Here is a 230686-nt window from a genome sequence, read left to right as displayed (position 1 = left end):
GCGGTTTCATTATCTTTAATGAAAATTACTATGAATACAGCAAAAGAAAATGCTGTTCAAATGACAGAAATGATAAAAGAATCAGTGAATCCCAATATAGGGCAAAATGTAGATTTGAGAGGATAAAGAGTGTTAATTTAACATATATTTAAAATGGTCCTTAATATTAACTTGAGTATTAATATTAAGGATTATTTATTTTTAATATTAATCTATCAGTTAACAATTTTAACGTCTTTTGTTAAAAATAAGTATATATATTAACTATACAAAGGTAAGATAAAAAATTCTAAGCTTTTTAGGAGTTATTTACTTCAAATAAAGCTTAGATTTTTTTTATTTAATATTAAATTTATTACTGAATGAAGAAAAAATTTTATGGTATATATATTAAATTATTTCCAAAATACTTTAAAAATATGAAAAAAAGCATAAATTGCATTGGAAAACATGTGAAGTACCAAAAAATAAAATAATTGCAAAACCAGGTATTTTAATGTAATATTAATTATTATATAAAATACAAGAATATTTTGTCGATAAATAAAATATAAATAAAATATTGTCGATAAATTGTAATGATTATGATAATTTTGTCGATAAATGGATTGCATTAAACTTAATTTAATCTGTTGAAATTTCTATAAAAGGATCTGTAGCATTTTACTATTTTCTAAAAATTAATTTTTATACAAATATTATTATTTTGTATAACCATATTTTGAAGGGAGATATTGTATGGAAAATAAAAAAAAGAAATGGATATTGTCTATAGTAACAGTAATTGTACTTACAACAGTAATAGGAACATTATATGTTTATAGTCAGTTATCAGCAGTTAAAAAAGTATCTATATCGAAAAATGACCAACAGTTAAAGATAGATAAAAAAGCAGATCAATATGGGGATGATGTAATAAATATAGCATTTTTCGGCTTAGATAGAAGAAAAAAAGATGAGCCTTCAAGATCTGATGCTATAATGATAATTTCTTTAGATAAGAAGCATAAAAAAGTTAAAGTATCATCTATAATGAGAGATTCATATGTGGATATAGATGGTCATGGGAAAACAAAATTAAATCATGCTTATGCTTATGGGGGCCCAGAGCTAGCTATAAAGACTATAAATTCTACCTTTAAACTAAATATTAGAAATTTTGTAGCAGTGGATTTTTATGAATTAGAAAAAATAATAGATACTGTTGGTGGGGTAGAAATACCTGTAAGATCTGATGAAATAAAATATATAAATATTTATATGCAAGAAACTGCAAAAATTCAAGGTAAGAGTGTACAAGAAGTGCAAAAGCCAGGGCTTCAAAATTTAAATGGTATGCAAGCAGTGGCTTATGCAAGAATAAGGTACACTAGTGGTGGAGATTATGAAAGAACAGAAAGACAAAGAATAGTTCTAACAGCTATTATGAATAAGGTGAAAAAATTAGGACCTACAGAGTTCCCTAAAGTAGTAAGTGCCCTACTTCCAAATGTAGAAAGCAGTTTTTCTTCTACAGAAATAATGAAAATGGGAACCTCAGCTTTTGCTTTAGGTATAGATAACATAGAACAACAAAGATTTCCATTAGATGATTATTGCCAAGGGAAGCTTATAGATGGTGTTTACTATTTATTATTTAATGAAGAAAAAACTATAAATCAAATACATAAATATATATTTGAAGATATAAAACCTAACTAATTATTATATTTAGATATGGAGGAAAGCATTAAAATGAATGAAGAAGTAACCTTAGATATACAGGAGATTTTTAATGTATTAAAAAGGAAAAGAAAATTAATTGTAATAATAACACTATTATGCGGAATAGTGGTCGCTATTTTAAATTTTTTTATTATTTCACCTACTTATGAGGTAAGGGCCAGTGTAGTTATAGGGAAAGCTGCAGAAGAAAAAGCTGAAAATAAAAATAATTATAATGATGTTATGATGTATCAAAAATTAGTTAAAACCTATGCTCAAATAGCCAATTCAAGAACTTTAGCAGAAAATGTAGTAGCTAAAACAGGCAGATTAGAACCAGAGGGATTGCAAAGCAAACTAAATGTAATGCCTCAACAGGATACCCAAATTCTAGACTTGAAAATACAAGATAAAGATGCAGAATTTGCATATAAAGCGCTTACTATAGTTTGTGATGAGTTTATAGCTCAAAGTAAAAAAATATATCCTAGCAACACTATAGAATTATTAGACAAGCCAGTAATACCAGAAAAGCCTATAAAACCAAAAAAAATATTTAATATAGCTATAGCTTTATTTATGGGGTTCTTAATATCTTCAGGAATGGCTTTTATACAGGAATATATGGATAAAACTATAAAAACAGAAAATGATATAGATAAATATCTGGGGCTTCCAGTAATAGCTGTAATACCTAAAATGAAATAAGGAGAGGTTATATGATAGATATTCATAGTCATATAATAGCATCCATAGACGATGGTGCGAAAGATTTAGATTATTCTTTAAAGATGCTTAAAGTCGCAGAAGAAAGTGGAACAAAAAGAATAATAGCTACGCCTCATTATTATGTGGGAAAATATGAGGAAAAATATTCTAGCGTAAAGAAAAAGGTGGATTATTTAAATAAAATAGCTAAAGAAAACAATATAAATATAGAAATATTTTCAGGTCAAGAGGTTCTTATACACAGAAAAACTGTAGAGCTTTATGAAAAAGGATATATAGGCACTATAAATAATACATCTTATATGCTAGTGGAATTTCCTATGACTACTTGGGAAGATTATTATATGGATGTACTTTATGAATTAAAAATAAGAGGCATAAATCCTATAATAGCTCATCCAGAAAGATATAAATTTATTCATGAAGATATTTCTAATATAAATAAACTTATAGAAGAAGGTTATCTATTTCAAATAAATGCAGGGAGTTTATTGGGTGTATTTGGAAAAGAATCTGAAAAAATATCAAAGGAACTTATAAAAAATAGAATATGTAATTTTATAGGTTCAGATGCTCATAGCTTAAATGTGAGAAATCCAAATATTAATAAGGGAGTTAAAATTATAGAAACTATGGATAAGTCCTTATATAATGAAATAATTATAAATTCAAATAATCTTCTTGAAAATAAATATGTAGTTACAGATTGTAGAAAAATACAGAAGAAAAAAAATATTTTTAGTTTTCTTAAAAATATAATTTAACATTGGAGTGATTACAAGTTGAATAAAAAATTAGAGTTGATAACTATAAAAGATCCAAAGTCACCAATATCAGAATCCTATAGAATTTTAAGGACTAATATACAATTTTCATCCTTTGATGAAAAAATAAGTGTAATTTTTGTAACTAGTTCTACTCCTGGAGAGGGAAAATCTACAACATCAGCAAACTTAGCTATAACCATGGCACAAAATGGAGCTAAAACTATTTTGGTAGATTGTGACCTTAGAAAACCTAATGTACATAAATTATTTAAGCTATCTAATATAAGGGGACTATCTAATTTACTAATAGAAGACAATTCAATAGATGGGGTTATACAACAAAGTAGTGTAGAAAATTTACATATTTTGACTTCGGGGGTGAAACCACCTAATCCCTCAGAACTATTATCTTCTAGAAAAATGAATAATTTCATAGAAACCAGTAAAAAACACTATGATTATATAATATTAGATACTCCGCCGGTAGGAGTAGTAACAGATGCTCAATTAGTATCCCAATATTCTGACGGAGGGATATTAGTTACAGCATCTGGCCAGGTTGAAAGAGAATTAGCCATAAGAGCAAAGCAACTTTTAGAAAAAGTTAATGCAAAAATAATAGGGGTAGTATTAAATAAAGTGGACACAGAATTTGGGAATGGATATAGGTATTATAATTATTATTATGAAGAAGATGGAGAGAAGAAGAAAAGAAATAAAAAATAACAATAGTAGTAAAGAGATATTTGTATGAGCTTAGATATATGCTCAATAGCACTTTGTAGTAATTATGAATGTATTACTGCTTTATTTTAAATAATTTTGGATAAATTTTAAATAGGCGGTGAAGAAATGGGTGAAATACACAAAAATTTAGAAGAAGTCCAAACAGAATATAAAAATGAATATTCTAAAACTATAATGTATTTTGTTATAAAAAAGATTATAGATTTATTAGGTTCTATAATTGGATTAATACTGTTAAGTCCTATATTAATAATAACTGCTATAGCAATAAAGTTAGATTCTAAGGGGCCTGTATTTTTTATTCAAGAAAGAGTAGGGAAAAATGAACAAGTCTTTAACATGTATAAGTTTAGATCTATGGTGATAGATGCAGAAGAAAAGTTATATAAGTTAAAGGATAAAAATGAAATGTCAGGTCCTATGTTTAAAATGAAGGATGATCCTAGAATTACTAAAATAGGTAGATTTATAAGGAAGACAAGCATAGATGAATTACCACAATTATTTAATGTATTAAAGGGAGAAATGTCATTAGTAGGACCAAGGCCTAATCTTCCAAGAGAGGTTATAAAATTTACAGATTATCAAAAAAATAAATTTTTGGCAAAGCCTGGTCTTACCTGTTATTGGCAAGTTATGGGGCGGAACAATATAGATTTTGAAGATTGGATAGAACTAGATATTAAGTACATAAGAAAGAGAAATACCTGGGAAGATATAAAACTTATTTTTAAAACAGTTGGAGTATTATTCGGTGATGATAATGCTAGTTAGAATTTAAAAAAGATATGCTACAGGAATTCAAGGTACAAAGGAGGACAAGTAAAGGTATGGAATTATTAATAAAGCCAAAGGAGATAGAAAGTAAAGAGGAATTTATGGAACGATTTAATGAAAATATACCGGAATATTCTATGAATAAAAATATATGTGTATTTGGTCAAGGCTTTGTAGGATTACCACTAGCATTAAGTTTTGCATTTAGAGGATGTAATACCATAGGAGTAGATGTAGAAGAAAGTCTAGTTCATGAAATTAATTGTGGCAAAACGTATCATACAGAAAAATTTTATGAAGTTACTATAGAAGAAGTTCTACAAATGCAGCTTGAAGATAAAAGATATAAAATCACTATAGATGCAGATATGGCTGTTAGACAGTGTAATAATATAATAGTAACAGTAGGAATTCCCATAAAAAATGGAGATTATATAATGGATCATTTAGAAAGTGTTTGCAAAATTATAGGAAAAAATTTAAAAAAAGATGATTTAATTATTATAAGAAGTACTGTTATTCCAGGAACTACAGAAGAATTTTGTATGCCAATATTAGAAAAAGAATCAGGAATGAAAGCAGGGGAAGATTTTTATTTAGCTTATGCTTCAGAAAGAATAGCAGAAGGAAAAGCTTTTGATGAATTTGCAAATATGCCTACCTTAGTTGGAGCTGTAAATAAGAAAAGTTTAAAAAGAGCTATTGATGTATTGAGTATAGTATGTAAAGCTGATGTAATACCAGCAAGCTGTATAAAAGTAGTAGAAACTTCAAAGGTATTTGAAAATGTTCAGAGGGATGTAAATATAGCTATGTCTCAAGAATTTGCAAGGTTTACAGAAACATTTGGTATAGATATATTTGAAGTTATAAATTTAGCTAATACTCATAAAAGAGTTGATCTTTTAACTCCAGGACCAGGGGTGGGAGGATATTGCATACCTAATGCATACCATTACATAGCACCTAAAGCAGAAAAGATGTGTGTAGATATGCCTCTTTTAAAACTTGCTAGAGAAAAAAATGATGTATTACCTGAATTTATAGCAAATAAAGTTGAAGAATTATTATATAAACAAGGTAAAAATATAAGAGGATGTAAGATATCAGTTTTAGGACTAGCTATGAAGGATTACTCTAACGATGATAGAATAAGCCCACCGATAGATATATGTAGAATATTAATAAATAAGGGAGCGGATGTTGCAGCTTTTGATCCAGTAGTACCAACACATTATGATTTTAAAGTTGGGACCCAGGATGAATCCTTGAAGGATGCAGATGCAGTAATGGTACTTACAAAGCAACATGAGATTGATTTTACTGATTGTGAGCATATAGCAAAAATAATGAAGGAAAGGCCTATATGTATTGATACGAAAAATGTTATAGATAAGATTCAGGCTAAAAAGTATGGTATTGAACTATGGAAAATATAGTTTATAGAATAGTGGTGAAATAAATTGAAAAAAATAGTATATATGATAACTAGTTTATTTTATCCTTCAATTGGTGGAGTTGAAAACCATGTATATAATCTTTCAAAGGAGTTAGTTAAAAAGGATATAATAGTTAAGATTATAAATCCAGTAATTAACTTAGGAAAGAATGATATTTATGATTTAGAGGGGATAGAAGTCCATAGGATAACTGTTGGTAATAATGAGGATGAACGAAAATATTTAAAATATAAGAGTAAATCAAAACAAAATTTATTTGGATTTTTTAATGGATATAAGAGGAAGTGTTATTATAATAAGTTTTCTAATGATGTATATGAATATATTTTAAAAGATATTGAATTAGAAAGGCCTGGTAAGTTTATATTGCATCAGCACGACTTTATATCCAGTATCAAATTATCAAAAAAATTATCAAAAAAATATAATATTATATTTACTAATCATACAGGAGAATTTTTATTTCTAAAAAAATTACCTTTTTCTAATTTAATTATAAAGAAATTAACAAGTCACTTTAAATTTATAATTGCACCAAGCAATGAGTTAGCTGATTTTAAAGATATTAGAAATGAAAATACATATTCTTTTTTAAGCAATGGTGTTGATGTTGAAAAATTTTTGCCTGTTACAGAAATAGAAAAAAATAATTTAAGAGATAAATATAATATTCCTAAAGATAGGGTAGTAGTAATATGTCCTAGAAGATGGGCTCCTACTAAGGGAGTTATTTACTTAGTTAAAGCTATAGATATTTTAATTAATAAATATAATATTCATAATATTTCATTTGTATTCGCTGGAAATGACTATTTGGATTATCCCGAATATAGAGATGAAATTTTAAATATAATTAAAAATAAATCTTTAAGAGAATATGTTTATTTACAAGGAAATATAGATTATAAAATAATGAATGAACTTATAAAAATGTCTGATATAGTAGCGATTCCTTCTTTAATGGAAGCTATAAGTTTATCTGCATTAGAAGGTATGGCATGTGGGAAAATAATAATAGGAACTAATGTAGGTGGTTTTCCACAAATAATACAAAATACTGAAACTGGATTTTTGGTTGAACCAGAAGATGAAGAAAAATTAGCCCAGATTATTAAAGATGTTTCTAGCGGGGTATATAACAATATAAAAATATGTGAAAAAGCAAGAGAATTTGTAGAAGTTAAATATAGTTGGAGTTTTATATGTAGCAATACTATAAATATATACGATAAATTTTGGAACTAAGATATGAATATTTATTAGGAGTTAATTTTATATGAATAAAGCAAGCGTTAGCGTTATTATTCCTTATTATAATAGTGAAAGAACTATTATAAGAGCATTAAATTCAGTTATAAATCAAGTATATAAGAATTTTGAAATAATATTAATAGATGATGGTTCAACTGATAATTCTTATAAGGTTGTAGGTAGCTTTATAAAAAATAATTCCCAATATCAAATAAAAAATTTACATCAAAAAAACTCTGGACCTAGTAAAGCAAGAAATCTAGGAATTAAACAATCAATAGGGAAATATATAGCCTTTTTAGATTCTGATGATTCATGGGATAAAAATAAGCTAAAAATACAAATGGATTTTATAGAAATCAGACAAGATATATTTATATTAGGTTGTGATCATAAAATAGTTGAAGATAGTGGGAATATAATAAAGAGTAAAAATTTATGCAAATTTAAGGAGGTTAATTTTTATTCTAGGTTATTTAAGAACTATTTTTCTACACCTAGTGTGATTGTAAAAAAAAGTGCACTATTAGAATTTGGTGGATTTAATGAAGATCAAAAATATGCAGAAGACACATTATTATATTTGAAAATTATTAGAAAGTATAAAGGTGGTAAAATTCAATTGCCCTTAGTTAACCTATATAAGAATGAATTTGGACAAGGTGGTTTATCTAGAAATTTAATAGAAACAGAAAAGTGCGAACTGAAAAACTTTAAAGAATTACGAAGAGAAAATTATAAATATAATAAAAAAATTAATATTATATTATATTTTGTTATAGTAACTTTTTCATTGATAAAATATTTAAGAAGAATACTAATTATAAAACTAAGAAAACAAAGGTGATTTTATATGAAGAAAATAATATTTGCGGATTTCATGGAGTATGATGATCAAAGTAATAAATTAGGTAATTATCATTATGCTAAATTATTTTCACAAAATGGATATGAAGTGTTATGGATATCTTGTCCATGGAATATTCTTATGTATATAAAAAATAAAGAAGTTTATTTAAAAAGAAAAGCTTTATCAAAGCCAATTATACATAAATTAGATAAAAATATATATGGATTTGCACCACATGCTTGGAAATTATATGGGAATCATTTGTTTTGTAAAAATGCTAATACAGTTTTAAATTTTGAAAAATATATTACTCCAAATATAAAAAAATCTTTATTAAAAATAGGATTTGATAAAGTGGATATTTTGTGGGTATCAAATCCTAAACAATATTGGTTATCGAACGTAGTAGAATACAAAAAAATGATTACTAGGTTACCAGATGACTATTGCAAAATAGGGGGGTTTCCTGAATCTATAAATATTATTGAAAAAGAATTGTTGAATAAGTCAGATGAAGTATTTGCAATATCTAAAAATTTAATAGATAAAAAAAATAATGTTAGATCCAATATTAAATATTTACCTAATGGTGTAGAACTAGATAATTTTATAAGAAGTACATACAATAAACCTAAATTATTTAATAAGGATAACTTTAGATGTATATATGTTGGGGCCATAGGGCATTGGTTTGATGTAGAGTTAATAAAATACTGTTCTGATAAATTAAAAGAGATAGATTTTTATTTAATAGGACCGATAAATAAAGACTTAAGTATACTAAATGATAGTAAAAATGTACATATACTTGGTAAAAAAAATTACAAGGAAATACCTAACTATATATATTATAGTGACGTAGCGTTGATACCTTTTGAGGTAAATGAATTAACTAATTCTGTTTCACCAATAAAACTATATGAATATATGAGTTTAGGACTTAATGTAGTATCAACTAATTTAAAAGAAGTTAAGTATATAAATAGCCCTGCATATATTGCTGATAGCTATGAAAAGTTTGTTAATTATATCAAACAAGCTATCAAAAACAAAGATAAGGATAGACAAAGAAATATTAGATTTTCAAGGGAAAATACTTGGAATAAAAGATTCGAAAAAATAAAGGAACTTATATAATTATTGAGGAGTTTAATAATGAACAAAGTAATATATATGCTATATATATTTATTTTAATATTATGTAGTTTAGTTAGAATCAATCTGATCCAAAATATTTTAATCATTTTATCTAGTTTTATATTACTAATTATTCTAAATATAAAATTTAAAATAAAAGATTCGAAATTTAAGTTAGTAAGTAGTGTTATTGTAATAATTAATATAGCACTGATATATTTTAATTATTACACATCTATAAGGTTAGGGTTTTCAGACGGATTAGTTTATGGAGTTGTAGGTGATTCTAAATATCTTGATACTTGGAATTATTATTATGAATCTAAGCATTTAGCTGATTTATGGATGAATGGGCAATTTGTGGATTGGATAAAAGGTAATGTATTAAAAGGCGAAGCTTTTTATGGATATTACAACTTTTTTGTTATATGGAATGCAGCTTTAAGAATTTTATTTGGAGATAACTTAATTCTATTAATAGTAATAAAATATCAATTTTCTATAGTAGCTATATATCTTTTGTATAAAATATCAAATGAATTTTTAACAAGCAAATATAGTAGACTAGCGGTAATCCTAATGAACTTTTTTCCAGGATTTTTATTGGTGAATATCAGTTTGATGAGAGATAACTTAGTATATCTATTTATAGTATATGTTTCATACTTGGTTATTATTAATAAAAATACAGATAAAAAGAATTGGCTAATTTGGTTTAAAATTTTAATTAGTATAGCAATAATAACTTATATGAGAGTATATATAGGAATAATGTTAGCTATTTCTTTGTTAATTTATTATATTATGGGAAAATTAAACTTAAAAAGATTGATTGCAGTAAGTTTTATACTTATATTATCTATATTGGTTGTTGGGGGAGTTACATATAAATTAGGATATGGTTTTTTGGGGAAAGACTTAATTTTAAATGCTGATAGTTTAGAAAGATGGAATCCAGAAAAAATATCATCTCCTATTAAGTTCATATTTTGGAGTATTTATTATATATTTTTTGGTGGAAAACTTATTGGTAGTTTTCATACATACATAGGTAATGTTTTGAATTTAATGACACCTATATTTATTTCTATATTTATACTACCTACATTTCTTGTTATATTTACAAAGAAAAATGACAAGAAAACAAATCACTTTATATTATTTAGTTTTATTTTTTGTATATTGAGTGGGGGAATAGTTTTTTTTATTTTTACAGGTATTGTACCAAGACTATATATATGTTGGATTTGGGCAAATATAATAATATTTTGCTGTTTATTAAAAAATATTATGGAAATGAGTTCTAGAGTGAGAAGTTTATTACTAGTTCAATATATATTTTATGTAGTAATTATATTATTATATATAGTTAATTAATTAGAATATATTTTTTAGAGATTATTAAAAGTTAATAAAGTCTAATATGAATATTTTACTACATATTTATTTGCATTGGATAAAATTTATTAGTCAATTTATAAAATGGATTAGTGATTAATAGTGTATAACTTTTAGGGTTACACCATATTATGATGTGAAAATAACATAATAAATAAGGGAGTATGATATTATGAAACAGGTCTTAGTAAAACAAGGACAAGCAATTACAGATAATATTCCAGCACCTGTAGTCTCAGATAATGGTGTTTTAGTCAAAGTTATGTATTCTTGCATAAGTGCAGGAACAGAGATGATGGGAATAAATGAGTCAGGAAAATCTCTTGTAAAGAAAGCTATGGAACAACCAGAAAAAGTAAAAAAGGCATTTAATATGTTTAAAAGTGGAGGTTTAAATGCTGTATTAGGAAAAGTAAAAGATATGGGAAGTGGAAAGCCTACAGGATACAGTGCAGCAGGAGTAATTATAGGTATTGGAAAAAATATTAAGGACTTAAAAATAGGTGATAGAGTTGCTTGTGCAGGAGCAGGTATCGCTAATCATGCAGAATATATAGATGTACCTAGAAATTTAGTTATGAGAATACCAGAAGGGGTAAGTTTTGATTTTGCTTGTACTGTTACATTAGGCGGTATAGCGCTCCAAGGCGTTAGGAGAGCAGATGTTAGACTTGGTGAAATAGTTGCTGTAATAGGTATGGGAATACTGGGACAGTTACAAATTCAAATGCTAAAAGCCTCTGGGTGTAGAGTAATAGGTGTAGATATAGATGATAGAAGACTTAATATTGCCAAAGAAAATGGATGTGACTACATATTAAATTCTAAAAATACAGATGTTATAAAAGAAATAGAAAAAATAACTAAAGGATATGGGGTAGATGTAGTATTAATAACAGCTGCAACTAGCTCAAATGAGATTTTATCTCAAGCTTTTGATATGTGCAGAAGAAAAGGGAAAGTTGTTTTAGTAGGAGTTGTGGGCAATGAGTACAATAGAGAGGATATGTATAAAAAAGAATTAGATTTTATAATATCCACATCTTATGGTCCGGGAAGATATGATCCTATGTATGAAGAAGAGGGCATTGATTATCCATATGCTTATGTTAGATGGACTGAAAATAGGAATATGGAAGAATATTTAAGATTAGTAAGTAATAATAAAATTAATTTAGATACTTTGATAGAAAAAGTTTATGAAATAGATAAGGCTGATAAGGCATATGAAGAGCTGAAAAATGGTGAAAATAAACCATTGATGATTCTATTAAAATATAGCGAAGAAATGCCAGATAAAATTGAAAGAACTGTGCATGTAAATAAAGAAATAGAGAAAAAAGATGGTAAAATAAATGTTGCCATAGTTGGAGCAGGTGGCTTTGCAAAAGGAATGCATCTTCCTAATTTACAAAAATTAAAAGATACTTACAATATATATTCTGTAATGAGTAGAACTGGGACTAATGCAAAAGCTATAGCAGCTCAGTATGAAGCATCATATGCTACAACAGATTACAATGATATAATCAATGATCCAAATGTAGATATGATAATGATATGTACAAGACATAATTTACATGCGGAAATGGCTATAGAAGCTATGAAAAAAGGTAAAGCAGTATTTGTTGAAAAACCTATGGCATTAAATGAGTATGAATTAGAAAAAGTTTTAAAAACAATAGAGGAAACAAAGGTTCCTTATACGGTTGGATTTAATAGAAGATTTTCAAAATATGCAGTAGAAGTTAAGAAACATATTAAAGATAGACTAAACCCGATAATTGTAAATTACCAAATGAATGCTGGATATATTCCGCTAGATTTTTGGGTTCATACAAAAGAAGGTGGAGGAAGAATAATAGGAGAAGGATGTCATATATTTGATTTGTTTAACTATTTTACTGATTCAGAAGTTGCAACTGTATCAGTAGATTCTATATCAGCGAAAACAGATAATATATCGCATAGAGATAATGTAGTTGTAACTCTAAAATATAAAGATGGTTCAATATGTACTTTAACTTACACTTCATTAGGAAATAATAGTTATTCTAAAGAGTTTTGCCAAGTTTATTGTGATGGGAAAATAATTATAATAGATGATTATAAGAAAATTAATGGATATGGGGTAAAGGTAGATAACATACAAAGCAGTAGTTCTGATAAGGGACAATATGAAGAAATTTTGGAGTTTTCTAAAGCAATTAAAAGTGGAGAAAACTATAGTATACCTGTTTGGCAATTAGAACAAGCTAGTAAAGTTAGCTATCTGGTTGAAATGGAGTTGAATAAATAATTATGAAGGATTTACTTAAAAAATCACCATACTTTATTCAGAAACATTTAAGAAACTTATATGGAATAATTCCATATGAAAAAAGACTAGGTAGGGCATTTAATGATACGTATAACTTTTTGGGAAAATCAGAATATTGGACTAAAGAGCAGCATGAACAATATCAAGTATGTAAATTGAAAAAGCTGTTAAAACACTCTTATAATAATGTACCTTATTATAAGAATTTGTTTAATCAATGTGGATTTGATGTTGATAAATTTAAATATTTAGATGATATGCAAAAGATTCCTTTTCTTACAAAGGATTTGGTAATGGAAAATATAGAGAGTTTAAAAGCACAAAATTTTAAAAATAAAGATTTTATATATGCATCTACGGGTGGAACCACAGGTAAACAAATGAAATTTTATATGCAAAAACATTTTTCGTCAGGTATAGAATGGGCATTTATGATGAAACAATGGGAAAGAATTGACTTTGAATATGGAAAATCTAAAAGAATTATATTAAGAAATCAAGTTTTACCTAAGGATAAACTTTGGATTTGGGATAAATTACAAAATGCATTAATATTAGATACCTACCATTTAACAGACGAAAATATTAAAAAAATAATAGATAAGATAAATGAAGTAAGAATACCTTATATTCATACTTATCCTTCAGCTATAACAATAATATGTGAGTTTATTAAAAGAACAGGATACGGAATTAATTATAATTTAAAAGGAGTATTAGCAAGTTCAGAAAATATATACAGCGGACAGAGAGAATTAATAGAAGATACATTAAAAACTAGAATGTATAGCTGGTATGGACATAGTGAAATGTGTATATTGGCTGGTGAATGTGAAAAATCTAATAAATATCATATATTTACAGAGTATGGATATACAGAATTAATAGATGAAAATAATAATATAATTTCAGAAAGTCAAAAGATAGGTGAATTGGTAGGAACTGGTTTCAATAATTATGTTATGCCATTTATAAGATATAGGACAGCTGATTATGGAATGTACTCAAAGGAACAGCAGTGTAATTGTAGGAGAAATTATAAACTTTTAGATTCAGTGCAAGGTCGATGGCTTCAAGAGATGATAGTTACATCCAGGGGTAACAAGATATCTATAACAGCTATAAATATGCATTCAGATATTTTTGACAATGTATTTAAATTTCAATTTTATCAAGACGCGCCTGGAATTTGTACAATAAATATTGTGAAAAAAGATAACTATTCTGATAAAGATGAGAAGAATATAGTTAAGGAATTATCTAAGAAACTTAGTAATGATGTAAAGTTAAAAGTTAATTATGTAGATAACATTGAGAAAACTAAATCTGGTAAGCATAGATTTTTAATACAAAATATAAATTAAAAAATTAGATTAAGAAGGGGATTTAATGAAAATAGCAATCATAGGGCCGTACCCCCCACCATATGGTGGTATATCCGTTCACATTAAAAGAATGAAATTATATCTAGAAAATAAAAATATAGATGTTACTGTTTATAATGATGCTAAAGAATATAATAATATATCACAAAAAGTAATATCTATAGGTTCTTATAAAAAGTTTATTTTTAAAGTGATTTTTTTAAAAGAAGATATTTTACATTTTCATTCCATAGATAAAAGGATTAGAATTTTATTAGGTTTTTATAAAATATTCAATAAAAAGATTATTTTATCATTACATGGAGAAAGTATGCATGACCAAATTAAAACGTCTAATTATTTAGAAAAGAAATTATTAAATAATAGCTTAAAAAAGATAGATTATATAACGTGTTCCAATAATAAAATTAAAGAAGATTTAGTATTTTTTGGTGTAAATGAAAATAAGATAGAAGTCATTCCTGAGTATATAAAGCCTTTTGAGACAGAAGAAGATTTTGAAAGTATCCCTCAGAATGTATGGGAATTTATTAATAATTCTAATTTTTTAATCGCTGCTAATGGATGGATTAGGTTTTATAATGATGAAGATTTATATGGAGTGGACATGCTCATTGACTTAGTATATGAGCTAAGTAAAAGAAACATACAAGCTAGTTTAATCTTTGCTTTATTAGGTGCAGAAATTCAAAGTATAGAAGAAAAAAAATATTATTGCAAATTAAAAAACAAGATAAAAGAATTGGGTATTGAAAATAATATATTTATATTTGAATCTAAAAATAAAGAATTTTATCCTATATTAAAAAAGAGTCAATTGTTTATAAGACCTACTAATACAGATGGAAATTCTGTTTCAGTAATGGAAGCAATGGATTTGAAAATACCATGTATAACTAGTAATGCATGTCCTAGACCCGAAGGTGTAGTTATTTTTAAAACAAGAGATATGGATGATTTAATTAAAAAAACTATGGAATTGATACAAAATTATGAAGCATACAAGGAAAAAGCTAAGTATATTAAGGTAGAACATAATGATGAAAAGCTATTAACGGCATATAAAAAGGTTGTAAAAAATTAGGAGGGGAGGAAACATGAATATATTTAATTCAAAAATAATAAAATATTATTTCAAAAGTGATGAACAAGTACAACAAACGTTGAAGTATAGTTATGATAACATTTTTATAGGAGAAAATGAAGCGCAAGTCGCGTATGATTATATCAAGGATAAGTATATGCTAAAAGATGTAGAAGATGATATTAATATTTTTAAAAGAGGTATTAGTAAATATATAGGAGCAGATATGAATAAAATTTTTATGTTTTATACTGCACATTCAGGAATATATTTTTTATTATGCCAATTAAAGAATATTCATCCTAATAAAAAGTATGTAATAGTCCCAGCATTTACATGTTCTGTAGTAGTTAATGCAATAACAGCAGCTGGATTAAAACCAATTTTTGTAGATATAGAATTGGATACATATGGAGTTAGTATTGACAGTTTAAAAAATATTTTAGATAAAGACAGTGAAAATATATTATTAGTAATAATTCAACATTTATTTGGACTTGCCTCACGGGATTATGATCAATTATTAGAAATATGTAAAAGTAAGAATATATTAACAATGTCAGATGCTGCACAGTCACTTGGAACTTTTTATAATAATAAGTCTATTGGAAGTGAGGAAGACTTTTGTATATTTAGTATGCAAGCTTCAAAATCTATAAATACATATACTGGAGGAATGTTGATAATTAATAATGAACAGTATGAATTTAAAAATAGTTATGATTTACTAAGTTATCCTTCTGATGAGGATTTACAGTATATTTTAAAAGCTTATTATTATCAATATTTAAAAAAGATTAAAAATAAATATACTTTGCCAATATTTTTAAAAAAACATAAAAATGATTTTGTTAGTTCATTACATCCTTCTGAAGGAAATAATAATAAAATTTGTGATTTGCAAGCACATCCACTAGAAAATAATAGCATTTATATAAAAAAGTATCCTAATATATTGGCTAAAATTGCAAATATACAATTAAATAAATTAGAAGATAATATTAATCTAAGATTAAAACATTATTATGAATTTAGTAATGAATATGATAGAGAAATATATATTAAAAAAAATAGTAGACCATCATTAATAAGGATTCCTATTATTAAAAATAATACGTATAAAAATAATGTTGTTTATGAAAATGGTTATCTAGTTGGTAATTGGTTTTGCTACTATTTTGGATCAAATAAAAATGCTGAGTATGCTGCGACAAATTTAGTTAATTTTTTAAAGATTGATAATTATTATTAGACTTATTAAAATCATATAGTATGCTAATAAAGAAGGAGAAAAAATGAAGGTAATAAGTAAGATTGATAATAAATTTAGATATTACTTAAATAAAATAAGGTGCAGTGCCTTTGGAAAAAATTCCTACATAGATAAAAGTGTAAAAGTGTTTTTTTATAAGGGTTTATATTTAGGGGATTTTGTAAGCGTATATTATAATAATTTTATAATGAATGAAAACGGAAAAATAAGCTTTGGTAATAATTCTCATATAGCTCCAGGAGGATATGTTAATTGTAACAATTCAAATATTATTATTGGGAACGATGTAGCAATTGGACCGCAGTGTTGTTTAATCGCTTATAGTAATTATTATAAAGCAACAAAAACTGGTCTTGATATTCATACGGTTATAAGCGGTGATATAAAAATTGGAAGCAATGTTTTTATTGGTTCAAATGTGACTATATTACCGGGAGTTTCAATTGCAGATAATTGTGTTATTGGAGCTGGAAGTGTAGTTAATAAGGATATTTGTACAAGTGGAGTATATGCAGGAAGCCCTGTAGTAAAAATTAAAGAGTTGAATATTTAATCTACCATTTGAAAGGAAACACATAATGCAATTAAGTATAAAGAATAAGATAAAAAGTACATTAAATACGGTTTCTAAAATAGGATTTTTTCATTTGTTTTCAGCTAATCTAATATTACAAATAGTTGGTTTTGGTATTCAGATATTTTTAACTAGAATTTTATCTGTGGATGATATAGGTAGAATAAAGGTAATGCAGTCATTCATTGGCATTGCTACAATTATTGCAGGTTTAGGGGTAAATACAGCAATATTAAAGTTATGTTCTGAGGATATAGATAATAACCAAAAAAAGAAACTTTTTATAAATGGTATAAAATTTAATTTTATTACTTCTATGATAGTTTTAACTATTTGTATAATATGTTCATTTACGAAAATTTATTCTTCAGATAATATAATTAATGTGGCATTAAGATATTATTCTATTATTATTCCGTTTAATGTTTTAAATGATCTAGGGATAGTTTATTTACAGTCACAAAAGAAAATAAAAGATATGTCCAGAGTTCAAATTATTACTAAAGTTATATCTGTTTTATTTATTATTTTATTTTCAATTTTATTTTCTTTAAGTGGATTTATATTTGCGTATGTACTAACAGGAATTATAAGTTTTATTATTTTCTTATTCTTATTCAAAGATGAGTTAAAAGAATTTTTAAAGATTCCAATTACTAAAAAATATATTAAAAATATATATAATATTGGTAAATACGCATTTGCTACAAATTCTATAGGTCAAATATTAGCTTTTGTAGATGTTTTATTTATGAATTATTTAATAAAAGATAATTCTGCAATAGGTTTTTTTGGAACAGCACAGCTAATAATTACTGGGTTAATGATAATTCCAACAACTTTTAATCAAATTATTGTTCCATATGTTTCCGGAAATTGTAAATCTAAAAATAAAGTGATTAAAATTTATAATGGATATTATAAAAAAATGATAAGTTTAATGTTTGCGATTATTTTTATTAGTTTTTTCGTAATTCCTGTTTTTATACCAATAATTTTTGGAAGTAAATATGTAAATTCAATAAGTTACTTTAGAATATTACTAGTTGGATTGTTCTTTTGGTCTATAAGTGCAACTAGAGGTATAATTTTATTGGGGATAGGTCAAGTTAAATATAATTTTTATGTTTCTTTAGTTACTGCTTGTTTTAATATTGCTTTTAATTATGTGCTTATATTAAAGTTTGGAGCAAGTGGAGCTGCCTATGGAACGGTTCTAGGATTTTTTGTTGGAAGTATAGTAAGTAAGAAAATATTTCATAAAGCAATAAATAATAAGTATATATAAATTTTGAACACTAGGGGTTTGTATCTATGAACATAATTATTTACTTTAGATAGGTGATTGTATGAATATAAAGAACTATATTAATAAGTGCAAGGGTCTAACTTTAAAAAAATTAATAATAAAAGTTAATAAAAAAGCCTTTAACAAAATGATTAACATAAAAGAAAGACATAAAACTCTTAATAATGATAGTAGGTACATAAATAAAAAATTGAAAATAAGCTATAAATATATAAATCTACATGATTATAAAGTAGATAAATTAAGTACAGTAGAGTATAGATATTTAGTAGATAAATATTTAAAACATGAATTTGACTTATTAGGAAGTGGATGGGTAAATGTAAATTATAACTCAAGCCCACTAGGTGTAGAAGAATTTTTATATACACCTAGTTTTAAGATTAAGAGTTTTGATAAAGAAGATAATTGGGTTAAACATATAGTTCCAGAACCTTATATAGGATTTTCAAAATATATAAAAAGATTTATTTCACAAAAATATAAACCTATAGATTGGCAACTAGATTTTAAAAGTGGATTTAGGTATAATTGTAAGGAATGGTATAAATCTCAACCTATAGGAAAGCATCTAGGTGTAGATATAAAAGTGCCTTGGGAATTGGCTAGAATGCAACATTTGCCTCAAATAGCTATTGGAGCAATAATATTAGAAGATTATAAAGAGGATATATTGTTAGAGTTTAAGAATATAGTATTAGATTTTTTAGTGGCTAATCCTCTTAATATGGGGTGTAATTGGACATGTACCATGGATGTGGCTATAAGAATTTCTAATATATTATTAGCTTATGATATTTTGAAACAGTTAGATAAAAATAATATTCTAGATGAAAATTTTGAGTATATATTGTCCAATGCTGCATATGAACATGGTAATTTTATAATTAATAATCTAGAATGGTCTAAAGATGCTATTATAGGCAATCATTATTTTTCAGATATAGTAGGACTTTTGTTTGTATCATCATATCTTAATAGAACAGAAGAAGTAGATGCATGGCTTGTTTTTTCAATACAAGAAATTATAGAGTGTGTTAAAAACCAGTTTCATGAAGATGGTACCAACTTTGAAGCTTCAACTAGCTATCATAGATTAAGTGGAGAGCTTATGATATATTCTACAGCATTAATTTATGGTTTATTATATACTGACAAAAAAGAAGCTCTAAATAAATATAATAGCAAATTAATTAAAAGGTTAAAAGTTGTTGAAGAGCAGGAATATGATATTATAAATAAAAAATTTTTCCCTGATTGGTATATGCACAAATTGTTTAGTTCAGCTTGTTTTGTAAAAGATTTAATTAAATCTAATGGTAGGATACCACAGATAGGAGATAATGATAGTGGTAGATTTATAAAACTTTCGCCGACAGGAGAGTTTATTACATGGAAAGAAGCATATAAGAAGTATTATAATTTAAATAAGCATATTAAAAAAGCAAATAGTAGTGACATTTATTGGGATGAGGATATATTAAATACTAAACCATATATTGCTTTAGTAGATGGGTTATTTGATTATAAGGATTTTAATAAATTTTCTAATGACTATCCTTTAGAAAAATCTTTTATAGAAAGCTTATCAAAAGGAAGTAAATCAAAGGGAGATAAAATTTATAAAAATATAAAATTAGAATTTAATACAGAAAAAAAATTATCTATTACTAAAATTACAGAAATTAATTTTAGAGAATATGGTTTCAGTAATATAAAGATGGAGTGTGTAAAATTATTAAATTATCCGGACTTTGGAATATATATTTTTAAGTCAAAAGAAATACATTTAACAATAATGGCAGGCCATAATGGTCAGAATGGTAACGGAGGTCATGCACATAATGATAAACTTTCTTTTGAATTAAATGTAAGAGGGATAGATTTATTTATAGATCCAGGTACTTATCTGTACACACCATTGCCAAAAAGGAGAGATCAATTTAGAAGTGTTAAAGCACATAATGTACCAATAGTAAATGAAGAAGAACAAAATACTTTTATAAGTTCTTTTTCTATGAAAAATGAAACTAAATGTCATATATTAAGCTATACTAATCATAGTATAAAAATATATTTAACCTATAGAGATATAGAAATAATTAGAGAATTTATTATACTCAAAGATAGGATTTATATTAAGGATAGTTGCAATAAAGAATTTAGAGTTAACATAAATACTAATATTTATTCTAATGGGTATGGTAAATTATTGAATAATTTATAGGAGATTTTATTATGAATAAATCTAAAAAACTAGTATATTTTATACCCTCCTCTATTTGGATGGTAGTTATCTTTATTTTTTCAAATCAACAGGCAGACTCATCAAATAAAAATAATTTTTTTATAGCAGATGTGCTAAGAAAAGGAAATGTAACTTTGTTTAAATATATAGATTATAATTTTTTAAATTTTTTAATAAGAAAAGCAGCTCATATAACAGAATACTTTATATTGTTTATGCTTTTATATTATGCTTTTAAAAAAACTTTTTATAAAAATTCACAAATGAAAGCAGCTATTATAACTGTTATATATTCTTGCACTGATGAATTTCATCAACTATTTATTCCAGGAAGAGAAGGAAAGGTAAGAGATGTACTTATAGATTCTATAGGTGTATTTATAGGACTATTTTTAATTTATATATTTGAATTTATAAAAAAACATAAGAAAAAGAAACGAAATAGTATATAATTTATTTTAATATACTATTTATTAGGAGGCTAACATAATGAAAGACAGTAAGTATAATATAGCCATATTTTTTTTAATAGTAATATTTGTAGCCTTAATACTTGTTGGAATCATGAGAGATAAGAAAAACTATGCCAGTAGAAAAGTAAATAAATCTGTACAAATTATAAATAAAAATAAACAATCTTCTAAAAAAGATGATAAAGAAATAAATAAAAATAATAAAGAATCAGAAAATTTATATTTATATGAAAAGATAAATAACAAAAAAGAAATAACTATGCTAAGTATTGGTGATGATATGGCAAATAGTAGTTCTGTAGAAGAAAAAGATAAATGGCATAACAATATAAAAAAGTATATAGAGGACACATATAAAATAAAAGTAGATACAAAAGTTATTTGGAAAGAAAAAAGCAAAATAGATGAAGCTTTAGATAATTATAAACAAGCAGAAACTAAAAATTATGATTTAATATTTATAACTTTAGGAGAATATAATATAGGATATGAACCTACAGAAAAATTAGCGTCAAGATACGAAGAGTTAATAAAGGAAATAATAAAAAATAACTCTAAAAGTGATTTATATTTAATAGTACAAAGTTCTATAAGGTTAGATAAAAACTATCCGGAGGCAATAATAAAAATAGCTAATCATTACAACTTAAATATAGTAGATATGAGAAAGGCTTTTAAAAATTCTAATGAGAATTATATTACATTAACTACAGATGGAATATTGCCAAATAAAAAAGGATATAATTTATATACAAAAGAAATAATAAAATCTTTAGAGAAGAATATAAAAAGTCAAAAGGTAATAAAATATGAAGAAAAACAAGTTTTATACAAAACAAAATAAATCTTATATTAAGATTTCAAGAAAAGAAAAATAATGTGATATAAAAAGGAGCGTCAAAAATGATGGTTCTTTTTATTGTATTAAGGAAAACACTTACTATGTAGATATGTTCAAAATAGCTTTAGTTATGAGTATATAAAAAAGAACATCTCTTGCTAATATAAAAAGTGAGTTTAAATCATTTATGTTTTTGATGGTGAAGTTCTTATTATAAGTTATTAAAGAATATATAAATGAAATTTTAAGGGAATAAAATTATTAAAGCGTATAGTAATTTAAACAAAGGGGAAAATAAAATTATTAAAATCCTATTAGATATTCTCATATAAAAAATTAGATATATAATAGGATTTTAAATAAAAAGAATAAGATATTAAAGATTCAATCATTAATATTCCTTAGAAAATAAAAGTATTTTTTATGTAATAATACAACTACATTATAGGAGGAAAATATAAATGAATGAACTACAAATGATGCATGTAGCAAATGTATGTGATGGATATGATAGTATAGATGCAGGTTTTGTATCTGTAATAGGTGCAGAAAACAGTAAAAGTTGTACAAATTGCAAAAACCTACAAAATGGAATTTGTGTAAAGGACCTTTATGATAAAGTGTTAACAAGTTTAGACCAAACCTAGGCAGAAGTTGCGAGGCAACTTCTGCAGAGTACAGATAATAGAGTGCAAAGTACAGAGCGAAAAGACAGATAAAAGAGTAAAGAGTTCAATATAACAACTTTAAAATCTATTAAAATAAATAAGCACTTTTAAGTAAAATAAATTATAAAAGAAAGTAAATATTTGACAAATAGGGTATAGATTTTATGGAAATAAGTATTCAAAATAATGGGGAAAAGCACTTGTTTTATGGAAAAAATATGAGCGTAAAGGAGACAAGAGGTGTCCTTAGCCGCTTACCATAGGACGTGGTATCAGCGGCGTTAGCTTATATTTTTTTCATAAAACTTAGTGCTTTCCATTATTTTAGCTATTTATAGAATAAAAACTATATCCTATTTACTTAGTTTTAACTTACTTTCTTTGTATTCTTTCTTTAAGCTTTCCAAATTGTATATTATTTTAGATACATGATAGTTATATACCACATTTAAATCATTTTCATCATACTTATGAGGTTCTTCTGGTAAATGATATAAATTTTTAAATCTTTCGTAATTTTTATTATTTAATTCACATTTATTATTTATAGCATCAATAAAGGATAAATGAGTATAGGTTTGATTAAATATTTTGATTAAAACATCTATATAATCTTCATCTAAATTTTTAGTTTTCAATATTTCCTTTTTATAAGCATTAAAATTATTCTCTAAATTATTTATTTGATTTTTAAGCTTTTTTATATCTACTTTATGATGAAAATAGATTTTTTCTGTGGGTATTTTTGAAAAATGTTTTACTATAGTTTTACATCCAACTATTATTTGTTTTTCATAGGCTGGGGGCTTTATAAACATATTTATAAGTACTGCTACTATTATACCTATAAAAGTATCTAAAGTTCTATGGATACTATAATACAAAGGAGTTTTATTTGTAAGGTTTATCATTATACCTATAAAGACTATACAGGCAATACTTATAGATTTATCCCATTTTAATAAATTGCATATATAAATTATAATTACAATACCTAGTCCACATAAAAAAGGGTTGTTTGGTGAAATACTAGAAAAGGTGAGACCAATAAGTGCACCGGTTACAGTACCTAGCATCCTGTTTTTCCCAACCCTATAGGAACCTGTAACAGAATTTTGCATGGAAATAACTGCGGCAATGGCTGCATAAAAAGGAGAATCTAGTTTAAAAAATTCCGATATTAATATAGAAAGAGTAACTGCTAGAGCGGTTTTAATATTTCGCATACCTATGGATTTCATAGTCTACCTCACTTTGTATAATTTATAAATTTTACTTTAGTTTTTAGTAAAGTTATATATAAATAAAAATAATTTTCTAAAATTAGAGTGTTTTATTAAATCCTATTGTATAAATTAAACTACATAATATATAAAGTATTCTTCTTTAAAATAATTATACAAAAAGAACAAAAATTACTCAATATAAAACAATTCTTATTAATAGATAAAGTATATCTATGTAAATATATGCTTATTTAATTCATAGTAATTTTAATTTTATTATAGTATAATATATCTATTATATGAAAAGTTTTATGTAAATGCGATTTAAAGGGGGGATTTTAGTGTCCTTTAAGAACATATTCTCTTTATTTTTTATTATAAATATAATTATATCTATAATATTAATAGTAATAGAGAGAAAGAAGCCAGAAAAGACTATAGCGTGGCTACTTATATTTTTTATATTTCCTCCTTTAGGATTATTTTTATATATTTTTTTAGGTCGAAATTGGAAAAAACATAAATTACATGATACTACTAATATAGAAATAGAACAATTAGTACTTGAAGCTATGGGAAAAGTAAAAAATCAGGAATATCATTCTTTAATAGAACTATTGTCGAAAAATAGCGAATCTCCTTTGTTCAGAGATAATAGTATAAAGATATTTAAAGATGGTAATGAAAAATTTGAATATCTAAAAAAAGAGCTTTTAAAAGCTAAACATCATATACATTTAGAATACTATATAGTAAAAAGCGATAATATAGGTACTGAAATAAAAGATATACTTATAAAAAAAGCAAGGGAAGGCGTAGAAATAAGGTTTATAATGGATAGGGTAGGATCTATAGGTATAAAAAGATCTTACATAAAAGAGCTTAAGGAGAATGGTATAGATGTGGTTCAATATTCCTATTTTTTAGCTCCCTTTTTAAGGCATATAAATACTCAAATAAACTATAGAAATCATAGAAAAATAGTAGTTATAGATGGGAAAGCTGGATTTATAGGGGGTATAAATATAGGTGATGAATACTTAGGTAAAGGTAAATTAGGCTATTGGAGAGATACTCATCTTATGGTAAAGGGTGATTTTGTTATGGGGCTTCAGGCGGTGTTTATGGATGACTTTGCTACTATAAAGGCCGTAAATGATGAGATGTTTACTTATGGTGACAATTTTAAGGTCTATTTCCCTAAAATGCATGAGTATGGTGGAAAGGTTATGCAACTTGTAAAAAGTGGACCAGATTCGCAGTTTCAATCTATAATGCAAACAGTATTTAAGATGATAACTTTAGCTAAGGATCATATATATATTACCACACCATATTTTGTGCCTAATGATAGCATAATGAATGCTATAAAAGTAGCATCCTTAAGTGGGGTAGATGTAAGAATATTATTTCCTGGTAGATATGATCATTTAATAGTATATTATGCCTCTAGAACTTATTTAGAAGAACTTATAAAATATGGAGTTAAAATTTATTTTTATGATGAAAAATCCTTTATTCATGCGAAGACTATTATGGTAGATAGTGAAATTTGTACTGTAGGTACTGCTAATATGGATATAAGAAGTTTTGAATTAAATTATGAAATAAATGCAGTTGTATATGATGAGGAAACCACAGAAAATTTAGAAAATATTTTTTTTGAAGATTTAAATCGTAGCAGAAGAATTTATAAAGAAGATTTTAAAAATAGATCTTTAAGGGGAAGAATGTTAGAAGGTATTGCTAGAATTTTCTCTGCCTTGCTATAGAGTACTTAAAGGGGATTTGACACTAAAGAGTAAATTTTATATTACGATATTAATATAATGTAAAACATTTTATGATTTAAATAATGTATTAAATATTATTAAACAAATTGTTAATTATTAAAGAATATAAGTTTTTAAGTGATATAATTATATTAATGGCTTATTAGGTGGTGTGATAGGTGAAGAACAATAGCAATAATATAATAGTGGAAGAAACATTAATAAGAAAAATGCTTTCAGAACTAAAAGATATTCAAACCCTTAGCTCAGAAAGGTTGCTTCAACAAAAGATAGATTTACTTATAAAATATATGGAAAATATAGTGAAGTATAAAAATGATGAGCCCTTTGAAGATACAATTTATAATAAAATGAAGGAAGTAAGACTTGATAATCCAGAATTAAATTCTAAATTATATATACTATATAGAAAGCTTTCTGATGGAAAAATAACTGAAGAAGATGCAAGAATTTTATATGATGTATATATTAAAAGTCAAGCTTATGATAAATTAATATATTAATAATATAAAGGTGGTATCTTTAATGGAAGACAAGTGTTTAGAAATCAGTAAAGAGTCTGTAAAAAAGATTTTATCTAGTTTGAATGAAATAAAAATACTTTGTACGGACAAAGAATTAAAAAAAAGAGTAGAAGGTATAATTTATGTAGCTAATGAAGAAATAGCATCTAAAATAGAGCCTTCTTTAAAAGAACTTATATATGATAAGATGAAAGAAACAAAAAATACTAACCCGGATCTAAGCAGTAAGCTATATATATTATATAGGAAATATGTGAGTAATAAGATAAAAGAAGAGGAAGCTAGAGAAATATATGAAACATATATAGTTATGGAAAACTTTGAAAGAATAGTTTGGTAAATAAGCTCTGTTACAATTTGTGTAACAGGGCTTATTTTGTGCATAATTATGAATAAAGTAAAATTTAAAATTACTATATTTGCCATTTATCAGTTGCGATAAATGGCTTATTTTCTGAAAAAAATAAAAAACAAACAAAAACTTTCAAAAAAGTATTGCATATTTATTATTTTATATGTATAATTATAAAACAAATAGGGAATGAATTTTCTGGGAAAACTGATTCCTATAAAAATGAAACTGGATTAAATCCAGATATTAATAAAATTACAATATTTAAGGGGGAGTATTTTATGAAAGAAAAAGTTGTACTTGCATACTCAGGAGGATTAGATACATCAATAATAATTCCGTGGCTAAAAGAAAATTATGACTTGGATGTTATAGCTGTTTGTGTAGATGTAGGCCAGGGGGATGATATGGATTATGTAAAGACAAAAGCAATGAAGTCCGGTGCAGCAAAAATATATGTGGAAGATGTAAAAGAGGAATTTGTAGTGGATTATTTGTATAAAGCAATAAAATCTGAAGCATTATATGAACAGGACTATATGCTAGGGACGTCCTTTGCAAGACCTTTAATGGCTAAAAAATTAGTAGAAATAGCCCATAAAGAGCAGGCTAAATATATATGTCACGGCTGTACAGGAAAAGGAAATGATCAAGTACGTTTTGAAGTGGGAGTAAAGGCCCAGGATCCTACTATAAAAATAATAGCACCTTGGAGAATCTGGGATATAAAATCTAGAGAAGATGCTATAGATTATGCTAAAAAAGTTGGAGTTGAAGTTCCTGTAACCAAGAAAAAGATATATTCTGTAGATAAAAACTTATGGCATGTAAGTCATGAAGGTGGGGACTTAGAAGATTTAAAAAATGAACATAAAGAAGATATGTATTTTATGGTTACTCCACCAGAAAAGGCGAAAGATGAGCCAACTTATTTAGAGATTTATTTTGAAAAGGGTACACCTGTAAAAATAAATGGAGAGATTTTAAATGCTGTAGATATAATAGATACATTAAATAAAATAGGTGGAGAGAATGGTATAGGTATAGCAGATATAGTAGAAAATCGTTTAGTTGGTATGAAGTCAAGAGGTATATATGAAACACCAGCAGGTACATTATTATATGCAGCTCATAAAAAGCTAGAATCAGTAACCTTAGATAAGTATACTTATCAATACAAGAAATTAGTTTCAGCTCAATATGGGGAGCTTGTATATAATGGTTTGTGGTTTACAGCTGTAAGAGAGGCTATCGATGCTTTCGTAGATAAAACTCAAGAAAATGTAACGGGTACAGTAAAATTAAAATTATATAAAGGAAATATAAAACCTTGTTCAGTGGATACAGAATATGCATTGTATGATGAAGGTATATCATCCTTTGGAGATAGTGAGCTTTATAGCCATAAGGATGCAGAAGGCTTTATAAATTTATTTGGATTGCCATGCAAAATAAAAGCATTAAAAAATTTCTAGACTAATTGGAGGGACATATTATGAAACTTTGGGGAGGACGTTTTAAGGATGAAGAAAGTAAACTTATGGAGGACTTTAATAGTTCTCTAAGTTTTGATAAAAAACTTTATTATGAAGATATAAAGGGGAGTATAGCTCATGTTAAAATGCTTGCAAATCAAAATATAATAAATGAAGAAGAAAAAGAAAAAATATTATTGGGATTAGAAGAAATATTAAAACAAATAGATGATGGCGTTTTAAAAATAGGTGGGGATTATGAGGATATCCATAGCTTTATGGAAATAAATTTAATAAAGAAAATAGGAAATGTGGGAAAAAAGCTTCATACAGGAAGAAGTAGAAATGATCAAGTAGCCTTAGATATGAAATTATATGCCAAAAAGTCAACGGAGGAAGTAATAGAATGTTTAAAGGAATTGATGGATTCTTTAATTAAAGTTGGAAATGAAAATAATTATATTATGCCAGGATATACTCATCTTCAAAGGGCTCAGGTAGTAACTTTTAGATATCACTTATTAGCTTATTTTGAAATGTTTAAAAGAGATGAGAAAAGATTAAAAAATGCTTTAGAGATTTTAAATGAAAGTCCTTTAGGTTCAGGAGCATTAGCGGGAAGTACTTATAATATAGATAGAGAATATACTGCGGAGCTATTGGGCTTTAAAAAACCAGTAGATAATTTTTTGGATGGAGTTAGTGATAGGGATTATATAATAGAACTTATAAGTAAATTTTCTATAATAATGATGCATTTAAGTAGATTATCCGAAGAACTTATACTTTGGAGCAGTAGTGAATTTAAGTTTATACAAATAGGGGATGCTTATTCCACAGGCAGTAGCATAATGCCTCAAAAGAAAAACCCAGATGGGGCGGAACTTATACGTGGGAAAACTGGAAGGGTATATGGAGATTTAATAAGTATATTAACTGTTATGAAGTCTTTGCCACTAGCTTATAATAAAGATATGCAAGAGGATAAAGAACCTTTCTTTGATGCGAAGGATACTGTAGTAAGCTGTTTAAAAGTAATGGAAGGTATAATATCTACGCTAAAAGTAAATAAAGAAAATTTAATGAAATCTGTGAAAAAGGGCTTTTTAAATGCTACAGAAGCGGCAGATTATTTGGTAAACAAAGGCATGGCTTTTAGAGATGCTCACAAAGTCATAGGTGAAACAGTGATATACTGTGAAGATAAAAATTTAGCTATAGAAGATTTATCCCTAGAAGAATTAAAACAATTCTCAGATTTATTTTGTGAAGATATTTATGAATTCATAGATTATAAGAATTCTATAAATAAAGGAATAAAAAAAGAAATGGGATATTTTTAGTGCTCTTTTGTTCTAAAATTACTATAATAACTTTTAAAGGTATTAAAATACAAAATATTTTTAAGGAAAATAAATATCTAGAAAAATAATTAGAATACTTTATTTGCGAACTAATATATAAGAGTGAAATAAACAGGAGGTTTATTTAGCACTGCGCCAAAGGACGTGGAATCAGTGCGTTAACTTAGATATTGGGACGCAAATATTAGTGTTCTTTATTTTTATAGCTATTTATTGATCAAAAGTATTTTGTGTTTTAATTTTCAATCTTTAAAAGCCTTTAATTCATAATTTTCTTATTTAATATATTGTGTTAAAATAAGTTTTATATAAACAGGATTCTTGTTTTAACAAGAGGTTTGATTTTAATTAAAGTTTTATAAATCTATGAATAGCTAGAATATCTGTGGTTAGATAAAAAGAAATAATATTAAGGGAGAATTTGTATGAACGATTACATAGAGGTTATAAAGAAGTCTATAGAATTATCTAATGTTTTGAAAGAAGGAATAGATTATATAAAGGAAACTATAGTTTTTAGAGAGTATGGAGAATTAGATAGTCTTTTAGAGGGAATTGTAGATTCAGTAGAATATGTAGAAAAAGCTTTAAAACCAGTTTTTTTAGAGATAAAGGATAATGAGTATGAGAAAATAATAAAAGACTTTCAAAATAGCTTAAATCTTCTTAAAGATACTTTGGATAATGGAGATATGGATGAGGCTATTAGTTTTATAGAGGATAACCTTTCCCTCAAGTATGAAATATGGAAAAAACATTTAGATAGTAAATTAAAAAAATATACTTATTGTTGATTTCTAAAATAAATATTAAAAATCTTATAAATGTTAAAGTAATATAAATTACTTACGATAGAAAAAATATGTATATATATAAATTTAACCATTTTGGTTTAAAAAAATAGATATTTTAATATTTTATTTTGGAGGTAATAGCTATGAGATTAAGCCATAATTTGGCATCCTTAAATGCCTTTAGAAACTATTCCAAAGTTTTAACGGAGCAAAGTACAGCTTTAGATAAAATAACATCAGGATATAAGGTTAGACGTTCTAAAGATGATCCTAATGTAATGGCGCAAAGTGAAAAGACTAAAATACAGATAAGAGGTCTTCAAGTGGCTTCAAGAAATGCTCAAGATGGAGTTAGTATGCTTCAGACTGCAGAAGGTGGTTTGGAAAGTATAGGGAATATGCTAATGAGAATAAAAGAACTTACCATTCAAGCAGCTAATGGAACAAATAAATTAGAGGACAAAGAAGTAATTCAAAATGAAATAAATGAACTTATGGCTGGTATAGAAACTACAGCAAAGGGAACAGAATTTAATGGGGTTAAGCTTCTTTCTAAGGGAAATAAATTTAGCAATCAAGCTGATGTTATGACAAAGTCTGTACCTATAGGAGCTAATGTGGGAGATTTAGAGGATATTCCTTTTTATAACCTAACAACAGAAGGGTTAGATATAAAAGGAGGAATAGATGTTACAGATGCAAGTAAACTAGGACAAAGTCTTGATTCTGTAAATAATGCTATAGAGACTGTGCTTTCTGTAAGAAGTGAATATGGATCTTTGGAAAATAGATTTGAGGAGTGTATGAATAATATAGGAGAAATATCTCTTAAAATGGAAGGTGCTAATAGTGAATTAGTGGATGCAGATGTAGCGGAAGAAATGATGATTTATGCTAAATCAGATATATTATATCAATCTTCTCTTGCCATAATGCGACAAACTAATAATTTCCCTATGGATGTACTAAAAATATTAGAAAATGTAAAATCTAAGTAACAAAAATGCATCTTTAATGAAGATAAATTAAAGATGCTTTATTTGAGCTTGTTTTATGAATTTTTTTATTTGTTAAGGTTGAAATAGAGAAAATATCTAGCCTATAAATATGTAGGCGTATCTGAATATACCTGTGTGTTAAATGAGATACATATAATATTATTAAATTTTAATAAATAGTTTAAATGTAAATAGTTATTTATATTTAAAGTGGACAGAATTAGGTAGTAAAACATATTTTGTTATTATATAATACTTGTAGGAAAATGTTTATGATATGTAATTTTTTAATATAAATATTTCCATCGTTAAGGTTAGTGTTGGAAAACAAGGCTAATTATATTATAAAAATAAAAAAATACATAGAATTTAAAGAGGATTATAATGCAAAGTTAAATTTGTTTAAAAAAATCATTTAACATGAAGAAAATGTATGTACAAAATCCTTTTCTTAATGTAAAATAAAATTGAAGGAATTTGTATATAAATAGTTTATCTTAAAATAATTTGTATATAAATTTTGTAGAAATATATATTGTTGTATTTAATTAAGTAAATATGGGAGTGTAGAGCATGAGAGTAGAAGATATGTCTAGTAGTCAATTGGTTAATAATCTTTTAAAAAAATCTATGGATGCATCATCTTATAGAGGTAGAGCTATTTCAAACAACATAGCTAATTATAATACTCCTGGTTATAAAAGGCATTATGTTACTTTTGAAGAAACTTTAAAGGATAATTTGAATAATATAAATATGAAGGTTACTGCGGAAAAACATATGGATAATGGGGCAGAATTTGGACAAGTTAAAGAAGATGTGGATAATTCCACTAGTATGAGAACAGATGGAAATAATGTGGATATTGATAACGAAATGGTAAATAATTCAGCTAATGCTCTTATGTATAATGCATTAGTTACTCAAGCTAATAATAGATTAGCTACTACAAGATATGTTATTAATGGAAGATAACATATGTTATTAGCAGAACATAACATGTGTTATTGATGTAAGATAATTTTGAAGAAATTTTGAAATTTAGTAGAGCCTACTCTAGATCAAGCTTAGAAAAAATCTGTCTAGAAATTTATATATGGGATGAAAAAGGGGGAAACAATATGATTAAAGCATTTGATACTATGAGAATTAGTGCTAGTGGATTATCCGCTGAAAGATTAAGAATGGATACTATAGCTTCTAATATTGCTAATGCTACGACTACAAGGACGGAAAATGGTGGTCCTTATAAAAGAAAAATAGCTGTTTTTGAAGAAAATCTTAATAATGAATTGAATAAAAAGAATGGAGCAAATGAAAAAAAACTTTATGGAGTTAAAGCTACGGGTATAGTGGAAGATTCTTCTCCTGTAAGAAAAATGTATGATCCATCCCATCCAGATGCAGATGCGGAGGGCTATGTATCTATGCCTAACGTAAATGTATTAAATGAAATGGCAGATATGATGGCTTCAGTACGTACCTATGAAGCAAGTGTAACAGTTATGAATGCAGAGAAATCAATGTTTGGAAAAGCGTTAGAAATTGGTAAATAGGAGAGTTGATTATGAGAGTAAATGAATTTGTACCTAATATTAAGGTTTTTGATAACTTTGGAAAAAACTTTGTTAATGGAAATGAAAAAACAGAAAATACGGAAAAAGTTAGTTTTAGTGAGGTGCTAAAAGATAAATTAGATGGAGTAAATGCAAAACAAGTTAAAGCAGATAATAGTACACAGTCCTTTATAAAAGGAGAAGAGATAGATATACATAATGTAATGCTCAATGCAGAAGAAGCTAAAATGTCCATGGAGTTAGCAGTTCAAGTTAGAAACAAGCTAGTAGAAGCTTATCAAGAATTAAGTAGAATGCAATTATAGTAAGGGGAGCTTTCGATGAATAAGCTAAAGGAGTTTTTTAAAGGGTTAAAAGAAAAGTGGACAGGGTTTAGTAAAGTAAAGAAAATAGCTTTTTCTATAATTTTTTTAGGAATTATAACATCTATTATTGCATTATCTCTTTATTTTGGTAAAACTAAGTATGCAGTTTTATTTTCTAATATGGATTCTAATGATTCTGGCGCGGTACTTCAAAAATTAAAAGATAAGAAAGTTGAAGCTAAGGTAGAGGGTAATAATATACTAGTACCTAAGGATCAGGTTGATGAACTAAGGATGCAAATGTTATCTGAGGTTCCATTAACTAATGGTAGCCAAGGATTTGAAATATTAGATAAAAGTCAGTTTGGAGAAACAGATCAAGAAATGAAAATAAATTATCAAAGGGCCCTTCAAGGAGAGTTAGAGCGAACTATAAAAGGATTTCCACAGGTGGATAATAGTAGAGTTCATTTAGTTCTTCCTGAAGAGACTGCCTTTGTAAAGGAAACACAGCCAGGGAGAGCCTCTGTTACTTTAAACTTAAAAAAAGGACAAACAATTAGCAAAGAGCAAGTTAAATCTATAGTAGCTTTAGTAAGTGGAAGTGTAAAAAATATTCCAAAAGAAAATGTAGAAGTAATTGACAATAACATGAATCTTCTTACAAAAAATTTATTTGATGCTTCAGGAAGTTTAGAAGAGGCTACAACTTCAGCAGAAAAGCAACAACAACTTCAAAAAAATTATGAAAAAGATCTTCAAAATAGATTGGTCAGTATGTTAGAAGCTGTATATGGCAAGGACAAGGTTAAAGTTAATATTAACACGGATTTAGATTTTGATGCAGTTAAAACTAATTCTGTAACCTATGATCCTAAAAATGTAGTAGTTAGTGAACACAGCATTAAAGAGAAAAATCAGAATAATGCAGGTGGAAATAATACAAATGGTAGTGTAGTAGATAATAATATGGTAAATAGAACTACACAAAATAATAATGGTAGTGAAACCTCTTCTAGAGACGAAACTACTAAAAATTATGAAATATCAAAAACTCAACAGGATAGTATAAAGGCTCCAGGTTCTGTAAAGAGGTTAACAGCATCTATTGTTTTAGATGGAAATATAGATGAAGAAACTAGAACTGCTGTTAGAAATTTAGCTGTATCAGCTATAGGTTATGATGAAAAAAGGGGAGATGCTATAAGCATAGAGGGTCTTCCATTTGATACAGCGGCTAAGGATAAAGTGAAAAAAGATTTAGAAGATATGCAAAAAGCTGAAAAAACAAAAGAAAGAATAAAATTGTTTACTGCTATAGGCTTGGGTGTATTACTGTTACTAGGAGCAATAATATTCTTTGTTATTAAGAAAAGAAAGAACGATGAAGAGTATGAAGAGTATGAAGAGGGCCTTGATATTCTAATAGATGACAGCGGTAGCGAAACTAAACAAATTCCTAAGTTTAAACCTATAGATTTAGAGGCACAGGATGAAAAGACTCATGTTGAAAATGAAATAAGAAAATATGCTAAGGACAAACCTGATCAAGTGGCGGAAATAATTAAATCATGGCTAGCAGAGGATGAGAGGTGATAATATATGGCTAAAGATGATAAATTAACAGGAGTTCAAAAAGCGGCAATACTATTTATTACTTTAGGTCCTGAGGCCTCTGCTGGTATAATAAAAAAATTACCAGATTCAGAAATACAAAAAATAACCTATGAAATTGCTAATATAACTTCTGTAAAATCAGAGTTGAAACAGGATATATTAGAAGAATTTATACAAATAAATAAGGCTAAGGACTATATATTAGAAGGTGGATTTGATTATGCAAAAAATCTCTTAGGGAAAGCTTTAGGTAGTCAAAAGGCTATGGAAATATTGGATAAGGTTACAGAGGCTACACAACAATTTAGACCTTTTGCAATAGCTAGAAAAGCAGATCCATCACAGCTTTTGAATACTATATCTAATGAACACCCTCAAACTATAGCTTTAGTTTTATGTTATATGCAATCAGATAAGGCAGGGCAAATATTGTCCTCCCTTCCTGAAGATTTGCAATCAGAGGTTGCTTATAGAATTGCTACGATGAGTGCTACTTCACCTATGGTAGTTAAAGAAATAGAAAAAGTATTAGATAGTAAGCTATCTTCAGTAGTTAGATCTGATGCTACAACAATAGGAGGAGTTCAAACTATTGTAGAGGTATTAAACCAAGTAGACAGAACTACAGAAAAGAACATTACAGAAGGACTACAAAGAGAGGATGCAGAATTAGCAGAAAAGATAAAGGAATCTATGTTTGTATTCGAAGATATAATAACTCTAGACGATGTAGCAATTCAAAGGGTTCTAAGAGAAGTAGAAACAAAGGATTTAGCTTTAGCTTTAAAGGGATCTTCAGAGGAAGTTGCCAATGTTATATTTAGAAATCAATCTAAGAGAGCCGCATCTTCTTTAAAAGAGGACATAGAGTTCTTAGGTCCTGTAAGAATAATGGATGTAGAAAAGGCGCAACAGGGTATAGTAAGTATAATAAGACGTTTAGACGAAGCTGGAGAGATAGTAATATCAAGAGGTGGCGAAGATGCAATCATTGTATAAAGTCATTAAAAAAAGCAGCGTAGTAAAACAGGGTGAAGAAAAAATAAAAACTAACTATAAAAAACCAGTAAGCTTAGAAAAAGAAATGGAAAAAGAAATAGAAGAAGAAAATTCTAAAAATTTTATAGATAGTTATGAGAATTTAGCTAGAAATATATTAGAAAATGCTAGGAGAAAATCTGAAGAGTTCTTATCAAAGGCTTACGGTGAAGCTGAAGTCGTTGAAGAGGAAGCCTTTAAAAAAGGTCATGAAGAAGGCTTTCATAAAGGCTTGGAAGAAGGAAAAAAATCCGGTTATGAAGAAGCTTATGAAGCTTATATAGAAAAAGGGAAAAATGCCTATGAAGAAATGGTGCAAAAATCTAACAAATTATTTTTAGATACTGAAGCACAATATAATAGCTATTTAAAAGAAAAAGAAGAGGAAGTTAGAAATTTAGTTTTAACTATAGTAGAAGAAGTATTAAAACATGAGGTTAAAGATAAGTCCTCTATGAACGAAATTATATATGAAAAGTTAGAGGAATCAAAAAAATCTGCCACCTTTATAGTTAAAAGTAATGCTCATTATTATGAAGAAATAAAAGCTAAAGCAGAGTTTTGGAAAACTCAACTTCCTTATAGGGGAGAAATATTTGTAATAGAGGACATTTCCTTAAAAGAGGGAGAGGTTATTATAGAAACAGAACAAGGAAAAGTTATAGCCTCTTTAGATACTGCTTTAGATAAAATTAAAGAGCTATTAATAAATGAAAAATAAAAGTTATACAATTACTTTAAAGGATAAGGTGTGAATTTAATGTCCATGTTAGATATAGATTTTCAGAAAATAGAAAAAAGAATTAAAGAAACTAATTTTAACTACATGGAAGGTACCGTTAGAAAAGTTATAGGATTAACTGTAGAAGTTGAAGGAATAAAGGCTTTTGTAGGAGAGGTTTGTATTATATATAACGAAAAAAATCAAACAATTCCTTGTGAAGTAGTTGGCTTTAAAGAAGAAAATGTTATATTGATGCCTTTGGGAGAACTTATAGGTATAGCTCCAGGATGTAGGGTAATACCTCAAGGCAAACCTCTTAGTGTTATATGCTCAGAGAATATATTAGGAAAAGTCTTAGATGGCCTTGGTAAGCCCCTAGAAGGAGAGGAATTAATGGAGGGGAGTCCATATGCTTTGGACAGTGATCCTCCAGACCCTATGAAAAGAAGAAGGATAAAGGATGTTATACCTACGGGAATAAAGGCCATAGATGGATTTATGACTGTAGGAGAAGGACAGAGAATAGGTATATTTGCAGGTAGTGGTGTAGGCAAAAGTACTACTTTAGGTATGATTGCAAAATATGCAGAAGCAGACATAAATGTTATAGCTCTAATAGGAGAAAGAGGTAGGGAAGTAAGGGATTTTATAGAAAAAGATTTAGGAGAAGAAGGACTTAAAAAATCTGTTATAGTTTGTGCTACCTCTGACAAACCGGCATTAGTTAGATTAAAGGGAGCTTTTACAGCTACAGCCATAGCAGAATATTTTAGAGATCAAGGGAAAAAGGTAATTCTTATGATGGATTCTGTAACTAGATTTGCTATGGCCCAAAGGGAAATAGGACTAGCTATAGGAGAGCCACCAGCAACCAAAGGATATACACCTTCAGTATTTGCAAAGCTCCCAAGGCTTATGGAAAGATCAGGTATGTCTAACAAGGGATCTATAACAGCCTTTTATACAGTGTTGGTTGATGGGGATGATTTTAATGAACCTATTGCAGATGCTGTAAGAGGTATATTAGATGGACATATAGTTTTATCTAGAAGCTTAGCTGCTAAAAACCATTATCCAGCTATAGATGTTTTAAGTAGTGTAAGCAGACTTATGTCAGAAATTGCTTTAAAGGAACATAAGGATGCAGCGGGAATGGCAAGAGATCTTTTGGCTACTTATAAAAATTCAGAGGATCTTATAAATATAGGAGCCTATGCTAAGGGCAGTAATCCTAAAGTTGATATGGCCATACATTATCATGAACCAATATTATCTTTCTTAAAACAGGGTATTGGTGAGCAACATTCCTTTGAGGAAAGTACATCTATTCTTCAAAATATGTTTAAAAATTAAAAATATCTTTTATTAATTTAACAGTATAAAAACTATAAATAAAATTAATAGATATTTAATTTAATAATATATTTTTTGATCTTTAAAAGAAGGTAGGTAATTTAATGAAGGGATATTCCTTTAGACTTCAAAAACTTTTAGATATAAGAGAAAAAAAAGAAGAGGAAAGTAAAATGAAGTTCAAGCAGGCTCAAATGGAAAAAAATCATACAGAAGAGAAACTGTTCAATTTAGAAAATAATTATAATAAATACAATAACATAAATTTAAATGATTCTATACTAGAAAAAAAAATAAGGCATAGTTATTTAAACTCTTTAAATTTTTGTATAAATGAAACGGCAAATGAATTACAACAAAAACTTAGAGTGGTAGAGGAAAGAAGAGAAGAATTAAAAACAAAACAGGTAGAAAGAAAAACCGTAGAAATTTTAAAAGAAAAGGATAAATTAGCCTTTGAAAAAGAACAAAATATGATAGAGCAAAGAAATAATGACGAATTTGCTCTTTATGCCTTTATAAGAAATACTGAAAGGAGGTGAGAAATGTGGAATTAAAAATAAGTGGATTTACCAAAACAGAAAATAATTTAGTTACTAAAAAGGCAACTAACCAAAGTGAAAAATCTTATTCCTTTAATGAAGTGTTAAACAATATATCTTCTAATAAAAATAAAAATATTAGTACAAAACAGGATATTAAGCAAGATAATAAAAACTATTTAATTAAAGATGAAAACATAAATAATAAAGATAACAGTATGATATCAAAATTAAACAAAGAAGATATACAAAAAATAAAGGATAAATTAGCAGAACAAGGTTTTTCTAAAGAGGAATTAGATTCTATAAAATCTTTAAAGGATTTAAAGAATTTAGTAGAAAAGATTAAAGATGCTGGAGATTTAGATAGCTTTGTAGCTTTAGTTAACTCTATATTACAATGTTTATATTCTGGACAGAATGTAAAATTAGGTAAAGAATTAGAACAAAATTTAGATAAATTAAAAGTTTTACTGAATAATTTATCTGAAGGTAATGGTAACAAAGAACAATTACTAATGGAGATAAAAGATATTTTGGGTGAAGAATTTAATAAGCTAAATCTTACAGATAAAAATTCATTAGATAAAGACTTATTAGAAACTTTTTCAAATAAACTTCAGACACAAATTGAAAAAGAACCTAATGCAGAAAAAGTAAGCCTTTTAAAAAATATTAAAAGTGAAATGGAAAATATTTTGAAGGAAGAATCTAATAATAATAAATTATCTGTAGAGCCTAAAATAAATGTGGATGAACCATTAGTATTAGAGGAAGAAATTGATTCTTCTAATTTAAAAGAAAATACTTCTAAAGAAGATAAACTTTTAAAGGGACTTTTAGAGGATAAAGAACAGTCAGCAGGAGAAAAAATAAATAAAGCTGTTAATTTTATGTCTCATCTTAAAAATTCTACGGACATAAATGAATTATCTTCAAAGGAAGCTTTAGGCAATTTAGTAATCAATAGGAATACTATGAATGCTGACATAATCAAATCTATAAAATATATGGAATTAAATAATGTAAAAGATTTAACAGTAAAAATAATGCCAAAAGAACTAGGAGAAGTGTTTATAAAACTAACTATGGAAGGTGGCATTATGAAAGCTAATATAGGAGCAACTACAAAGGAAGCCTATAATTTATTAAATGCCAATATGCAATTAATAGAAGACAAGCTTCAGAATTCTGGTATAAAAGTTCAAGAACTTTCACTAAACATATACAACGAAGATACAACATTTTTTAAACAGGGCAATGAAAAAGGGAAAAATAGTAATCCATCAAAATCAGGAAATAAAGAGAATTTATCATCCATGGATGAAATACCAGAAGAAGAAGATATAAGCACTATAGATAGAAATGTAAATATCTTAGCTTAATATTAAAAAATGGAATGGAGGTGTAATATATGCCAACAACAATTAATTCAAATTATTCACCTTATACCGGTAAAACTAATGATGAGAATAAAAAAGAAACGGATAAAAAAGAAGAGGAAAAAGGCATAATAGAGAGAACACAAGAAAATACTGGTATTAAGACTGATAGAGGTACTAGAATTGTTAAAAAAGGACAAGATCTTGATAAAAATGCTTTTTTTAAGATATTAGCTGCAGAACTTGCCAATCAAGATCCTACTAACGCAAAGGATGGTACAGAATATGTATCTCAATTGGCACAATTTTCATCTTTAGAGCAAATGGCTAATTTAAATAGCATGATGAAATTAACAGGAGCTTCTAATTTCATAGGCAAAGTGGTTTTACTTAGAAGGTTTGATGAACAGGGCAATCAATATGCAGGAATAGTAAGAAATGTAATAAAAAATGGTGATGAAATCAAATTAAGCATAGAGTATGCTCCAGGAAAAGTTGGAGAATTTGCTATGGAAGACGTATTAAACATTACAGATGATATAAATGAAAATTCTAAATACAATAATGATTTATTAAATGCTGTAAGTTTAATAGGAAAAAATGTACTAATGGATGATGGAAAAGAAAAAATAACTGGAGTAGTAAAAGGTGTAGTTAGAAATGGTTTAGGAGTAAGCATTAAAGTTACTATAACAAAAGATGGAAAAGAACAAGATATATATGTACCATTTGAATATGTAACAAATGTTCAAGAAGATGGTGACTTTGGTGATATTGAAAAGCCGGATGAAAAACCAGATGAAAAACCAGTAGACCCATCTGATCCTTCTGAGGGAGATGGAAATAAAAATGAGGTAGAAGAAAAAAAATAAGGGTGTGAAAGAATATGTCATTTAAAATTATAAATGGTAAATTACATTTAATAGAAGATTATAATTACGCATCCTTAAAAAATAAAAATATTAAAACTGAACATAAAGTAGGAAGCTTTGAAGAGGTATTAAATAAAAAGTTAGATAATACTGATAAAGCTAACAAAAAAAATAGGGAAGAAAGTTTTATAATATCAAAGCATGCCTTTGATAGGCTAAAATCTAGAAATATAAACCTATCAGAAGAAGATATGATGGGTATAAACAAAGCTATAAATATAGCTGATAAGAAGGGAAGCAGGGAGTGCTTAATATTATGCAAGGATGCAGCTTTAATAACCTCTATAAAAAATAGAACTATAATAACGGCTATGACAAAGGAAGAAAGTAAGGATAATGTTTTTACAAATATAGATAGTGCGGTAATAATATAAGCTGGACCTTTTTAGGAAGCTTTACTTTGTGGAATGAGGGAGACAAAGTTATTACCCCTTAAAAAATTGGAGGAATTTTATATGTTAAGATCAATGTATTCAGGTATAAGTGGGCTTAAAGCACAACAAACGAGATTAGATATAGTAGGTAATAATATAGCCAATGCTAACACTACAGCCTTTAAATCTCAAAGTATTAGATTTCAAGATATGCTAAGCCAAAATATGTCTAGTGCCACAGGACCAAGTGCCAATTTAGGAGGTACAAACCCAAGGCAAGTAGGATTAGGTGTACAAGTAGCTGGTATATTCACTAAATTTACTACAGGAAACATGCAAACTACAGGAAGAAATTTAGATATGGCTATAGATGGACCAGGATTTTTTATAGTAGGAAAAGGAAAATTCTCAGATACAACTACCATAAGTACCAGTGGTGATGATGAAGGAGCTATCAATGGAGGGACTATGGAAGTATCTTTTACAAAGGACGGTTCTTTTAATTTAGATGAAGATGGAAGTCTTATAACTTCAGATGGTCTTAGAATAATGGGGTATGCTATAGATAGTGCAGCTATTACTAAAGATGCAACAACAGGTAAAATCAAAGTAGGTTTTAAAAATGCAGATGAAGATCCAAAAGCGGATGCTACTAAATTAGTTCCTTTAGCTATACCAGACGAGATAGAAAAAGGTTCTGAAAAGGTTAGAGTTCAATCCTTTACAATTGATAAGGATGGTCTTATAGTAGCTTCATTAGTAGATGGTACATCAGCAGCTCTAGGTCAAATAGCAATGGCTTCTTTTAAGAATGAGGGTGGATTGGAAAAGATGGGTAAGAATTTATACAGAAATTCTGCAAATTCTGGAGAAGCTATAATTAGAAGTGGACGTGGAACTGATGCGGATAAGGATAACAGTAAAGGCTATGGAGATATGCTTAATGGTATGATTGAAATGTCTAATGTAGACTTAGCAGAAGAATTTACAGAAATGATAGTGGCTAACAGAGCCTTCCAAGCTTGCGGTAAGATGATAACCACAGGGGATGAAATACTTCAAGAACTAGTTAACTTAAAGAGATAATAGTTTAATAGATAAAGGTTAACTTAACAGAAATAAAAAATAATGTAATAGTTAATAGGTAAAACTATTAACTATTACATTAAACATAAAAAACAAGAATTTTTAAAACTTTAACTAACAAAGGGGTGTTTGTAATGATTCAGCTTACAGGTATGAACCGAGAAAGTTTTACTTTAAATGCAGAACACATTGAAAAAATTGAACAGGTACCAGAAAGTTTGATTACTTTAGTAAATGGGAAAAAGTATATAGTTATAGAAACACCAGATGAAATAATAAAAAAAGTTAAAAAGTACAAAAGTGACATAATCACTTTAGGCATACAGGGGGAGTTTAGGAAATGAAGAAGAGAGATATATTAACACCTATAGGACTTGTTCTTTGTTTTGGATTAGTTATATGGGGAATGTCTACAGGTGGATCTAATCTTAAAGTGTTTTGGGATTTAGCGTCCGTATTTATAACCATAGGTGGATCTCTAACAGCTATGTTAATTACCTATCCTATAGATGAATTTAAGAGACTTTTTGTAGTTATAGTACAGACATTTAAAGATAATGGAATGTCTAATATAGATGTTATTCAAAACTTTGTAGATTTATCTAGAAAGGCTAGAAGAGAAGGTCTTCTTTCACTAGAAGATGCTATAAATAATTTAACTGATGATTATATGAAAAAGGGCTTAAGAATGGTAGTAGATGGTATAGAACCAGAAACTATAAGGGAAATTATGGAGCTTGAAATAGATGAAATGGAAAAAAGACATAAATCAGGAGCAGACATGCTTAAAACCTGGGGAGGATATTCACCAGCCTTTGGTATGATAGGTACACTAATAGGGCTTATACAAATGCTTGCGAATCTTACAGACTCTAGTACTATAGCTTCAGGTATGGGAAAAGCTCTTATAACTACATTCTATGGTTCTGTAATGGCAAATATGGTATTTAATCCTATGGGAGCAAATTTAATGTTTAAAAGTGGAGTAGAAGCTACCACAAGGGAAATGGTATTAGAAGGAGTTTTAGCAATTCAATCAGGAGTTAACCCAAGAATAATGGAAGAAAAGCTAGTTAGTTATCTTTCACCAACAGAAAGACAAGCTTATAGTAAAGTACAAGTATCTGGGGAAGGAGTAGCTCAAAATGGCTAGGAGAAATAAAAAAGGTGGTGGAGGAGACGAAATAAGAGGTGATGAATGGCTTGCAACCTTTTCCGACACCATAACCTTATTGTTAACTTTCTTTATATTACTTTATTCTTTTTCCAGTGTAGACGCTCAAAAGTTTCAACAAGTGGCCTCTGCTATGCAGGTAGCCATGACAGGTCAATCTGGAAATACCATTGTAGATTATAATTTAAAAAATGGAGATGTACCTTTAGTAGGAGAAACAACTAAACTTGGAAGAGAAACAGGTTCTGATGCAAAATCTGATTCAAAGGAAGTATATAATGAAGTAAATAAATTTGTAGATAAAAATAATCTTAAATCTTCTGTGGAAGTAAAAGAAGATGGTAGGGGAGTTATAATACAACTTAGAGACAATGTACTTTTTGAAATAGGTAGAGCTGATATTAAGCCACAAAGTAAACAAATAATGGATAAAATAAATGGTTTAATAGCAACACTACCAAATGAAGTAATCGTAGAGGGACATACAGACAATGTACCTATTAAAAATGAAGTATATGGCTCAAATTGGGAGTTGTCTACAGCTAGAGCAGTTAATGTTTTAAGATATTTTGTTGAAACTAAAAAACAAAATCCAGTAAGATTTACCGCAGCAGGATATGGAGAATATAGACCAATAGCTCAAAATAATTCTGATGTAAATAAGGCAAAGAATAGAAGGGTAAATATAGTTATAGTTTCAAAAGAAAAGGAGAGTAGCAAAAAATGAGCGAAAAAAATGTAGAAAAAAAAGATAGCAGTTTTAAAAAAATAATAATAATAGTTGTTGTTTTAGTTATAATAGGCGCAGGAGCTTTTGGAGGATACATGCTTTTTGCAAAGAATAAGAAAAGTGCTAATAGTACTAATCAAATGCCTGTAAACAATACTAATGTTATAAATTCTCAGCAAACTAATAATGGAATGTATCCACAACAGGTAGTAGTTTCATCTAAAACTTACTCTTTAGATGAATTTTTAGTTAATTTAGCAGATGAAGATGGAAAAAGATTTGTAAAAGCAAAGATTTTTATAGGTTATGAAGAAAAAAAATTAGCTAAAGAATTAGAAACAAAGAAACCTATATTAAGGGATGCGGTTATAGGCGTTTTAAGGTCTAAGAAAGCTGCAGATATAAATCCTAAAAATATTGATAAAATAAAAGTAGAAATTATAAATAAGATTAGTCCTATGCTCGAAAAAGGGAGAATTAACAGTATCTATTTTGATGATTTAATAGTACAATAGAAAATGTAAAAATAATATAAATTTTAAAAGCTTTTAATAAAAGTAATTTTAAGTGTTGAAGGGACATAGTTATGGATATGGAATTTATTGGAATAATTTTTAAAACTATTTTTGCCTTGGCTTTAGTGCTTTTACTTTTGTATTTATCATTAAAGCTGGGAGGAGAAAAGCTTCAAAAATTTCAAAATGGAAAATATATAAAAGTTTTAGAAAGGGTTCCACTATCAAAAGAAAATTTTGTATGTGTAGTTAAAATAGGTGAAAAAGCCTATATTATGACTTCAACTCCTCATAGTATAGAAAAAATAACAGAATTATCTAAAGATGACACAGATAAAATAGAGAATTTAAAAATTCAATCTATACCACAGTATAATGGTTTAAAAGAATTCTTAGAAAAAAAAGAGTTAAATAAAATCTATGATAAACTTAAGTTAAATAAGCTAAAAAAGGAAGATAAATATGAAGAAAAGAAATAATAGAATAATGTTTATGGTTTTACTAGCTTTAGGTATAGTGTTTTTTTATTCCGTGAAAGCCTATGCAGCCCCACAAAATACCCTGCCTATACCCAAAATAAATATTTCTGTAGATAATGCTAATAATCCAACGGAGTATGTAGATAATATAAAGTTATTAATAATGTTAACTGTATTAACATTATTGCCATCTTTTATAGTAATGATGACAAGCTTTGTAAGAACAATTGTGGTATTTGGATTTTTAAGAAATGCTATGGGAACACAACAATCTCCACCTAATCAGGTAATGATTGGTCTTGCACTTTTTTTAACTTTATTTATAATGCGGCCCGTATATACTGAAATAAATACTAAGGCTATACAGCCTTATATGAAAAATAAAATTACTCAAGAGCAGGCAGTGGAAATAGGAGCCAAGCCCCTTAGACAATTTATGTTGAAGCAAACAAGACAAAAGGACTTAAAATTATTTGTAGATTTAGGCAAGCCAAATTTTAAGGTAACTAAAGATAATGCGCCTTTGGATATAGTAGTACCTGCATTTATAATAAGCGAACTTAAGACAGCTTTTCAAATAGGATTTTTATTATTTATTCCATTTTTAATTATAGATTTGGTAGTAGCGAGTGTGCTTATGTCTATGGGTATGTTTATGCTACCACCGGTTATGATATCTCTACCTTTTAAACTTTTGTTGTTTGTAATGGTAGATGGATGGTACCTTCTGGTGAAATCTTTAGTAATGAGTTTTGGTTAGGGGTGACTTAAATGAGCGAGAATATGGTTATGGGTATTATAAAAGATGCTATTCAAACAGGTCTTTTAGTATCTGCTCCTATTTTGACAATATCTATATTAGTAGGTCTTATAATAAGTATATTTCAAGCTACAACACAGATTCAGGAACAAACATTAACTTTTGTTCCAAAGCTTATAGCTGTAGCTTTAGTAGGTCTTTTAACTGGTAGCTGGATGTTACATCAATTATTAGCTTTTACAGAAAGAATTTTTGCAATGATAACTCAGATTATAAAGTGAGGAAAGTAGAAAATATGCTAGGAGAGGATTTCTTTGATAAGTGCAGCCTATGCTACAGCCATAATTTTAATTTCTTTTAGGCTTTTTATTTTTTTTAGTATGGTACCTATATTTTTCCCAAAGGGTACTCCTGTAATAGGAAAGGTTTCTTTAGCTTTGATTATAGCTTATATGTTAGTTGGTTCTATAGATATTAGTAGCATAAATACTATAAATAATTCCACTGCATTAATATTTAATATTGTAAATGAGATTTTAGCAGGAGCCATTTTAGGATATATAACTAATGCTGCTTTTGTCTGTGCAAGATATGCTGGCAACATGATGGATCTTCAGGTAGGATTCTCTATGATGACTATGTTTGATCCTAGCACTAATAGTAATGTAACCTTTTTAGAGAGAATATTATATTGGTTTAGTACCATTGTATTTTTTTTAATAGATGGTCATCATATGCTTATACGGGCTTTAGTAGAAAGCTTCAATGTTATAAAATTAGGAGCATTTTTCCTAAATCAAGAGGGTATAAAACACGTCATAAATGTTTTTATACAATATTTTTACATAAGTATTAAAATAGCAGTACCTATTGTATTTATTATACTTATAACGGACTTAACTCTAGGGTTAGTAGCTAGAACAGTGCCTCAATTAAATATAATGATTTTAGGACTTCCCATTAAAATACTAGTGGGACTTACTGCTTTTGTATTTGCATTACCTTTGTTTTTGAAAGTTTTAAACTCTGCTTTTGGGATGCTACCAGATGCTATAAGAGGTTTTTATAAAACTATACCTGTTTTAATTATTTTTGCATCAGAAGAAAAGACAGAGGAAGCAACCCCTCGTAAAAAAATGGATGCAAGAAAAAAAGGGCAAGTAGCTAAAAGTAAAGAATTAGCCCTTGCATTTACATTATTAGCTTGTACTCTAGTGCTAGTAGCACTGGGAGAATATGGAGCTAATGAACTTAAAGAAACTATGGCAGGATTTTTAAATAATTATCTTAACATGGAATTAAACTACAATAATTTGAATTCTTTAGCTATATTAACGGTTTTACGGGTAGGTAAAATAGTTTTACCTGTAGCTTTACCAATTATGTGTTTTGGTATAGCTGCTAATTATTTGCAAACAGGATTTTTATTTACTAAAGAACCCTTAAAACCAGATTTTAAAAAATTAAACCCTATAAATGGTTTTAAAAGAATGTTTTCACTAAGAACTGTAATGGAACTTTTAAAAGATTTGACTATAATAACTGTTGTTGGGATTGTGGGCTATAAATTTTTAAAGGATAATTATTTAAAAATATTAAATTTAGGAACCTTAAGACCTTGGTATATGATAACAGGACTTTTATCCCTTGCTATATCTATATTTTTTAAGATAACTTTGATTATGCTTTTTATATCTGTAGCAGATTATGTGTATCAAAAATACCAATATAATAAGGACTTAAAAATGACAAAGCAAGAGGTTAAAGAAGAATACAAACAAGATGAAGGAGATCCTCAAATTAAATCAAAAATAAAACAAAAACAAAGAGAAATGGCTATGCAAAGAATGATGCAGGAAGTTCCTAAAGCTACAGTAGTAGTTACAAATCCTACCCACATAGCTGTAGGACTAAGGTATGAAAAAGGAGATTCTGCACCTAAAGTTGTAGCTAAAGGAGCAGATTACGTAGCTATAAAAATAAAAGATATAGCTAAAAATAATGAAGTACCTGTAATAGAAAATAAGCCTTTAGCAAGGCTAATATATGAAAAGGTAGAAATTGATTCAGAAGTACCACAGGATATGTATGAAGCAGTAGCGGAAATATTAGCTATAGTTTATACTTTAAAAAAGAAAAAATAAACTAGGTATACAAAATGAGGTGATTTAGTGGAAAGTACTAATAATAGATTTAAAATAAAAAATAATATAGATATTATTGCAGCTTTTGGAGTTGTAGGGATTGTATTAATGATAATAATACCTCTTCCTTCTGGACTTTTAGATGTACTTTTAGCTCTTAATATAACTCTTTCTGTGGTTATAATTTTGATTACTATGTTTACCACAGAAGTTCTTCAGTTTTCATCTTTTCCCACATTACTATTAATAACTACTCTTTTTAGATTAGGACTCAATATTTCCTCTACTAGACTTATACTAAGGGATGCCTATGCAGGAAAAATAATAGAAACCTTTGGAAGTCTTGTTACAGGAGGAAATTATGTTATAGGTATAATAATATTTCTTATTATAGTTATAATACAATTTGTAGTTATAACTAGTGGTGCGTCAAGAGTATCAGAGGTTTCTGCTAGATTTACTTTAGATGCTATGCCAGGAAAACAAATGAGTATAGATGCAGATTTAAATGCAGGCCTTATAGATGAACAAGGAGCAAAAGAAAAAAGGCAAAATCTTCAAAAAGAAGCGGATTTTTATGGATCTATGGATGGTGCTTCTAAGTTTGTAAAGGGAGATGCGGTAGCAGGACTTATAATAACTTTTATAAATATAATTGCAGGTATAATAATAGGAGTTGTTATGCTGAAAATGGATATAGGTACAGCAGCTCAAACTTATATAAGACTTACTATAGGGGATGGACTTGTAGGACAAATACCGGCTCTTTTAATATCTACAGCATCCGGTATATTAGTTACTAGATCTGGAAGTGACGAAAATTTGGGAACGGTTCTTAGTAAACAATTAACAGGGTTCCCAAAGGTTTTAGCTATAGCATCTGTAGTACTTTTATTTTTAGCTATGATTCCAGGGCTTCCTCATTTGGCTTTTTTAATATTAGCTATAGCTAATGCAGTGGCTGCTTATCTTTTATTCAAAGAAGCAAAAGAACAGGTTATTATACAGGAAGAAGCTCAGCAAATGGAGATTACAGAAATAGAAAGTAAAGAACCAGAAAACGTTATGAATCTAGTATCTGTAGAACCTATGGAAGTAGAAATAGGATATGGACTTATACCTTTAGCAGATGAATCCGCAGGAGGAGATCTTCTTCAGAGAATAACTTCTGTAAGAAGACAATGTGCTATTGAGATGGGGGTAGTAGTCCAACCCATAAGGATAAGAGATAACTTGCAGCTTAAAACTAATGAATATATAATAAAAATTAGAGGAACAACCATAACAAAGGGAGAACTTATGCCTAATATGCTTCTTTGTATGGATCCTACAGGAGAAGTAGAAATACCAGGAATAAAGGGAATAGAACCAGCCTTTGGACTTCCAGCCGTATGGATTAATAAAGACCAAAGAGAAGAGGCAGAACTTAAAGGCTTAACGGTGGTAGATCCTACTACAGTTATGGTTACTCATTTAACTGAAATAATAAAGAATCATTCCTATGAACTTTTAGGAAGACAGGAAGTAAAATTAATATTAGATTCTATGAAGGAAAAATACAGTGCGGTTACAGAGGAACTTATACCAGATCTTATGACTATAGGAGAAATTCAAAAGGTTCTTCAAAATCTATTAAAAGAAAGAGTATCCATAAAGGATATGGTTACTATATTAGAATCTTTGGCGGATAATTCTAGAAATACAAAAGATATAGAGGTTCTAACAGAGTATGTGAGATTTTCTTTAGCTAGAAGTATATGCAACCCACTAATAGATGAAAATGGAGCTTTAACCGTAATAACTTTAGATCCAAGTATTGAGCAAACTATAAACAATAATATACAAAAATCTATGCAGGGTTCTTTTCCTGCTTTAGATCCAGATACTACTAGCAGTATACTAAATGGATTAAAGCAAAAATTAGACGAAGTATATTTTTATAATAATCAAGCAGTAGTTTTGGTGTCACCAAATATAAGACCAGCTTTTAGAAGGCTTATAGAGATGGTATTTCCAGCAGTGAACGTACTTTCTTTAAATGAAGTACCTAACGATGTGGAAATAAGAACTGAAGGAGTGGTTACACTATAATGAAAATAAAAAAATATGTAGTTAATGATATGAATGAAGCTATGACTAGAATTCGTTATGAACTTGGAACAGATGCTATAATAATAAGTCAAAGAAAAGTAAGAAAGGGAGGCTTTTTAGGCCTCTTTTCTAAAAAATCCTTAGAAGTTACTGCAGCTATAGATAATTATTCAAAGGAAAAAAAACACAATTCTAATACTGAAGATAAAATTAATAAGGAAAATAATATAGAAGTTATCAAAAAGATGATAGAAGAAAGAAATAATAATACTAAATATGACAACAATATAGATCATGATACCAATATATTAGATAGCTATAAGGAAATTTTGGAATCTAAAAGTAAAAGCTTTGAAAATAAGCGTTCTAAAGGGAAAGAGTTCACAGAAACAAAAGATTTAATGGATGAAATAAGAGATTTAAAGAAAATAGTTAAAGATATAGGAAAAAATGAAAAATCCTATGAAGATGAGAATTCCTCATTAGTGAATTTTTTTAAGGATCTGGACTTAGAAGAAGAATTTATTGAAAAAATAATAAAAAAAGTAGGTGATTTAGAGGATAATTTAGAGGAAAGAGAGAAAATAAAAAGAGTAATAGAAAACACTATAGATATCAGATCAAATTCTGTAGGTAAGGTTACTGTCCTGGTAGGGCCTACTGGTGTAGGTAAGACTACAACAATTGCAAAGCTAGCAGGTAAGCTTTCATTAATAGATAAAAAGAAAGTAGGTCTTATAACTATAGATACCTATAGAATAGGTGCAGTAGAACAACTAAAAACTTATGCAGATATTATGAATATTCCATTTAAAGTAGTGTTTTCTATAAAGGATATGGAAAAATCTATTATAGATTTAGACTATTGTGATGTTATATTAGTAGATACTACAGGTAGAAGTAGTAAAAATATGATGCAAATATCAGAGTTAAGGGCTTTTATAGAAAAAATAAAAGAAAAATCCGTGCATTTGGTAATAAATGCTTCTACTAAAAACAAGGATATAGAAACTATAATAAAAGGGTATACTATTTTAGAATATGAAAATATAATAATAACAAAGCTAGATGAAACTAGTACCTATGGTTCAATTTTAACTATATTAGATAAAGGTAAAAAACCTATTAGCTTTATAACTACAGGTCAAGATGTACCAGATGATATAAAGGAAGGAAACAAAGAAGAAATAGCAAAGATTGTATTAGGAGAGAATAAATTATGCTAGACCAGGCAGAAAAACTTAGGCAATTAGTAAATAATAAGGACAGAAGTGTAAATTCTCCTAAGATAATTACAGTAACATCTGGTAAAGGAGGAGTTGGGAAAAGTAATTTTGTAGTTAATTTAGCCATAACTCTTCAGAAAATGGGGAAAAAAGTATTAATATTAGATGCAGATATAGGTATGGGAAATGATGATGTATTAATGGGAGTTATGCCTAGATATAGTATATATGATATTATATTTAACAATAAAATTATAGAAGAGGTTTTAATAAAGGGGCCCTTCGGGGTTAAATTACTTCCCGCCGGTACTGCCATAACAAATTTAGAAGGTATAACTGAAGGTCAAATAGAAAGATTTATTAAAAATTTATCTACTTTAGAAGAATTAGACTATATAATAATGGATACAGGTGCAGGAGTAAATAGGAGTGTATTAGGATTTATTGCTTGTTCAGAGGAGCTTATAATTCTAACTACACCGGAGCCTACAGCTATAACAGATGCCTATAGTTTATTAAAAGCAGTATCCCATTTTAATATAAAACAAAAGGCAAAATTAGTTGTAAATAAAACTATAGATCAAGAAGATGGAAAAATTACCTATAATAAATTTAAAAATGCTGTAAATAGATTTTTACGTATAGATTTAGAGTATTTAGGATCTATACAAGAAGATAGAAAAGCAATACAGGCAGTTAGAAGACAAATACCTTTTATATTGGCATATCCAAGTTGTGATGCATCTAGGGATATAATTAATATTGCTAAAAATATATTAGGGAATGTTAAGAGTTATAATGATAATGTGAGCATAGAAGGATTTTTTAAAAAATTATTCAGTATATTTTCTTAGGGGGATGACTATTCTTGAATAATAAATATGAATTTAAAATTAATAATAAGGTAGAAATAGAGTGGGATGATGGTTACTATAAGAGTATTATACAGGATGTAAGTGAAGATACTATTTATATAACCATACCTGCTAATGAAGGTAAATATTTGCCACTAAACTATAATGATAAAATAACTGTTTTTTATTTTGATGGTGAAAAGATATTTAAGTTTAAAACTATAGTAACAGGAAGAAAAGTGGATAAAATATTGCTTATAGCCTTGAAAAGACCAGAGAAAATGAACAGAATCCAAAGAAGAAATTTTGTAAGAATAAGTTTAATTTTAAAAACTTATGCCGCATTAATAGATACTAAAAGAGACTTAAAAGAAATTTGTTATAGCAATAAATGTAATACTGAATTTGATTTTTTCGACGCTGATATTGTAGATATTAGTGGTGGTGGACTAAAACTTTCTACTAAAAAGGAAATAGAATTTGACGAAGAAATTATAGTAAATATTCCTTTTGAAAAGGAAAATATAGCTGTAAAAGGTAAAATAATTAGAAAGCAAAAGGAAAACGAAAAATATATTTATGGAGTTAAATTTTTAGATATAGATGTATTAACAAGAGAAAAAATAATAAAATTTATTTTTTCTAAAATGAGAAAACAAGTGCATAGGCTATAGAGGAGGATAGGTCATGGCAATAGCTGATAATAATTTATATGTTAAAGAAGAAATAGTAAAAAAATATATCCCTTTGGTTAAATATATAGCCTCTAGGGTGATAATCGGTAAAACTAAATATATAGAATATGAGGACTTAGTTAGCTATGGTATGATCGGATTGATGGATGCTTTAAATAAGTTTGATGAATCTAAAGGCATGAAATTTTCTACTTATGCATCCATAAGAATAAAAGGTTCTATGATAGATGAATTAAGAAGAAATAGCCCCATATCCAAAGGGGCTATGGACAAATTAAACAGATATAATGAAGCTATAGAAAGGCTTCAAAAGAAATTAAACAAAGAACCAAACTTAATACAAATAGCAGATGAGCTAAACATATCTTTAAAGGAAGTAAGCGAAATTGAAAATTATATAAATTATATATCAGTAATTTCCTTAGAGGATTTAATATTCTCGTCAGAGGATGAGGTACCACTTATAGGAACCATAAAGGATGATAAGAGCCCGAGTCCAGAAAAACATGTGGAAGAAAATGAACAATTAGATTATTTAGCTAAAGCCATAGAACTTCTCAATGAAAAGGATAGATTAGTAGTGACCTTATATTATTATGAAGAGCTAACTTTAAAAGAAATAGGAAAAATATTAAGTGTATCTGAATCTAGGGTGTGCCAGCTTCATAGTAGAGCTATAATCCATCTAAAGAAAGCTATGACTAAATTAAAATATAACTAAAAACCATATTAATAGGGAGAATAAGAAATGGTAGCTTTTTTATTAATTGTTATAGGATCAATACTTATATTCATAAATTTTAAAGCTATAAAAAAGGAAAAGGGTTCTTTTAGTGAAACTCTTAAAGGCAGTATTGAGAATATAGATGAATATAAGGAAGAAATAGGACTAATAAGAAAAGAATTTGCAGAAACCTTAATAGATGTTCAAAAAGAAATGGAATATTTAAAAAAAGAGCTAAATGTTTTAAAGCATACATACGAAAATAATATAGAAACAGAAGATTTCTATAAGAAAAATCATAGTACAAATTACCCTAAGGAAAGTGAGGGCAATTTATTACAACCTAAATACATAGATAACAAGAATGCTGAAAATATTTCCACGGAAATAAATAAAAAAAATATTCAAAAAGATATTTTAACAAATGATAATGATAAAAATAATTCTAAGGATGATAATAGTATAAAAGTTAATGAAGTACGTAAGCTCCTTGAAGAAGGACATGCTGTAGAGGAAATATGTGAGATTCTTAATATGGGTAAGGGGGAAGTAATATTAATAAAAGAATTATATTTAAAATAAAAGAAATTATTAATTTTCTTTCCGATAGAAAAATTTTAATAGGTATAGGTATAGGTATAATTTTAGGTACAACTGTTATGATTGGAGTTAAGATAAATTATAATTTAAGCAAAAGTCAAATAGAGAGCAAAGCTAGAGATTTGGGCATGGAATATCCCCAAGAAATGAAGGTTATAGACAAAACAAAAAAATAAATTATTTTTATATATTTAATTTTAAATATAAATTTATAAAGGAAAGTAAATGAGGTAGTGATAGTATGATAAGAAGTTTATATACGGCGGTTTCTGGTATGATATCTTTAGAAGCAAAGCAAGATACTATAAGCTCTAATTTATCTAATGCTTCTACAGTAGGTTACAAATCAACCAATTTAGCTTTTAAAAAGTTTGAAGATGTGTTAATGGAAAATTATGATAAAAAATTAGGAAATAAGAATATAAAGAATGTTATTGGTGGCTTGAGTATGGGAAATAAAATAGATGAAGTAAATAACTTATTTACTCAAGGCATTATTCAAGATACAGGAAAGCCTACAGATTTTGCATTAGAAGGAAGAGGTTTTTTTACTATAGAAAATAACGGAAGAAATTATTATACAAGAGATGGGCATTTTCATGTAGATACTAGAGGATATTTAGTAAATGATTCAGGATACAATGTAATGGGGATGAATAGAAATACAGGAGCCAGAGAGGCTATATTTGTAGGGAATAAAACAATTGGTACAGATGCTAGTGGAAATATAAGTTTAAATGGAGTACCTTCTTATAGTTTTCAAGTAGCAGATTTTAATGATTATAATTCATTAAAAAAGATAGGAGACAACTTATTCGAAGGAAATAATCCTCAAAACATAAATGGAATAGTAAGACAAAATTCATTGGAGAAATCTAATGTAAATGTAACTAATGAAATGGTAAATATGCTAACAACAATGAGAAGTTTTGAAACAAATCAAAAAATGGTACAAGCAATAGATGAAACTTTAGGAAAAACAGTTAATGAAGTTGGAGCAGCAAGGTAAAATAAATTAAGATGATTAATTATAAAATGTTTAAAGGGTGATGATTTTGTTAAGAGCTTTATGGAACAGTAAATCAGGATTAATAGCACAACAAAATAAATTAGATTCTATATCTAATAATTTAGCTAATGTAAATACTGTGGGATATAAAAGGGAAGATGTATCCTTTCAAGAATTAGTTCAGGAAACTTTAAAAAGAAAGGGGTATCCAACTTCGGATAGACCAGAAATTCAAACAGGAACAGGAGTTAAGGCTACTAATTGGATAAGAGATACCCATCAACAAGGAATACTTTTAAACACGGGCAATAAAACAGATTTGGCTATAGATGGACAAGGTTTCTTCAGAGTAATAATGCCAGATGGCAATTATGCCTATGAAAGATCAGGTAATTTTGTCATAGATAGAAATGGAATGTTAGTAGATGAAAATGGTAATAGGTTAGAAATACAGTTGCAACAACCAGCAGGTAGTCAAATTTTAAATAGAATAGGTGGATTTAACAAAAATAATATAAATATAGCTGAAGATGGATCTATTTCTGCAAAAGATGTAGATGGAATAAATAAAATGATAGGTAAAATTAATATATATAATGCAGTAGGTTCTGAGGCTTTTGTATCTATAGGAAGAAATTTGTATATTCCTCAAGAAGGGGTTAATGTTTTTGTTAATAATGATGTAAGTATGCTTCAAGGATTTTTAGAAAATTCTAATGTGGATGCAGGTAAGGAAATGACAGAAATGATAATAACTCAAAGAGCCTTTGAACTAAGCTCAAGAGGTATTAAAACAGCAGATGAGATGTGGGGCATAGTAAATAATCTGAGAAAATAAAGTAAAATTTAATTTACTTTGAGTTTTTACCATATCTTAATTTTAGTTGAGCTAATTTAGGAACTTTAGAATTGTGAAGTCTAGGATAAAAATTTAATATTAAACAAAAAAAGCTATGAAATATAGATTTGATTCTTCTATTTCATAGTTTTTTATTTCTTATTTTAGAATAAATAGGAAATGATCTAGTTTAAAATAGATTTAATTTTAATATAGCAAATATAAAAAATACAATCAATAAACATATGAATAAGATTTAGTAGTTCTTAATTTGGTAGAATTAAAAATTTTTTCTGTAAACAAATAAAAAATTAATCATATAATATGTTGTAAGGAATTATATTTAAAGTATAAGGTTAATAATAATTTATAGGGGGATTTATAATGAATAGTAATATATATGACAGAAAAAAGCACTCATATAAGAATAGACCCTATTATTGTCCTATAAACAACATGTGGTTTTATCCATATATGTATATGAACCCATATACATCTTATATGGTTAACCCTTTTATGACTCCATATATGGATCCTTATATGAATGCATATATCACTCCTTCATATTATAGAAATATATGTTCCTGTAATGATAGAGCTCAATGTGAAGCTACTAGAGTTTATGATGAAAATAATTATAATTTTACAAAGGAAGATATATATGCAAATCAATATGAAGAAGAAAAGAAAAAAATATATTACGAAGAAGATTCTTTAGATGATATAGTAATATTTAATGAAAAGGACAGAAATGAACATAATGAAAAAGAAGAAAAATTAGATAAGGCACAACAGAATACTTTTGATTCAGATTCAAAATCTACTTTTACAGAAAAAAAAGATATACAGTTAGAGGAAGTTGGTAAAAGAGAAGAAATAGATGAATCAAGAGAAAAAGAATCATATAGGTCAGTAAAAATAAATATGAGAAAGGTACCTTTAAAAGAAATAACAGATTAGAGTGGTCTTTTTGCACATTGAAAGGTTTTAATTTGATATGATAAGTTTTTAAAAGAGGAGATGTCAAACTAAAATTAAATTCGTTTTGATATCTCCTCTTTTAAATGAACAAGCTAATTATTTATTTTCTATTGCATTGGTAATTGGTGGTATTACTTGTTTTTTTCTTGATAATACTCCCTCAGCATATAAAGAATTATCTTTGCCTAATGATTTTCCAAAGGCTGAAGCTATAGTTTCTTTTTTAGGTCCTACAACATATATATAAGAACCTTCCTTTAATAGGTCAGTTAATACTAAAACTAAACCTTCATAGCTTTCCTTTTTTATCTTTGTTTCCATTAAAGCTAACATATCTTCTTTTAGTGGATCAAAGCTTGAAGGATCCATAGTAGATACTTGAGATACGCCTATTTTTCCTCCACCTATAGTAAAATTCTTAAAGTCTTCATGGAATAACCCTTCTACAGTTTTCCCTTTTAAGGATGTACCTGCTTTAAACATTTCTACAGAATAGTTTTTAGGATCTATTTCTGCTATTTTAGCTAATTTACCTAATATTGTTTTATCTAATTCTGTGGAAGTTGGTGATTTAAATAATAATGTATCAGATATAATTGCAGAGGCTAATACACCGGCTATTTCTTTTGATGGTGTAATATTATTTTCAAAGAACATATTTGCAATTATAGTAGATGTACTTCCCACCGGTTGATTTCTAAAGAATATAGGGGATGCAGTATTAACTCCACCTATTCTATGATGATCTATTATTTCCATTATTTCAGCTTCTTCTAAACCTGGTACAGATTGACCCATTTCATTATGGTCTACTAATATAACCTTTTTCTTTTTAGGGGATATTAAATGATATCTTGAAATAGTTCCTACTATTTTATTATTTTGGTCTACTACAGGATAGCTTCTAAATCTTGTTTTTAACATAACTTCTTTAATATCTTCTACAAAATTAGAAAGTTTGAAACTTATTATATCAGAAGAAGTCATAATATAGCTAACAGGTATGCTTTGAGTTATAAGCACTGATGTTGTAAAGGTATCTTCCTTTGATACTAATATAGAGCATCCTAAATCTTTTGCTTTATTTAATATTTTATCTGATACTTTATGGGAACCTGTAACAACTAATAGATGCGCTTTGCAATCTAAAGCAGTTTCTTGAGCATCCTCTCTGTTTCCCAGGATAACTATATCTCCTTCTTTAACATAATTTTTAATATCCTTAGCTTCCATAGCAGCTACTACTAAATTACCTATAAATTTTTGTTTTTCTTCTTTCTTATAATAAACTTTAGCATTTAAAGTATCTATAATATCTTCTATATTAGCATTACTTTTAGCTAATATGTCCTTTTGCCATACTCCCATATAAGTAGAGCTTATATTAGATAAGGAAGCTAGACCAATTAATTTACCTTCTTCATCCTGTACAGGTAAGGTTTTAACATTATTTTCTTCCATTATAGTCCAAGCTTTTTTTAAAGATAAATCCTTAGATATAGGAGTAACTTTATCTATATCTAAATCAGAAACTTGAGTTTTTACTGTATCTATAAGAGTTGGAGCTTCAACGTTAAAATAATCTAAAACAAATTTTGTTTCGTTGTTTAACTCTCCAAGTCTTCCAGATACTATGTTTTTATAACCTAATTGTTTTTTTAAATCTGCATAGCCTAAAGAGGCACAGATGGAGTCAGAATCAGGATTTCTATGTCCTGTTATATAAATAAGGTCTTTCATTTAAATTTCCTCCTAATGATATTTTATATAATAAATTTCAGTATTAACTATTTTATCACAAAAATGAACATTAAGTTCAAATTTCTAAATTTTATTAATATTTAAAAATATTGTTTTTTTTCATAGCTTCAGATTATGTATCATATATTATTATATAAAAATATATAGTTGTACTTCAATATGTAATATAAATAATTAATATCTTTATAAACAGAGTTCTTGGCTTCAGAGGGAGTTTTTACTCCCTCTAAAGCTTAGAAATCGTTATCCAGGGACATAGCCGCTCTTTACTCCCACTTTGAAAAAGATGGGAGTATTAGAGCGGATAGTCATCGGATAAAGAGAGTATTTGATATGTATATTATATAGGATATCTACAATTTTTAGTAAAGATTTAATAAAATTCATTTGTTTAAGTTAAAAAATATTCATAAAGTGCATCAATATTAATTATACATAATATAAGAAAATAGGTTAAGGGGGAATTAAAGTAATGAATGAGTCTAAAATAGATTTATATAGGGGACTTACCACAAGAGAAGCGCAAAGGCGCATTAAAAAATATGGACCCAATGTTTTAAAGAAGAAGAAAAAAGTATCTCCTTTCAAAATATTTCTAGAACAGTTTAATGATTTTATTATATGGGTATTAATAGCGGCTACTTTAATATCAGGATTTATGGGAGAAAAAGCAGATGCTATAACTATACTTATTATAGTTATAATGAATGCTATATTAGGATTTGTACAGGAATTTAAGACAGAAAAATCCCTAGAGGCATTAAATGAATTATCTTCTCCTACAGCTAAGGTTATAAGGGATTCTAGTGTAAAGGTTATAAATGCAGAAGAACTTGTTATAGGTGATTTGGTTATTTTAGAAAGTGGAGATAGAATACCAGCAGATTGTATATTAGTAGAACAGAGTAGTTTTATGGTGGATGAATCTCTTTTAACCGGTGAATCTGTAGGTGTGGAAAAAAATAGTAATTCTAAAAATAGTAGTATTTATATGGGTACTGTTGTTTTAAAGGGAAGAGCAAAGGCAAAGGTTGTAGAAACAGGCATGGGTACAGAAATGGGGAAAATAGCAGAAATGTTAGATGACATACAGGTGGAAAAATCTCCACTAAAAGAAAAACTGTCCTACTTGGGAAAAGTTCTTGTAGTTCTATGCATTATAATATGTGTTATTGTAACTTTAACGGGTATATGGAGAGGACAAGATAAATATGAAATGTTCCTTCTAGGAGTAAGCTTAGCAGTAGCAGCTATTCCTGAAGGACTTCCTGCTATAGTAACGGTAGCCTTAGCCTTAGGAGTATCTAGAATGCTTAAAAGGAATGCTTTAGTTAGAAAGTTACCTGCTGTAGAAACTTTAGGATGTACATCTATTATATGTTCAGATAAGACCGGTACTTTAACAGAAAATAATATGACTGTTAAAAAGATGTATTATGATAATAAGATTTATAATTTAGACAATAAAAATTTTCCAGAGAATTTAATACTAAAGAAAATCTTTACTTATTGTAATGACTTTAATTTGGATATGAAGGAAAAAGATATAAATAAGAGTGTGCTAGGAGATCCTACAGAAACTGCTCTTGTTAAAGCTCTTTTTAGGGGTAAAAATGAAATAAAAAGTTTTACAGACAAAGGTAGAAGAATTTATGATAATCCCTTTGATTCTGATAGAAAAATGATGTCTGTTATAGTACAAGATGGAAGTGGTGAAACCTGCTACGTAAAAGGTGCTCCAGAAAGAGTTATAAAAAAATGCAAATATATTTTAATTAACGGAGAAATAGAGGAATTAACAGATAAACATAGACATGAGGTAGAGAGAGCTATAGAAAAAATGTCCTATGAAGCATTACGTTGCATAGCAGGAGCTTATAAAAGAGAGGGACTTACAAGAAGTGCATCTTTGGAAAAGGATCTAATATTTGTAGGAGTAGCAGGTATAATAGATCCCCCAAGAAGAGAAGTTAAAGATGCAGTATTAAAATGTAAAATGGCAGGTATAAAACCTATAATGATAACTGGAGATCATAAAAATACTGCCTATGCTATAGGGAAAGAACTAGATATTTGTAAAAGTGAAAAAGAGGTTTTGCAGGGAGAGGAGATAGATAAATTAAATGATAAAGAGTTAAATAAAAAATTGGACACTATTACAGTATTTGCAAGGGTTAGTCCTAATCATAAATTGAGAATAGTAAAAGAATTTAAAAATAAAAATAAAATCGTGGCAATGACAGGAGATGGGGTAAACGATGCTCCAGCAGTTAAGGAGGCAGATATAGGTATATCTATGGGTATAACTGGCACTGATGTAACAAAAGAAGCCTCTTCTATGATTTTATTAGATGATAATTTTGCAACTATTGTAGCTTCAGTAGAAGAAGGAAGAGTTATATATGATAATATAAGAAAGTTTATAAGATATTTACTTTCCTGTAACTTAGGAGAAGTTTTGACTATGTTTATAGCTTCACTTTTGTATTTACCAACACCGTTACTTCCAATACAAATATTATTTGTAAATTTAGCTACAGATGGACTTCCAGCCATAGCTTTAGGTGTAGATCCTGCAGATACAGATATAATGAGTGAAAAACCTAGACCTAAAATGGAAGGGATATTTGCAAGAGGATTAAAAGAAAAAATAATTATAAGAGGTTCTTTAATTGGGGTTTGCACTGTACTTTCTTTTATGGCAGGGTCTTATTATGGATTCACCTTAGAGACTTGTAGAACATTAGCTTTAAGTACACTTATAATGTCACAACTTATACATGTTTTCGAATGTAGATCTGAAAGGCATTCTATATTTGAAATTAAATATTTTACTAATATATATTTAGTGGGAGCGGTAGCAATATCTGTAGCTATGCTTATAAGTATTTTATATATACCTTTTATGCAGAATATATTCCATACAGTTGCTCTTAATTTAGCTCAATGGCTTATAGTGATTTTTTTCTCTGGAACCATTGCATTTATAAATAGTCTTTATTTATATATAAAAAAATAATTATAAAAAATAGGGGTATCAATGATTTTGGAGGTACTATGAAAAAAATTATTAAATCCCTTATGATTATATGTTTAATAGGGATTTTCAGCTTTATTATAACTAAGCATTATTATGAAAATAATAAAGTTAAGCTTTATAATGATAAACTTAATTGTGTTTTAAAATATAAGGGATTAAAAGAAGCTAAAGATTTTGTTTTAGATAAGGAAGGGAATTTCTATATAGCTTTTAAAGATAAGATACAGTTTATAGATGTGAAAGGTAAGAGTTACGACATACTAAAGAAGGAGAACTTAAACATAACTAGTTTAGCCTATAGGGATAAACATTTATATTTTACTTCTAATAATGAACTTTATTCTTATGATATAGAAAAAAATAAGGAAAAGGTTTTAATGGATAATTTGCCAAATATGGGGGACTATAATAAAAGTCTTATTATAATAAAGAAAGATCATTTGTATTTGACTATTGGAGCTGCTACTAATTCAGCAGTAGTAGGTAAGGACAATAAATGGCTTAGTAGTTCTCCTTTCTTTTCAGATGTATCTCCTTATTCTCTTACATTAAACGGTAAAAATTTTGGACCTAAAGGTACAGGAGCTTTTAGTACTTATGGAACTAAGTCAGTAAGAGGGCAAAGGGTAGCAGAACATTTTCCAGGTAATTCTAGCATTATAATATATAATTTAAAAAAAGGACAAATGGAGACCTATGCATGGGGTATAAGAAATTTCAATGGTATAGATTTTAATAGTAAAGGAAAGCTTTTAGTTTCTGTAGGGGGAATGGAATTTAGGGGAGATAGACCAATAAAGGGAGATAGAGATTATATTTATGAAATAAATAAGGGTACTTGGTATGGGTGGCCTGATTATTCAGGCGGAGATCCTATAAATTCTCCTAGATTTAAGGGGAAAGACAATAAACCTGTAAGTTTTGTTTTGGATAAACATCCCCACACTAATCCACCAGCGCCATTATATCAACATAAAACATTAAATTCCATAGGAACTATTGCAATAGATTATACTGGGGATATATTTTCAAAGGATTCTATAATATTTTACGAAAAGAGTGAAAAAGCCTTATATTCTTTAGATAATTTAGGTATAATAAAAAAAGAAGCAGAATTTGAAAAAGCAAATATAGAAAGTATAAAAGTAATTAATAAAAAATTAATTATACTAGACAACAATAGAGGATATTTATATATTATAAATAAGGGAAATTAAATTAAGAGAAAGAAGGTTCCTAATGATAAAAAAACTTGAAAAAACTTATGGGAGTGCTTTAAAAGGAGTATTTTTTGCGGTAAATCCTTTAAAAAAGAAAATGCTTAAAACTAACTGTACTGTGCATAAATATATAAATATTAAAGCGGTGGATTTACTTAAAGTAGAGAATTATGAAAAAGAGTATGAGTTTTTTAAAAAATATATAAAGCACATAAATAACGGTGTTTCTTGGGCAGATCAGGATTTTAAAAGTTCTAATCATTTTTATCATGTAAGCAAAGGAAAAGGATTATATGGCTTTTCTGATGCATTAACAGAATGCAGAAAATATTATAAAAATGCAAAAGAAAGTTTTAATAAAGGTAATATAGAAAAAAGTTTATTTTATTTAGGTGCTGCCTGTCATTTAATACAGGATGCTACAGTGCCTCAACATGTAAATAACAAACTTTTAAAAAGCCATAGAAAATTTGAGCTTTGGATAATAAGTAAGCTTATGACAGATTATTCTTTTGATGCAGAAGAAGGAATAATTAAATATGATGAACTACAAGATTTTATAGTAAATAATGCTATAATGGCTAACGATACCTATTTAAGGAGCATAAATATAAAAAACACAGACAAAAGATATGCTAAAATAGCTACTACTATAATACATGAAGCTCAAAAGACCACTGCAGGGTTTTTATTATTATTTTATGAAGAAATGAAGGTAAAAAATAAGATTCTCCTTTAATAGGAGGATTTTTTTTTTTATTGTAGAATAGTATACAATTAAGAATTATTTATATATAGTGACTATACTTAATATAAATAAAAAAATGTTCCCTTTTGCTACAATTTGAAATTAAAATAAGTATTTTGATTATAAAAAAATGGTAAAGTGGACTTAGGGGATATATAAAGAGGGTGAGTATTATAAACGAAATTGTTATTAATATGGAAAATGAAATTTTTAGGGGCAACTTATTAGATGTGGGTACGGATAATTATGGAATAATATACAACATATATAAACAATATAATGAGGATTCAAACTTAGAATATATAAATGGAGCAGAGGAAAAGGAAAACATAAAAGAAGGTTATTATGATAACTGTATTTTATTGTTTTCCTTTAGCAATATATTTTTCAAAAAAAATAGGATGAGTCTTATACGTGATATATATAGGTATTTAAAGGAAGGGGGAAATGTTTATATTTGGGATATTGATAAAAAATTAAAGGAAACCTTTAATGGAAAAATAAAAATTTTATTGCCAGGAGAAAAAGTTAAAAATATATCTATAAAGGATCTAAATTTACTAAAAGATAGTTCTATAGATACTACTATAAAATTATTAGATCCTTATTTTGAAATAAAGGATTTAAAGTCTTCCGATGGAGTGTACTACATAAAAGGGAAGAAAAAAATAAATACTAATACCAAAGAGGACGAAAAGAGGAAGGAAGAAATTAATGAAAGCACTATTAGTAGCCATTAACTCTAAATATATTCATAGCAATCTAGCTCTTAGATATTTAAGAGCTAATACAGAGGATTTAAATTATGAGTGTATGTTAAAAGAGTTTACTATAAATGATAGGAAAGAAAATATATTAGAAAAAATAATTATGGAAAAAGCTGATTTAGTGGCTTTTTCTTGCTATATATGGAATTTAGAATATGTAGAGGAACTAGCAAATTTAATTAAATTAGTAAAGCCTTCTACAGAAATAATTTTTGGAGGGCCAGAGGTTTCCTATGACAGTGAAAGCTTTTTAAGAAGAGTTCCTGGTGAATATATTATAAAAGGAGAAGGTGAAGAAACCTTTAGAGAATTTATTAAATGCAAAATAGAAAATAAAAGTTTAGATAAGGTAAAAGGATTATATATTAAAACATTAAATGGGATAAAGTACACTGGAGAAAGACATAATATTTCTATGAATTCAGTAGTATTTCCTTATAAAAAAGAAGAAGATTTGAAAAATAAAATAGTTTATTATGAAGCTTCAAGAGGGTGTCCATTTAAGTGTAAATATTGTTTGTCCTCCACATTGCATGGAGTAAGATTTCATGATATAGAAAGAGTAAAAAAAGAAATTGAATTTTTAGTAGATAAAAATGTTAAGCTTATTAAATTTGTAGATAGAACTTTTAATTGCAATCACAAATTTGCAATGGAAGTGTGGGAATATATTATAAATTTAGATACAGATGCTACTTTTCATTTTGAAATATCCGCAGACTTGCTTACAAAGGAAGAATTAGATATTTTAAGCAAATCAAAAGAAGGAAGAATTCAATTTGAAGTGGGAGTTCAAACTACTAATAATGAAGTTTTAAAAAATATAAATAGACATGTAAATTTTGAAACTATTAAAGAAAAGGTAGAGGAACTTAAAAAACTTAAAAATATAAAACAACATTTAGATCTTATTGCAGGGCTGCCAGGAGAAGATTATAACTCTTTTAAAATTTCCTTTAATGATGTTTACAGCGTAGAGCCAGAAGAAATACAATTAGGATTTTTAAAGCTTTTAAAAGGATCTCCTATGAGGTTAGAAGCAGAAAAATGGGGCATGGTATATTCTCCTTATCCCCCTTATGAAATATTAAGTACAAAGGACATAAGTTATGAGGAATTGCTTATACTAAAAAAAGTAGAAGGGGTAGTAGATAAATATTATAACTCAGGAAAATTTAATAATATATTGAAATATTTTATGGGAGAATTTAAAAATCCATTTGACTTTTATTATAGGTTAGCTATGTTTTGTAATGACAAGGGATATTTTGACAGAAATATATCTGGACCTCAATACTATAAAGTTTTCTTAGAATTTAACGAAGAATTTCTAAATAAAAATAGTGAGTTTTTAAAAGAAATAATAAAATATGATTATTTAAAATTTAATAAAAAGCAATGGATGCCAGAGTTTTTAATTAGAGATATAGATAAAAAAATTAAAAGATATTTAAAGGATAAGCTACTACAAAATAGAGTTCAGATATCCGATAATATACACGTAGAGAAATTTTTCATAGATATAGAGAAGTTTATAAGGTCAGGTATAAAAGAAAAAAGAGAGATATATGTTATATTTGACGAAAAAGACAGAGAAAATATAGTTTTTTTAGGAAATAAGGAATAGATATTAGTTATAAGGAATTTTTAGTTAAAAATTAGTATTGATATGTATTGCTAATAAGTATAATTAGTATTATACTTAGATATAAATAATTTAAAGGTGTATTCAATACCATTTAATATAGTATTGAATTATTTAATCTGCGAGGGGGTGATATTTTGGCAAAGGATGCAATTAAAGAAATTAAAGCTGCAGAGGAAGAAGCTAATAAAATAATTAATGATGCTAAGCTTGAGAGCAGAGAAATTATTAAAAAAGCTGAAGAAAATGCTTTAAAAGAGTATAAAGATATAATTAATAAGTCCTCTTTAGAAGCAAAAAGAATTATGGATGAAGTTGAAAGTAAGGCTAATGGGGAAGCAACACTTATTTTTAAAGAAGGTAAAGAGAAAGCAGATGAAATCTTAAATGTTTCCAATGACTTGCTTGATAAAGCAGTTAATCTTGTGGTTGAAAGGATAGTGAAGTTTAATGGCAATAGTTAAAATGAATAAATTTACATTATTAGCCTTTGAATCACACAAAGAAAAGCTTTTGGAAGAACTTCAAAGCTTTGAAGGAGTTCAATTCATAAATCTTCAAAATGATGCTTTGATTGAAAAAGATGAAAGTTTGAAGCTTCTTGATAAGGACTCAGTTGGTTCAAAATATTCAGAATATGCAGCGAATTTATCGAAGCTAAAATTTGTCTTAGATTTTTTAAAAGAATATGTTACTCAAGCATCAGGGTTAAAAGCACTTTTACAGGATAAAAAATCTTTATCTTATAGTACATTAAATGAAAAAATTAAAACTATTGATTGGAAAAGTACTTATGATGATTTAAGAATGAAAGAAGACAGATTAAATTATTTAAGCAATGAAAGAACAAAGATTGATGCAGAAATAAACAGTCTTCTCCCATGGAAAAAGTTTGATGCAAAGTTTAAAAATTTAAAGGAACTTAAACAAACTTCATATTTCATTGGTACTATATCTAAACAATATAAAGAAGATTTTCAAAATGAGTTTCAAGATAATCTTCAAAATAAATATATAGAATTTATTAATGAAGATAATGAAGACTTATATATCTTTGCTTTAGTTTTAAAAGAGGAAGAAGAAAAGGCAAAAGAATTATTTAAAAACTATGGATTTAGTTCTTTAACTTTAGTTTATGAAGATAGTCCTAAAGCAGTTATAGAGAATTTTAATATTAAAATTTCAGAAATAGATAAGGAAGTTGAAAAAATAAATACTGAAATTAAAACCTATGAAAGTAAGATTGAAGAAATACAAATTGCCTATGAATATTTCAATAATCTTATTATTAGGCTTAATGCGTCAGAAAATTTCCTTAAATCTGAAAAAGTTATTGCCATATGTGGTTGGAATACTCTAGATACAAATGAAGAACTGGAAAATATCATTAAGAAAGCTATAGGAAATGATTATTATCTAAGTTTTACAGAGGTTAATGAAGAAGATGATGTAGAAGAAGTACCTATTAAGTTAAAAAATAATGGTTTTGCATCAGCTTTTGAAAGTGTGGTTGAAATGTATAGCCTTCCTTTGTATAAAGAAATAGATCCAACACCAATTTTATCAATATTTTATTTCTTATTTTTCGGCATGATGCTATCTGATGCTGGATATGGATTAATTATGGTTATAGTATCTTCTATTGCTTTAAAGAAAGTTAAAGATACAGCAAAAAGAAATACCTTTAAACTTTTCTTATTTGCTGGAATTTCAACGGTTATATGGGGTGCAATGTATGGTGGATGGTTTGGAGATTTGTTCTCTAATTATTTAGGAATAAAGATACCATATCTTATAGACCCAGCAAAAGGTATAACTCAGATATTAATATTATCTGTTATATTTGGATTAGTTCATATATTTGTAGGCTTAGGTCTTAAGGCTTATATACTTATAAGGAGTGGACAATTAAAGGATGCAATATATGATGTGTTAACATGGTACTTTGTACTCATTGGCGCAATTTTAATGTTAGTTGGTGTAGCTTCATCTGTTGGAAAAATTCTTTTAATTATAGGATTTGTAGGATTACTTCTTACACAGGGAAGATCAGCTCCAACTCTTGGAGGAAAAATCGGTGGAGGCATATATGGAGTCTATGGTTCTACAAGCTATCTTGGAGATGTAGTATCTTATTCAAGGCTTTTAGCTTTAGGGCTTGCTACAGGATTTATTGCAAATGCATTAAATCTTATAGTAAATCTTATTCCAAGCCCATTTAGCTATATAATATCACCAATTTTATTTGTAGCTCTCCATTTATTTAATTTACTTGTTAATGCACTTGGATCATATGTGCATACTGCAAGACTTCAATACCTAGAATTTTTTAATAAATTTTATGAAGGTGGAGGAAAGAAATTTACTCCATATAAACTTTCAGATCAATACTTAAAAATAACTAAATAAGATTTATAAAGGAGGACTTTAATTATGACATTTATGAATTTTTTAACTGAAAATGGTGGATTAATATTTGCTCTTTTAGGAGCTGCATTAGCAACAGGTTTAGCAGGAATAGGTTCAGCGAAAGGGATAGGAATAGTTGGTGAAGCTGCTTCAGGACTTATGACAGAGGAACCAGAAAAGTTTGGTAAAACATTTATATTAGTTGCTCTTCCAGGTACACAAGGATTATATGGATTTGTTATTACACTTATGATTTTATTAAACATTGGTATTCTTGGTGGTAAGGCACCTACACTTGCTAATGGTTTTGCATACTTTATGGCAGCTCTTCCAATAGCACTTGCAGGTTGGAAGTCAGCAATAGCTCAAGGTAAAGCAGCAGCAGCTGGAGTACAAATACTTGCGAAGAAGCCTAATGATGTTATGAAGGGCGTTATATATGCAGTTATGGTTGAAACTTACGCATTACTTGGCTTCGTTGCATCATTATTTATGGTTTTAAACATAAAATAGTTTGGAGTGAGGCGAATGTCTAGCATAAATAATCTAACTGGGAAAATTCTTGAAGAAGCCAAAGTAAAAAAAGAGGAATTTATTAAAGAAGCTAAGGAAGATGGAAAAAAAATATTAGATAAAAAAACTGTCGAAGCTAAAATTATAGAAAAAAATACTATTGAAAAGGCAGAAAGAGAAAGTGTAATAAGAAGAGAAAGAATATTATCAAATGCAGAGCTTAAAGTAAGAAATGAAAAGCTTCAATCAAAACAAAAAGTTATAGAAAATGTCCTTGAAAAGTCCTTAGAAAAGTTAAGCTCTTTATCAAAAGAAGAATATCTTTCTTATATTAAAGAGAGAATCTTAACTCTTCCAATAGACGGAGATGAAAAGATTATAATAAATCTAAAGGACAAGTTACTTATAACTGAAGATTTTATAAATGAAATAAATAGTGAATTAGTTAAAAAAGGAAAACTAGGCAATCTTTCTTTAAGTGATGAAACAAGAGATTTTAAGGCAGGATTTCTACTAGAGAAAAATGGAATTGAAATAAATAATTCTTTTGAAGCTTTAATTAGTTCTATGAAAGATGAATTGGAGTATGAAGTTGCAAGAGTGTTATTTAACTAAGGAGGGAAATTCATGGATGCATTACTATTTACTCAGGTAATACCTAGAATTAGAGTATTAGAAACTAGACTCCTTGACAAAACAAAACTTGATAGGATGATAGATAGCAGCTCTCCTTTAGAAGCTTTAAAGATTCTTGAAGAAACTGAATATTCTATATTTATGTCAAAGGTAAAAAGGCCTGAGGATTATGAAATACTTTTAAGTAATGAGCTTAAAAGAGCTTATCATTTGCTCTACGAAATTTCCCCTGTAAAATCTTTAGTTAATATGATGAGTTTAAAGTACGATTATCATAACATTAAAGTTATGATAAAAGGGAAAATTTTAAATAAAGATTTTACAGATATAATAATCCCTGTGGGTAATGTGCCTATAGAAAAGCTTAAGACTTTTATAGATAATGAATATTATAGAGATTTAAATCCAATAATGAGAAAAGCTATAGAAGATGCTTTGGAAGACTTCGGTACTAATAAAGATCCACAGAGAATTGATATTATACTTGATAAATATATGTTTGAACAAATGCTTTCATTAAATAAGGAAATAGGAGATGAATTTTTAGATAAATATTTAAAAAGTCTTATTGACTTAAATAATATAAAAACTCTTTTAAGAGTTAAAAAGCAAAACAAAGATAAAAACTTTTTTACAAGTGTAATCATAAGTGGAGGTTTTATAGATAAAGATAAACTGATAGCTTTACTTAACGATTCAGTTGAAAATATTCCGGCAAAACTTTCTTATACAGATTATGGAGAAGTTCTTAGAGTTGGGATAGATGCTTATTCAAAGACTGGTTCAATAAATATTTTTGAAAAATTAAGTGATAATTTTATAATGGAGTATATGAAAAGAGCAAAATATATAAGTTTTGGCCCAGAACCAATAATATCTTATTTATATGCCAAAGAAAATGAAATAAAAGTTATAAGAATTATAATGATTGGAAAGCTCAATAACATGAAGAGCGAAATAATAAGAGAAAGGCTGCGTGATATCTATGTATAAAATAGGTGTAGTTGGAGATAAAGATTCCATATTGGCCTTTAAAGCTCTTGGTATTGATGTATATCCTGTTACTGAACCAGATGAAGCAAGAATTACTATAAATAAAATGGCCGCGGAAAAATATGCTATTATATTTGTTACAGAACAAATAGCTAAAAACTTGGAAGAAACTATTGAGAGATATAATAGAGAATTAATTCCTGCCGTTATACTTATTCCTAGTAATCAGGGGTCTCTAAATATTGGTATGCAGAGAATAAATGATAACGTGGAAAAAGCAGTTGGTGTTAATATTTTATAAGGAAGGTAGGTAGGTGAACTTGAAGACAGGACGTGTTTTAAAGATATCTGGACCTTTAGTTGTTGCTGAAGGAATGGAAGAGGCAAATATATATGACGTTGTAAAAGTTGGTGAAAAACGTCTTATTGGTGAAATAATAGAGATGAGAGAAGATAGAGCTTCAGTTCAGGTTTACGAAGAAACTGCAGGTTTAGCACCAGGAGATCCAGTAATAACTACTGGAGAACCTTTAAGTGTTGAATTAGGACCTGGATTAATAGAAGCTATGTTTGATGGAATACAAAGACCTTTAAATGCTATAAAAGCAAAGGCTGGAGATTTCATAACAAAAGGAGTAGAAGTTCATTCATTAGATAGAGATAAGAAATGGCATTTCACTCCAGTTAAAAAAGCAGGAGATACCGTAGAAGCAGGAGATGTAATAGGTATTGTTCAAGAAACTTCTATAGTAGAACATAAAATAATGGTTCCTTATGGTATAAAAGGAACTATAGAAACTATAGAAGAAGGGGATTTTACTATAGTTGATACTGTGGCAAAAGTTAAGGATGGAGATAAACTTTCTGACTTAATGATGATGCAAAAATGGCCTGTTAGAAAGGGCAGACCTTATGGTAGAAAACTTAATCCAGCACAACCTATGATAACAGGTCAAAGGGTTATAGATACATTCTTCCCAGTTACAAAGGGTGGTACAGCTTGTGTTCCAGGACCATTTGGAAGTGGAAAAACTGTTGTACAACATCAATTAGCGAAATGGGCAGATGCTCAAATAGTTGTTTATATTGGTTGTGGAGAACGTGGTAATGAAATGACAGATGTTCTTAATGAATTCCCAGAACTAAAGGATCCTAAAACTGGTGAACCATTAATGAAAAGAACTGTACTTATAGCAAATACTTCTAATATGCCCGTTGCAGCTAGAGAAGCTTCCATATATACTGGAATAACTATAGGAGAATATTTTAGAGATATGGGATATTCTATTGCACTAATGGCAGATTCTACATCTCGTTGGGCTGAGGCTCTTCGTGAGATGTCAGGAAGACTTGAAGAAATGCCTGGTGATGAAGGATATCCAGCATACTTAGGTTCAAGAGCAGCAGAATTCTATGAAAGAGCGGGTAATGTGTTATCTTTAGGATCTGAGGAAAGAGAAGGTGCTCTAACAGTTATAGGGGCTGTATCCCCTCCAGGAGGAGACTTATCAGAGCCCGTTACACAGGCTACTTTAAGAATAGTTAAAGTATTCTGGGGATTAGATGCACAACTTGCATACAGAAGACATTTCCCCGCTATAAATTGGTTGAATTCCTATTCATTGTATATAGAAAAAATAAGCCCTTGGATGGATGAAAATGTAGCATCTGATTGGACAGCACTTAGAATTAAGGCTATGTCACTTCTTCAAGAAGAAGCTAGCTTAGAGGAAATAGTTAGACTTGTAGGTATAGATGCTTTATCTGAAAAGGATAGATTAAAACTTGAAGTTGCAAAATCCTTAAGAGAAGATTACTTGCAACAAAATGCCTTCCATGAAGTAGATACTTATGCTTCATTAGAAAAGCAATATAAGATGTTAAAATTAGTTTTATTCTTCTATGATGAAGCTGAAAGAGCATTAAATGCAGGAGTATATTTAAAAGAACTTTTAGATTTAGAAGTTAGAGATAAAATAGCAAGATCAAAATATATTTCAGAGGAAAATATAAAAAATATAGATGCAATATTTAATGAATTATCAGAGGTAATAGATGAATTAATCAGCAAAGGAGGTATAATGAATGCTTAAGGAATATAGAACAGTTAAAGAAGTAGTTGGACCACTTATGCTGGTTGATCAAGTAGAAGGCGTTAGTTTTGATGAACTTGTTGAAATAGAACTTCATAATGGAGAAAAAAGACGTGGAAGAGTTCTTGAAATTAATAAAGATAAAGCATTGGTTCAATTATTTGAAGGTTCAGCTGGAATAAACATTAAAGGAGCTAAAGTTAAATTCTTGGGCAAACCTCTAGAGCTAGGTGTTTCTGAAGATATGTTAGGAAGAGTATTTGACGGACTGGGTAATCCTAAAGATGGAGGACCTAAAATAATTCCTGATGAAAAAAAGGATATAAGTGGTATACCAATAAATCCAGTGGCAAGAAACTATCCAGATGAATTTATTCAAACAGGGGTTTCAGCTATAGATGGACTTAATACTTTAGTTAGGGGACAAAAGCTTCCTGTTTTCTCAGGATCTGGTTTGCCTCATGCGGAACTTGCGGCTCAAATTGCAAGACAGGCAAAGGTTTTAAATTCAGATTCAAAATTCGCTGTTGTATTTGCAGCTATAGGAACAACTTTTGAAGAAGCACAATATTTTATTGATGACTTTACAAAAACAGGAGCTATAGATAGAGCGGTTTTATTTATAAACTTAGCTAATGATCCAGCTATAGAAAGAATTGCAACACCTAGAATGGCTCTTACTGCAGCTGAATACTTAGCCTTTGAAAAAGGAATGCATGTACTTGTTATAATGACTGATATAACAAACTACTGTGAAGCTCTTCGTGAAGTATCTGCTGCTAGAAAAGAGGTTCCAGGTAGACGTGGATATCCAGGATACTTGTATACAGATCTTTCAACTTTATATGAAAGAGCTGGAAGAATCTTAGGCAAAGAAGGTTCTATAACACAAATTCCTATACTTACAATGCCTGAAGATGATAAAACACATCCAATTCCAGACTTAACAGGATATATAACAGAAGGACAAATAATACTAAGTAGAGAATTATACAAAAAAGGTATAATGCCTCCAATAGATGTATTGCCTTCATTATCAAGACTTAAAGATAAGGGTATAGGTAAAGGCAAAACTAGAGAGGATCATGCAGATACAATGAACCAATTATTTGCAGCTTATGCACAGGGTAAGCAAGCTAAAGAATTATCCGTAATACTTGGGGAATCTGCATTATCCGATGCAGATAAATTGTATGCTAAATTTGCGGATGCTTTCGAAGGAGAATATGTATCTCAAGGGTTCACAACTAATAGAACTATAGAAGAAACACTAAATCTTGGATGGAAATTGTTAACTATATTACCTAAGTCAGAGCTTAAGAGAATAAGAGATGAATATCTAGAAAAATATTTAAATAAAGCTGAAGAAAGCAAATAATAACCATTAAAAGGGATGAGTGATCTTTATGAAATTAAATGTAAATCCTACTAGAATGGAGCTCACTAAACTTAAAAAGAGGTTAACAACAGCCACAAGAGGACATAAACTTCTAAAAGATAAGCAGGATGAGCTTATGAGAAGATTCATAGATATGATAAAAAAGAATAACGAACTTAGAAAAGATGTAGAAAAGGAATTGGAAGGGTCTTTTAAAGACTTTTTAATGGCTAGTGCGGTTATGTCGCCAGAGTTTTTGGAGGAAGCCGTAGCTTATCCAAAGGAAAGCATTTCTGTAGATGTTAAAAAGCAAAACATAATGAGTGTTAATGTGCCTGTATTTGACTTTAAAAGAAAGTTAGAAGGAGATAAAGGAAGTATATTCCCGTATGGTTTTGCCAATACTTCTGCTGAATTAGATGGTGCTATAGAAAAGTTATATGGTATATTACCTAAGCTTTTAGAATTAGCTAAAGTAGAAAAAGCATGCCAACTAATGGCGGATGAAATTGAAAAAACTAGGAGAAGAGTTAATGCTCTAGAATATATGACTATACCTCAACTAGAGGAAACTATAAGATTTATACAAATGAAGTTAGATGAAAATGAAAGAAGTACAGTAACAAGACTTATGAAAATTAAGAGTATGATGGAAGAAAAGCAAAGTAATATGGTATAAAAAAAGCAGCGAAACCCGCTGCTTTTTTTATCTAAAGTAAATATGTTTTACTTTAAAATCAGTGAATAGTTATATATGAGAAAATAATTTTAATAAAATATTATGTTTGCACATATATTAAAGTAAGTATTTTAATTTTAGAGCAAGACTATAAGTATAGCTAAATAAATTTCTAAATTTCGTATTTTCCATAATAATCTCGCATTTTTCTTGAATATTATGTATAATTTAGATATACATCACAAAAAGGAGGGAGTTTTAAAGCTTTTGGCTTTAAGAGTTATTATGGCAGTAAGAGAGATATTACAAGTTGGAGATAAGACTTTAAAAAGAGTTAGTAAAAAAGTAGAATGTATTGATGATGAAATTAAAGGTATTATAGAAGATTTAAAGGATACTTTATATGCAGGTACCGGTATTGGCCTTGCAGCACCTCAAATAGGTTATTTAAAAAGAATTTTTATTATAGATTTAAGAAATGGGCAAGAACCTATAATTCTTATAAATCCTAAATTTTTAAAGAGAATAGGAAAAGAAGAAAGTCAAGAAGGATGTTTAAGCTATCCTGGTTATGAAGGGATCGTTATTAGACCTAGAAGAGTTGTTATAATAGGACTAAATGAGAAAGGTGAAGAAGTTACTTATGAAGCAACAGGCTTACTAAAAGATGCTTTTTGCCATGAATATGATCATTTAGATGGCATAGTTTATATAGATAAGGCTAAAAAAGTATACAAAGTGGAACAAATAGAATAAAAAAGGGGAGAATGCTAATGCATAGGATTATTTATGACTGTGATAACACCATGGGGCTTAAAGATAAAGACGTGGATGATGGTTTAACTTTAATGTATCTTATAGGTAATGAAAATGTAGAGCTAATTGGTTTAACATCAACTCATGGTAATGGTACTGTAGAGGAAGTTCATGAAAATAATCTTAGAATTATGAATCTTTTGGACAAAGAATATAAGCCTATTTTTAAAGGTGGAGATTTAAACACAGGAAGAATTAGTGAAGCAGCTAAATTTTTAGCTATAAGTGCTAGCAGATATAAAGGAGAAATAACTATACTTGCTACAGGTTCCATGTCTAACTTATATGGTGCATATTTATATGATGAAAATTTTTATAAAAATGTAAAAAATATTGTACTGATGGGTGGTATAACAAAACCTTTGCTTATTTCAGGGGTAGAGGTTAGGGAATTAAATTTATCCTGTGATTATGAAGCATCCTATAGTGTTTTAACTTCAGGAGCAGATATAACTATATTAGATGGACATGTTACTCTTCAAGCTTTGTTTAGAGAGAAAGAGTTAAATGTACTTAAAAATAGTTCAAATGAAATATTGAGATATGTATATAAAGAAATAGAGCCTTGGTTTAATTCTATGGAAAAAACTTTTAATATAAAAGCCTTTTGCAATTGGGATGCATCGGCAGCTATGTATATAACAAATAAGGAGATTTTCAATGAAAATTTTGTTTATATAAATCCTGATATAGAAGAACTAAAATCTGGAATTATAAGTTTAAGTGAAAAAGATAAAGGATTTAAAGTAAATATGCCAAATAAGATAATAGATTTAGATAAATTTAATAGTATTCTTATTGAAAAGTGGGGAAAACTATAAAAGGAGTAATTCTTAAGTTTACATGTAGTTTATTTATGAGAAGAATCTATACTTATTTAAATTTTGAAGGCCCTTACCTTAAGACATGGCTATGGAATAAAATTATTTTAAGATAGTAGGTGTTTATATGAAAAATATAGTTATTCCAATAGAGGAAAATGAGATATGCGCTCTAGAGGAAGATACTACTAAATTTACGTTCTATACACTAAAAGAAGATAAGTTTATAGAAAAGCATATTATTTTAAAAAAACTTAAAGAAGATATGGTAGAATTTTTAAAAAAGCAGGACGTAAATACTATTATTACATTAGGGATATCTAATAATCTTAATTTAAAATTAAAAGAAAATAATTTTCATGTAGTTGTTTTAAATGATAAAGAAAAATTAAAAGATTTTATTCATAAACTGACATAAAATTATTACTAGTTTTAGATAGACTGCATTTATCATAAGCACCTTTATTCACTAAAAATTTAGAAAAGTTTATATAAATATTATATGTTAAAGATATATTAAAAGTAAAAAGCTATAAATTTGAAAGATTAAATTTCAAATTTATAGCTTTTTAATTATTAATTTATTAAAAAAATATTTATATGCTTTGTATTTTTAGTTTATTGTAATTAAAATTCTATTTAGGGTACTATTACTCCTTTAACACCATATATAGCCCCTATAAAAGGAAGTTTAAGCTTTTGATAAACTAATATTTCTTCTCCAAGTTTTAGAGATTTATTTATAAATACTTTTATGCCTTCATATTCAAAACTATGAAAATCATTTTTTACTGGAATTTTCTTTGAAATCTCAACATTGAGATTTTGGATTTGGGATCCGTTAGATCCTCATCCACCACAGGTCGTAGTTATTAAGTTAATTATAAAATTTGAATTTTTTTCTTTTGCTATTTTTAATGCTTTTTCATCTATTTTTATCATAATATATTCACCTCCATACCCATATGGGGTATGCTTATATATTAATATATTCTATAGATAGTGTCAATAGGTATAATTTATATTAATAATAAATTTAAATAATTTAATAATAGATTTAGTTTTTTAAAGTAAAGAAAAATTTCTAATATATATTTTCATAATAGTTTAATAAAGATTTAGTTGTAGAGAAGATAATTATATAACTTTTTATGAATAAGCAATATAAAAGTATATTTACAAAAGGGAAAGTATAGTGTATACTAATGTATATACACTTAACTATACAGGGGGATAAAAAAATGAAAAATGTAAAAAAAATGACCTATGCTGCAGTTTTAACTGCTTTAGCCATAGTAATTCCATTAGCCTTTGGATTTTTAAAAATTCAATTAGGACCTTTTACAGCTACCTTAGCATCACATGTGCCTTTGTTTGTAGCTATGCTTTTAGGACCAGCTTCAGCGGTGATGGTAGGGTTAGGTTCCACTTTGGGATTTTTAGTATCTACCCCTTTAGTGGTCGCAGCTAGAGCGTTTATGCATACTTTTGTTGGGCTTATAGGAGCTATTCTTATAAAAAAAGGTATGCCTTTTAAAAAAGTAATAGCTATAACTGCGCCAATACATGGAGCTTTAGAAGCTATAGCAGTAATTCCTTTTGGATTTACACTATATAAAATATTAGTTGCTGTAGGAATAGGATCTATACTCCATCATTTAGTAGATGGTATAATTGCTTTTGCTTTAGTAAAAGCACTATCTAAAACATTAAACATAAAATTAGTGCCTACAGTTTCATCAAAATAATAAATATATGCTTAAACTATTATTTAAAAATAAATTTTAAAAAATATATAAAAAGGCTATGATTCCTTTATTTAAAACTATTTAGGTTATAATACTATTATGTAGTTTTAAATATAATATGTTTTAGGAATAAAGCCTTTTTTCTTCTAGTAAATTATAATTTCTTTAAGAATTAAATATAAAATACCTTATATAAAACTTCCTAAAGCTACATAGATAACTATTAGTATTTAATATTTTCTTTTAATATGTTAAAATAAATATAAAAGATAAAGTTAGTATATTGTGAAAATATTTCTTAAAATACAGGAGGTTAAAAATATGGCGAGTGTACAATTGAAAAAAAACATACATTGGATTGGAGTTAGAAATCCAGAATTAAGAGTTTTTGATATTATAATGGAAACTAAAAAAGGAACCACATATAATGCATACCTTATAGATGATGAGAAAGTAGCTCTTATAGATTGTGTTAAAGATGGTTATTTTGATGAATACATGGAAAATATAAGAGAAGTAATAGGTGATAAAAAGGTCGATTATATAATTGTTCAACATACAGAATTAGATCATAGTGGATCTTTGAGTAAATTATTGGAGATCTATCCGGAGGCAACAGTTATAGGATCAAGAGCTGCATTAATTTATATTAAAGATATTATAAATAAAGAATTTAAAAATTTACCAGCACCAAAAGAATTAAATTTAGGAAAAACCACATTAAAGTTTATAACTGCACCAAACTTACATTGGCCAGATACTATGTTTACTTATGCTGAAAATGAAAAAGTGTTATTTACCTGTGATTTCCTAGGTTGTCACTACTGCCCAGAAGGTTGTATAACAGATACTTGTTCTGGAGATTATTTAGAAGAGATGAAATATTATTTTGATGTTATTATGGGTCCATTTAAAAAGTTTGTATTAATGGGATTAGACAAAATAAAAGATTTAGATTTTGACATGGTAGCTACAAGCCATGGTCCTGTTCATATAGAAGATATTTCTAAATATATAGATCTTTATAGAAAGTGGGCTACAGAAGATACAAAGGAACAAAATATTCAAGTATTGTATATTTCAGCTTATGGAAATACAGAAAAAATGGGAGAATATTTAGTTCAAAAACTTAATGAAAAAGGAATTAAAGCAGAAGGACATGAAATAACTTCTATGCCTATGGAAAAGGTATTAGAATTAATAGAAAATTCTACAGGAATTATTTTAGGTTCTCCAACTATAAACCAGGATGCAGTAAAGCCAGTTTGGGATGTAATGAGTCATATAGGTGTTATAAGTAATAGAGGTAAAGCAGCAGGAGCCTTTGGATCTTATGGTTGGAGTGGAGAAGGCCCTTCTCTTATGACAGATAGATTAAGAGGGTTAAAATTAAAAGTTGTAGAAGAACCTTTTAAATTTAAGTTTGTTCCAAGTAAAGATGACTTTAAAAGAGCAGAGGAATTTATAGAAGAATATATAAAACTTCTTTAAAAATAATATTCCTGCATGGGTTTGTGGATTTATCATAGTATAAAGCAATTTGTTTTTATAAAGAACCATAAGGACATCAGATAGAAAAGTAATAAAACAAATTTTATTTTAAATTTAAAAAACTATGAATTTGGAAATATAATATTCTAAATTCATAGTTTTTTTATTAGAATTATAATATTTCTATTTTAGATGGCTTTATAAGATTTTGAAATTCTAAAATAAAGAAATTACTTAAAATTAATAAAGATTTTTTAAAATTTAAATATTTATTAGATTTAAAAATAATATATTGGGTAAAATGATATTTAAAGAAACTTAGTAATTGTTAATTTATTTTTAAAATCAGCACATATTTATAAACAACGAATACATATAAATAGATTAATTAAAGGATTTTTTTAAAATTCGTTGAATTAATAAAAATGATATTTTAATAATTAAATTATAAGTAGGAGGATTAAAATGAACAGAGAAGAAATAATAGATTATTTAAATGACAACGACATATATAATATTGAAGAAATAGAATATAATGAGGATGTTTTTCCAATTAAAATTTATTATGAATTTGATGAGGAAGAGATATTAGCAGCTAAAGCTTATGCAGAGGAAGAAGCTTCTAAGGAAAATATAGAAGATGGAGAAGAAGTGGATGATTTATATAAGCCTTATTTAAATGATATATCAAAAGATAATATAGAGGACATACTTGAAGACTTAAGAGAAGATTTAGATATAGAAGCTCAGTATATATGTTATGATGATACTGTAGATAATGGGGTAAATGAATTTATTGTAGTTTTCTATGAACAAGGTAGAAATATAGATATAGATGAAATAATAGGATTTGTTTATTAAAAATGAAACCACAGATAAATCTGTGGTTATTTTATTAATATAAATTTTTATATTTTTTATTTTCATATTCTACAATAAGCTTGTCCAATTCTTTACTACATTGTATTACTTCAGCATTAGATAAATCATGCTCATCTATTAAGGTATATAAATATTGTTTAAGATAATAAATTTTTAAATTTAAAGTTTTTAATTGTAAATTATTCATAGCATCAACTCCATTTATTGTGTAAGTTTAATTATAATTAATTACTTCTTTGTTTTATATCCTTATTCTAACAGATTATATCGAAGTTATCATATATTTCGTAAGTCAAGGTTATACATTCTGCAACATAAATAACTATAATTTCTGTTGATAAAATGTGTATTACTATGTTGATAAATTGTGGAAAAAATGTGTAGAAATTGTGGAAAAATATGCTAGTTGTTGGCACTTAAGGGATAGAACTGTGAATAAAAAACTATAAAATAAAAACAAGATGTCGAAAAGTTTTTTCATTTCAACAAAATAATCTATTTTATTTGAGCTACTTGTCATATTTATTAAATATGATATAATAAAAAAGATTAATGGTTACATATATATTAATATGATATGCTAATTGAGAGATTTTAACGAAATAAAAGTAAAAAATATATATAAATTATTATTTGTATACAATAAACCATGATTTGAGGGGGAAAATATATGCTAAATACAGATATTGCTATGGGACTTGCGAGAGTAACAGAAGCAGCAGCGTTAAGTGCATCAAAATTTATGGGTAGAGGAGATAAAAACGCAGCAGATCAAGCAGCAGTGGATGGTATGCACAAAGCTTTTCAAATAATGCCTGTAAGAGGTAAGGTTGTTATAGGAGAAGGAGAATTAGATGAGGCTCCTATGTTATATATAGGTGAAGAAGTTGGAATTGGTGCAGAGGATATGGTAGAAATGGACATAGCTGTAGATCCAGTAGATGGAACTAAACTTATAGCAAAAGGTTTAGAAAATGCTATAGCTGTAGTAGCTATGGGACCTAAAGGAAGTTTATTTCATGCGCCAGATATGTATATGAAGAAAATAGCTGTAGGATCAGGAGCTAAGGGAGCTATAGATATAAATAAATCCCCTAAAGAAAATATATTGAATGTGGCTAGGGCTTTAAATAAAGATGTAACAGAACTTACAGTTATAGTTCAAGAAAGGGATAGACATGATTATATAGTAAAAGATGCAAGAGAAGTAGGCGCTAGAGTTAAGCTTTTTGGAGAAGGAGATGTAGCGGCAGTATTAGCCTGCGGATTTGAAGATACTGGAGTAGATATAATGATGGGAACCGGTGGAGCTCCAGAAGGTGTTATAGCAGCAGCTGCCATAAAATGTATGGGCGGTGAAATGCAAGCGCAACTTTGTCCAACTAGTCAAGAGGAAATAGAAAGATGTAAGACTATGGGAATAAAAGATCATGAAGCTATACTTTATATAGATGATTTAGTAAAAAGTGATGATGTTTATTTTGCAGCTACAGCTATAACAGATTGTGATTTGTTAAAGGGAGTAGTTTATAATAGAAATGAGAAGGCTATTACAAATTCTATAGTTATGAGATCTAAAACTGGTACTATTAGATTTGTTAAAGCATGCCATAATTTAGCCAAAAGCGCTATAGTAGTTGAATAATTTAAAAATTAAATTAGTTCTTTAATAATTCTTTATATATAAAAAAAGTATGTATTAAGATTTAGCTCTTTAATACATACTTTTTTGATTTATAGTAGTGTATAAAATTTCTTATTTATAGATTACTATACAATATTTTAAATTTAATCAACTAATACTTCAATATAGTTCTATTTTAAAATGTGATATTTAATAATTTAATTAATATATTCAAATTATTTTTCTATTTGTAAATTCTTATCCGCTGACCACATATAGAAGGAACCATCATAGTTTTTAACGTTATTATATCCGCACATTTTTAATACTAAAGCTAAGTGGGCAGATCTTATACCAGCAGTACAGTAAGTAAGTATTTCATCATCTTTTTTAATACCAGCTTCTGTTAACAGGTCTTCTATTTCTTTTTGGCTTTTTAAACTTTGATCCTCATTGAATGCTTTATTAAAAGTAAATAGTTTAGCTCCAGGTAGGTGTCCACCTCTAGCCTCACCATATTTTGTTGCACCCTTATATTCCACTTCTTCTCTAGCATCTAATATTTTTATTTTGTCTAAGTTTTCTTTAACCCACTTTGTATCTGCATACATAGATTTGTCCATATTCTCTACTACAAAATCACTTTTTTTAGGAGTAACATCATCTTTTGATATTTCTAAGTTTTTGTTTTTCCAATAGTCAAATCCACCATTTAACATTTTGGAATTTTCTATGCCTAGCATTCTAAGCATCCAAATTATTCTCCCATCTTCTCCCCAACCACTTTTATTTTCTGCATAAGCAACGATGGTTTTGTTTTTATCTATACCTAGGGAAGACAATTTTTTAGAAAGTTCTTTTTCTGGTAAAAGCATTCCCCAATCTTTTTCACCGGGTTTTCCTTCCTGGTTAGTAAAATATGGCCACTGAACATTTATAGCTCCAGGTATATGACCTTTTTTATAGTCTTTGTCAGGGCGAGCATCTATTATTATTACATTATCTTTATTTAAATTTTTAGATAGCCAGTCAGAACCTACTATGTAACTACTGTCTTTATAGGATTCTTTTTGTGTTGTTTCTTGCTTTTTATCCTTTGTTTCTTCTTTATTAGAAGATGGGTTAGAACAACCAGTAAAAAGTGTAATTCCTAAAACAAAACAAAGAACAATAGAGGAAAAACTTCTAAAGGAATTTTTTTCTATTTTCATATATTATTTCACTCCTTTTTTAATAGATGTTATAATTATTATATCATTTAATTTTATACATATAAAAGTCAATAAAAAATACAAATAGGTGGACTATAGCCTATAATTTTTTTTTATATAACAACAAATAAGTATTTGAAAAAATTATAATTAGATTAATACATGAGATAAGGGTTGATGAGATTATATGGTTTCTATAATAGTTCCAGTTTTAAATGAAGAAAAAACTATAGAAAATTTATTGATAAATTTAAAAAGATTAAAGGGTGAAAAAGAAATTTTAATTATAGATGGAGGAAGCGAAGATTCTACTACAAATATAGCCTCTCAATATGGTAAAGTTATAAAAAGTAAAAAGGGTAGATCTAATCAAATGAATTGTGGAGCTAGAGAAGCTAATGGAAGTATTCTTTGGTTTGTACATTCAGATTCTACAGTTCATTATGAAAGCACAGTGGCTATAGAAAAAGCTATAAAAGATGGATATATAGGAGGTGGATTTCCTATATATTTTTATGATTTAAATAGTTTATTTATGAAATATATATCTAAAACTTCAAATATAAGAGCGGATAAATTTAATATATATTATGGAGATCAAGGAATATTTGTTAAAAAAGATATATTTTTAAATATGGGAGGATATCCATCATTGGATATAATGGAGGATTTAGAATTTTCTTTTAGATTAAGAAGATTAGGTAAACTTAAGCTTTTACCTTATTATATTGGTACCTCTGCAAGAAGATTTAAAAAGGGGGGCCAATTTAAAACACATATTCTAATGCATAAATTAAGAATTCTATATTTTATAGGAGTACCTACAGAAAAATTAAATAAAATATATCGGGAGGAAAGGTAATGAATGCACTTATAATAATGACTAGGATACCTGTACCCTGTAAGACTAAAACTAGGCTTATGAAAATATTAACAGGGCAACAGTGTGCAGATATACATAAATGCTTTTTAAAAGATGTATTTAATATGTGTAAATACTTAAAAGAGAGTATGGATATATATGTAACTTACAGTGATGAAGGGAATTTTAGTATAATAGAGTCTTTAGTACCAAGTTTCGCTAGAGTCTTTCCCCAAAAAGGTAAAGATATAGGACAAAGAATGGAGAATGCTGTAGGTGAGGTTTTAAAAAAAGGTTATGAAAAAGTTGTTTTAATAGGATCTGATATACCAGAGATTCAGATCAAGGATATATTAAGAGCTTTTGATATTTTAGAATATAAAGATTTATGTTTTGGACCTACATTTGATGGAGGCTATTATCTTGTAGGTATGAAAAAATTAAATAAAATAGTTTTTAAAGGGGATATAAAATGGGGAGATAAATCTGTATTTTATAGTACTATGGATTTATTAAATAAAGAAAATTTAACAGTAGATTTTACAGAGAAATATGAAGATATAGACACAAAAGAGGACCTTAAAAACTTGATTTATAGATTAAATTACAAATTATATAAGTATGATATTATACCTAAAAATACTAAGAAGTATTTAGAAAATTGGTGGAGAGATGAAGATGCTGAAAGATATATTGATTAAAGAAATAAGAGAATATGTTTATCATAAGAATTTGTTTGAAATAATAAATTTAAGTAGAAATTTTAATGTTAGATTTTTGGCCCAGGGTGAATATAATATAAATTTTATATTAGAGGATAAAATAAATAAGTATGTTTTTAGGGTAAATACGGGAAGCCAATTGTCATTAGAAAATCAAATACAATATGAATATGGAGCATTAAAAAGGTTAGAAAAGAGTAAAGTTACTCCAAAGGTTTATTATGTAGATGGTAGTAAAGAGTACATAAGGTATGGTGTGTTAATAATGGAATTTTTGGAAGGCATACCATTAAATTATGAAAAAGACTTAAATAAAGCTGCTGAAATATTTGGCAAAATACATTCTATAGAACTTAATAAAGAGGATTTTTCTTCTTTTATAGTAGAAAATAATATATTTTCTGACAGAATAAAAGAAGCTAATAATCTTTTAAAGGATTTTTGGAATAGTTCATTAATAAGAGAAGATATAAAAAAATTCTTTTATAAATTTATAAATTGGGCTACAGAAAATTCTTATAAAGAAAAATATTTTACAGATAATCCTATGCAGGTAATAAATAACACAGAGGTTAATTCGCATAATTTCATAATAGGATTTAAGAATTTTTATTTAATAGATTGGGAGAAACCAGTTATAAGCGACCCCTGTCAGGATTTAACACAGTTTTTAGCACCAACCACTACTCTTTGGAAGGGGAATTATATATTAAAGAACTATGAGATAAATGAGTTTTTTTGTAATTATGAGAAATTTTTTAAGGGGAAAAATATAAGAGAAAGAGTAGATATGTATACACCCTATCTTTATTTGAGAGCTTTAAGCTGGTGTGCTTATGCTTATTTAGAATATCAAAATCCAGATAGAGATATAAAAAATATGGATACTTATGAAAAGATAAAAGAGTATTTAGAATTAGATTTTATGAGTAATCTATTGAATAGGTGGTTTTAATGGATAAGAAATGTTTTTATATAAAAGATACAAAAAGAAAAAAACGTATAGAAAACATAAAAGAAAATTGTATAGAGTGTAATATATGTGTTAAAAATTGTTCTATGTTAAAAGAATTTGGAGGTAATCCTAAGAAAATATTTGGTAGGATACTTGAGGAGGGGCAGTTTGAAGCTATACTTCCTTATTCCTGTGCTATCTGTGGGAAATGCAAAGAAGTTTGTCCTAAAGATTTAAATATGGCAAAAGTTTTTATGGATCTTAGAGTAGAAACTGTAGAGCAAAATAATGGCAAAACTCCTTTAAAAGAGCATAACTCTGTGCATATGCATCAAAAATTAGGATTCTCAAAATTATTTACAAAGTATGTAGAAGACAAAAATAAGGAAACTAATAAGGTAGAGAGAGTATTTTTCCCTGGTTGTACACTCCCTGCTTATAGTCCAGAATTGGTTTTAAAAATATATGAATATTTAAAAGAAGAACTACCAGGTACCTCTATGCTTTTAGAATGTTGTGGAAAACCCACAGAAGCCTTAGGGGAAGAGGGGAAATTTAATAAATTATTTAGTAATGTAGAAAAACATATAAGGGATACTGGAGCGATAGAAGTAATAACTGCCTGTCAAAACTGCTATATGATAATGAAAAACTATAGTAAAGATATAAAGGTTAAATCCCTTTGGACAACTTTAGAGGAGATAGGTTTGCCAGACAATGCTGTAAATAAGGGAGATAATAGTAAAGTTAAATTTTCTATTCACGATTCTTGTGTTACAAGACATGAAAAAGAAATACAAAGCAGTATAAGATGGATTATGAAAGAATTAGGATATGAAATTTTAGAAGGAGATAATATAAAAAATAGGACTAATTGTTGTGGTACAGGAGGAATGATTCATGCAGTAAACTCTAAGGTATCTAATGCTATGATGAGGGAAGCTGGAAAAAAAACTGGACAAGATTATATAATTACTTATTGTGCAGGTTGTAGAGAATCCATTATTAAGGGGGGAGCAAAATCACTGCATATATTAGACTTGATTTTTGGAGAGAAAATAGTTAACGAGTATAAGGATATAAAAATAAATTCTCCTTTAAAATCCTGGAGTAATAGGCTAAAAATAAAGAGAATGATAAAGTAAAACTTAATAATTTCTATTGAGTTTTGATTATATTTCAGATTCTCCTTTAAATAAGGATTACAATTGAGAAATGCAGGATAAAATAAAAATTTTAATGGAGGCGTTTGTGTGAAAAAATCCAAAAAAAATATTATAGTTTCCATAATATTTGTTGTTTTATTAGCTTTTTTAGTATATTTTTTAAGAAATACTATATTGGCTAAAGATGTAAGTGCAGTTTCTATAAAGGAGTATGTAAATAGTTATGGCGCTATAGCTCCTATAATTTATATAATATTATTTACTTTAGTACCCCTTACATTGTTCCCAGATTCCATATTAGCTATAGCTGGAGGTATGGCCTTTGGAATGGTGGAAGGTAGCATATATACTATAATAGGTGCTGTTTGTGGAGCATCGCTATCTTTTTATATAGCTAGAGTTTTAGGAAGAAATGTAGTGGAAAAACTGGTTAAAGGAAAAGGAAAATGGTTTGAGGATGGGGTAGAGAAAAATGGATTTTTAGTTGTATTTATATTAAGATTAATACCTTTAGTTCCTTTTGACATTATAAGTTATGGAGCAGGACTTTCAAAAATAAAATTTAAAGATTTTATTTTGGCTACTACAGTAGGAATAATTCCTGGTATATTAGTTTTTATAAATCTTGGGGATAAAGCTTTAAATATTAAATCTAAACAATTTGTAATATCTATAGTATTATTGGTTTTGCTATGTTTAGTTTCTTTTATTATGAAAAAGAAACTATCCTTTAATAAATTACAGAAAGATATAATTAAGAAAGGGGATAGTTATGAATCAAAAGAAAAAGAAGAGTTTAATAATTAAATTAGGTTTTCTTTTAGGCATAATACTTTTGTATTTTTTAATTCCTGGTTTTAAAAATGGAGTAAATAAAATAGCTTCAATGCTTGCTAGATTAAATATAGAAGAGGTAAAAGATTATATAAAATCCTTTGGTATTTGGGCTCCACTTATATCTATGGCTCTTATGATGTTTCAATCTATTGCAGCTCCACTTCCAGCCTTTATAATAACCTTTGCTAATGCTTGGGTATTTGGATGGGCCTTTGGAGCTCTAATATCTTGGACAGGGGCTATGATGGGAGCGGTTTTATGTTTTTATATAAGTAAATTCTATGGAAGACCTGTAGCGGAAAAGATAATTGGTAAAAAAGCATTAGATATGACAGATAGGTTTTTTGACAAGTATGGTAAATATGCTATATTAATAGCTAGACTTTTGCCCTTTGTATCTTTTGATGCTATAAGTTATGCAGCTGGGCTTACAGAAATGTCGTTCTGGGCTTTCTTTTGGGCCACAGGAGTTGGACAACTTCCAGCTACTATAGTTTATTCTATATTAGGACAAAACATAGGTAACATGGCAAAAATGGGATTATGGATATTTTCAGGGGTAATAGCTTTAATAGTATTTGCCGTAGCTGTGAAAAAATATTTAATGGATAAAAAAAAGAAAGAAGATAAAGCTAAAGTTGATGATGAAAGTTTAGAAAGTTAAAAGAATATAAAAACATTAAAGAGGGTGTTAAATAGTAAATTTATTTTGGTATGAACCCTGTTAAGTAGATTTCACACAGTATTTTTATCTGTGGCTACCTACGGGGTACATATCAGTTTAGTTTACATTTTGATACATCCTCTTATTTTATGCTATTTTTAGTCTTTATGGTGCTATTTAACCTTAATTTAATAAATAATAGATTTAGATGTATTTTATTTTTACAAAATATGATGTAAAATAAAATGTAAATTAATATTAAGGAGTTGTAAAATATGGATATGAAAAAACTTATAGAAAGAATTAATTTTTTATATAAAAAAAGTAAAGAAGAAGGACTTACAGAAGAAGAAAAAATAGAACAACAAAAATTAAGAAGAGAATATATAAATATAATAAAAGGAAATGTGAAGGTTCAATTAGAAGGGGTAGAAAAGATACCAACTCCTAATAGAAAAAACTAATAAGTCTTTATTCAAAGGAGGTGTAAACCATTTGGTTAGGGTAAAGAATTTAATAAAGGATATGGAATTAGAGGTATTAGTAGAGGGATTAGAGAATAATATTATAGATGTTAGTGATATTAATAGACCAGGTCTTCAATTTTCAGGTTTTTATAATTATTTTGCTAATGAAAGAGTCCAGGTAGTTGGAAAAACAGAATGGAGTTTTTTAGATGTAATGAAAAAGGAACTTAGGATTAAAAGATTAAATAAATTTTTTGAATTTAAAACCCCATGTATTATAATAACAAGAAATCTAGTGGCTCATGATGAATTTATAAATAGTGCTAAAGAAAAAGGACAGTGGGTTTTAAGAACTGGTGAAATATCTACTAGATTTGTAAGTTCCTTAATGTCTTATTTAGATGAGAAATTAGCTCCGGAGACTAGAATGCATGGCGTTCTTTTAGATGTATATGGGATTGGTATACTTATCACAGGAGAAAGTGGCATAGGAAAAACGGAAACAGCTTTAGAACTCATAAAAAGAGGGCATAGATTAGTAGCAGATGATGCAGTGGATATTAAAGAGATAAATGGGATATTAAAAGGTACATCTCCATCTATTACTTCAGGCATGATGGAAGTTAGAGGAATGGGAATAATAGATGTAGCAGCTCTTTATGGATTAAGTTCTATATTAAATGAGAAAAAAATTGATTTAATGATTAATTTGGAGCAATGGAAAGCGGAAAAAACTTATGATAGATTAGGTGTGGATAAAGAATATATAGATATATTGAATACACCAGTTAGAAAGCTTACTGTACCTATAAGACCAGGGAGAAATTTAGCTGTTATAATAGAGGCGGCAGCAGCGAATTATAGATATAATTTAGTTACAAAAAATTGTCCAGCAGATATAATAAATGAAAGAATTAGTAAGGAGGCTGTTGGTTTAAGAGAAGATGAATAATAAAGCTATTTTAAGAGAAAAAATTATAAATGTAAGAAAATCTTTAACTTTAGAAGAAAAAATAGAAAGAGACACAATAATAAAAGATAAGTTCCAGAAAAATTCTTCATATAAAGATTCAAATCTCATATTTATATATGCAAGTTTAAGGGATGAAGTTAATACCCATGATATTATAAAAGAAGGTCTAAAACATGGGAAAAGAGTATGTGTGCCTAAGGTTATATCTATAAAGGAAGGCATGGTAGCTATAGAAATAAAGGATTTTTCAGAACTTATAGAATGTGGACATTATAAAATATTAGAGCCTAAAAATTTTCAAAACATAGTAGATCCAAAAGAAATAGATTTAGCTATTTTGCCAGGTTTGGCCTTTGATATTAAAGGGGGAAGACTGGGGTATGGTGGAGGTTTTTATGACAGGTTTATTCCTAAACTAAAAAGAGAAGTCCCCAAAATAGCTTTAGCTTATGATTTTCAAATATTAAAAGAGGTTCCAAAGGATGTACATGATATATTAGTAGATGAAATTATAATAGATTTTTAATATTTAGAAAAGAAGTGTTTTTTAGTAGTATATATAAATTAAGTTTAAAATAAATGTATTTTTATAATAAAGCTAACTATAATTTTTTCATATAATATAAAAAATTTAGTTAGTTTTTTAATATTTTATGTTTAAATATAAAAATAATATTTGATTATTAAGAAATAAAAAGTTTATATAAGAATAATAAACACATTAAGTCCAAACAATAGTCATATAAAAAATAGTATTTAGGTGATTTTATATGATAATTTTTGATTTGTTAAATAATTTTGAGGAAATTAAAGGGGATTTTAAGGTTGGAAAAAGTTATTATTGGATAGTAGTTCATTCACAGGATTTGAATGTGTTAAAGGATAAACTAAATTTAAAGGAAGAAAATATAAAAGAATGTGAGAATTATACTCAAGGAGCTCAAATAAATTTTTATAAAGATTATATATTTATTATTTTGAATTTGCTCCAATACGATAAAGCTGTGGAAACAAATGAAATTAATATATTTTTGAGTAAAGACTATATAATAACAGTTTATAAAGAAAAATTAAACTTAATAGAAGAAATACTAGATGATATTAAGGAATGCAAAAATTGTTTTCTGATTAAAGAAAATCCTAAACCCTTTATTTTATTATATTATATTATAGATAGAATAATAATTAAAAACTATGAAGTCATAGCTACTTTAGAAACCAAAGCAGACAAGATAGAAATAGATATATTAGAGGAACCAAGACATGAACATATAGATGAAATAATATATTTAAGAAGACAGGTTTATAGAATTAGAAAATATATAACCCCCTTAAGGTATATAGGGGATAGTCTTATAAGTAATGACAATGGTATGATAGAAAAAGAATGTGTTAAATATTGTATAACTTTAAATAATAAAATAGAAAAATTAATGGTAGCATTAGAAACTTTGGTACAGGATCTTTCTTTAGTTAGAGAAGCTTTTGAGTCAGAAATATCAAATAAAACTAATGAACTAATGAAAGTTTTTACTTTAATTGCTACTATTTTTTTACCAGCCAGTTTAATTACTAGTATTTACGGAATGAATTTTGACAATCTCCCTCCTATGCAAAATCCCTATGGATGCTTATATGTTTTAGGATTTACCCTTATTATATCTTTGTTTTTAGTTTATTTATTTAAAAGAAAAAAATGGCTATAAAACAAATAAATGTATTTATAAGAAAAATAAACTATTATCTATTGATTTATGTTAAAATATATATAGAATATTATGGAAGAGGGGTGAAAGACTTAGGTGATATTTTTCACTTAAGCAATAGTATGGAAAAAGATTTAACTAAAAAGTATGAATTAGCTTGGGATAAGTACTCTAAAGAAGATTTAACAAATGTTTTTGATTTATCTGAAAAATACAAAGATTTTATGTCAAAGTGCAAAACAGAAAGAGAATGTGTAAAAGAATTCATAGTTTTAGCAGAAAAAAGTGGATACAAAAATTTAGAAGAAATCATAAAGAATAATGAAAAATTAGAGCCAGGTGATAAGGTATATGCAAATAATATGGATAAAACTTTAGCTTTATTTGTTGTAGGTAAAGAGCCTATGGAGAAAGGACTTAAAATATTGGGAGCTCATGTGGATTCACCAAGATTAGATTTAAAACAAAATCCTTTATATGAAGATACAGATTTAGCTTTATTTGAAACTCATTATTATGGTGGAATAAAAAAATATCAGTGGGTTACTCTACCATTAGCTATACATGGTGTAATAGTAAAAAAAGATGGAACTAAGATTAATGTGGAAGTAGGAGAAGAAGAATCAGATCCTGTATTTGGTGTATCTGATCTATTAATTCATTTATCAGGAGAGCAAATGGAGAAAAAGGCTTCTAAAGTGGTAGAAGGGGAGAATTTAAATGTACTAATAGGAAGTATGCCTATAGAAGATAAAGAAGCTAAAGATAGAGTAAGAAGAAATATATTAAAATTGTTAAATGAAAAATATGAAATAGAAGAAGAAGATTTTGTCTCAGCAGAATTAGAGGTAGTTCCAGCTGGAAAAGCAAGAGATTATGGTTTTGATAGAAGCATGGTAATGGCTTATGGCCAAGATGATAGAATTTGTTCTTATACTTCTTTCGAAGCTATGATGAAAATGGACAAAGTAGATAAAACTTGTGTTACATTACTTGTAGATAAAGAAGAAATAGGTAGCGTAGGGGCAACTGGTATGCAATCTAAGTTTTTTGAAAATACAGTAGCGGAAGTAATAAATTTAACATCAGATAATTATAGTGATCTAAAATTAAGAAGATGCCTTACAAATTCAAAGATGTTATCTTCTGATGTATCTGCAGCTTTTGATCCTAATTATCCATCTGTTATGGAAAAGAAAAATTCAGCTTATTTTGGAAAAGGTATAGTATTTAATAAATATACTGGATCTAGAGGAAAAGGTGGATCAAATGATGCAAATCCAGAATATATAGCTGAGATAAGGGCTATGATGGAAAAGCATAATGTATCATGGCAAACAGCAGAATTGGGAAAAGTAGATCAAGGTGGTGGAGGTACTATAGCTTACATACTAGCTCAATACGCTATGGAAGTTATAGATTGTGGAGTTGCTCTTCATAATATGCATGCGCCTTGGGAAATAGCTAGTAAAGCAGATATTTATGAAGCTATGAGAGGATACCACGCTTTCTTATTAGAAGCATAAAATAAGGAAAGTGCTTAGCACTTTCCTTATATTGAGTCTATAGATTTTAGGAGCTTTTCTATATTACCTTGATCTAAGGTAGTTGCTCCTATTCTATCTGGATGGCTTCCATCGGTTTTGGTTAATCCATGAAAATCCGAACCACCAGTTATAATTTTGTTATATTTTTTAGCCAGATTTTCAAATCTTAAGGTATCTTCTGGCTTATTCATATAATATATGGCTTCTACTCCTTTGAAATCCAATTTAAATAAGTCTTCTACATTAGTTTTTTTTATTAATACAGGATGAGCTAAAACTGATATGGCACCAGATTCTTTTAATAGAGATATACCTTCCTCAGTAGAAATAGTTTTATTAGGTACATAAGCCTTACATCCTTCTCCGATGAAGTTTGAAAATATATAGTCCCAGCTATAATCATATCCCGCTTCTACAATTGCTTTTGCAATATGTGGTCTTGAAATAACTCCTTTTGTAGATTCCATTATTTCATTAAAACTTATTATTATATTAAAATACTTTTTTAGTTTATCTACTATTTCATTGGCTCTTTTTTTTCTATATTCTTTTTTGTGTTTTTGAAAATTTTGTATTAAGTTATTTTTATAATTATTTCCTTTAAAATATCCTAAAACGTGAATACTGCAGTTATTATATGTAGTGGATAATTCTATACCAGGAATAACCTTTATGTTTAATTTTTTTCCATAAAATAATGCTTCCTCTATTCCATCTGTAGTATCATGATCTGTTATGGATATTATATCTAGTCCTTCCTCTTTAGCTAGATAAACTAATTCCTTTGATGAATACTTACCATCAGAAGCATTAGTATGAGTATGAAAATCACCTTTTATATAAATAAGAATTACCTCCTTTAAAAATTAATGAGTTTACTATATATTTTATAGTAAACTATAATAAATAAAATATACAACTATAATAAATTAACTTATTTATAAATAGATTAGTTCTAGAATAATGATGTTTATTAGTAAAGAGGGTTTATAAAATATTAATAAGATATAAGCAAATAAGCTTAAAATTTTTAGGCTTATTTGCTATTAATTTTTTTTATATTTAATGCAAATTCTTCAGCTTTTTCTTTTATATTAGGTATTTTAAATATAGCATTAGGATCATTTGCTGTTTCCATTAATAAGGCATAGGGTGGTAATAAAAATCCTTTATTTATATTTAGTCCTCCTATTAATTGTTTCCCCACAGAATCACTTCCAGAATTTCCAGATACTATTACTCCTAATAGATATTTTTCGTAGAAATTTGTTCTCCTATAAAGTACTGTAAGTCTATTTATTGTAGCAGATATATTAGAGGAAATAGCGTCATTATAATTTGGGCATAGCCAAACTACTATATCGGATTTTTCTATAGCAGGTAATATATTTTCAACCATAATACCTCCATAAAAACAACTATTTTGTTTGCCATAATGTAAGCACATTCTATAGGAACAGCCTTTGCAATCTTGGACTTTACCATTTTCTATTTGAATTTCATCTATATCATACTCCTTTAATTCACATGAAGCCATATGCCACAGGCTTAATGTATTAGAAAAAGTATGAGGAGAAGAATAAAGGGCTGTTATTTTAGGAGATTTTATATATTTAGGAGTATAACTTAAAAGTCTTTCTCCAAGTTTATGACATAGATCCAAACAGATCCTTTCTAAAGGCATAGAGAGGGTTTTTTGCCAAGTTAAAAAATTTTTAAAAGAACCAGTAGCTTCAATCATTGGGTGACCTATAAATCTACAACCTAAAGAATTAGTTATAAATATTAAATCTTGACATACATCCTTTGTAAAAAGTTCTGTAGCACTATGCACCAGTAAAGTAGCAGTAGAATCATAAAAAAAATCTTTTTCTTTAGTTTTTAAATTATCTAGAAAAGACCACATATATAAGTCTATACCAGAAAAACCTACTTCAATAGTAAATAAAATTTTTTTATTTTTTAAGTTTAACAAATTATCACTATTTGTTATCTTAGTAACTCTAGAAAAGTTGTCACAAAATTTATTTATCATATTATTTAGTTCTTTAGATGGATTAGGATTTGGCATTATAAGGAACAATTCCTCCATAAGAACACTCCCTTAAAAATAATTTGTATTTAAATTAAATTTTTATAGTAATTACTTTAAATATTAGTAATGAATGTTTCTCTAAAAAATCCTTAGAAAAAATCGGTATTTGAGCTAAAAAATTTAGAATAATCGTTATATTATTTTTCAAAAACATTAAAAATTCTTTAAATAAGCATGAGTTTTTTCTAATTTTTTTAATAAGCTAGGGGGCATATTTTTATAGGTTTCTAATTCTATAGTATTGTTTATAAATTTATTTCTAATTCCCATAAAAGCACCATTTAAAAATGTAGCACTATAGTGCCACTCTGATTTTATAGTAGATATTAAAGAAAAACTTCCAGAGGATAGAGCAGGAGCTATATAGGGTTTAAAGCCAAAGGAACGTATTTCCAAATTTGCTTCTCTAGTTTTTTTAGTTAAAATGTCAGATAAATTTTCATCGTAATTGTCTATACTATTAGCTATTACAAGACCTTCTCCATGGGGACCAAAGGCTCTTCCTTCTATAGAATAATTTTTAAATTTAGGATCTTTACCTGCGTAATAGGCAGCCCTAGCATTCATAACTCCAAGACCATAGCCTCTAACTTGTTCAGGAGCTAAACCTTCTTTTAGAGCTGATTTGCATAGAAGATCTACCGGATCGGATACTACGGCAAATATGCCTTTAAAGTTTTTTTCCTTTGCAAGTTTGGCATAGAAAGATACTATTTTACTGTTTCCCTCAAATTGAACTAGCCTTACATCTTTAATTTCATTTCCTATTTTAGGGACACCTACAGAAACACAGAATACAAACATATTACAATTAAAAATTTCATCTTCATTTAATACTTTTATTTTAGGTAAATTTGGATTTAAGTTAGGACTTTGAATTTGATTACATTCATATTCCCATCGGTTTATTTTATTAATATCTTTGTCATATATACCTATTTCATCTATACAATCTTCTCCTAAAAGTCTTAATCCTGTAATTAATGTTCCTCCTACATCACCCAATCCTACTATATTTATTTTCCATTTTCGGTTTGGACAAGGATTAAATTTTAATGTTTCCTTCCAATTTTCATAAGCTTTATTAATAGCTACTAACCTTTTTTCTTTTATAGCTTTTTTTATAAATTGTGGAACTTTAATAGGAGAATCTCTTTCTATTAAAATATTTAAATTTTCATTTTTTATAAAAAGCAGGGAGGTATTAGTTATTAAAAAGCTTCTTCTAGAATTCTTTTGATCTATATTTACTAAAAAATACATTAATCCCTTATGAAAAGAGGCTTCTTTTTCTGTTATTTCTTTTAAGTTTTCTTTTTCTGTTGAAATTATAATATCATTTTCTATAATATAATAAAATAAATTTAAGTTATTCATAAATTCACATCCTACATATTATTGTTATAATAGTTATACATAAAATATTATTTAGTTGTTTACATAAGATTAATTTTTAATCTTCCATAATATTTTCTAATCTTAATAGACTTTCTAAATCATTTTTTAAATAGTGAGAAGGGTTTAAGTTTAAATCATAGTACATATTTTTTCCTTGGTCTGGGCATCTTGGCACATTAAACACATGACCTAGTAGGTATAAACTTAAATTTCTGTCTGTTATATTACGATATTCTTCTTCTATGATTTCTAATATGTTTATAGAGTTTTCTATACAAATTTTAGATAAATTGAATATGGCGTTTTTATTACTGCCAACTATAAATTTAGGATAGGTATAAGGTAATATTAAATTTATAGAAGGAAGTAAATTTCTTTTAGGGTACTTTCCACGCCATAATAAATCACCACCCATAAAAGGATACATAGACACTTCATTAAACCAAAGTTTTAATCTAGGTATAAAATAAACACTGTCTACAGATCTATTTTGCCTATCCATTAAATCCTTTCCTCGTCCAGACATAATACCTACTACTATATTTTTTATTTCTAGGTTTTCTTTTTTAAATATAGGATCTAAAGCTTTTATTCTATAACCTTTATGAAGCAAATTATCTACCAAAATAACAGGTCTATTAAAGGATTTTAACATTCTTACTTGAGTGTTTAAGTCAAGATAGTGAGGAAATTCCCCAATTTTAAATCCTTTCATATTAGAATAAAATATTTTTTCTGTATGAAGAGCTTTAGTTACAGTATTAGGAATTATATGCCTATCTAATATATCTCCATAGGGAACACACATAGCTTTACCTAGTTTTCTAGGTGTTTCTACATAACTAGGCACATTATTTTCACTACAAATTTTATCAATCATAGCTTGATGTAAGAAATTACTATGAAAGGATAGAATCAGCTCACCTTTATATAAATTTGTTAAGGCTTTTTGTAGCTTTCTTCTGCTTTCTAAAATTATGTTTTTAATTTTTTTGTTATTTCTATAGGGTTCTTTTATAAAATTTTCAATATCTAAGTTTAATATACAAGGATTACTCATATCTACAGCATATATAGATAAAGAATTATTAACAGTTGGGACTTTAATAAAACCTTGGAGTTTTAATATATCAACTATAGAAGGATTTTGAAATTCTTCACATTTTGGATGGAATACAGCATATTCATAATCTGTAGAGGCACAAAAGGCTAAGGTCTCAGTTACTAGAATTTGTTCTATATATCTACTTTTTTCTGTATTTTTAATATAAAATCCATCTAAAGATAACATTCTACCAGTACTGTTATTTCTTATATATTCCGTAATATGATTGTCTTTCATTTCTTCATATAATACGGTAGATCTTATCCAATGAAATAAAGAGAATCCTATTAGTTCATTTTTTTTGTCTCTTATTAAAATTATTTTAGAAGAGGGCTTTCTTTTTATATTATCTAGTATTTCTTTTATATTTTTTACTTTATATTTTAAAAGAGAAGATATTTCATTTATTATAAAATCATCTATAAAATTTAAAATTATTAATCTTAAAGAAATAGGTTTTATTATAGATTTGTCCTGGGATTCTCTTTGATAAAATCCTTTTTCATATATATATTTTTCTGCTATAGGGTCTACTAAACTAGATATATTTTTATTTTCATCTATATAGCTTCTAATTTGTGTAGAGCTTATCTCTGAATATTTAGAGGACAAAGAAAAAATAAGCACATCTCTTTTTATATAAGAGATTATCTCCCTTAATTTTTCATTGTTTTTTCCCCGTTGAAATATTATATGAGAAAAATTAAATATAGAATTTGCTACATTTATATTTTCTTTTTTATAGCTGGAAGCATTTAATATTACATCACTACCAACGGCTATATATAGTTCAGACTTTGGGAATAGACTTTTTAATTTTTTTAAGTCTTTGTTATTAGCTATGTTTATAGGTATACTAGCAGGATAAATATAGATATTAAGCTGATCTGCAATGGATAAATTTAGTATATCCCTTCTCAGAAGACTAGGAAGTGTTCTTTTAGACCAAGAAAATTCGTCTACTGCTAAAAAAACTTCAAATCCCATGTCCCTTAAAGCTTTGGCTATTTCTTTATGGCTTGCAGAAAAAGGATCAAAGGTTCCAGGGAAAAACGCTACTTTTTCTGCAGAAATCATATTTAAATCTCCAACAAAAAAATTGTAGTCGGATATAAATCTATATATATAATGCATACCTACAGAATTTGTAAGCATCATTAAGTTTTTATTTCTATCCTCTGCAATAAGAGTAAGGATTTTTTTCCCCGTTAGTTTAAATAATTCTGCCTTTTCTTCAAATGAATTTTCTTCTCCAAAAAGATGCTTACCTAAAGAGATAAAAGCAGATTGCTTAACTTGTATGTTATAATCCCCTAAACCATTTAATAAAATTCCAAGCATATTTATCAATCTATTATTAAAAAATTTAGTATCTTCTTTAAATCTAATTTTATAAGTAGAATAATTTGATATAGTAATTCCTATAGTTTTTAAAAGTAAACACTTTAAATTTGTATTAGATTTTTTAAATTTAATAGTTAAATCCTGTATTATTTCATCTAATTCTATAGGTTGAAGCCATAGGAGCACCTGTCCTACATAGGTTGGAATATATTCTGTAAACCTATTACCTTCTATTTCTAGTCCCCTTAGTAATTCAATAGCAATTTCATTTCTTTCTGCTAAACTTAGGTAAGGCATAAGTTCTAAAATAGCATTACCAGCTTTACTTCTAACACTTTCTATATTACTTACTTTTAAAAGATTAGAAAAGTGTATAACTGTATGCATGGCAAAAGAAGAGGGATTTTCTTTTGCATATTTTAAAAGAAGATCTATTTGTATATGCTTTTTTATCCAAGTTGTGTTGGATTTTAAATTACTTAGAGATATTTCTGTAGCTAATTTTTTATTTATATTAATATGCTTTTCAAGACTACAGTATAAGCTTTTCATATTTAAATTTTTAGCCAGTTTTAATTTAAGTAAATTCTCAGTAATATATTTTTTATTTATAATAGAGGAATTTAAATAATCCTCTATTTTATTTTTTATGTTTTCGGGTAAATTTTCCTTTGCCAATAAATTTAAAGTTTTAAGAGCTCCTAATCTTAATGATTGATTTCTTTTTTTCAATATATTAAATATAAAATCCCAAAGATTATTAGTATACTCTGAGGAGAAATCTATAGGTATATATTTTGCAGTATCTAATAAAAAAAGTTGAATATCTACATTTTTATATTTTTTATGATCAAAATGATTAAGTACAATTTTTCTGTAATCATCTAGGGAGCTTTCTTTACAATATTTAAATAAAGATTCAATCATTGTAGAAGTATTATATCCTAGATTGAATTTATTTATATAAATCATATTGCTTGGAGGAGATAGCATAGCTTTTAAATATTCTCTTAAAACATCTCCAGAGGTTATTTCAGCCTTTGGAAGTTCTACATTAGAAGGTATTTCTTTCATATAACTTTCATCAAAGGTTGAAATAAGTTTACCTATTAGTTCAGCACAATGTTTTCTAATATCGTCTTCAGGATGGGTTAAATTTTCAAATAAAAATTTAAGAGTTTGTTTTTTTTGTTTTTGAGTAAGGTAAGTAGAATATTCCTGAAGAACTCTAATATATTCCCTAAGATTTTTCCAGTCCTTTTCAGAACGAGCCGAATCTAGTATGGTTTCTAGAGAAATTTCATCTCTAAGTTGATGCATTAAATAAATACTATGATATATAGATATATTTTTAAGATTATTTGTTATTTCTTCACCTTGCATTAATGAATATTCAGTATTATTTAAAGAGGAATACTTATTAAACATATTTTTGTTAGGATCTACATTTATGTTTAGGCTTAAAAGATAGTCCTCAAAATCTTTTAATTTTGAATAAACACCTTTATATCTTTTTTCTTTTTTTTCATCTAGGTTTTCTAGCTTGTTAAGTATCACATAAAAGGAATCTTCTAAAGAATAAATATGCATTTTATAACCGCAGTTTGTTTCCATATTTTTTACTCTAAAATCTGAATAAATTAATATTAAAGATTCTAAAGATAAATTTTCAACTTCTAGATCCCAGGTAGAGTGGTTCATGGCAATATTCCCAATATAGGGTATATTGTATCTTTTGAACCACTGATCTGTATAATAATAATGAAGATGAGGCACTCTTTTTAAATCTTCACCAGTACATCCGTATTTACCTATATCGTGTCCAGCACCAGCACCAGATACTCTACCTAAATCTATAGGTATACCAACTTTTTTTAATTGACGACCTATATGAACACATAAATAGTGGACACCACATACGTGATCTAAAGTATTAAAGCCCATAACTTCTTCACTTAGTTTCATCATTTCATAAATATAATCCTTTTTAAAATTAGATAAAAATTTTTTATACTCATGGGGTCTTTCTAAGGCTTCTATTTCTTCATCTTTTAAAAAATTTAAGGGGTACTTGCTTTTGAAGTTAGAGGCATTACAATCTTTTTCAAAGTCATTTATTATACAAAATATTTTCAAAAATATTTCCGCACAAATATTTAAATTAGAATCATTTTTTATTTTGTTAGTATGAGGAAAGGTTTTATTTAGAGAGTAAGTATATATTTCTTTTAAACATTCTTCTTCGCTTTTTATAGGATAAATGCCTTCTAATAAACCTTTGCATAATTGCAAGGTGTTTTTAGCAGAAAAATCCTGATTTATTATCATTTTAGATAATTTTTTATTAAATTCTAAAGAATCAATATGTAAACTTATATATTCTTTATTTATACCTTGTTTTTTTATCCAGCTATTATTTTTTAAGCTTTTAGATATTTTATTATATAAATATTTAAAGTTTAATTTAGTCATATAATTTTTAGCCTCCTTTATAAAATGATTTTTAAATTAAAAGGGAGTATTATTATGGATAGTTTTATTCACAGAAATTTTTAGAAAAATTTCTCATGGGATATAGTTTATATTTTTAAATATTTATAGAAGAGAATATATTATAACAATTGTTGTTACGATAATAATGTCTATTATAAAGATTATATAATTTATTTGGATTTTTTTATAGGGATATAAGGAATTTATCTTATTATTATTTTACTTTATTTCAGTTAATAATCACTGTAATATTATTTAAATTTTAATTTAAGATAATAGAATAAAAATTATAGATTTAAACTTTTACAATGTTAAAAAGTCATATATTCACTAAAAGATTATTTGCATTTCAACAAATTTAGTATTTTTAGCAATATACGACCTTTTATTTATACTATTTATTGAATAAAAAATTACATAGATTATATAAATTATAGGCTTCAGGTATATTATTCATATCTATATAATCCATAGGGAAGTTACCATCAAAGGGATACACTGAAATATATTGTTTATTATATACATTTATTATGTATTTATCTTTTTCAAATGTAAAAAATATTTTATATAGTGGTTTTGATTTTGGTTTTTTTTCTAAAGTTTTAAAATTTTCTTTTTTTAAAAGAGTTATAAAGTGTTTTATTAGTTCTTTATCTTTTTTATTTATTTCAGATCCTTTATAAAAATTAGTTTCTGATATAGTAACTTTATATTGTTTTTCTAGGGTTATATTTTTAGCTAAAAGGTTAGTATAGTAGAAATTGTTTGGCTTTTTACCCTTTAGTCCATCTATGGGGAATGCTATATTGCAGGATGTTAGAAGAAAACATGAAATAAATATTAAAAATATTAGTTTTAAAAATTTTTTCAAATAAATCACCTACATAATTTATTACTAATTAAAACTATGTGTTCTTTTTAGGTTTTATTACCTTTATTAATGGTATAATAATAAAAAAATAGATTTATCAGGGAGGGGTAAATTTGAATTTTCAATTAATAGCATTAGATATGGATGGAACTTTATTAAATGATGAGAAGAAAATAACAGAAAAAACTCTTTCTTATATAAAAAGAGCAAAGGAAAAAGGAGTTAAGGTAGTTATATCCTCTGGAAGGGTTCCAGGAGGATTGAAATTTTATGAAGAAACTATAGCTAAAGGGGAACCTATGATTTGTGCTAATGGGGCTTTGATTTTAAATGATAAAAAAGAAACCATATATAATGAAGGAATTAATAAAAATACACTTTTAGATATCATAGATATTTTAAGAAAATATAAGAATACATACTATCATTTTTATCATGATAATATAATGTGTACGGAAAAATTTGATTATAGTACAAAAAAATTTTATGAATTTAATAAAGATATAGAAAGAAAATATAGAATAGAAATAAGGATAATTACGGATGGTAAAGAATATATTAAACATAGGTCTAGTGAGATCACTAAAATAGTAGTAGTTGATAATGATTTGGAATATTTAAATAGAATACAAAAAGAAATAGAAGATAATTTAAAGGTCAGTGTAACTAAATCCCATATAAGTAATATAGAAATATGTAACTTTGGAATTAGTAAGGGAATAGCCTTGGAAAAACTAGCTAATTATTATAATATACCTATAGAAAAATGTATAGCTGTAGGAAATGATGAAAATGATATAAGTATGATAAAAAAAGCAGGTCTTGGAGTATTTATGAGAAATACAAGAGAAGAATTGAAGAAATATGCTGATTACATAACTTGTATGGATAATAATAATGATGGAATAGCAGAAGTAATAGAAAAATTTATATTGTAGTTAAATATATATTAATTTTATATTAAAAAAGCTACTTATAATGGAAGGTAAAATTATTTATAAATATACAATTATTTATAAATATACATACTTTTTAAAGGAAAATTATAAATAAAATTGAAGATATAATTAAAAAATGATATAATACCCGGCAGAGGTATAATTATAGTCGAAGTAAAAAAAAGAGGAGTTTTAGTTATGGAAAATCAAAAGAAAGATGTTAAGAAAGATATACAAACGAGACTTAGAAGAATTGAAGGACAGGTGAAGGGCATAGAAAAAATGGTAGAAAATGAATGCTGTTGTAGAGATGTGCTTATACAGATAGCCGCTATAAGAGCTGCTATGAATAAAGTAGGAGGCTTGGTTTTGGAAAATTATGCCAAACAGTGCTTCTTAGGGGAAGATAAGGAAAAAGATCAAGCTATAGAAGATTTAGTATCTACTTTTACTATGTTTATGAAATAAGGAAATTATGATTTGAAAAGCTGTGTTAGCTTCCTTTTTTTAAAATATGGGAACTATTTAGAGATAAATTCATATTAAAAAACAATTAAGGAACATAGTATCATATAATAATATGTTCCTTAATTATTTTTTTATTTGAAATTATATTTTTGTACTTACGCTGTTATGTTTTTCCTTTTTTACTTTATTCATTGTAATTTTTTCTCTAAATTTATATATAAGTCTCGTCATAGAGGATACCATAACCATACCTAAAGCTATAGCCCCTGCTACAGATAAAGTGGTGAACCCTGTATTTAAAGCTCCACTTACATCTCCTTCAATAACCTTTTGCATGGTGTAGTACATACCACCACCAGGAACTAAGGGGATCATGGCACATATTACCATTAAGGTCACAGGAGTTTTTTCTATTCTTGCCATTACTTCTGAATATATGCTTCCTGCTATAGATCCTATAAAGAAGCTAAATACTGTAGAACAGTTGCTGTTTTTACATATAAGATAGGATAGCCAAGCTATACTTCCCCCTAAAGATGCGTATATAAGTTTTTTACCTTTTATGTTGAATATACCCGCAAATCCTAAAGAGGCTAAAAATGAAAATATAAAATTTGAAATCATAATCATAAAGTAGTTCCCCCTAAATAAATCCATAATTTAAGTACTACACCACTTCCTACTGCTATGGCTACTGCTATTAAGAATGCTTCTGCACCTCTTACAATTCCAGAAATTAAATCTCCCGCAATTGTATCACGTAAAGCATTAACTATTCCTATTCCTGGAACTAATATCATAACAGAGCCGATTATTATTTTATCTACATTTAAATTTGATACCATTAAAGTACTTAAAACTGCTAAAAAAGATACTGTAAAACCACCTACTAGATTAGTAAAGAACACATTAACATTTAAATAACCTAGAAAAGAAAGTACAGGCTTTAGGGCGGCGCCTATTACAAATGCAATAATAAAATCTAAATAGTTTCCTCCAAACAATAATGTAAAGAAAGATGAAATAAAGCAAGAAAAAAGTATTCCTAATTTATTACTATAAGGAATTCCTTTTTTTATTATATTTAATTCTTCTTGAACTTGCTCTAAGGTTAAATTATTTTCTTTTATATTTCTAGATAAACTATTTACCTTATCTATTTTATCTAGGTCTATTGTTCTACTTGTAATTCTTCTACTAAGAGAAACAGTTTTACCATTTTCGTTTGTAGCGGAGATCATTATTACAGTAGGAGTAACATAAGGATCAGAATCTTTAATATTATATGCAGAACATATTCTAGACATAGTTTCTTCTACTCTATATGTTTCTCCGCCACTTTGTAATATTATTTTTCCAGCTTCTGCAGCTATTTTTATTATTTTATTTATATCCATATTATCACCGTTTATTGTTATATTTTTATGTTATCAAAAGTATTATAACACCAAAATTATCTTTGTAAAATGAAATTTTTGTAGAAACATAAAAGTTAAATTTAATTGATTGTTTCAAATTTTACAACTATAATCTATAATTAAGATATGTTTATTTTTAGGAGCGTGATAATATGAACTTTACAAATTTAAAAAAGACAGATTTAACATTATTAGGCATGATAAAGAAAGAAGAGGAAAGACAAGAATATAATATTGAATTAATAGCCTCAGAAAATTTTACTAGTTTATCTGTTATGGAAGCCATGGGATCTTTATTAACGAATAAATATGCAGAAGGCTACCCACATAAAAGGTATTATGGAGGATGCGAATTTGTAGATGAGGTAGAGGATTTAGCAAGAGAAAGATTAAAAAAATTGTTTGGCGCAGAGCATGCTAATGTACAACCACATTCTGGTTCACAAGCTAATATGGCAGTTTATATGTCCGTGCTTCAGCCTGGAGATACTATATTAGGTATGGACCTATCCCATGGTGGACATTTAACTCATGGAAGTCCAGTAAATTTTTCAGGAAAGTTATATAATTTTATATCATATGGTGTAGATAAAGAAACAGAAACTATAGATTATGAATTGCTAAAGAAAATAGCTTTAGAAAATAAGCCTAAAATGATAGTAGCTGGAGCTAGTGCATATCCTAGAATTATAGATTTTCAAAAAATAAGAGAGATTTGTGACGAAGTAGATGCTTATATGATGGTAGATATGGCTCATATAGCAGGTTTAGTAGCAACAGGATTACATCCATCACCAGTACCTTATGCAGATTTTGTTACAACAACTACTCATAAAACTTTAAGAGGACCTAGAGGTGGAGCTATTTTATGTAAAGAAGAATATGCAAAAGCAGTAGATAAAGCTATATTCCCAGGAATTCAAGGTGGACCATTAATGCATATTATAGCAGCGAAGGCTGTTTGCTTTGGAGAAGCTTTAAAAGAAGATTACAAAGAGTATATGGATCAAGTTGTTAAGAATACTAAAGTTTTAGGAGAAGAGTTAAATAATTATGGATTTAGATTAATATCTGGGGGGACAGATAACCATTTATTACTAATAGATTTAACTAATAAAAATATAACTGGAAAAGATGCAGAAAAACTTTTAGATTCAGTAGGAATTACTGTGAATAAAAATACAATCCCTTTTGAAACTTTAAGTCCCTTTGTAACTAGTGGAATTAGAATAGGAACCCCAGCAGTAACCACAAGAGGATTTAAGGAAGAAGAAATGAAAAAAATAGCCTATTTCATGAATTATTCTATAGAGCATAGGGAAGAGAATTTATCTCAAATAAAAGAACAGGTAAAAGAAATTTGTAAAAAGTACCCATTGTATCAAAATGCATAAAAAATGTAGAATTTACACATAATAGATAGGGCTTATGTACCAAAACAGGAGCATAAGCCCATATTCTTGCGATATATTGTAGAAAAACCATATAAATTCAAAAAATATAGCAATTTTAAAGGTTAATCATGTGTAGACAAAAATATAAATAGTATGTACAATGAATCTGTAATAAGAAAACTTTAATTAAAAAATAAATACATAGAAAATCCTCTTCTTAAAACATAAAATTTTTATATTTTTAAGAAGGAATTTAAAATTTTATGTAGAATATTAAGCTTAGGGTGATGAAATTCAAAAATTACCCAAAAATATAAAATGTTGCTATTTATATGTGAATAGCCTTTTATTATAAAACTATTTGTTATAACTTTAACTAATTTGTTATAATTTTAATTAGTTTTGCAAACGTATTCCTAATATTAAAGATATTAATATATTTACAAAGATTTAAACTTGTAATTATATTTTTATTATATTTATAATGTATCATAATTTACATAAGCTAATGTATGTAATTAAATTTAAAGTATTAAACATATTATTTTTCGGAGGTGCTTTTATGAAAATAGTATTAGCTTTAGGAGGAAATGCCTTACAATCAGATCCAAAAGACAAAACTCCAGAAAGTCAATTAAAAACTTGTAAAGATACAGCAAAATCTATAGTAGATTTAATTGAGGAAGGACATACAGTTTCAGTAGTTCATGGAAATGGCCCTCAAGTAGGTCAAATATTAGCTTCTGTAGAGGCTGGATATAAAGCAAATAATTCTAATGTATTATTTCCATTTGATGTTTGCGGAGCCTTTTCACAAGGTTATATAGGATATCATCTTCAAAATGCTATAGAGGATGAATTAGGTAAAAGAAATATTAATAAACCTGTAGGAACAGTAGTTACTCAAGTATTAGTAAATGCTGATGACCAAGGTTTTCAAAATCCTACAAAACCAATAGGTTCTTTTTATAGTGAAGAAGAGGCTAAAAAATTAGAGGCTGAAAAAGGCTATGTAATGAAAGAAGATGCAGGAAGAGGATATAGAAGAGTTGTTGCTTCACCAAAACCTGTAGATGTTATAGAAAAAGCTATGATAAAACAATTAGTTGAAGCAGGAAATGTAGTAATTTCTTGTGGTGGCGGCGGAATTCCAGTTGTTAATGACAATGGTGTTATAAAAGGTGTTCCAGCAGTTATAGATAAAGATTTTGCAGCTGAAAAATTAGCAGAAATAATAGATGCTGATATGTTACTAGTTCTTACAGCTGTAGATCAAGTTGCTATAAACTTTAACAAACCAAATCAAGAATCTTTGGCTAAAATGACTTTAGAAGAAGTTGACAAATATATTGCTGAAGGACAATTTGCACCAGGAAGTATGCTTCCAAAGGTTGAAGCTTGCAAAAAATTTGTTCAATTTAGCGAAAATAAAACTGCATTAATAGCATCCCTTGCAAAAGCAAAAGAAGCTATTAATGGAACTTCAGGTACAAGAATAGTAAAATAATAATTAATTAAAAAGCTAAAATGATTGCATAATACATATGTAATCTAAAATATAAAAGTTTATAATATAAATATTATACTATTAGGAGGAATAACATATGTTTAACTTAAAAAACAGAAACTTTTTAACACTAATGGATTTCACACCAAAGGAAATAAACTATTTCTTAGATTTAGCTAGAGATTTAAAAAGAGCTAAATATACAGGAACTGAAGTACAAAGATTAAAAGGCAAAAACATTGCTTTAATATTTGAAAAAGCTTCAACTAGAACAAGATGCGCATTTGAAGTTGGAGCAAAAGACCAAGGAGCTCATGTAACTTACTTAGGACCAACAGGAAGCCATATTGGTAAAAAAGAATCAGCTGCAGATACTGCAAGAGTTCTAGGAAGAATGTACGATGGTATAGAATACAGAGGATTTGGTCAAGAAATCGTTGAAACTTTAGCTGAATATGCTGGAGTACCAGTTTGGAACGGATTAACAGATGAAGATCACCCAACTCAAATATTAGCTGACTTCTTAACAATAAGAGAACATTTCAATAAACCATTAAGCGAAATTAAATTTGCTTATGTTGGAGATGGTGCTAATAACATGGCAAATGCTCTTATGATAGGTGCTGTTAAAATGGGAATGGACTTTAGAATAGTTTCTCCAAAAGAAATACCAACTGATGCTGCATTAGTTGCTAAATGCAAAGAAATAGCAGCTGAAACTGGCGCTAAAGTTACAATAACTGATAATATCGAAGAAGGTGTTAAAGGTTGTGACGTTTTATATACAGACGTTTGGGTATCAATGGGAGAACCAGATTCAGTATGGGAAAGCAAAATAAAATTATTAACTCCATACAGAGTTGACATGAACATGATAAAAATGACTGGAAATCCTGATGCTAAATTCATGCACTGCTTACCAGCATTCCATGATGAAGAAACAGCAGTAGGTAAAGAAATAAAAGAAAAATATGGCTTATCAGAAATGGAAGTTTCTCACGAATTATTCGAAAGCAAATACTCAATTGTATTTGATGAAGCTGAAAACAGAATGCACACTATAAAAGCTGTTATGGTTGCAACACTAGGAGATCAATAATCTTTAAATATATAAGGTAAAAGGAAGAATGGAAACATTCTTCCTTTTATTTTTGATATATAAAGAAATAATAAAACAACTTTAAAACACTTGAAATTTAAGTAGAATTTCAAGTGTTTTTTGTGTGAAAATTAAAAAAGCTTTAATTAAAGTAGATAGATATAAATTAAAATGATATATACTATATATTTTTCCAGGGATTGTGGATGTTTGCCAATAAATATATTCAATCAATATGTGCAGATAAATATTAATTGAATATAAAAATAATTTTGTTCATTTATATAATATTTGGTAAATAGATAGTATTTTGGAAAATGATATTGACAATTATTATCAATTGTGGTATATTTATGATTATAAGATAAAGTAGTATAGTTTAAAAGATAAATTGCTTATTTGAATACTAGCAAAGAAAAAAATAAAGAATAATACTTTAAAAAATATGAGGTAATAATGTTAGAACAAGTAAAAAATAATATTGTTTTTGATGCAAATAAAATTAAATATATAAAGATAGATAATTTTAAATCAATAGATTACAAAATATATATGAATTTTATTAAGAATGGATTTTCATTAGTGCTAATAATAAATGTGGATAATTTTAATGATTATGATAAAGTTTCTTATTTTTTAACAGAAAAGGAGAAAGCTAAAAGGAATAAATATTTAAGAATTAAAGATAAAAAGTGTTTTTCAATATCCCATGGACTGATTAACTATTTATATTCTAATTGGAATAATTGTGGAATAGAACATCTGTTTATAGGACAAGGATTTTACGGCAAACCGTTTATAAATAATGTTGATAAAATAAACTTTAATATTACCCATTCGATGGATGTTATAGGTATTTGCATTACAAAACATTTAGTGGGGATAGATATAGAGTATATGGATAAGGAAGTTGATTATAAGAATATAATTAATAGTTTATTTAATGAAAATGATAGAGGAATAGTGGATAAGGAGGAGGATATTTTTTTAAAATACTGGGTAGCAAAAGAAGCATATATTAAGTTGGGTGGTAATAGTCTTAATAAGTTGTTGAAATTCTTATATGTTAAAAGAATTTCAAATAATGTTATTGAAATTTTTGATACTTATAATAATGTGTATAAAGGAATCTATATTTTTGAGCCTGAGATTAATTATAAAGGAGGATTGGCTTTACAATGTGCTAAAACTAATTAAAGGATGGAGAGGGTTTAAATGTTTAAGTATTCCATAAAAAATTTAAGAGAAGAAGATAAGGATTTTTTTAAAGATATGATACCGTATTTATCACAGTACATTATAAAATATGAGATTAAAGAAGGGGATATAATTATTTATTGTGATGTAGATAATGAAAATCAGATACGCAATTGTCTGGATCATCTCATAAATATGATTAATAAAAATATCTTGTCGGAAAAAACTGAAGAAATTAAAACTATAGAAGACTATACTAGTTATACAACTATTAACCATTCTAATATTTACAATGAGCTTGTAAGTAGAGGTGATGTTAGAGAATTAGCAAAAGGATCTTTTGCTTATAGTGGATTGTTTTTAGATATATATGAATATTTTGAAAGAAAGATTGATGAGTTTGCTTGTTCTAAATTCAAAAATATAAGAAAAATGGTGTATCCAGATTTGCATTCGATTGAGGATTATATAAAAGGTCGTTATTTTGAAAATTTTCCTCATTATATGATGTTTCAGACGACATTAAAGAATGATATGAGTGTTTATGAAAAGTTTTCTAAATGTAAATTTCATTATAAAAGCATTTTAGATGAAATAAAGACTCCTCAAAATGTTCTTCGGCATGCGGCTTGCGTACCTGTATATTCTTTATTGGAAAATAAGATGTTAGATGCAGAAGAAGTGCAAAGTTTTATTGTATCAGGAAAATGTTTTAGAAACGAAGAAGATAATATATTTGAATTAAGTAGATTGAATGAATTTTATATGAAAGAATTTGTTTTTGTAGGTGATGAAAATGCAGTTAATAAAATGATAGAAATTTCTAGAGAATTGATTAAATTTTGGGTTGATATATTTAAATTTAATAGTAAATATGAAACTGCAAATGACTCATTTTTTGCTAGTAATTATAAAAAAATGAAATTTTTTCAAACTATAGGTAAATCAAAACAAGAATTTAAAGTCTTTATTCCTGGGAATAAAAATTATATTGCAGCAAGCTCAATTAATTATCATAGGACTCATTTTTCTAAGGCATATAATATTATAGGTGAAAAAGGTAATTATTGTTATAGTACATGTTTTGCCTTTGGAATTGAGAGATTAGCTTATGCATTACTATCACAAAAAGGATTGAATATTGATAAATGGGATTTTGAAACTATTAAAGAGATAGAAAAATACAGTAAAATTAAGGAGTAATGAAAAATGAATTACAATATAGAGGTTAGACGTTGTAAAAGTTGTATTTTACCTGAAGTCCCAGGACATGTAGAGTTAGATAGTAATGGTATATGCAATATTTGCAATGGAGATAAACGTACAATAAACAAAGAAAATAATTCTAAAAAAGAGTGCAATCTAGATTATTTTAAACAAAAAATTTTATTTTATGATAAAAAAAATAGTAAGTATAATTGTGTAGTAAGTGTTTCGGGAGGAAAAGATAGCATTATGACATTATATGTTGCAAAAAAGATATTGAACCTTAATGTTTTAGCTGTTTTTATAGATAATGGTTTTGCTTTACCAGAGATGTATGATAATTTAAATAATGCAACAGATATTTTGAATGTAGATATGATGATTTTTAAAACCTCTGACATGATAGATATTTTCAAAAAATGTATAGAATCTAAAAAAGATATATATTATTGTAGGGTATGTCATACTTTATTAGAGTATTATATAAAAAGTATTTGTGTTCAAAATAATATTAATGTAATTTTGGGGGGATATACAAAGGGACAGCAATATATCAAAAATTCAGAATTATTTTGGGTTTATGAAAAATCTGATTATAATATTGTTGAATTGTTTAAAAATGATAAAAAATTTAGTGAATTATCAGCTATTTTTCAGAGTCCAATAAAATATATGACTGAAAAGTTTGGAAATATTGTACAACTTTCTCCATTTAAATATATGACATGGAATGAGAATGAAATATTAAATATTATAACAGAAGAGTTGAAATTTAAAATTCCTAAAAATAGTTGGCCTGACAAATCATCAAATTGTATGTTTAATTATGTATCTCAATTAAAAACTATGAAACAGTTTGGTTATGCTCAGCATGAAACAGAGTTAAGTGATCTTGTAAGAGAAGGTGAGTTATCAAGACAACGTGCATTGGAAATCATAAGAACACCTATAGAAGAAGAAAATTTGAAAAAACCACTTTTAAAGTTGGGATTGTGTATAGATGATATTCTTAATTATTAGGAGGAAAAATGAATATAAAAAATCAAATTAAAGATATTTTAAAAAAGAATATTTTTGAACTAGAAGATGTTGAAATAAATGATGAATTAGAGCTGATATCCAAGGGGTATCTGGAATCATTTGATATAATCAATATTATTTCAATATTAGAAATGAAATTTAATATAAATATACCCATAGAAGAAATTGAAATAATGGATTTTAATACTGTAAATAATATTTATTGCTTGATAGAAAGAATAAAAAGTTTGGAGTAAAAGATGGTTCAGAATAATAAAATATATGATAGATCAAAAGTTATAATTGAAGTAGTAAAGGAACATGAGTTAAAAGAGTGCTGTTTTAGACTCTTTCAATCTGATTTTGGGAAAACGTATTATCCTACATATAAAACAGTATTAGAAATACTGAAAAAAGCATACAGAAAAAATAATATCTTTGTTGCAAAATTGGACAATGCTATGCTTGGATTCATCTGGTTTTCTATGGATGGAGTGTTTAATAAATTTCCTTATTTAAATATGTTGTTTGTATTTCCTGAATTTCGGAAAAGTGGTATTGGAAGATGTTTGTTAAGTTTTTTTGAAAACATGGTATGTAAGGAAAATAAAATACCCCAAGTAAAAATTTTTCTTTTAGTAAAAAGTAGCAATGATATAGCTTTAAAATTATATTCAAATTCTGGGTATAGAGAACTATATACATTTGAAGGCTTATTTAGAAAGAAAATAGATGAAATTTTAATGATTAAAGAAATTATAAATAATAGGTAAAAATGTGAGTTATATAAAAATGATTAGGAGAAAATAAGATGGACCGTAAATATTTTGAAAAACAACAAAGAGAAGATTCTATATTGGTTGGACAGGATATTTTAAGTTTTAGATATAATAATAGCAGAACAGATACTACAATAATTTCTTGCTTAAGAAAAATTGTTAACTTAAGCAAAGAAAAAGTAGCTATTATAGATAATGAAACAAAGATAACTTATGGATATTTCATGAAGCGAGTTAATGCTCTATCAAATTTTTTGCTGAATCAAAAGGAGTTTGAAAGAACATCACCAATTACTTTAATTTTAAATGGGAATTATTTAAGATATGTTTGCGTATATGGTGTTTTAGCTTCAGGTGGATATTATCTGCCTATAGAGCCAGAACTAAACAATATTAATACAATAATTTCTTTAGTAGAACGTTCTAAAAGTAAAGTTGTAATTACAAATAGAGAGTATGTAAATATATTAAAAGAAAAAATATCAGAAAGTGTAAAGCTTATAATTATAGAAGATTTATATTTTAGTAGCCTAGATAGCGCAGAAAACGTTATTGATATAAAAGCCGATGATCCAGCATATATGATATATACATCTGGATCTACGGGAGTACCTAAAGGTGTTATTATACCTCATAGAGCTGTTGTGAATTTAGTTAATGCATTGTACGTTAATTTTAGATTAACAAAAAAGGATAGGGGTGTGGCATTTACATCATTTTCTTTTGATTCATGTGGTTGTGATATATATCCATATTTATTGAATGAAGTCCCTTTAGTATGCATTGAGAAGAGAAAACAGTATGTTTACGATATTGAAAAATTAAATAAATTTTGTATTGATAATATGATATCAATAATGTTTTTACCTACGGTTTTAGCTGAAAAATTTATTACAGTTGATAATAATGTGCTAAGAGTTCTTTATTTTGGAGGGGAAAAATTTTGTAAGAATAAAGTTACTAATTACGAGTTATTTAATTCTTATGGATTGACGGAAACAGGAATACTTAATACAGTCTATAAGATTAAAGGAGATGAGCGAGAAATTCCTTTGGGAGATCCAATAATAAATTCAGGAATATTAATTTTAGATGATGAAGATAAAATTATACCTAAAGGGAAATTGGGGGAAATTGCAATTTTTGGTTCTGGTATAGCAATAGAATATGATAATAATACAGAGTTGACCAATAAAAAATTTATTAAGTTAAAAGAAATGGGGAATTTGAGATGTTGTAAAACTGGAGATTTGGGATATATAAATGAGAATGATAATCTATATTTTAAGGGTAGAAAAGATAAACAAGTAAAAATAAGTGGTTACAGGATAGAGTTAGATGAGATACGATTTTATTTGCAGAAATATGATTGCATAGAATTAAGTATTCCTATGGTAATAAAAAAAGGTGAATTATCTTTATTAGTTAATTTTTATGTTGCAAAAGAAGTACTTGATGAAGAGTTAATTAATAAATTTTTAAGTAAGTATTTACCTTTTTATATGGTGCCATTATGTCACATTAACATAAAAGATGTTCCATATACTACAAATGGGAAAGTTGATTATAATAGGTTACAAAAAATTTTTGAGAATAAAAAAGAAAAAGTACATCTAAAAAGTAATTTACTATATAGCAAATTAAAACTAAGAGAGTTTCTAATTGATAGTTATGCCAATATACTTAAAATGGATAAAGATGAAATAATGGAAGATGTTAGTTTTTTTGAAATGGGTGGAGATTCACTTAAAGCTATGAAATTACAATGGTATATACAAGATGAATTAGGTGTAGAAGTGGACATATCTAAAATTTATGAAGAATTCAGTATAAAAAAACTCCTGAATTTAATACTAATATGATTATATCCAAGTTATTCTATTTTTAAGGAGGTGTGATGCTGTGAGTATAGTTCGATTATTTACATTGCCAGGGGCGGGTTCTTCATCAATAATGTATTACAAATGGATACCGATTATTGGAAAGCAAATCAGACTAAGTCCATTGGAGATACCAGGCCGAGGAATTAAAGAGAGGGATAAAAAAGCAGTAAGTCGTAGAAATCTTATAGATTTGTTATTTGAGGATGTTAAATTAAAGTTGAAGAATAATGAAGAGTATATGATATTAGGAAATAGTTCAAGTTCAATTATAGCAATAGATTTATGTAGACTAATAGAGATGCATGAATTTAAAAAACCGAAGCACATTTTTATTGCTGTGGAACCGCCACCTGATATCTTGAAAAATAGAAAAAAAATGTTGGAAGATCCTAAGAGAAAGAATTTTGTAAAAAGTGTTTTTGAAAAATATTTTCTTGATGATTTAATTACAAAAGAGGAATTAGATAAATTATTGTCCGTATTTTTAAATATTGTTTATAACAACATAGAAAAATTTTTAGATTTTTCTGTAGAAGATATGTATAGGGAGATATATGGAGATATAAAGCTGATAAAAGGGAAGAAATATAAAGCATTGGAGTTTGTGCTTGAACATATAAAACTTTTTATTGAGGATGAAAAAATAACTTTAGAAGATGAAATAAGTCTATTGCCTATCAATGTTGATTTAACTGTTTTTGGAGCTACTAATGATGAAATAGCTAGTGAGTTAGAATTAATGAAATGGAAGAAATATACATGTGCAAAGTTTGAGTTATATATGGTAGAAGGAGATCATTTGATTCTATTTAATAATAATGAAACTGTATTACAGAAGATACAGGAAAAAGCAGAAACTATATTAAAAAAATTTGAGGTGAATTATGAGATCAAGGATTAAGGGAGTAGGAAGATACTTACCAAATAGAATTGTAACTAGCGAAGAAGCGGAAGAACTTGCAGGTTTTAAAAAATTGGGGGTTAGAAAAGGACTTTGTAAGATGCTAACGGGATGTGAAGAAAGAAGATATTCAGATACCAATGAATATAGTTCACATATTGCAGCGAAGGCAGCTATAGATGCCATGAAAAAGGCAGGAGTTTCAAGTGCTGAAATTGATGCACTTATTTTTTGTTCTGTATCTCAAGATTTTGCTGAACCAGCAACAGCAAATGTAGTGATGGATTTATTGAACATAAAGAATGCATTTGGATTTGATGTTAAAAATGCTTGCAATGCATTCTTAACAGGTATTGATATTGCAGATAGTTTAATAAAGACAGGAAAAGCTGATATAGTTCTTGTTGTTTCTGGAGAAGCTTTATCAAAATGGATCAATTTTAAGTTTGAATCTAAAGAGGAACTAATTAGAAGGGCTCCGGTGACTTTGTCTATAGGCGATGGTGGCGGTGCTTTTATAATGGAAAGAGAGGAAGATAACAATAAAGGCATTGTGAAGGGTATTTTCCGTACATATGCAGAATATTGGAACAATAATGTAGTTTGGGGAGGTGGAGTTCGTTTCCCGAGAGATCCTGATAAAATGTATATTCCTGGGACCACTAAAGTTATAATAGATGAGCAAAGAAATTTAGGGAAAAACTTATTGCCAATTTTAGAACGTGAAGTTGGGTGGAATTTTCAGAAGGATGTAGATTGTTATATACCAACACAAGTAGCTAAATGGATTAATAAGAGTATGTCTAAGGAATTATCTTTCCCAATTGAAAAAATTATTCAAGTCGTTGATAAATTTGGAAATGTTGGAGCTAGCAATATTCCGATAGCAACATATGAAGCTATTATGGATGGAAGACTAAAGACTGGAAGTAAGACCTTAATGTCTGGTGTTGGAGTTGGAATTAATATTGCGACTATCGCAGTAATACTTTAGTTATGTAGGTGAGTATATGAAAGAAAAGGTTACTTTTGGAGATATATATACTGTAATTTTTCAAGAGGAAGATAGTAATAAAGAATGTATAATAGTCTACAATGATGAAAAAAGGATTGTGTACAATAAAAAACAATATCAAATGTTGATTAATAAAATGAGTAGATTTTTAAAACTTCTTTATCCAAATATAAAAGTTGGAGATTGGATTGGTTTGAAATATCATAATAACTATCTCTATTATGCAGTAGTATTTGGGGCTATGAAATTGGGATGGAATATATTATTACTTGACAACAAAAGTGAAAGTAATAATAGGTATAGATATAAGATAGATGTGGAATTAGTTGCTATTTTAGATAATAATATATTAGATAATTTTCATAATGAAGCTATTGATATTCAATGTTTAAATAGTAAATTTGAGAAAGATATTTGGTCTAGCAAAGTAGCATTTTTATCTTCTGGAACAACAGGAAAGCCACAAGTTATTATATATCATGCTTATGCAATTTTAAATCAAATAAAAAATGTTAAATATGAATTCTTAAAAAATGAGACATTAGCAGATATTGTGTATAAAACTGATAATTCGTACAGAAAAATAGTAAGTTTTTTACCTATGAATCATATTTTAGGATTTTTATTACCGTTAATTTTTATTACTTTAGACTTAAAAGTTGTTTTTCTATCAGATCAAACACCATATGGGATTATTAAAGGAATAAGAAATGAGAATGCTTTAGGAAGCTTTGGTGTGCCTATGGTGTGGAAATTAATAAAAAATATATTGAAGAGAAGGTATTCTGAAAATCGTGAAGGTGTAGATAAATTATTGGGAAAAAATTTTAAAATTATTTTAAGTGGTGGAAGTAAAACAGATGCTTCTATTAGAAATAGTTATATTAGAGCAGGAATTGAATTTTTCGTTGGTTATGGATTAACAGAAACTGGTTTTTTATCTATAGGTAAAAGTGATTTAAATGATTGTGAGTCTGAGGGAAAAGTTTATGATAATTATGAAATTAAAGTTTTAACTTCAGATGGAAGTATAAGAAATGAGGGCACTGGAGAAATTATCGTAAAATCAGATGCGATATACACTGCTTCTATAAAAGATAAAAAAGAAATTTGCCCTGAACTAATTGAAGGCATGTATTATAGAACGGGGGATATATTTGAGCTAAAAAATAGAAAACTTTTTTTTAAAGGTAGGATGAAAAATATTATTGTAGATGAATCTGGAGAAAATATATATGCTGAAGAATTAGAAGAATTTTTTAAAGATATGAGGCCTAAAGGGATTGTATACTTTATATCAGAATATAAAAATAGGGCTACTATGTTCATTGATAGGAATACACATAAACGCATTTCAAAAGAATATATTATTGAGTTAATAAGGGAAAAAAATAAGAATCTTCCTATTTCAAAGAAAATATTAAAAGTACTATTTTTAAATATAAATATTGAATTTACTCAAAAGGGAGATCCTATCCGCATTCTGGAAGAATATAGGGATGTTGGTGAGGTATTTAATATAAAAGGAGTATGATAATTATGATAGATAATAATACAAAAATTGGACTAAAAAAACAAATTAAAAAATATCTATCGGAGCTAATGGATGTTAACACTGAAGATATTATGGATGATGTAGATTTAACAGAAATGGGAGCTACAAGTATGGTAATCATTCAATTATATGTTATTTTACAGGAGGAGTATGGTATATCACTAGATGCTACAGTAGATCTTTATAAATCAATATCTCTGAATGAAATAGTTGAGAATATTGAAAAGACTAAAATTGATTTAAAAGATATAGTGGGGTGAAAAAATGTATACTAAAAATATTATTGGCATAAAAGATGCACGGAAAAATCAAATTGATATTGTAGGAGGAAAAGGGGCTAATTTAGGACTAATGATTTCATGTGGCATTCCTGTTCCAGATGGCTTTATTATAACAGCTAATGCATATAAAAATTTCTTGAAAAGTAATGGTATATTAGAAATAATAGAACAAAAAATTAGTAATATGGATAAAGAAACTTTATCTATAGAGGATGAAACTGAAGAGATAAGAAATTTAATCTTAAAAGCTGAGTTTCCAAAGGACTTAAAAGAAGATATATTGAGTAGATTTAATAAATTTAAGAGACCTATTCACTTAGCAGTAAGATCTTCGGCAACAGCCGAAGATTTACCGGAAGCAAGTTTTGCAGGGCAACAAGAGACATATTTGAATATTATGAATAAGGAAGATTTATTTGTATCAATAAAAAAGTGCTTTTCTTCTCTTTGGAGCATTAGGTCATTTTCATATAGAACTAATAATGGATATGATCATTTGAATGTTGGTATAGCAGTTGTTATTCAAGAAATGATTGAATCGGATATTTCTGGTGTTATGTTTACATCTAACCCAATAACTGCTGAAAAAGAAATAATGATAGATGCATCTTATAATTTGGGGGAAGCCATAGTGTCAGGAAAAGTTACACCAGATAATTATGTTCTTGATAAAAATGGTAAAAAAATAGCTTTTACTCTTGGAAGTAAGGAAATTTCAGTTGTATATTCGGATAAAGGAACTGTGGTTGTAAATAATTCTTTTGATATGAGAGAAAGAAGATGTCTTCATAATGAAAATTTAAAAGAATTATTTGATATGGCTTTAAAGATAGAAGGTTTATATAAAAAACCTATGGATATAGAATGGGCAATTAAAAATAAAAAAGTATATATTCTTCAGGCACGTCCAATTACAACTATAAAGAAAAAACAGAATAAAAATACCAGAAAGCAGTACTCACAAAAAGAAAAAAAGTATTTAAATAATATGATAGAACATTTTCCAGTTGCATGTTATCCACTAGATTATGAAATTGCAATGATATTGCAAAATATGAAATTTGAACTTTTTAAGGATGTAGGACTAAAAATAGAAAGTCCTATATATATGGATAATATGGGTATAATCCATATGAATAAAATTAGGTGGAAAGTAAATCCAAAAGTTTTACGCTTTTTTAAAGTTTATAATGAATATAAAAATAATGAAAAGAATATTGAATATGGAGAAAAAATTTTAGATTCTTGTAAAAAAGAACTCAAAGTAATAGAACAAAATATAGATGAAAATAGTTATAAATTTTCTCTTTGTGATGTAGATAAATACATGAGTGATATTATTTCAATTCATAAAAGAATTTCTTTTGCAAGATTTAGATATTTTCTTTTTCCATCTGTTATTATTGGTGAAAAACTTGATAAAGAACTTAAATCTATAAATCCAAATTATACAGAGTATGATCTCTTATCAGATTTAGATTATGTAACAGTAGATATGAATAAGGATATTGATATTTTATCAAAAACTTTATCAAGAAATAAAGAATTAATAAAGGATTTAATAGAAGGGGCAAGCTATGCATTTATAAAAGAAAAATATGATTACGATTCAATAGAAATAAAAGAGTTTTTTAATAAATATGGTTGGAAGTCTAATTATTGCTGTATTCCATTCTCTTCATCTTCTTGGAATGAGGAACCAAATAGATTTATAAAACTTCTTAAAATAACCATTTCAGAGAATAAAGAATATAAAGAAAACAAATCTGGAAAATACATGGGTATATTGAAAGAGTTGGAGGAAAGTAAAGGTACAAAAAGATTTAAGAAAACAATGGCAGATATTACTTATTATAGACTAGCTCATGTTAGACGTGAGGAAAGTCAATATCTTTGGGAAACAGGATTTGGATTATTGAGGGTGCTTTTAAAACGAATAGAAGCTTTGTTAAATACAAAGAAAGAAGATTTGCTCTATTTGTCTTTTCAAGATTTAAGAAAAGTAATAGCTATTGGTAAGTTAGAGCATGAATGTAGAGAATTGATTTCATATAGGAAAAATCACCGTAGAGAGGCTGAAGAACTTTGGGAGCAGATGACATTAGATGCTTTTTACGATAATGAGAAAAATATTTTTAAGGGAATAAGTGGAAGTTCAGGTTTAGTGAGAGGTAGAGTTTGTATTATAAAAAATCATACTGAATTTGATAAACTGAAAGAAGATAATATTCTTATATGTCCATACACTGATCCTGAGTGGACCCCTCTTTTTAAAATAGCAAAAGGAGTTGTTTCAGATACAGGGGGAGCTTTATCTCATGCAGCTATCGTTGCACGTGAATATAATATACCAGCAGTATTGGGTGTTGGAAATGCCACAGTAAATTTATCAGATGGAGACTATATATTAGTAGACGGAAATAATGGTATTGTAAAGCGATTATCAGAGGAAATAATATGACAAAGAATATAGAAGAAAAACAGGAGAAATTTGAAAAACTTACTAAGACGCCAATTCCTAAATTAATATTGAAAATGGCTATACCGTCTACAATGGCAATGCTAATAGGAATTGCATACAGTTTAGCAGATACTTATTTTATATCCAAGATCGATACAATATCTACAGCATCAGTAGGGCTGGCATTTTCATTTATGAGTGTTACCCAGGCCTTTGGACTTTTATATGGACACGGTTCAGGAAATTATATGTCAAGAATGGAAAGTAAAAAAAATAGAACAGAGTCATCAAAAATGGCAATAGATGGTCTTGTTATATCATTTCTCACAGGGACAATTATAATGATCTTTGGGGAACTGTATTTAAATGAATTAGCACTTTTTTTAGGAGCCACTAATTCTCTTTTATTTTCAACGAAAGAATATCTTTTAATACTATTAATAGGTACCCCGTTTATGATTTCAGCTTTGACGATGAATAATCAATTTAGATTACAAGGAAATCCAAGTTTGGGGGCGGCTGCTATTGCATCTGGAGCAGTAATTAACTGTATACTGGATCCTATTTTTATTTTTTATTTTAATTTAGGAATTAAAGGAGCCGCGTATGCCACGATTATTGGAGAAATAATAAGCTTTATCATTTTAATTATAGTTAGTGGAATGAGAGAAAATATAAAATTTAATCTAAAAAATTTTTCTATAAATAAAAAAATATTGTCTGAGCTTTATGGAGGAGGGATACCGAATTTTACAAGAGAAATTTTTATAGGAATATCTCTTATGCTTTTGAATAATGAATTAAAAATTTTTGGCGAAGAATATATAGCTTCTTTTACTATAGTTAATAGATTAGTGCTTGCAGGAACTTATCTTATGGTAGGGCTTGGACATGGATTTCAGCCTGTGTGTATATTTAATTATGGTGCTAAGTTATATGAACGAGTAGAGAAAGCTTTAAAATTTACATTAAGATCAGCTATAATATTTATGGCTTTTATTTCTATAATATTTTTAATGTACAGCGAAAATATGGTAATGTTGTTTAGAAATGATAATGAGATAATTAATATAGGTTCACAAGTTTTAAGTATACAATCAATCACTTTACCACTTATAGGATATATTACTATAACGGGTATGTTCTTACAAAGTACACATAAATTCAAAGAAGCTACTTTAATTACTTCATCCAGGCAGGGTTATATATATATACCTTTAATTTTAATAATGTCTAAGATGTTGGGGATAAAGGGTATATTGTATGTTCAACCTTTATCAGATTTTATTACTTTTGTTATTTCAGTTGTTTTAGTAGCTAAGTATAAAAAAGAGTTAAAATGTTAGAGTATACTTTAATATAAAATAATTATAAACTACTACCAAGAAAATATGAATGGGAGTAGTTTTTTTATATATAGTTCATAAAATAATAGATTTTAAAGATAAAACAACCTATTATTTTGAGATAACCTATGATATAATTAATTTAACACGAATTATAAAAAAGAAATTTAAAAAAATATTCGGAAAGAGGGATAGAAGTGGGGAATGAAATAAAAACATTATTCGTAGAAAAAAAACCGCAATTTAGGGTGGAAAGTAAAAAAATATTAGATAATTTTAAGTTAAGCCTAAATATGAAAAATATAAAAGATGTAAGAATTTTAAATAAATATAATATAAGTGGTATAAGTGATGAGGAATATAATTTGGCTAAGTATACTATATTTTCAGAAAAGACTGTAGATGAGCTATATGAAGAAAAATTTTCTTATGATAGTGAGGATAAGATTTTTTCAGTAGAATATTTACCAGGTCAATATGATCAAAGGGCAGATTCTGCGGCTCAATGTATAGAAATACTTACTCAAAAACAAGGAGCTATTGTAAAGTATAGTAAAGTTTTTGTTATAAAGGGGAATATAACAAAAGAAGAACTAGAAAAAATAAAAGAATATTGCATAAATAAAGTAGATTCAAGGGAAGCACAGCTTGAAAAGCCTAATTCCTTAGTAGATGTACAGTTAGAAGTACAGTCTGTAGAAGTATTAGATGGATTTATAGATCTAAGTGAAAAAGAATTGAAAGAATTTTTACAAGATAGAAATTTAGCTATGACCTTTGAAGATTTAAAATTTTGCAGAGAATATTTTAAAAATGAAGAAAAAAGAAATCCTACTATAACAGAAATTAAAGTTATAGATACTTATTGGTCAGATCATTGTAGACATACAACCTTTATGACAGAAATAGAGGATATAAAAATAGAAGAAGGATTATATTCTAATGCAATAAAGGAAACTTATGAAGAGTATAAAAATATTAAAGGCTTTGTACATGCAAAAGAAAAAGCTACATGTCTTATGGATATAGCTACTATAGCAGCAAAAGAGTTAAGAAAAAAAGGATTAATGGAGGATTTAGATGTGTCTCCAGAAATTAATGCTTGTAGCATAGTTGTAGATGCTGAAATAGATGGTAAAACAGAAAAATGGCTTGTTATGTTTAAAAATGAAACTCATAACCATCCTACAGAAATAGAACCTTTTGGTGGAGCAGCTACTTGTGTTGGAGGTGCTATAAGAGATCCTCTTTCTGGAAGAGTTTACGTATATCAAGCTATGAGGGTTACAGGTAGTGCAGATCCAAGAAAAAATATAGAAGATACCTTAGAAGGAAAACTTCCTCAAAAGAAAATAACTACTGAAGCAGCTCATGGATATAGTTCTTATGGAAATCAGATAGGTTTAGCTACAGGTCAAGTTTCAGAAATATATGATAAAGGTTATATGGCTAAAAGAATGGAAATTGGTGCAGTTATTGGTGCAGCGCCTATGGAAAATGTAATTAGAAAAGAACCTAAACCTTCAGATATAGTTATATTATTAGGAGGAAGAACAGGTAGAGATGGTATAGGAGGTGCTACTGGTTCTTCTAAAAAACATACAGAATCATCTATAGAAAACTGTGGTTCAGAGGTACAAAAAGGAAATGCACCAACAGAAAGAAAAATTCAAAGACTTTTTAGAAATAAAGAAGTAAGTACTATGATAAAAAGATGTAATGATTTTGGAGCTGGCGGAGTATCTGTAGCTATTGGGGAACTTACAGAAGGTCTTTACATAGATTTAAATAAAGTCCCTAAAAAATATGAAGGCTTAGATGGAACAGAATTAGCTATATCAGAATCACAGGAACGTATGGCAGTGGTAATTTCAAAGGAAGATAGAGAAAGATTTATTAAATTTTCAGAAGAAGAAAACCTAGAGGCTACAGTAGTTGCAGAAGTTAAACAAGAAAAAAGACTTAAGATGCTATGGAAAGATAATATTATAGTTGATTTGGACAGAGAATTTTTAAATACTAATGGGGTGGTGCAAAAGACTAAGGCGTATATAAATACTCCAGAAAAAGAAAGCTATTTTCAAAAAATAGTTATAGGTTCTAAAGAAAATATAAAGGATAAATGGATTGAAAATATAAAAGATTTAAATGTATGTAGTCAAAAAGGATTAGTAGAAATGTTTGATAGTACAGTAGGAGCTGGTACCGTTATAATGCCCTTAGGAGGTAAATATCAGAAAACTCCACAGGAGGGTATGGCAGCTAAACTTCCAGTATTAGAAGGAGATACTACTACAGCTACAGTTATGACTTATGGATTTAATCCTAAAATATCTAAATGGAGTCCTTTCCATGGAGCAATGTATGCTGTTATAGAATCTGTAACTAAAGCTGTAGCTATGGGGATAGACTATAAAAAAATAAGACTTACTTTCCAAGAGTATTTTGAAAAACTAGAAAATAAAGAAGAAAAATGGGGAAAACCATTAGCGTCTCTTTTAGGAGCACTAAAGGCTCAAAGAGAATTTTCTATTGCAGCTATAGGTGGAAAGGATAGTATGTCAGGAACTTTTAAAGATATGAATGTACCACCAACTTTAGTATCCTTTGCAGTAGGAGTTACAAATGTGAATAGAATAATATCCTCAGAATTTAAAGAAGTAGGAAGTGTTATTTTATATATAAAAGCTAAAAGAAATAAAGAAGAAATCCCAGATTTTAATATTCTTAAGGAAAATTATGAAAAAGTATATGAAGCTATAGGAACAGGTAATGTTCTAGCGGCCTCTACTATTAAATTTGGAGGAATTTCAGAAGCTATAAGTAAAATGTGTTTTGGAAATAATATAGGGGCAAAGTTAAAGAATTTAGAAAAAGAAGAATTATTTTCGAGAGACTATGGATCAATAATATTAGAGGTTAATAAAAACTTTGATTTAAACCTATTAAAAGAAATAGATTATAAAATAATAGGTGATACTACTGAAAGAGCTTCTATAGAAATTTTAGAGGAGGAAATATTATTAGATCAATGTTACAAAGAATTTGAAAGTACTCTAGAGAATGTATTTGTATCGAAAGTAGAGAAAGAATATAAGAAAGATTTAGACATACCACTATATAAAAAGAAAAATAAAAAATCCCCAAGCATAAAAGTTCCTAAACCAAAGATTCTAATTCCAGTATTCCCAGGTACTAATTGTGAATATGATTCTAAAAGGGCCTTTGAAAAAGCTGGTGGAGAGGTAGAATTAGTTGTATTTAATAATATGAGTTCAGACAATATAAAGGAATCTATAGATAATTTAAGTTCTAAAATAAAACAATCTAATATAATTATGTTACCTGGTGGATTTAGTGCAGGTGATGAACCAGAAGGTTCTGGTAAGTTTATAGCAACTATATTTAGAAATGAAAAAATTAAAGATTCAGTTATGGAATTTCTAAAGGTTAAAGATGGATTGATGCTAGGTATATGCAATGGATTCCAAGCTTTAATAAAATTAGGGTTAGTACCTTTTGGGGAAATACGTGATATAGATGAAAGTTGTCCAACACTAACTTATAATGATATAGGAAGACACCAATCCAAAATAGCTTATACTAAAGTGGTTTCTAATTTATCACCTTGGTTTAATAATGTGGAAGTAGGAGATATACATGCAATACCTATATCCCATGGAGAAGGTAAATTTTATGCTAAAGATAATGTAATGAAAAAATTAATAGATAATGGCCAAATAGTTACTCAATATGTAGATGTTAATGGAAATGTTACTTCTGATATAAAATATAATCCCAATGGATCTGTATTTGGTGTAGAAGGTATTTGCAGTCCTGATGGTAGGATTCTTGGTAAAATGGCACATTCAGAAAGAATAGGCTATGGAACACTAAAAAATGTATCAGGTAATAAGGATCAAAAAATATTTGATGCGGGAATAAAATATTTTAAATAAATTTTATTTATAGCTTTAAAAAAGGTATCTGAAACTAGGCTTAATTTTAATATAGCAAAGATAAAAAATACACGTAATAAACATATTAGTTAAATGAAGTGGTTTATTATGTGTATTTTTTATCTTTGTGACTTTAAAATTAAATCTGGTTTATTTGGAAATACACTTTTTTACTTATGTATATATGTTGTATTGTAAAAAGCAACCAATTTTTTTGAATATATTTTAATTTCTTAATATTTTTAATTGACAAAATACTAACCAGGATATTATAATTAAATCAGATAAAAGTAGAATTTAATACTATATAATGTGTAGTTTAAATTTATTTTTTATAATAATGAAGAGGTGATATGGTGAAAATTATTTTATACAGCTTTATAGGTTTGTTATCTTTTAGTCTAGTTGATCTCCTTTTAAACGCTGCAAAATTCATGTATCATCACAAATATGGTAAAGTAGTTTTTAAAATAAACAAGAATAAATACAAGAAAAGTAAGGTTTCTAAAAAAGAATTTTTAATGACTGTAAGTCCTTTTAAGGATGAAAATAACAATGTATATTTACCTTTAAAATATGTGGCAGATTCCTTGGGAATAAAGCTATATAATGATGATGAATATAGTATAATTATAAAGGTAATGGATAAGAATATTAAAGCTAATGAAGAAGTAATTTTTATAGAAAATAGTTCAACAAATCTAAACAGAAAAATAGATAAGAATATAAGAATTAGAAATAATGAATTAATGCTGCCACAAAGCTATATTAAAGATATATTCGAAGTAAATATAGAGGTAGATAATAAAACAGGAGAAGTAATACTTAAATAAATATATCGGTAAAAAATTATGTAGAATCTAAAAAAGTTTTTTATAAAGTAAATAACACCCTATTTAGTTAATGAAATATTATAACTAAATAGGGTGTTTGCTTTTCAAAAAATATTTAAATTTTATATAAAGCTAAGAATTATTTTATATATGAGTTACCATCAAGGGGAATTAAAACTTCTAGGGAAGGTTTACCATTAGCTAATCCTACAGCATAAACAGTATAATATTTATTAGCTTTTAAATTAGCATTTGGAGATGTTAATACTGTATTTTCTGTATTAGCAAACTTTAGGGTTATTGTATAATTTTTAGGATCTACAGGTGAGTAATCTGTTATGTTTTTATAGCCTATATTATTAAATATTTCTTTACTATTCATATAAAAATCTACCTTTGGAGCATTAGGAGAAAGATGCACAAAACGTACATAGGCCTTGTTTGGATCTTTGTTGTCTAATTTTTTATCAAGTATAGGAAACAAAGCTATATCTTTAAGGAGTGCTGTAGCTGCTATTGTATATATAGAGTTTGGTGGAATGAAAAAAAATTTATTTATAAGGGGTACATCCTTTTTACCAGTAGGAAATAGTTTTATGTTATAAATCGTAGATGTTAAAGGCATATACTCAGTAAAGCCTTTATAAGATAGTCCTTTATATATTAAGTTATCGTTTATATATATATCTACGGCAGGAGCATCGGGGGATGCGTGAAGAATTCTAACATGTGATTTTTCATCACTTTTTCTAAATTTTACTTTGTTTTCATCAAAACAAGGCAAATCAAACATAATAAAACCTCACTAAAAATTTCTACAGTATTAATATATAGATATGGTTGAAAATTTGTTACATAATATTTTGTTTATTTGTTAAATTATTCATTAAATAAAATGTGGTAAATTTTATTTAAAATATACGCAATTATACAAATATGAAATTGCAATTATGTATATGTTTTAACAAGAATATAGTAAAAATAACTTTATACTGCAAGATTTTAAAATAAACAAATCAATATACAGTAAATTAAAAAAAATTAGACTTATTTTGAGTAAATAACCTAATTTGAGCTAAAAAGAGGTTTTACCAAGAAATTAAAAGATGATAACATTTACAATAAATAAAAGAGATTTTTTAGGAGCGTATTAAAACAAAGGAGGGTTTTTATGGACTTATTAAAAATTGTTGAAGGTTTTAACAATATACTTTGGAGTTATATTTTAATGTTCTTTTTATTTGGGGCAGGAATATTTTTTACTTTTAATTTAAAATTTGTACAAGTAAGAAAATTTAAAGCCATGTTTAAACAGGTTTTTTCAAAAAATCAAAATAAAGATTCAGGTATAACATCTTTCCAAGCTTTGGCTACAGCAGTGGCAGCACAGGTTGGAACGGGAAACTTGGCAGGGGCTGCTACAGCTATAGCTGCTGGAGGCCCAGGAGCTATATTTTGGATGTGGGTTAGTGCTTTCTTTGGTATGGGAACTATATTCTCAGAAGCAATTTTAGCCCAAAAATATAAAGTGAAAAAAGATAATGGAGAAGTACTTGGTGGACCAGCTTATTATATAAGGGATGGATTTGGTAGTAAGAAATTAGCTGCATTCTTTGCTTTTTCAATGATGGTATCAGCTTGTTTAACTGGTGATATGGTACAATCCAATTCAATTGGTATATCTGTAAATAAAGCCTTTGGAGTTCCCAATATAGTTGTAGGTATAATAGTAGCAATACTTACTGCGTTAATAGTTCTTGGAGGAATACAAAGAATAGCATCAGTTACAGAAAAATTAGTTCCTATTATGGCTTTATTTTTTATCATAGGAAGTTTAATAATAATAGGAATTAATTATGATAATATAGGACCAGCCTTTAAAATGATATTTGTAGGAGCATTTAATCCTAAAGCAGCTACAGGAGGTCTTATAGGTGTATCTGTAAGGGAAGCTATGAGATATGGAATATCTAGAGGATTATTTTCTAATGAAGCCGGTATGGGTTCTACTCCGCATGCTCATGCTGTGGCAGATGTTAAGCATCCAGCTCAACAAGGTCTTGTAGCTATGTTTGGATTATTTATTGATACCTTTGTTGTTTTAACTTGTACAGCTATGGTAATTTTAACAACTGGAGCCCTAGATGGAAAGACTACAGGTATAGAGTTAACTCAACAGGCTTTTATAAATGGTTTTGGACATTTTGGTAATATATTTGTAGCAATAAGCTTATTCTTCTTCGCTTTTTCAACAATAATCGGATGGTATTTCTTTGGATTATTAAATGTTAAGTTTATATTTGGGGATAAAGGAACAAAGCCTTATGTAGTATTATTCCTTGTAGCCTTAGTAGTAGGAACAGTTTTAGATGTACCATTAGTATGGCAATTAGCAGATACCTTCAATGGATTTATGGTAATACCTAATTTAATAGCATTAATAGCTTTAGCTAAATTAGTTAAGAAAGAACTTAAGGATTATGAAAATAATTTCTCTATAAAATAATTATTAACTTTAGATAAACCTTTAGTAAAAAAATTGCCTATATAGGATAAAATTTAGAAAAAATTATTTAAAGAGTTAGTAGAATGTTAACAATGAAAAATATGTACTAAAATAAAATATCTCTTAACATAATATTATGTAAATTTATTATGTTAGAGATATTTTTTTATTTGCAAAAATTAAAAAAAGTAGGATTAAAATTATGATATTTTTAAAATCTTCTGAATACTTTGTTATATTTTTATAAAGCATATTGATAAAAATAGTTTTATCTTTGTGAATAGATAATAAAAAACATATATGGAAAAATCATAAATATATTTGTAAATATATTTATATTAAGTGAAAAAAATTATATAAAGCTAAAAATAAGACAGTATAATATAAAATTTTTAATGAGTAATTAAAATTTATTTATTAAATATTATTTTAAATTATAATTTTAATGAAAAAATTCTTTGCAATTATAATTTAGCAATGCACAGTTATAAAATAGATTGTTAATAAATATGAAATAATATATTTTAAAATATTCATAAATGTATATTTTTTAACAATTATAGTTGGTTAGGATTATTGTGAATGCAATTGGTTGAAGGTTTTAAGATTATTATGCAGTAAATTCAAAATATTCAAAGGTAATTATTTTAAATAAAGAATAAAGATATAAATACTAGTTTTACTTAATATTTGAAAAATGATAACATTTACAATGAGGATTTGATCCTAATACATTTTAAGATATACATAAAAAGGGGAGAAGTTTATGGAATTTTTACTAAATATTTTTGAAAATATCAACAACGTGCTATGGTCCTATATATTAATGTTTTTTTTATGTGGTGCGGGAATATTTTTTACTTTTAAATTGGGTTTTGTACAAGTTAAAAAGTTCAAGGCAATGTTTAAACAAGTATTTACTAAAAGTGATAATGATGATGGAATTAGTTCATTCCAAGCATTAGCTACTGCAGTAGCAGCGCAAGTAGGAACAGGAATCTTAGCTGGGGCTGCAACAGCTATAGCATCTGGTGGACCAGGAGCTATATTTTGGATGTGGATTAGTTCCTTTTTTGGTATGGGTACTATATTTGCAGAAGCTGTTTTAGCTCAAAAATATAAAACTCATGCTGAAGATGGTGAAGTTTTGGGAGGACCTGCTTATTATATAAGAGATGGATTAGGTAGCAAAAAATTAGCTAAATTTTTTGCTTTTGCCATGATGGTATCTGCCTGTTTAACTGGAGATATGGTTCAATCAAATTCCATATCTATAGCTATAAACAAGGCTTATAATGTTCCAACTTTGATTACAGGAATAGTGTTAGTTGTTCTTACAGCTATGATAGTTATAGGTGGAATAGAACGTATAGCATCAGTTACAGAAAAACTAATACCTATAATGGGAGCATTATTTATATTAGGTAGCTTAATAATTATATTTAAAAATTATTATAATATAATACCAGCTCTTAAAATGATATTTGTAGGAGCTTTTAATCCAAGAGCTGCCACAGGTGGACTTATAGGTGCATCTGTAAGAGAAGCTATGAGATATGGAGTATCTAGAGGATTATTTTCTAATGAAGCTGGTATGGGTTCTACTCCTCACGCTCACGCAGTAGCAAATGTAAAGCACCCAGTACAACAGGGATTAGTTGCTATGTTTGGAGTTTTTGTAGATATATTTGTAATATTAAACTGTACAGCTTTTGTTATACTTACAAGTGGAGCTTTAGATGGCAAGACTACAGGTATAGAATTAACACAACAGGCATTTGTTAATGGTTTTGGAGGATTTGGTAATTCTTTTGTAGCTATTAGCTTATTCTTCTTTGCATTTTCAACTATGATAGGATGGTTTTTCTTTGGCGCTTTAAATGTTAAATTCTTATTTGGAAAAAATGGAATGAAGTTTTACACTCCAATATTCTTAATATCTTTAATATTGGGTACTATTTTAGATGTACCTCTAGTATGGCAATTAGCAGATACTTTTAATGGATTAATGGTTATACCAAATTTAATAGCTTTAATAGCTTTAGCTAAATTAGTTCAAAAAGAACTTAAAGACTATAATGAAAATTTCCTATTAAAACAGGCAGTAGCAGATAGAAAGGCTAGTAATATATAATTAATTGAAACTTTATTAACTAATATAATATAGTAAAAAACTAATATTCCTATTTAATAATACTCCATAATGTAATATTATATATATAAGAGTTTAATATTATATTATGGAGGTATTTTTATGCTTATTTTAACAGCAGAAGATATTAAAAAAGTATTTACAATGAGGGATGCTATAGAGGCAGATAAAGAAGCTTTTAGGCTTTATTCAACTAAGGAAGCTGAAGTTCCATTAAGAACAAATATAAATATACCTAAATATAAAGGAACAAGTCTTTTTATGCCAGCTTATGTTGAGGAATTAGATACAGCAGGAATTAAGATAGTATCTGTATTCCCTGAAAATGTTAAACTAGGAAAACCAGCAGTGCCAGCTCAAATGATACTGTTAGATGGAAAAACAGGAGAAGTTTCAGCTATAATGGATGGAACTTATTTAACTCAGCTTAGAACTGGAGCATCTGCTGGAGCAGCTACAGACATTTTGGCTAAAGAAGATTCGAAAATAGGAGCTTTAATAGGTACAGGTGGTCAAGCTTTATGTCAGCTAGAAGCTTTATTAGCAGCTAGAAATTTAGAAATAGTAAAGGTTTATAGTAGAAATTTCCAAAATGTAAAAGCTTTTGTAGAAGAGGCTAAAGAAAAATTAAGTCATTATGGTGCAGAAATAATAGGAGTAACTAGTTCAGATCAGGCTATTGAAGATGCAGATGTTATAACAGTAGTAACTACAGCTACCTCACCAGTTTTTGATGGGAAAAAGGTTAAAAAAGGAGCACATATAAATGGCGTAGGATCCTATATGAAACATATGCAAGAAATTGATGAATATATTATATCTAAGGCAGATAAAATATATTTAGATTCAAAAGACGCTGTTTTAAGTGAAGCAGGAGATTTTATAATACCTTTAGAAAAAGGGGTTATAAAAGAAGATATAGTTACTGGAGAATTAGGACAGGTTATTTCAAAAACTATAGAGGGAAGAAAAAGTGAGAATGAAATAACTTTATTTAAATCTGTAGGTATTGCCGTTCAAGATGTGGTAACAGCATATAAAATATATGAAAAGGCCTTAAAAAATAAAGTAGGTAAAGAAATAGAAATATAAGCAGCGAACCCAAATCTACGATTTGGTGTGAGTCGCTTACTCCTATGTAAATAGGAGTTTCGTATAAATAGAACCCAAATCTACGATTTGGCGTGAGTCGCTTACTCCTATTGCATAGGAGTTTCATACAGTTTAATGTAAATTAAAAAGCAGGAATTTTTAATTCCTGCTTTTATTATATACTTATAATTATGACAGTGTGGGTTTATGGAGGTTACATAATTATAAGTTATACAAACAAATTTTATTTAGATGAATATAGTATTATCTGCAGAAGTCATTTCTTCTACTATAGTGTACATATTTGTTATTTCTCCAACTTTAAGTTTATCTTTTATACCATAAAAATCAAGACAAGTTCCACAACTTAGTATAGTAACACTTTTATCTTTTAGGGATTGTATACTTTCAAGGCATTCAGAACCTTCTATTGTAAGTTTAACTCCACCATTTAAAAATAATAAATGAGAAGGAAGTTTATCACTTTCAGATAAAGCATATAAATAACTCTTCATTAGAGCAGTTCCTAATTTATCATCTCCACCACCAAGAACATTTTTAGAAATAACCATAACTAATTTTTTTTCGTTTGATAAAATTGCTTCACAAGCAACACAATGTTCTTTGGTCATAGTTATGTAATATAAAGAATCCTTTTCTTCTACTTCGCTTTTAAAACCATTTTTTTCAGCAAGCTTTATAATATTATTTTTAGCAACTTCATTATCTACTATAGTAGTAGCTTGTCCTTCTTCTATAGAATCAAAATATTTTTTTGTATTGATTACAGGTTGAGGACATTTTAGTCCTTTACAATCAATTATTTTAGTCATATTTTTAGCCTCCTAAAATAAATCTTACTTATATTTTTAATTATATCACAAATTTACCAGTGGACTTATAAATAATACTTATAGATGATAGTAAAACTATTTTATAATATAATGAAATTTTAAAATTTATCTTGAAATTTTCTTTCATGTTAGGTATATTTATAGTTGTTTTTATTTTAGCAGTTCTTAAAATTATCTAAACATATCTTTATTATAAAGGATATAAAAGAAGTTTATAGAATATAATTATAATTGATGGATTTATTTTTTGTTTTTAATAATTAAATATACCAGTGCTACAAAGTACTATAAATAAGGAGTGAGACTATGGTTCCAATAATTTTTACGGATGCTAGTTGTGATTTACCAAGAAATTTTATAGATGAAAATAATATACCTTTTTTAGGACTTATGTGTAATTTTAAAGGAAAAGACTGGGAAGATGATTTTGGAAAGACATTATCCTATGAAGAATTTTATACAGGTATTAAAAAGGGTGAAATGCCTTCTACCAGTCAAATTAATGAATATAGGTTTGAAGAAAAATTTAAAGAATTATTGAAAGAAGAGAGACCTATAATATATATAGCTATGTCATCCGGATTAAGTGGTACTGTAAATAGTGCTAAGATGGCAAGAGAAGAGATATTAGCACAAAATAAAAAGGCAGATATAACTATAATAGATACAAAATGTTCCTCTATAGGACAGGGATTATTGGTATATAATGCGGTTCAGATGGCTAAAGAGGGTAAAAGTAAAGAGGAAATAGTAAAATGGGTAAATGAAAATAAGGATAAAGTTAATCATTGGTTTATGGTGGAGAATTTGACCCATTTAAAAAGAGGAGGAAGAGTATCAGCAACCTCTGCAACTATAGGAACTTTATTAAATATAAGGCCCATTATACACATAGAGAAAGATGGCACTTTAAAAAATATAACTAACATAAGAGGAAGTAAAAAAGCTATAAGATATCTTTTAGATAGATTCAAGGAAAATTGTACAAATCATGAAGATGTTTTAATAGGTATAGTTCATGGACATTGTGCAGAAGAAGCAGAAAAATTGAAAGAAATGGTAATAGAAGAGTTTGGTGCAAAGAATTTTATAATTAATGAATTAGGTATTGGTATGGGAGCTCATTGTGGAGATGGAATGCTTGCATTATGTTTTATAGGAAATAATATATAAGTAACATATAAAAAAATCCTCCTTTTTAGTATAATAGCAAAGAGGGGGATTTTTCTTTTGAAAATAATTAAATGTTTATATTAATTTAAAATATGGGGGGGTTCTTTTGAAGAGTAATATTATTAATCAGGTTTTAATTCTTTCTATAATAATGGGCATAGGAGTTATTTGTGGCAAAAGAAAAATTTTAAATGAAGAAGCAAATAAAAAACTTTCAGATCTTTTAGTTAAAGTTACTTTACCTTGTCTTATTGTTTCTTCTTTTAACTATAATTTTACTGGAGATATGATAAAAAACGCTAAGATGTTTTTTATATATTCAATAATTATACATATAGCTTTACTACTAATAAGTGGTTTGTTTTTTGTAAAGTATAATGAAAGAGCTAGAAAGGTACTTAAGTTTTCTACTATATTTTCTAATAGTGCATTTATGGGGTATCCTGTAATAGAAGCTTTATATGGTAAGGTTGGAGTATTTTATGCTTCTATTTTTGGCATACCCTTTAATATATTTATGTTGTCTGCAGGTATCATGATATATACAGGAGAAAGAGATGTTAAAAACTTAAAGGGTATATTAAAACATCCTGGTATAATTGCTACAGTATTAGGTATGTTTATACTTGTATTTTCAATTTCTATTCCTATACCTATAAATACAGCTTTACAATATGTTGGATCTATGACTACTCCTTTATCTATGATAATAGTGGGTTCCATGCTTGCAGATATAAATATAAAGGAGATTTTTTCAGGAACGGAGGCTTATTATGGCTCTTTTGTTAGACTTATAATAATACCTGCTTTAGTTTATATTTTAATGATTGTAGTAAAAGCTGACAAGCTTTTACTAGAAATATGCGTAATATTAGAAGCTATGCCTACAGCAGTATTAGCTACTGTGCTTGCAGAAGAGTATGATGGGGATGTGGTTTTGGCAGCTAAGTGCGTATTTATAACTACTATTTTGTCTGTTATAACTATACCTTTAGTAGTAGCCTTTATAAGTTAAATGTATTTCCCTTATTAAAATGTATTTTAGTATGATAAAAATTTAAATTATAATGTTATAATATAGATATTAATTTTAAAATTATTTTTTATTTATACTATGTTTAATTGAATATTATAAAAGAGGTGGAAAAATGTTTGATACACATTTACATACGGAGTTTTCTACAGATTCTAAAATGACCATAGGTGAAGCTATAAAGGCTTCTAAAGATAATGATTTAGGTATAATAGTAACAGAACATATGGATTTAGGATTAAAGGATGAAAATAAATTTTGTTTCCATGTACCTTCTTATTTTGAGAAGTATAACAAATATAGAAGCGAAAAACTTCTTTTAGGTATAGAATTAGGAATGGAAAGAGATCTTATAGAACAAGGAAAAGAAGTAATTAATAGTGGGGAATTTGATTATGTAATAGGCTCTATCCATTTAATAGATAAAATTGATTTATATTTAGATGAATTTTATAAGGATAAGAGTAAAGAGGAAGCTTTTCATATTTATTTTAAAAATATGAGCTATAATTTAGCAAAGTATGATTTTGTAGATAGTTTAGGACATATAGATTATATTTCAAGATATGCTAATTATGAAGATCCTGAGATAAATTATGATATTTTTAAAGAGGATATAGACGAAGTTTTAAAGGTTATAGTAGAAAAAGAAAAATCTATGGAAATCAATACAAGAAGATTAAATGATAAAAGAGCTGCAACAAATTTAGTTAAAATATATAAGAGATTTTATGAACTAGGAGGAAGGACAGTTACTTTAGGTTCTGATTCTCACAATGCTAAAGACATAGGAAATAGATTAAGCTTTGGAAAAGAAATTGCTGACTATTGCAATTTAAAGGTTGTGTATTATAAAAATAGAAGACCTGAATATGATAAATAGAATTGATTAGAGAGTATGTATCTCAAAATTAAATAGATTTAATTTTAAAGGGGCAAATATAAAAAATACACTCATAAACCAATTCATTTTGTTAAAAAGCTTTACTTTATAACTTGATAAAACAAGGACTTTAACTTACAATGAGAGTTAAAGTCTTTTTTAGTGAGGTGAGAGTATGAGACCTTTAGCAGATTTAATGAGACCTAACAAATTAGAAGATTTTGTAGGGCAAAAGCATATACTATCTGAGAATAAGCCTTTGTATAATTTAATGAAAAATAAATCCATATGTAATTCTATATTTTATGGACCACCAGGTACAGGTAAAACTACTTTAGCTAATATTATGGCAAATTATGTAGATAAGAAATTTTATAGATTAAATGCTACTACAGCATCTATTAAGGATATTCAAGAAATAACTTCTAGCATAAACAGTTTGTTAAACTATAGTGGTGTTGTGTTGTATATAGATGAGCTGCAACATTTTACTAAAAAGCAACAGCAGGCCTTATTAGAGTTTATAGAGGATGGAAGAGTAGTATTAATAGCTAGCACTACTGAAAATCCTTATTTCGTTATACATAAAGCTATTTTGAGTAGATGCAATATATTTCAATTTAAACCACTTAATAAAGAGGAGATTATTTTAGGATTAAAAAAGGCCATAAACAAATTAATAGATAAGGGTATAAATATAAAGTATACTGATGAGGCTTTAGAATATATAGGTGAGATATGTCAGGGAGATTATAGAAAAGCTTATAATATTTTAGAACTAGCTGTAAATTCTCACTGTGGATTTAATATAGAAATTACATTGGACTATATAGAATCCTTAGAACAGTCTAACATTAGAGCAGATGCTACAGGAGATGAATATTATAACATTTTAAGTGCTTTCCAAAAGAGTATAAGAGGAAGTGACGCTGATGCAGCAGTTCATTATTTAGCAAGACTTATAAAAAGTGGAGATATGACATCTATTACAAGAAGGTTATCAGTAATGGCAGCAGAGGATATTGGATTAGCTTATCCTAATGCATTAACTATTGTGAATTCTGGTATAGAGTTAGCTTTAAAAGTAGGATTTCCTGAGGCACAAATTATTTTATCTGAAATTACAATATACTTAGCTACTTTGCCAAAATCAAATAGTGCGTACATAGCCATAAAAAATGCTATGAAAGATTTAGAAAATATTAATTTTGGAGATGTGCCAGATCATCTAAAGGATTCCCATTATTATGGTGCTAAAAATTTAGGTGTAGGTGGGTATAAATATCCCCATAATTTTAATAATCATTATGTTAGTCAAGAGTATTTACCTAAAGAGTTGAAAGATAAGATATATTATAAAGCTCAACATAATAAATATGAAGAAAATTTAAAAAAATATTGGGAAAATATAAAAAGTAGATAAATAAAGGAATATTTTAGTATAGTCTGTTACAAATTAAGACTATACTTTTTTGTATTAAAAAATTTTCCAAAAAAATTGATTAATATTGTTGACAGTTTTACTCAGGTTTGCTATTATAAAAATAAATCATAGTAAAGTGGTCAACATTAAAAGGATGTGATTAAATGAAGTTGTCAACTAAGGGTAGGTATGGAGTAAAGGCTATGGTAGATTTGGCAATTAACTACGGTGGGCAACCAGTTTCTATAAAAAATATTTCAGAAAGGCAACATATATCTGAATATTATTTAGAACAACTATTTTCTCCACTTAGAAAGGCTAAACTTATAAAAAGCATAAGGGGAGCTCAAGGGGGCTATATTTTGAATAGGCATCCTAAGGACATAACTGTAGCAGATATTATGGAGGTTTTAGAAGGACCTATAGAAATATCTAGTTGTTTAGAGGGAGAGGATAGTTGTGGTAATGTGGATTGTTGTGCAACTAGGCTTTTGTGGGCAAAGATAAAGAAAAGTTTAGATAATATAATGGAATCAACTACCTTACAAGATATGGTAGAGGACTATAGAAAAATAAATCCACCAATTAAAAGGAGTGAAAATAATGAATAAACAAGTTTATATGGATTATTCAGCTACTACTTATACAAAACCAGAGGTATTAGAAGAAATGCTTCCATTCTTCACTGAAAATTTTGGAAACCCATCTTCTTTATATTCTTTCTCAGATAAAACTAAAAAAGCTGTAGACCTAGCAAGAGAGAGAGTAGCAAAGGTATTGAATGCAGAAAAAAATGAAATATTCTTTACAAGTGGTGGTTCGGAAGCGGATAACTGGGCCCTAAAAGGTATAGCTTATGCTAATAAAAATAAAGGAAATCATATAATAACTACTAAAATAGAACATCATGCTATATTACATACAGCACAATTTTTGGAAAAAGAAGGTTTCAAAGTAACTTATCTTCCAGTAGATGAAGAAGGTTTTGTAAGTATAGAGGATGTAAAGACTGCTATAACAGATGAAACCATTTTAGTTTCTATAATGTTTGCTAACAATGAAATAGGAACTATAGAGCCAATAAAAGAAATAGGTAAATTATGCAAAGAAAAAAATATTTATTTCCATACAGATGCAGTTCAAGCTATAGGTCACGTAGATATAGATGTAAAAGATATGAATATAGATTTATTATCTATGTCTGCTCATAAATTTTATGGGCCTAAAGGAGTAGGTGCTTTATATATAAGAAATGGAGTTAAAATACAAAATTTAATTCATGGCGGCGGACAAGAAAGAGGTAAGAGAGCTAGTACAGAAAATATAGCTGGTATAGTAGGGCTTGGTAAAGCAATAGAATTAGCTATAGAAAATATGCCTGAGGAAAATAAAAAATTAGCTAATTTAAGAGGAAAGCTAATAAAAGAAGTTGAAAAAAGAATACCTGAAGTAAAATTAAATGGACCTAGAGATATGGGCAAGAGATTACCTAATAATGTTAATATTAGCTTTATAGGTATTGAAGGAGAAACTTTATTATTAGATTTAGATATGAATGGCATATTTGGATCTACAGGAAGTGCTTGTGCTTCAGCATCTTTAGACCCATCCCATGTGCTTTTATCTATAGGATTGCCACATGAAGTTGCTCATGGTTCTTTAAGATTAAGCTTAGGAGATAAGAATACAGAAGAAGATATAGATTATGTATTAGAAGTACTTCCTAAAATAATAAAACAAAGAAGAGAAATGTCACCACTTTGGGAAGATTATATGAAAAACAAGGAGGAAAAATAATATGTATACAGAAAAAGTAATGGATCATTTTAGAAATCCTAGAAATGTAGGGGAAATAGAGGATGCTAATGGTATAGGCGAAGTAGGAAACGCTAAATGTGGCGATATAATGAAAATATATTTAAAAGTTGAAGATAACATAATTAAAGATGTAAAATTTAAGACCTTTGGATGTGCATCAGCTATAGCATCATCAAGTATGGCCACAGAACTTATAAAGGGAAAAAACTTAGAAGATGCATGGCAGCTTACAAATAAAGCTGTAGCAGAAGCTTTAGAAGGATTACCACCAGTAAAAATGCATTGTTCTGTACTTGCAGAAGAAGCTATACACAAAGCAATAAATGAATATAGAGTATCTCAAGGTTTAGAACCATGGGAAATGAAGACGCATTCTGAACATATTCACGAACATGTACATGGTCATTAATAGATATGTAGATTGCTGCAGAACATAATAAATTATTTTTATATAAGATATTTTAAAAATACCCTCGTTAAAGAGGGTATTTTTTATTTTTTTGATAAAACTAAAGATAAGATGTCGGCAATTAAACCATAAGTTTTATAAGCTTTTAATTTTAAAATATTAATATAAAGTGGGGTAAATATGTATAGAAGCAAATATTTTAAATATATGAATGTATACTATAGTAATGGTAAAAAAGCAGGTTTTATAAAAGATATATTAATAGATTTTAATGAAGAAAAAATTGTAGGGTTTTGTGTAAGTTCTTATAAAATATTAAATAAAGATAATATAGTGCTTGTAGAAGATATAATATCAATAAATAAAAATATGGTAGTAAAAAAATTAGGAAGAGGAAAGTATTTAAGTTTTAATGATATAAAGCATTTAGAGGTTATAGATATAGAGGGCGTTTTAATGGGAGTTATTGAAGATATAATAATAAATGAAGATGATTTTAGAATAGCTGCTATTATAATATCTATGGGATTTTTAAATAATTTTATAAAAGGGAAAAAAATAATAAGTCCTAATGAAATAATATTAGGAGAAAGAAATCTACTTTACTTTAATTATAGAAGTAGAAATTTAGATTTTAAAATTATGGTTAAAAACAAAATAAATACATAGGAGTAAGAGATCATGAGAAAATACTATAAAAATTTGTACTGTAAACTATTATTTTTTATATTAGTGTTACTAATATTTTTTATTATACTTATAAAAAATACCATAGTAAGAGATATACTTTCCTTATTTTTTATATCTTTTGTTATATATTATATACTAAAACCTATACATACATTTTTAAAACATAAAGGTGTAAATGAGAAATTTTCTGCATTACTTTTAGTTGTTACATTAATAATGATCATAGGAATTTTTATTATTTCCATAATACCTGCCATAATAAAAGAAGGGTACAATATAACAAGTTCTGTAGGATATATTCAAAAATATATAGATTATATATATAATAAAATAAATTTATTAAATAATAATAAAATTTTAGGCGGGATTTTAAATAAAATAAATGTGAAAATTGAAAGTTATACAGTATCAATCGGAGAAAATATTTTAAATAAATTTGTAGGTTTTGGAGAAAATATATTGGATTATGCAGTTATTCCTATAATAGTATATTATTTTTTAGCCGCAGGGAATAAAATAATACAAAAGTTTTTTATGATTTTTCCTGTTAAGGTAAGAGGGATAGTAAAAAATGTATTTGAGGATATAGATAAAATTTTAGCGAGATATATTATAAGTCAAATAATATTATGTTTAATAATAACAATTCTTACTTTCTTAGTCTTAGTAGGTCTAGGCATAAAATTACCTATATTATTATCTTTGATAAATGGTTTTTTTAATATAATACCTTATTTTGGACCGGTTATAGGGTCCTTGCCAGCTATATTAATAGCCTTTACAAAATCACCTAAAACAGCTTTGTGGGCTTTAATTTTATTATATGCTATACAACAAATAGAAGGTGATATATTGTCTCCTAAAATCACAGGAGATAGTGTAGATATGCATCCTTTAACAGTTATATTGCTTCTTTTAATAGGAGGAAAAATATATGGCTTTTTGGGAATGGTTTTAGCTATACCTATAGGAGTTATAATGAAAATTATATATGAAGATTTAAATTACTATTTATTTTAAATAAATTATGGGATGAATTTTTGCATATCTTGACATAATGGTAATTTTTATTTATAATTTGAGGATAATAATATTAAATGAATATATATAATAGTGATGATTAAAAGGAGTAAGTAAATTAACTTTATATAGAGAGGAAGTGGCTGGTGAAAACTTCTTAAGGTTTGTACTGAAGGCTGTTTATGAACTATTTTACAGGAGTTGTAAATGCAGTTTTGCATTTAAATTAGGGTGGTACCGCGGAATATAACTTTCGTCCCTTTTAGGGATTGAAGGTTTTTTTTATTACAAAAATATGAAAATAAAGGAGCGATAAACCATGGAAAGAATGGGTTTAAATGAAATAAGAGAAGAATATCTAAAGTTTTTTGAAAGTAAAGCACATTTTAGACTACCAAGTTTTTCTTTAGTACCTAAAAATGATAAAAGTTTACTTCTAATAAATGCAGGAATGGCACCTTTAAAGCCTTATTTTACAGGTCTTCAAGTTCCACCAAGTAAAAGGGTTACTACTTGTCAAAAGTGTGTAAGAACTGGAGATATCGAAAATGTAGGTAAAACTTCAAGACATGGTACTTTCTTTGAGATGATGGGAAATTTCTCCTTTGGAGATTATTTTAAAGAAGAAGTTATCCCTTGGGCTTGGGAATTTACTACAGAAGTTTTAAAATTGCCTAAAGAGAAATTATATGTGACTATATATGAAGAGGATGATGAAGCCTTGGATATATGGGTAAATAAAACAGATGTGGATCCTAAAAGAATATTTAGATTAGGAAAAGAAGATAACTTTTGGGAACATGGATTAGGACCTTGTGGACCTTGTTCAGAAATTCATTTTGATAGAGGAGCAGGAGAGGTTAAAACTTCAGAGGAGTTTGTAAAAGCTAGTGATGAAGATAAAATAGTGGAATTCTGGAATTTAGTATTTACTCAGTTTGATAAGGATGAAGAAGGAAATTATAACAGACTTGCCAATCCTAATATAGATACAGGTATGGGACTTGAGAGAATGGCTACTATAATGCAAAATGTGGATAGTATATTTGAAGTTGATACAATAAAAGCTGTATTAGATCAGGTGTGTAAACTTTCAGGAGCTAATTATAAAGAGGATAGGGTAAAAGATATATCTATAAGAATAATAACAGATCATATAAGAAGTATTACTTTTATGATAAGTGATGGTATATTACCTTCTAATGAAGGAAGAGGATATGTTCTTAGAAGAGTTTTAAGAAGGGCTGCAAGACATGGAAAAACTTTAGGAATAAACAATACATTTTTACATAACTTAACAGATATAGTTATAGAAAATTGTTATAAAAATTATCCGGAATTAGAAGAGAAAAAAGAATATATAAAGAAAGTTATAAAACTAGAAGAAGAAAGATTCGATGAAACTATAGATGCTGGAATGCAAATATTAAATGATTATATAAAAGAAGTTAAGAATAATAATCATAAAGTTCTTTCAGGAGATAAAGCTTTCAAACTATATGATACTTATGGATTTCCAGTAGAATTAACGGAAGAAATCTTAGAAGAGCAAGGTATAAATATAGACAAAGAAGGCTTTAATAAAGAAATGAAGGAGCAGAGAGAAAGAGCTAGATCTGCTAGAGAAGAAACTAATTATATGGGTGCAGAAGATACCATATTAAATAAAATAGATTTAAGTATAAATACACAATTTGAAGGTTACGATAAATTAGAACTTAAATCAAAAGTAGCTTTAATTGTAGAAAATGAAGAGTTTAAAAATCAGATTGAAAAAGGAAATAAAGGGGTAATAGTAACTTATAATACTCCATTTTATGCAGAAATGGGTGGCCAAATAGGAGATACAGGTATTATATATAATGACAGTTTCAAAGCAAAAGTTATAGATTGTAAAAAGAACATATCAGGTAAAATACTTCATTTTGTAAGAGTTTTAGAAGGGAAAATGTCTTTAGAGGATGAGGTTATATTAAAAGTAAATGAAGAAAGAAGAAATAATATAAGAAAAAATCATACAGCAACTCATATATTACATGCTGCCTTGATAAAAGTGGTAGGAGATCATGTACAGCAATCAGGTTCCTATGTGGATGATGAAAGATTAAGATTTGACTTTAGTCATTTTGAAGCAGTATCAGAGGCTGAATTAAAAGAAGTAGAGAAGATAGTAAATAAAGAGATAATGAAAGCTAATGTTGTAAATACTAAAGTAATGAACATAGAAGAAGCAAAAGAACAGGGGGCCATTGCATTATTCGACAATAAATATAAGGATGATGTTAGAGTAGTTTCTGTAGGAGAATTTAGTAAAGAATTATGTGGTGGAACTCATGTAGGCAATAGTGGTGAAATTGGAATGTTTAAAATAGTTTCTGAGGCAGGGGTTGCAGCTGGTATAAGAAGAATAGAGGCAATAACGGCTTTTAAGGCTATAGAATATGTAGATCACAAAAATAACATATTAAAAGACGCAGCTCAAATATTAAAATGCAATGAAAAGGAATTATTAAACAAATTAAGTCATCAAGTTTTAGAAATGAAAGAAAAAGAAAAGGAAATAGAAGCTTTAAAATTAAAACTAGCAAGTGGTGCAGAGGATGAAATATTAAATAACATAAAAGAAATAAAAGGTGTTAAAGTAGCATCAGCGGCAGTAAAGGATATAGATGGAAATGCCCTAAGAGATTTAGGAGATAAAATAAGAGATAATATGCAAAGTGGAGTAGTTGTTCTAGGAAGTAACTATAAAGGTAAAGTTTTATTCGTTGCTATGGCAACTAAAGATACAGTAGCTAAGGGAGTACATTGTGGAAAGATAATTAAAGAGATTGCAGCTATAGCCGGTGGTGGCGGTGGTGGAAGACCAGACATGGCACAAGCAGGAGGTAAAGATCCAAATAAATTAGAAGAGGCTATAAAAACAGTAGAAACTGTAGTGGAAAGTTTAGTTAAATAGTATACTTTTTAATAAATATGTCTTATAATATAATTAAAGAACATAAAAACACTCAAATACTGGTTGCTCCAAAGAAAGTTGCAATCCTTAAAGATTGTATAGGAAGGTGATAAAATGAGTGGAGATAAAACAATACAATTTGATCCTGTAGAAAATAAAAAAACATTAACAAAAGAAATACTTACGAAAGTTTATAATTCTTTGCTAGAGAAAGGTTATAATCCAGTAAATCAACTAGTGGGATATTTGATCTCTGGTGATCCAACTTATATAACTAATTATAATGGAGCTAGATCTTTAGTTATAAAGTTAGAAAGAGATGAAATACTAGAGGAAGTAATAAAATCATATTTAGGGATAAATTAAAAAAATAAAAATGCCCTGTAGGGCATTTTTATTTTAAATATGGAAATAATATAAGCAGTGAACCCAAATCTACGATTTGGTGTGAATCGCTTACTCCTATGTGAATAGGAGTTTCGTATAAATAGAACCCAAAATCTACGATTTGGTATGAATAGCCTACTCCTATGTAATAGGAGCTTAGTATAAAATGAATACAAATCTAGGATTTAAAGATGATGACTTACTCCGATAATATAGGAGTTTGATATAAATACAATACTTAGGAGAGATTTATGAGAATATTAGGTCTAGATATAGGTGATAGAACTATTGGGGTAGCTTTAAGTGATCCATTAGGTTTTACAGCACAAGGAATTACAACTATAAGAAGAAAAAGTGAAGCATATGATTTGGAAGAGATAAAAAAAATATGTGATAAATATGAAGTAGATACTATAGTATCAGGGCTTCCTAAAAATATGAATGGTACATTAGGACCACAAAGTGAAAAGGTTCTAGAGTTTTGTGATTTAATAAAAGAACATGTGAATATTGAAATAAAAATGTGGGATGAAAGATTAACGACTGTAGCGGCTACTAGAGCTATGCTAGAGGCGGATTTATCTCGCTCAAAGAGGAAAAAAATAGTAGATAAAATGGCTGCTACTTATATATTACAAGGATACTTAGATAGTTTATCAAAATAAGGAGGATAATGATATGGATAATAATATAGATACAATAACATTAACAGATGAAGAAGGAAAAGAAACTGAATTTGAGGTAATAACAAAGCTTGATATAGAAGATAAAGAATATGTAGTTGTAGTTCCAAAGAATGAAGAAGTAGATGAGGCTATAGCTCTTAGAATAGATAATAATGACAAGGGTGAAGAAGTGCTAGTACCAGTAGAAGAAGATGAAGAATTTAATATGGTAGCAGAGGCTTATGAATTGTTATTTTCAGAAGAATAATAGTTTTTATTTAATCTATAAATATATAATTTGAAATTACAGATAAAGATTATCAATTGACAATAAGATAATACTGTATTAAACTTATATTAAAATAAAGTAGTTAAAGGTGGAATGAAAAGTGGCAGATTTTAAGAGAGAAGAAATTGAAAAGTTAAAAGAAGAATTAAAATCTAAGGGATATAAGTTAACTCCTCAAAGAAGAGCAATTATAGATATGATAAAAAAACACGAGGGTAGCCATTTAACTACAGAAGAGTTATACGATTTAGTAAAAGAGGAATGCCCAGAGATAGGTCTTGCAACGGTATATAGAACAGTACAACTTTTAGAAGAAATGGGTGTTATATATAAATTAGACCTAGATGATGGATGTAGTAGATATGAATTGGTAAATGAAGATGAAAATCATCAGCACCATCACTTAATATGTAGTAAGTGTAATAAGGTAATAGAGGTTAAGGATGATTTCTTAGAGGATTTAGAAGAAAATATTGAAGAAGAATATAATTTTAAAATAGAGAATCATAGTTTAAAGTTCTACGGTATCTGCAAGGAATGTCAAGGAAAATAAATAATAAAACTATGATGAAAACATAAAAGAAAAAGGAGGGAAGAAGTTTGCGAGTGGACAAAGAAAGAGATAAAGTAAAAGATAGAGTAAAAGATAAGGAGAAGGATAAAGTAAAGATTATTCCTTTAGGCGGCTTAAATGAAATTGGCAAAAATTTAACTGTTATAGAATACAAAAATGATATAGTAGTTATAGATTGCGGTCTTAAGTTTCCAGACGACGATATGTTAGGAATAGATGTAGTTATTCCTGATATAACTTATCTTAAAAAGAATATCAATAAAGTAAAAGGTATATTTTTAACTCATGGTCATGAAGATCACATAGGAGCATTGCCCTATGTTCTGAGGGAAGTAAATGTACCAGTATACGGAACTAAGCTTACATTAGGAATAGTAGAAACTAAGTTAAAAGAACATGGACTACTAAGTTCTGTGGAGTTAAAATGCATAAAGCCAAGGGAAATAATTAGACTTCAAAATGTTTCTGTGGAATTTATAAGAACTAGCCACAGTATAGCAGACACAGTAGCTATAGCTATACATACACCTTTGGGGGTTGTTCTCCATACAGGAGACTTTAAAATAGACTACACTCCTATAGATGGTCATGTTACAGATTTAGCTAGATTTGCTGAAATAGGTAAGCGTGGAGTTATTGCTATGATGGCAGATAGTACAAATGTAGAAAGGCCAGGCTATACTATGTCAGAGAGTACTGTAGGGGAAGCTTTTTTAAATATATTCTCAGGAGTTAAAGGAAGAATAATTGTTGCTACTTTTGCATCTCATATCCATAGAATCCAGCAAATAATAAGAGCTGCTGAAAAATTCAAAAGAAAAGTAGCAGTTTCCGGTAGGAGTATGGAAAATATTATGGAAGTAGCTATGAAGCTTGGATATATAAAAGCAGAAAAAAATATATTTATAAGCATAGATGCTATAAATAAATATCCAGATGACCAAGTAGTTATAATAACTACAGGGAGTCAAGGAGAGCCTATGTCAGCTCTTTCTAGAATGGCAGCTTCAGAGCATAAAAAAGTAAATATAAAGCCTGGTGATAAGGTAATTATATCTGCAACACCTATTCCAGGTAATGAAAAATTAGTATCTAGGGTGATAAATCAGTTATTTAAAAAGGGTGCAGATGTTATATATGAAACACTTGCAGATATCCATGTATCTGGTCATGCATGCCAGGAAGAACTTAAACTTATGCATACATTAGTAAGACCTAAATATTTTATACCTGTTCATGGAGAATATAGGCACTTAAAACAACATGGAGAACTTGCTTGTCAATTAGGATTACCAGAAAACCATGTTATGGTTTCAGATATAGGTGATGTTATAGAAGTAAGTAGGGAATGCATTAGAAAAAATGGTTCTGTAGTGTCAGGTCAAGTCTTTGTAGATGGACTAGGTGTAGGAGACGTAGGGAATATAGTATTAAGAGATAGAAAACACTTATCTCAAGATGGTATATTAACAGTAGTTGTTACTATAGAAAAGGTTTCAGGTTCTGTTATTGCAGGCCCTGATATAATATCAAGAGGTTTTGTTTATGTAAGAGAATCAGAGGATTTAATGGAAGAAGCTAAAGATTTAGTAAAAAAAGCTCTAGAAGAATGTGAAAGAAATCATATTACAGAATGGGCTGCAATTAAAACAAACATAAAAGATGTTTTAAGAGGATTCTTATATGAAAAAACAAAGAGAAAACCTATGATATTACCAATTATAATGGAAATATAGTACAATATATTAAAATAGCTTATAAAAAATAATTTTTAAGTGAAAATTTTAAAGAGCTTTTTAATACCTAATAATTTTAAAAAGATAAGCTATGAATTTTAGAAATATAATATTTCAAATTCATAGCTTTTTAACTTAATTAGACCTATACATTATTTAATTAAGATTATTTTGTTATAAGATACTTTTGTTGATATGGGTAGTTAAATAATTATGAAGTCTAATATAAGATTATTAAACAATTTAAATTTTTATGAAAAACAGTCAGTAATAAAGAAAGATATAATGAAAATGTTTAAGGAATCAGCAGATGCAAGTTTAGATAAATAAATTAATATACTACATAAGTTGACTTTTTTTGAGTATAATATTAAAATAATAAGGTGAACCAAGTTGGATACTAGGAAGTATCCAATTTTTTTGAGTAAATGATATTTCATTTAAAAATCTTTGGTTTAAAATTTTAAAAATAAATAGTAAAAAATATTTATTAGAACTTGCCTTTAGAAGAAGTAATAGCTTTTGCTAAAGATTAGTGAAATTATCCGGGACTTAGTGCCATTTATTTAATAGTCATAGGTTAATGGTACTTATCTGTGAGATAAAATATATAAGTTTTTTAATTTAATAATTGGAGGAAAGAATATGAGTTTATTTGTTAGAAATGACATTAGAAATGTGGCCATAATCGCTCACGTTGACCACGGTAAGACAACACTTGTAGATGCACTTTTAAGACAAAGCCACGTTTTTAGAGACAACGAAAAGGTAGAGGAAAGAGTTATGGACTCTAATGACATAGAAAAAGAAAGAGGAATAACTATATTATCTAAAAATACTGCCGTAAATTATAACGGTATTAAGATCAATATAGTAGATACTCCAGGACATGCGGATTTTGGAGGAGAAGTTGAACGTGTACTAAAAATGGTAGATAGCGTTTTATTAGTAGTAGATTCCTATGAAGGGGCTATGCCACAAACAAAGTTTGTTACTAAAAAGGCATTAGAACTTAACCTTAAGCCAATAGTAGTAATAAATAAAATTGATAAACCAGATGGTAGACCAGAAGAAGTTTTAGATGAAATATTTGACTTATTCGTAGAACTTGGAGCTAATGATGATCAATTAGATTTCCCAGTAATATATTGTTCAGCTAGAGACGGTATAGCTAAAAATGAAATGGAAGATGAATCAGATAATATGGAAGCTTTATTTGAAGCTATAATTAAAAATGTTAAATCACCAGAAGGACATATAGATAAGCCATTACAAATGTTAGTAACTACTATAGATTATAACGAATATGTAGGTAAAATAGGTATTGGTAAAATAGAAAGAGGAAGCATAAAGAAGAATCAACAGGTAGCTTTAATAAGAAAAGATGGAAAAGTAGAAAATGTAAAAATATCTTCACTATATGTTTACGATGGATTAGCAAGAATAGAGACAGAAGAAGCTAAACTAGGAGACATAGTAGCGGTAGCAGGTATACCAGATATTAATATAGGAGAAACTGTAGCGGATGTTAATGAACCAGAAGCTCTTCCTTTCGTAGAGATAGATGAGCCTACATTAAGCATGAACTTTATGGTTAATGATTCTCCTTTTGCAGGACAAGATGGTAAGTTTGTTACATCAAGACATTTAAGAGATAGACTTATAAAAGAATTAGAAACTAATGTTAGCTTAAGGGTAGAAGATACAGATAGAGCAGAATGCTTTAAAGTAAGTGGAAGAGGAGAACTTCATTTATCTGTATTAATAGAAACTATGAGAAGAGAAGGTTACGAATTCCAAGTTTCAAAACCAACAGTTATATTTAAAGAAGAAAATGGTAAAAAAATGGAACCTATTGAAAGATTAACTATAGATGTACCAGAAGAATTTATGGGTGTAGTTATGGAAAAATTAGGACCAAGAAAAGCTGAGATGATTAATATGACTTCAGCTATAAATGGTTATACAAGATTAGAATTTAAAGTTCCAGCAAGAGGATTAATAGGATTCAGAAATGAATTTATGACTGATACTAAGGGTAATGGTATAATGAACCATGTATTAGAAGATTACGAAGCATATAAAGGAGAAATACCTGAAAGATCAAGAGGATCATTAGTAGTATTTGAATCCGGAGAAGCTATAACTTATGGATTGTTTAATGCTCAAGAAAGAGGAATACTATTTTTAGAACCAGGAACCCCAGTATATGCAGGTATGATAGCAGGACAATGTTCTAGAACAGGAGATATAGATGTTAATGTATGTAAGAAAAAGCATTTATCTAATACTAGATCGTCAGGTGCTGATGAAGCTTTAAAGTTAGTTCCAGTGACAAAAATGTCTTTAGAACAATGTCTTGAATTCGTAGCATCTGATGAATTAGTAGAAGTTACTCCAAAAAATATAAGAATGAGAAAGAAAATATTAGATTCAGAATTAAGAAGAAAAGCTACAATAAGAAAAAAATAAATAGGCATTATAATTCTAACAAACAACTAGCTTAGGGCTGGTTGTTTGTCTATATTAACCTATGGGTGGTGATTTTGTGAAAAATAAAAACAGGCTAATTATTTTAGTAATGGCTATAGTTGCAGTTTTAGCTATAGGTTTTGTATCTATTAAGTATTATGACAGAAAAATTTTAAAAGCTCCATTAAAAGCAGATGGAAATGAAGTTGTTAAGATTGTTGTAGACAAGGACCAGAGTTTAAATGATGTTATAGAAAAAATAGATAAGGAAGACAAGATTAAAAGCAAAAAAGTATTAAAAAATTATATTAAGAAAGTACAAGCACCACAAAAAGTAGTTCCAGGAGAATATGTATTTTCAGTTAATTTAAATGCTTATAATTTATTGCTCAATTTAAAAGAAGGTATATATGATAATAGACCTATAAAAGTTACTATTCCAGAAGGGTATAATATAGATGAAATAGGAAATAAATTGGAAAAGCAGGGAATAATAAAGAAAGAGGATTTTATAAAAAGTATAAAAGAATACAAAACTCCTTCTTTTGTAAAGGAAGATAAGAATAGGAAGTACTCTTTAGAAGGATACTTATTTCCAGATACTTATGAGTTTTTTAAAGGTATGCAAGGAGATAAAATAATAGATAAAATGTTAGATAGGTTTAATTATGTTATTAAAGAAATAGAAAAAGAAAATAATATAAAAATAAAAGATGAAGACATGGATAAATTAATTAGCATGGCATCTGTTATAGAGAAAGAAGCTGAAAAAGATGCTGAAAGAGGTAAGGTAGCATCTGTATTTTATAATAGAATAGATAAAAAAATGAAAATGGAATCCTGTGCTACAGTATTGTATGCATTAGGATATCATAAAGATAAATTATATTATAAAGATCTAAAAATAAAGTCTCCTTATAATACTTATTTGAATACGGGATTGCCTATAGGACCTATATGTTCTCCAGGTAAAAATTCCATAAAGGCAGCATTAAATCCAGAAAAAACAGATTATCTGTATTTTGTTTCTAAAAATAATGGAACTCACTTTTTTACAAAGAACTATAACGATTTTTTAAAGGTGAAAAAGGAAACTCAAGGAGATTAATATATTTTGCTGCAGGTGACCTATTATATTTAAAAATTAAAAGGTCACCTTATGTATTATTAATTTTAAATTGGAGGTAAACATGAGTAAAGTAGCCTATGATTATATGGAAGAATATATAAGAGGTCTTATACCAGAAAATGAGGGAATATTAAAGGAATTAGAAGACTATGCTAAGGAAAATACTGTTCCAATAGTACATAAAGAAGTGGCTAATTTTTTAGAGTTTATGATAAGTGTAAAAAAACCTAAAAAAATACTTGAGTTAGGCACAGCTATAGGATACTCTTCAATATTTATGAGTTTAAGTTCAAATGGAGAGTCTAATATTACTACCATTGAACGTGATGATAAAATGATAGAAATTGCAAGAAGTAATATTGAAAAACATGGCTTTAAAGATAAAATAAAAATTATTCATGGGGATTGTCTAGAAATCCTTAAAGATTTAGATGATAAATATGATATGATTTTTATGGATGCAGGAAAAGGACATTATAATGAATTTTTGCCTTATTGTTTAAAGCTTTTAAATAAAGATGGAATTATAATAGCAGATAATGTACTTTTTAGAGGTATGGTTGCTAATGATGAATTAGTTATAAGAAGAAAGATAACTATAGTTAAAAGAATGAGAAAATATATGAATATGATAAGTGACAAGGATAATTTCATAACCTCAATTATACCAATGGGAGATGGAATTGCCATAACTAAGAGGAGGAATGAGGATGCTTAATATAAAAAAACCAGAACTTTTAGCTCCAGCAGGAAATTTGGAAAAATTAAAGACAGCTATAAACTTTGGAGCGGATGCGGTTTATTTAGGTGGTAGCAGATTAAATTTAAGAGCCTTTGCAGACAATTTCACAGATGAAGAACTTAAAGAGGGTATAAAATATGCTCATGATAGAGGTAGAAAGGTTCATGTTACAATAAATGTGTTCCCTCGTAACGAAGATTTTAACGGATTAGAAGAGTATTTAAAAAAATTATATGAATTTAGAGTAGATGCCATAATAGTTTCAGACCCGGGAATTATTATGACTGCAAGAGAAACTGTACCAAATTTAGAAATACATTTAAGTACTCAAGCAAATACAGTTAATTTTAAAACCATAGATTTTTGGTATAAACAAGGTGTTAAAAGAACTGTATTAGCAAGAGAACTAACTATAGAAGAAATAAAAACCATAAGAGAGAAAATAGAAAAAGATTGTGAATTAGAAGCCTTTGTTCACGGTTCTATGTGTATGTCTTATTCTGGCAGATGCCTCTTATCTAATTATATGACAGGGAGAGATTCTAACAGAGGAGCATGTGCACAACCTTGTAGATACAAATATTATTTAATGGAAGAAAAAAGAGAAGGGGAGTATTTCCCTGTAGTTGAAGATGATAAAGGAACATATATAATGAATTCAAAGGATATGTGTATGATAGAGCACATACCAGAATTAGTTCAAAGTGGTATAGATTCTTTTAAAATAGAAGGAAGAATGAAAAGTTCTTTCTATGTAGCTACAGTAGTTAAAGCCTATAGAGAAGCTATAGATGCTTATTTTAAAGATCCAGAAAATTATACTTTTAAAGAAAGATGGATGGATTATCTAAAAAAGGCTAGCCATAGAGCATATTTTACAGGTTTTTATTTTAATGATCCTAATAAGCAATTACATGAATCTTCTTCATATATTAGAACTTGTGATATTGTAGGTATTGTAAAGGAATTTAATGAAGAAACTATGGAAGCTATAGTAGAGCAAAGAAATAAGGTTTTAGATGGAGATGAACTAGAAGTTTTAAGACCTGAAGGTCCTATATTTAAAATAAATATAGTCAATATGAGAGACAAAAATGATAAAAAGATAGAGTCTGCTCCTTCAGCCCAAATGATATTTAAAGTTAACACAGATAAAAGCTTAAAAGAAAATGATATACTTATAAAAAATAAATAATATATAAAAACATATTTATATATTATTGTGAAGGAAGAGAATTAGCCAAGAATACACCACTAATTTGTTATAATTGTAAATTTTATTATACATAAAATGATTTAATTAAATGTTTAATAAAAAACTAGAAAATAAGGGGGAAAGCTAATGAAACGCCCAGTGTTGATAGGTATAACTGGAGGAACTGGTTCAGGAAAAAGTACTGTAGCTAAGGAAATATATAATAAATTTGATGAAGCTTGTATTTTTATGATAGAGCAGGACTCTTATTATAAAGATCAAAGCAGTATACCTTTTGAAGAAAGATGCAAAAAAAATTACGATCATCCAGATGCTTTTGATAATGAACTTTTAATAGATCATTTAAAAAATTTAATAGATTTAAATGTTATAGAGAAACCTATTTATGATTTTGAAACTCATAATAGAAAAAAAGAAACTGTAAAAGTCGAACCTAGGGACATTATAATTGTAGAAGGTATATTAGTGCTTCAAGATCCAAAGATTAGAGAATTATTAGATATAAAGATATATGTGGATACAGATGCAGATGTAAGAATAATAAGAAGACTTTTAAGAGATATAAACGAAAGAGGAAGAACTGTAGATTCAGTCATAAATCAATACTTAACCGTTGTAAGGCCAATGCATATGCAATTTATAGAGCCTTCAAAAAGATATGCAGATATAATAATTCCAGAGGGTGGACATAACAAAGTAGCCATAGATATGATGGTAGCAAATATAAAACATTTGTTACAAAAATAAAATATTATTTAAAATGAAATAGTAATAATTTAGAATAAAACACCTTATTTTGGTTATAATTTAGCTAAGATGAGGTGTTTTTATTATGAGATACAGGGAGAAAAGAAAGGCTTATAAATTATTAACATTATTTATGGTTATATTTTTGTTTCTTATATATAGAATGGTTAAATTTCAGATTTTTGATGCAGAAAAATTAGCTACTATGGCAGAATCCCAATACGCTTATGAAGAAGATACAAGAGATAATAAATATAAGCTTCTAGATACTAAAGGGAATGATTTATTAAAATATAAAGAGAAATATTATGCTGTTCTAGTGCCAAGTGCTTTTAAAGATAACAAAGAAGAAAAAGATGAAGAAAAACTGTTAACAATAATGTATATTTTAAGAAATTATAATGAAAAATATGATATAACCCAAAATCAAACTATAGATAATAGTGGTAAAAATTACTATGAAATAGATAAAATAACTTATGAAAAACTAAAAGATATAAAAGGTGTAAAGGGATTTTATGCATACAAAAAACAAGAGGTAGATAAGAATATAAATGATAAAAAAGAGGCCTGGAAGTTAGAAAATATGCTATTAAATCCTTATAAAAATGATCAAAAAACTTTTAAAGGCAAAGAGTCTTTAGAGATGAAAATATATAATAGGGTAAAAGATAATAAAAAATCTAAAATAATATATGAAAAAGATTTAGGAGGAGAAATTATATCAGAAAAGACAGAAGAACCTAAGTCTAATATAAACCCTAGACTTACATTAGACTCTAAAGTTCAAGATAGTATAAGAAAGGTTTTAAATAAAAAAGAATATAAGGATTTTAACCAAGTAGGTGTAATTCTTTCAGAAGCAGAGTCAGGGAAGATACGTGCTATGGTTCAAAAGGATGAAACATTACCTAATGTAAATATAGGGGCGGCTACACAAAATGGGTTTCCACCGGGATCTATATTTAAAATAATAACAGAAGAAGCCGCATTAGAAAACAATAAAGTATCCTTAAAGGATAGTTTTAAATGTACTGGAGAATTTGAAAATAATAAAAAAGGAACTCATGGAAGTTTTAGCACAAAGGAGGCTTTTATAGTTTCTTGTAATGATATATTTTCACAAATAGGAAGAAAAGCAGGATTTGAGAATATTGATAATATGGTTAAAAAGCATGGGATATATAACAAAGTGTTAGATTTACACTATGAACAGCAGGGTGCTATTCAAATGGAAAAAGGAGAAAAACCAAATTTAAGTGATGGTACTTTATCCTTAGTATCCTTTGGTCAGCTTATTAGAATAACTCCTATAGAAGCAGTTTCTATGGTGAGTACTGTGGTGAATAATGGTGTTTACGTTAAGCCCTACGTATTAGAAGCCTTTGTAGATGATAAAAATAATACAGTAGAAGAATTTAATACTACAAAAGAACAAATTATAGGAACTTATTCTGCAAATAGTTTAAAGGAACAAATGAAAGAGGTTGTAAAAAGGGGAACTGCTACTTTAGCTTATGATTCTAATATAGAAATTGGAGGAAAAACTGGTACTAATGAAAGACAAGAAGTTAATGCTGAAGGTAAAATGGAACCACTTTCAGATGCTTGGTTTACAGGTTTTTTCAAGATAAATAATAAATATTATACTATGGTAGTATTCATACCTAAGATAAAAGCCAAAGGAGAAAGTGCTGCAACTACTTCAGTACCCATATTTTATGATATAGTTAAAGAAATAAAAGACTCTATTTAAACTATACAGAAAAAATAAAGTATATTTATGTGTACATGCACTTTTCTATATTAAAGAACATATTATATTAATAAGCACTATTAGGAGGAGCAGCTTGTGTTCTTTTTAAGTTACTTATGGGATGTATTAGGAAGTGCATTATTTTTAACAGGCTATGTCACAGGAAATACTTCTTTTCCCAAGCCTTTAAGTGATGAGGAAGAAAAATATTATTTGGATAGGCTAAAAAAAGGCGATGCTCTAGCAAAAGATATTTTGGTAGAAAGAAATTTAAGGTTAGTGGCTCACATAGTAAAAAAATATTCTTATCCTGGAAAAGATATTGATGATTTAATATCTATAGGAACTGTAGGTCTTATAAAGGCTATAGACTCTTTTGATAATTCAAAGGGTACTAGACTTGCCACTTACGCAGCAAGATGTATAGAAAATGAAATATTGATGCTCATAAGAAATAATAAAAAAACTAAAGGTGAAGTATATCTTCAAGATCCTATAGGAGTAGACAAAGAAGGAAATGAAATTTCTCTTATGGATATATTAAGTAGCGATGAGGATTCTATAATAGAAATAGTTTCAACAAAAATAGAAGTAAAAAAGCTATATGGAAAAATAGAAACTTGCCTTAGAGGAAGGGAAAAAAAGGTGATCCAAATGAGGTATGGTTTAAAGGATGGGAGACCTAGAACTCAAAGAGAAATAGCAGGTATACTAAACATATCTAGATCCTATGTTTCACGTATAGAAAAAAAGGCCCTTAAAAAGCTTTATAAAGAATTAAATTATAATAAAAATATTTAAATAAAACTCTAAAGAATTAAGAATTTTATACATATAAGATGATTCTTAATTCTTTTGTTTTATTTTTTATTTATTTTATAGCAGGATATTCTTTACAGAATATTTATAATCGTTATAATATAAGCAGGAGGGTTTAAATGTATACAACAGGTTTAATAGGTAAAAATATTAATTATTCACAATCACCGGAAATACACAATAATTATTATAAAAAAAATAATATACCATTTTTTTATAAAATATTTAATTTAAAGCAGGATCAAATTGATGATTTTATAAAGAACTTACATAAAAATAATATAAAAGGTTTTAATGTTACTATCCCATATAAAGAAACTATATTACAATATTTAAATGATATAGTATATCCAGCAGATAAGATAGGAGCAGTAAATACTGTAGCAGTACAGGAAGATAAACTAGTAGGGTATAATACAGACTATATAGGATTTATAAAAAGTTTACAATATTATAATATACAGGTTAAAAATTTTAGGTGTCTCATTATAGGATCAGGTGGAAGTGCTAAATGTATATATTATGCATTAAAAGAACTAAATGCAAAAGAGATATACATAATTTCTAGAAATCCTGAGGAAGCAAAACTAAAATTTGAAGAAAAAGTTAAAATATTAAATATTAAAGACGAAAATAAAGTAGATAGGTATGATTTAGTTGTAAACTGTACACCTATAGGTGGGCCTAATTTTAAAGAACAAAAGCCTGTAGAACTTAGAGAGCTTAAAAAAAATTGTGTGGTTTATGATTTAAATTATATTCCTAAAAGGTCTAAATTATTAAAAGAAGCTAAAGAAAAGGGAGCATTTATTATAAATGGAGAAAAAATGCTTATTTTTCAGGCCTATAGTGCTATAGGTCTTTGGTGCTTAGATGGTATTGAAGGAGGACGATAAATTGAAACAATTAAAAGAATTATTGGAAAAAACTATTAACTTTGGCGCTTCAGATTTACATTTATCCGTAGGGGTAGAACCAACTATAAGAATAAATGGTCAATTAAGCAAAATATTCAAAGAAAAGCTTACACCAGAAAATACTAATAATTATGCTAAAGAAATATTAGGTGAAGAATTTGAGGATTTATTAAAAAAAGGAGAAATAGATACCTCCTATTCTATATCAGGCTTAGGTAGATTTAGAGTAAGTGTGTTTAAACAAAGGGGAAGTATAGCTATTTCTTTAAGGGTTGTAAGTTTAAAGATTCCTAACTTAAATGAATTAAAATTACCTGATATAGTAAAGGAATTAACAAATAAAAAAAGAGGCCTTATTTTAGTAACAGGTCCTACAGGTTCAGGTAAAAGCACTACTTTAGCAGCTATGATTAATGAAATTAATAATACTAGGTCTAATCATATAATAACTTTGGAAGATCCAATAGAATTTTTACATAAACATAACAAATGTATAATAAATCAAAGGGAGATAGGTAGGGATACTTTTAGTTATAAAAGCGCTTTAAAAGCAGCATTAAGAGAAGATCCGGATGTAATATTAATAGGAGAACTTAGAGATTTGGAAGATATTTCCATAGCCTTAACAGCTGCAGAAACAGGACATTTAGTGTTTTCTACTTTGCATACTATAGGAGGAGCTAAGACTATAGATAGAATTGTTAATGTATTTCCACCACATCAACAAGAACAGATAAGAATACAAGTATCAAGTGTGTTGGAGGGAATAATAAGTCAACAATTAGTACATAAAATTGATGGAGGAAGAATAGCAGCTTTAGAGACCATGGTAACTACAAATGCCATAAGAAATATGATAAGAGAAGGAAAAACTTATCAAATAGAATCTTCCATACAAACTGGATCCAAATATGGAATGAAAACTATGGATATGTCTTTAGCAGAGTTATATAAAAGAGAAGTTATAAGTTATGATACTGCATTAAATTATTCAGTAGACAAAGATTTAATTACAAAGATAATTAATTTATAAAAACATTATAATACTAAAATGTAAAATAACAATTATGCATTTTAATATTATAATGTAGAATAATAATTATACATTTGGTAATATTAAAAAAAGGACCTTTTGGTCCTTTTTTAAAATATCATATAATCTAACATTTTTAGTGAAATTTGATTTTTAGATTTGGATTTTTTCTTTGAATTTATATTATCCTTATTATTAATAGCTTTTAAATCTATGGAACTTAATTTAATAGTATTTTTTTTCATTTTAACATCCTCCTGATAAGTTAAATATTGTTTTAATATTATTAGTAGTTAGTTATTAGAGAACTTACCAGAAAGATTCATCTTTTTTATGAAGTCTTTTTAAATCTAAAAAAAATATTTTTTCGTAGCGCGACATGCGCTAACTACCTCCTTTATAAACTAATATTGATGCATCAATACCAATACTTATTGTTTATGTTTATATAATATCATATAATTTAAGTTAGTACAATTTTAGTTATATATAATAAATATTCACTATATACAATAATTATTTATTGATAAAATTTGTATCTATTTATTTATTAAATTCTCTTATTTTCTTAAGAATATAAATATTATTAAGAATGCATTAAGTAATTTATAATATTTATTTGCAATAATATATAGTAATTAACTAGTATTTATGCTAAAATATTTTTGAACCGAGGGGGGATACTATTGAATATTATAAATGGAATAGTACATTATAGCTCCAAAGCAATAACATACATAGTTTATTTCATATCCATGTATTATCTTATAATTTCTCTTTTTGGTATATATAGGAAAAAGAATAATAAGAATATTAGTGATAAAACAAAATTTGCTCTTATTGTAGCAGCACATAATGAAGAATTAGTTATAGGTAACATAATAGAAAGCCTAAAAATGATGGACTATGATAAAAAATTATATGATATTTTTGTAATTGCAGATAATTGTACAGATAAAACTGCTGATATTGCAAAAAAAAAGGGAGCTATTGTACGGGAAAGATTTGACAAAAAACGAAGAGGAAAAGGTTATGCATTAGAATGGATGTTTAATATAATATTCAAAATGGAAAAAAAATATGATGCCATAGCAGTGTTTGATGCAGATAATTTAGTTCATAAAAATTTTTTGAAAGAAATGAACAAGAAGATGTGTAAAGGATATAAGGTAGTTCAGGGTTATTTAGATAGTAAAAATCCTGAGGATACTTGGATAACAGGAAGTTATTCTATTGCATTTTGGAGTTGTAATAGAATGTTCCAACTTGCAAGATATAATTTAGGATTATCTAGTCAATTAGGTGGTACTGGTTTTTGTATAGATACAGATATATTAAAAGAACTTGGTTGGGGTGCTACTTGTCTTACAGAGGATTTAGAGTTTTCTTGTAAAATTATATTAAATGGATACAAAGTAGGTTGGGCCCATGATGCTATAATATATGATGAAAAACCTTTAACTTTAGCTCAATCATGGAGGCAAAGAAAAAGATGGATGCAAGGTTTTGCCGATGTATCTAGTAGATATTTTTTTAAGCTTATGAAAAAAGCTATTAAAAATTTTAATTTTACTGCTTTTGATTGTGCACTTTATAGTATACAACCTTTTGTAGCTATACTATTAGGTTTGTCAGCTATAATAAGTTTATTCCAATATGCTATGAAAGCAGCAAATATAGTTAATAATTTTAATAATATAGTTTATTCTATAGATTTTAATTTGATAACTATATTAATAATTTTATTTTCATTGTTTCAAATACTATATACACCTTTAATATTGATTCTAGAAAAAAAATTTACATTTAAAGTATTATTATATTATATAGTTTATCCTATATATGCTATAACTTGGTTTCCTATTTCAATACAAGGAATTATGGATAAAAACAATAAAGAATGGAGTCATACAATTCATACTAGAAGTATGAATATAGATGAACTAGAAAAAGTTAACTAAAGGGAAAGCAAAGCTTTCCTTTTTTTGCTTTTTTTATGATGAATTTATAGTGTGTAAATTAAATAATAATTATAATAATTAATAATTTTAAGAGGAAATAGGAGTTTTTTGTTGAATATATATTTTAATGGTTACATTAAAAAGGGGTGAAAACTACATGGAGGATTACGTAATAGGAGTGGATATAGGGTCCTCAAAAGTTTGTGCAGCAGCAGGAAAGCGTGATAAATATGGACAAGCAAAAATCATAGGAGTTACTTCTGCTGAATGTCATGGAATGAAAAATGGGATAATAATTGATATAGATAGTACAGCAGAATCTATTACAAACTGTATAACTAGATTAGAAAGTATAGTAGATACAAATATAAAGAACTTTTATATTTCCCTACCGGGGAGGATAGGTACATTAATATCTAGTCAAGGTATGGTAGCTATATCCTCTGATGATAATGAAATAACAAAAAAAGATGTAAATAGAGTTAAAAGAGCTACTCAAATAATTAATGTTCCTAACGATAAAGAAATAGTTGATATAATTCCTAAAGAATATATTGTAGATGGATATAGTAATATAAAAGATCCTATAGGTATGAGTGGTAATAGAATGGAATTAGATGCTTATTTAGTATTAGCTGAAACTACTATAGTGAATAATTTATTAAAAACAGTTCAAAAGGCAGGTTATAATATATTAGGGGTAGTTTTTGCACCTATGGCAGATGCTAAAGCAGCATTAAAAGAAGAAGAGATGAATCAGGGATCAGCTCTAGTAAATGTAGGAGCAGATTCCATGGATATTTCTATATATAAAGATGGCATTTTAACTAAAACCGATAATATATCTATAGGTGGAAATAGTATAACAAATGATATATCCATATGCTTAAAGATACCTTTTTCTGAAGCTGAAAAATTAAAAATAAAATATGGAGTAATAGGGAAAAATAATTTAGACTTAGAGGGTCAAATAAAAGTAAATATAGGTTATAATAATGATATAACAATTAATCCAGAAACTTTAACAAAAGTTGTAGAAGCTAGAGTGGAAGAATTATTAATTTTAATACAAAAAAAGTTAAAAGAAAGTGGACAATTTCAAGATATATCAAATATAGTTATAGTAGGAGGAGGTCTTTCATTAATAAAAGGTATAGAAGAATTTGGTAAGTACATATTTAATAAAAGCTTCAGAATTGGAAGTCCAGAGTATGTTGGGGCTGCAAATCCTATATATGTATCTTCAGTAGGGGTAGTTAAAAATTTAATTACTCCAATGAAAATTCAAAATGCTAATTTGAAAAATAAAGAGGCTGCTATTACTAAAGAAGATACATCACATTATAAAGTTGAAAACGAAGGAAAAGGTGTGTTATTAAAAATAAAGGAATTTTTAACAGAATTTTTTTAATTACAGATAAGGAGGTTTTATTGTGCTAGATTTCGATGTTGATGTACAGCAATTTGCTCAAATAAAGGTTATTGGATGTGGTGGCGGAGGAAACAATGCTGTAAATAGAATGATAATAGACGGATTAAAAAATGTAGAATTTATAGCTATAAATACAGATAAACAAGCTTTAATGCTTTCACAGGCGTCCCAAAAAATACAAATAGGTGATAAGTTAACAAAGGGATTAGGAGCAGGTGCTAATCCAGAAATAGGTAAAAAAGCTGCAGAAGAAAGTAAGGAAGAAATTTCTCAATCAATAAAGGGAGCCGATATGGTGTTTATAACAGCAGGTATGGGCGGAGGAACTGGTACTGGTGCAGCTCCAGTAATTGCAGAAATAGCTAAATCTATGGGAATACTTACTGTAGGTGTAGTAACTAAACCTTTCCCATTTGAAGGAAGAAAAAGATTACTTCATGCAGAAATGGGGATAAATACTTTAAAGGAGAGAGTAGACACTTTAGTTACAATTCCAAATGAAAGATTATTAAGTATAGTAGATAAAAAGACAAGTTTAATGGATTCTTTTAAACTAGCAGATGATGTTTTAAGACAAGGTGTACAAGGTATATCAGATTTGATTACTATACCAGGACTTGTTAATTTAGATTTTGCAGATGTTAGAACTATAATGGTAGATAAAGGATTAGCTCATATGGGTGTAGGTAAAGGAACAGGAGACAATAGATCACAGGAAGCAGCTAAACAAGCTATATCAAGTCCTTTATTAGAAACATCTATTGTTGGAGCTACAGGAGTACTTCTTAATATAACTGGAGGAAATGATTTAGGATTATTAGAAATAAATGAAGCAGCAGAAATTGTACAAGAAGCTGCAGATCCAGATGCTAATATTATATTTGGAGCAGTTATAGATGAAAACTTGAAAGATGAGTTAAGAATAACTGTAATTGCTACAGGTTTTGAAAGTGATAGATTAGAAAATGATAGTATTGAAAAGGAAGAAAACAATATACCAAAGGAAGATAGTAAAAGAGAGGACAGAGAAGAGCAAGCATCTACATATGAACAGCATATAGATGAAAATGATTTAGAGATACCAGCCTTCTTGAGAAGACAAAGAAAGTAATTATAAGTAGGGAATATTATTCCCTACTTTTTTTATATGTAAATTTATATGATGACTATCAAAGCTAATATTTTTATAATAAACACCTAAACTAAACTCACAAATAGCTTCAGCAAAAAATTCTTTCCTAAACATAAATATATTAACAAACTATTTAAATATACTTTTTAATATATTATTTTTGTAAATAAAAAAATAATATATTAAATTATAAATTATATTGACATATTTTATACAATAAAAACATAACATTTTTATATGAATTGACAAATTTTTAAAATGTTTAATTGTATAATAGTAAATAAATGGTAGCAATCTAAGGGGGGAGATAACTATTGGTGGTTTATTTAGATATTATGATATTAGAAAATTTTATTGTAAACCTGTTTATACTGTTTCTAACTTCTCAAACTTTAAAGGTTAATAATAAAATTTTATATTTAATAATATCTTCATTTTTAGGAAGCTTATATATATTAGTACTTATTATACCTTCTCTTGCATTATTTAATAAGCTTATATTTAAAATCTTAATAGCTTTTATACTAATTTTGATAGCCTTTAGGAAAAGAGATTTAATATTTAATATAAAGGCTACAGTAGTTTATGTAGTTTATTCGATGATTATTGCAGGTATATGTGTTTTCTTAGAATGCAATAAAATGAATTCTGGAACCTCTTTATTTATAGAAAATTTTTCTTATAAAAAGCTTATGATTTCTATGATGATTATATATATTATTGGGAGTAAATTAATATGGTATATAAAAGACAGAAAAGATATAAGTAGTTTTATATATGATGTAGATATAATTCTTCAAAAGGATCATAGAAGGGTTAAAGCTTTTTTAGATACGGGTAATGAGCTTAGAGAACCTGCTACAAATCTCCCCGTATTGGTGGTAGAAAAAGATGTTTTTAGTAATGTGAATTTAGACACTTATGATAAATTTTATATACCTTATAGGGTTGTAAATGGTAATTTTGGTAATCTTAAAGGGTTTAAACCCAATTATATAGATGTGCATGTAGGAGACAAAAAAGAAAAAAAAGAAGTTATAATAGCACTTTCAGAAGGTAAACTTAGTGGTATAAAAGACTATAGAGCACTTTTATCTCGAGGAATTATATAGGAGGGACTTTTATGATAAATTTAAAGGTATTATTAAACAGAATATTAATAAAATTTAAATTATTTTTTAAAAGCGTTTATTACATAGGTGGGAATGATGCACTTCCACCGCCACTTTCAAAAGAAGAAGAAGAATATTTTGTACAAAGGTTAATAAATGGAGATGAAAAAGTTCGATCTGTTTTAATAGAAAGAAATTTAAGATTAGTAGTTTATATAGCTAGAAAATTTGAAAACACGGGTATATGTATAGAAGATTTAGTATCTGTAGGTACTATAGGATTAATTAAGGCAGTAAATACTTTTAAGCCAGATAAAAAAATTAAATTGGCAACCTATGCCTCAAGATGTATAGAAAATGAGATATTAATGTATTTAAGAAGAAATAGTAAAGTAAAGGCAGAAATATCTTTTTATGAGCCTTTAAATATTGATTGGGATGGAAATGAGCTGTTACTTTCAGATATATTAGGTACAGATAATGATGAGGTTTATAATTTAATAGAAGATGAAGTAGACAAACAATTATTGCTATTAGCTATGAAAAAATTAAACGAAAGAGAAAAGGAAATAGTAAGATTAAGATTTGGTCTTAATGGGAAAAGAGAAAAAACTCAAAAGGAAGTAGCAGATATGCTGGGTATATCTCAATCCTACATATCAAGGTTAGAAAAAAGAATAATTAAGACTTTAAAAAAAGAAATAAATAAAATGGTTTAGTTTGTCCTTAGTATAAAATTAGGTTCCTTTGGAAACAATTTAAATGCAATCATTCTGAAGGGACTGATGACTTTATGGTTATTAATAAAGTTGAAATTTGTGGAGTAAATACATCAAAATTGCCAGTATTAAAAGATAAAGAGATGAAAAAATTACTGGTAAGGATTAGGAACGGTGAAACAGAATGTAGAGAAGAATTTATACAAGGGAATTTAAGGTTAGTACTAAGTGTAATAAAAAGATTTAACAATCGAGGGGAAAATGTGGATGATCTTTTTCAAGTTGGATGTATAGGCCTTATAAAAGCTATAGATAATTTTGATTTAAGTCAAAATGTAAAATTCTCTACTTATGCTGTTCCTATGATAATAGGAGAAATAAGAAGATACCTAAGAGATAATAATTCCATAAGAGTTAGTAGATCTTTAAGAGATATAGCCTATAAAGCTCTACAGGCTAGAGACAAATTAATAAAAAATAATAATAAAGAACCAACAGTGTCTCAAATAGCTAAAGAATTAGAATTACCAAGAGAAGAGGTAGTGTTTGCTTTAGATGCTATACAGGATCCAGTATCTTTATTTGAACCTATATATCATGATGGCGGTGATGCCATATTTGTTATGGATCAAATAAGTGACACTAAAAATGTAGATGAGAACTGGATAGAAAACATATCTATAAAAGAAGCTATGAAAAAATTAAATGACAGAGAAAAGCTAATACTTAATTTAAGGTTTTTTGATGGAAGAACTCAAATGGAAGTAGCCGATGAAATAGGCATATCTCAGGCACAGGTATCTAGGTTAGAAAAAACTGCTTTAAAACATATGAGAAAGTATGTTTAATCAGAAAATGTTCTTAGATTATTAGAGAACACTTTAAGCTACTGATAAATATTTTTTATCAGTAGCTTTTTATTTTTTTATCTTTTTCATAGAATACAATAAGGAAACATATATTATAATATAAAAATTGTTTAAGGGGGGTATACCATGGAACAAGTAGAATTATATTCCATAGAAAGTTTAAAAAATATGGAGGTAATAGACTTAAATACCGGTAGTAAAATGGGATACATAAAGGATTTGATTATAGACTGTGATTCTTATAAAATATTATCTATAGTTCTACCTACTGAGAAAGTAGGATTTTTCAATAAAAAAGAAGATTTAGAAATAAGTTGGGACAAAATATATAAAATAGGTACGGATGTTATACTAGTAAATGGAGATAGCTATCTTGTAGAAGATAATTAGCTTGTTTAAAAAGGATTTTATACTTTTAACCATTGAAAATTTAAGTATATAGTAGAAAAAATGGAGAAAAAGTGTATAATTAATATATATAGCTAAATTTTAGTAATCTAAAGAAAAGGATGTGGATTAAATTGAAGTGTCCCTACTGTGCATATGGAGAAAGCAAAGTGGTAGATTCAAGATCTACAGAGGATGGAAGTTCCATAAGAAGAAGAAGAGAATGTTTAAAATGTAATAGAAGATATACTACCTATGAAAAAATAGAAACTACACCTATTCTTGTTATAAAAAAAAATATGAGTAGGGAATATTTTGATAGAAATAAAATAGTAAATGGTCTTATGAAAGCTTGTCAGAAGAGACCAGTATCAAGAAAGCAAATTGAACAAATAGCAGATGAAGTAGAAAGACATATAAGCAATGAAATGCTTACAGAAGTAAATACAGATGAAATAGGACAAATAATAATGAAGAATTTAAAAAAGATAGATGAAGTATCCTATGTTAGATTTGCTTCTGTATATAGACAGTTCAAAGATATTAATACTTTTATGGAAGAGATTAAAAATCTAATGGAGAAGAATTAGATATAATTTTATTTTTATAAACTTAAATTATTAAATCTTTAAAAAATGAAGTATAAAAACTTAAAATTAATTTAAATATATAAAAACTTAATGCTATTATGGTAATAGTATTAGGTTTTTTATTTTGTAAACTTTATATTAAAATAACTAGAATTAATTATAGGGAAGTTAAGAACCCTATGTTAAAATAAAGTTAAATAGGTTAAAAGTCATAAATATTTTAAAAATAATATAAAATTAATGATAATATATTTATAGGAAGGATGATGTGTATTATGAATTTTGAAAAAATTAATGTGGGTGCATATACATTTCTAAAATTAGAATTTAAAAATGCTAATTTTATATTTTCTACTGGAGAAAATCACCTAAATTTTAATAAAAGTATAGATGAAGGAAAAAAAAATTTAAATAATATAAAAAGGTGGTTTTCATTAGAGGAAGTATGTTATTTAAATCAGATACACAGTAATATAGTTAGAAATTTTAAGGATAAAGATAAAGAGGGAGATGCAATAATAACTAATAAATTTAATAGAGCTGTAGGGGTTTTTACAGCAGATTGTGTCCCTATATTATTATATGATAAAAAAAATGAGGTAGTAGCTGCAGTTCACAGTGGATGGAGAGGAACTTATGAAAAGATAGTTATACACACCATAAATAAAATGAAAGAGAATTATAATACAAAAACAGAAAATATTATAGCCTCAATAGGTCCTCATATAAAGGATTGTTGTTATGAAGTTAGTTATGAGTTAATAAATAAGTTTAAAGAAGGCAAAATATATAATGATTGTAATATAAGTTATAACAGAAATTTAAATCTGGAAGCATGTATATTGATACAATTAAGAAATATAGGGGTTAAAAATGAAAATATAATTAGAGCAAATTTATGTACTATGTGTAGCTCTGATCCTAAATTTTATTCCTATAGGAAAGAGGGGAATATAGGAAGACAATTTTCCTTTGTATATTTAAATAAACAATAGGAGGGGGACTATGGCCATGGAAAAAATACTTATAGTAGACGATGAAGAACATATATGTGAATTAATAAAATTTAATTTAGAAAATAATGGATACGAATGTATTTGCGCTTTAAATGGGATAGATGCATTGAATATAGTTAAGGAAGAGAAACCGGATTTAGTACTTTTAGATCTAATGTTACCAGGAATGGATGGGTATGATGTTTGTAAGGAAATAAGAAAAGATAATAATATAGCTACTACTTCTATAATAATGATTACAGCTAAAGGGGAAGAATTGGATAAGGTTTTGGGCTTAGAATTAGGAGCTGATGATTATATAACTAAACCTTTTTCTGTTAGAGAAATGGTAGCTAGAGTAAAAGCGGTACTTAGGAGAAGAACAACTATAAATATAGAATCTAAATCCTATGTTTTAGGGAATATTGTTATAGACTTTGAAAAACATTCTCTTACAAAAGAAGGAAAAAAAATAGAGCTTACATTAAAAGAGTTTGAGCTTTTAGAGGTGTTAATAAAGAATAAAGGGAAGGTTATGACAAGAGATTTTTTGCTGGATACAATATGGGGATATGAATATATTGGAGAAACTAGGACTGTAGATGTGCATATAAGGCATTTAAGAAAAAAAATAGAGGATGACGATAAAAATCCTAAGTATATTGAAACTATAAGAGGAATAGGATATAGATTCAATAGTGAATTTTAAAAGGTGAAGTTATGAAAAAAAAATTAACGTTATCAATACTTATAATTTTAATATTTACATTAACAATAATATCCTCACTTTTCTTAATAACTATTAATAATCAGTATATAGAAAGCAGTAAAAGTAGATTAAAGAATAATAATTCTCTTATATTAAAAGTAATAGGAAACGAAGATCCTAAAAATATTGTTAATTTTATAAAGAATAATTATAAAGATAATGATATAAGGGTAACTTTATTAGATTATAAAGGTAATGTTTTAGTAGATTCTAAAGAAAATAGAGTAGAATTAGAAAATCATAATAAAAGAGAAGAAATAATAAATGCAAAAAAAAATGGAGAGGCTTATAGTGTAAGATATAGTAATACAAGAAAAGTAGAAAGTGTTTATTTTGCAAGCAAAGTTAATAATGATTATATAATAAGAAGTGCCATAGATATGAAAGATATAAAATTATTAGAAAAAAATTATAGTAAATACTATATTTCTATAATATTATTTTCTTTTATACTATCTTTTTTATTTTCATCCAGAATATCAATGGCTATGATAAAACCTATAAAAAATCTTGAATTTGTAACTGCGAGAATAGCAAGAGGGGACTTTGATAGAAGAGTAATAATAAATTCAGAGGATGAAATAGGGCGACTTGGAATAACCTTCAATGCTATGGCAGATATATTGGAAAATAGCTTGGTAGAAGTTAGAGATAAGCAAAATAGACTAGAGGCTATACTTAAAAGTATGGATAGTGGTGTTGTAGCCATAGATAAAGAATTTAAAGTTATCATGATTAATCCCTATGCTAACAAATTATTTGGTATAAAAAGAGATATAATAGGGGAAAATCTTATGGATAATATAAGGGATTTTGAATTAGAAAGAGTATTAAAGGATAAAGAACCTGGCTATAAAGAAATAAATATATTATGGCCAGAAAAAAGAACCCTTAGGATTAAAACTACAGATATAATAAGTAAATATGATAATATAGGTACTGTGGCAGTAGTACAGGACATAACAGATATAAAGAAACTAGAAAATATGAGAGAACAATTTGTAGCAAATGTATCCCATGAATTAAAAACTCCATTAACATCTATAAAGGGTTTTTCAGAAACTTTAAAGTATGTAGAGGATAAAAAAAATAGAGAAAAATTTTTACAAATAATAAACGATGAAGCGGATAGACTTACAAGATTAATAAATGATATATTAGTATTATCCAATATAGAGAAACAAAAACAAGAGTTAATAAAAGAGGAAATAGATTTAAATGAATTAATTGAAAAAGTATATTGTTTAGTAAAAAAATCTGCAGAGGATAAAAATATAAAAATAAATATTGTAGGAGGAAAAGTACCTTTATTAATAGGAAACAAGGATAAATATAATCAAATGATAATAAATTTAATAGATAATGCTATTAAATATACAGAGCCTAATGGTGAGGTAAATATAGGTACGAGACAAGATAAAGATAATATAATATTTTGGGTAGAGGACACAGGAGTAGGTATTTCGAAAGAACATTTAGATAGAATATTTGAAAGGTTTTATAGAGTAGATAAGGCACGATCCAGAGCAGAAGGGGGAACGGGGTTAGGTTTAGCTATAGTAAAACATATAGTTTTGGGGATTAATGGGAAAATAGAAGTAAAAAGTGAACCTAAAAAAGGTACTAAATTTATAGTGAAAATACCTTTAAGTATAATATAGATTAAAATAAAAATATAGAGTGAAGAAGTTTTTGATATTTATAACAAAAACTTCTTCATTTTTCTATATATAGAATTTTAGGCCTATTTAGAAATAAATAATTGCATAAGTCAAGAAAAAAAGCAAAAACTAATGTTAAATTTAATTAACTTTACTATAATAATTGCTTAACTTAGATGATTTAAAATATAAAACATAATGATTAAGAAAACATAAAATAAAAAATCTTGAACGGAGGTTTTTATTAATGAAAAGAAAAGGACTTAAATTAATAATATCAGCTTTAACAATTACTATGACCTTAGGGATATTGGCGGGTTGTGGTAATAAACAAGAAAATAAGGAAGAAAGCAAAAAAGAAGCTATAAGTGGTAGTATAACAGCATTAGGTTCCTCAGCATTGCAGCCTTTAGTTGAACAAGGAGCCAAACAATTTATGCAAAAAAATCCAGATGCTACTATAAATGTTCAAGGTGGAGGAAGTGGAGCTGGAATAAATCAAGTAGTTTCAGGCTCTGTTGAAATAGGAAATTCTGATGTAACAGCAGAATCTAAATTAAAAGATAAAAATGAAGTTTCATCTTTAGTAGATCACAAAGTTTGTGCCATAGGATTTGGTATGATAGTCAATAAAGAAGTAAAGGTAGATTCTTTAACAAAAGAACAAATACAAAAAATATTCACAGGAGAGATTACTAACTGGAAAGAGGTTGGTGGTCAAGATGAAAAAATAAATGTTATAAATAGATCTAAATCCTCAGGTACAAGATCTACTTTTAAGGATACTATAATGGATGGAAAGGATGAAAAAGAAGGCTTAGGTACAACTCAAGATTCTAGTGGAAGTGTTGTAAAAGCCATAGGACAAACAAAGGGAAGTATAAGTTATGTAGCTTTTTCACATCTTAATGATGAAGTAAAAGCTATAAAAATAAATAATGTAGAGCCAACAAAGCAAAACATAATAGCTAAAAAATATCCTTTTTGGTCTTATGAACATATGTATACAAAGGGAAAACCAGAAGGATTAACAAAAGCTTTTATAGACTATATGATTAGTGATGAAGCTAAGCCATTAATAGAAAGATTAAAATATATACCAGCTAGTGATATTAAGTAATTATTAAAATTTAGTAAAGCTTAACTTTTAGTATTTTAATTTTTATAAAAATTTATGTAAACTTAAATGTTATTTGATGTAGAGTAAAATATAAAACTTTAAAAGTGAAGAAGGTAACTATTTAGATGGGGTTTAACAATAGGTAATAGGTTATAACCCCATTTAAAATAATAATTATTAGAGGAAGATGAGTTATGCATATAAGCAATAGGAAGATTTACAATAAAGAAATAACTAAAAGAAAGTTATTGAAAAATTTAAGAAATGAATACATAGGAAGAGGATTATCAACCATATGTGGAGTGTTAATAGTTTTTTTGACTTTATCTATAATATTTTTTGTAGCCTTAAAAGGCGTAGCGGTGTTTTCAAAGGGAGTTTCATTAAAAGAGTTTTTATTTTCTACTAATTGGAGCCCAGATAAGGATGTCCCTAAATTTGGTGCATTAAATTTTATAGCAGGATCTACTTTTGTATCTATTGGTGCAGTGATATTAAGCGCACCTATAAGTATAGCTTTAGCTATATTTATAAATTATATATCTCCTAAATTAGGAGAAAAAGTTTTAAAACCTGCCTTAGAATTATTTGTAGGTATTCCTTCAGTAGTATATGGATGGTTAGGTATAAGTATATTATTGCCAATTATAAAAAGGATCTACGAAGGAACGGGTTTTAGTATTTTAGCAGGAATAATAGTTTTAAGTATAATGATATTACCAACTATAGCTAGTATTTCTGTAGATGCAATAAAAGTAGTACCTAAATCTTATTTACAAGCTTCCTATGGATTAGGAGCAACTAGATGGCAAACTATAAGTAAGGTTATAGTACCTTCAGCTAAAAATGGAATATTAACAGGCATTATATTAGGGCTTGCAAGAGCCTTTGGAGAAGCATTGGCTGTTCAAATGGTAATAGGAAACTCTATTCAGTTCCCTAATAAATTATTAAATCCAGCTTCTACATTAACAAGTGTTATTACTATGGATATGGCAAATACCATAGGAGGAACAGTATGGAACGATGCACTTTGGGCTTTAGCACTATTGCTTTTAGTAATATCCTTCCTATTCATAATATCCATTAGAATGATAGCTAGAAGGAGGGAAGATTAATGAATTCTAAATTAATAGATAAAATTTGGACGGCTATATTATATTTTATTTCCGCATTGGTAGTTTTATTGTTATTAGTACTTTTAGGATATATATTAATAAAAGGCGTAGGTACACTAAATTTAGAATTTTTGTTTTCAGATCCTAAAATAGGAGAAGCAGGAGGAGGAATAGGGCCTCAATTATTTAACTCCTTTTATATGCTTTTAGTATCGTTAATAATTACAGTACCTATAGGAATAGGAGCTGGAATATATCTTGCGGAGTATGCTAAAGAAGGGTTCTTTTTAAATGTGGTTAGAGTTTCTATAGAAACTATGGCTTCCCTTCCTTCTATAGTAGTTGGATTGTTTGGCTTTTTAGTTTTTGTAAAAATCACTAATTGGGGTTTTACTCTTTTGTCAGGAGCGTTAGCTATATCAATATTAAATTTACCAGCTTTAACTAGGGTAAGTGAAAATGCTATAAAGGAGGCTTCTAAAGGAATAAAGGAAGCAAGTTTAGGCCTTGGAGCCACAAGATTTCAAACAATAAAAACAGTAGTGCTTCCTTCAGCTATTCCTCAAATTTTAACAGGAATAATATTAGCAGCAGGAAGAATATTTGGAGAAGCAGCAGCACTTTTATATACAGCAGGAATGAGTGCCCCTAGTTTAAATTTTACAGCCAACATAACTTCAAAGGCTTTTCCACTTAATCTAATGAGACCAGCAGAAACATTAGCAGTTTATATATGGAAAGTAAATTCAGAGGCTATGATACCTGATGCTGCTAGAGTAGCTAATGGAGCTTCAGCGGTTTTAATTATAATGGTTTTATTATTTAATATATTAGCTAGAATAATAGGCAAAAAAATACACAAAATGTATACAGGGGATAATTAAGGAGGGAAAGGCATGGCAATTATTAAAACAGAGGAGCTAAATTTATATTATGGTAATGTAAAAGCTTTAAAAAATATAAATATAGATATAGAAAAAAATAAAGTTACTGCTTTAATAGGGCCTTCAGGATGTGGGAAATCCACATTTTTAAGAACTCTAAATAGAATGAATGATTTAATAGATTCTGTAAAAATAGAAGGTAGCGTATATTATGAGGGAAAAGATATATATAAAGACTATGATGTGATAGATCTTAGAAAGAAAATAGGAATGGTATTTCAAAATCCTAATCCCTTTCCTATGTCTATATATGATAATATAGCTTATGGCCCTAGAATTCATGGAATAAAAACTAAAGAGAAGTTAGATCAAATAGTAGAAAAAAGTTTAAAAGGAGCAGCCCTTTGGGAAGAGGTAAAGGATAGGCTTAAAAAAAATGCATTGGGGCTATCAGGAGGACAGCAGCAAAGACTTTGTATAGCTAGAACACTAGCTGTAGAACCAGAAATATTGTTAATGGATGAACCAACTTCAGCACTAGATCCTATATCTACTCTTAAAATAGAAGAACTTATGGATGAGCTTAAAAATAAATATACAGTAATAATAGTAACACATAATATGCAACAAGCAGGAAGAATATCTGATAACACAGCATTTTTCTTAAATGGAGAGATAATAGAAGTAGGAAAAACTGAAGAATTATTTTATAAACCGAAAGATAAAAGGACAGAGGATTATATAACAGGTAGATTTGGTTAGAGTTAGTTAAATGAAAGGGGAAGAATAGATTGAGAAAGGTATTTGATAAAGAACTTCTAAAGCTTCATAATAGTATATTAAGAATGGGCAGTATTGTAGAAAAGCAAATAAATACATGTATTCAGGCATTAGTAAAAAAAGATGAAAAATTAGCAGACGAAGTGATAAAAAATGATGATTTAGTAGATGATTTAGAAAAAAAAATAGAAGATGAATGTATAGTTCTTATAGCAAAAGAACAGCCTTTAGCTACAGATTTAAGAAAAATATTTACTACTCTAAAAATTGTTACGGATTTAGAAAGAATGGCAGATCATGCAGTGGATATAGCTAAAATAGCAAAAAAAATAAAAGATGAAGAATACGTTAGGCCTTTAATAAAAATACCTAAAATGGCAGAGCTAGTTCAAAATATGATAAAAGAATCTTTGGATTCTTATGTAAATGAAAATAAAGAAGGAGCTTACAAAGCTTGTACTTTAGATGATGAAATAGATTATATCTATAAAACTGCCTTTAAAGAGTCCATAGATACAATGTTAGAAAGAAAAGAAAGTATAAATCAACTCACACAATTTCTATTTGTGTGCAAATACCTAGAAAGAATAGCGGATCATGCCACTAATATATGTGAATGGACTATTTATTTAATAACAGGAGAACATATAGATATGAATGAATAAAACTTTAAAAAAATAATATATAATAAAATTATTATATTAAAAAGTTAAGAAAATTTATTTAAATATATTTTGTAGCGCTTCTAAGATAAAATGGAAAGTATGTATTTTAAAATGTTGAGCTTCCATAAATCTTATGAAGTGTTTTGTTTTTTTATACTATATATTTGTTTATAATGTTCAAAATAGTAAATAATATTATAAATAGTAGGGTATATTTAATTATTTCAAGAATATGGAGTAATTATTAGGTTCAGCTGGAGTTTGATTAAAATTATTACTTTTCTATTTTTAAAATTGAATTTTAAGTTGTAAATTGACTAAATTACTATATTAATGTAATATAATTTAATGATAAATATAAAATTTGGAGTTGAAAAAATGAAAAAGGAAATACTAAAAGTAGAAAGAGGTAGTATAGCAGAGGAACTTGAAATAGAAAAGGGAGATTTTTTACTGTCTATAAATAATAAAGAAGTTAAAGACATTATTGACTATAAATTTTTAGTTTGTGATGAATACTTAGAAGTTGAGATAGAAAAAAGTAATGGGGAACTTTGGGAGCTTGAAATAGAAAAGGATTATGATGAGGATTTAGGAATAGAATTTAAGGCAGCCATACTAGATGTACCTCAAAGATGCCATAATAATTGTTTGTTTTGTTTTATAGATCAACTACCAAAGGGTATGAGAAAAACTCTTTATTTTAAAGATGACGATTCAAGATTATCTTTTCTTCAAGGAAATTTCCTTACTCTTACAAATATGAAGGATGAAGACATAGAAAGAATAATAAATTATAAAATAAGTCCTATAAATATATCTGTACATACCACAAATCCAGAACTTAGGGTTGAACTTTTAAATAATAGATTTGCAGGAAACATATATGAAAGAATGAAGAAATTAGCTGAGGGTGGTATAAAAATGAATTGTCAGGTGGTTTTATGCCCCGGACTTAATAATGCAGAAGAACTAAAAAGAACCATAGAAGATTTATATGCTCTTTATCCTCAGGTAGAGAATTTAGCAGTAGTTCCTATAGGAGTTACAAAATTTAGAGAAGGTTTATATCGGTTTGAACTTTTTAACAAGGAAACTGCTAATAAAGAATTAGATATGGTAGAAGAATATCAAAATAAATTTATAAAGGAAATAGGAAAGCCATTTGTAAGACTATCTGATGAATTTTATGTTATAGCAGAAAGGGAAATTCCTAAAGAAGAATTTTACGATGGATTTCATCAATTAGAAGATGGCGTAGGTGTTATAAGGATATTTAGGAATAATATAAAAAATAATGTAAAAAAACTTTCAACCAAAGTTAAGGGGAGTTTTTCACTTATAACAGGACAATCTGCTTATAAAGAAATACTAGAGGCTAGTAGAATAATAAACAATTATAATAATGACATAAATATAGAAGTTATAAAAATAGATAATAATTTTTTTGGAAAGACCATTACTGTAGCTGGACTTATAACAGCCAATGATATAATAGAACAAACACAGGAGAAAAATTTAGGAAAGTATGTTATAATTCCAGATGTAATGCTTAGAAAAGGATATGAATTAGCAGATATATCCGAACAAGTTTTCTTAGATGATGTAACACTAAAAGAATTAAGCAAAAGTTTAAAAAGAGAAATTTTAGTATGCGATTATACAGGAGAAGACTTAATAGATATAATAAACAAACATAGCAGGGAGGAATAAAAATGGGAAAACCTATAGTTGCAATAGTAGGAAGACCTAATGTAGGTAAATCTACACTATTCAATAAATTAGCAGGAAAAAGAATAGCTATAGTACAAGATACACCAGGAGTAACAAGGGATAGGATTTATGCAGAGGCTGAATGGCTAAATTACAAATTTACAATGATAGATACAGGTGGTATAGAACCAGAAAGCGAAGATATAATAATATCTCAAATGAGAAGACAGGCGCAAATAGCTATAGAAATGGCTAATGTAATAATATTTTTAGTAGATGGAAAAGAAGGATTAGCACCAGCAGACGAAGAAGTAGCACAAATGCTTAGAAAAAGTAAAAAACCTGTAGTACTAGTAGTAAATAAAATTGACAAACTAAAGGATGAAGATAATGCTTATGAGTTTTATAATTTAGGTATAGGAGATCCTGTAACTATATCCTCATCACAGGCATTAGGTTTAGGTGATATGTTAGATAGAGTTGTAGAACATTTTAAAGATGATAAATCAGATGGAGAAGAGGATGAGAGAATAAATATAGCTTTTGTAGGTAAACCAAACGTAGGAAAATCCTCTCTTATAAATAAATTGCTAGGGGAAGAAAGACTTATAGTAAGTAATATTCCAGGAACTACAAGAGATTCTATAGACAGCTATGTAAATACAGATTTTGGTGAGTTTACTTTAATAGATACAGCAGGATTAAGACGTAAGAGTAAAGTGAAAGAAGAAATAGAAAGATACTCTGTAATAAGAACTTATGCATCTATAGAAAGAGCAGATGTATGTATCCTCATGATAGATGCCACAGAGGGAATATCTGAACAGGATCAAAAAATAATAGGATATGCTCATGATTTAAATAAGGCTATTTTAGTTATAGTTAATAAATGGGATTTAGTAGAAAAGGATGATAAGACTATGGATAAATTTAAAAAAGAGTTAAAAGTTAATTTATCCTTCATGGCTTATGCAAAATATTTATTTATATCTGCTAAAACAGGTCAAAGAGTTGTAAAAGTTTTACAAACTGCTAAAGAATGTTATGATAATTATACTAAGAGAGTAAAAACAGGGGTCTTAAATGATGTAATAAGTCAAGCTATTATGATGAAAGAACCTCCTATAGTAGGGACAAAAAGATTAAAAATTTACTACGTAACTCAAATAGGAACAAAACCACCAACTTTTGTTTTCTTTGTAAATGATCCAGCTTGTATACATTTCTCTTATCAAAGATATTTAGAAAATCAATTAAGAGAAAATTTTGATTTCCAGGGTACAGGAATAAAATTAGAATTTAGAGAAAGAAAAGAAAAATAAATTTAAAGATATCCTATAGATAACTGCCACTAAAACAAAGAGTTTTAAGTGGCAGTGAATATATAGGAATTTTTAATATAAACCTATTTATTTAAATTAATTTTAAATATCAATTGAAAATAAAAATTAGGTTAATAATTAACTGGTGGGGAAAGGAAGGAATAAGATGGATTCAACAGTTTGTTTTTTAGGGGCAGGTAGTTTTGGAACAGCTTTAGCTGTGATGTTGGGTAAAAAAGGATTAGAGATTAACATATGGCATAGAAAAAATAACATAGTAGAGGATATAAATATCAAAAAAGAAAATATAAAATATTTACCTAAAGTAGTAATACCTGCAGGGATAAAAGCTTATAATGAAATAGAAAAAAGTATGGAGCAATGTGAATTTATAGTATTAGCAGTACCTTCTCATGTGATAAGACAGGTATGCAAAAAAATACAACCTTTCATAAAAGAAAATCAAACAATAGTAAGTATAGCTAAAGGTATAGAAGAGGGTACAGGGAAAAGATTATCTGAGGTCATAGAAGAAGAATTGCCTAGTAATCCTATAGTAGTGTTGTCAGGGCCTAGTCATGCAGAAGAAGTGGCTCAAGATATACCTACTACGGTAGTTGTGTCTTCAAAGCATATGGATATAGCTAAAAAAGTTCAGGATCTTTTCATGACTAATAAATTTAGAGTGTATACCAATGATGATTTAATAGGAGTCGAAATAGGAGGAGCCGTTAAAAATATTATAGCTTTAGCCGCAGGTGTATCTGATGGCATAGGTTATGGTGATAACACAAAGGCAGCTTTAATGACAAGAGGTATGAGTGAAATAATAAGAATAGGTACAAAGCTTGGAGGCAAACAGGAAACATTTTCAGGTCTCACTGGTATGGGAGATTTAATAGTTACTTGCACAAGTATGCATAGTAGAAATAGAAGAGCTGGTATATTAATTGGTAAAGGTTATAGCACAGAAGAAGCAATAGAAGAGGTAGGTATGGTAGTAGAAGGGATAAAAGCTTGTAGAGCCTTTTATACATTAAAAGAAAAGCTAGATGTAGAAATGCCTATAACAGATACATTATATAAAGTTTTATTTGAAAATAAAGAGCCTAATTATGGGGTCTATGAACTTATGACTAGGGATAAAAAAATGGAAATGATTTAAGATAATAATTATAGGTGAAGTGCTAATCTAAAGGTAGAAGATGTCTTCTACCTTTTAGATTAGTGTTTTTTTACATTATCTTAAGAATAGCAACTGACGCTGGTACAGTAGTTATTGTAGTTCCAGGTATAGTAGTGGCTGCGGAAATAGTTAAATTTTGGGTGTCCACATTTCTAATTTGAAGGACAGCTGGAGCGGTTGTTACTTGAGCATCTACTATTCCTACTATTTCATTGTTACCAGGTGATTTTTGAGCAGAACCTGGTACAGGAACACCACCTATGAAAACCTCAGTTATTCCATTGGATGATGTGGTTAATGCAGTATAAGATATCCTATACAGCCCTGTTTCATTTATAGTTATATCAGTGCTTGGAGGAGTAAAGGTATATAGGGATGGAGGATTTATTGGACCAACCTTATCATATGATATAGCTTCATTAGTGCCAACTACCAACACATCTGTAAGGTCTCTATAAACATATATGGTTCCAAGTTGGCTAGGACCAGTAGTACCAGTTACACCTCTAGGTCCAGTAATACCTCTAGTACCAGTAATACCTCTAGGTCCAGTTACACCTCTAGTACCAGTAATACCTCTAGAGCCAGTAGCGCCCCTAGGGCCAGTTACACCTCTAGAACCTCTAGGCCCAGTAGGTCCAGTTGCACCTCTAGGGCAGGTGCATCTACCACAACATGGTATGCATATTTTACATCTATTATTCAAGTAAATCACCTCTATTTAAATAATGTTATTATATTTTTGCTAATAAAGTTTAATATATCAGCATTACTATATAATATGACGTTTTTTTTTTTTGACATAAAAATTAGGTTAATATATTGTAAGATATAGATAATTAAGCAATTTCCATAATTTTTAATTCTTAATATAGCTAAGTATTCCTTAAAACAAGAAGAAGATTCATCCTAGATATGACAAAGCATATAAGAAATATTCTTTGTCAGTTATTTGGAATATCAGTAAGGTTATACAATTGTCTTATGAGGTATAAAATTAATATTATATCTATTTGATAATTCTTTATTTCTAGGAATAAATATTAGCAATTGGTAGTATATATATAATGTTAATATTATAATATTGGGGGGTATAATTTGGATAATTTTAATATATACAAAGATATCGCAGAAAGAACCCAAGGAGATATTTATGTAGGAGTAGTTGGACCTGTTAGAACAGGGAAATCTACTTTTATAAAAAAATTCATGGAAAAAATGGTTATACCAAAGATAGAAAATGCTTATAAAAAACAAAGGGCTAAAGATGAACTTCCTCAAAGTTCTTCAGGTAAAGCTATCCATACTACAGAACCAAAATTTGTACCTAATGAAGCTGTAGAAGTAAGTTTAGAAAATGATACTAAATTTAAAGTTAGAATGGTGGACTGTGTAGGTTATATTGTGAATGGAGCTCTAGGCTATATGGAGGAAGAGGATAAGCCTAAAATGGTTACAACACCATGGTATGATTATGAAATACCTTTTGAAGAGGCAGCAGAAATTGGAACTAAGAAGGTTATAAACGAGCATTCTACTATAGGACTTTTAATTACCACAGATGGATCTATAACAGATATAGATAGAGAAAGCTATGTAGAAGTAGAAGAAAGAGTTGTAGAAGAGTTAAAATCTATAAATAAGCCTTTTATAATAGTTTTAAATTCATCACATCCATATGAACCGGAAACTATAGAGTTAAGAAAGAGTCTTGAAGAAAAGTATGATGTACCAGTACAAACTATGGATATTTTAAATATGAAAGAAGAAGATATGACTAATGTTTTCCAAAGAGTACTTAAAGAGTTCCCTATAAAAGAAGTGAATATAGATATGCCAGCTTGGATAGAAGAGCTAAAGCCGGAACATTGGTTAAAAGCTGACTTTATAAATGTAGTAAAAAATATGGCAAAGGAAATATATAAAGTACGTGACATAAAAAAATCTATGGAAAATCTATATGAATTTGAATTTTTAGATAATTCTACATTAAATGAGATGAATATGGGAGAAGGAACAGCTCGAATAGCTTTAAAGCCGAAAGAAGATCTGTTCTATAAAATAATAGGGGAAGTTTGTAATAGGGAAATAGAAAACGAAAATGATTTATTAAAAATAGTTGAAACTATGAATAAAGCAAAAATAGAATATGATAGAATAGCAGAGGCTTTGGAGGATGTAAAAGAGACGGGGTATGGTTTGGTGGCACCACAACTTACAGAAATGAAATTAGAAGAGCCTGAAATAGTAAAACAAGGCAATAGATACGGAGTTAAATTAAAGGCTAGTGCACCTTCATTACATTTTATAAGGGCCGATATTGAAACAGAAGTATCCCCAATAATGGGAACAGAAAAGGAAAGCGAAGAAATGCTAAAATCTTTGTTAGAAGAATTTGAAACAGATCCATCAAAGATATGGCAAAGTAATATGTTTGGTAAATCCTTAGAAGTATTGGTTAAAGAGGGACTACAAAATAAATTATACAGAATGCCAGAGGATGTACAGGTTAAGATACAAAAAACTCTTCAAAAGATAATAAACGAAGGTAATGGAGGGCTTATCTGTATCATATTATAAGGAAAGTGCGACGCACTTTCCTTAGAGAACAGAGTATAGAGAATAGATATGGATGATTTTTCTCCGCTTTGCCACGTAAAGTGTAAAATTATATTTTCTTTTTTTATAAAAAAGACTTAAGACCTTAAAAAATTTTCGATAGAAAATTAATGCGTAGCATGGCAAAAGATTGTACTTTTCATAATCTTTATACGAATTTAAATTGCATTCAAAACTATTTGCGTTAGCAAACAAATTTAATATATAAAGCCACTAATTTCAGCTAGTTTTTATATAAACTTAATGTAATCAGTGGCTTTTATATATTTTTTAGTAATACTTCTCTAATGAAGAAAATTTTTAAGATTACTCTATATAAAATTCTTATAAATGTTTAGCTACAAAACTTCTGACTAAGCGGATAATTATAAATGAAGCTTCTGCTTAATTCTTTGCATAAGTAAGCACCCCATGTAAAAATTATAGGTTTGGGATATTCACTTGAATTTTTTATATCAATCTAAATATTAATTACTATAGAAAGCCTCCGGACGCGCTATCGCTTTTTTTAGATATCTATATATGAAATCAAAATTTAATTTTATAATATTTAAACTACCTAATAATTTTAGTAAAAATATTTAAATTAAAGATTTTGTGTAGAGGAGTGGAACAAAATCATCCATATCTGTTCTCTGTTCATTATACTCTGTACTCTAAGTAAGGAAAGTGCGTCGCACTTTCCTTATGTGGTTTAACATTCAGTTAGTGACAGATGGAGTGTAAAAATGTATAATTAATTTTGGAACATTTTATATTAAAAATAAAAATTTTCAATATATTTTATTATAGAATTAAATAATAAAAATTTAATAATATTGTATAGATAGGGGGAAGTTATGAAGATATGAAAAAAGTAGCAGTTGTTTTTAACGGAGGTACTATTTCCATGAAGGTAGACCCTAGAATAAAGGCTGCGGTACCAAGTTTATCTGGGGAAGAAATTATGGCTATGGTAACAGGCATAGAGGAATATGCTGAAATAGAGAACTATGAATTTTCTAATTATCCAAGTCCTTATATAACTCCTGAGCAAATGATGGATTTATCAAAGTATATAAAGAATATATTAGAAAGAGAAGATATTTGTGGAGTTGTAGTTACTCATGGTACGGATTCTTTAGAAGAAACAGCCTATCTTTTAGATTTAACTATAAAAACTCATAAGCCTGTAATCGTTACAGGAGCTATGAGAAGCAGTTCTGAATTAGGTTACGATGGACCTGCTAACTTGGCAGCTTCAATTTGTACAGCTATATCTAAAGAAGCTATAGGTAAAGGTGTTTTAGTTTGTTTAAATGATGAATTAAATTGTGCTAGTGAGGTTACAAAATCTAATTCTACTGCATTAAATACTTTTAAGAGTCCTATATTTGGACCTATAGGCATAGTAGATAATAACCAAGTAATATTTTATAGAGAAAGATTAAAAAAACAACATATAGAGACAAATAAAATAGAAAGCAGTGTAGCTCTTATAAAGTGTGTATCAGGTATAGATTCAAGTTTTATAGATTTTTGTTTAGATAGAGATTATAAAGGTTTGGTAATAGAGGCTATGGGTAGAGGTAATGTACCTCCCAATATGGTACCTGGTATAAAAAGAGCAATAGATAAAAATATACCAGTAGTGCTAGTTTCAAGATGCTATGAAGGTAGAGTATTGGATACTTATGGTTATGAAGGCGGAGGAAAACAATTAAGAAAAATAGGAGTAATATTTGGAGATAGTCTTCCAGGACAAAAGGCAAGGATAAAATTGGCTCTAGCATTAACAAAATCAAATTATGATGTAGAAAAAATAAGACAAATATTTGAAGATGGCCTTTATAAATATACCACTAAATAAATTAACACACTAAAAATATAATTATTTTAATAATTATAAAAATATAGTGTTATAATAATGTAAAAAGCATAAATTATGTTATAATTTTATTTGAAAAACAGAGTATTTTAAAGTAAAATAGAGATTATGTTGTAAATATCCTTTAGTTTATGTATAATTATCATATCTGGCTGTTTGTGGAAGGATGAAGAATATGGTTAAAAGTATGACGGGGTTTGGTAGAGGTTTTTTAGAACAGGATAAAAAAAGTTTTACTGTAGAAATGAAAAGTGTAAACCATAGATACTGTGATATAAACATAAGAATGCCTAAAGCATTTATGGCTTTAGAAGAAAAAATGAGAGCTACAATACAAGAAAAAGTACATAGAGGTAAAATTGATGTTTATATCACAGTAAATACATATGATAAAGATGATGTAGAACTTATATACAATGAAACCTTATCAGACAATTATTATGAATGCTTAAAAAAGATAAGTAAAAGATATGATGTTAAAAACGACATATCAGTATCTTTAATAGGAAGATTTCCAGAAGTAATAACTGTAAAACAAAAAGAAGAGGATTTAGAAGAAGTCTGGAAAAATTTAAATACTCCGCTGAAAAAAGCGGTGGATGCTTTGGTATCCATGAGAGAGAGGGAGGGTAGTAAATTATATAAAGACATAAATATAAAATGTGATGAAATAAAAAAAATGGTTGATAGAATAGAGGAAAAGGCACCAAAAGTAGTGAATGAATATAATAAAAAAATTCATGAAAGAGTAAGTGAGCTTTTATCCCAATCAGAAATCGATGAAAGTAGAATAGCTATGGAAGTGGCATTATTTGTTGATAAATCTTCTGTAGATGAAGAAATAGTTAGATTAAATAGTCATATAAATCAAGTATCAGAAACCCTTAATTTAAAAGAACCTGTAGGAAGAAAATTAGATTTTATAGTTCAAGAGATGAATAGAGAAGCAAATACTATAGCTTCTAAATCTACAGATCTTGAAATAGTTAATTTAGTATTAAATATAAAAAATAATATAGAAAAAATTAGAGAACAAATTCAAAATATAGAATAATTAGGAGGATTTTTAATGGCAATAAAATTAATAAACATAGGATTTGGTAACATAGTTTCAGCCAATAGATTAGTTGCAATAGTAAGCCCAGAATCAGCACCTATAAAAAGAATAATACAAGAAGCAAGAGATAGAGGTATGCTTATAGATGCAACTTATGGAAGAAGAACAAGAGCAGTTATAATAACTGATAGTGATCATGTTATTTTATCAGCAGTTCAGCCAGAAACAGTAGCTCATAGATTAGCTTCTAAAGCAGAAGAAGAAGAGATAAATGAGGGAGAAGAGTAATGGCCAAAAAAGGACTTCTTATAGTTATTTCTGGACCATCTGGTGCAGGAAAGGGAACTATATGCAAAGAACTTTTAAAAAAGGAAGACCTATGGGTATCAGTTTCTGCCACCACTAGATCTCCAAGAAAGGGAGAGGAAAATGGAGTACATTATTTTTTCTTAAATGAAGATGAATTTAATGAAAGAATAGAAAAAGATGATTTTTTAGAATATGCTAAAGTTCATCAAAATTTATATGGAACTCCAAAATCTAGTGTTTTAGAAAAGATTAATAATGGTAATAATGTAATATTAGAGATAGATATTCAAGGAGCTTTAAAAGTAAAAGAAACTTATCCAGAAGGAATATTTATATTTATATTGCCTCCTTCTATGGAAGAATTAAAAAATAGAATAATAAATAGAGGTAGTGAAACAGCAGAAACTTTAATGATAAGATTTAAAGCTGCTTACAAGGAAATAAATTATGTATCAAAATATAATTATGCAGTAGTAAATGATACAGTGGAGGACGCAGTTAATAAGGTCAGAAGTATTATATTAGCGGAAAACTGTAGAGTTGATAGAATGAAGGATACAATATTAGCATCAAAGGAGGAATTTATTCATGAGCAATTCTATGATTAATCCATCAATAGTAAATTTATTAGAGAAGGTTGATGACAGATATTCATTAGTAACTATAACATCTAAAAGATCAAGACAATTAATAGATGGAGCAAAACCACTTGTAGATATAGATTCAACTAAACCTGTTACAGTAGCAATAAATGAAATACATGAGGGAAAAATAACTTATAAAACAGTTAAAGAAGGAATAAAATAAAATGAATAAAAAATGTGTAGTATTAGGTGTAACAGGGGGAATAGCTAGTTATAAAGCTCTGGATATAGTGAGCAAATTAAAAAAGCTAAATTATGATGTGAATGTAATAATGACAAAGTCTGCCCTACAATTTATACACCCACTACCTTTTCAAAGTTTAAGTGGTAATATGGTTTCAAAGGATATGTTTGAAGAACCAAAGGCCTTTGAGATACAACATATATCCTTAGCTAAAAAGGCAGATATGATATTGGTAGCTCCTGCTACAGCTAATATTATTGGTAAAGTAGCTAATGGTATAGCTGATGATATGTTATCTACTACTATAATGGCAGCTACTTGTCCTGTAGTATTTGTACCAGCTATGAATACAAACATGTATAAAAATCCTATAGTAAAAAATAATATAGAAAAACTAAAAAGTTTTGGTTATGAATTTATTAACCCTATATCAGGAAGATTAGCCTGTGGAGATGTAGGGGAAGGTAAAATGGCTGATACTGAAGATATAGTAGAAATAGCAGATAGTATGCTTTATCCTATAAAAGACTTAACGGGAAAAAATGTATTAGTTACTGCAGGTCCTACCCTAGCACCTATAGATCCAGTAAGATATATAACAAATAAATCTTCTGGAAAAATGGGATATTCTATAGCAAAGGAAGCTAGAGATAGGGGCGCAAAGGTTACATTAGTATCTGGTCCTACAAACTTAAGAACACCTTTAGGTGTAGATATAATAAAAATTAATACAAATGAAGAGATGCTTAAGGCTGTTAAAGATAATTTTAAAAATCAGCACATAGTTATAAAATCTGCAGCTGTGGCAGATTATAAGCCTAAAGAATATAAAGAGCATAAAATAAAAAAAACTGGTGATGATTTAAATTTAGCACTAATAAGAGATAAAGATATTTTAAAAGAATTAGGACTAATAAAAGAAAATCAAATATTGGTAGGCTTTGCAGCAGAAAGCAAAGATCTTTTAGATAACGCTAAATCTAAATTGGAGAAGAAAAATCTAGATTTTATAATAGCAAATAATATATTGTCTAAGGAAACAGGATTTGCATCAGAGGATAATTTGGTTACAATAATATCCAAGGATGGGCATATTAAAAATTTAGAAAAAATGTCTAAAAGAGAAGTAGCTAAAGGGATATTTGATACTATATTAAATAAAAAATAATATGAAAATAAAAAAGAGGCAATAACCTTATAAGTTAAGCCTCTTTTATTTAGCGGATAAACAGAGTTTTTGGCTTTAGAGGGAGTTTTTACTCCCTCTGAAGCTTAGAAATCGTTATCCAGGGACGTACCCGCTCTTTACTCCCACTTTGAAGAAGATGGGAGTATTAGAGCGGGTAGTCATCGGATAAAAAGGTATCTAGTTAATAATATAGAGTTTTAGATTTATGTTGTGCTTACAAATTCTTATCTAAAGGATAAAAAAATTTCCTTAAAAGGGTGATAAAGTGTTTAAATATGCAGGTATTATAGTAAATAATTCTTCTATAAAATTGGATAAATTATTTACTTATGCTATTCCAGAGGAATTAAATAAAAAAATAAAAATAGGACATAGAGTAAAAGTTCCCTTTGGTAAAGGCAATAAAAAAATAGATGGTTTTGTTTTAAAATTATATAAAAATTATAAAGATGAAGATAAAGTTTCTATAAAGGATATAAGCAATATATGTGAAGAGGATCCTTTATTAGATTTAAATAGAGTAAAGCTTGTAGAACAAATGAAGGAAAGATACCTTTGTACATATTTAGAAGCTATAAAGGTATTAGTACCACCAGGTATTACAAAGGGAAACAAAGAAAAAAAAGAAAACTTTATATTTATATATAAAGATTTAGAGGGTAAATATTTAAAAGAAAATTATGAGAAAATATATGATTTTGTAAAATTAAATGATGGAGTTTATAATAAAAATATATTAAATAAAAAATTTGGATTTTCCCTATCATCTATAAATACATTAATAAAACATGGATTTTTAATTCAAGAGAACCACGTAGTAAATAGATATAATGAAAAAATGTATAGAAATTATGAAGAAAGGATACTAAATGGAGACCAAAGTTTAGCTCTTTATAGAATTTTAAACTCCAATAGAAAATTATTTTTAATACATGGTGTTACAGGTAGTGGAAAAACAGAGATATACATGCATTTAGTAAAGAAATTAATGGAAAAAGATAAGGATTCTATAATTTTAGTACCAGAAATATCACTAACTCCTCAAATGGTGGAAAGATTCAAAGGTAGATTTGGAAAAAATATAGCTGTATTTCATAGCAAACTCTCTGATGGTGAAAGATTTGATGAATGGATGAGAGTAAAAAGAGGAGAAGTTAAAGTAGCTATAGGAGCAAGATCTGCAGTGTTTTTACCTTTTAAAAATTTAGGATCTATCATAATAGATGAAGAACATGAAAGTAGCTATAAGTCTGATAGTAATCCTAAATATAATGCTAGGGATATAGCAGAACTTAGATGCACGAATGAAGGCTGTAAGATTATTTTAGGATCAGCTACACCATCTTTAGAAACTTATTATAGAAGTAAAAATAAAATAATAGATTTAATTACCATAAAAGAAAGAATAGAGGGGGCGTCTATGCCGGAGGTTAAAATAGTTGATATGAGAGAAGAACTTATGTCAGGTAATAAATCTATATTTAGCAGAGAACTATTTGAAGATATAAGCACAAGGTTAGAAAAAAAAGAGCAAATAATATTATTCTTAAATAGAAGAGGCTTTTCTACATTTGTATCCTGTAGAGAATGTGGGTATGTTTTCAAATGTAAAAATTGTGATATTTCTTTAACCTATCATAATAGGGATAGTAGCTTAAGGTGCCACTATTGTGGAGCAAGTATGAGAATACCAAAACAATGTCCTAAATGTAATAGTAAATATGTAAAATATTTTGGAGCAGGAACAGAAAAAGTGGAAAAATCCATAAAAAAATATTTCCCTGAAGTTAGAACTTTAAGAATGGACTTAGATACTACAAGGACTAAGAATGCTTATGAAAATATTTATAATACTTTTAAAAAGGGTGAAGCTGATATATTAATTGGAACTCAAATGATAGCAAAGGGATTAGATTTTGAAAATGTAACTTTAGTTGGAGTTTTAGCAGCAGATATGTCTTTAAATTTACCAGACTATAGATCAGGAGAAAGAACTTTTCAACTTATAACTCAAGTTTCAGGAAGGGCAGGAAGAGGAAAAAAACAAGGGAAAGTTTTAATTCAAAGTTATAATCCAGAAAATTATAGTATAACCTCTGCGGCTAAAAGTGATTATGAAGGATTTTATAATAAAGAGATAAAAATAAGAAAAGATATGAATTATCCTCCCTTTTCAAAAATATTGCTTATAAATTTAAGTAGTAAATATGAGAATAAATTAATAAAAAATACACATAAAATTGGTATAATATTAAAGAATATTGTATCTAAATATGATAACTTAAATATGTTAGGCCCTTGTCCTAGTCCATTATCTAAAATAAAAGAGATGTATAGATGGCAAATAATATTAAAAGGAAATGTGACGGGGGATATAATGAATGAAATACAAAAAATAGTTTATACTTCATTGGAACAAGTTTATAATGATATAAGAGTAAGTATAGATATAAATCCTAACAGTTTGTTATAATTTTTAAATTTAGGAGGTAGTAAAAATGGCAATAAGAAATATAAGAAAATATGGGGATGAATTATTAAGAAAGAAGAGTAGGAAAATAGAAAAGATTGATGATAGAATTTTAACTCTTTTAGAGGATATGGCAGAAACTATGTACAGTGCAGAGGGTGTGGGACTTGCAGCACCTCAAGTAGGAATATTAAAAAGAGTGGTAGTTATAGATGTGGGAGAAGGATTAATAAAACTTATAAACCCAGAAATAATAGAGACAGAAGGAAGCCAGAAAGATGTAGAAGGATGTTTAAGTGTTCCTGGTGAGCAAGGAGAAGTAGAAAGACCATATAAAGTTAAAGTTAAAGCTTTAAATGAAAAAGGAGAACAAATAGTATTAGAGGGAGAAGAATTATTAGCTAGAGCCTTTTGTCATGAGATAGATCATTTAGATGGAGTCTTATTTGTAGATAAGGTAATAAATAAATAGGGAGGAGAAAATTAATTTGAAAGATACAACTATAGTTTTTATGGGTACTCCAGATTTTGCGGTACCATCTTTAAAAAAATTAATAGAAAAATTTAATGTAAAAGCAGTATTTACACAACCGGATAGACCAAAGGGGCGAGGTAAGAAATTAGCTATGTCAGCGGTTAAAGAGGTAGCCTTAGAAAATAATATAGAGGTATATCAACCAATAAAATTAAAAAATGATGAGATTTGTATAAAAAAGTTGAAGGAAATAAACCCAGATTTTATAATAGTAGTAGCTTTTGGACAAATACTATCAAAGGAAGTTTTAGATATACCAAAGTATGGATGTATTAATTTACACGCCTCTCTACTTCCTAAATATAGAGGGGCAGCCCCTATAAACTGGGCAATAATAAAGGGAGAAAAAGAATCTGGAAACACTACTATGTTTATGGATGAAGGTTTAGATACAGGTGATATGCTTTTAAAAAATACAGTTAAGATAGCAGATGATATGACTGCAGGTGAGCTTCATGATATATTAATGGAAAGTGGTTCAGAACTTTTAGTAACTACCATAAAGGGATTAAAAGAAGGAACTGTAAAAAGAGAGAAGCAAAAGAGTGAAAATATTATATATGCCTCTATGCTAAATAAACAAATGGGGAAAATAGATTGGAATAAAACTTCTAAGGAAATAAATTTACTTATAAGAGGTTTAAACCCACGGCCAGTTGCATATACTCAATATAAAAATGAAACTATGAAAATTTATAACAGTAGTATATTAAAGGAAAGCTCAAATAAAACTCCAGGTACTATATTAAAGGTATCAAAAGAAGGTATTAAAGTAGCTACCCGTGATGGAATTTTATCTATTACAACTGTACAATTTCCGGGGAAAAAACCTATGAAAGTAGAAGAATATATAAAGGGACATGATATAGAAGAGGGATTAGTATTAGGAGAATAGAGGAAAAATTTTTTATTTATGTTTAAAATATTTAGTAAGGTTTAAACTAGATATAATTTATTTTTTATTTTATAATTAGTTAGTATTAAATAAAAATAGAGAAAAGACGTAGATGAATTTGAAATTAAATTCAATATATATTTATGTGAAAGGTATTGATAAATTAATTAAAGGTAAAAATAGTATTTAACTAAAATAAATGATAATTGGGTGTTAGAGTTTAAAGATAGAGAGGAAATTTATATTGAACTATATTTAAGGTTGTAATAAGAGGAGATAGGATGAAATAAAAGGAGGTGAACTTTAGTAGGAGAGTATTGATAAAATACTTTTTTGCTAAAGATAACAATATGTTTTATTATGATAGTACATTTTTGATATTGATTCCTGCTATGCTCATAGCGGCTTGGGCTCAATTAAAAGTATCTTCATCTTTTGATAGATACTCAAGGGTTTCAACAGCTAAGGGATATACAGGAGCTCAGGTAGCCAGAATGCTTTTAGATTCTAAAGGACTTTATAATGTACCTGTGGAACTTATACCAGGAAAGCTTTCTGATCATTATGATCCTAGTAAAAGAGTTATGAGACTTTCAAAAGATGTATATTATGGAAATTCAGTGGCATCCATTGGAGTGGCAGCTCACGAAACAGGTCATGCTATACAGCATTTAGAAAGTTATTCTCCCCTTGTAATAAGAAATACTATAGTTCCTATAGTAAATATTAGTTCCCAAGCTTCTTGGATATTGTTTTTTATAGGTATATTAATGGGAGCTTCTAGTCTTACAAGAATAGGTATAATTCTTTTTTCAGCAGTAGTTTTATTTCAACTTATAACATTACCTGTAGAATTTGATGCTTCAAAAAGAGCATTGGTTTTATTAGAAAACAAAGGTATACTATATAAGGAAGAAGTAAATGGAGCAAAAAAAGTTTTAAGTGCAGCGGCTATGACATATGTAGCAGCGGCATTAACGGCTATATCACAATTACTAAGACTTATAGTTTTAAGCAACAGACGAAATGATTAAGAGAAAGGTTTAAGGATATAATGGATAATGCAAGAGAAGTAGCTTTGGATGTATTAAAGGCTGTGTTATATGAAGGTGCTTATTCAAACATAGTTTTAAATAAAAAGCTAAATAAAAGTAATTTAAAGGATAATGACAAGGCCTTAATTACGGAAATAGTTTATGGAACATTAAAATATAAGGAAACTTTAGATATTATAATACAAAGTTATTTAAAAAATCCCATTAAAACTATGGATAAAAATATAGCTAACATATTAAGGATAACTATATATCAAATAAGATATTTAGATAAAATACCTTCCTTTGCTGCAGTAAATGAAGCAGTAGAGATGTCAAAAAAAATATCTATAAAATATTCAAAGTTAGTAAATGGAGTTTTAAGAAATTATATAAGAACTTACAAAAATAAAAAATTTTATGATGATAGAAACAACTTAGAAAAATTTAGCTTTATATATTCCTATCCTAAATGGCTTATAAAAATGTTTATAAGTCAATATGGTATAGAAATAGCAGAAAAAATATTAAAAGGCTTAAATGAAAGACCTAATATAACCGTTAGAGTTAATAATCTAAAAATAGATTATGATGAAGCCTTCGAAAAATTAGATGAATATGGGTATAATATAGAAGAAGGATATATATGTCCAGAGGCTATACAAATAATTAAAGGTAAAAATATAGAAAAAAACCCTTTGTTCATAGAAGGAGATATTACTGTGCAGGATGAAAGTGCAATGCTAGTGGCACCTTCTATGGAACTTACTGAGGAAAGTATAGTTTTAGATTTATGTAGTGCTCCAGGAGGAAAAACTACACATATTTCAGAAATTATAAATAATAAAAGTAAAGTATATGCCTATGATGTACATCAAAATAAGTTATCTTTAATAGAAGAGAATGCTAAAAGATTGGGTATAAAAAATGTAGAAACGGATGTATGTGATGCAGCTATTTTTAATAAGGAGTTAAAAGAAATAGCTCATAGGGTGCTTATGGATGTACCTTGCTCTGGGTTAGGCATTATAAGAAAGAAACCAGAAATAAAATGGACTAAAAATGAAAAAGAAATTAAAAATATTATAGATATACAAAGGAAAATAATGAATAATGGAGCTTCTTATTTGAAAAAAGGAGGTATACTTTTGTATTCTACCTGTACTTTAAATAAAGAAGAAAATGAAGAAAATATAAACTGGTTTTTAAAAAAACATAAAAATTTTAAAATAGAACCTTTATATTATGGAGATGTAGACAATATAATATATCATAAAGAAGGATTTGTATCCATATTGCCTAATGATAAAATGGACGGTTTTTTTATAGCTAAATTGAAGAAATGTTAGTAGGTGTTAAAATGGAAAACATATTAGATTTGACATTAGAAGAGTTAAAAGAGTGGTTAGTTTCTAAAGAAGAAAAGGCCTTTAGAGCAAAACAGATTTTTAATTGGATTTATGATAAGCTTATTTTTGATTTTAATAATATGAAAAACATACCTGAGAAAACTAAGAATTTGCTTTATGATAATTTTTATATTGGTGTACCAAAAGTAGTTAAAAAATTAATATCACAGGATAAAAACACCTATAAGTTTTTATTTGAGTATAAGGATGGAAATATAATAGAATCTGTGGTTATGAAATATAAACATGGAAATTCTATTTGTGTATCTACTCAAGTTGGTTGTAGGATGGGGTGTAAATTTTGTGCATCTACTTTGGATGGCGTTATAAGAAATCTAACTAGTGGAGAAATATTATCTCAAATAATGGCAGCACAAAAAGAAATAGGTGAAAGAATCTCTAACGTGGTTTTAATGGGAAGTGGAGAACCTTTAGATAATTTTGGAAATGTAACTAAATTTTTAGATTCGGTTACATCTGAAAATACACTAAATATAGGACAAAGACATATAACCCTATCTACTTGTGGTATAGTACCCAAAATAAAAGAATTGGCAGATAAAAATTATAATATAACTTTAGCTATATCCCTGCATTCACCAGAGGATTTATTAAGAAAAGAAATGATGCCCATAGCTAATAAATATTCTATAAAAGAGCTTATGGAAGCTTGTGATTATTATATAAATAAAACTAATAGAAGAATAACTTTTGAATATGCATTAGTAAAGGGAAAAAATGATTCTATAAAAGAAGCTAAAGAATTAAGTTCGGTGTTAAGAGGAAAGCTTTGTCATGTTAACTTAATTCCTGTAAATGAAATAAAAGAAAATAGCTATGAAAAGTCTACATCAAAAAATATAGAATCCTTTGGTAATATCTTAAAAGAAAATGGAATAGAAACAACTATAAGAAGGGAAATGGGAGCAGATATAAATGCTGCCTGTGGACAACTAAGAAGAAGTTATGTTTCAAAATAGAGCAAAGGGGTGGAAAATATGTTGGGGATACTATCTGATATAGGTAATGTTAGAGAGATAAATGAAGACTTTGTAGATTACTATGAAGGAGAACGATTTAAAATATATATAGTAGCAGATGGAATGGGAGGCCACAATGCAGGAGAAGTAGCTAGTAAATTAGCAGTAGAAGAAACTATAGACTATGTAAAATATTATGAAGATTTAAAAGATATGAAAACTTTACTTATAGATGCTATAGAATATGCTAATACAAAGATTTATAACTATGCAAAAGAAAAGGAAAAGTTTAAAGGCATGGGAACTACCATAACCTGCTGCATATTAGATAATAATGGTAATATGATTGTAGCTAATGTTGGAGATAGTTCTTGTTATATATTAGCTGAAGGTGGAGTAAAAAAAATAACAAAGGACCATTCCTATGTACAACAATTATTAGATGAAGGAACAATAACAAAGGAAGAGGCAAACACTCACCCTAATAAAAATGTGATTACTAGGGCATTAGGTACAAATTTATTTGTACAAGTGGACACTTTTAATATAAAATTAGATGAAGTTTGTAAGGTACTACTTTGCACAGATGGATTAACTAATTATGCTAATGAACAGGAAATGTGTGATATATTACTACGAAATGAAAAAAACAATAAAGAAACCTGTAAGCAACTAGTAGAACTTAGCAAGTTAAAGGGTGGTAAGGATAACATATCCGTTATTTTGTTTGAAGGAGAGTGTGAATATGATAGGAACCAAATTAGGTAATAGGTATGAACTTCTTGAAAAAGTTGGAGAAGGTGGTATGGCTACAGTTTATAAAGCTAAATGCCATTACTTAAATAGATTTGTTGCGATAAAAATATTAAAGGATCAATTTTGTAGCGACAAGGAATTTGTAGAAAAGTTTAAAAGAGAAGCAACTTCAGTAGCAAGTTTATCAGATAATAATATAGTAAATATTTATGATGTAGGTTCTGAAAATAATATACATTATATAGTTATGGAATATGTAGATGGTAAAACTTTAAAAGAATTGATAGTGGAAAAAGGCAAAATAGAATCTAAGGAAACTGTTAGAATATCAAAACAAATAGCTAGTGCTTTAGTTTGTGCTCATAGAAACAATATTATACATAGAGATATAAAGCCACACAATATATTAGTTACAAAAGAAGGCATCATTAAGGTTACAGATTTTGGTATAGCTAAGGCTTCAAATTCAGCTACTATAACTAATTCTAGTAAAGTAATGGGATCAGCTCATTATTTTTCACCAGAACAAGCTAAAGGGGGATTTGTAGATTCAAGAACTGATATATATTCTTTAGGTATAGTAATGTATGAAATGCTCGTAGGAAAAGTTCCCTTCGATGGAGAAAGTCCTGTATCTGTAGCAGTAAAGCATATACAAAATGAAGTAGTAGCACCAAAAGAAATAGATGATAAAATACCAGAGAGTTTAAATAGTGTAGTACTAAAGTGCTTGGAAAAAAATCCTGTAAAAAGATATCAAACTATAAAAAACTTAGAAGAGGATTTAGCCAGAATAGAAAATAATGAAAGTATATTAAATGGATCTAGTAATATATCAGAAAACGATGTTACTAGAGTAATGGACACAGCGGTTATAAATGACAAAATAAAAGAAATGGCTCAAAATGATGAGTATGAAGATGATGATGAGGAATATGAAGATGATGAGTATGAAGATGAAGAGGATGAAATAGAGGATAAAAAGAAAAGAAGTAATAAGGGTAAAACAAATAAAAAATTAATATTAGGAATAGCTATGGCAGTTTTATTTCTAGTTGTAGGATCTGTATCTGCATACTTGGCCTTCAATAAATCAGGAGGGAAAAAGGTAGAAGTTCCTAATGTAGTAGGACTTACTAAAGAAGAAGCCCAAAAGGTATTAAGTGAGAAAAAATTAAAATTAGTAGTAGCTCAAAAGGTTAAAAATGAAAAAAAGGAAGGAACTATAATAGAATCTTATCCAAAATCCGGTGAAAAAGTAGCAGAAAATTCCGAAGTAAGAGTTAGTATAAGTTCTGGAAATGTAGTAGTTGTGCCTAATTTAAAGGGAATGGAATTAGAGGCCGCTAAAAAAGCAATACAAGATCTTAAATTAAAAGTAGGGAATGTAAAATATGAATTTAATGACAATGTAGCTGCTGGAAAAGTAATAAGTCAAACTCCAGATATAGATGCAGAATTAAAAGAAGGAGAAGAGATTAGTTTAGTTATAAGTAATGGTCCAGAAATTAAATACTCAACAGTACCTAACTTAATAGGAAAATCTATAGATGGAGCTCAAAATGCTTTAGCCAATGCAGGATTATCTATGGGAAGCTCAAAGGCTATTATTACACAAGATCAATCCTTAGATGGTCAAGTGGCATCACAAAGTATAGGTGCAGGCCAAAGTATAAAACAAGGTTCTTCTGTAAGTATATCTTATTATAAATATAAAAAACCAGAAGTAAAACCAGATCCAAAACCAGATACAGATAAGAACCCAGGAACAGACACGGGTAAAAATCCAGGAACAGACACAGGTAAGGATCCAGGAACAGACACAGGTAAGGAGCCAGGAACAGACACAGGTAAGGATCCAGAAAAACCGGATCCAGAAAAGCCAGACCCAGAGAAGCCAGACCCAGAAAAACCAACTAATCCACAAAAATAATATAAATTATTAGAAAGAATATTATAAAATCAAAAAAGTAGGATTATAGAGGGAGTTTGGAATTAATAAAAGTTTCAAGCTATTTAAAATGATAAATTCTTATTTAAAGACAATAACACTCTATCTTTTATAAGATGGAGTGTTATAATCTATAATAATAAGATAAAATATGATTTGTATAAATATTGGAGGTATTATGAAAGGAACTATAATAAAAGGTATAGGTGGATTTTATTATATTAAATTAGATGATAGTGAAGAAATTATAGAATGTAAGGCAAGGGGTAAGTTCAGACATACTGAACTTACCCCTATGATTGGTGATTATGTAGAAATAACTATAGATAAAAATAATAAGGGTGCTATAGAGAAGATATATGATAGAAAAAGTGAATTGTTTAGACCGGCCGTTGCAAATGTAACTCAGGCTTTGGTGGTATTTTCTTTTAAAGATCCTGATATAAATATAGATCTTTTAAATAAGTTTTTACTTTTATGTGAATATAATAATTTGAAAGCTATAGTATGTTTTAATAAAATGGATTTGGTAAATAAAGAAGAATATAAGGATATTATTTTCATGATAGAACAAGCTGGGTATGATATAATATTTTTAAATGCTAAAGAAGAGAAGAATATGGATATAATTAAAAAATTAATAAAAGATAATGTAACTGTATTTTGCGGCCCCTCTGGGGTAGGTAAATCTACCATGTTAAATAAAATTATAGGTAAAGAAACTATGATAACAGGTAATATAAGTGAAAAATTAAAAAGAGGAAAACATACTACTCGTCATAGTGAACTTATATATGTAGATGAAGGATTATTGGTAGATACTCCTGGATTTTCTTCTTTAGATATAAATTTTATGGAAAAGGAAGATTTATTGCATTGTATTCCAGAATTTCGTGATTTTATAGGAGAATGTAAATTTACAGGATGCCTTCATCATAGAGAGCCTAATTGTTCAGTTAAAAAAGCAGTAGAAGAAGGTCATATACACAAAAATAGATATGACTTCTATATAAAAACTTTAGAAGAAATTATGAATAGGAGGAAGAAAAAATGGTAAAAATAGCGCCATCAATACTTTCAGCAGATTTTTCCAAACTAGGAGAGGACATAAAAAATCTAGATAAATATGGGGCAGATGCTATACATATAGATGTAATGGATGGTAGATTCGTTCCTAACATTTCTTTTGGAATTCCAGTAATTAAAAGCATAAGAAATTTAACGAATAAACCTTTTGATGTGCATCTTATGATAGAGGAGCCTTCTAAATATATTGAAGATTTTGCAAAGGCGGGGGCAGACATAGTATCAGTTCATTATGAAGCAGATAAACATATAGATAGAACAATAAATTATATAAAAAGTTTTGGAATAAAGGCAGCGGTGGCTTTAAATCCAGGTACACCTGTAAGTTGTATTAAGGATTTAATTCCTTCTTTAGATATGGTGCTTATTATGTCTGTAAATCCAGGTTTTGGAGGACAAAAATATATTAAATATGCTTCAGAAAAAATAAAGGAAGTTAAGGCTTTAAGTGAAAAATATAATAAGGAATTAATAATAGAAGTGGACGGAGGAGTTACTAAAGATAATATAAAAGAAGTAGCAGATTGTGGTGCTAATCTTTTAGTAGCAGGTTCAGCAGTATTTAAAAATGGGGAAATAGAAAAAAATATAAAGGTGTTAAGAGAGGCATTATAAAATGAAAGCCATAATAATAGCAGGGGGAAAGGCACCTTCTAAAGAACTTTTGAAGGAAGAAATGAAAGATTATTCTTATATAATATGTGCAGATAGTGGTGCTAATTGTCTTTATGAATATGGTATAACACCTGATTTTATATTGGGAGATATGGATTCCATAGATAAAAAAACTTTTTCTTATTTTAAAGAAAAGGGAGTATATATGGACAAATATCCAAAGGATAAAGATTTTACAGATGGGTTAGTAGCTTTAAATAAGGCTATAGAGCTTAAAGCAGATACTATAGCTTTATTAGGATGTATAGGCAATAGAATAGATCATATATTAGGGAATTTAGGATTTTTAGAAATCTGTTTAAAAAATAATATAAAAGCCTATATAAAGGATGAAAATAATGAAATATTTTTAACAGATAAAAATATTTCATTAAAACCTAGAAAATCGAATTATTTTTCATTGCAAGCTTATGGTTCTAATGTGGAAGGAGTTACACTTTTTAATGCTAAATTTCCATTAGAAAACTATACATTAAAAATGGGAGATACCTTAACAACTTCAAATGAATTTACGGATAAAGAATTACATATACACATTAAGAGCGGAACGTTAATTGTTATTATAAGCAAAGATAGTGATGATTAGAGTTTAGTATGAATTTGCAACAAATTTTACTTCAAATTAAAATTATTTGATAATGCCTATATAATAAACTTTATCAATGAAATGGATTTTATATTGTTAGAACAAAAGTATATATTTCTAAAAATTCTATACAAAAATAAAATTAGGGTGTCTTAAAATAGACTTGATTTTAATATAGTAAAGATAAAAAAATACACGTAATAAACCATATGAATAAGCTTTAGAACTTCTTAGTAAAATGAATTGGTTTATGAGTGTATTTTTTATCTTTGAGGCGTTAAAATTAAATCTAAGATATGAATTTTTTAATATTCACATTTTTGTATAGGTTTGCATATTATAGTATATAAGCTATAGGAGGGCATATATATGGGAAGAAAAAGTAACAAAAAATTAGGAATTATAGTTGGCTCTATTGGACTTGGAATAGTTGTTACTATTATAGTACCTATATGGGGATGGCTTTTAGCAGTGGGATTTGGACTTATATATATAGGTTGGTGGATAATGAATAAGTGCAGATAGTGTTAATATAAAATAGCAATTTATAATGATATATATTTTATTATACAGCTGTTAAATTTTATAACAGTTTTTATTTATTGATAAAACATATTAAAGAATTAATTTATGTAGAGGTGTATTATATGAAAATAGTTGCAATAAAGCTTCCCAAATTTTTATCAAATATAATAAAAAAAATAAAAAGAGTTAAAAAATAAAAAACATAAAATAAAAAATGCAATTGTTTAAACAACTGCATTTTTTGTGTTATATAGCACGCTGTACCTTTCCTGAACGTAGGCATCTAGTACAAACATGAACTCTTTTTGGAGTTCCATTAACTATTGCTTTAACTCTCTTTATGTTAGGAGCAAAGGATCTTTTAGATTGACGATGTGAATGGCTGTATTGAACACCGTAAACAACGCCTTTACCACATATTTCGCATTTTCTTGACACTTAAAAACACCTCCCTAAAATTGTGAAGTTTATACTTCTCAATTCAAACATTAATAATTTTACCATAGAATATATGCTATATGCAAGTAAATAGTTTGGAATATAGCAAAAAAAGCATTAATAATAATATATTTCCTTGAATAAATCTCTTATTTAATATAAAATAAACTATATGATATGATATAAGGAGGTTTCTTTCATGATAGGAAAGTTAACTAATGAATATGGACATATAGATTATGCTGAAGATGTAGTTGCTAATATTGTAGGTGTATCTACAATGGAATGTTATGGCGTGGTTGGGATGGCATCTAAAAATGCAACAGATGGTCTTTGGGAACTGATTAAAGGAGAAAGCTTCAATAAAGGGGTTAAAATTCGTGCCGTTGAAGGTAAATTAAACATAGAATTATATATAATAGTAGAATACGGAACTAAAATATCTGTAATAGCTAATAATATTATACAAAAGATAAGATATAACATAGAAAACTATACAGGACTTAAGGTTTCCAGTATTACTGTAAATGTTCAGGGTGTTAGAGTTTAGGAGGTAAGTCATAAATGGAACATATGAAAATAAAAGGTGCAGATTTTTATAATATGGTGATAAATGGGAGTAACAAATTAGAAGAAAAAAAAGAATTTGTAAATTCTCTAAATGTTTTCCCAGTACCAGATGGTGATACAGGAACAAATATGTCTATGACCTTTAGATCTGCGGTAAAAGAAATAGAAGGATTAAAAAAGGAATCCATAGGAGAAATAGCTAAAAAAGTAGCTAAAGGAGCTCTTATGGGAGCTAGAGGTAACTCAGGAGTTATACTATCCCAAATATTTAGAGGAATATCTAAAGGCCTAGAGGATAAGGATGAAGTGAATGCAAGGGAATTTGCAAATGCACTATTAGAGGGATCAAAGTCTGCCTATAAAGCTGTAATGAGACCTACAGAGGGGACTATACTAACAATTATAAGAGCTGCAGGAGAGAGTGCGGTAAAAAGTGAAGCAGAGGATGTAACTTCTTTACTAAAGGATGTTTGTGAACATAGTGAAGTAGTATTAAATAAAACACCAGATATGCTTCCTGTACTAAAAAAGGCAAAGGTAGTAGATGCAGGCGGCCAAGGTTTATTGATAATATTACAGGGAATGTTAGAGGTATTAGATAAGGATCTAGAAGTAGAAATAGGCGGAGAAAACAAAGTCTCTAATACTAGCACTAAAGTTCAACAATATGAAGAGAATATAGAATTTGGATATTGTACAGAATTTTTTGTTATGGCAGAAAATGTAGACGTGGATAAATTCAAAGGCCAATTAGAACCTTTAGGAGATTCTATGATAGTAGTGGCCGCAGATGGCTTAGTAAAAGTTCACATTCATACAAATGATCCAGGAGATATACTTTCTAAAGCTATAAAGCTTGGCCCACTTTCTAAAATAAAAATAGATAACATGAGAGAGCAGCATCAACATATAATAGATATGAGTAGCGAAGAAAATAAAGTGGAAAAAGAAGACAGTGAATTAAAAAAATATGGATTTATATCTGTAGCATTAGGAGAAGGCATAACAGAAATATTTAAAGATTTGGGTGTAGATGAAGTTATAGAAGGCGGTCAAACTATGAATCCAAGTACAGAGGATATAGTTAAGGCTATAAATAAAATAAATGCGGAAAATATATTTATACTACCAAATAATAAAAATATAATTATGGCAGCTACACAAGCAGCAGAGTTGTCAGAAAAAAATATAATAGTTATACCTACAAAAACTATACCACAAGGCATAACAAGTATAACAATGTTTAATCCAGAGGCAGAATCAAAAGAAAATGAAAATAACATGAAGGAAGCTATAAAAGCAGTAGCTACAGGTTCTATAACTTATGCAGTTAGGGATACAGAAATGGACGGAAAAATAATTAAAGAAAATGATATACTAGGCTTAATAGAAGGAAAAATATCTGAAGTAGGAAAGGATATTTTTGAAGTTTCAAAAGCTGTCTTAGAAGAAATGATAAATGAAGATAGTGAACTTATAAGTATATTCTATGGAAAAGATTGTGATGAAGAAAAGGTAGAAGAATTTATAGAAGAATTAGAAGGAAAATATGAAGATTTAGATATTCAATGTTATAATGGAAAACAACCATTATATTACTTTATAATGTCTGTAGAATAAAAAAAGCCTAAGGGCTTTTTTTATTGTATTTAAAGTTTATTTATACAATTTAAATTTCTATTACTTCTTTATAAAAAAATAATATTGGGAAGGGATTCTTAGTTTAGGTTAAAGTTTTTTTAGAAGGAATATTTATCTTAAATTTAGAAGAATTTGTTCTTTACTATAGAATCCTTTATATAGGAGGAAGTTTATGAATGTATATAGTCCTATAACTACATTAAAAGGAGTTGGCCCTAAAACTAAAGAACAATTAGAAAAATGTATGATATTTAATATAATGGATTTACTTTTGTATTTCCCAAGAGATTATGAATTTATAGATAACTATAGTAAAGATAAGTTATCAAATAAAAAAGTAATAATTAAAGTACAGGTAGAAAATATAAAAAGAGATGTAAGAACAAGAACAGGTAAAATTTTAACTACAATTATATTTAATGATGGAGAGAAAGCTATAGTTGGTAGTTGGTTTAATCAACCCTATATTAAAAATTACTTTAAAATAGGTGAAGAATATATACTTCAGGGAAGTTTAAGAGAATATAGGGGAACTTTAACTATAAATAATGCTCAAATATTAAAGAATAAATATGCAGAAAAAGTAGAGGAAAGAAAAATAATTCCTAAATATCCTTTAAAGGGAGATTTAAAAAATAATTTGTTAATAAAACTTGTAAATAGTGCCTTGGGAAATATTGCTATAGGTGAGAATTTACCTAGATGGCTTATAGAAAAATATAAGTTTATATCCTTAGACAAGTCTATAAGAACTATACATAAGCCAGAAAATCAGAAAGAATTAGAAGAGTCTATAAGAAGATTAAAATTTCAAGAGTTATTAGCATATTGTTTAAAAATAGCTTCTTTAAAGGAATACTTGAAAACAGCTACAGAGGGGATAGCTTTTAAAGTTTTAGAAGAAACAAGTGATATTATAAGATCATTACCTTTTAAACTAACTAATGCTCAAAATAGAGTTTTAGAGGAAATATTTAAAGATCAAAAAAAAGAAAAACCAATGAATAGACTTTTACAGGGAGATGTAGGTAGTGGTAAAACTATTATAGCTTTAATTTGTCTTTTTAATGTGATAAAAAATGGATATCAAGGAGTAATGTTAGCTCCTACAGAAATATTAGCAATTCAACATTATGAAGAAGCTTTAAAATTATTTAAAGATTTTAATTTAAACATAGCGCTTTTGGTAGGAAGTGTAAAAGCATCTTTAAAAAAAGAGATAAAAGAAAAGCTTAAAAAAGGAGAAATAGATTTAATAATAGGTACTCATGCTTTAATTGAGGATGATGTGGAATTTTATAATTTAGGTATGGTTATAACAGATGAGCAACACCGTTTTGGGGTTATGCAAAGAAGTAAAATGTTAAATAAGGGAAGAAGTATAGATACTTTAGTTATGAGTGCAACCCCTATACCAAGAACTCTTACTTTGAGCTTATACGGAGATTTAGACTTATCTATTATAGATGAACTTCCACCTGGAAGAAAAAAGATAGATACCTATTATGTAAATGATAGCTATAGAAAAAGAGTGTATAACTTTGCACTAAAAGAAATAAATGATGGGAGACAGGTATATATAGTTTGTCCTCTAGTAGAAGAAAAGGAAGAATTGAATTTAAATTCTGTAGAAAAATTATATAATGATTTGAAAGAGGATTATTTTAAAGAAGTGGAAATTGCTATTTTACATGGTAAAATGAAAGGAAAAGAAAAAGATGCTATTATGAAGGAGTTTAAAGAAGGGAAAATAAAAGCTCTAATATCCACTACTGTTATAGAAGTAGGGGTAAATGTACCTAATGCTACTTTAATGATTATAGAAAATGCGGAGAGATTTGGATTAGCTCAACTTCATCAATTAAGGGGAAGAGTAGGTAGAGGGAAATATAAATCCTATTGTATATTAATTGCTAAAGTGAAAAATGATATTATAAGAAAAAGAATGGAAATAATGAAAAGTAGTAATGATGGTTTTTTTGTGGCAGAGGAAGATTTAAAGCTAAGAGGCGGAGGAGAGATATTTGGATTTAGACAGCATGGTTCTAGTAATTTACTTCTAGCTGATGTAATAGAGGATATACATTTACTCAAAATAGCTAATGTTGAAAGCAAAAAAATAATAGATAGTAATAGTGAAGAGGATAATAAAATAAAAGAAGAAGTAAAGACCAAAATAAAAAATAATTCGAAGTTTATATGTTTTAATTAAGATAACAAATTTCTACAAATTACTATAAATAATTTTGTATGGTAATAATTTATATGTTAAAATAATAAGGATTAAGTTATTTTTACACTCAAATCTGACTTATTTATAAGAAAAGGATTTCTAAATGTGAGATTTAGAAGAACTTATTAATAGGTGGCGCTACCATTGTATGTGAATAATTCTAATATAATAGAATAACAGTATTAGTGAAACTAGTCCTAGAATAAATTATTAAATAACAAATAATAAGGAGGATTTTCATGAGAATTATCTCTGGATCTGCTAGAGGCAGAAAAATACTATCACCCCAAAGTAGTGTTACAAGACCAACTTTGGATAGAATAAAAGAATCTATATTTAATATAATACAAAATCAGGTATATGGATCTAGAGTTTTGGATGTTTTTGCAGGAACAGGCAGTTTAGGATTGGAGGCAGCTAGTAGGGGAGCAAAGTTCTCTTATTTAGTAGATAAAAGTCCTGAAACCTATCCTTTATTAAGAGAAAATATTAAGAATTTAAAGTTTGAAGATTTGTGCAAGAGTTTTAATATGGATGCTTATAGCGCCCTAGAGGAATTTGCTAGGAAATCTATAGTTTTTGATTTGATATTTATAGATCCTCCCTATGCAAAAGAAATGATTCCTCCAGCTATGGAGAACATAGATAAAAAAGAACTATTAGATAAAGATGGATTAATAGTTACAAAAATAGATTCTTCAGAAGAAATATATGAGGGAACTGAAAGAATAAAATTATTTGATCATAGAAAATATGGAAACACTACCGTTTGTTTTTATAAATTTAAGGAGGATTAAAATGAAAACTGCAGTGTACCCAGGAAGTTTTGACCCTATAACTAAGGGACATTTAAATATAATTAAAAGGGCTTCTAAGGTTTGTGATAAGCTAATAGTAGCGGTACTTGTAAATCCAGAAAAGAAGGGACTTTTTTCAGTAGATGAGAGAGTAGAAATGATAAAAAGAGTTACTAAGAACCATAGAAATGTAGAAGTGCAGTGTTTTAGTGGCCTATTAATAGATTTTATGAAAGAAAAGAAATCTAAGGTTATAATTAAAGGACTTAGAACCATGTCAGATTTTGAATATGAATTTAAGATGGCTCTTATGAATAACAAATTAGATCCTAATATAGAAACAGTATTTATGATGACAAATGCAAAATACTCTTATTTAAGTTCATCCTCAGTAAAGCAGGTAGCTATGTTTGGAGGATGCATAAAGGATTTGGTACCAGATGAAATAATACCAGATATTAAAAAAAAGATAAATCATAAAAAGGAATGTATTTAGGAGGGTTACTTAATGGATGTTATTAAGCTTTTAGCATATCTAGAAGAACTAATAGAATCAGGTTCAAGTATTCCTTTAACAGGAAAAGTTACTATAAATAAGAAAGAATCCCTAGAGGTACTAGATAAGATAATAAATTGTCTTCCGGATGAATTTAAAAAGGCTCAATGGATATGTGAGGAAAAAGAAAGAATACTTACTGAAGCTATGGAAGAAGCGGAACATATTAAAAAGGAAAATATAATAATACTTAAAAAACAAATAGAGAATCATAGTATAACAAGAGAAGCAAATATTAAGGCAGAAACCATAATAAAAAATGCTGAAAAAGAATCTAAATATATAAGAGTAGGGGCTAGGGATTACGCAGATGAATTATTGACGGATTTAGATAGAGAAATAGAAGAAAAATCTCAACAAATGATAAGTATATTAAGAAAAAATTTAGAAGCCTTTACGGCTTCTTTAGAAGAAAGTGTAGAGCTAAAAACAGATACTATAAGAGAAAATATAAAGGAATTAAGAAATATAAAATAATTAATTTTTATTTAAAAATTTTATATAATATATTATTAATGGTACAATTAGAAGCAATAAAATAAATACAAATAATAAATTGTTACTTAAAATTAAATGAGTATTTTTATCTGTAAAAGTATCTAAATACATTGAAAATATAGGTATTTTATATAAAATAACACAGGTTGTAGAGGCTATAAGTCCTTGTATAAATTTTATTTTTATATATCTTTTAATATTTATACCCTGCTTATAAGTAAAAGAGTAAACTTGAGATATTATAGAAAATCCACTAAAAGCTAATAAGAAGCTTATTAATATTAATTTTTTAGATATATCAATAGAACTTGTGGAAATTAAATAACATCCATTGGTCATTTCTACTAAGCCTAATAGGAATCCTTCTATTAGGTTTTTATCTATATTAAAAAAAATACATAAATTATTTAATAAAAATTTAAAAAGAAAATTGTTTCTTAGTATATTAAGCAATAAAGAGAACAGTATTACAAATCCTGCTACACCTATACAAGTTTTTATAGCGCCGTCAATACTATTTTTTAAAGATTCACCTATGTTTTTATTTGATATTTTCAAATTTTTTTTAAAATCTCTATACATTTTAGTATTTCTACTAGGTAAAATAAGCCCTACTATAATACAGGAAATATAATTGGATAAGAGTAATACATATCCTGCATAAGGATTACCCAGCATAGAAGTGCCTACAGATCCAATTATAAATAAGGGACCAGCATTAGAGGCTATATTTATAAGTCTTTCCAAAGTAGAAAAATTAATATCGCCATTTTCGTAAAGATCACAGGAGTACTTCGCTCCTAAGGGATAACCACAAAGGGCACTTACTATTAAGGGGAAACTACATTCCTTTTTTAGTTTCAGAGGAGCACATAGAATTTTTCCGAATAGTTTAGAATATATATGTACTCCACCATAATTTATTATTATGTTTGTTAGTATTAAAAAAGGAAATAAAGAAGGAAAAACCTTATAAAAGAATAACTTAGCACCAGATAAAGTAGCTTCTATACAAAACCTAGGTGCTATAATAATATATATAATTAAAATTGAACATAAAAAGGTTATTATTATATTTTCATTTTTAAAAAGCTTAAACAATAAAATAAATATTAAAAATAACATTATATAAAAAAATAAAGTCACTATAAGACTCCTAGAATTGATTTATTATAATTATATTTTTAAAATCAAATATTATTACATTAATAGATAGTATTTTTTATTATAGTAGGACTTCTAAAATAATCTTCATTAAATCTTATATTATTATTTAAAATAGAATAAGCATTGGTAGCCTTTATATCTAAGTTTAAGAGAGTATTAGTGTTTTTCGGTACTTTTGTATATATCTTAGTAGAGGAATGTTTTTTAATTTCTTTTAATATTTTTAGACCCTTTTCATTAGAGGCTAAAACCCTTATATAGTTTGGAGTGCTTTTAAGTAAGGTGTTTAAATTATAGTTTTCAAAACCGATAAAATATTGACATAAGATTCTTCCTATGCGACTATAAGCATATCTTTTACTTTTTATTTCTCCTACTAAGCTGTCATAAGTAAAATTTTTTTCTAAGGCTTTATAGATTCTATTATCTAATCCTTCTGAAACATCAATAAGACTATGCAAATTTTTATATCCACATGTATATTTATATCTTATATAATTAATCATAGAATCTTCCATAGAGAAATTATAGCTTTTAGTAATTAATTTTTTAAATTCTAAAAAGCATTCTAAAGGTAAAAAATCTTTTAAAATATTAATATTTTTATTTTCTTTTAAATATTTTCTTATGGAAGATGCACTAGAATATTCTTTGTGTAAATTTTCATCTTTATAATTTGCACCTTCCCTTGTTATAGTAAAAGGTTTTATGGAACTATTAAGTAATAGTAAAGATTTCAAATATTCTATTCCAAGAATATTATTAGATAAGGATAGTATTTTATTTATATCTTCACTCATAATTTTATTATCCTTATTTAGTTCTACTAAGGCTAAATTTCTGGCTTTAGCAAAAGATACACCTTTATCTAAATAATTTTTTAAAAGAATTTTGTATTCTAAGGGTTCCTCTAAAAGAGTTTTGGCTATATCCTGTAGGGCATTAATATTGCCTATTTCACTTCCAAAGCAAATATTTTTCACTACATTTAAATTATTTAAAATGCTTATAGCTCCAAAAGAAAAAAATTCTGCAGAGGAAAGACTATATAATGTAGGTAATTCTATAACTAAATCCACTCCTTTTGATAGGGCTATATCAGCCTTTGTCCATTTATCTAAAATTGAAGGAAATCCTCTTTGTACAAAATTACCACTCATTATACAAACTAAAGCATCACAGTCTGTTAATTCTTTTGTTTTTTTTATGTGATATAGATGCCCATTATGCATAGGGTTATACTCTACAATGATTGCAGATACATTCATTAAAATCAATCCTTTTCAAAGTTAAATTCTATGAATTTTAAGATGTAATTTTTCTAAGGATGTCTTAAAATTCAATTAATATTCCGATGTTTATTAGAGGATATATAAATTGTTTTATGAAAAAAATTTTTCTTTTTATATTTTATAAAAATTATTATAATATGTAAGAGGACAAGTTATAATAACATTTTATAAGTAAAAGTTAATGAAATAATTTTATAATGATTAAATATTAATTAATTATGTTAAAATATATATATACTATATGATACCATAAACACAGCTTGCTATACAGAAATCTATATTATATTTATGGTACATTGGAGGAATATAAGATGAATAGTTCTATAGAATTAATTTATACTGTAAAAAATGTAATGAAGACAGATTTTATAAAAGTACTTAAAAATGAAGCCATATCATCTGCCTTCAATAGAATGGCTAAACTTTATAAAGATGAAGTTCTTATAGTAGATGAAGATGACAATATTATAGGTATATTTACTAAAAATGACCTATATAAATTAGAAAATGAAGGTAAAAGATTTAGTGATAACTTAGAAAATTATATAAAAAGAGATGTAATAACAATTTCTGAAGAGAAATCAATTATTTCTGCAAGAAATATAATGGTTAAAAATAAGATAGAAAGATTACCTATAGTACATAATAGAAAAATAATAGGAATAGTACATTTAGACGATTTAAATAATGAATTATACACAAATGTAGAAGAATTATATGCTCTTCAGGATAGAATTTTAGAGAATATGCATGAGGCAGTATGTATAACAAATAACAAAGGTGTAGTAATATATTGGAATAAAAGTTCGGAAGACCTATATGGTGTGAAGAGACAGGAAATAATAGGAAAATATTTAGGGTCTTTTTTTCCAAATGCTTTAATATTAAAAGTTTTGAAAAAGCCTAGAAAAATAACTAATGTAAACAATGAGCCTTCTCCTGGAAAAACTGTTATATTAAGTGCTGTACCTATATTTAATAGTAAAAACAAATTGATAGCAGTGGCTTCTACAGATAGGGATATAACAGAGGTAATATCTTTATCTAAAGAACTTATGCAGGAAAAAAAGAAGGTGGAATTTTTTGAAAGTGCCTATAAAAAAGAAATAGCTTCAAATTATAGTTTTTCATCTATTATAGGTAAAAGTCAAAAGATAATAGAAAACATTGCTATAGCTAAAAAAGTAGCACCTACCTCTGCTAGCGTTCTTATTACAGGAGAAAGTGGAACGGGAAAAGAGGTTTTTGCAAAAGCTATACATAAAGCTAGTGGGAGAACTGGAAACTTTGTAGCTATAAACTGTAGTGCTATACCTGAAAATCTTTTTGAAAGTGAATTGTTTGGTTATGTGGGAGGAACTTTTACAGGTTCATTAAAAGAAGGGAAAATAGGTAAATTTGAATTTGCTAACAATGGTACTTTATTTTTAGATGAAATAGGGGACATGCCACTTAGTATGCAAGCAAAACTCTTAAGAGTTTTGCAGGATGGTGTGGTTTACAGAATAGGAAGTCAAAAGGGCACAAAGGTTAATTGTAGAATTTTAGCTGCAACAAATAGGGACTTACAATTTATGATAAAGGAAAATACCTTTAGGGAAGACCTATTTTATAGATTTGCAGTAGTGCATATAGAGTTACCTCCATTAAGAGAGAGAAGAGATGATATTAAAGATTTTATAGACTTATTTATAAACCAAATATCAGAAAAGGAAGGCATAAAGATAAATACAATAGATAAAGAGGTTTATGATATTTTATGTTCTTATAAATGGGAAGGGAATATAAGACAATTGAAAAATGTGGTAGAAAGGATGGTAGTTTTATCAACCAATGGAGAAGTAACAATATCTTCTGTTCCTAATCATATAGTGCAGGATGTAGAAGAAATTGAAGGGGAATCTCATCATAGATATGATTTAAATGAAGTAGTTAAAAATACAGAAAAAAAGATAATAAAGGAAGTAATGGAAATAGCTAAAGGGAATAAAAAGAAAGCAGCAGAAATACTTAATATAAAAAGAAGCACTTTATATTATAAATTAAACCAATATGATTTAATTTAAATTAAAAAAATTGATTTATCTGTATAATGTTAAAAAGTTTAAAGTATAATAAGTATAATAAATAAATATGGCTTTTTATATAACATATTGTTATTGACATATTTCTATTATTTATTGTTACAATAGTCAAAATATGATATTATAATAAATGGGAATTTCCTAAGGAGTGATAAAATGTCAAATTTATACAAGTTTTATCTTAAAATGCATATAGGTGCACCGAGTGTGCCCTGTGTTAAAGAGGGGGAATTTGTAGAAAGAGGGCAGGTTATAGCAGAGCCTAATGGATTGGGGGCTAGAATTCATAGTAGCGTATCTGGTAAGGTTTTCAAGATAACAGATAAGGAAGTATTAGTAGAAGCTTCAGAAAACCAAAGTGAAGATTTTGTTAAAATCAAAGAATGTGATAGCATTCTAGATACAGTGTATGAAGCTGGAATAGTAGGTGCAGGTGGGGCTGGTTTCCCAACTCATGTTAAATTAAAAGCGAATATACCTGAGGGGTACATAATAGCCAACTGTGCAGAGTGTGAACCAACCCTTCATCATAATGTATATTTAGCAGAAAATAATCCAGAACTTATAATAAAAGGTATAAAGTATGCTATGAAAGCTACTAATGCTAAAAAGGCTTATATAGGAATAAAAGGCAAACGTAAAAAAGCTATAGAAGTATTAAAGGAACATTTAAAGAATGAACAAAATATACAAATAAAGGAAGTTATAGATATATATCCTTCCGGAGAAGAAAGAGCTTTAATACATTTTATATTTGGTGAATGGTTAGCACCTACACAAATACCTATAGAGGCAAATTGTGTAGTTTTAAATGTAGAAACCCTAGCAAATATAACAAGAGCAGTAGAAGAGAGAAAACCGGTTATAGATAAAGATATAACCCTTATGGGAAAATTAAAAAAAGGTATAGGTCCTCATGTATTTTTGCAAGAGCATATAGGAAAGTCTATGAAAGATATGATAGAAACTTGCGGAGGTATAGATGGACAGTATGGAGAAATTATTATAGGAGGACCTCATACTGGGCTACCAGAGGATATAGAGAAATCTGTAATAACAAAGGTTTCTGGTGGAGCAACAGTAACCATGGAATTACCAGAATATAAAGGGCCAGTGGGACTTTTAGTTTGTGCCTGTGCTGGAGATGAAGATAGGTTAAAGGATATAGCCAGCAAAATGAAATCAGAAGTAGTGGCTATAACTAAATGCAAAAATGTGGTGGAAGTTAGGGGCACTTATAAATGTAAAACTCCAGGTAAATGTCCAGGTCAAGCAGGTGCTGTTATGTATTTGAAAAGTAAAGGCGCAAAAAGGATAATAATAGCTAATTGTAGTGATTGTTCTAATACAGTTATGGGAATAGCTCCAAAAATGAAGTTGCCTGTTTATCACCAGACAGATCATGTACTTAGAACTGTAGATTATAAGTTAACAAGGAGACTTCCAAAAGAGAAGCTCCATAAATAAAATTATTTTTAAACTTAGGAGGTATATTATTATGTCAATGTCAGCAGAACATGCAGAAGAATTAAAAAATGAACCAGCAGTAGTTTGCTGTAGAACAGAGGAAGGAACAATATTATCTGCAGATAACTTAGAGGATCCAGATATATTCCCAGATATGATTGATTCTGGATTATTAACTATGCCAGAGGATCATTTAAAAGTAGGTCAAGTAATAGGAGCAAAATTATTAAAAACTATAGATTCATTAACACCATTAACTCCAGCTATAGTTGAAGGATATAAAGAAATTGGTGGAGAAGAAGACAAGAAAGAAGAAGCACCTAAAGCTGAAGAGGCTGTAGAAGTTTTAGAAGCACCAGAAGTTTATGAAGAAGGTTGCATGGCAGCTTCTGTGGAAGGTGGAGTACTTAAAATAAAAATAGAAGAAGGAAGAGGAATAGATATAGAACTTCCTCTATAAAAATTAAAAAACAAAGACTTTTATGCCTTTGTTTCAGGCTGTAGACAACCAGATAGTCTACAGCCTATTTTTATGCTAAAATATGGTGATAAAAATGATGGGAAAAAGAAATACTGCCGAAATGCATCAAATAAAAATGACAAGTATAGATGAAAGAACTGTTTTTATTGATGGTACACATATCAAATCTAACGCTAATAACCATAAATGTAAAAGTGAAGCTATCGAAAAATCAGCAAAATTTTATGAAGAAGCATTAAATTAAATATATTAGAAATATTAAAAGGCTTATGAAAAATTTAACTTCTCATAAGCATTTTGTTTTCAATCTGATAAGGGGCTGTCGCATTAAAAAATTTACATACAATATATTGTTTTGCAAATTTAAAGTTAACACAATATATTGTAGGATTTATTCTTAGTGCGACAGCCCCTTATGTTTTTACTGTAAAAAAATAGCATTTATGAAGCGGAATTATAAATTTTAGAGATTAAGGAACTAATAAAATGGAAATTTAATATTAATATAGTATAGATTTAATAGTCTTTGGGAGGAAGTATAATGACTACATTTATACTTTATGGTACTGTAATTGTACTTTATTTAGTTTCTTTTTTTAAGGATAAAAGCAAAACAAAAAAAGCATTATTAATGGGTATAAAGTCTTTTGAAAATATAATGCCTCAATTTTTAACGATTATATTTATAGTAGGAATCATACTGACAATATTATTACCAGAGAGTATATCATCTATTATTGGTGAGAAATCTGGATTTATTGGAGTGATAATTGCAGCTATAATAGGTTCAGTGACATTAATACCTACATTTGTAGCCTTTCCCACAGCAGCATTATTATTGAAAAATGGTGCTGGATACACTCAAATTACAGCATTAATTTCTGCTTTTATGTTTGTTGGAATAGTAACTTTTTCTATGGAGGCAAAATTTATAGGTAAAAAGGCAACCTTTATTAGAAATATAGTTTACTTTTTTTATTCTATATTAAGTGCTTTTATTGTAGGAATACTTATGAGGTGATTTTATGAAATGGTTAAAAAGATATGTTTTTTTTATAATAATATTAATGCTAACTTTAATAATAACGTTAATTGATTTTAATAAAGGACAAAACATAAGTTTAATAGCACTGGACTCATTTAAACAGATGCTGGCGGTGCTGCCTCCTATAATGTTGTTATTGGGACTTTTAGACACTTGGGTTCCAAGACAAACTATGATAAAGTACATGGGAGATAATTCGGGAATTTTAGGAATAGTTCTTGCCATATTATTAGGAGCATTAGCAGCAGGACCTGTATATGCAGCTTTTCCTGTAACTGCTGTATTTATTAAAAAAGGGACCAAATTTAGCAACATAATGATATTTATGGGAGCGTGGTGTGCTACAAAAATACCAACTTTCTTATTTGAGTTATCAGCACTTGGATATAAATATACTTTCAGTAGATTATTAGTGAATTTACCTAGTATTATAATTTTAGCATATTTAATAGAAGGTTTATTGAGTAAGAATGATTTAGAAAAAATATATAATAAATTTAAAGAATGAAGCATTAGATTTTGCTTCATTCTTTCCGGTTGTAGACAACCGGATAGTCTACAGCTTATTTTCATGCTAAAATAAATATAGTGATAAAGATGATAGGAAAAAGAAATACTGACGAAAGACACCAAATAAAGAAGAATATATAGAACAAGTAGAAGATATTAGACATACAAAAGGTAATAAAGAAATTTATTCTAAAAGAAGTCAAACTATAGAACGGGTATTTGATGACGCAAAGGAATTTCATGGAATGATATATACACATCATAAGCCTTTTGTCTTCAATCTAAACAAAGGCTTTTATGCCTTTGTTTTTTTTATTATAAAATAAAATATATGCAAGAAAATTTATTTTAAAATCATAATAAAAGAAAACATATATTATGGTAAGTCTATAAAATTAATTTTATAGTAAGGATATAGCATTGAAAAGTTTGTTAAATTTTTATTTATAATACTTATAAGTACTATAAATTTTATTTATAGTATAATAGGCGGCTTATAGAATAATTTTATATATGCAGTTTTTAGTAGTAAAACTGTCATTTTGTTTTTATAATGAATATTGTAAAGAAAAAATACAGGGGGTAGTGACATGGAAAAAATGTACAAGTTTCCTTTAAAGATGCATGTAGGAGCACCAGATGTACCATGTGTTAAAGAAGGACAAGAAGTTAAAAGAGGAGAATGTATAGCTGAGCCTAATGGATTGGGAGCTAAAATACATACAAGTGTATCTGGTATAGTTGAGAAAATTACAGATGCAGAAATAATAATAAAAGCAGATGAAAATGGCTCAAAAGATTTTGTTAAAATCAAAGAATGTGACAATATTCTAGAAATTATTGCTGAAGCAGGTATAGTTGGAGCTGGTGGAGCTGGATTCCCAACACATATAAAATTAAAAGCAGATATACCAGATGGATACGTTATAGCAAACTGTGTAGAATGCGAACCAGCTTTGCATCATAATATAGCATTTATAGAAAAAGAGCCTGATACAATAATTAAAGGTTTAAGATATGCTATGAAAGCAACTAATGCTCCAAAGGGATACATAGCAATAAAAGGCAAGCATGAAAAGGCTATAAAAATATTAAAAGATCATTTAAAAGGAGCTTCTGATATAGAAGTAAAAGAGCTTCAAGATATATATCCAATGGGAGAAGAAAGAGCTATAATTCATGCTATATTAGGAAAATGGTTAGAACCAACTCAGCTTCCATTAGAAGCAAAGTGTGTTGTAATTAATGGAGAGACTTTAGCTAATATAACAAGAGCAGTAGAAGATAGAAAGCCTGTTATAGACAAAGATATAACAATAATAGGAAAATTAAAAACAGGTAATAAGCCTAATGTATTATTTGATGTAGCAGTAGGCACACCGATACATGATTTAATAGAAGAGTGTGGTGGAATAGATGGAGAATTTGGAGAAGTAGTAATAGGGGGACCATATACAGGCAAAGCTGGAGATATAAAAGAGTCTGTAGTGACTAAAATGTCAGGTGGAGCAATAGTTACAATACAACTACCAGAATACAAAGGACCATTAGGATTATTAGTATGTGCTTGTGGAGCAAATGAAGAAAGATTGAGAGATATAGCTTCTAAAATGAAAGCAGAAGTAGTAGGCGTTACTAAATGTAAGAATGTAGAAGAAATAAGAGGAGCAAATAAATGTAAAACTCCAGGGGATTGTCCGGGACAGGTTGCAGGAATAATGAAATTAAAGAAAGATGGAGCTAAAAGAATACTAATATCAAATTGTAGTGATTGTTCAAATACAGTTATGTGTTGCGCTCCAAACTTAGGAATCCCAGTATATCATCATACAGATCATGTATTTAGAACAATAGATCATACATTAACAAGAAGACTTCCTATAGATAAAAAATAAGTATATCTTATTGAATATATTGTAAGGAGATGGGTTAACATGTCAATGTCAGCAGAGCATGCAGAAGAGTTGAAAAATGAACCGGCAGTAGTTTGTTGTAGAACGGAAGAAGGCACTATATTGTCTGCAGACAACTTAGAAGATCCAAATATATTTCCAGATATGGTGGATTCAGGTTTATTAAATATACCAGGAGACTGTTTAAAGGTAGGAGAAGTAATAGGAGCTAAACTATTAAAAACTATAGATTCATTAACACCATTAACTAAAGATATAGTAGAAGGAGCTAAATCTTTAGATGGAGATGTAAGATCAAAATCCGAAATACAAATAGAATCACCAGAGGAAAAAGCCATCTTAAAAAATAATTTAAAAGCTGGAGATGTTATAAAAGTAGAAGATTTAGAAAATCCAATGCATTTTGAAAAACTTCAGGATTCTTTATTAATAAAATCAGATGAAAAGGTTTTAACTAGAGGGGAAGTAGTAGGTGCGAAATTAACTGAAGATGCTCCTGCTATATCAGGTGTAACAGCTTCTATGCTAGAGGGATTTGAAGAAAAAGCTTTAGAAATAACACAAGATTCTAAAGAAGTAGATTTTAATTCAGTTATTCCTTTGAATGGCAATAGGGGATTCTTAAGATTAAAAATGGAAGAAGGTACAGGTATTTATATAGAGATACCTTTTACACAAGTATAATTAATTAAATAAAATTATATTAAACAGGGAATTTTAATGATACAAAAATATCATTGAATTTCCCTGTTTATTTTTATATTAGAAATAGATATATTAATGTAAACAATGAGATGAATTACTTTGATTTAAATTTTTAATTAAATAGTTAAAATAAGAAAAGATATATAAAGGATAAACATGGTAAAAATTTATAAAAAGCTCATTACATTATGTAAAAAGTTTTTTAGATTTTTACTATAATATATAATTTTAAAGTTTAAATATTAAAAAAAATATAGAAAAAAGTTGCTGTTAATTAATTGTTTTATAAAATAAAACGAATAAATTTAAAAAATTTATATAAAAAAATAAAAATGTCAACTTTTTAAACAGATATGTCAAAAAAATAACGAAAATATAAACCCAATATTTTCTTTTGAAATGAACAAAGATTATTTAAAAATTTAAAATAAAAATTAAAAGTGTCAAAAAAATAACATTGTTAAATGTAATATAACCGTTATAAGTTTTATTTATACACCTACAGCATAGCTATAACCTAGTTTTATAGAAGTTATTAATTTTTTTAACAAAGTTGGCATAGTTTATGCTTAAAATATAGGTGACAGTGATTTTGGAGGTGGGTTTATGGAGAAGTTATACAAATTCTCCCTTAAGATGCACGTAGGTGCACCAGATGTATCTTGTGTAAAAGAAGGACAAAAAGTGAAGAGAGGTGAATGCATAGCAGAGCCAAACGGACTTGGTGCTAAAATACATACTAGTGTATCCGGTGTAGTAGAAAAGATTACAGATAAGGAAATTATAATAAAAGCGGATGAGAATCAAACAAAAGAATTCGTTAAAATAAAAAAATGCGATAATTTAGTAGATACTGTATTTGAAGCAGGGATAGTCGGAGCCGGTGGAGCTGGATTTCCAACTCACATAAAGTTAAAGGCAGATAATAAAGATGGTTATATCATAGCAAATTGTGTAGAATGTGAACCAGCACTTCATCACAATATGAAAGTTATAGAAGAAACACCGGAATTAATAATAAATGGTATTAAGTATGCCATGAAAGCTACTAATTCAAAAAAAGGATACATAGCAATAAAAGCAAAACATGAAAAAGCAGTAAGAGTATTAGAAGAAGCATTAAAAAATATAAGTAATATAGAATTAAAATTGCTTAAAGATTTATACCCAATGGGTGAAGAAAGAGCTATAATCAATGCAATATTTGATAAATGGTTAGATGTAACTGAACTTCCTATAGCAGCAAAATGTATTGTAATGAACGCTGAAACTTTAGCAAATATTACAAGAGCTGTTGAAGAAGGAAAACCAGTTATAGATAAGGATATAACAGTAATAGGGAAACTAAAATCAGGTAATAAACCAAATGTATTCCTACAAGTTCCAGTGGGAACACCAGTTAAAGATTTAATAGAAAAATCTGGTGGTATAGATGGTGAATATGGTGAGCTAGTAATAGGTGGACCATACACTGGAAAAGCTGGAGATATAGAAAAGGATGCTGTTACTAAAATATCTGGTGGAGCAATAGTTACAATACCATTACCAGAATATAATGGACCATTAGGACTACTAGTATGTGCCTGTGGAGCCAACGAAGAAAGACTAAGAGATGTAGCAACTAAAATGAATGCAGAAATTGCAGGAGTAGTTGACTGCAAAAACATAGAATATCCAAAGGGAAAAGGGAACGGGCCAGGAAAATGTAAAACACCTGGTGAATGACCAGGCCAAGCGGCTGCAGTTATGCAGCTTAAAAAAGATGGAGCAAAAAGAATATTAATATCAAATTGTAATGATTGTTCAAATACAGTTATGCAAATAGCTCCAAAAGCTAAAATTCCAGTATATCATCATACTGATCATATATTTAGAACAATTGATTATACACTAACAAGAAGACTTAAAGAGGAAGAAAAATAATAAAAAAGGAGGTAATTTGAAATGTCAATGACAGCTGAACATGCAGAAGAATTAAAAAATGAACATGCTGTAGTTTGTTGCAGAACAGAAGAAGGCACAATATTATCAGCAGATAACCTAGAAGACCCAGAAATATTCCCAGATATGGTAGACTCAGGACTATTAACTATCCCGGATAATTGCTTAAAAGTTGGAGAAGTAATAGGTGCTAAATTGTTAAAAACTGTAGATTCATTAACTCCGCTAACTTCAGATATAGTAGAGGGCGCTAAAAAAATAGATGAAGAAGACAAAGAAGGTTCTACTACTGAAGAAGAGTTAACTGAAGGAAATGAAAAAGCAGTTTTAAAATATAACCTAAAAACAGGAGATACTATAAAAGCTAGTGACTTAGAAAATCCAATGCACTTCCCTAAACTTGTAGATTCTCTTTTAATTTCATTAGATGAAAGAGTACTTACAAGAGAAGAAGTAGTTGGAGCAACTTTATCAGTTGATACACCAGCTTTAACTCCTGTAACACCAGATATATTAGAAGGATTTGAGGAGGAAGTAAACATGAGTGTTGATTCAAATGCAACAGTAAGTGGTGGAACTTTAAGAATCAAAATTGCTGAAGGTAGAGGAATTGATATAGAAGTTCCTTTAAATGGCAATGTAGGTGCTGGAAAATCAGCAAAGGTTCCAACAGTAAAAGCTGAAAAAGGTGAAGTAGTAGCAGCTCCAGCTGTAGAAGGCAACAAAGAAGTTAAATTAGAAGAAAAAGTTATAAGAAGTCTTACTAGAAAACATTATAAAATAGATAAAGTAGAATTTGGTCCTGAAACAAAAATAGAAGGAACAACTCTTTATATAAGAGAAGGTGTTTCTGAAGATGCTAAAAAAGTTAGCCCACTTGTAAAAAAAGTAGAAATAGATATAATAACTCCAGATAAATACAACACTTATAGTGAAACTATAATGGATGTACAACCAATTGCTACTAAAGAAGGGGATAACAAATTAGGAACAGGTGCAACTAGAGTATTAGACGGTGTTATTGTAATGGTAACAGGAACAGATGAAAATGGCGTTCAAATAGGTGAATTTGGTTCTTCAGAAGGTATATTAGAAGAAAATATTATGTTTAATAGACCAGGATCACCAGATAAAGGTGAAATATTCATCAAAACGCAAGTAACTATAAAAGAAAAAACTAATATGGAAAGACCAGGTCCTATGGCTGCTCATAAAGCAACTGATTTCATAACTCAAGAAATAAGAGAAGCTATGAAAGCTTTAGAGGATGAATCTTTAGTAGTTAATACTGAAACTTTTGAACAAAAAAGAAGACCAGGAAAGAAAAAAGTTGTAGTTGTTAAAGAGATAATGGGTCAAGGTGCTATGCATGACAACTTAATATTACCAGTAGAACCAGTAGGTTATTTAGGTGGTAAACCAAATGTTGATTTAGGAAACGTTCCAGTAATGCTTTCACCACTTGAAGTATTAGATGGTGGTATACATGCATTAACTTGTATTGGACCTGCTTCTAAAGAATGTTCAAGACATTATTGGAGAGAACCTCTTGTAATGGAATGCATGAAGGATGAAGAATTAGACCTATGCGGAGTTATATTTGTAGGAAGTCCACAAATCAATAGTGAAAAATTCTACGTATCAGAAAGAATGGGTATGATGGTAGAAGCTCTAGATGTTGATGGTGCTTTTGTTACAACTGAAGGTTTTGGAAACAATCACATTGATTTTGCAAGCCACGTAGAACAAATAGGTATGAGAGGAATACCATGTGTAGCATTCTCATTCTGTGCAGTTCAAGGCGCTCTAGTTGTTGGTAATAAATATATGAAATATATGATAGATAATAACAAATCAGAAGGCGGAATAGAAAACGAAGTATTAGAATGCAATACATTATGTCCAGAAGATGCAATAAGAGGTGTTGAAATGCTTAAAGCTGCTATGGTTGGAGAAGATGTTAAAAAACCAGAAAGAGCTTGGAATGCAAATGTTAAAGAAAATAACTTAGAATTAATAGAAAAAGCTGAAAATGTGAAAATAGAAAGAGTTTTAAATGAAACTTCAATACCAATGAGTGAAAAGAGAAAAGAAAAATACAGCACAAAGTAGGGATATAAATGAATTTAAAATACGGTGATAAGATCATAGAAATGGAAGGCGTTATCGTAGAAGTATCCGATGGTGCAGTAGCTATAGATTTTAAAGGAAGACTTGGTTATTTGAAAATACCAAGGAGAATGATAATATCCGATTATGAATTAAAAGTAGGTCAAGAAATTGGACTTAATATGAGTTTTGTAGAAGTATTATCTGATAAAATAAATGAAAAATACGTAAGTAATTTAGAAATACAAAAAAGACGAGGGGTAAAACCTGAGGATAGATGGAAATAAACAGATAATTTGAAGCTAGAGAAACTTTCATAAATAATAATTTAAACATTCATTGAAGGAAGGAAGGTAAGGTTAAAATGAGTTTAACTATTACAAAAGGTTTACAATCAGAAATATTTGTTCCTATAACTCCAGACCCAGTATGGGCACCAGTAACAAAGGAATTAAAAGATATGACAGTAGCCATAGCTACTGCAGCAGGAGTTCACTTAAAAAAGGATAAAAGATTCAACTTAGCAGGTGACTTCACATATAGATTAATACCAGGAGATGCAAAGACATCAGATATGATGGTATCTCACGGTGGATATGATAACTCAGACGTTAACAAAGATATAAATGCCATGTTCCCAATAGATAGATTAAGAGAATTAGTAGATGCTGGCTTTATAAAAGCAGTTGCTCCAACTCATATAGGATTCATGGGTGGCGGTGGAAACCAACAAAAATTCAGAGAAGAAACAGGCCCAGAAGTTGCTAAAATCTTAAAAGAAGAAGGAGTAGATGCTGTATTAATGACTGCTGGATGAGGAACTTGTCATAGATCTGCAGTTTTAGTGCAGAGAGCGATTGAAAAAGAAGGAATTCCTACAATAATAATAGCTGCTCTTCCACCAGTTGTTAGACAAACTGGTACACCAAGAGCGGTTGCACCAAGAGTTCCAATGGGAGCTAATGCAGGAGAACCTAATAATGTAGAAATGCAAACAGCGATAGTAAAAGATACATTAGAACAATTAATTAAGATTCCTTCAGCAGGAAAAATAGTTCCATTACCATACGAATATATAGCAAAAGTTTAGTTTTGTTTCCTTAAAAATAAAAAATGCAATAATGTAGTGCAGTTTTACTGAACTCATTATTGCATTTGCTTTAATAAAAAATATAAATAAAATGCTCTATATTTAAAAGTTTGTTATAAACTATAGTGTAGTATGAGGGTTTAGAAAAAGTTTTCAGAATATATAAAATTTTCCTTATAAATGTATTGAAAAATCTTATAGGTATTATATATACAATTTAGAAAATTGATGATATAATAGTTACATAATTATCAATATATAAGTTTTTGGATATAAATGTTAAACCTGTATCAATCTAATGATTATGAAGTTATTAAAATGGAAAAAGGTGGTGATGCTGGTGGAACAAGAAATCATATTGAGAAGATTAGTTATAAAAGCTTTTCATATTACTAAAGTAGAGCTTTCAGATAGGACTTACATAGAGGATAAAGTTTTATATATAAGAAAAGATATATTAGATGGAATATTACAACATGAAGATATGGAAGGACAAGAATTAATAGAAAAAATTGATTTGAATATTATAAATCCAAAGGAAAGACATAAATTTGTGAATTCTATAATGGATTTTTCTCCAGTAGCTACTAAAGTTTTGGGAGCTTTAGGAGAGGGTATAACACATGTGTTAACAGGAGTACAAGTAATGTTAACAGGAGCAGAAGAATGTGGGATTCAGGTAGCTGAATTTGGTTCTTCAGAAGGAATTTTAGATGAACAAGTTGTTTTTGGAAGAAGAGGAACTCCAGCCGAGGATGATATAATTGTTCATATAAATGTTACATTGAAAAATGGACAAGCTACAAATAGGCCGGGACCAATGGCGGCTCATAGAGTTTGTGATATAATAATACAAGAAATTAGAAACTACCTTAAAAAAATTAATGGTAGATATTGTGATGAAAAGCATGAATATTTTGATAAAATAAGACCAGGCAAAAAGAAGGTTGTAATTGTTAAACAAGTTGCAGGTCAAGGTTGTATGTATGATACAGGATTATTTGCTAAAGAACCTGGTGGACATATCGGATGCAAATCTATAATAGATATGGGCAATATGCCGGTGGTTGTAAGTCCAAATGAATATAGAGATGGCATATTAAGGGCCATGAATTAAGGGGTGATATTTTATGGGGATAGGACCATCTACCAAAGAAACAACATTACATCATTTTAGAGACCCTTTAGTAGAAATAGTTTCTAATGATGGAGATATAGATTTATTAGGAATTATAGTTGCAGGTACACCTCAAGCAAATGAAGAAAAGGTATTCACAGGTCAGAGGATAGGAGCTTGGGCAGAGGCTATGAGAGTTGATGGCGCTATAGTATCCATAGATGGATGGGGTAACAGTAATATAGATTTTGCCTCAGCTTTAGAAGCTATAGGTAAAAGAGATATACCAGTAGTTGGTATGAGTTTTGTAGGAACTCAAGCTCAATTTGTTGTTACAAATGAATTTATGGATACGGTGGTTGATTTTAACAAATCAGAAGCAGGTATAGAAACTGAGGTTGTAGGAGAAAACAATGTTATGCCAATAGATGCTAAAAAAGCTTTAGCATTTTTAAAATTAAAAATGAAAAGAAAACAAAACTAAGGAGGCTTTAATAATGAGAGCGATTAAAACAATTCAAACTATTGAATCTCACACAATGGGAGAACCAACAAGAATAGTAATAGGAGGACTTCCAAAGGTTCCAGGAAAGACAATGGCAGAAAAAATGGAATACTTAGAAGAAAATAACGATAGTTTAAGAACAATGCTTATGTCAGAACCAAGAGGACATAATGACATGTTTGGTGCTATTTATACAGAACCAGCTGATGAAACAGCAGATTTAGGTATTATATTCATGGATGGTGGCGGATACCTTAATATGTGTGGACATGGTTCAATAGGTGCAGCTACATGTGCAGTTGAAATGGGAATAGTAAAAGTAGAAGAGCCATATACAAACATAAAATTAGAAGCTCCAGCAGGAATGATTAATGCTAGAGTAAAAGTTGAAGATGGAAAAGCTAAAGAAACTTCAATTGTGAATGTTCCAGCTTTCTTATATAAAAAAGATGTAGAAATTGATGTGCCTGATTATGGAAAACTTACATTAGATATATCTTTTGGCGGAAGTTTTTTTGCTATGGTAGATGCTGAAAAAGTTGGAATAGATATTTCTCCAGCTAATTCTCAAAAATTAAATGATTTAGGAATGAAAATAGTTCATGCAGTTAACGAACAAGTTGAAATTAAACACCCAGTATTAGAACATATAAAAACAGTTGATCTTTGTGAATTTTACGGACCTGCAAAAAGTGAAGATGCAGATGTACAAAATGTAGTTGTATTTGGTCAAGGTCAAGTAGATAGATCACCTTGTGGAACTGGTACAAGTGCTAAAATGGCTTTACTATATGCTCAAGGAAAAATGAAAGTAGGAGAAGAAATAGTAAACGAAAGTATTATTTGTACTAAATTTAAAGGAAAAATATTAGAAGAAACTAAAGTTGGAGAATATGATGGTATAATACCAGAAATAACTGGTAGCGCATATGTTACTGGATTCTCTCAATTCTTAGTAGATGAAGAAGATCCAGTTAAATATGGATTTGTATTAAAATAGTATTAAATATTTTATATAAATAAAAAAATAAATGACAATTATTTCATAATTAAAACATAAAATAATAGTATGAAATATATCTAAGTACAATGCACATTGTTTATTTTTCTTAAATAAAAAAATGTTATGCAATGATTACTTAAAGATGGGCTCGATGTTTATTGCGTGGAGTCCATCTTTTTTTAATAAAATCTTAATACAAAATATAGGTTCATTAAAATCAAATAACAAAAAAGGAGGGTGGATTATAAGAACCAAGTAAAGTTTTATAATGATAGGATAACATTTTTGGATTAGGCCAAATAAAGTTCTATAATAATGGGGTAATCATCTTTGGATTAGGCCAAATAATGTTCCATAATAATGGGGCAAGCATCTTAGAGTTATGCAAAATAAAGTCCTATAATAAGGGGGTAAATGTCTTTAAATTGGACAAAAATAAAGTTTCATAATAATGGGGGAGCATCCTTGGATTAGACAAAAGAAGTTCTAATTTTAAATAACAAGGAGGGCGTATTATGATAGTAAAAATTGTTTTTGGGATTTTGTTAATTTTAACTCTTTATTTTGCATTCATATTTTTTAAGGATTTTGTAAAAAATTCAAAAGAGGGAAATTTAGAAGAAATAAGCTTTTGGAAAGCTGGTGCAGTAGGGTTTATAGCTAATTTTTTTGATACCTTAGGAATAGGTAGTTTTGCACCATTGACCGCTATGCTTAGATTTTTAAAATTAACAGAGGATAGAGTTTTACCAGGAACCTTAAATGTCTCCTGTACAATTCCGGTTGTAACAGAAGCACTTATATTTATAACTGTTATAAAGGTAGATCCTGTTACTTTATTTGCAATGTTAATATCAGCTACAGTTGGAGCTGTAGTAGGAGCTGGAATAGTTTCAAAATTTGATGAAAAAAAGGTTCAATTAGGTATGGGTATTGCTTTAATGATAGTTGCATGTTTAATGCTTGCAAGTCAATTAAAATTAATGCCAGTAGGTGGCACAGCTATAGGACTTACTGGGGGGAAATTAGTAATAGCGGTAATAGCTAATTTCTTTTTAGGTGCATTAATGACATTAGGAATAGGATTATATGCGCCATGTATGGCTTTAGTATTTGCTCTTGGAATGAGTCCGAAGGTTGCTTTTCCAATAATGATGGGGTCCTGTGCTTATCTAATGCCAGCAGCATCAGCTAAATTTGTAAAAGAAGGAGCATATAATAGAAAAGCTTCTATGGCCATAACTATATTTGGTGTTATAGCTGTATTAATAGCAGCCTATATAGTTAAAGAATTACCATTAAATATATTAACTTGGTTAGTAATAGTAGTTATTATATACACATCTACTACCATGTTTAAAGCCTATTCAAAAGGAAAAATCTAAAAACTATTCAGCATAATGTAACAAAATTTAAGAGTTGAGTATTATTGCATAATCCTTTGTTCAAAAAGTCTATGTTTTGTAGAAATTTATAAATTAATAAAAAATCTATCTGATTTTTATTTATAGTCAGATAGATTTTTTAATTCATTTATTTTGATGCAAAATTATTTTTAGACTGAATTTCGCCTTTATCTCTTCTTTGTTCATATTTACTAAACATTCTCCAACCAATCCAGCTTAGAAGTATTGGTCCACCTATACTTAATAATTCAAAGAATGCAATTTGTCCTGTGGTTGTATAATCTGACGGTGGGAAGAATGAAGTTACAATTCCAAATATTACACTTATTAATCCTACAATGGATACAAAGGTTGAAAATTGCTTTGATTTTGATATTTCGTAAAATTCCTCTGTGGATTCTCCCTTAGCTTGTAATTTCTCCATTTTCTTTAATCTAATGTAAGATGCAAACATTAATAAATAAGGGATTAAGCCTGTTATAGCTGTCATTATTATAAGTATTGAATATATAGCATTAACTGTTGGTAAAAGAGTTGTAACTATTATTACTATTGAAATACCTATACCTTGTACCAATAATGCATTAATTGGTACGCCATTTTTATTTGTTTTTGTTAAAAATGGAGGTAAAACACCATTTTTGCTAGTTTCAAATAACATAGTTATAGGAGACATTATATATAAACTAACGCCACCTAAAGCTTCTATAGTCATAAGTATTGCCATTAAAGTTAGGAACCATTGTCCTATACCAAACTGCTCTGTTATTAATCTAAATGCTTCTATAAGTCCATTTGCAGCACCTATTTTTTCTGGTGATACTACAAAAGTAATGGCAGATGAACATAGTATATATAAAATAGTTATAAAGATAGCACAGAATATAATTGCTTTAGGGATTGTTTTTTTTGCGTCTTCAACTTCGCCAGCAAAGGCTGCTGTTACTTCAGCACCTGTTAAGCCAAACATTACAGAAGATAGTAATGCTAAATTAGCTATATTACTGAAATCGGGTATCATGCCTTGAAGAGTGTAGGGTGTCGCAAGAGGTCTTTTAAGAACGAAAGCAGATGCGTAACCTAATATTATAATTAATAAAGCAGGAAGTACACTGCCGACAAGTCCACCTATAACTGCAAATATTTTACTATTTCCAGTGCCTCTAAAACTCCATATAGTTATAAACCAGAAGATTCCTAAAACCATGAATAAATTATAAAGTTTATTATTTGCAAGACTTGGATCTATAACGTATGCAAATGTAACTGCTGCATATGTTACAAATCCGGGATAAAAGAATAGTTTACTAACCCAGTTAAGCCAAGATACTAAAAAACCCATTTTTTCACCATAGGCTTTTGTAACCCATACGCTTAAGCCACCCTGTTCTGGGTATTTACCTCCTAATTCTGCAGCGACCAATGCGCTAGGAATAAAGAATAGTAATGCTGCTATTCCCCATAATACTGCACAGGAGGCGCCATATTTAGCTGAAACAGCTACCCATCTTAATCCTAAAATAGCTGTCATGGTCATTAAAACCATGTCTTTGAATGTCAAGGACTTTTTCATTTAATAATCACCCCTATTGTAAAATTTTTGATAATATTGTTGAATTGTTAAATACTCTTTAATATTATGTTATTTTTATCACAAAATCAAGACATTTTTTTAACAAAATCTACAAAGTTAAACAAAGTTAAGTAAAACTATGAAAAAGTATTTTATTTCATAGAAAAGGATTACACAAACAAGCTATTATAATAAATTAGTTATTATAAGGCTTGAATTCTATAATTTTATTTATTATACTAATAAATATGCTAGGAAATATGGTATCTTTAATAAAGAAAATGCTATAACATTGTTAAAAAAACAAAAAAATACAGGTTTATTTGAAAAAAATATCAAAAAAACAAGTGAAAATAAAAACAAATTTATTGAAGTTAAAAATTAAATTTTTGATATAAGTTGACATCTTATTGCAATTGTTTTGATATTTAGTAAAAAAATACAAATTTAAAAAATATTTAGTTATAACCTAGTTAATAATGTTGATAATATTATATTTATATAATATATATATAACCCCAATACAATTTAAAATATATTACGTTAAGGAGGAAATTTAAAATGAGTTTTCAATTACCAAAATTTACACCACCAGATTTTACACAAGATGTTCTTGTTAAGGCACCAGATGTTAAAATAGGTGAAGTTGAAAAA

216 protein-coding genes and 1 other annotated feature (1 of these 217 cut by a window edge) are annotated in these 230686 nt (G+C 28.0%); of the genes, 197 read left to right on the top strand and 19 right to left on the bottom strand.

The annotated features are described in order from the left end of the window. From ACYUDJ_RS14150 to ACYUDJ_RS14050, 21 genes are all read left to right on the top strand, one after another. A protein-coding gene (locus tag ACYUDJ_RS14150; protein WP_043032172.1) for a YjfB family protein crosses the window boundary here: on the top strand, nt 1–126 show its 3' portion. 51 nt of this gene lie to the left of the window's left edge; 126 of the gene's 177 nt are visible here — the last part of the coding sequence; the start codon falls outside the window, past its left edge; it ends in the stop codon at nt 124–126. 612 nt (nt 127–738) lie between these two features. After that, nucleotides 739–1701 (top strand): LCP family protein, encoded by a 963-nt coding sequence (locus ACYUDJ_RS14145; RefSeq protein WP_043032171.1) that lies wholly within the window; start codon nt 739–741, stop codon nt 1699–1701. A 33-nt stretch (nt 1702–1734) separates the two neighbouring features. Beyond that, nucleotides 1735–2412 carry a YveK family protein gene (locus ACYUDJ_RS14140; protein WP_042384545.1) on the top strand — a complete coding sequence of 226 codons (678 nt, stop codon included), beginning with the start codon at nt 1735–1737 and terminating at the stop codon, nt 2410–2412. A gap of 11 nt (nt 2413–2423) precedes the next feature. Beyond that, complete coding sequence (locus ACYUDJ_RS14135; protein WP_043032170.1) at nt 2424–3197, top strand: tyrosine-protein phosphatase; 774 nt, start codon at nt 2424–2426, stop codon at nt 3195–3197. 18 nt (nt 3198–3215) lie between these two features. Beyond that, entirely contained in the window at nt 3216–3926 is a 711-nt protein-coding gene (locus ACYUDJ_RS14130) for a CpsD/CapB family tyrosine-protein kinase (protein WP_042384548.1), read from the top strand. Between the two features lie 126 nt (nt 3927–4052). Next, nucleotides 4053–4721, top strand: a complete 669-nt coding sequence (locus ACYUDJ_RS14125; RefSeq protein ID WP_043032169.1) for a sugar transferase — start codon at nt 4053–4055, stop codon at nt 4719–4721. A 56-nt stretch (nt 4722–4777) separates the two neighbouring features. Continuing rightward, nucleotides 4778–6163 carry a nucleotide sugar dehydrogenase gene (locus tag ACYUDJ_RS14120; RefSeq protein ID WP_242867253.1) on the top strand — a complete coding sequence of 462 codons (1386 nt, stop codon included), beginning with the start codon at nt 4778–4780 and terminating at the stop codon, nt 6161–6163. A gap of 24 nt (nt 6164–6187) precedes the next feature. Beyond that, the gene (locus ACYUDJ_RS14115) at nt 6188–7429 is read left to right on the top strand and encodes a glycosyltransferase family 4 protein (protein ID WP_043032168.1); all 1242 of its coding nucleotides are present in this window, start codon (nt 6188–6190) and stop codon (nt 7427–7429) included. A gap of 31 nt (nt 7430–7460) precedes the next feature. Beyond that, nucleotides 7461–8282, top strand: a complete 822-nt coding sequence (locus tag ACYUDJ_RS14110; RefSeq protein ID WP_061329581.1) for a glycosyltransferase family 2 protein — start codon at nt 7461–7463, stop codon at nt 8280–8282. 6 nt (nt 8283–8288) lie between these two features. Then, a complete protein-coding gene (locus ACYUDJ_RS14105) occupies nt 8289–9422 on the top strand; it encodes a glycosyltransferase (protein WP_043032166.1) in 1134 nt (377 codons plus the stop codon). Between the two features lie 18 nt (nt 9423–9440). Next, nucleotides 9441–10799, top strand: coding sequence for a glycosyltransferase family 39 protein (locus tag ACYUDJ_RS14100; RefSeq protein WP_043032165.1), 1359 nt, complete (start codon nt 9441–9443; stop codon nt 10797–10799). Nucleotides 10800–10992: 193 nt separating this feature from the next. After that, nucleotides 10993–13119, top strand: a complete 2127-nt coding sequence (locus tag ACYUDJ_RS14095) for a bi-domain-containing oxidoreductase (RefSeq protein WP_043032164.1) — start codon at nt 10993–10995, stop codon at nt 13117–13119. A gap of 2 nt (nt 13120–13121) precedes the next feature. Then, the gene (locus tag ACYUDJ_RS14090; protein WP_052500388.1) at nt 13122–14504 is read left to right on the top strand and encodes a phenylacetate--CoA ligase family protein; all 1383 of its coding nucleotides are present in this window, start codon (nt 13122–13124) and stop codon (nt 14502–14504) included. A 25-nt stretch (nt 14505–14529) separates the two neighbouring features. Next, on the top strand, nt 14530–15609 hold the full coding sequence (locus ACYUDJ_RS14085) for a glycosyltransferase family 4 protein (protein WP_043032162.1): 1080 nt from the start codon (nt 14530–14532) through the stop codon (nt 15607–15609). 13 nt (nt 15610–15622) lie between these two features. Further along, nucleotides 15623–16861: a DegT/DnrJ/EryC1/StrS family aminotransferase gene (locus ACYUDJ_RS14080; protein ID WP_043032161.1), complete on the top strand. Its 1239-nt coding sequence runs from the start codon at nt 15623–15625 to the stop codon at nt 16859–16861. A gap of 43 nt (nt 16862–16904) precedes the next feature. Further along, nucleotides 16905–17435, top strand: coding sequence for an acyltransferase (locus ACYUDJ_RS14075; RefSeq protein WP_052500387.1), 531 nt, complete (start codon nt 16905–16907; stop codon nt 17433–17435). 25 nt (nt 17436–17460) lie between these two features. Beyond that, nucleotides 17461–18744 (top strand): flippase, encoded by a 1284-nt coding sequence (locus tag ACYUDJ_RS14070; RefSeq protein WP_043032160.1) that lies wholly within the window; start codon nt 17461–17463, stop codon nt 18742–18744. Between the two features lie 61 nt (nt 18745–18805). Then, nucleotides 18806–20992 carry a heparinase II/III domain-containing protein gene (locus ACYUDJ_RS14065; RefSeq protein WP_003484450.1) on the top strand — a complete coding sequence of 729 codons (2187 nt, stop codon included), beginning with the start codon at nt 18806–18808 and terminating at the stop codon, nt 20990–20992. A gap of 11 nt (nt 20993–21003) precedes the next feature. After that, the gene (locus ACYUDJ_RS14060) at nt 21004–21465 is read left to right on the top strand and encodes a VanZ family protein (RefSeq protein ID WP_043032159.1); all 462 of its coding nucleotides are present in this window, start codon (nt 21004–21006) and stop codon (nt 21463–21465) included. A 37-nt stretch (nt 21466–21502) separates the two neighbouring features. Next, entirely contained in the window at nt 21503–22330 is an 828-nt protein-coding gene (locus ACYUDJ_RS14055; protein ID WP_043032158.1) for an SGNH/GDSL hydrolase family protein, read from the top strand. A gap of 458 nt (nt 22331–22788) precedes the next feature. Beyond that, nucleotides 22789–22974, top strand: a complete 186-nt coding sequence (locus ACYUDJ_RS14050; RefSeq protein WP_003484455.1) for a hypothetical protein — start codon at nt 22789–22791, stop codon at nt 22972–22974. Nucleotides 22975–23348: 374 nt separating this feature from the next. Here the strand turns inward: ACYUDJ_RS14050 and ACYUDJ_RS14045 are convergent, their stop codons facing one another. Then, nucleotides 23349–24236 carry an FUSC family protein gene (locus tag ACYUDJ_RS14045; RefSeq protein WP_043032157.1) on the bottom strand — a complete coding sequence of 296 codons (888 nt, stop codon included), beginning with the start codon at nt 24234–24236 and terminating at the stop codon, nt 23349–23351. A gap of 326 nt (nt 24237–24562) precedes the next feature. On the opposite strand from ACYUDJ_RS14045, the gene cls reads away from it, so the two are divergent. The 36 genes from cls (at nt 24563) to ACYUDJ_RS13865 (ending at nt 57250) form a co-directional block, all read left to right on the top strand. Then, nucleotides 24563–25993 (top strand): cardiolipin synthase, encoded by a 1431-nt coding sequence (gene cls, locus ACYUDJ_RS14040; protein ID WP_080333555.1) that lies wholly within the window; start codon nt 24563–24565, stop codon nt 25991–25993. A 179-nt stretch (nt 25994–26172) separates the two neighbouring features. Further along, nucleotides 26173–26517, top strand: coding sequence for a hypothetical protein (locus ACYUDJ_RS14035; protein WP_042384556.1), 345 nt, complete (start codon nt 26173–26175; stop codon nt 26515–26517). Between the two features lie 22 nt (nt 26518–26539). Then, entirely contained in the window at nt 26540–26878 is a 339-nt protein-coding gene (locus ACYUDJ_RS14030) for a hypothetical protein (RefSeq protein ID WP_003484464.1), read from the top strand. A gap of 293 nt (nt 26879–27171) precedes the next feature. Then, complete coding sequence (locus ACYUDJ_RS14025) at nt 27172–28365, top strand: argininosuccinate synthase (protein WP_043032156.1); 1194 nt, start codon at nt 27172–27174, stop codon at nt 28363–28365. Between the two features lie 20 nt (nt 28366–28385). Further along, on the top strand, nt 28386–29708 hold the full coding sequence (gene argH / locus ACYUDJ_RS14020) for an argininosuccinate lyase (RefSeq protein WP_043032155.1): 1323 nt from the start codon (nt 28386–28388) through the stop codon (nt 29706–29708). A gap of 446 nt (nt 29709–30154) precedes the next feature. Further along, nucleotides 30155–30523 (top strand): hypothetical protein, encoded by a 369-nt coding sequence (locus ACYUDJ_RS14015; RefSeq protein ID WP_043032154.1) that lies wholly within the window; start codon nt 30155–30157, stop codon nt 30521–30523. Nucleotides 30524–30666: 143 nt separating this feature from the next. Beyond that, a complete protein-coding gene (locus ACYUDJ_RS14010) occupies nt 30667–31521 on the top strand; it encodes a flagellin (RefSeq protein ID WP_043032153.1) in 855 nt (284 codons plus the stop codon). 573 nt (nt 31522–32094) lie between these two features. Further along, on the top strand, nt 32095–32496 hold the full coding sequence (gene flgB, locus ACYUDJ_RS14005) for a flagellar basal body rod protein FlgB (protein ID WP_043032152.1): 402 nt from the start codon (nt 32095–32097) through the stop codon (nt 32494–32496). Between the two features lie 146 nt (nt 32497–32642). Continuing rightward, nucleotides 32643–33077 carry a flagellar basal body rod protein FlgC gene (flgC, locus tag ACYUDJ_RS14000; protein WP_043032151.1) on the top strand — a complete coding sequence of 145 codons (435 nt, stop codon included), beginning with the start codon at nt 32643–32645 and terminating at the stop codon, nt 33075–33077. An 11-nt stretch (nt 33078–33088) separates the two neighbouring features. Next, a complete protein-coding gene (gene fliE, locus ACYUDJ_RS13995) occupies nt 33089–33403 on the top strand; it encodes a flagellar hook-basal body complex protein FliE (RefSeq protein WP_003484479.1) in 315 nt (104 codons plus the stop codon). Between the two features lie 15 nt (nt 33404–33418). Continuing rightward, complete coding sequence (fliF, locus tag ACYUDJ_RS13990) at nt 33419–34999, top strand: flagellar basal-body MS-ring/collar protein FliF (RefSeq protein WP_061329579.1); 1581 nt, start codon at nt 33419–33421, stop codon at nt 34997–34999. Nucleotides 35000–35005: 6 nt separating this feature from the next. Then, nucleotides 35006–36019, top strand: a complete 1014-nt coding sequence (gene fliG / locus ACYUDJ_RS13985) for a flagellar motor switch protein FliG (RefSeq protein ID WP_003484484.1) — start codon at nt 35006–35008, stop codon at nt 36017–36019. Beyond that, entirely contained in the window at nt 36003–36779 is a 777-nt protein-coding gene (locus tag ACYUDJ_RS13980; RefSeq protein WP_003484486.1) for a FliH/SctL family protein, read from the top strand. Before fliG ends, ACYUDJ_RS13980 begins: the two co-directional genes overlap by 17 nt. 39 nt (nt 36780–36818) lie before the next feature. Beyond that, nucleotides 36819–38135, top strand: coding sequence for a flagellar protein export ATPase FliI (fliI, locus tag ACYUDJ_RS13975; protein WP_080333553.1), 1317 nt, complete (start codon nt 36819–36821; stop codon nt 38133–38135). A gap of 104 nt (nt 38136–38239) precedes the next feature. Then, nucleotides 38240–38677: a flagellar export protein FliJ gene (gene fliJ, locus ACYUDJ_RS13970; RefSeq protein WP_003484489.1), complete on the top strand. Its 438-nt coding sequence runs from the start codon at nt 38240–38242 to the stop codon at nt 38675–38677. Between the two features lie 5 nt (nt 38678–38682). Next, nucleotides 38683–40062, top strand: a complete 1380-nt coding sequence (locus ACYUDJ_RS13965) for a flagellar hook-length control protein FliK (protein WP_043032149.1) — start codon at nt 38683–38685, stop codon at nt 40060–40062. A 29-nt stretch (nt 40063–40091) separates the two neighbouring features. Next, the gene (locus tag ACYUDJ_RS13960) at nt 40092–40931 is read left to right on the top strand and encodes a flagellar hook assembly protein FlgD (protein WP_003484493.1); all 840 of its coding nucleotides are present in this window, start codon (nt 40092–40094) and stop codon (nt 40929–40931) included. A 14-nt stretch (nt 40932–40945) separates the two neighbouring features. Continuing rightward, a complete protein-coding gene (locus ACYUDJ_RS13955) occupies nt 40946–41365 on the top strand; it encodes a TIGR02530 family flagellar biosynthesis protein (RefSeq protein WP_003484496.1) in 420 nt (139 codons plus the stop codon). Between the two features lie 81 nt (nt 41366–41446). Then, the gene (locus ACYUDJ_RS13950; RefSeq protein WP_042384573.1) at nt 41447–42451 is read left to right on the top strand and encodes a flagellar hook-basal body complex protein; all 1005 of its coding nucleotides are present in this window, start codon (nt 41447–41449) and stop codon (nt 42449–42451) included. A 134-nt stretch (nt 42452–42585) separates the two neighbouring features. Further along, nucleotides 42586–42795, top strand: a complete 210-nt coding sequence (locus ACYUDJ_RS13945) for a flagellar FlbD family protein (protein WP_003484498.1) — start codon at nt 42586–42588, stop codon at nt 42793–42795. Further along, a complete protein-coding gene (locus ACYUDJ_RS13940) occupies nt 42792–43604 on the top strand; it encodes a motility protein A (RefSeq protein ID WP_003484500.1) in 813 nt (270 codons plus the stop codon). Before ACYUDJ_RS13945 ends, ACYUDJ_RS13940 begins: the two co-directional genes overlap by 4 nt. Next, a complete protein-coding gene (locus ACYUDJ_RS13935) occupies nt 43597–44352 on the top strand; it encodes a flagellar motor protein MotB (protein WP_003484501.1) in 756 nt (251 codons plus the stop codon). The genes ACYUDJ_RS13940 and ACYUDJ_RS13935 overlap by 8 nt, the downstream gene beginning before the upstream one ends. After that, nucleotides 44349–44870, top strand: a complete 522-nt coding sequence (locus ACYUDJ_RS13930; RefSeq protein WP_003484503.1) for a flagellar basal body-associated FliL family protein — start codon at nt 44349–44351, stop codon at nt 44868–44870. Before ACYUDJ_RS13935 ends, ACYUDJ_RS13930 begins: the two co-directional genes overlap by 4 nt. Nucleotides 44871–44941: 71 nt before the next feature. Continuing rightward, nucleotides 44942–45349, top strand: coding sequence for a flagellar biosynthetic protein FliO (fliO, locus tag ACYUDJ_RS13925; RefSeq protein WP_003484505.1), 408 nt, complete (start codon nt 44942–44944; stop codon nt 45347–45349). After that, the gene (gene fliP / locus ACYUDJ_RS13920; protein WP_003484507.1) at nt 45333–46109 is read left to right on the top strand and encodes a flagellar type III secretion system pore protein FliP; all 777 of its coding nucleotides are present in this window, start codon (nt 45333–45335) and stop codon (nt 46107–46109) included. The genes fliO and fliP overlap by 17 nt, the downstream gene beginning before the upstream one ends. A gap of 11 nt (nt 46110–46120) precedes the next feature. Beyond that, entirely contained in the window at nt 46121–46390 is a 270-nt protein-coding gene (fliQ, locus tag ACYUDJ_RS13915; protein ID WP_003404514.1) for a flagellar biosynthesis protein FliQ, read from the top strand. Nucleotides 46391–46423: 33 nt separating this feature from the next. Further along, complete coding sequence (locus ACYUDJ_RS13910; RefSeq protein ID WP_043032148.1) at nt 46424–48253, top strand: fused FliR family export protein/FlhB family type III secretion system protein; 1830 nt, start codon at nt 46424–46426, stop codon at nt 48251–48253. Nucleotides 48254–48280: 27 nt separating this feature from the next. Beyond that, on the top strand, nt 48281–50344 hold the full coding sequence (gene flhA, locus ACYUDJ_RS13905; protein WP_043032147.1) for a flagellar biosynthesis protein FlhA: 2064 nt from the start codon (nt 48281–48283) through the stop codon (nt 50342–50344). Next, complete coding sequence (gene flhF, locus ACYUDJ_RS13900; protein ID WP_043032146.1) at nt 50344–51570, top strand: flagellar biosynthesis protein FlhF; 1227 nt, start codon at nt 50344–50346, stop codon at nt 51568–51570. Before flhA ends, flhF begins: the two co-directional genes overlap by 1 nt. Then, complete coding sequence (locus tag ACYUDJ_RS13895; RefSeq protein WP_043032145.1) at nt 51564–52424, top strand: MinD/ParA family protein; 861 nt, start codon at nt 51564–51566, stop codon at nt 52422–52424. Before flhF ends, ACYUDJ_RS13895 begins: the two co-directional genes overlap by 7 nt. 14 nt (nt 52425–52438) lie before the next feature. Next, on the top strand, nt 52439–53098 hold the full coding sequence (locus tag ACYUDJ_RS13890; RefSeq protein ID WP_003484513.1) for a flagellar brake protein: 660 nt from the start codon (nt 52439–52441) through the stop codon (nt 53096–53098). Nucleotides 53099–53111: 13 nt separating this feature from the next. Then, nucleotides 53112–53840: a FliA/WhiG family RNA polymerase sigma factor gene (locus tag ACYUDJ_RS13885; protein ID WP_003484514.1), complete on the top strand. Its 729-nt coding sequence runs from the start codon at nt 53112–53114 to the stop codon at nt 53838–53840. A 27-nt stretch (nt 53841–53867) separates the two neighbouring features. Then, nucleotides 53868–54425 (top strand): hypothetical protein, encoded by a 558-nt coding sequence (locus ACYUDJ_RS13880; protein WP_003484515.1) that lies wholly within the window; start codon nt 53868–53870, stop codon nt 54423–54425. 259 nt (nt 54426–54684) lie between these two features. After that, the gene (locus ACYUDJ_RS13875) at nt 54685–55452 is read left to right on the top strand and encodes a flagellar basal-body rod protein FlgG (protein ID WP_003484516.1); all 768 of its coding nucleotides are present in this window, start codon (nt 54685–54687) and stop codon (nt 55450–55452) included. Nucleotides 55453–55498: 46 nt separating this feature from the next. Beyond that, nucleotides 55499–56290, top strand: a complete 792-nt coding sequence (locus tag ACYUDJ_RS13870) for a flagellar basal-body rod protein FlgG (protein ID WP_043032144.1) — start codon at nt 55499–55501, stop codon at nt 56288–56290. A gap of 384 nt (nt 56291–56674) precedes the next feature. Then, nucleotides 56675–57250, top strand: a complete 576-nt coding sequence (locus tag ACYUDJ_RS13865) for a hypothetical protein (protein ID WP_043032143.1) — start codon at nt 56675–56677, stop codon at nt 57248–57250. A 117-nt stretch (nt 57251–57367) separates the two neighbouring features. Here the strand turns inward: ACYUDJ_RS13865 and ACYUDJ_RS13860 are convergent, their stop codons facing one another. Beyond that, nucleotides 57368–59011: a putative manganese-dependent inorganic diphosphatase gene (locus tag ACYUDJ_RS13860; protein WP_003484519.1), complete on the bottom strand. Its 1644-nt coding sequence runs from the start codon at nt 59009–59011 to the stop codon at nt 57368–57370. Nucleotides 59012–59504: 493 nt separating this feature from the next. Here ACYUDJ_RS13860 and ACYUDJ_RS13855 point away from each other — a divergent pair, with 493 nt between their 5' ends. From ACYUDJ_RS13855 to ACYUDJ_RS13760, 20 genes are all read left to right on the top strand, one after another. Then, the gene (locus tag ACYUDJ_RS13855; RefSeq protein WP_003484520.1) at nt 59505–62051 is read left to right on the top strand and encodes a calcium-translocating P-type ATPase, SERCA-type; all 2547 of its coding nucleotides are present in this window, start codon (nt 59505–59507) and stop codon (nt 62049–62051) included. A gap of 38 nt (nt 62052–62089) precedes the next feature. After that, a complete protein-coding gene (locus ACYUDJ_RS13850; protein WP_043032142.1) occupies nt 62090–63289 on the top strand; it encodes a PQQ-dependent sugar dehydrogenase in 1200 nt (399 codons plus the stop codon). A 22-nt stretch (nt 63290–63311) separates the two neighbouring features. Next, complete coding sequence (locus ACYUDJ_RS13845; protein ID WP_003484522.1) at nt 63312–64031, top strand: zinc dependent phospholipase C family protein; 720 nt, start codon at nt 63312–63314, stop codon at nt 64029–64031. A 173-nt stretch (nt 64032–64204) separates the two neighbouring features. Next, nucleotides 64205–64780 (top strand): hypothetical protein, encoded by a 576-nt coding sequence (locus tag ACYUDJ_RS13840; RefSeq protein WP_003484523.1) that lies wholly within the window; start codon nt 64205–64207, stop codon nt 64778–64780. Beyond that, entirely contained in the window at nt 64755–66434 is a 1680-nt protein-coding gene (locus ACYUDJ_RS13835) for a B12-binding domain-containing radical SAM protein (protein WP_043032141.1), read from the top strand. Before ACYUDJ_RS13840 ends, ACYUDJ_RS13835 begins: the two co-directional genes overlap by 26 nt. Nucleotides 66435–66589: 155 nt before the next feature. Continuing rightward, nucleotides 66590–66916 (top strand): ATPase, encoded by a 327-nt coding sequence (locus tag ACYUDJ_RS13830; RefSeq protein WP_003484525.1) that lies wholly within the window; start codon nt 66590–66592, stop codon nt 66914–66916. Next, on the top strand, nt 66903–68861 hold the full coding sequence (locus ACYUDJ_RS13825) for a V-type ATP synthase subunit I (RefSeq protein WP_043032140.1): 1959 nt from the start codon (nt 66903–66905) through the stop codon (nt 68859–68861). The genes ACYUDJ_RS13830 and ACYUDJ_RS13825 overlap by 14 nt, the downstream gene beginning before the upstream one ends. Before the next feature lie 24 nt (nt 68862–68885). After that, a complete protein-coding gene (locus ACYUDJ_RS13820) occupies nt 68886–69374 on the top strand; it encodes a V-type ATP synthase subunit K (protein WP_003484527.1) in 489 nt (162 codons plus the stop codon). Between the two features lie 15 nt (nt 69375–69389). After that, on the top strand, nt 69390–69989 hold the full coding sequence (locus ACYUDJ_RS13815; RefSeq protein ID WP_003484528.1) for a V-type ATP synthase subunit E: 600 nt from the start codon (nt 69390–69392) through the stop codon (nt 69987–69989). Nucleotides 69990–70001: 12 nt separating this feature from the next. Further along, nucleotides 70002–71003 (top strand): V-type ATP synthase subunit C, encoded by a 1002-nt coding sequence (locus tag ACYUDJ_RS13810; protein ID WP_043032139.1) that lies wholly within the window; start codon nt 70002–70004, stop codon nt 71001–71003. Next, nucleotides 70990–71304, top strand: coding sequence for a V-type ATP synthase subunit F (locus ACYUDJ_RS13805; protein ID WP_187116478.1), 315 nt, complete (start codon nt 70990–70992; stop codon nt 71302–71304). Before ACYUDJ_RS13810 ends, ACYUDJ_RS13805 begins: the two co-directional genes overlap by 14 nt. A 19-nt stretch (nt 71305–71323) precedes the next feature. Beyond that, a complete protein-coding gene (locus tag ACYUDJ_RS13800) occupies nt 71324–73096 on the top strand; it encodes a V-type ATP synthase subunit A (protein WP_042385469.1) in 1773 nt (590 codons plus the stop codon). Continuing rightward, entirely contained in the window at nt 73089–74474 is a 1386-nt protein-coding gene (locus tag ACYUDJ_RS13795) for a V-type ATP synthase subunit B (protein ID WP_043032138.1), read from the top strand. The genes ACYUDJ_RS13800 and ACYUDJ_RS13795 overlap by 8 nt, the downstream gene beginning before the upstream one ends. A gap of 28 nt (nt 74475–74502) precedes the next feature. Next, a complete protein-coding gene (locus tag ACYUDJ_RS13790; RefSeq protein ID WP_030035883.1) occupies nt 74503–75153 on the top strand; it encodes a V-type ATP synthase subunit D in 651 nt (216 codons plus the stop codon). 219 nt (nt 75154–75372) lie between these two features. Next, the gene (gene def / locus ACYUDJ_RS13785) at nt 75373–75909 is read left to right on the top strand and encodes a peptide deformylase (RefSeq protein WP_080333552.1); all 537 of its coding nucleotides are present in this window, start codon (nt 75373–75375) and stop codon (nt 75907–75909) included. A 17-nt stretch (nt 75910–75926) separates the two neighbouring features. Continuing rightward, nucleotides 75927–76790, top strand: coding sequence for a nucleoside hydrolase (locus ACYUDJ_RS13780; RefSeq protein WP_043032137.1), 864 nt, complete (start codon nt 75927–75929; stop codon nt 76788–76790). 127 nt (nt 76791–76917) lie between these two features. Continuing rightward, nucleotides 76918–77208: a NifB/NifX family molybdenum-iron cluster-binding protein gene (locus tag ACYUDJ_RS13775; protein WP_003484536.1), complete on the top strand. Its 291-nt coding sequence runs from the start codon at nt 76918–76920 to the stop codon at nt 77206–77208. Nucleotides 77209–78031: 823 nt separating this feature from the next. Next, entirely contained in the window at nt 78032–78538 is a 507-nt protein-coding gene (locus ACYUDJ_RS13770) for a membrane protein (RefSeq protein ID WP_030035876.1), read from the top strand. Nucleotides 78539–78859: 321 nt separating this feature from the next. After that, the gene (locus ACYUDJ_RS13765; RefSeq protein WP_043032136.1) at nt 78860–80029 is read left to right on the top strand and encodes an FprA family A-type flavoprotein; all 1170 of its coding nucleotides are present in this window, start codon (nt 78860–78862) and stop codon (nt 80027–80029) included. Nucleotides 80030–80494: 465 nt separating this feature from the next. Next, a complete protein-coding gene (locus ACYUDJ_RS13760) occupies nt 80495–80890 on the top strand; it encodes a hypothetical protein (RefSeq protein ID WP_003484539.1) in 396 nt (131 codons plus the stop codon). Nucleotides 80891–80924: 34 nt separating this feature from the next. Here the strand turns inward: ACYUDJ_RS13760 and ACYUDJ_RS13755 are convergent, their stop codons facing one another. Beyond that, nucleotides 80925–81098, bottom strand: a complete 174-nt coding sequence (locus tag ACYUDJ_RS13755) for an aspartyl-phosphate phosphatase Spo0E family protein (protein ID WP_003484540.1) — start codon at nt 81096–81098, stop codon at nt 80925–80927. A 483-nt stretch (nt 81099–81581) separates the two neighbouring features. Between ACYUDJ_RS13755 and glpX the strand changes: the two genes are divergently transcribed. After that, nucleotides 81582–82556 carry a class II fructose-bisphosphatase gene (gene glpX / locus ACYUDJ_RS13750; protein ID WP_003484554.1) on the top strand — a complete coding sequence of 325 codons (975 nt, stop codon included), beginning with the start codon at nt 81582–81584 and terminating at the stop codon, nt 82554–82556. 215 nt (nt 82557–82771) lie between these two features. Here the strand turns inward: glpX and ACYUDJ_RS13745 are convergent, their stop codons facing one another. Then, the gene (locus ACYUDJ_RS13745) at nt 82772–83746 is read right to left on the bottom strand and encodes a sulfurtransferase (RefSeq protein WP_043032135.1); all 975 of its coding nucleotides are present in this window, start codon (nt 83744–83746) and stop codon (nt 82772–82774) included. A 187-nt stretch (nt 83747–83933) separates the two neighbouring features. On the opposite strand from ACYUDJ_RS13745, the gene ACYUDJ_RS13740 reads away from it, so the two are divergent. The 11 genes from ACYUDJ_RS13740 to ACYUDJ_RS13690 all read left to right on the top strand — a co-directional run bounded on the left by ACYUDJ_RS13740 (nt 83934) and on the right by ACYUDJ_RS13690 (nt 93624). Then, nucleotides 83934–84608 carry a TIGR04283 family arsenosugar biosynthesis glycosyltransferase gene (locus tag ACYUDJ_RS13740; protein WP_003484558.1) on the top strand — a complete coding sequence of 225 codons (675 nt, stop codon included), beginning with the start codon at nt 83934–83936 and terminating at the stop codon, nt 84606–84608. Next, complete coding sequence (locus ACYUDJ_RS13735; RefSeq protein ID WP_003484560.1) at nt 84608–85309, top strand: TIGR04282 family arsenosugar biosynthesis glycosyltransferase; 702 nt, start codon at nt 84608–84610, stop codon at nt 85307–85309. Before ACYUDJ_RS13740 ends, ACYUDJ_RS13735 begins: the two co-directional genes overlap by 1 nt. Further along, nucleotides 85287–86285: a phosphotransferase gene (locus ACYUDJ_RS13730; RefSeq protein ID WP_042384594.1), complete on the top strand. Its 999-nt coding sequence runs from the start codon at nt 85287–85289 to the stop codon at nt 86283–86285. The genes ACYUDJ_RS13735 and ACYUDJ_RS13730 overlap by 23 nt, the downstream gene beginning before the upstream one ends. Next, on the top strand, nt 86285–87430 hold the full coding sequence (locus tag ACYUDJ_RS13725) for a (Fe-S)-binding protein (RefSeq protein WP_043032134.1): 1146 nt from the start codon (nt 86285–86287) through the stop codon (nt 87428–87430). Before ACYUDJ_RS13730 ends, ACYUDJ_RS13725 begins: the two co-directional genes overlap by 1 nt. A 108-nt stretch (nt 87431–87538) precedes the next feature. Then, nucleotides 87539–88258: a TVP38/TMEM64 family protein gene (locus ACYUDJ_RS13720; protein WP_003484566.1), complete on the top strand. Its 720-nt coding sequence runs from the start codon at nt 87539–87541 to the stop codon at nt 88256–88258. Continuing rightward, entirely contained in the window at nt 88224–88952 is a 729-nt protein-coding gene (locus tag ACYUDJ_RS13715; RefSeq protein WP_003484567.1) for a TVP38/TMEM64 family protein, read from the top strand. The genes ACYUDJ_RS13720 and ACYUDJ_RS13715 overlap by 35 nt, the downstream gene beginning before the upstream one ends. Before the next feature lie 275 nt (nt 88953–89227). Then, nucleotides 89228–89416 carry a DUF896 domain-containing protein gene (locus ACYUDJ_RS13710; protein WP_003484568.1) on the top strand — a complete coding sequence of 63 codons (189 nt, stop codon included), beginning with the start codon at nt 89228–89230 and terminating at the stop codon, nt 89414–89416. A gap of 31 nt (nt 89417–89447) precedes the next feature. Further along, a complete protein-coding gene (gene hprK, locus ACYUDJ_RS13705; protein WP_080333551.1) occupies nt 89448–90371 on the top strand; it encodes an HPr(Ser) kinase/phosphatase in 924 nt (307 codons plus the stop codon). Beyond that, on the top strand, nt 90364–90918 hold the full coding sequence (locus ACYUDJ_RS13700) for a 5-formyltetrahydrofolate cyclo-ligase (protein ID WP_003484571.1): 555 nt from the start codon (nt 90364–90366) through the stop codon (nt 90916–90918). Before hprK ends, ACYUDJ_RS13700 begins: the two co-directional genes overlap by 8 nt. A gap of 244 nt (nt 90919–91162) precedes the next feature. Then, nucleotides 91163–92098, top strand: coding sequence for a magnesium transporter CorA family protein (locus ACYUDJ_RS13695; RefSeq protein WP_003484572.1), 936 nt, complete (start codon nt 91163–91165; stop codon nt 92096–92098). After that, complete coding sequence (locus ACYUDJ_RS13690; protein WP_003484574.1) at nt 92089–93624, top strand: aminopeptidase; 1536 nt, start codon at nt 92089–92091, stop codon at nt 93622–93624. The genes ACYUDJ_RS13695 and ACYUDJ_RS13690 overlap by 10 nt, the downstream gene beginning before the upstream one ends. 26 nt (nt 93625–93650) lie before the next feature. On the opposite strand, the gene ACYUDJ_RS13685 is transcribed toward ACYUDJ_RS13690, so the two are convergent. The 5 genes from ACYUDJ_RS13685 to ACYUDJ_RS13665 all read right to left on the bottom strand — a co-directional run bounded on the left by ACYUDJ_RS13685 (nt 93651) and on the right by ACYUDJ_RS13665 (nt 102951). Then, nucleotides 93651–94490 (bottom strand): PHP domain-containing protein, encoded by an 840-nt coding sequence (locus tag ACYUDJ_RS13685; RefSeq protein WP_043032133.1) that lies wholly within the window; start codon nt 94488–94490, stop codon nt 93651–93653. Between the two features lie 191 nt (nt 94491–94681). Continuing rightward, a complete protein-coding gene (locus ACYUDJ_RS13680) occupies nt 94682–95737 on the bottom strand; it encodes a flavodoxin family protein (protein ID WP_003484578.1) in 1056 nt (351 codons plus the stop codon). A 156-nt stretch (nt 95738–95893) separates the two neighbouring features. Next, entirely contained in the window at nt 95894–97117 is a 1224-nt protein-coding gene (locus ACYUDJ_RS13675) for a lactate/malate family dehydrogenase (protein WP_003484580.1), read from the bottom strand. 76 nt (nt 97118–97193) lie between these two features. Then, the gene (locus tag ACYUDJ_RS13670) at nt 97194–102059 is read right to left on the bottom strand and encodes a nicotinate-nicotinamide nucleotide adenylyltransferase (protein WP_003484582.1); all 4866 of its coding nucleotides are present in this window, start codon (nt 102057–102059) and stop codon (nt 97194–97196) included. A gap of 415 nt (nt 102060–102474) precedes the next feature. Further along, nucleotides 102475–102951, bottom strand: coding sequence for a DUF4883 family protein (locus ACYUDJ_RS13665; protein ID WP_042384598.1), 477 nt, complete (start codon nt 102949–102951; stop codon nt 102475–102477). A 113-nt stretch (nt 102952–103064) separates the two neighbouring features. Between ACYUDJ_RS13665 and ACYUDJ_RS13660 the strand changes: the two genes are divergently transcribed. Beyond that, nucleotides 103065–103889 carry a Cof-type HAD-IIB family hydrolase gene (locus ACYUDJ_RS13660; RefSeq protein ID WP_003484586.1) on the top strand — a complete coding sequence of 275 codons (825 nt, stop codon included), beginning with the start codon at nt 103065–103067 and terminating at the stop codon, nt 103887–103889. Nucleotides 103890–104087: 198 nt separating this feature from the next. After that, complete coding sequence (locus tag ACYUDJ_RS13655) at nt 104088–104357, top strand: metal-sensitive transcriptional regulator (protein ID WP_003484588.1); 270 nt, start codon at nt 104088–104090, stop codon at nt 104355–104357. A gap of 141 nt (nt 104358–104498) precedes the next feature. Here ACYUDJ_RS13655 and ACYUDJ_RS13650 read toward each other — a convergent pair whose 3' ends face one another. Continuing rightward, nucleotides 104499–104987, bottom strand: a complete 489-nt coding sequence (locus ACYUDJ_RS13650; RefSeq protein ID WP_003484589.1) for a threonine/serine exporter family protein — start codon at nt 104985–104987, stop codon at nt 104499–104501. Then, a complete protein-coding gene (locus ACYUDJ_RS13645; protein ID WP_003484590.1) occupies nt 104984–105754 on the bottom strand; it encodes a threonine/serine exporter family protein in 771 nt (256 codons plus the stop codon). The genes ACYUDJ_RS13650 and ACYUDJ_RS13645 overlap by 4 nt, the downstream gene beginning before the upstream one ends. Before the next feature lie 173 nt (nt 105755–105927). Between ACYUDJ_RS13645 and glyA the strand changes: the two genes are divergently transcribed. The 18 genes from glyA (at nt 105928) to ACYUDJ_RS13555 (ending at nt 128211) form a co-directional block, all read left to right on the top strand. After that, complete coding sequence (gene glyA / locus ACYUDJ_RS13640) at nt 105928–107169, top strand: serine hydroxymethyltransferase (RefSeq protein WP_003484591.1); 1242 nt, start codon at nt 105928–105930, stop codon at nt 107167–107169. Between the two features lie 562 nt (nt 107170–107731). Further along, entirely contained in the window at nt 107732–108676 is a 945-nt protein-coding gene (arcC, locus tag ACYUDJ_RS13635) for a carbamate kinase (RefSeq protein ID WP_042384601.1), read from the top strand. Between the two features lie 97 nt (nt 108677–108773). Then, a complete protein-coding gene (argF, locus tag ACYUDJ_RS13630; RefSeq protein ID WP_030035825.1) occupies nt 108774–109775 on the top strand; it encodes an ornithine carbamoyltransferase in 1002 nt (333 codons plus the stop codon). Between the two features lie 456 nt (nt 109776–110231). Then, on the top strand, nt 110232–110972 hold the full coding sequence (locus ACYUDJ_RS13625) for a 4'-phosphopantetheinyl transferase family protein (protein ID WP_003484594.1): 741 nt from the start codon (nt 110232–110234) through the stop codon (nt 110970–110972). An 18-nt stretch (nt 110973–110990) separates the two neighbouring features. Next, nucleotides 110991–112175 carry an aminoacyl--tRNA ligase-related protein gene (locus ACYUDJ_RS13620; RefSeq protein WP_003484595.1) on the top strand — a complete coding sequence of 395 codons (1185 nt, stop codon included), beginning with the start codon at nt 110991–110993 and terminating at the stop codon, nt 112173–112175. Between the two features lie 6 nt (nt 112176–112181). Next, complete coding sequence (locus tag ACYUDJ_RS13615) at nt 112182–113198, top strand: phosphoadenosine phosphosulfate reductase domain-containing protein (protein ID WP_003484596.1); 1017 nt, start codon at nt 112182–112184, stop codon at nt 113196–113198. Between the two features lie 8 nt (nt 113199–113206). Then, complete coding sequence (locus ACYUDJ_RS13610) at nt 113207–113455, top strand: phosphopantetheine-binding protein (protein WP_003484597.1); 249 nt, start codon at nt 113207–113209, stop codon at nt 113453–113455. Between the two features lie 3 nt (nt 113456–113458). After that, entirely contained in the window at nt 113459–113971 is a 513-nt protein-coding gene (locus ACYUDJ_RS13605) for a GNAT family N-acetyltransferase (protein WP_003484598.1), read from the top strand. Nucleotides 113972–114009: 38 nt separating this feature from the next. Further along, nucleotides 114010–115839, top strand: a complete 1830-nt coding sequence (locus tag ACYUDJ_RS13600; RefSeq protein WP_003484600.1) for a non-ribosomal peptide synthetase — start codon at nt 114010–114012, stop codon at nt 115837–115839. A gap of 40 nt (nt 115840–115879) precedes the next feature. Next, nucleotides 115880–116761: a thioesterase II family protein gene (locus tag ACYUDJ_RS13595; protein WP_042384607.1), complete on the top strand. Its 882-nt coding sequence runs from the start codon at nt 115880–115882 to the stop codon at nt 116759–116761. Continuing rightward, nucleotides 116745–117755, top strand: coding sequence for a 3-oxoacyl-ACP synthase III family protein (locus ACYUDJ_RS13590; protein WP_003484604.1), 1011 nt, complete (start codon nt 116745–116747; stop codon nt 117753–117755). Before ACYUDJ_RS13595 ends, ACYUDJ_RS13590 begins: the two co-directional genes overlap by 17 nt. 16 nt (nt 117756–117771) lie before the next feature. Beyond that, a complete protein-coding gene (locus tag ACYUDJ_RS13585; RefSeq protein WP_003484606.1) occupies nt 117772–119310 on the top strand; it encodes an AMP-binding protein in 1539 nt (512 codons plus the stop codon). Nucleotides 119311–119315: 5 nt separating this feature from the next. Beyond that, nucleotides 119316–119591 (top strand): acyl carrier protein, encoded by a 276-nt coding sequence (locus tag ACYUDJ_RS13580; RefSeq protein ID WP_030035812.1) that lies wholly within the window; start codon nt 119316–119318, stop codon nt 119589–119591. 4 nt (nt 119592–119595) lie between these two features. Then, on the top strand, nt 119596–122073 hold the full coding sequence (locus tag ACYUDJ_RS13575; protein ID WP_003484608.1) for a PEP/pyruvate-binding domain-containing protein: 2478 nt from the start codon (nt 119596–119598) through the stop codon (nt 122071–122073). Then, nucleotides 122070–123419, top strand: coding sequence for an MATE family efflux transporter (locus tag ACYUDJ_RS13570; RefSeq protein ID WP_003484609.1), 1350 nt, complete (start codon nt 122070–122072; stop codon nt 123417–123419). Before ACYUDJ_RS13575 ends, ACYUDJ_RS13570 begins: the two co-directional genes overlap by 4 nt. A gap of 49 nt (nt 123420–123468) precedes the next feature. Then, on the top strand, nt 123469–123627 hold the full coding sequence (locus tag ACYUDJ_RS13565; RefSeq protein WP_003484610.1) for a hypothetical protein: 159 nt from the start codon (nt 123469–123471) through the stop codon (nt 123625–123627). Continuing rightward, nucleotides 123617–127378 carry a phosphoribosylformylglycinamidine synthase gene (locus ACYUDJ_RS13560; RefSeq protein WP_003484611.1) on the top strand — a complete coding sequence of 1254 codons (3762 nt, stop codon included), beginning with the start codon at nt 123617–123619 and terminating at the stop codon, nt 127376–127378. Before ACYUDJ_RS13565 ends, ACYUDJ_RS13560 begins: the two co-directional genes overlap by 11 nt. Before the next feature lie 356 nt (nt 127379–127734). Continuing rightward, entirely contained in the window at nt 127735–128211 is a 477-nt protein-coding gene (locus ACYUDJ_RS13555; protein ID WP_042384610.1) for a copper amine oxidase N-terminal domain-containing protein, read from the top strand. A gap of 139 nt (nt 128212–128350) precedes the next feature. Here the strand turns inward: ACYUDJ_RS13555 and ACYUDJ_RS13550 are convergent, their stop codons facing one another. Beyond that, nucleotides 128351–129004, bottom strand: coding sequence for a DUF4397 domain-containing protein (locus tag ACYUDJ_RS13550; RefSeq protein WP_003484613.1), 654 nt, complete (start codon nt 129002–129004; stop codon nt 128351–128353). A gap of 378 nt (nt 129005–129382) precedes the next feature. Between ACYUDJ_RS13550 and ACYUDJ_RS13545 the strand changes: the two genes are divergently transcribed. The 3 genes from ACYUDJ_RS13545 (at nt 129383) to ACYUDJ_RS13535 (ending at nt 133961) form a co-directional block, all read left to right on the top strand. Beyond that, a complete protein-coding gene (locus ACYUDJ_RS13545) occupies nt 129383–130717 on the top strand; it encodes an alanine/glycine:cation symporter family protein (protein WP_003484614.1) in 1335 nt (444 codons plus the stop codon). 766 nt (nt 130718–131483) lie between these two features. Further along, nucleotides 131484–132851 carry an alanine/glycine:cation symporter family protein gene (locus tag ACYUDJ_RS13540; protein ID WP_003484615.1) on the top strand — a complete coding sequence of 456 codons (1368 nt, stop codon included), beginning with the start codon at nt 131484–131486 and terminating at the stop codon, nt 132849–132851. A gap of 120 nt (nt 132852–132971) precedes the next feature. Then, nucleotides 132972–133961, top strand: a complete 990-nt coding sequence (locus tag ACYUDJ_RS13535; protein ID WP_003484619.1) for an ornithine cyclodeaminase family protein — start codon at nt 132972–132974, stop codon at nt 133959–133961. A gap of 248 nt (nt 133962–134209) precedes the next feature. On the opposite strand, the gene yedF is transcribed toward ACYUDJ_RS13535, so the two are convergent. After that, nucleotides 134210–134794 carry a sulfurtransferase-like selenium metabolism protein YedF gene (gene yedF, locus ACYUDJ_RS13530; RefSeq protein ID WP_003484620.1) on the bottom strand — a complete coding sequence of 195 codons (585 nt, stop codon included), beginning with the start codon at nt 134792–134794 and terminating at the stop codon, nt 134210–134212. Nucleotides 134795–135121: 327 nt separating this feature from the next. Between yedF and ACYUDJ_RS13525 the strand changes: the two genes are divergently transcribed. The 24 genes from ACYUDJ_RS13525 to ACYUDJ_RS13410 all read left to right on the top strand — a co-directional run bounded on the left by ACYUDJ_RS13525 (nt 135122) and on the right by ACYUDJ_RS13410 (nt 160705). Continuing rightward, nucleotides 135122–135988, top strand: coding sequence for a DegV family protein (locus ACYUDJ_RS13525; RefSeq protein WP_003484621.1), 867 nt, complete (start codon nt 135122–135124; stop codon nt 135986–135988). A gap of 106 nt (nt 135989–136094) precedes the next feature. Then, the gene (locus ACYUDJ_RS13520) at nt 136095–137003 is read left to right on the top strand and encodes an AEC family transporter (protein WP_042384613.1); all 909 of its coding nucleotides are present in this window, start codon (nt 136095–136097) and stop codon (nt 137001–137003) included. Between the two features lie 133 nt (nt 137004–137136). Next, nucleotides 137137–137904 carry a histidinol phosphate phosphatase gene (locus ACYUDJ_RS13515; RefSeq protein WP_003484623.1) on the top strand — a complete coding sequence of 256 codons (768 nt, stop codon included), beginning with the start codon at nt 137137–137139 and terminating at the stop codon, nt 137902–137904. A 175-nt stretch (nt 137905–138079) separates the two neighbouring features. Then, nucleotides 138080–139327 carry a replication-associated recombination protein A gene (locus ACYUDJ_RS13510; RefSeq protein ID WP_003484624.1) on the top strand — a complete coding sequence of 416 codons (1248 nt, stop codon included), beginning with the start codon at nt 138080–138082 and terminating at the stop codon, nt 139325–139327. A gap of 164 nt (nt 139328–139491) precedes the next feature. Continuing rightward, nucleotides 139492–139938: an RrF2 family transcriptional regulator gene (locus ACYUDJ_RS13505; RefSeq protein ID WP_003484625.1), complete on the top strand. Its 447-nt coding sequence runs from the start codon at nt 139492–139494 to the stop codon at nt 139936–139938. Next, nucleotides 139931–141124, top strand: a complete 1194-nt coding sequence (nifS, locus tag ACYUDJ_RS13500; RefSeq protein WP_042384617.1) for a cysteine desulfurase NifS — start codon at nt 139931–139933, stop codon at nt 141122–141124. The genes ACYUDJ_RS13505 and nifS overlap by 8 nt, the downstream gene beginning before the upstream one ends. A gap of 1 nt (nt 141125) precedes the next feature. After that, nucleotides 141126–141554: a Fe-S cluster assembly scaffold protein NifU gene (gene nifU, locus ACYUDJ_RS13495; protein WP_003484630.1), complete on the top strand. Its 429-nt coding sequence runs from the start codon at nt 141126–141128 to the stop codon at nt 141552–141554. Between the two features lie 180 nt (nt 141555–141734). Then, nucleotides 141735–142223 (top strand): PRC-barrel domain-containing protein, encoded by a 489-nt coding sequence (locus ACYUDJ_RS13490; protein ID WP_042384619.1) that lies wholly within the window; start codon nt 141735–141737, stop codon nt 142221–142223. A gap of 12 nt (nt 142224–142235) precedes the next feature. Then, nucleotides 142236–143264 (top strand): AI-2E family transporter, encoded by a 1029-nt coding sequence (locus ACYUDJ_RS13485; RefSeq protein WP_042384622.1) that lies wholly within the window; start codon nt 142236–142238, stop codon nt 143262–143264. Between the two features lie 87 nt (nt 143265–143351). Then, nucleotides 143352–143528 (top strand) — a binding site (T-box leader). A gap of 55 nt (nt 143529–143583) precedes the next feature. Beyond that, the gene (alaS, locus tag ACYUDJ_RS13480; RefSeq protein ID WP_003484635.1) at nt 143584–146223 is read left to right on the top strand and encodes an alanine--tRNA ligase; all 2640 of its coding nucleotides are present in this window, start codon (nt 143584–143586) and stop codon (nt 146221–146223) included. A 114-nt stretch (nt 146224–146337) separates the two neighbouring features. Continuing rightward, entirely contained in the window at nt 146338–146589 is a 252-nt protein-coding gene (locus ACYUDJ_RS13475; protein WP_003385813.1) for an IreB family regulatory phosphoprotein, read from the top strand. A gap of 272 nt (nt 146590–146861) precedes the next feature. Beyond that, complete coding sequence (ruvX, locus tag ACYUDJ_RS13470; RefSeq protein ID WP_003484637.1) at nt 146862–147275, top strand: Holliday junction resolvase RuvX; 414 nt, start codon at nt 146862–146864, stop codon at nt 147273–147275. A 13-nt stretch (nt 147276–147288) separates the two neighbouring features. Continuing rightward, a complete protein-coding gene (locus tag ACYUDJ_RS13465) occupies nt 147289–147543 on the top strand; it encodes a DUF1292 domain-containing protein (RefSeq protein ID WP_003484639.1) in 255 nt (84 codons plus the stop codon). Between the two features lie 121 nt (nt 147544–147664). Then, the gene (locus tag ACYUDJ_RS13460) at nt 147665–148117 is read left to right on the top strand and encodes a Fur family transcriptional regulator (RefSeq protein WP_003385810.1); all 453 of its coding nucleotides are present in this window, start codon (nt 147665–147667) and stop codon (nt 148115–148117) included. Between the two features lie 47 nt (nt 148118–148164). After that, the gene (locus tag ACYUDJ_RS13455; protein ID WP_042384628.1) at nt 148165–149874 is read left to right on the top strand and encodes a ribonuclease J; all 1710 of its coding nucleotides are present in this window, start codon (nt 148165–148167) and stop codon (nt 149872–149874) included. A gap of 645 nt (nt 149875–150519) precedes the next feature. Beyond that, nucleotides 150520–152346 carry a translational GTPase TypA gene (gene typA / locus ACYUDJ_RS13450; protein ID WP_003484643.1) on the top strand — a complete coding sequence of 609 codons (1827 nt, stop codon included), beginning with the start codon at nt 150520–150522 and terminating at the stop codon, nt 152344–152346. A gap of 76 nt (nt 152347–152422) precedes the next feature. Continuing rightward, the gene (mltG, locus tag ACYUDJ_RS13445; protein WP_042384630.1) at nt 152423–153454 is read left to right on the top strand and encodes an endolytic transglycosylase MltG; all 1032 of its coding nucleotides are present in this window, start codon (nt 152423–152425) and stop codon (nt 153452–153454) included. 82 nt (nt 153455–153536) lie between these two features. Beyond that, nucleotides 153537–154193, top strand: a complete 657-nt coding sequence (locus tag ACYUDJ_RS13440; RefSeq protein ID WP_003484645.1) for an O-methyltransferase — start codon at nt 153537–153539, stop codon at nt 154191–154193. Then, complete coding sequence (locus tag ACYUDJ_RS13435; RefSeq protein ID WP_003484646.1) at nt 154186–155412, top strand: peptidase U32 family protein; 1227 nt, start codon at nt 154186–154188, stop codon at nt 155410–155412. The genes ACYUDJ_RS13440 and ACYUDJ_RS13435 overlap by 8 nt, the downstream gene beginning before the upstream one ends. Before the next feature lie 147 nt (nt 155413–155559). After that, nucleotides 155560–156180 (top strand): uridine kinase, encoded by a 621-nt coding sequence (gene udk / locus ACYUDJ_RS13430; protein ID WP_003484647.1) that lies wholly within the window; start codon nt 155560–155562, stop codon nt 156178–156180. 85 nt (nt 156181–156265) lie between these two features. Next, a complete protein-coding gene (locus ACYUDJ_RS13425) occupies nt 156266–157936 on the top strand; it encodes a peptidoglycan D,D-transpeptidase FtsI family protein (RefSeq protein WP_003484648.1) in 1671 nt (556 codons plus the stop codon). Between the two features lie 96 nt (nt 157937–158032). Next, nucleotides 158033–158737, top strand: a complete 705-nt coding sequence (sigK, locus tag ACYUDJ_RS13420; protein WP_003484649.1) for an RNA polymerase sporulation sigma factor SigK — start codon at nt 158033–158035, stop codon at nt 158735–158737. A 137-nt stretch (nt 158738–158874) separates the two neighbouring features. Then, a complete protein-coding gene (gene aroE, locus ACYUDJ_RS13415; protein WP_003484657.1) occupies nt 158875–159651 on the top strand; it encodes a shikimate dehydrogenase in 777 nt (258 codons plus the stop codon). Nucleotide 159652: 1 nt separating this feature from the next. Continuing rightward, nucleotides 159653–160705, top strand: a complete 1053-nt coding sequence (locus ACYUDJ_RS13410) for a type IV pilus twitching motility protein PilT (RefSeq protein WP_080333550.1) — start codon at nt 159653–159655, stop codon at nt 160703–160705. A gap of 110 nt (nt 160706–160815) precedes the next feature. Here ACYUDJ_RS13410 and ACYUDJ_RS13405 read toward each other — a convergent pair whose 3' ends face one another. Further along, complete coding sequence (locus ACYUDJ_RS13405; RefSeq protein ID WP_003484659.1) at nt 160816–160950, bottom strand: hypothetical protein; 135 nt, start codon at nt 160948–160950, stop codon at nt 160816–160818. A gap of 441 nt (nt 160951–161391) precedes the next feature. On the opposite strand from ACYUDJ_RS13405, the gene ACYUDJ_RS13400 reads away from it, so the two are divergent. The 19 genes from ACYUDJ_RS13400 to ACYUDJ_RS13310 all read left to right on the top strand — a co-directional run bounded on the left by ACYUDJ_RS13400 (nt 161392) and on the right by ACYUDJ_RS13310 (nt 181099). Further along, a complete protein-coding gene (locus ACYUDJ_RS13400) occupies nt 161392–162666 on the top strand; it encodes a glycosyltransferase family 2 protein (protein WP_042384634.1) in 1275 nt (424 codons plus the stop codon). 157 nt (nt 162667–162823) lie between these two features. Then, complete coding sequence (gene ftsA, locus ACYUDJ_RS13395; RefSeq protein ID WP_042384637.1) at nt 162824–164077, top strand: cell division protein FtsA; 1254 nt, start codon at nt 162824–162826, stop codon at nt 164075–164077. A 22-nt stretch (nt 164078–164099) separates the two neighbouring features. Beyond that, the gene (gene ftsZ, locus ACYUDJ_RS13390) at nt 164100–165209 is read left to right on the top strand and encodes a cell division protein FtsZ (protein ID WP_003484662.1); all 1110 of its coding nucleotides are present in this window, start codon (nt 164100–164102) and stop codon (nt 165207–165209) included. Between the two features lie 335 nt (nt 165210–165544). After that, nucleotides 165545–166342, top strand: a complete 798-nt coding sequence (gene spoIIGA / locus ACYUDJ_RS13385; protein ID WP_042384639.1) for a sigma-E processing peptidase SpoIIGA — start codon at nt 165545–165547, stop codon at nt 166340–166342. Between the two features lie 11 nt (nt 166343–166353). Beyond that, on the top strand, nt 166354–167061 hold the full coding sequence (sigE, locus tag ACYUDJ_RS13380; protein ID WP_003399432.1) for an RNA polymerase sporulation sigma factor SigE: 708 nt from the start codon (nt 166354–166356) through the stop codon (nt 167059–167061). A gap of 74 nt (nt 167062–167135) precedes the next feature. Beyond that, complete coding sequence (gene sigG / locus ACYUDJ_RS13375) at nt 167136–167909, top strand: RNA polymerase sporulation sigma factor SigG (protein ID WP_003393807.1); 774 nt, start codon at nt 167136–167138, stop codon at nt 167907–167909. A gap of 147 nt (nt 167910–168056) precedes the next feature. Continuing rightward, nucleotides 168057–168320, top strand: a complete 264-nt coding sequence (locus tag ACYUDJ_RS13370; RefSeq protein ID WP_003484669.1) for a YlmC/YmxH family sporulation protein — start codon at nt 168057–168059, stop codon at nt 168318–168320. Nucleotides 168321–168451: 131 nt separating this feature from the next. Then, nucleotides 168452–168907: a transcriptional regulator NrdR gene (nrdR, locus tag ACYUDJ_RS13365; protein ID WP_003494421.1), complete on the top strand. Its 456-nt coding sequence runs from the start codon at nt 168452–168454 to the stop codon at nt 168905–168907. Nucleotides 168908–169182: 275 nt separating this feature from the next. Next, nucleotides 169183–169902 (top strand): peptidoglycan editing factor PgeF, encoded by a 720-nt coding sequence (pgeF, locus tag ACYUDJ_RS13360; protein ID WP_042384645.1) that lies wholly within the window; start codon nt 169183–169185, stop codon nt 169900–169902. 10 nt (nt 169903–169912) lie between these two features. Beyond that, nucleotides 169913–170611, top strand: coding sequence for a response regulator transcription factor (locus ACYUDJ_RS13355; RefSeq protein WP_003484672.1), 699 nt, complete (start codon nt 169913–169915; stop codon nt 170609–170611). 11 nt (nt 170612–170622) lie between these two features. Next, on the top strand, nt 170623–172332 hold the full coding sequence (gene pnpS, locus ACYUDJ_RS13350) for a two-component system histidine kinase PnpS (RefSeq protein WP_003484673.1): 1710 nt from the start codon (nt 170623–170625) through the stop codon (nt 172330–172332). A 247-nt stretch (nt 172333–172579) separates the two neighbouring features. Further along, entirely contained in the window at nt 172580–173452 is an 873-nt protein-coding gene (locus ACYUDJ_RS13345; RefSeq protein WP_003484674.1) for a phosphate ABC transporter substrate-binding protein, read from the top strand. Between the two features lie 194 nt (nt 173453–173646). After that, the gene (pstC, locus tag ACYUDJ_RS13340) at nt 173647–174570 is read left to right on the top strand and encodes a phosphate ABC transporter permease subunit PstC (protein ID WP_003484675.1); all 924 of its coding nucleotides are present in this window, start codon (nt 173647–173649) and stop codon (nt 174568–174570) included. Next, nucleotides 174570–175454 (top strand): phosphate ABC transporter permease PstA, encoded by an 885-nt coding sequence (gene pstA / locus ACYUDJ_RS13335; RefSeq protein WP_003484677.1) that lies wholly within the window; start codon nt 174570–174572, stop codon nt 175452–175454. The genes pstC and pstA overlap by 1 nt, the downstream gene beginning before the upstream one ends. A 12-nt stretch (nt 175455–175466) precedes the next feature. After that, nucleotides 175467–176216: a phosphate ABC transporter ATP-binding protein PstB gene (pstB, locus tag ACYUDJ_RS13330; RefSeq protein WP_003484679.1), complete on the top strand. Its 750-nt coding sequence runs from the start codon at nt 175467–175469 to the stop codon at nt 176214–176216. A gap of 29 nt (nt 176217–176245) precedes the next feature. Next, nucleotides 176246–176899, top strand: a complete 654-nt coding sequence (gene phoU / locus ACYUDJ_RS13325) for a phosphate signaling complex protein PhoU (protein ID WP_003484680.1) — start codon at nt 176246–176248, stop codon at nt 176897–176899. Between the two features lie 378 nt (nt 176900–177277). After that, nucleotides 177278–178612, top strand: a complete 1335-nt coding sequence (locus tag ACYUDJ_RS13320; protein ID WP_042384648.1) for a radical SAM protein — start codon at nt 177278–177280, stop codon at nt 178610–178612. Nucleotides 178613–178614: 2 nt separating this feature from the next. Beyond that, nucleotides 178615–179934, top strand: a complete 1320-nt coding sequence (der, locus tag ACYUDJ_RS13315) for a ribosome biogenesis GTPase Der (RefSeq protein ID WP_003484684.1) — start codon at nt 178615–178617, stop codon at nt 179932–179934. 166 nt (nt 179935–180100) lie between these two features. After that, nucleotides 180101–181099: an NAD(P)H-dependent glycerol-3-phosphate dehydrogenase gene (locus ACYUDJ_RS13310; RefSeq protein ID WP_042384651.1), complete on the top strand. Its 999-nt coding sequence runs from the start codon at nt 180101–180103 to the stop codon at nt 181097–181099. A 70-nt stretch (nt 181100–181169) separates the two neighbouring features. On the opposite strand, the gene ACYUDJ_RS13305 is transcribed toward ACYUDJ_RS13310, so the two are convergent. Continuing rightward, nucleotides 181170–181826 carry a hypothetical protein gene (locus ACYUDJ_RS13305; RefSeq protein ID WP_460289646.1) on the bottom strand — a complete coding sequence of 219 codons (657 nt, stop codon included), beginning with the start codon at nt 181824–181826 and terminating at the stop codon, nt 181170–181172. A 392-nt stretch (nt 181827–182218) separates the two neighbouring features. Between ACYUDJ_RS13305 and spoIVA the strand changes: the two genes are divergently transcribed. The 20 genes from spoIVA to spoVM all read left to right on the top strand — a co-directional run bounded on the left by spoIVA (nt 182219) and on the right by spoVM (nt 202088). Continuing rightward, nucleotides 182219–183700 carry a stage IV sporulation protein A gene (spoIVA, locus tag ACYUDJ_RS13300; RefSeq protein ID WP_003484689.1) on the top strand — a complete coding sequence of 494 codons (1482 nt, stop codon included), beginning with the start codon at nt 182219–182221 and terminating at the stop codon, nt 183698–183700. 886 nt (nt 183701–184586) lie between these two features. Further along, nucleotides 184587–185588 carry an asparaginase gene (locus ACYUDJ_RS13295; protein ID WP_003484690.1) on the top strand — a complete coding sequence of 334 codons (1002 nt, stop codon included), beginning with the start codon at nt 184587–184589 and terminating at the stop codon, nt 185586–185588. Between the two features lie 193 nt (nt 185589–185781). After that, nucleotides 185782–186660, top strand: a complete 879-nt coding sequence (locus ACYUDJ_RS13290) for a YicC/YloC family endoribonuclease (protein WP_042384657.1) — start codon at nt 185782–185784, stop codon at nt 186658–186660. A gap of 15 nt (nt 186661–186675) precedes the next feature. Further along, nucleotides 186676–186951, top strand: a complete 276-nt coding sequence (remA, locus tag ACYUDJ_RS13285) for an extracellular matrix/biofilm regulator RemA (RefSeq protein ID WP_003484705.1) — start codon at nt 186676–186678, stop codon at nt 186949–186951. Beyond that, entirely contained in the window at nt 186951–187580 is a 630-nt protein-coding gene (gmk, locus tag ACYUDJ_RS13280) for a guanylate kinase (protein WP_003484706.1), read from the top strand. The genes remA and gmk overlap by 1 nt, the downstream gene beginning before the upstream one ends. Next, on the top strand, nt 187561–187779 hold the full coding sequence (rpoZ, locus tag ACYUDJ_RS13275; protein WP_003388622.1) for a DNA-directed RNA polymerase subunit omega: 219 nt from the start codon (nt 187561–187563) through the stop codon (nt 187777–187779). Before gmk ends, rpoZ begins: the two co-directional genes overlap by 20 nt. Nucleotide 187780: 1 nt before the next feature. After that, nucleotides 187781–188968: a bifunctional phosphopantothenoylcysteine decarboxylase/phosphopantothenate--cysteine ligase CoaBC gene (coaBC, locus tag ACYUDJ_RS13270; protein ID WP_003484708.1), complete on the top strand. Its 1188-nt coding sequence runs from the start codon at nt 187781–187783 to the stop codon at nt 188966–188968. 286 nt (nt 188969–189254) lie between these two features. Next, entirely contained in the window at nt 189255–191462 is a 2208-nt protein-coding gene (gene priA / locus ACYUDJ_RS13265) for a primosomal protein N' (RefSeq protein ID WP_003484709.1), read from the top strand. A 25-nt stretch (nt 191463–191487) separates the two neighbouring features. Then, a complete protein-coding gene (gene def, locus ACYUDJ_RS13260) occupies nt 191488–191931 on the top strand; it encodes a peptide deformylase (protein WP_003484710.1) in 444 nt (147 codons plus the stop codon). A gap of 16 nt (nt 191932–191947) precedes the next feature. After that, nucleotides 191948–192889 carry a methionyl-tRNA formyltransferase gene (gene fmt / locus ACYUDJ_RS13255; RefSeq protein ID WP_080333549.1) on the top strand — a complete coding sequence of 314 codons (942 nt, stop codon included), beginning with the start codon at nt 191948–191950 and terminating at the stop codon, nt 192887–192889. Nucleotides 192890–193239: 350 nt separating this feature from the next. Next, nucleotides 193240–193923 (top strand): zinc metallopeptidase, encoded by a 684-nt coding sequence (locus tag ACYUDJ_RS13250; RefSeq protein WP_003484714.1) that lies wholly within the window; start codon nt 193240–193242, stop codon nt 193921–193923. Between the two features lie 20 nt (nt 193924–193943). Continuing rightward, nucleotides 193944–195272 carry a 16S rRNA (cytosine(967)-C(5))-methyltransferase RsmB gene (rsmB, locus tag ACYUDJ_RS13245; protein ID WP_003484717.1) on the top strand — a complete coding sequence of 443 codons (1329 nt, stop codon included), beginning with the start codon at nt 193944–193946 and terminating at the stop codon, nt 195270–195272. An 11-nt stretch (nt 195273–195283) separates the two neighbouring features. Next, complete coding sequence (rlmN, locus tag ACYUDJ_RS13240) at nt 195284–196312, top strand: dual-specificity RNA methyltransferase RlmN (RefSeq protein ID WP_030035726.1); 1029 nt, start codon at nt 195284–195286, stop codon at nt 196310–196312. Nucleotides 196313–196330: 18 nt separating this feature from the next. Next, the gene (locus ACYUDJ_RS13235; protein WP_003484720.1) at nt 196331–197080 is read left to right on the top strand and encodes a Stp1/IreP family PP2C-type Ser/Thr phosphatase; all 750 of its coding nucleotides are present in this window, start codon (nt 196331–196333) and stop codon (nt 197078–197080) included. Next, entirely contained in the window at nt 197058–199001 is a 1944-nt protein-coding gene (gene pknB / locus ACYUDJ_RS13230; RefSeq protein ID WP_003484721.1) for a Stk1 family PASTA domain-containing Ser/Thr kinase, read from the top strand. The genes ACYUDJ_RS13235 and pknB overlap by 23 nt, the downstream gene beginning before the upstream one ends. A gap of 196 nt (nt 199002–199197) precedes the next feature. Next, on the top strand, nt 199198–200076 hold the full coding sequence (gene rsgA / locus ACYUDJ_RS13225; RefSeq protein WP_042384662.1) for a ribosome small subunit-dependent GTPase A: 879 nt from the start codon (nt 199198–199200) through the stop codon (nt 200074–200076). After that, on the top strand, nt 200070–200720 hold the full coding sequence (gene rpe, locus ACYUDJ_RS13220; RefSeq protein ID WP_003484725.1) for a ribulose-phosphate 3-epimerase: 651 nt from the start codon (nt 200070–200072) through the stop codon (nt 200718–200720). Before rsgA ends, rpe begins: the two co-directional genes overlap by 7 nt. Before the next feature lies 1 nt (nt 200721). Further along, entirely contained in the window at nt 200722–201366 is a 645-nt protein-coding gene (locus ACYUDJ_RS13215) for a thiamine diphosphokinase (RefSeq protein WP_003484727.1), read from the top strand. 369 nt (nt 201367–201735) lie between these two features. Beyond that, entirely contained in the window at nt 201736–201891 is a 156-nt protein-coding gene (locus ACYUDJ_RS13210) for a hypothetical protein (protein WP_003484729.1), read from the top strand. A 122-nt stretch (nt 201892–202013) separates the two neighbouring features. Next, on the top strand, nt 202014–202088 hold the full coding sequence (gene spoVM / locus ACYUDJ_RS13205; protein ID WP_098927334.1) for a stage V sporulation protein SpoVM: 75 nt from the start codon (nt 202014–202016) through the stop codon (nt 202086–202088). Nucleotides 202089–202137: 49 nt separating this feature from the next. Here the strand turns inward: spoVM and rpmB are convergent, their stop codons facing one another. After that, a complete protein-coding gene (gene rpmB / locus ACYUDJ_RS13200) occupies nt 202138–202329 on the bottom strand; it encodes a 50S ribosomal protein L28 (protein ID WP_003395976.1) in 192 nt (63 codons plus the stop codon). A gap of 199 nt (nt 202330–202528) precedes the next feature. Between rpmB and ACYUDJ_RS13195 the strand changes: the two genes are divergently transcribed. The 6 genes from ACYUDJ_RS13195 (at nt 202529) to ACYUDJ_RS13170 (ending at nt 208603) form a co-directional block, all read left to right on the top strand. Beyond that, the gene (locus ACYUDJ_RS13195; RefSeq protein ID WP_003395974.1) at nt 202529–202879 is read left to right on the top strand and encodes an Asp23/Gls24 family envelope stress response protein; all 351 of its coding nucleotides are present in this window, start codon (nt 202529–202531) and stop codon (nt 202877–202879) included. Between the two features lie 14 nt (nt 202880–202893). Beyond that, nucleotides 202894–204519 carry a DAK2 domain-containing protein gene (locus ACYUDJ_RS13190; RefSeq protein WP_003484734.1) on the top strand — a complete coding sequence of 542 codons (1626 nt, stop codon included), beginning with the start codon at nt 202894–202896 and terminating at the stop codon, nt 204517–204519. 193 nt (nt 204520–204712) lie between these two features. Beyond that, nucleotides 204713–206752 carry an ATP-dependent DNA helicase RecG gene (gene recG / locus ACYUDJ_RS13185; protein WP_003484736.1) on the top strand — a complete coding sequence of 680 codons (2040 nt, stop codon included), beginning with the start codon at nt 204713–204715 and terminating at the stop codon, nt 206750–206752. Nucleotides 206753–207012: 260 nt separating this feature from the next. Continuing rightward, nucleotides 207013–207570, top strand: a complete 558-nt coding sequence (rsmD, locus tag ACYUDJ_RS13180; RefSeq protein WP_003484738.1) for a 16S rRNA (guanine(966)-N(2))-methyltransferase RsmD — start codon at nt 207013–207015, stop codon at nt 207568–207570. Between the two features lies 1 nt (nt 207571). Next, nucleotides 207572–208066, top strand: a complete 495-nt coding sequence (gene coaD, locus ACYUDJ_RS13175) for a pantetheine-phosphate adenylyltransferase (RefSeq protein ID WP_030035715.1) — start codon at nt 207572–207574, stop codon at nt 208064–208066. A 12-nt stretch (nt 208067–208078) separates the two neighbouring features. Further along, the gene (locus ACYUDJ_RS13170; protein ID WP_003484742.1) at nt 208079–208603 is read left to right on the top strand and encodes a hypothetical protein; all 525 of its coding nucleotides are present in this window, start codon (nt 208079–208081) and stop codon (nt 208601–208603) included. On the opposite strand, the gene ylbJ is transcribed toward ACYUDJ_RS13170, so the two are convergent. Further along, nucleotides 208604–209770 (bottom strand): sporulation integral membrane protein YlbJ, encoded by a 1167-nt coding sequence (gene ylbJ / locus ACYUDJ_RS13165; RefSeq protein WP_042384669.1) that lies wholly within the window; start codon nt 209768–209770, stop codon nt 208604–208606. A gap of 59 nt (nt 209771–209829) precedes the next feature. Next, on the bottom strand, nt 209830–211059 hold the full coding sequence (locus ACYUDJ_RS13160) for a nucleotidyltransferase (protein ID WP_460289645.1): 1230 nt from the start codon (nt 211057–211059) through the stop codon (nt 209830–209832). A 335-nt stretch (nt 211060–211394) separates the two neighbouring features. Here ACYUDJ_RS13160 and prdR point away from each other — a divergent pair, with 335 nt between their 5' ends. The 16 genes from prdR to ACYUDJ_RS13080 all read left to right on the top strand — a co-directional run bounded on the left by prdR (nt 211395) and on the right by ACYUDJ_RS13080 (nt 228438). Further along, nucleotides 211395–213149, top strand: a complete 1755-nt coding sequence (prdR, locus tag ACYUDJ_RS13155; RefSeq protein ID WP_003484748.1) for a sigma-54 dependent transcriptional regulator PrdR — start codon at nt 211395–211397, stop codon at nt 213147–213149. Between the two features lie 174 nt (nt 213150–213323). Then, nucleotides 213324–214634 (top strand): proline reductase-associated electron transfer protein PrdC, encoded by a 1311-nt coding sequence (prdC, locus tag ACYUDJ_RS13150; RefSeq protein WP_042384672.1) that lies wholly within the window; start codon nt 213324–213326, stop codon nt 214632–214634. 31 nt (nt 214635–214665) lie between these two features. Further along, nucleotides 214666–215094 carry a hypothetical protein gene (locus ACYUDJ_RS13145; RefSeq protein WP_003484752.1) on the top strand — a complete coding sequence of 143 codons (429 nt, stop codon included), beginning with the start codon at nt 214666–214668 and terminating at the stop codon, nt 215092–215094. Between the two features lie 82 nt (nt 215095–215176). Next, the gene (locus ACYUDJ_RS13140; protein WP_003484755.1) at nt 215177–215359 is read left to right on the top strand and encodes a hypothetical protein; all 183 of its coding nucleotides are present in this window, start codon (nt 215177–215179) and stop codon (nt 215357–215359) included. Between the two features lie 297 nt (nt 215360–215656). Beyond that, a complete protein-coding gene (locus ACYUDJ_RS13135; protein WP_003484757.1) occupies nt 215657–216136 on the top strand; it encodes a hypothetical protein in 480 nt (159 codons plus the stop codon). Between the two features lie 4 nt (nt 216137–216140). Further along, entirely contained in the window at nt 216141–216668 is a 528-nt protein-coding gene (locus ACYUDJ_RS13130) for a permease (RefSeq protein WP_003484759.1), read from the top strand. A 592-nt stretch (nt 216669–217260) separates the two neighbouring features. Then, entirely contained in the window at nt 217261–218565 is a 1305-nt protein-coding gene (prdC, locus tag ACYUDJ_RS13125; RefSeq protein ID WP_003484761.1) for a proline reductase-associated electron transfer protein PrdC, read from the top strand. A gap of 39 nt (nt 218566–218604) precedes the next feature. Next, complete coding sequence (locus tag ACYUDJ_RS13120; protein ID WP_003484763.1) at nt 218605–219267, top strand: hypothetical protein; 663 nt, start codon at nt 218605–218607, stop codon at nt 219265–219267. Nucleotides 219268–219894: 627 nt separating this feature from the next. Then, complete coding sequence (gene prdC, locus ACYUDJ_RS13115; protein ID WP_253290173.1) at nt 219895–221211, top strand: proline reductase-associated electron transfer protein PrdC; 1317 nt, start codon at nt 219895–219897, stop codon at nt 221209–221211. 21 nt (nt 221212–221232) lie between these two features. Next, nucleotides 221233–223341 carry a D-proline reductase (dithiol) proprotein PrdA gene (gene prdA / locus ACYUDJ_RS13110; RefSeq protein WP_042384679.1) on the top strand — a complete coding sequence of 703 codons (2109 nt, stop codon included), beginning with the start codon at nt 221233–221235 and terminating at the stop codon, nt 223339–223341. Between the two features lie 8 nt (nt 223342–223349). Further along, on the top strand, nt 223350–223625 hold the full coding sequence (locus ACYUDJ_RS13105; RefSeq protein WP_003484771.1) for a CBO2463/CBO2479 domain-containing protein: 276 nt from the start codon (nt 223350–223352) through the stop codon (nt 223623–223625). Between the two features lie 77 nt (nt 223626–223702). After that, nucleotides 223703–224428, top strand: coding sequence for a D-proline reductase (dithiol) protein PrdB (prdB, locus tag ACYUDJ_RS13100; RefSeq protein WP_077272288.1), 726 nt, complete (start codon nt 223703–223705; stop codon nt 224426–224428). 340 nt (nt 224429–224768) lie between these two features. Further along, nucleotides 224769–225545: a proline reductase cluster protein PrdD gene (prdD, locus tag ACYUDJ_RS13095; protein WP_042384680.1), complete on the top strand. Its 777-nt coding sequence runs from the start codon at nt 224769–224771 to the stop codon at nt 225543–225545. A gap of 13 nt (nt 225546–225558) precedes the next feature. Next, a complete protein-coding gene (locus ACYUDJ_RS13090) occupies nt 225559–226029 on the top strand; it encodes a glycine/sarcosine/betaine reductase component B subunit (RefSeq protein WP_003484779.1) in 471 nt (156 codons plus the stop codon). A 13-nt stretch (nt 226030–226042) separates the two neighbouring features. Next, entirely contained in the window at nt 226043–227050 is a 1008-nt protein-coding gene (locus tag ACYUDJ_RS13085) for a proline racemase (protein WP_003393245.1), read from the top strand. A 518-nt stretch (nt 227051–227568) separates the two neighbouring features. After that, nucleotides 227569–228438 (top strand): sulfite exporter TauE/SafE family protein, encoded by an 870-nt coding sequence (locus tag ACYUDJ_RS13080; protein ID WP_003484781.1) that lies wholly within the window; start codon nt 227569–227571, stop codon nt 228436–228438. Nucleotides 228439–228586: 148 nt separating this feature from the next. Here ACYUDJ_RS13080 and ACYUDJ_RS13075 read toward each other — a convergent pair whose 3' ends face one another. Beyond that, nucleotides 228587–230032: an APC family permease gene (locus ACYUDJ_RS13075; protein WP_003484783.1), complete on the bottom strand. Its 1446-nt coding sequence runs from the start codon at nt 230030–230032 to the stop codon at nt 228587–228589. Nucleotides 230033–230686: the final 654 nt, after the last annotated feature.

Source organism: Clostridium sp. CTA-6, from assembly GCF_054768115.1.
Note: the sequence above shows the minus strand (reverse complement) of the source record. Positions and strands in the feature narration are given on the sequence as shown.

Excerpts from the sequence above, each read along its gene's own strand:
- ACYUDJ_RS13680 (WP_003484578.1), bottom strand. The coding sequence starts at position 95,737 with ATGGAGGAATTGTTCCTTATAATGCCAAATCCTAATCCATCTAAAGAA.
- prdA (WP_042384679.1), top strand. The coding sequence starts at position 221,233 with ATGTCAATGACAGCTGAACATGCAGAAGAATTAAAAAATGAACATGCT.
- ACYUDJ_RS13075 (WP_003484783.1), bottom strand. The coding sequence starts at position 230,032 with ATGAAAAAGTCCTTGACATTCAAAGACATGGTTTTAATGACCATGACA.
- coaD (WP_030035715.1), top strand. The coding sequence starts at position 207,572 with ATGAAAACTGCAGTGTACCCAGGAAGTTTTGACCCTATAACTAAGGGA.
- ACYUDJ_RS14090 (WP_052500388.1), top strand. The coding sequence starts at position 13,122 with ATGAAGGATTTACTTAAAAAATCACCATACTTTATTCAGAAACATTTA.
- fliE (WP_003484479.1), top strand. The coding sequence starts at position 33,089 with ATGAGAGTAAATGAATTTGTACCTAATATTAAGGTTTTTGATAACTTT.
- ACYUDJ_RS13505 (WP_003484625.1), top strand. The coding sequence starts at position 139,492 with ATGAAGTTGTCAACTAAGGGTAGGTATGGAGTAAAGGCTATGGTAGAT.
- ACYUDJ_RS13875 (WP_003484516.1), top strand. The coding sequence starts at position 54,685 with ATGATAAGAAGTTTATATACGGCGGTTTCTGGTATGATATCTTTAGAA.
- fliF (WP_061329579.1), top strand. The coding sequence starts at position 33,419 with ATGAATAAGCTAAAGGAGTTTTTTAAAGGGTTAAAAGAAAAGTGGACA.
- ACYUDJ_RS13605 (WP_003484598.1), top strand. The coding sequence starts at position 113,459 with ATGGTTCAGAATAATAAAATATATGATAGATCAAAAGTTATAATTGAA.
- ACYUDJ_RS13810 (WP_043032139.1), top strand. The coding sequence starts at position 70,002 with ATGGATGCATTACTATTTACTCAGGTAATACCTAGAATTAGAGTATTA.
- ACYUDJ_RS13405 (WP_003484659.1), bottom strand. The coding sequence starts at position 160,950 with ATGAAAAAAAATACTATTAAATTAAGTTCCATAGATTTAAAAGCTATT.
- ACYUDJ_RS14070 (WP_043032160.1), top strand. The coding sequence starts at position 17,461 with ATGCAATTAAGTATAAAGAATAAGATAAAAAGTACATTAAATACGGTT.
- fliQ (WP_003404514.1), top strand. The coding sequence starts at position 46,121 with ATGAGCGAGAATATGGTTATGGGTATTATAAAAGATGCTATTCAAACA.
- ACYUDJ_RS13930 (WP_003484503.1), top strand. The coding sequence starts at position 44,349 with ATGAGCGAAAAAAATGTAGAAAAAAAAGATAGCAGTTTTAAAAAAATA.
- ACYUDJ_RS13540 (WP_003484615.1), top strand. The coding sequence starts at position 131,484 with ATGGAATTTTTACTAAATATTTTTGAAAATATCAACAACGTGCTATGG.
- udk (WP_003484647.1), top strand. The coding sequence starts at position 155,560 with ATGAAACGCCCAGTGTTGATAGGTATAACTGGAGGAACTGGTTCAGGA.
- ACYUDJ_RS13120 (WP_003484763.1), top strand. The coding sequence starts at position 218,605 with ATGTCAATGTCAGCAGAGCATGCAGAAGAGTTGAAAAATGAACCGGCA.
- rsmD (WP_003484738.1), top strand. The coding sequence starts at position 207,013 with ATGAGAATTATCTCTGGATCTGCTAGAGGCAGAAAAATACTATCACCC.
- ACYUDJ_RS13715 (WP_003484567.1), top strand. The coding sequence starts at position 88,224 with ATGAATCAAAAGAAAAAGAAGAGTTTAATAATTAAATTAGGTTTTCTT.
- ACYUDJ_RS13250 (WP_003484714.1), top strand. The coding sequence starts at position 193,240 with ATGTTTTATTATGATAGTACATTTTTGATATTGATTCCTGCTATGCTC.
- prdC (WP_003484761.1), top strand. The coding sequence starts at position 217,261 with ATGGAAAAAATGTACAAGTTTCCTTTAAAGATGCATGTAGGAGCACCA.
- ACYUDJ_RS13700 (WP_003484571.1), top strand. The coding sequence starts at position 90,364 with ATGAATAATAAAGCTATTTTAAGAGAAAAAATTATAAATGTAAGAAAA.
- ACYUDJ_RS14095 (WP_043032164.1), top strand. The coding sequence starts at position 10,993 with ATGAAACAGGTCTTAGTAAAACAAGGACAAGCAATTACAGATAATATT.
- ACYUDJ_RS13960 (WP_003484493.1), top strand. The coding sequence starts at position 40,092 with ATGCCAACAACAATTAATTCAAATTATTCACCTTATACCGGTAAAACT.
- ACYUDJ_RS13735 (WP_003484560.1), top strand. The coding sequence starts at position 84,608 with ATGAATGCACTTATAATAATGACTAGGATACCTGTACCCTGTAAGACT.
- ACYUDJ_RS13620 (WP_003484595.1), top strand. The coding sequence starts at position 110,991 with ATGTTTAAGTATTCCATAAAAAATTTAAGAGAAGAAGATAAGGATTTT.
- remA (WP_003484705.1), top strand. The coding sequence starts at position 186,676 with ATGGCAATAAAATTAATAAACATAGGATTTGGTAACATAGTTTCAGCC.
- ACYUDJ_RS13745 (WP_043032135.1), bottom strand. The coding sequence starts at position 83,746 with ATGAAAATAGAAAAAAATTCCTTTAGAAGTTTTTCCTCTATTGTTCTT.
- ACYUDJ_RS13435 (WP_003484646.1), top strand. The coding sequence starts at position 154,186 with ATGCTTAATATAAAAAAACCAGAACTTTTAGCTCCAGCAGGAAATTTG.
- arcC (WP_042384601.1), top strand. The coding sequence starts at position 107,732 with ATGAAAATAGTATTAGCTTTAGGAGGAAATGCCTTACAATCAGATCCA.
- def (WP_080333552.1), top strand. The coding sequence starts at position 75,373 with ATGTATAATTTAGATATACATCACAAAAAGGAGGGAGTTTTAAAGCTT.
- ACYUDJ_RS13295 (WP_003484690.1), top strand. The coding sequence starts at position 184,587 with ATGAAAAAAGTAGCAGTTGTTTTTAACGGAGGTACTATTTCCATGAAG.
- ACYUDJ_RS13730 (WP_042384594.1), top strand. The coding sequence starts at position 85,287 with ATGCTGAAAGATATATTGATTAAAGAAATAAGAGAATATGTTTATCAT.
- ACYUDJ_RS13465 (WP_003484639.1), top strand. The coding sequence starts at position 147,289 with ATGGATAATAATATAGATACAATAACATTAACAGATGAAGAAGGAAAA.
- fliO (WP_003484505.1), top strand. The coding sequence starts at position 44,942 with ATGGATATGGAATTTATTGGAATAATTTTTAAAACTATTTTTGCCTTG.
- rpoZ (WP_003388622.1), top strand. The coding sequence starts at position 187,561 with ATGAGCAATTCTATGATTAATCCATCAATAGTAAATTTATTAGAGAAG.
- ACYUDJ_RS13895 (WP_043032145.1), top strand. The coding sequence starts at position 51,564 with ATGCTAGACCAGGCAGAAAAACTTAGGCAATTAGTAAATAATAAGGAC.
- ACYUDJ_RS13610 (WP_003484597.1), top strand. The coding sequence starts at position 113,207 with ATGAATATAAAAAATCAAATTAAAGATATTTTAAAAAAGAATATTTTT.
- ACYUDJ_RS13345 (WP_003484674.1), top strand. The coding sequence starts at position 172,580 with ATGAAAAGAAAAGGACTTAAATTAATAATATCAGCTTTAACAATTACT.
- ACYUDJ_RS13765 (WP_043032136.1), top strand. The coding sequence starts at position 78,860 with ATGGCGAGTGTACAATTGAAAAAAAACATACATTGGATTGGAGTTAGA.
- ACYUDJ_RS13600 (WP_003484600.1), top strand. The coding sequence starts at position 114,010 with ATGGACCGTAAATATTTTGAAAAACAACAAAGAGAAGATTCTATATTG.
- ACYUDJ_RS13825 (WP_043032140.1), top strand. The coding sequence starts at position 66,903 with ATGGCAATAGTTAAAATGAATAAATTTACATTATTAGCCTTTGAATCA.
- ACYUDJ_RS13145 (WP_003484752.1), top strand. The coding sequence starts at position 214,666 with ATGTCAATGTCAGCAGAACATGCAGAAGAATTAAAAAATGAACCAGCA.
- der (WP_003484684.1), top strand. The coding sequence starts at position 178,615 with ATGGGAAAACCTATAGTTGCAATAGTAGGAAGACCTAATGTAGGTAAA.
- gmk (WP_003484706.1), top strand. The coding sequence starts at position 186,951 with ATGGCCAAAAAAGGACTTCTTATAGTTATTTCTGGACCATCTGGTGCA.
- ACYUDJ_RS13820 (WP_003484527.1), top strand. The coding sequence starts at position 68,886 with ATGACATTTATGAATTTTTTAACTGAAAATGGTGGATTAATATTTGCT.
- ACYUDJ_RS14085 (WP_043032162.1), top strand. The coding sequence starts at position 14,530 with ATGAAAATAGCAATCATAGGGCCGTACCCCCCACCATATGGTGGTATA.
- nifU (WP_003484630.1), top strand. The coding sequence starts at position 141,126 with ATGTATACAGAAAAAGTAATGGATCATTTTAGAAATCCTAGAAATGTA.
- ACYUDJ_RS13980 (WP_003484486.1), top strand. The coding sequence starts at position 36,003 with ATGCAATCATTGTATAAAGTCATTAAAAAAAGCAGCGTAGTAAAACAG.
- prdR (WP_003484748.1), top strand. The coding sequence starts at position 211,395 with ATGAATAGTTCTATAGAATTAATTTATACTGTAAAAAATGTAATGAAG.
- def (WP_003484710.1), top strand. The coding sequence starts at position 191,488 with ATGGCAATAAGAAATATAAGAAAATATGGGGATGAATTATTAAGAAAG.
- ACYUDJ_RS13865 (WP_043032143.1), top strand. The coding sequence starts at position 56,675 with ATGAATAGTAATATATATGACAGAAAAAAGCACTCATATAAGAATAGA.
- ACYUDJ_RS13855 (WP_003484520.1), top strand. The coding sequence starts at position 59,505 with ATGAATGAGTCTAAAATAGATTTATATAGGGGACTTACCACAAGAGAA.
- ACYUDJ_RS13310 (WP_042384651.1), top strand. The coding sequence starts at position 180,101 with ATGGATTCAACAGTTTGTTTTTTAGGGGCAGGTAGTTTTGGAACAGCT.
- ACYUDJ_RS13755 (WP_003484540.1), bottom strand. The coding sequence starts at position 81,098 with ATGAATAATTTACAATTAAAAACTTTAAATTTAAAAATTTATTATCTT.
- pgeF (WP_042384645.1), top strand. The coding sequence starts at position 169,183 with ATGAATTTTGAAAAAATTAATGTGGGTGCATATACATTTCTAAAATTA.
- ACYUDJ_RS13575 (WP_003484608.1), top strand. The coding sequence starts at position 119,596 with ATGTATACTAAAAATATTATTGGCATAAAAGATGCACGGAAAAATCAA.
- ACYUDJ_RS14045 (WP_043032157.1), bottom strand. The coding sequence starts at position 24,236 with ATGAAATCCATAGGTATGCGAAATATTAAAACCGCTCTAGCAGTTACT.
- fliG (WP_003484484.1), top strand. The coding sequence starts at position 35,006 with ATGGCTAAAGATGATAAATTAACAGGAGTTCAAAAAGCGGCAATACTA.
- ACYUDJ_RS13740 (WP_003484558.1), top strand. The coding sequence starts at position 83,934 with ATGGTTTCTATAATAGTTCCAGTTTTAAATGAAGAAAAAACTATAGAA.
- glpX (WP_003484554.1), top strand. The coding sequence starts at position 81,582 with ATGCTAAATACAGATATTGCTATGGGACTTGCGAGAGTAACAGAAGCA.
- ACYUDJ_RS13690 (WP_003484574.1), top strand. The coding sequence starts at position 92,089 with ATGGCTATAAAACAAATAAATGTATTTATAAGAAAAATAAACTATTAT.
- ACYUDJ_RS13760 (WP_003484539.1), top strand. The coding sequence starts at position 80,495 with ATGAACAGAGAAGAAATAATAGATTATTTAAATGACAACGACATATAT.
- ACYUDJ_RS13795 (WP_043032138.1), top strand. The coding sequence starts at position 73,089 with ATGCTTAAGGAATATAGAACAGTTAAAGAAGTAGTTGGACCACTTATG.
- rsmB (WP_003484717.1), top strand. The coding sequence starts at position 193,944 with ATGGATAATGCAAGAGAAGTAGCTTTGGATGTATTAAAGGCTGTGTTA.
- ACYUDJ_RS13860 (WP_003484519.1), bottom strand. The coding sequence starts at position 59,011 with ATGAAAGACCTTATTTATATAACAGGACATAGAAATCCTGATTCTGAC.
- ACYUDJ_RS13545 (WP_003484614.1), top strand. The coding sequence starts at position 129,383 with ATGGACTTATTAAAAATTGTTGAAGGTTTTAACAATATACTTTGGAGT.
- rlmN (WP_030035726.1), top strand. The coding sequence starts at position 195,284 with ATGGAAAACATATTAGATTTGACATTAGAAGAGTTAAAAGAGTGGTTA.
- ACYUDJ_RS13590 (WP_003484604.1), top strand. The coding sequence starts at position 116,745 with ATGAGATCAAGGATTAAGGGAGTAGGAAGATACTTACCAAATAGAATT.
- ACYUDJ_RS14140 (WP_042384545.1), top strand. The coding sequence starts at position 1,735 with ATGAATGAAGAAGTAACCTTAGATATACAGGAGATTTTTAATGTATTA.
- alaS (WP_003484635.1), top strand. The coding sequence starts at position 143,584 with ATGGAAAGAATGGGTTTAAATGAAATAAGAGAAGAATATCTAAAGTTT.
- ACYUDJ_RS13130 (WP_003484759.1), top strand. The coding sequence starts at position 216,141 with ATGAAATGGTTAAAAAGATATGTTTTTTTTATAATAATATTAATGCTA.
- ACYUDJ_RS13625 (WP_003484594.1), top strand. The coding sequence starts at position 110,232 with ATGTTAGAACAAGTAAAAAATAATATTGTTTTTGATGCAAATAAAATT.
- ACYUDJ_RS13550 (WP_003484613.1), bottom strand. The coding sequence starts at position 129,004 with ATGTTTGATTTGCCTTGTTTTGATGAAAACAAAGTAAAATTTAGAAAA.
- ACYUDJ_RS13955 (WP_003484496.1), top strand. The coding sequence starts at position 40,946 with ATGTCATTTAAAATTATAAATGGTAAATTACATTTAATAGAAGATTAT.
- ACYUDJ_RS13940 (WP_003484500.1), top strand. The coding sequence starts at position 42,792 with ATGAAGAAGAGAGATATATTAACACCTATAGGACTTGTTCTTTGTTTT.
- ACYUDJ_RS13670 (WP_003484582.1), bottom strand. The coding sequence starts at position 102,059 with ATGACTAAATTAAACTTTAAATATTTATATAATAAAATATCTAAAAGC.
- ACYUDJ_RS13675 (WP_003484580.1), bottom strand. The coding sequence starts at position 97,117 with ATGAATAACTTAAATTTATTTTATTATATTATAGAAAATGATATTATA.
- argH (WP_043032155.1), top strand. The coding sequence starts at position 28,386 with ATGAAACTTTGGGGAGGACGTTTTAAGGATGAAGAAAGTAAACTTATG.
- ACYUDJ_RS13355 (WP_003484672.1), top strand. The coding sequence starts at position 169,913 with ATGGCCATGGAAAAAATACTTATAGTAGACGATGAAGAACATATATGT.
- yedF (WP_003484620.1), bottom strand. The coding sequence starts at position 134,794 with ATGACTAAAATAATTGATTGTAAAGGACTAAAATGTCCTCAACCTGTA.
- ACYUDJ_RS13880 (WP_003484515.1), top strand. The coding sequence starts at position 53,868 with ATGGTAGCTTTTTTATTAATTGTTATAGGATCAATACTTATATTCATA.
- ACYUDJ_RS13835 (WP_043032141.1), top strand. The coding sequence starts at position 64,755 with ATGAAAGCACTATTAGTAGCCATTAACTCTAAATATATTCATAGCAAT.
- ACYUDJ_RS13190 (WP_003484734.1), top strand. The coding sequence starts at position 202,894 with ATGGAACATATGAAAATAAAAGGTGCAGATTTTTATAATATGGTGATA.
- ACYUDJ_RS14100 (WP_043032165.1), top strand. The coding sequence starts at position 9,441 with ATGAACAAAGTAATATATATGCTATATATATTTATTTTAATATTATGT.
- ACYUDJ_RS13290 (WP_042384657.1), top strand. The coding sequence starts at position 185,782 with ATGGTTAAAAGTATGACGGGGTTTGGTAGAGGTTTTTTAGAACAGGAT.
- glyA (WP_003484591.1), top strand. The coding sequence starts at position 105,928 with ATGAACTTTACAAATTTAAAAAAGACAGATTTAACATTATTAGGCATG.
- ACYUDJ_RS14050 (WP_003484455.1), top strand. The coding sequence starts at position 22,789 with ATGAATGAACTACAAATGATGCATGTAGCAAATGTATGTGATGGATAT.
- ACYUDJ_RS13475 (WP_003385813.1), top strand. The coding sequence starts at position 146,338 with ATGAGTGGAGATAAAACAATACAATTTGATCCTGTAGAAAATAAAAAA.
- ACYUDJ_RS14135 (WP_043032170.1), top strand. The coding sequence starts at position 2,424 with ATGATAGATATTCATAGTCATATAATAGCATCCATAGACGATGGTGCG.
- ACYUDJ_RS14125 (WP_043032169.1), top strand. The coding sequence starts at position 4,053 with ATGGGTGAAATACACAAAAATTTAGAAGAAGTCCAAACAGAATATAAA.
- ACYUDJ_RS13515 (WP_003484623.1), top strand. The coding sequence starts at position 137,137 with ATGTTTGATACACATTTACATACGGAGTTTTCTACAGATTCTAAAATG.
- ACYUDJ_RS13170 (WP_003484742.1), top strand. The coding sequence starts at position 208,079 with ATGGATGTTATTAAGCTTTTAGCATATCTAGAAGAACTAATAGAATCA.
- sigE (WP_003399432.1), top strand. The coding sequence starts at position 166,354 with ATGATAAATTTAAAGGTATTATTAAACAGAATATTAATAAAATTTAAA.
- ACYUDJ_RS13425 (WP_003484648.1), top strand. The coding sequence starts at position 156,266 with ATGAGATACAGGGAGAAAAGAAAGGCTTATAAATTATTAACATTATTT.
- ACYUDJ_RS13695 (WP_003484572.1), top strand. The coding sequence starts at position 91,163 with ATGATAATTTTTGATTTGTTAAATAATTTTGAGGAAATTAAAGGGGAT.
- ACYUDJ_RS13215 (WP_003484727.1), top strand. The coding sequence starts at position 200,722 with ATGAAAGCCATAATAATAGCAGGGGGAAAGGCACCTTCTAAAGAACTT.
- ACYUDJ_RS13780 (WP_043032137.1), top strand. The coding sequence starts at position 75,927 with ATGCATAGGATTATTTATGACTGTGATAACACCATGGGGCTTAAAGAT.
- ACYUDJ_RS13775 (WP_003484536.1), top strand. The coding sequence starts at position 76,918 with ATGAAAAATATAGTTATTCCAATAGAGGAAAATGAGATATGCGCTCTA.
- ACYUDJ_RS14120 (WP_242867253.1), top strand. The coding sequence starts at position 4,778 with ATGGAATTATTAATAAAGCCAAAGGAGATAGAAAGTAAAGAGGAATTT.
- ACYUDJ_RS13585 (WP_003484606.1), top strand. The coding sequence starts at position 117,772 with ATGAAAGAAAAGGTTACTTTTGGAGATATATATACTGTAATTTTTCAA.
- ACYUDJ_RS13320 (WP_042384648.1), top strand. The coding sequence starts at position 177,278 with ATGAAAAAGGAAATACTAAAAGTAGAAAGAGGTAGTATAGCAGAGGAA.
- ACYUDJ_RS13525 (WP_003484621.1), top strand. The coding sequence starts at position 135,122 with ATGGTTCCAATAATTTTTACGGATGCTAGTTGTGATTTACCAAGAAAT.
- ACYUDJ_RS13085 (WP_003393245.1), top strand. The coding sequence starts at position 226,043 with ATGAGAGCGATTAAAACAATTCAAACTATTGAATCTCACACAATGGGA.
- ACYUDJ_RS13565 (WP_003484610.1), top strand. The coding sequence starts at position 123,469 with ATGGGAGTAGTTTTTTTATATATAGTTCATAAAATAATAGATTTTAAA.
- rsgA (WP_042384662.1), top strand. The coding sequence starts at position 199,198 with ATGAAAGGAACTATAATAAAAGGTATAGGTGGATTTTATTATATTAAA.
- typA (WP_003484643.1), top strand. The coding sequence starts at position 150,520 with ATGAGTTTATTTGTTAGAAATGACATTAGAAATGTGGCCATAATCGCT.
- ACYUDJ_RS14145 (WP_043032171.1), top strand. The coding sequence starts at position 739 with ATGGAAAATAAAAAAAAGAAATGGATATTGTCTATAGTAACAGTAATT.
- ACYUDJ_RS13645 (WP_003484590.1), bottom strand. The coding sequence starts at position 105,754 with ATGGATATAAATAAAATAATAAAAATAGCTGCAGAAGCTGGAAAAATA.
- ACYUDJ_RS13440 (WP_003484645.1), top strand. The coding sequence starts at position 153,537 with ATGAGTAAAGTAGCCTATGATTATATGGAAGAATATATAAGAGGTCTT.
- ACYUDJ_RS14065 (WP_003484450.1), top strand. The coding sequence starts at position 18,806 with ATGAATATAAAGAACTATATTAATAAGTGCAAGGGTCTAACTTTAAAA.
- flgC (WP_043032151.1), top strand. The coding sequence starts at position 32,643 with ATGATTAAAGCATTTGATACTATGAGAATTAGTGCTAGTGGATTATCC.
- ACYUDJ_RS13845 (WP_003484522.1), top strand. The coding sequence starts at position 63,312 with ATGATAAAAAAACTTGAAAAAACTTATGGGAGTGCTTTAAAAGGAGTA.
- ACYUDJ_RS13080 (WP_003484781.1), top strand. The coding sequence starts at position 227,569 with ATGATAGTAAAAATTGTTTTTGGGATTTTGTTAATTTTAACTCTTTAT.
- ACYUDJ_RS13195 (WP_003395974.1), top strand. The coding sequence starts at position 202,529 with ATGATAGGAAAGTTAACTAATGAATATGGACATATAGATTATGCTGAA.
- ACYUDJ_RS13235 (WP_003484720.1), top strand. The coding sequence starts at position 196,331 with ATGTTGGGGATACTATCTGATATAGGTAATGTTAGAGAGATAAATGAA.
- ACYUDJ_RS13570 (WP_003484609.1), top strand. The coding sequence starts at position 122,070 with ATGACAAAGAATATAGAAGAAAAACAGGAGAAATTTGAAAAACTTACT.
- pnpS (WP_003484673.1), top strand. The coding sequence starts at position 170,623 with ATGAAAAAAAAATTAACGTTATCAATACTTATAATTTTAATATTTACA.
- ACYUDJ_RS13885 (WP_003484514.1), top strand. The coding sequence starts at position 53,112 with ATGGCAATAGCTGATAATAATTTATATGTTAAAGAAGAAATAGTAAAA.
- ACYUDJ_RS13725 (WP_043032134.1), top strand. The coding sequence starts at position 86,285 with ATGGATAAGAAATGTTTTTATATAAAAGATACAAAAAGAAAAAAACGT.
- ACYUDJ_RS14025 (WP_043032156.1), top strand. The coding sequence starts at position 27,172 with ATGAAAGAAAAAGTTGTACTTGCATACTCAGGAGGATTAGATACATCA.
- ACYUDJ_RS13105 (WP_003484771.1), top strand. The coding sequence starts at position 223,350 with ATGAATTTAAAATACGGTGATAAGATCATAGAAATGGAAGGCGTTATC.
- ACYUDJ_RS14060 (WP_043032159.1), top strand. The coding sequence starts at position 21,004 with ATGAATAAATCTAAAAAACTAGTATATTTTATACCCTCCTCTATTTGG.
- fliP (WP_003484507.1), top strand. The coding sequence starts at position 45,333 with ATGAAGAAAAGAAATAATAGAATAATGTTTATGGTTTTACTAGCTTTA.
- coaBC (WP_003484708.1), top strand. The coding sequence starts at position 187,781 with ATGAATAAAAAATGTGTAGTATTAGGTGTAACAGGGGGAATAGCTAGT.
- ACYUDJ_RS13945 (WP_003484498.1), top strand. The coding sequence starts at position 42,586 with ATGATTCAGCTTACAGGTATGAACCGAGAAAGTTTTACTTTAAATGCA.
- ACYUDJ_RS13790 (WP_030035883.1), top strand. The coding sequence starts at position 74,503 with ATGAAATTAAATGTAAATCCTACTAGAATGGAGCTCACTAAACTTAAA.
- ACYUDJ_RS13090 (WP_003484779.1), top strand. The coding sequence starts at position 225,559 with ATGGGGATAGGACCATCTACCAAAGAAACAACATTACATCATTTTAGA.
- ACYUDJ_RS14055 (WP_043032158.1), top strand. The coding sequence starts at position 21,503 with ATGAAAGACAGTAAGTATAATATAGCCATATTTTTTTTAATAGTAATA.
- fliI (WP_080333553.1), top strand. The coding sequence starts at position 36,819 with ATGTCCATGTTAGATATAGATTTTCAGAAAATAGAAAAAAGAATTAAA.
- aroE (WP_003484657.1), top strand. The coding sequence starts at position 158,875 with ATGTATACAACAGGTTTAATAGGTAAAAATATTAATTATTCACAATCA.
- rpe (WP_003484725.1), top strand. The coding sequence starts at position 200,070 with ATGGTAAAAATAGCGCCATCAATACTTTCAGCAGATTTTTCCAAACTA.
- ACYUDJ_RS14105 (WP_043032166.1), top strand. The coding sequence starts at position 8,289 with ATGAAGAAAATAATATTTGCGGATTTCATGGAGTATGATGATCAAAGT.
- sigG (WP_003393807.1), top strand. The coding sequence starts at position 167,136 with ATGGTTATTAATAAAGTTGAAATTTGTGGAGTAAATACATCAAAATTG.
- ACYUDJ_RS13580 (WP_030035812.1), top strand. The coding sequence starts at position 119,316 with ATGATAGATAATAATACAAAAATTGGACTAAAAAAACAAATTAAAAAA.
- recG (WP_003484736.1), top strand. The coding sequence starts at position 204,713 with ATGAATGTATATAGTCCTATAACTACATTAAAAGGAGTTGGCCCTAAA.
- ACYUDJ_RS13135 (WP_003484757.1), top strand. The coding sequence starts at position 215,657 with ATGACTACATTTATACTTTATGGTACTGTAATTGTACTTTATTTAGTT.
- ACYUDJ_RS13815 (WP_003484528.1), top strand. The coding sequence starts at position 69,390 with ATGTCTAGCATAAATAATCTAACTGGGAAAATTCTTGAAGAAGCCAAA.
- fliJ (WP_003484489.1), top strand. The coding sequence starts at position 38,240 with ATGAAGGGATATTCCTTTAGACTTCAAAAACTTTTAGATATAAGAGAA.
- ACYUDJ_RS13370 (WP_003484669.1), top strand. The coding sequence starts at position 168,057 with ATGGAACAAGTAGAATTATATTCCATAGAAAGTTTAAAAAATATGGAG.
- pstB (WP_003484679.1), top strand. The coding sequence starts at position 175,467 with ATGGCAATTATTAAAACAGAGGAGCTAAATTTATATTATGGTAATGTA.
- pstC (WP_003484675.1), top strand. The coding sequence starts at position 173,647 with ATGCATATAAGCAATAGGAAGATTTACAATAAAGAAATAACTAAAAGA.
- ACYUDJ_RS13140 (WP_003484755.1), top strand. The coding sequence starts at position 215,177 with ATGGTGATAAAAATGATGGGAAAAAGAAATACTGCCGAAATGCATCAA.
- ACYUDJ_RS13160 (WP_460289645.1), bottom strand. The coding sequence starts at position 211,059 with ATGAATGTATCTGCAATCATTGTAGAGTATAACCCTATGCATAATGGG.
- ACYUDJ_RS14110 (WP_061329581.1), top strand. The coding sequence starts at position 7,461 with ATGAATAAAGCAAGCGTTAGCGTTATTATTCCTTATTATAATAGTGAA.
- ACYUDJ_RS13535 (WP_003484619.1), top strand. The coding sequence starts at position 132,972 with ATGCTTATTTTAACAGCAGAAGATATTAAAAAAGTATTTACAATGAGG.
- prdC (WP_042384672.1), top strand. The coding sequence starts at position 213,324 with ATGTCAAATTTATACAAGTTTTATCTTAAAATGCATATAGGTGCACCG.
- ACYUDJ_RS13655 (WP_003484588.1), top strand. The coding sequence starts at position 104,088 with ATGGAAAATCAAAAGAAAGATGTTAAGAAAGATATACAAACGAGACTT.
- argF (WP_030035825.1), top strand. The coding sequence starts at position 108,774 with ATGTTTAACTTAAAAAACAGAAACTTTTTAACACTAATGGATTTCACA.
- ACYUDJ_RS14010 (WP_043032153.1), top strand. The coding sequence starts at position 30,667 with ATGAGATTAAGCCATAATTTGGCATCCTTAAATGCCTTTAGAAACTAT.
- flhF (WP_043032146.1), top strand. The coding sequence starts at position 50,344 with ATGAAAATAAAAAAATATGTAGTTAATGATATGAATGAAGCTATGACT.
- pknB (WP_003484721.1), top strand. The coding sequence starts at position 197,058 with ATGATAGGAACCAAATTAGGTAATAGGTATGAACTTCTTGAAAAAGTT.
- ACYUDJ_RS14030 (WP_003484464.1), top strand. The coding sequence starts at position 26,540 with ATGGAAGACAAGTGTTTAGAAATCAGTAAAGAGTCTGTAAAAAAGATT.
- nifS (WP_042384617.1), top strand. The coding sequence starts at position 139,931 with ATGAATAAACAAGTTTATATGGATTATTCAGCTACTACTTATACAAAA.
- ftsA (WP_042384637.1), top strand. The coding sequence starts at position 162,824 with ATGGAGGATTACGTAATAGGAGTGGATATAGGGTCCTCAAAAGTTTGT.
- ACYUDJ_RS13490 (WP_042384619.1), top strand. The coding sequence starts at position 141,735 with ATGTATAGAAGCAAATATTTTAAATATATGAATGTATACTATAGTAAT.
- ACYUDJ_RS13210 (WP_003484729.1), top strand. The coding sequence starts at position 201,736 with ATGGGAAGAAAAAGTAACAAAAAATTAGGAATTATAGTTGGCTCTATT.
- ACYUDJ_RS13950 (WP_042384573.1), top strand. The coding sequence starts at position 41,447 with ATGTTAAGATCAATGTATTCAGGTATAAGTGGGCTTAAAGCACAACAA.
- ACYUDJ_RS13485 (WP_042384622.1), top strand. The coding sequence starts at position 142,236 with ATGAGAAAATACTATAAAAATTTGTACTGTAAACTATTATTTTTTATA.
- ACYUDJ_RS13650 (WP_003484589.1), bottom strand. The coding sequence starts at position 104,987 with ATGATTATGATTTCAAATTTTATATTTTCATTTTTAGCCTCTTTAGGA.
- ACYUDJ_RS13710 (WP_003484568.1), top strand. The coding sequence starts at position 89,228 with ATGGATATGAAAAAACTTATAGAAAGAATTAATTTTTTATATAAAAAA.
- ACYUDJ_RS13510 (WP_003484624.1), top strand. The coding sequence starts at position 138,080 with ATGAGACCTTTAGCAGATTTAATGAGACCTAACAAATTAGAAGATTTT.
- flgB (WP_043032152.1), top strand. The coding sequence starts at position 32,095 with ATGAGAGTAGAAGATATGTCTAGTAGTCAATTGGTTAATAATCTTTTA.
- ruvX (WP_003484637.1), top strand. The coding sequence starts at position 146,862 with ATGAGAATATTAGGTCTAGATATAGGTGATAGAACTATTGGGGTAGCT.
- ACYUDJ_RS13615 (WP_003484596.1), top strand. The coding sequence starts at position 112,182 with ATGAATTACAATATAGAGGTTAGACGTTGTAAAAGTTGTATTTTACCT.
- ACYUDJ_RS13850 (WP_043032142.1), top strand. The coding sequence starts at position 62,090 with ATGAAAAAAATTATTAAATCCCTTATGATTATATGTTTAATAGGGATT.
- ACYUDJ_RS13770 (WP_030035876.1), top strand. The coding sequence starts at position 78,032 with ATGAAAAATGTAAAAAAAATGACCTATGCTGCAGTTTTAACTGCTTTA.
- ACYUDJ_RS14075 (WP_052500387.1), top strand. The coding sequence starts at position 16,905 with ATGAAGGTAATAAGTAAGATTGATAATAAATTTAGATATTACTTAAAT.
- pstA (WP_003484677.1), top strand. The coding sequence starts at position 174,570 with ATGAATTCTAAATTAATAGATAAAATTTGGACGGCTATATTATATTTT.
- ACYUDJ_RS14080 (WP_043032161.1), top strand. The coding sequence starts at position 15,623 with ATGAATATATTTAATTCAAAAATAATAAAATATTATTTCAAAAGTGAT.
- ACYUDJ_RS14015 (WP_043032154.1), top strand. The coding sequence starts at position 30,155 with ATGAACGATTACATAGAGGTTATAAAGAAGTCTATAGAATTATCTAAT.
- ACYUDJ_RS13935 (WP_003484501.1), top strand. The coding sequence starts at position 43,597 with ATGGCTAGGAGAAATAAAAAAGGTGGTGGAGGAGACGAAATAAGAGGT.